At 45.6% G+C, this 164829-nt stretch carries 134 protein-coding genes and 1 pseudogene (2 of these 135 only partly in view); 83 read left to right on the forward strand and 52 right to left on the reverse strand.

What is annotated here, in order from left to right; translation table 11 throughout:
• The 4 genes from NSQ57_RS01080 to NSQ57_RS01095 all read left to right on the forward strand — a co-directional run.
• On the forward strand, positions 1-71 hold the 3' end of the coding sequence (locus NSQ57_RS01080) for a TFIIB-type zinc ribbon-containing protein (protein ID WP_342425512.1). It extends 964 nt beyond the left edge of the window; only the last 71 of its 1035 coding nucleotides appear in the window; its start codon lies off the left edge, out of view; the stop codon is at positions 69-71.
• Positions 68-862 carry a TPM domain-containing protein gene (locus tag NSQ57_RS01085; RefSeq protein WP_342425513.1) on the forward strand — a complete coding sequence of 265 codons (795 nt, stop codon included), beginning with the start codon at positions 68-70 and terminating at the stop codon, positions 860-862. Before NSQ57_RS01080 ends, NSQ57_RS01085 begins: the two co-directional genes overlap by 4 nt.
• A 141-nt stretch (positions 863-1003) precedes the next feature.
• The gene (locus NSQ57_RS01090) at positions 1004-1996 is read left to right on the forward strand and encodes an SPFH domain-containing protein (RefSeq protein ID WP_340931170.1); all 993 of its coding nucleotides are present in this window, start codon (positions 1004-1006) and stop codon (positions 1994-1996) included.
• 222 nt (positions 1997-2218) lie between these two features.
• Complete coding sequence (locus NSQ57_RS01095) at positions 2219-5968, forward strand: alpha-L-arabinofuranosidase C-terminal domain-containing protein (RefSeq protein WP_342425514.1); 3750 nt, start codon at positions 2219-2221, stop codon at positions 5966-5968.
• Between the two features lie 103 nt (positions 5969-6071).
• Here NSQ57_RS01095 and NSQ57_RS01100 read toward each other — a convergent pair whose 3' ends face one another.
• Together NSQ57_RS01100 and NSQ57_RS01105 are read right to left on the reverse strand one after the other, a co-directional pair.
• Positions 6072-7469: a phytase gene (locus tag NSQ57_RS01100; RefSeq protein WP_341071502.1), complete on the reverse strand. Its 1398-nt coding sequence runs from the start codon at positions 7467-7469 to the stop codon at positions 6072-6074.
• 110 nt (positions 7470-7579) lie between these two features.
• On the reverse strand, positions 7580-8455 hold the full coding sequence (locus NSQ57_RS01105; protein WP_069010168.1) for a helix-turn-helix transcriptional regulator: 876 nt from the start codon (positions 8453-8455) through the stop codon (positions 7580-7582).
• 193 nt (positions 8456-8648) lie between these two features.
• On the opposite strand from NSQ57_RS01105, the gene NSQ57_RS01110 reads away from it, so the two are divergent.
• The 3 genes from NSQ57_RS01110 to NSQ57_RS01120 all read left to right on the forward strand — a co-directional run bounded on the left by NSQ57_RS01110 (position 8649) and on the right by NSQ57_RS01120 (position 13657).
• Positions 8649-10592, forward strand: coding sequence for a beta-L-arabinofuranosidase domain-containing protein (locus tag NSQ57_RS01110; protein ID WP_342425515.1), 1944 nt, complete (start codon positions 8649-8651; stop codon positions 10590-10592).
• A 27-nt stretch (positions 10593-10619) separates the two neighbouring features.
• A complete protein-coding gene (locus NSQ57_RS01115; protein ID WP_029516920.1) occupies positions 10620-11990 on the forward strand; it encodes an MFS transporter in 1371 nt (456 codons plus the stop codon).
• Positions 11991-12265: 275 nt separating this feature from the next.
• Positions 12266-13657, forward strand: coding sequence for an MATE family efflux transporter (locus tag NSQ57_RS01120; protein WP_069010166.1), 1392 nt, complete (start codon positions 12266-12268; stop codon positions 13655-13657).
• A gap of 88 nt (positions 13658-13745) precedes the next feature.
• On the opposite strand, the gene NSQ57_RS01125 is transcribed toward NSQ57_RS01120, so the two are convergent.
• Positions 13746-14735 (reverse strand): zinc-binding dehydrogenase, encoded by a 990-nt coding sequence (locus NSQ57_RS01125; protein WP_342425516.1) that lies wholly within the window; start codon positions 14733-14735, stop codon positions 13746-13748.
• Between the two features lie 135 nt (positions 14736-14870).
• Between NSQ57_RS01125 and NSQ57_RS01130 the strand changes: the two genes are divergently transcribed.
• Both NSQ57_RS01130 and NSQ57_RS01135 read left to right on the forward strand, forming a co-directional pair.
• Positions 14871-15737: a LysR family transcriptional regulator gene (locus tag NSQ57_RS01130; RefSeq protein WP_049816966.1), complete on the forward strand. Its 867-nt coding sequence runs from the start codon at positions 14871-14873 to the stop codon at positions 15735-15737.
• On the forward strand, positions 15721-16869 hold the full coding sequence (locus NSQ57_RS01135) for an RDD family protein (protein ID WP_342425517.1): 1149 nt from the start codon (positions 15721-15723) through the stop codon (positions 16867-16869). The genes NSQ57_RS01130 and NSQ57_RS01135 overlap by 17 nt, the downstream gene beginning before the upstream one ends.
• A gap of 160 nt (positions 16870-17029) precedes the next feature.
• On the opposite strand, the gene NSQ57_RS01140 is transcribed toward NSQ57_RS01135, so the two are convergent.
• The gene (locus NSQ57_RS01140) at positions 17030-19288 is read right to left on the reverse strand and encodes a beta-L-arabinofuranosidase domain-containing protein (RefSeq protein ID WP_340884033.1); all 2259 of its coding nucleotides are present in this window, start codon (positions 19286-19288) and stop codon (positions 17030-17032) included.
• Between the two features lie 130 nt (positions 19289-19418).
• Between NSQ57_RS01140 and NSQ57_RS01145 the strand changes: the two genes are divergently transcribed.
• From NSQ57_RS01145 to NSQ57_RS01155, 3 genes are all read left to right on the forward strand, one after another.
• Positions 19419-20312 carry an AraC family transcriptional regulator gene (locus NSQ57_RS01145; protein ID WP_165149318.1) on the forward strand — a complete coding sequence of 298 codons (894 nt, stop codon included), beginning with the start codon at positions 19419-19421 and terminating at the stop codon, positions 20310-20312.
• A gap of 153 nt (positions 20313-20465) precedes the next feature.
• Complete coding sequence (locus NSQ57_RS01150) at positions 20466-21404, forward strand: YwqG family protein (protein ID WP_069010161.1); 939 nt, start codon at positions 20466-20468, stop codon at positions 21402-21404.
• 229 nt (positions 21405-21633) lie between these two features.
• On the forward strand, positions 21634-22452 hold the full coding sequence (locus NSQ57_RS01155) for an alpha/beta hydrolase (RefSeq protein ID WP_069010160.1): 819 nt from the start codon (positions 21634-21636) through the stop codon (positions 22450-22452).
• Positions 22453-22633: 181 nt separating this feature from the next.
• On the opposite strand, the gene NSQ57_RS01160 is transcribed toward NSQ57_RS01155, so the two are convergent.
• The 8 genes from NSQ57_RS01160 to NSQ57_RS01195 form a co-directional block, all read right to left on the reverse strand.
• Entirely contained in the window at positions 22634-25678 is a 3045-nt protein-coding gene (locus NSQ57_RS01160; RefSeq protein WP_165149312.1) for a glycoside hydrolase family 2 TIM barrel-domain containing protein, read from the reverse strand.
• Positions 25679-25731: 53 nt separating this feature from the next.
• Complete coding sequence (locus NSQ57_RS01165; RefSeq protein ID WP_013308300.1) at positions 25732-26556, reverse strand: carbohydrate ABC transporter permease; 825 nt, start codon at positions 26554-26556, stop codon at positions 25732-25734.
• Positions 26553-27449, reverse strand: a complete 897-nt coding sequence (locus tag NSQ57_RS01170) for a sugar ABC transporter permease (RefSeq protein ID WP_342425518.1) — start codon at positions 27447-27449, stop codon at positions 26553-26555. Before NSQ57_RS01170 ends, NSQ57_RS01165 begins: the two co-directional genes overlap by 4 nt.
• Before the next feature lie 101 nt (positions 27450-27550).
• Positions 27551-28840: an extracellular solute-binding protein gene (locus tag NSQ57_RS01175; RefSeq protein ID WP_069010158.1), complete on the reverse strand. Its 1290-nt coding sequence runs from the start codon at positions 28838-28840 to the stop codon at positions 27551-27553.
• A 386-nt stretch (positions 28841-29226) separates the two neighbouring features.
• Positions 29227-31038, reverse strand: coding sequence for a sensor histidine kinase (locus NSQ57_RS01180; protein ID WP_165149310.1), 1812 nt, complete (start codon positions 31036-31038; stop codon positions 29227-29229).
• 38 nt (positions 31039-31076) lie between these two features.
• Positions 31077-32636, reverse strand: coding sequence for a response regulator transcription factor (locus NSQ57_RS01185; protein WP_340931176.1), 1560 nt, complete (start codon positions 32634-32636; stop codon positions 31077-31079).
• Between the two features lie 259 nt (positions 32637-32895).
• On the reverse strand, positions 32896-33531 hold the full coding sequence (udk, locus tag NSQ57_RS01190) for a uridine kinase (protein WP_013308305.1): 636 nt from the start codon (positions 33529-33531) through the stop codon (positions 32896-32898).
• Positions 33532-33606: 75 nt separating this feature from the next.
• Positions 33607-34128 (reverse strand): ClbS/DfsB family four-helix bundle protein, encoded by a 522-nt coding sequence (locus NSQ57_RS01195; RefSeq protein ID WP_029516908.1) that lies wholly within the window; start codon positions 34126-34128, stop codon positions 33607-33609.
• A gap of 374 nt (positions 34129-34502) precedes the next feature.
• Here NSQ57_RS01195 and NSQ57_RS01200 point away from each other — a divergent pair, with 374 nt between their 5' ends.
• A complete protein-coding gene (locus NSQ57_RS01200) occupies positions 34503-36596 on the forward strand; it encodes a family 16 glycoside hydrolase (RefSeq protein WP_340931177.1) in 2094 nt (697 codons plus the stop codon).
• Positions 36597-36686: 90 nt separating this feature from the next.
• Here the strand turns inward: NSQ57_RS01200 and NSQ57_RS01205 are convergent, their stop codons facing one another.
• From NSQ57_RS01205 to NSQ57_RS01250, 10 genes are all read right to left on the reverse strand, one after another.
• Complete coding sequence (locus NSQ57_RS01205) at positions 36687-37031, reverse strand: hypothetical protein (protein ID WP_016820169.1); 345 nt, start codon at positions 37029-37031, stop codon at positions 36687-36689.
• Between the two features lie 113 nt (positions 37032-37144).
• Positions 37145-39403, reverse strand: coding sequence for a DEAD/DEAH box helicase (locus tag NSQ57_RS01210; protein WP_340884043.1), 2259 nt, complete (start codon positions 39401-39403; stop codon positions 37145-37147).
• Positions 39348-39734, reverse strand: a complete 387-nt coding sequence (locus NSQ57_RS01215; RefSeq protein WP_318628157.1) for a hypothetical protein — start codon at positions 39732-39734, stop codon at positions 39348-39350. The genes NSQ57_RS01210 and NSQ57_RS01215 overlap by 56 nt, the downstream gene beginning before the upstream one ends.
• Positions 39735-40104: 370 nt before the next feature.
• Positions 40105-41760 carry an SWIM zinc finger family protein gene (locus NSQ57_RS01220; RefSeq protein WP_340931178.1) on the reverse strand — a complete coding sequence of 552 codons (1656 nt, stop codon included), beginning with the start codon at positions 41758-41760 and terminating at the stop codon, positions 40105-40107.
• A 197-nt stretch (positions 41761-41957) separates the two neighbouring features.
• Positions 41958-43076, reverse strand: coding sequence for a GerAB/ArcD/ProY family transporter (locus tag NSQ57_RS01225; protein WP_340931179.1), 1119 nt, complete (start codon positions 43074-43076; stop codon positions 41958-41960).
• Positions 43076-44230 carry a Ger(x)C family spore germination protein gene (locus tag NSQ57_RS01230; protein ID WP_340931180.1) on the reverse strand — a complete coding sequence of 385 codons (1155 nt, stop codon included), beginning with the start codon at positions 44228-44230 and terminating at the stop codon, positions 43076-43078. The genes NSQ57_RS01225 and NSQ57_RS01230 overlap by 1 nt, the downstream gene beginning before the upstream one ends.
• A gap of 4 nt (positions 44231-44234) precedes the next feature.
• Complete coding sequence (locus tag NSQ57_RS01235) at positions 44235-45713, reverse strand: spore germination protein (protein WP_340884053.1); 1479 nt, start codon at positions 45711-45713, stop codon at positions 44235-44237.
• Between the two features lie 236 nt (positions 45714-45949).
• Complete coding sequence (gene pgmB, locus NSQ57_RS01240) at positions 45950-46615, reverse strand: beta-phosphoglucomutase (RefSeq protein ID WP_025722091.1); 666 nt, start codon at positions 46613-46615, stop codon at positions 45950-45952.
• A gap of 25 nt (positions 46616-46640) precedes the next feature.
• The gene (locus NSQ57_RS01245; protein WP_318628160.1) at positions 46641-48923 is read right to left on the reverse strand and encodes a glycoside hydrolase family 65 protein; all 2283 of its coding nucleotides are present in this window, start codon (positions 48921-48923) and stop codon (positions 46641-46643) included.
• 154 nt (positions 48924-49077) lie between these two features.
• A complete protein-coding gene (locus tag NSQ57_RS01250; protein ID WP_069010150.1) occupies positions 49078-50085 on the reverse strand; it encodes a LacI family DNA-binding transcriptional regulator in 1008 nt (335 codons plus the stop codon).
• A gap of 242 nt (positions 50086-50327) precedes the next feature.
• Between NSQ57_RS01250 and NSQ57_RS01255 the strand changes: the two genes are divergently transcribed.
• Both NSQ57_RS01255 and NSQ57_RS01260 read left to right on the forward strand, forming a co-directional pair.
• Positions 50328-51992, forward strand: a complete 1665-nt coding sequence (locus NSQ57_RS01255) for a PTS transporter subunit IIBC (protein ID WP_029516898.1) — start codon at positions 50328-50330, stop codon at positions 51990-51992.
• Between the two features lie 5 nt (positions 51993-51997).
• Positions 51998-52819 carry an endonuclease/exonuclease/phosphatase family protein gene (locus NSQ57_RS01260; protein WP_340953785.1) on the forward strand — a complete coding sequence of 274 codons (822 nt, stop codon included), beginning with the start codon at positions 51998-52000 and terminating at the stop codon, positions 52817-52819.
• Positions 52820-52840: 21 nt separating this feature from the next.
• Here the strand turns inward: NSQ57_RS01260 and NSQ57_RS01265 are convergent, their stop codons facing one another.
• On the reverse strand, positions 52841-54040 hold the full coding sequence (locus tag NSQ57_RS01265; protein ID WP_342425519.1) for an MFS transporter: 1200 nt from the start codon (positions 54038-54040) through the stop codon (positions 52841-52843).
• Positions 54041-54245: 205 nt separating this feature from the next.
• Positions 54246-54743, reverse strand: coding sequence for a DinB family protein (locus NSQ57_RS01270; protein WP_029516896.1), 498 nt, complete (start codon positions 54741-54743; stop codon positions 54246-54248).
• 305 nt (positions 54744-55048) lie between these two features.
• Here NSQ57_RS01270 and NSQ57_RS01275 point away from each other — a divergent pair, with 305 nt between their 5' ends.
• Both NSQ57_RS01275 and NSQ57_RS01280 read left to right on the forward strand, forming a co-directional pair.
• A complete protein-coding gene (locus tag NSQ57_RS01275) occupies positions 55049-56548 on the forward strand; it encodes a monooxygenase (protein ID WP_342425520.1) in 1500 nt (499 codons plus the stop codon).
• A 103-nt stretch (positions 56549-56651) separates the two neighbouring features.
• Positions 56652-57155 carry a MarR family transcriptional regulator gene (locus NSQ57_RS01280; RefSeq protein WP_049816963.1) on the forward strand — a complete coding sequence of 168 codons (504 nt, stop codon included), beginning with the start codon at positions 56652-56654 and terminating at the stop codon, positions 57153-57155.
• Positions 57156-57236: 81 nt separating this feature from the next.
• On the opposite strand, the gene NSQ57_RS01285 is transcribed toward NSQ57_RS01280, so the two are convergent.
• Both NSQ57_RS01285 and NSQ57_RS01290 read right to left on the reverse strand, forming a co-directional pair.
• Entirely contained in the window at positions 57237-58166 is a 930-nt protein-coding gene (locus NSQ57_RS01285; RefSeq protein ID WP_013308322.1) for a response regulator, read from the reverse strand.
• A 5-nt stretch (positions 58167-58171) separates the two neighbouring features.
• Positions 58172-59476, reverse strand: coding sequence for a sensor histidine kinase (locus NSQ57_RS01290; RefSeq protein WP_029516894.1), 1305 nt, complete (start codon positions 59474-59476; stop codon positions 58172-58174).
• 212 nt (positions 59477-59688) lie between these two features.
• Between NSQ57_RS01290 and NSQ57_RS01295 the strand changes: the two genes are divergently transcribed.
• The 9 genes from NSQ57_RS01295 to NSQ57_RS01335 all read left to right on the forward strand — a co-directional run bounded on the left by NSQ57_RS01295 (position 59689) and on the right by NSQ57_RS01335 (position 69429).
• Positions 59689-60942 (forward strand): cation:dicarboxylase symporter family transporter, encoded by a 1254-nt coding sequence (locus tag NSQ57_RS01295; protein WP_069010145.1) that lies wholly within the window; start codon positions 59689-59691, stop codon positions 60940-60942.
• 258 nt (positions 60943-61200) lie between these two features.
• Positions 61201-62712 carry a PAS domain-containing protein gene (locus tag NSQ57_RS01300; protein ID WP_029516892.1) on the forward strand — a complete coding sequence of 504 codons (1512 nt, stop codon included), beginning with the start codon at positions 61201-61203 and terminating at the stop codon, positions 62710-62712.
• 131 nt (positions 62713-62843) lie between these two features.
• On the forward strand, positions 62844-63206 hold the full coding sequence (locus tag NSQ57_RS01305; protein WP_013308326.1) for a DUF1304 domain-containing protein: 363 nt from the start codon (positions 62844-62846) through the stop codon (positions 63204-63206).
• 157 nt (positions 63207-63363) lie between these two features.
• Complete coding sequence (locus tag NSQ57_RS01310; protein ID WP_342425521.1) at positions 63364-64983, forward strand: ABC transporter substrate-binding protein; 1620 nt, start codon at positions 63364-63366, stop codon at positions 64981-64983.
• A gap of 72 nt (positions 64984-65055) precedes the next feature.
• The gene (locus NSQ57_RS01315) at positions 65056-66006 is read left to right on the forward strand and encodes an ABC transporter permease (protein ID WP_029516889.1); all 951 of its coding nucleotides are present in this window, start codon (positions 65056-65058) and stop codon (positions 66004-66006) included.
• Positions 66007-66010: 4 nt separating this feature from the next.
• On the forward strand, positions 66011-66856 hold the full coding sequence (locus NSQ57_RS01320; protein WP_342425522.1) for an ABC transporter permease: 846 nt from the start codon (positions 66011-66013) through the stop codon (positions 66854-66856).
• 75 nt (positions 66857-66931) lie between these two features.
• The gene (locus NSQ57_RS01325) at positions 66932-67969 is read left to right on the forward strand and encodes an ABC transporter ATP-binding protein (RefSeq protein WP_342426109.1); all 1038 of its coding nucleotides are present in this window, start codon (positions 66932-66934) and stop codon (positions 67967-67969) included.
• On the forward strand, positions 67941-68924 hold the full coding sequence (locus NSQ57_RS01330; RefSeq protein ID WP_342425523.1) for an ATP-binding cassette domain-containing protein: 984 nt from the start codon (positions 67941-67943) through the stop codon (positions 68922-68924). Before NSQ57_RS01325 ends, NSQ57_RS01330 begins: the two co-directional genes overlap by 29 nt.
• A 49-nt stretch (positions 68925-68973) precedes the next feature.
• Positions 68974-69429, forward strand: a complete 456-nt coding sequence (locus tag NSQ57_RS01335) for a hypothetical protein (RefSeq protein WP_342425524.1) — start codon at positions 68974-68976, stop codon at positions 69427-69429.
• Between the two features lie 69 nt (positions 69430-69498).
• Here NSQ57_RS01335 and NSQ57_RS01340 read toward each other — a convergent pair whose 3' ends face one another.
• The gene (locus NSQ57_RS01340; RefSeq protein WP_342425525.1) at positions 69499-70113 is read right to left on the reverse strand and encodes a hypothetical protein; all 615 of its coding nucleotides are present in this window, start codon (positions 70111-70113) and stop codon (positions 69499-69501) included.
• The gene (locus tag NSQ57_RS01345; RefSeq protein ID WP_342425526.1) at positions 70106-70981 is read right to left on the reverse strand and encodes a S16 family serine protease; all 876 of its coding nucleotides are present in this window, start codon (positions 70979-70981) and stop codon (positions 70106-70108) included. Before NSQ57_RS01345 ends, NSQ57_RS01340 begins: the two co-directional genes overlap by 8 nt.
• Positions 70982-71145: 164 nt before the next feature.
• Between NSQ57_RS01345 and NSQ57_RS01350 the strand changes: the two genes are divergently transcribed.
• The 3 genes from NSQ57_RS01350 (at position 71146) to NSQ57_RS01360 (ending at position 73439) form a co-directional block, all read left to right on the forward strand.
• Positions 71146-71703 (forward strand): GNAT family N-acetyltransferase, encoded by a 558-nt coding sequence (locus tag NSQ57_RS01350; protein ID WP_029516882.1) that lies wholly within the window; start codon positions 71146-71148, stop codon positions 71701-71703.
• Between the two features lie 249 nt (positions 71704-71952).
• Complete coding sequence (locus tag NSQ57_RS01355; protein ID WP_318628171.1) at positions 71953-73251, forward strand: sugar ABC transporter substrate-binding protein; 1299 nt, start codon at positions 71953-71955, stop codon at positions 73249-73251.
• A 38-nt stretch (positions 73252-73289) separates the two neighbouring features.
• Positions 73290-73439 carry a hypothetical protein gene (locus NSQ57_RS01360; RefSeq protein ID WP_318628172.1) on the forward strand — a complete coding sequence of 50 codons (150 nt, stop codon included), beginning with the start codon at positions 73290-73292 and terminating at the stop codon, positions 73437-73439.
• A 281-nt stretch (positions 73440-73720) separates the two neighbouring features.
• On the opposite strand, the gene NSQ57_RS01365 is transcribed toward NSQ57_RS01360, so the two are convergent.
• The 4 genes from NSQ57_RS01365 to NSQ57_RS01380 all read right to left on the reverse strand — a co-directional run bounded on the left by NSQ57_RS01365 (position 73721) and on the right by NSQ57_RS01380 (position 78183).
• The gene (locus tag NSQ57_RS01365) at positions 73721-74881 is read right to left on the reverse strand and encodes an alpha/beta hydrolase (RefSeq protein ID WP_165149242.1); all 1161 of its coding nucleotides are present in this window, start codon (positions 74879-74881) and stop codon (positions 73721-73723) included.
• Positions 74882-75102: 221 nt separating this feature from the next.
• Positions 75103-76158 carry a HAMP domain-containing sensor histidine kinase gene (locus NSQ57_RS01370; RefSeq protein WP_342425527.1) on the reverse strand — a complete coding sequence of 352 codons (1056 nt, stop codon included), beginning with the start codon at positions 76156-76158 and terminating at the stop codon, positions 75103-75105.
• Position 76159: 1 nt separating this feature from the next.
• Positions 76160-76855 (reverse strand): response regulator transcription factor, encoded by a 696-nt coding sequence (locus NSQ57_RS01375; RefSeq protein ID WP_322252986.1) that lies wholly within the window; start codon positions 76853-76855, stop codon positions 76160-76162.
• A gap of 491 nt (positions 76856-77346) precedes the next feature.
• Positions 77347-78183 (reverse strand): AraC family transcriptional regulator, encoded by an 837-nt coding sequence (locus NSQ57_RS01380; RefSeq protein ID WP_342425528.1) that lies wholly within the window; start codon positions 78181-78183, stop codon positions 77347-77349.
• Between the two features lie 138 nt (positions 78184-78321).
• Between NSQ57_RS01380 and NSQ57_RS01385 the strand changes: the two genes are divergently transcribed.
• Positions 78322-79608 (forward strand): Gfo/Idh/MocA family oxidoreductase, encoded by a 1287-nt coding sequence (locus NSQ57_RS01385; protein WP_029516876.1) that lies wholly within the window; start codon positions 78322-78324, stop codon positions 79606-79608.
• A 111-nt stretch (positions 79609-79719) separates the two neighbouring features.
• On the opposite strand, the gene NSQ57_RS01390 is transcribed toward NSQ57_RS01385, so the two are convergent.
• Positions 79720-80556: a carbonic anhydrase gene (locus tag NSQ57_RS01390; protein ID WP_069010134.1), complete on the reverse strand. Its 837-nt coding sequence runs from the start codon at positions 80554-80556 to the stop codon at positions 79720-79722.
• A 217-nt stretch (positions 80557-80773) separates the two neighbouring features.
• On the opposite strand from NSQ57_RS01390, the gene adhP reads away from it, so the two are divergent.
• Positions 80774-81790 carry an alcohol dehydrogenase AdhP gene (gene adhP, locus NSQ57_RS01395; protein ID WP_318628177.1) on the forward strand — a complete coding sequence of 339 codons (1017 nt, stop codon included), beginning with the start codon at positions 80774-80776 and terminating at the stop codon, positions 81788-81790.
• A 78-nt stretch (positions 81791-81868) separates the two neighbouring features.
• Here the strand turns inward: adhP and NSQ57_RS01400 are convergent, their stop codons facing one another.
• Complete coding sequence (locus tag NSQ57_RS01400; protein ID WP_013368959.1) at positions 81869-82234, reverse strand: helix-turn-helix domain-containing protein; 366 nt, start codon at positions 82232-82234, stop codon at positions 81869-81871.
• A 188-nt stretch (positions 82235-82422) separates the two neighbouring features.
• Between NSQ57_RS01400 and NSQ57_RS01405 the strand changes: the two genes are divergently transcribed.
• The 9 genes and pseudogenes from NSQ57_RS01405 (at position 82423) to NSQ57_RS01445 (ending at position 90941) form a co-directional block, all read left to right on the forward strand.
• Positions 82423-83619 (forward strand): MFS transporter, encoded by a 1197-nt coding sequence (locus NSQ57_RS01405; protein WP_029516873.1) that lies wholly within the window; start codon positions 82423-82425, stop codon positions 83617-83619.
• Between the two features lie 31 nt (positions 83620-83650).
• Positions 83651-84493: an aldo/keto reductase gene (locus NSQ57_RS01410; RefSeq protein ID WP_342425529.1), complete on the forward strand. Its 843-nt coding sequence runs from the start codon at positions 83651-83653 to the stop codon at positions 84491-84493.
• A gap of 167 nt (positions 84494-84660) precedes the next feature.
• Positions 84661-85683: a LacI family DNA-binding transcriptional regulator gene (locus NSQ57_RS01415; RefSeq protein WP_165149230.1), complete on the forward strand. Its 1023-nt coding sequence runs from the start codon at positions 84661-84663 to the stop codon at positions 85681-85683.
• Positions 85684-85863: 180 nt separating this feature from the next.
• Entirely contained in the window at positions 85864-87339 is a 1476-nt protein-coding gene (locus NSQ57_RS01420) for a sucrose-6-phosphate hydrolase (RefSeq protein ID WP_342425530.1), read from the forward strand.
• 67 nt (positions 87340-87406) lie between these two features.
• On the forward strand, positions 87407-88825 hold the full coding sequence (locus NSQ57_RS01425) for a sucrose-specific PTS transporter subunit IIBC (RefSeq protein ID WP_029516869.1): 1419 nt from the start codon (positions 87407-87409) through the stop codon (positions 88823-88825).
• Positions 88826-89017: 192 nt separating this feature from the next.
• A complete protein-coding gene (locus tag NSQ57_RS01430) occupies positions 89018-89248 on the forward strand; it encodes a hypothetical protein (RefSeq protein WP_342425531.1) in 231 nt (76 codons plus the stop codon).
• Between the two features lie 100 nt (positions 89249-89348).
• The gene (locus tag NSQ57_RS01435) at positions 89349-89612 is read left to right on the forward strand and encodes a hypothetical protein (RefSeq protein ID WP_342426144.1); all 264 of its coding nucleotides are present in this window, start codon (positions 89349-89351) and stop codon (positions 89610-89612) included.
• Positions 89613-89619: 7 nt separating this feature from the next.
• A pseudogene (locus NSQ57_RS01440) lies at positions 89620-89892 on the forward strand (transposase); the annotation flags it as partial.
• A gap of 101 nt (positions 89893-89993) precedes the next feature.
• Positions 89994-90941: an NAD(P)-dependent oxidoreductase gene (locus NSQ57_RS01445; protein ID WP_342425532.1), complete on the forward strand. Its 948-nt coding sequence runs from the start codon at positions 89994-89996 to the stop codon at positions 90939-90941.
• Between the two features lie 351 nt (positions 90942-91292).
• On the opposite strand, the gene NSQ57_RS01450 is transcribed toward NSQ57_RS01445, so the two are convergent.
• Entirely contained in the window at positions 91293-92081 is a 789-nt protein-coding gene (locus NSQ57_RS01450) for an AraC family transcriptional regulator (RefSeq protein ID WP_029516864.1), read from the reverse strand.
• A 179-nt stretch (positions 92082-92260) separates the two neighbouring features.
• On the opposite strand from NSQ57_RS01450, the gene pyk reads away from it, so the two are divergent.
• Positions 92261-93676: a pyruvate kinase gene (gene pyk / locus NSQ57_RS01455; protein ID WP_029516863.1), complete on the forward strand. Its 1416-nt coding sequence runs from the start codon at positions 92261-92263 to the stop codon at positions 93674-93676.
• A gap of 128 nt (positions 93677-93804) precedes the next feature.
• Here the strand turns inward: pyk and NSQ57_RS01460 are convergent, their stop codons facing one another.
• Together NSQ57_RS01460 and NSQ57_RS01465 are read right to left on the reverse strand one after the other, a co-directional pair.
• On the reverse strand, positions 93805-94203 hold the full coding sequence (locus NSQ57_RS01460; protein ID WP_029516862.1) for a hypothetical protein: 399 nt from the start codon (positions 94201-94203) through the stop codon (positions 93805-93807).
• Between the two features lie 319 nt (positions 94204-94522).
• Positions 94523-94867, reverse strand: a complete 345-nt coding sequence (locus NSQ57_RS01465) for a DUF805 domain-containing protein (protein ID WP_318628183.1) — start codon at positions 94865-94867, stop codon at positions 94523-94525.
• 430 nt (positions 94868-95297) lie between these two features.
• Here NSQ57_RS01465 and NSQ57_RS01470 point away from each other — a divergent pair, with 430 nt between their 5' ends.
• The 3 genes from NSQ57_RS01470 to NSQ57_RS01480 all read left to right on the forward strand — a co-directional run bounded on the left by NSQ57_RS01470 (position 95298) and on the right by NSQ57_RS01480 (position 98667).
• Complete coding sequence (locus tag NSQ57_RS01470) at positions 95298-97733, forward strand: LamG-like jellyroll fold domain-containing protein (RefSeq protein WP_029516860.1); 2436 nt, start codon at positions 95298-95300, stop codon at positions 97731-97733.
• Between the two features lie 386 nt (positions 97734-98119).
• Positions 98120-98320, forward strand: a complete 201-nt coding sequence (locus tag NSQ57_RS01475; RefSeq protein WP_007428290.1) for a cold-shock protein — start codon at positions 98120-98122, stop codon at positions 98318-98320.
• Positions 98321-98451: 131 nt separating this feature from the next.
• Positions 98452-98667: a cold-shock protein gene (locus NSQ57_RS01480; protein ID WP_013308357.1), complete on the forward strand. Its 216-nt coding sequence runs from the start codon at positions 98452-98454 to the stop codon at positions 98665-98667.
• A 105-nt stretch (positions 98668-98772) separates the two neighbouring features.
• Here NSQ57_RS01480 and NSQ57_RS01485 read toward each other — a convergent pair whose 3' ends face one another.
• Positions 98773-99594, reverse strand: coding sequence for an alpha/beta hydrolase (locus NSQ57_RS01485; RefSeq protein WP_165149218.1), 822 nt, complete (start codon positions 99592-99594; stop codon positions 98773-98775).
• Positions 99595-99781: 187 nt separating this feature from the next.
• Here NSQ57_RS01485 and NSQ57_RS01490 point away from each other — a divergent pair, with 187 nt between their 5' ends.
• The gene (locus NSQ57_RS01490) at positions 99782-100114 is read left to right on the forward strand and encodes a hypothetical protein (protein ID WP_029516858.1); all 333 of its coding nucleotides are present in this window, start codon (positions 99782-99784) and stop codon (positions 100112-100114) included.
• A gap of 50 nt (positions 100115-100164) precedes the next feature.
• On the opposite strand, the gene NSQ57_RS01495 is transcribed toward NSQ57_RS01490, so the two are convergent.
• Both NSQ57_RS01495 and NSQ57_RS01500 read right to left on the reverse strand, forming a co-directional pair.
• Complete coding sequence (locus NSQ57_RS01495; protein ID WP_165149216.1) at positions 100165-100710, reverse strand: GNAT family N-acetyltransferase; 546 nt, start codon at positions 100708-100710, stop codon at positions 100165-100167.
• Positions 100711-100915: 205 nt separating this feature from the next.
• On the reverse strand, positions 100916-101485 hold the full coding sequence (locus NSQ57_RS01500; protein ID WP_342425533.1) for a hypothetical protein: 570 nt from the start codon (positions 101483-101485) through the stop codon (positions 100916-100918).
• A 217-nt stretch (positions 101486-101702) separates the two neighbouring features.
• Between NSQ57_RS01500 and NSQ57_RS01505 the strand changes: the two genes are divergently transcribed.
• The 6 genes from NSQ57_RS01505 to NSQ57_RS01530 all read left to right on the forward strand — a co-directional run bounded on the left by NSQ57_RS01505 (position 101703) and on the right by NSQ57_RS01530 (position 106440).
• Positions 101703-102116: a GntR family transcriptional regulator gene (locus tag NSQ57_RS01505; RefSeq protein WP_029516855.1), complete on the forward strand. Its 414-nt coding sequence runs from the start codon at positions 101703-101705 to the stop codon at positions 102114-102116.
• The gene (locus NSQ57_RS01510) at positions 102113-102826 is read left to right on the forward strand and encodes an ABC transporter ATP-binding protein (protein WP_342425534.1); all 714 of its coding nucleotides are present in this window, start codon (positions 102113-102115) and stop codon (positions 102824-102826) included. Before NSQ57_RS01505 ends, NSQ57_RS01510 begins: the two co-directional genes overlap by 4 nt.
• Positions 102823-103590 (forward strand): ABC-2 transporter permease, encoded by a 768-nt coding sequence (locus NSQ57_RS01515; protein ID WP_342425535.1) that lies wholly within the window; start codon positions 102823-102825, stop codon positions 103588-103590. Before NSQ57_RS01510 ends, NSQ57_RS01515 begins: the two co-directional genes overlap by 4 nt.
• Before the next feature lie 40 nt (positions 103591-103630).
• Positions 103631-104116, forward strand: coding sequence for a CcdC protein domain-containing protein (locus NSQ57_RS01520; protein ID WP_342425536.1), 486 nt, complete (start codon positions 103631-103633; stop codon positions 104114-104116).
• 332 nt (positions 104117-104448) lie between these two features.
• Positions 104449-105669 carry a nuclear transport factor 2 family protein gene (locus tag NSQ57_RS01525; RefSeq protein WP_029516851.1) on the forward strand — a complete coding sequence of 407 codons (1221 nt, stop codon included), beginning with the start codon at positions 104449-104451 and terminating at the stop codon, positions 105667-105669.
• A 93-nt stretch (positions 105670-105762) separates the two neighbouring features.
• Positions 105763-106440 (forward strand): hypothetical protein, encoded by a 678-nt coding sequence (locus NSQ57_RS01530; protein ID WP_029516850.1) that lies wholly within the window; start codon positions 105763-105765, stop codon positions 106438-106440.
• Between the two features lie 93 nt (positions 106441-106533).
• Here the strand turns inward: NSQ57_RS01530 and NSQ57_RS01535 are convergent, their stop codons facing one another.
• From NSQ57_RS01535 to NSQ57_RS01545, 3 genes are all read right to left on the reverse strand, one after another.
• Entirely contained in the window at positions 106534-107538 is a 1005-nt protein-coding gene (locus NSQ57_RS01535) for a LacI family DNA-binding transcriptional regulator (protein ID WP_029516849.1), read from the reverse strand.
• A gap of 161 nt (positions 107539-107699) precedes the next feature.
• Complete coding sequence (locus NSQ57_RS01540; protein WP_341071530.1) at positions 107700-111140, reverse strand: cellobiose phosphorylase; 3441 nt, start codon at positions 111138-111140, stop codon at positions 107700-107702.
• Positions 111141-111165: 25 nt separating this feature from the next.
• Positions 111166-113328, reverse strand: coding sequence for a glycoside hydrolase family 3 N-terminal domain-containing protein (locus NSQ57_RS01545; protein WP_342425537.1), 2163 nt, complete (start codon positions 113326-113328; stop codon positions 111166-111168).
• Positions 113329-113929: 601 nt separating this feature from the next.
• Here NSQ57_RS01545 and NSQ57_RS01550 point away from each other — a divergent pair.
• The 8 genes from NSQ57_RS01550 (at position 113930) to NSQ57_RS01585 (ending at position 123641) form a co-directional block, all read left to right on the forward strand.
• Positions 113930-115183: a sugar ABC transporter substrate-binding protein gene (locus NSQ57_RS01550; protein WP_342425538.1), complete on the forward strand. Its 1254-nt coding sequence runs from the start codon at positions 113930-113932 to the stop codon at positions 115181-115183.
• A gap of 36 nt (positions 115184-115219) precedes the next feature.
• Positions 115220-116104, forward strand: coding sequence for a sugar ABC transporter permease (locus NSQ57_RS01555; protein WP_013308374.1), 885 nt, complete (start codon positions 115220-115222; stop codon positions 116102-116104).
• An 18-nt stretch (positions 116105-116122) separates the two neighbouring features.
• Positions 116123-116977 (forward strand): carbohydrate ABC transporter permease, encoded by an 855-nt coding sequence (locus NSQ57_RS01560; RefSeq protein ID WP_069010182.1) that lies wholly within the window; start codon positions 116123-116125, stop codon positions 116975-116977.
• A 626-nt stretch (positions 116978-117603) separates the two neighbouring features.
• Positions 117604-119025 carry a radical SAM protein gene (locus tag NSQ57_RS01565; RefSeq protein ID WP_342425539.1) on the forward strand — a complete coding sequence of 474 codons (1422 nt, stop codon included), beginning with the start codon at positions 117604-117606 and terminating at the stop codon, positions 119023-119025.
• Complete coding sequence (locus tag NSQ57_RS01570; protein ID WP_342425540.1) at positions 119006-119893, forward strand: ABC transporter ATP-binding protein; 888 nt, start codon at positions 119006-119008, stop codon at positions 119891-119893. Before NSQ57_RS01565 ends, NSQ57_RS01570 begins: the two co-directional genes overlap by 20 nt.
• Positions 119894-119897: 4 nt before the next feature.
• Positions 119898-120587, forward strand: a complete 690-nt coding sequence (locus NSQ57_RS01575) for an ABC transporter permease (protein WP_342425541.1) — start codon at positions 119898-119900, stop codon at positions 120585-120587.
• A complete protein-coding gene (locus NSQ57_RS01580) occupies positions 120584-121735 on the forward strand; it encodes a hypothetical protein (protein WP_342425542.1) in 1152 nt (383 codons plus the stop codon). Before NSQ57_RS01575 ends, NSQ57_RS01580 begins: the two co-directional genes overlap by 4 nt.
• A gap of 58 nt (positions 121736-121793) precedes the next feature.
• Positions 121794-123641 (forward strand): ABC transporter ATP-binding protein, encoded by a 1848-nt coding sequence (locus NSQ57_RS01585; protein WP_342425543.1) that lies wholly within the window; start codon positions 121794-121796, stop codon positions 123639-123641.
• A gap of 158 nt (positions 123642-123799) precedes the next feature.
• Here NSQ57_RS01585 and NSQ57_RS01590 read toward each other — a convergent pair whose 3' ends face one another.
• Positions 123800-124477 (reverse strand): sigma-70 family RNA polymerase sigma factor, encoded by a 678-nt coding sequence (locus NSQ57_RS01590; RefSeq protein ID WP_318628192.1) that lies wholly within the window; start codon positions 124475-124477, stop codon positions 123800-123802.
• Positions 124478-124604: 127 nt separating this feature from the next.
• Here NSQ57_RS01590 and NSQ57_RS01595 point away from each other — a divergent pair, with 127 nt between their 5' ends.
• From NSQ57_RS01595 to NSQ57_RS01645, 11 genes are all read left to right on the forward strand, one after another.
• Positions 124605-126347, forward strand: a complete 1743-nt coding sequence (locus NSQ57_RS01595) for an ABC transporter ATP-binding protein (RefSeq protein WP_342425544.1) — start codon at positions 124605-124607, stop codon at positions 126345-126347.
• Between the two features lie 104 nt (positions 126348-126451).
• Positions 126452-126637: a CLI_3235 family bacteriocin precursor gene (locus NSQ57_RS01600; protein WP_080710748.1), complete on the forward strand. Its 186-nt coding sequence runs from the start codon at positions 126452-126454 to the stop codon at positions 126635-126637.
• 71 nt (positions 126638-126708) lie between these two features.
• Positions 126709-128163, forward strand: coding sequence for a Cys-rich peptide radical SAM maturase CcpM (gene ccpM, locus NSQ57_RS01605; RefSeq protein ID WP_342425545.1), 1455 nt, complete (start codon positions 126709-126711; stop codon positions 128161-128163).
• Positions 128164-128174: 11 nt separating this feature from the next.
• On the forward strand, positions 128175-129299 hold the full coding sequence (locus NSQ57_RS01610) for a TIGR04066 family peptide maturation system protein (RefSeq protein ID WP_342425546.1): 1125 nt from the start codon (positions 128175-128177) through the stop codon (positions 129297-129299).
• Between the two features lie 13 nt (positions 129300-129312).
• On the forward strand, positions 129313-129588 hold the full coding sequence (locus tag NSQ57_RS01615) for a peptide maturation system acyl carrier-related protein (protein WP_069010100.1): 276 nt from the start codon (positions 129313-129315) through the stop codon (positions 129586-129588).
• Between the two features lie 157 nt (positions 129589-129745).
• Complete coding sequence (locus NSQ57_RS01620) at positions 129746-130528, forward strand: muscle M-line assembly protein unc-89 Uncoordinated protein 89 (protein WP_342425547.1); 783 nt, start codon at positions 129746-129748, stop codon at positions 130526-130528.
• A gap of 148 nt (positions 130529-130676) precedes the next feature.
• Entirely contained in the window at positions 130677-132263 is a 1587-nt protein-coding gene (locus NSQ57_RS01625) for a S8 family serine peptidase (RefSeq protein ID WP_342425548.1), read from the forward strand.
• Between the two features lie 314 nt (positions 132264-132577).
• On the forward strand, positions 132578-134092 hold the full coding sequence (locus NSQ57_RS01630) for an alpha-N-arabinofuranosidase (protein WP_342425549.1): 1515 nt from the start codon (positions 132578-132580) through the stop codon (positions 134090-134092).
• Between the two features lie 421 nt (positions 134093-134513).
• Positions 134514-136409: an HSP90 family protein gene (locus NSQ57_RS01635; protein ID WP_342425550.1), complete on the forward strand. Its 1896-nt coding sequence runs from the start codon at positions 134514-134516 to the stop codon at positions 136407-136409.
• A 24-nt stretch (positions 136410-136433) separates the two neighbouring features.
• Positions 136434-137495, forward strand: coding sequence for a hypothetical protein (locus tag NSQ57_RS01640; protein ID WP_165149178.1), 1062 nt, complete (start codon positions 136434-136436; stop codon positions 137493-137495).
• Between the two features lie 87 nt (positions 137496-137582).
• Positions 137583-138332, forward strand: a complete 750-nt coding sequence (locus NSQ57_RS01645; protein WP_209949951.1) for a glycerophosphodiester phosphodiesterase — start codon at positions 137583-137585, stop codon at positions 138330-138332.
• 164 nt (positions 138333-138496) lie between these two features.
• On the opposite strand, the gene NSQ57_RS01650 is transcribed toward NSQ57_RS01645, so the two are convergent.
• The 5 genes from NSQ57_RS01650 to NSQ57_RS01670 all read right to left on the reverse strand — a co-directional run bounded on the left by NSQ57_RS01650 (position 138497) and on the right by NSQ57_RS01670 (position 144218).
• The gene (locus NSQ57_RS01650) at positions 138497-139324 is read right to left on the reverse strand and encodes a class I SAM-dependent methyltransferase (RefSeq protein WP_209949962.1); all 828 of its coding nucleotides are present in this window, start codon (positions 139322-139324) and stop codon (positions 138497-138499) included.
• An 84-nt stretch (positions 139325-139408) separates the two neighbouring features.
• The gene (gene galU / locus NSQ57_RS01655; protein ID WP_209949952.1) at positions 139409-140347 is read right to left on the reverse strand and encodes a UTP--glucose-1-phosphate uridylyltransferase GalU; all 939 of its coding nucleotides are present in this window, start codon (positions 140345-140347) and stop codon (positions 139409-139411) included.
• Complete coding sequence (locus tag NSQ57_RS01660) at positions 140344-140766, reverse strand: GtrA family protein (protein WP_039274282.1); 423 nt, start codon at positions 140764-140766, stop codon at positions 140344-140346. The genes galU and NSQ57_RS01660 overlap by 4 nt, the downstream gene beginning before the upstream one ends.
• Positions 140767-140769: 3 nt before the next feature.
• Positions 140770-141861 (reverse strand): glycosyltransferase family 2 protein, encoded by a 1092-nt coding sequence (locus tag NSQ57_RS01665; protein WP_029516831.1) that lies wholly within the window; start codon positions 141859-141861, stop codon positions 140770-140772.
• Between the two features lie 17 nt (positions 141862-141878).
• Positions 141879-144218, reverse strand: coding sequence for a glycosyltransferase family 39 protein (locus NSQ57_RS01670; protein ID WP_342425551.1), 2340 nt, complete (start codon positions 144216-144218; stop codon positions 141879-141881).
• Positions 144219-144458: 240 nt separating this feature from the next.
• Here NSQ57_RS01670 and NSQ57_RS01675 point away from each other — a divergent pair, with 240 nt between their 5' ends.
• Positions 144459-145145, forward strand: a complete 687-nt coding sequence (locus NSQ57_RS01675) for a response regulator transcription factor (protein WP_342425552.1) — start codon at positions 144459-144461, stop codon at positions 145143-145145.
• A complete protein-coding gene (locus NSQ57_RS01680; protein ID WP_342425553.1) occupies positions 145142-146638 on the forward strand; it encodes a HAMP domain-containing sensor histidine kinase in 1497 nt (498 codons plus the stop codon). The genes NSQ57_RS01675 and NSQ57_RS01680 overlap by 4 nt, the downstream gene beginning before the upstream one ends.
• A gap of 83 nt (positions 146639-146721) precedes the next feature.
• Here the strand turns inward: NSQ57_RS01680 and NSQ57_RS01685 are convergent, their stop codons facing one another.
• Positions 146722-151008, reverse strand: a complete 4287-nt coding sequence (locus tag NSQ57_RS01685) for a S8 family serine peptidase (protein ID WP_342425554.1) — start codon at positions 151006-151008, stop codon at positions 146722-146724.
• A 362-nt stretch (positions 151009-151370) separates the two neighbouring features.
• Here NSQ57_RS01685 and NSQ57_RS01690 point away from each other — a divergent pair, with 362 nt between their 5' ends.
• Positions 151371-152306, forward strand: a complete 936-nt coding sequence (locus tag NSQ57_RS01690) for a manganese-dependent inorganic pyrophosphatase (protein ID WP_274386410.1) — start codon at positions 151371-151373, stop codon at positions 152304-152306.
• Positions 152307-152590: 284 nt separating this feature from the next.
• Here the strand turns inward: NSQ57_RS01690 and NSQ57_RS01695 are convergent, their stop codons facing one another.
• Together NSQ57_RS01695 and NSQ57_RS01700 are read right to left on the reverse strand one after the other, a co-directional pair.
• Positions 152591-153133 carry a MarR family transcriptional regulator gene (locus tag NSQ57_RS01695; RefSeq protein ID WP_029516824.1) on the reverse strand — a complete coding sequence of 181 codons (543 nt, stop codon included), beginning with the start codon at positions 153131-153133 and terminating at the stop codon, positions 152591-152593.
• A 110-nt stretch (positions 153134-153243) separates the two neighbouring features.
• A complete protein-coding gene (locus tag NSQ57_RS01700; protein WP_029516823.1) occupies positions 153244-154209 on the reverse strand; it encodes an RNA ligase family protein in 966 nt (321 codons plus the stop codon).
• 313 nt (positions 154210-154522) lie between these two features.
• Here NSQ57_RS01700 and NSQ57_RS01705 point away from each other — a divergent pair, with 313 nt between their 5' ends.
• The 10 genes from NSQ57_RS01705 to NSQ57_RS01750 form a co-directional block, all read left to right on the forward strand.
• Positions 154523-154798 (forward strand): GNAT family N-acetyltransferase, encoded by a 276-nt coding sequence (locus tag NSQ57_RS01705; RefSeq protein ID WP_029516822.1) that lies wholly within the window; start codon positions 154523-154525, stop codon positions 154796-154798.
• 294 nt (positions 154799-155092) lie between these two features.
• Positions 155093-155656 carry a DUF420 domain-containing protein gene (locus tag NSQ57_RS01710; RefSeq protein WP_029516821.1) on the forward strand — a complete coding sequence of 188 codons (564 nt, stop codon included), beginning with the start codon at positions 155093-155095 and terminating at the stop codon, positions 155654-155656.
• 183 nt (positions 155657-155839) lie between these two features.
• Positions 155840-157114, forward strand: a complete 1275-nt coding sequence (locus tag NSQ57_RS01715; protein WP_029516820.1) for a sugar ABC transporter substrate-binding protein — start codon at positions 155840-155842, stop codon at positions 157112-157114.
• Between the two features lie 61 nt (positions 157115-157175).
• Positions 157176-158057 carry a sugar ABC transporter permease gene (locus tag NSQ57_RS01720; RefSeq protein ID WP_029516819.1) on the forward strand — a complete coding sequence of 294 codons (882 nt, stop codon included), beginning with the start codon at positions 157176-157178 and terminating at the stop codon, positions 158055-158057.
• A complete protein-coding gene (locus NSQ57_RS01725; protein ID WP_029516818.1) occupies positions 158057-158947 on the forward strand; it encodes a carbohydrate ABC transporter permease in 891 nt (296 codons plus the stop codon). The genes NSQ57_RS01720 and NSQ57_RS01725 overlap by 1 nt, the downstream gene beginning before the upstream one ends.
• Positions 158948-158996: 49 nt before the next feature.
• Complete coding sequence (locus tag NSQ57_RS01730) at positions 158997-160823, forward strand: beta-N-acetylglucosaminidase domain-containing protein (protein ID WP_342425555.1); 1827 nt, start codon at positions 158997-158999, stop codon at positions 160821-160823.
• 97 nt (positions 160824-160920) lie between these two features.
• Positions 160921-162462 (forward strand): DUF4127 family protein, encoded by a 1542-nt coding sequence (locus NSQ57_RS01735; protein WP_342425556.1) that lies wholly within the window; start codon positions 160921-160923, stop codon positions 162460-162462.
• A 5-nt stretch (positions 162463-162467) separates the two neighbouring features.
• Positions 162468-163187 (forward strand): N-acetylmannosamine-6-phosphate 2-epimerase, encoded by a 720-nt coding sequence (locus NSQ57_RS01740; RefSeq protein ID WP_029516815.1) that lies wholly within the window; start codon positions 162468-162470, stop codon positions 163185-163187.
• Positions 163165-164004 carry a MurR/RpiR family transcriptional regulator gene (locus NSQ57_RS01745; RefSeq protein ID WP_342425557.1) on the forward strand — a complete coding sequence of 280 codons (840 nt, stop codon included), beginning with the start codon at positions 163165-163167 and terminating at the stop codon, positions 164002-164004. Before NSQ57_RS01740 ends, NSQ57_RS01745 begins: the two co-directional genes overlap by 23 nt.
• A gap of 157 nt (positions 164005-164161) precedes the next feature.
• Positions 164162-164829, forward strand: the 5' portion of a protein-coding gene (locus NSQ57_RS01750) for an ROK family protein (protein ID WP_342425558.1). The gene runs 268 nt beyond the window's last position; the window shows 668 of its 936 coding nt (coding positions 1-668); it begins with the start codon at positions 164162-164164; its stop codon lies beyond the right edge, outside the window.

Here is a 164829-nt window from a genome sequence, read left to right on the forward strand (position 1 = left end):
GCATTTTCGGAATTACTCTCTTTTCATTAAGGTTAATCACTTGGTTGATGATGGGAGGAGAATTCTATTGAAAAGACATAGAGCCATTGTAGCCGTTTTGTTGTTCTTTGCTGTTTTTCTGGCGCTTCCTATGGAAATGAAGGGCGAACCAGCAACGACAGAAATGAAGTCATTGATTTATGACGAAGCGGGTTTGCTCAATCAGGAAGAGTATGATGTGTTGAACACGATGGCTAATCAATACGGGGCTGAAAGAGAAACGGACATTATTATTTATACAACCCCCAATCCCGACAATATGGATGTTATGAAAATGACGCAGGACTTTTATGATGACCATGGCCCAGGGTATGACAGAGCTCATGGGAACGCGGTTATTTTAACGATGGATATGAGAAATAGAGAGGTATACTTGGCTGGATTTTATAAGGCAGAACGGTATCTGGATGATGACAGGCTTACTAAAATACGCCATGAGATTAGCCCGGATCTGACGAACGGCAACTATGGGCTGGCATTTCAAAAGTATATTCTAGGCGCGCATAAATATTTGGCGATCCGTCCAGGGGTGAACCCAGACAGTATATTTTTTAAAGGCTGGCTTCATTTGGCGATTGCACTGGGATTGGCAGCGATGATCGTGGGCAAGATGGTTTCCAATTCTGGCGGTCGGGTTACGGTAAATCGACAGACCTACGAGGATGCGAACGCCTCAGGAGTTCTGGAGCATCGAGATCTGTACCTTCACACAACGACAACGAAGCGGAAGATTGAAAAGAGCAGTAGCAGTAGCAGCTCAGGCGGTGGTGGCGGAACTACCAGCGGCGGTCATTCGCATAGCGGGAGCAGAGGATCATTTTAACTGAGGATTTTGCAAAAATCCAATAAGCGACTTTCAATGAATAATATATAGATCGAAATGGTCTAGTTCATCTATATATTGCACTTTGGAGCGACTGGAATCGAATTTTGCAAAATCCTGAACGGAAAGGATGGATACAGTATGGGATTCTTCAGAAATCAATTTGCAAATGTTGTAGAGTGGGAAGAATTTAGAGATGATATGATTTTCTGGAAGTGGAGTAATTGTGAAATTAAAAAAGGAAGTAAGTTAATTATCCGCTCCGGTCAAGACGCGATTTTTGTAAATAACGGCAAAATAGAGGGTGTTTTTGAGAATGAAGGGTCATATAACATGGACTCTGACATTATTCCATTTCTATCCACCTTAAAAGGGTTTAAATTTGGTTTTAACAGTGGTATGAGGGTAGAGGTCTTATTCGTTAATACGAAGGAGTTTACTGTCAAATGGGGGACGCAGAATCCGGTGCTGATCCCGACTCCCCAGCTGCCAGGCGGTATGCCGATCCGTGCCAATGGCACATTTAATTTTAAAGTGAACGATTATGTTACGCTCATCGATAAGATTGCCGGAGTGAAGGACAGTTATCTCGTTGAGGATGTTAAAATACGCATTACTTCAGTATTGGATCAGTTATTGATGAAGTGGATCAGCAGAGAAGGAAAGGACATGTTCAATCTGCAGGCGAATGCTTCTGACATTTCAAAAGGTATTCAAGAAGATCTGGATATGCAAGTGATGGACAACGGTATGACGATTACTGGCTTTCATGTGATGAGCTTCAATTATCCTCAAGAAATCCAAGATATGATTACGAAGACAGCCTCTCATGAAATGATCGGTAATCTGCAAAAGTACCAACAAGTGACGATGACGGACGGGATTGCATCGGGTAATGTAAAAGGCGGCGGTGCAGCTTCGGATATGGCGAGTATGATGATGGGGATGAATATAGCAAATGAAATGATGAAAAATTTGAACCCGAACCCAAAGCCTTCGGCTGAGACTCAGCCTACACCTGCTGGTCCCCCTTCATCTGGAGACGGGAATAAGCCCAATTTTTGTCCGAATTGCGGTACAAAAAACGAAGGAGCTAACTTCTGTCCGAATTGTGGACAAAAATTGAACGGATAACATAGCTACGGCCAAGCTTCTTTACAAGCCAAAAGGCAGTTATCGCAGAGTATCTTCTGTGATGGCTGCTTTTTTATGTAGTTCGTACAAGTATTTTCTTCATAAATCCGATTTATTGGATTGAAAAAGGTACTCGGGATAAGGTACTATAGCTATATAGTATGTATTTATATTAACTAATTAGTTATTACATTAATAAACTATAGGTATAGGAGCACGAAGATGACCAAATTCCAAGATCAAATCATTGCGCGTTACAAGTTTGATGATGCAGAGAACGTCGGCAAGGATAGCTCAGGACAAGGTAACGATGGGGTTGCTTCAGGCACAGTAACACCTACGATTTCCCATGCTACCGGTAGAGCAGCTTTGACGCTTGAGGGAGGCCCCAATGGTACATCATATATTCAGCTTCCTTCCGATCTGTTTAAAGATGTAAGCGATAACACGGGTGTGACGGTTACTGCTTGGGTCAACTTCGGCAGATTCACAGATATGTGGGAACGTGTTTTTGACTTTGGTAAAGCCCATACAGGGCCCTATATGTTCATGACACGGAATCTGCGCGGAACTCTTTTCACCGAGGCAGATTTGTCCGTAGATCCGGGAAGAGGTTTTGTCAGGGATGAGTGGATGCACATAGCCCTGTCTGTGATCGGCACGGAAGGCGGCACATTAAGCAGTGCAGGTCCGGTGGTATATGTTAATGGTGAGGTGGTAGCGGACGGTTCCATCAGCCAAACCTCTAGTGGTAACTATGCCAAGCTGCGTAAATGGTTTGAAACGTTTACAGACTCGTCCAACTACAGCAACAATTTTATTGGTCGCTCTCAGCATGCGGCGGATGTAGACTTTGCCGGCTCCGTTTCCGACTTTCGAATTTATAAAGCAGGCTTGTCGGCAGATGAAGTCATTGAGGTTATGTGCGATTCGTTGACAGATGAAGAGATCGTAAAGCTTGCCCGAGATAAGTATTTGTCCTTCCCAACGACGATTGTGACCAAGGATTTATCTCTGCCAACCGTTCTGATGGGTGGAAGAGTAGAAGTGACCTGGAAATCCAGCCAACCTAGTATACTCTCTGACGATGGTCAGGTGCAGGCGATTACCTCCGCACAAGGGGTTACCGTCACAGCCTTATTGACGAAGGGCTTAAGCCAGATTGAAGAAAGCTTTGAAGTATCCGTTCTTCCTGAACAGCTGCCTCCGTACACGCTGACCATTCATGGAAATAAGGAAGTATTGGATGTCAGCGAAGTGATGTACGGCTTGTTCTATGAAGATATCAATAACGCAGCAGATGGCGGGATTTATGCAGAACTCGTTCAGAATCGCTCCTTTGAATCTTTCGAGTTCGATACGTATTCCCATGCTTCCGGTGAATGCGGCTGCTCTACCGGACGGAACCGCAACCCGTTGTTCGCCTGGTCTGGTGATACGGACAAGATGACTCCACGACATAGCGGTGGATTAAATGAGTTTTTAGGCGCAAAAGACAAAGAAGTGAACTCTTATTATGTGACGGTAGCGGATGGTGCAACGATTCGGAACAAGGGCTTTTCCGACTCTAACCAGAATTGCGCCATGTCCATTCAAGAGGGTGCCAAGTATGAGTTTACCATCTGGGCGAAGGCTGATTCAGCGGGCACAATCACACTGCAGCTGCAAGATTCGAATGAAAAGGCCATTAGTGATTCGGTTACGATACAGGTGGAAGGCGGCAACACGTGGAAGAAGTATGGCATTGATTCCAAACTTGTGCTGACAGGCTCAGCTACGGTTCTCGGGCAGCTGGCGCTTACATTTGAAGGGGACATTTCGGTTGATATGGTTTCTTTATTCCCACAAGATGTATGGGGCGCAGGAGAGGAAGAGCAATCCCCTTCGGCACACGCTAACTTCCAAGGTAATCCTAACTACCGACTGAGAAAAGATCTGGTGAACGCGCTGGTTGGCATGTATCCGAAGTTTTTGCGTTTTCCAGGTGGTTGTATTTCTGAGGGTTCGTTTATATGGGAAAACGTATACGATTGGAAGGAATCGATTGGGGATATCGAGCTACGCAAGGAAAACTTTAATGTATGGGGCTATATGATGACCATGGGCCTTGGTTATATGGAGTATTTCCAGTTGGCAGAAGACCTGAATGCAGCTCCGCTTCCGGTTATGGCCTGTGGCGTTCTCTGTCAAGCCCGTTCGGATTACGCTCATCCGGCTGGTGGCGCATTAAGAGAATACTATATTAAGAACTTTACGGATCTGATCGACTTTGCGATTAGTGTGGATTTTGAACATAATGAATGGGCTGCTATGCGTAAAAAGATGGGCCATGAAGCTCCGTTTGATCTACGTTATTTGGGTGTGGGTAACGAGAACTGGGGCACAGAGTTCTTTGCCAACTTTGAAGTGTTCAAAACGTCGATTGATGAGTACATGGAGAAAAACTATCCGGGCTACGAGCTGCACATTATCTCCACGGTTGGCGCTCAAGCAGACGACGATGCATATCAGCAGGGCTGGAAGTTCTTAAGCGGTAATATGACCGGTTCGGCTAAGGTCGCTTTTGCAGATGGTAACCAGGTGACGGAAGAAACGGTAACCTGGTATGAGAAGCAAAAGGACTATATGGACACTATTGCAGACGAGCACTACTATCGTTCTAACGAGTACCTGCTGAATAACGTGGACCGCTATAACTACTACTACAGAGCTTATAACGTGGACGGCAGTATAAATTGGAAAGCAACATCAAAGGTTTTTGTCGGGGAGTACGCCTCAACGGATAAAAATACACTGGCAGGCGCTGTAGCAGAGGCAGCGGTGATGACGGGCTTTGAAAATAATGCCGATGTCGTTCGGTTGGCTGCCTATGCACCGCTGTTTAATAAGGTGCTGACAGATGGAACCTACAGATGGACGCCAGACTGCATCTGGTTCGATGACGAAACGGTGTGGTTTACGCCGAACTACTATGTACAGCAAATGTATGCTAAATATTTGGGGAATAAAGTATTGAGCACTTCTTTCTCTACTTACAAAAATGGCAAGCCAACGGATCTCATTCCTCAGGGGGGAATTGAAATCGCGACAGGCAACGCCGAGGTTGTGATTAAGCGTGTGACCGTTACTTCCAACCAGGACGGCAGTGTGCTGCTGGATCAGGATTTTACCCAGAAATTGAATTCGGCCTGGCAGGTCATTCCTGGTTCCGTAGGCTCAACAGTAGAGGAAGGCAAGGGGCTTGTCCTCAAAGCTCAGGATAGCGGTCTGAATGGTCTGTACATTTTGAACAACAGCTGGAGCAATTACAAGGTAGAGGTGGTCGCTTCCCGCATTTCCGGCACGGACGGTTTTTATGTGGGTGTGGGTCTTACCGATATTTCTGCGGAGAAAAAGAACGTCGTTGAGTACGCGATCGGCTATGACGGCAAGGCTACCGGCGTGAAGGTTTACAAGCAAGGCATAGAAGGCTACACATTGGGTGACTACTCTTCCAGTACAGCGGCAGGTAACTTGAGAGCAGCTAGCTATGAAGAGTTGGCTGACAACACGGACTACACCATAACAGTGAACTACGGCGGTGAAACGGGCAGTAATCTGATTTGCTCATATACCGACGGCGAGACAACCAGCAAAGTGCTGGACTACAAGCTGGAGGCTTACAACAAAGACGTGTTCAACTCGGTAACCCAAGATGCTGAGCATGTATACGTGAAGCTGGTGAATGCCGACAACGTGGATAAGGCAACACAGCTGAATCTACAAGATTTGAGTGTTGAGTCCATCGCTAAGCTGATTACACTAACTGGCGATTCCTCGCTTGTTCATGTACCTAACGTGAACAAAAAGAATGATGAGAAGGTAGTGCCTACCGAACAGCAGATCACGCTTCATAGGGATTCTGTTCTCTTAGACTTACCGGCCAACTCGGTAAATGTGCTGGTGCTGGATCTTAAACCTTTTCCCGCTTAAAAACAAAAAGGGGTGTCCCAAGTAGCCTTTCATGGCTTTTGGAACACCTCTTTTTTTTTCTATGAATAGAGTCGGAAGGTTGAGTTGATTTCCCCGACAAGCATTACTGCGTGCTTCTGTTTACCAATTCACGCGGGTTGATGCCATCGTCTATCGTTAGCGGGGTAGGGGCTCCCGTAGCGATTCGCTCCCAAGGCACCATTTTAAAGTTCTGATTTAACTTTTTGCCATTTTGAAGATTTTCGTCATCTTGTGCAACGAAGATGCCATGAGGGAAATTCTTGCCTAATCCGTAGCCAAGCACATCAATACCGTCTGTGACAGACGTACCGTCAATGGTAGGGCTCGCACTGATCGTAAAGTTGCTTATATATGCATTGTCGCCTTGTCGTTCATAGATCGCATAGCTGCTGTTTCCTTGGCTGGAGGCCATGAGATACCCTTTGCCATCTTTACCGTAATACAATGTAAGTCCCTCTATGTCATCGTGAAGTCTGCGCCCATCTGCAATATCCACACGTCGCAGTGGCTCGGTTGAACCGTCTGGCTCGGCACTATACTTCCAAATAGCGTAATCCTCTTCAGCGATGTAGACCGTGCCATATTCATCATCAGCAACCATGCCTTCAGATTGCGTACTCAGCTTGAACTGGCGGACAAGCTTACCTGCAATTTTGCCGCTTCCGTCATCAGTCAGCTCATATTGTTCAAATTCACCCTCTTTGCCCAAAACGAGCGCGTAAAATTTATCTGTCTTGAGGCTATGGTATAGGCTGAATCCGTATACTTCTTTCATAGATGCTTTAATAGGTTTGCCAACCACGTTGGTCAGCTTTCCTGATGCACCGTCAATGGCAAAGATATCGATCGTGTTGTTGGTTCGATTGGTCGCCCCTGCGATATCTATTTTTTTTCCGCCCAAGGTGAAACCGTAACGAAGATCCACGTTATTCATTTTTCCAACCTTCATGTTTTGCAGTTGCTTGCCTTCCAGATCATAGACTAAAATCCCGCCGCCTTTATTGGTTGCTAAAATTCTACTTTTCTCTGGATCGGCCGGGTTGAGCCAGATGGCAGGGTCGTCGGCTGCGTCTTCTCCATCCTCCACAGCTTCTGTTTCAGCAGAAGGGATCACTTTATAGGTGGGGACTGCGTCCTTAGGATCTGCATATTTGCTGTTCTCTGCTTCAAGCGCTGTAAGAAGTTTTGTAGGAAGATATACATTTCCATTCATCATCTTAATTTCCCGGTCCGCTTTTCCGCTTAGTCCAGCTAGACGATATTGCTTCTCACCCACTGTAAAGGTTCCGACAATGCCATTTTTCAGCTTGACCAAAACAGACTGGTCATCACTATCCCATGTAATAGTCGCCCCCATTTTATCTGCCTGTGTTCGTAGCGATGCATACCCGGATGGCTGAATGTCTGCCGCATGGGTCAGTTCTGGTGATACCAGAACCCCTGTTAACATGGCTAATAATGCGAGTTTAGTTGACTTCATATGTATGCCCCTTTGCTGAAGTGAAAATGATATAACCGACTCAGTATAAAGCGAGAATATCAAAAGGATACAATGAAAATGTAAAGAGAGTGTAAAGGAGGTGTAAGCATTCAATGAACTGGTTTCCAGTATTGTTGTCTATAATTCTTTGGAGACATTCCGAATTTTTCTTTAAAGCATTTGGAGAAATAGCTTGCTTGGGAGAATCCCGTTTCCTCCGTAATTTGTTGAACGGACCAGTCAGTTTGCAGCAAAAGACTACGCCCTTGATCCAGTCGATAATCCATTAAATATTCAAGCGGTGTGCGCTGGAAGGCGACCTTCATACATCTAGCGAGATAGTTCTGATGTACGTGAAAATGGGTCTCCAAATCTTTATTGGTGATTGTATTTTTGTAATTCTGTTTTAGGTATATTTCGATCTGTTCCGCCAACTTAGAGGAGCTGTCTTTATTATTCTGATCATACTCCAAACTCTGGAAAACATTCACAAACGTCTGTTGGGCCTCCCATAGTGCCAGTTTTCTAGGTTTTAAAGTAGAGGCTAGTAAATAGTCTAATTTCGAAAATAGCTCATGTGGATTCACCACTTTTTGAATTTTAGGCAAATGAATGGTCGTATGTTCTGAATGAAAATGCAGCTCGGGAATGGGAGTGCTGGGTATAATAGGATTGGACGAGGATTGTGCGCACCACATGCTATTGGTTTGAAAATGGAACCAGTAAAAGGAGGTTTGTTCTGTACATGCCTCAATCGGAAAATGATGTTTATCCGGTTCAAGAATGAGAGCGTAATTTTCAGTTACCTTCCACACTTCGTCCTCTTCGCCAATGTGCAGCAACCCTTCTTTAATGATTATTACGTCAAAATAACCCAGATTATACCTATTTGGATGCCAATCCCCTTTTTGATATGTAGTAAAATTCCCCTCAATGAAATAAGGCAGCGGAGGGACAAGGAATGATAGAAAGTCTGTTTTGCTCATGGAAGCCAGCTCCTTTGTGTGTGAAATCGTATAAGTTTTAGTTAAAGATCGCGATTTTTTTTATAAATTCAGGTTGATAAAATAAGGACTGTAGCAAGGGGAACTCAGGTTAGCTTGTACGATATTATCAATACTTTATCCTTATTTTTCAAAAAATGAAAGCGTTCTATTTACAGGAAGGGATGTTTATCCAATGAAAACGGCAAAGCCAGTTAAGCATGTCATCGTTGACGATTTATTTTGGAAAAAGTATAAGCAGGTTGTGGCGGAAGAGGTTATTCCTTACCAGTGGAAAGCATTAAATGATGAATTACCAGATACAGAACCCAGTCATGCGATTGAAAACTTTAGGATTGCAGCCGGGGAATCCAGTGGGGAGTATTATGGAACTGTTTTTCAGGACAGTGATATTGCCAAGTGGCTGGAGACGGTTGCCTTTAGCTTAAGGGATCATCCGAATCCTGCGCTTGAAGAGCGGGCTGATGAAGTGATTGAATTGTTGGGCAGAGCTCAAGCTGAGGATGGGTATCTGAATACGTACTATCTGCTTAAGGAACCCAATAATCGCTGGACGAACCTAAGAGACAATCATGAGCTGTATTGTGCAGGGCATTTTATAGAAGCGGCTGTTGCTTATTATGAAACGACGGGCAAAACGAAGTTTCTTCACATTATGGAGAAATACGTAGACCTGATTCAGCAGGTTTTTGGTACGGAAGAAGGGAAACGGAAAGGCTACCCGGGACATGAAGAAATTGAGTTGGCCTTGATCAAATTATACGACGTAACGGCAAAGGATCAATATCTCAAATTAGCGCAATATTTTATTGAACAGCGGGGACAGCATCCTATTTACTTTGCAGAGGAACAAGAACAGAGAAAACATATTCAAACAGAGCCCACCTGGAATGATGAGAACAACATTAATTTTGGTTTAGGCTTCGAATACCAGCAAGCACACCAACCTGTGCGGGAACAAAAAGAGGCAGTCGGCCATGCAGTAAGAGCGGTGTACCTGTATATTGCGATGGCGGACTTGGCCGCGAAAACAGGGGATGCTTCCCTGTTACAAGCCTGTGAAACGCTGTGGGATGATGTCACGAATCACAAAATGTACATCACCGCAGGGATCGGTTCTACTGTAAACGCGGAAGCGTTCACTTGCCATCACGATCTTCCTAATGACAGCATGTACTGTGAGACTTGCGCCTCTGTAGGGCTGGCCTTTTGGGCCAATCGTATGCTGCGTTTAGCGCCAGACCGGAAATATGCCGATGTGCTGGAGCGGGCGCTATACAACGGGACGATTAGTGGGATGGACCTGGACGGGAAACGATTTTTCTACGTGAATCCGTTGGAGGTTAATCCCTTTCAAAAATCCAGAAAAGATCAGGAGCATGTAAAAACAGAACGGCAAAAATGGTTTTTCTGCGCCTGCTGTCCGCCCAATTTGGCACGAATGATTGCATCGGTTGAGGACAATATGTACACCCAAACGGACGATACGTTGTATACGCATCTGTACATTGCCAGCAAGGTGAACATGACTTTATCTGGTCATGAGGTTGAAATTACACAAACTCATCATTATCCATGGGATGCGGATCTAACCTTTTCGATCCATGTAACAGAGCCAACTCCCTTTAAATGGGCACTGCGAATTCCAGGGTGGTGCAAGCAGGCAGAGGTAAAGGTGAATGGGGAAACCATATCATTAGATCGTCTGGAAAAAGGCTATATCGAGATTCAGCGTACTTGGAAGGACGGAGATGTGGTAACTCTGCATTTGGCTATGCCAGTTGAGCGCATTCGGAGCAATCCGCTGGTCTCCATGAACCAGCAGCAAATTGCTCTCCAACGCGGACCAGTCGTGTTTTGCCTGGAAGAAGTGGATAATGGAGCGAATTTGGCAGGATTAAGATTGACGAAGGATAGTCTTATTACGGAAGAGTTCAGCGGAAACCTGCTGGGTGGCATTGTAAAGCTGACCATAGAGGGACACCGGGTAAAAAATTCGAATGCATTATACAGCTCGGAGCCCCCTGAATTTGTTCCTCAACAAATTACCGCCATTCCTTACTACGCCTGGTGCAATCGGGCTAAAGGGGAAATGCGTGTATGGGTTTATGAATCATAATTCATTCGCATGGGGAGAGGAAAGATCATGAGTACGAGAATTGTGAGTACAGAACCACCGGAAAAGGCAACCAGTACCGTTCCTTTTCATCGTAAAATCAGCTATTCATTAACGGATACGGCCGGCAATCTGTTGTACTGTGTCATTTCCAGTTATCTATTATATTTTTATACAGATGTATTCGGTCTTTCTATCGGGATTGCCGGGACATTACTATTTATCACCCGTTTTATTGATGCTATTGATGCCCCGATTTGGGGCATCCTGATTGATCGAACGAAGTCAAAATACGGCCAGAGCAGACCCTATTTTCTATGGTTAGCAATCCCGTTCGCTGTGTTCATGGTCCTTACGTTTACGACGCCCAATTGGAGTGAGTCGGGCAAAATTGCATATGCCGCCATTACGTATATCATAGCCGGCATCCTGTACACAGGAATTAGTACGCCGATTACGTCTATTCTGCCTAACCTGAGCACCAATTCTAATGAACGCGTCGTCTTGAACTCCTTCCGCATGGTAGGGGGGAATGTGGGCTTCTTCATCGCCACGACGTTTACGTTACCTTTGGTTGCTTTCTTTGGACAGGGGAATGATCAAAAAGGATTTTCCTTAACGCTTGTTTTATTTGGAATCATGGCGATTATTATGTTTTTCATAGCGTTTGCCGATTTGCGAGAAAATGCAGCAGTGAAAACGAAGTCCGTTCCCATTGCTAAAAGCTTCACAGCGATCAAACGAAACTGGCCCTGGATGCTCGTTGTAGCTGCCAACTTGTGTTACTGGATCGGTTTGAATATTCGTTCAGCAACGCTCATCTTTTATCTGCAATACAATCTGGACAGTAAGGACTTAGTACCTTTAATCAATGGACTGACCTCCTTACAGTTGATCTCGATGGTTCTGATTCCGTTTTTTGCCAGAAAATTAAGTAAAAATGCGATTATGATTATCGGATTGATATTAGCTGCGCTGGGTCAAGTCGTGATTTTAATGGGAAGTACAGACTTAACTCTCATTATTATCGGCTGGATTATTGGTGCGTTAGGATCAGGCTTTGCATGTTCTATGCCGTTTGCGATGTTGTCAGATACAGTCGATTATGGGGAATGGAAAAATGGTATTCGGGCAAGTGGCTTCCTGACCTCTATTGGAAGCGCATTCTGTATTAAAGCGGGTAGCGGAATTGGCGGATTATTGCCAGCATGGATTATGGGCAGCACCGGTTACATCGCTGGGCAAGTTCAAACCCCTACGGCGTTGTCTGGCATTCAGTTCAGCTTTATCTGGCTGCCATTTATCATCTTCTTGATCGGGATCATTCCTATGTTTTTTTATAAAAAATTCGAAAAGAATGAAGCTTCTATTCAACAAGATTTGATTGCGAGAAGATCATAGACATTCTTTTAACAAGGTTTTAATGACATATTAAGGCGTTATAATACTGCTGCAAAACCTGTTCACTGAGCTGAGCAGGTTTTTCTGTTATTTTCTATTCAAATGTGAGCAAGACCATTGACAGGATTTTCTTTTGGAGCAATACTTCTATGTAGAGAAAAGTGTACAGAATCAAGAACTAGACACATCTAGCCTTGCAACTTTATACATTTTTTCGCCATGAAGGCTCTTCTGTTGAAGGGTTTTTTTCAATTTGAGAAAAAGAATGTGATGATATGAGTCAACTGAGTGTAAGGATGAGAACACATGGCTTTCTGAATAAGCATTTTTCAGGAGAGTCTATTGATTATCGACAGATGATTGCGCTGTTTATCCCGCTGCTGATTGATCAGGCTTTTATCGTGGGTCTTAATTTGGTGAACACGGCCATGATTAGCTCGTCGGGGATGGCGGCAGTCAGTGCCGTAAATATGATTGATTCTTTGAATATTTTTCTGATTAATGTGTTTGTCGCAGTGTCTACCGGGGGAACGGTTGTCGTGGCACAGTATAAGGGGAGCGGTAACGACCTCATGGTTTCTAAAGCCGCATCCGGTACCATTTCCTCCGTTTCCTTGCTGGCCTTATGTATCAGTTTGTTTATGATCGTGTTGTACAATCCGATTTTGAGTGTTCTGTTTGGTTCCGCCTCGCCTGATGTATTAGCTAACGGTAAGGTATATCTACTGGGAAGTTGTATGTCTTTTGTGGGGATTGCAATCGTTGAGGCGGTGTGTGGAGCGCTGAGGGGGATCGGGAAGACGAGGGCATCGCTGGCTCTTTCTCTCATCATGAACCTCTCGTACGTGCTCCTCAATGTGGTATTCATTAATGTATTGGATATGGGTGTGCTGGGCATGACGATTGCCGTCAATGTGTCCAGATATGCAGGAGCAGTGTGCGCGCTGATCTATTTGGTCAGGGTAGATGATGACTTGCGTGTTCAGCTTAGAGATATGCTTTACTTTAATCTGGCCATGCTTAAAAAGATTTTGTTTATCGGGCTTCCCTTTGCAGCGGAGCAGATGTTTTTTAATGGGGGGAAAATTTTAACCCAAATTTTCATTGTGAGTCTGGGAACCAATGCGTTGGCGACGAATGCCATTTGCTCATCCCTAGCTAACGTGTTCCAAATCCCTGCGAATGCTTTGGCTCTTACGATTGTAACCGTGGTCGGTCAATGCATGGGACGTCGAAATGTCGAGGATGCCCGCAAGTTTACCAAATCGTTTATTTGGCTGTCGTCTTGTTCGTTTATTGTAATGGGATTAATCCTGATGCCTTTGTTTGAGCCGATGGTGGGGCTGTTTCATCCGCCTGCCGAAATCGTAGATGACATATTTGTTGTCATACTGATTAATACGTTGGCCCAGATTCCGCTCTGGTCCATTGCCTTTATCACACCCTCTGCACTAAGGGCAGCAGGTGATTCAAAATTTACGTCCCTCACCTCAATGCTGTCCATGTGGTTGTGTCGGGTGGTGCTCGGGTATATTTTGGGCATTGTGTTCAACTTGGGGATTGTTGGTGTCTGGTTGGCTATGGATATTGAATGGGGCGTGCGGGGACTCGTTTTCCTTTGGCGCTTCCGGGGCAACAAATGGGTCCAGCATCGTTTGATCGACTAAATAGGTCCACTACCATAAAATTGACTTCTGGATGAAGGCATTTTACGGTAGTGGATTTTTTTCCATTCCTATACTTCGTTCAGACTCCTTACTCTATCCTGATTCCTATATTGCCTAACTGCGCTCCCTGCTGCATACGGTGGAAGGCTTTTGCTGTGTCTTGTAGAGGAAATACGCTATCTATAATCGGATGGAGTGCATGGCGCTCCATGAACTGAAGCATAGCTGCGAATTCCTCGCCACTGCCCATAGAGGTGCCGATGATACTGATTTGAGTAAAAAATATAGACCGCAGTGGAATCTCTACTTGATCTCCTGAGCTTGCGCCAAATGTAACAATCCGACCGTTTGGCTTGAGGACATCCAAATATTTATCGAACGTAGCAGGACCGATACTGTCAAGGACCAGATCTACGGTGTCTCCGTTCATATTTTCTTTCCATCCGCTATGGCTGTCGAATGCATGATTAGCGCCATGGGCGAGGGCAGCCTGCCTCTTTGCTTCGCTGCGTGATGTGACGCTGACCCGTGCACCTGCCGCTAAAGCCATAAGCATGGCATACGTGGCTACACCACCGCCAATACCGGGAATGAGGACGTGCTCACCCTCCTGCAATTGGCCTCTTGTGAAGAGCGCGCGGTAAGCGGTCAAAGCAGACAAAGGCAGTACCCCTGCTTCTTCCCATGAAAGGTATGCTGGCTTGCTGACGGCATTTTGGACGGGGATGATAACCGATTCAGCGAATGTCCCGTCCGAAGGTCCGCCCAGAATGGCTGGAACTAAGGGAACATGATGCGTATTCTCCCATCCGATACATGGATTGATCATTACATCGGTGCCTACCAGCGAGGTTGGGACGCCAGCACCCACAGCCTCGATCACACCTGCTCCATCGGATCCGAGAATGAGTGGAGCATCGTTGGCAGCTCGATCTGCCATGAGGAATAAGTCCCGATGGTTCAAGCCTGCGGCTTTGAGTTTTACCCTCACCTCATCGTTCCCTGGCTGTCTGTCCGTAACGTCTGTATACATCAGACCCTCAGGGCCGTTTTTGCTGGCATGTATCACGGCTTTCATTTTAAAACCTCCCGTGGTGCGAATTTAGATGCAATTGCATATATATTGAATTGTACAGAGCGGCAAGCATCCGGTAAAATGGACAAAATCGAACGTGAGTATCACAAATGATCATACCAAGCAGGTGACGTATACATGGAAAGCAGTGATTTGAAAATTTTTCGGGCCGTCGCTCGCGAGGGCAGTATCACGAAGGCTGCGCAAGTTTTGAATTATGTACAGTCCAATGTGACTTCGCGGATTCAGCAGCTTGAGGCACAATTGAACGTACCGCTATTTCGCCGATCTAACCGGGGAATGACGTTAACGCCAGCAGGAGAGAATCTGCTGAAATATGCGGATACCATACTGACCTTGCTGGACGAGGCTGTAAAGTCCACTCAATATTCAGACCAGCCCGCGGGACCTTTGCGACTAGGCTCGATTGAGACGGCGGCGGTTACGCATCTGACCTCTTTATTGATGGAATATCACGCTCAATATCCTGATGTCCATCTATCGCTTATGACAGGCAGCACCCATGATCTCGTACAAAAGGTATTAAATTACGAATTAGATGGAGCGTTCGTCTATGGCCCCGTCGATGATCCGCATATAGAGCATGTTGCGGCGTTTGAAGAGGAGTTGGTGCTTATTTCGGAACCGGGAGAAAGTGATATGAGCAAGTTGCTTGCCAAGCCTATGCTGTTCTTCGATGTAGGCTGCACACATCGGGCAAGAGCGGAAAGTTTTCTGAGCGATGCAGGTGTGGATGCGTATCAGATTATGGAATTCGGAACCTTGGAAGTCATTTTGGGTGGAGTAGCCTCTGGTTTGGGAGTGTCCATGTTGCCACAATCGTCGATTGCAAAGGCAGAGGAGGCGGGAAGTATTGCTTCTCATCGTTTACCTGAGGAATATCGTAAATTAGAGGTGTGGTTTGTTCATCGGCGGGATTCGGTTTACTCCAGTGCACTGTCAGGCTTGCTCCATTGGATGAAAAAGGATGCTATACTTAACTAGGATTAAATTGACATCAGGGGTGTATCATTTGGAAGAACCTAATTTATTGAAAAATCCATCTACAGTAGCTCCGGGAGAATTTGTGAGGAATGGCGGTTATCAGCGACGAGAACCGGATAAGATGGCAGTATTATCAGAAACATACGGTGCCTCTATTTTTTTCAGAAGATGGGCGGCTTGGATGATTGACTTCATTCTTATCGTCTTTGGGTACGGAGGGCTGGTATATTTTACAACGGAAAAAGTAGCTGAAGCGGAAACCCCAAATATGGGTATGGTAGTGATGCTCTTCCTGATCGGCTCCTTCTGCTATTATCTGTTACTGGAAGGACTTACAGGCTATACGCTGGGCAAGTTTGTACTTCGTATTCAGGTTGTGAATGGAGAAGGAAGGCCGCCAGGCATGGTTAAATCCTTGATCCGCACTCTCATACATCTGGTGGATACGAATCCGCTGCTTTTCATGGGACTGCCCGCCGGTATATGTGTGCTGGTGACACCTCGGAAACAACGGATTGGAGATATGGCTGCGAATACATATGTGGTTAAGGTAAGGGATTTGGGAAAGGTGGGCAGAAAGAAAACCGGGATTATTGCAGGAGCAATCATCCTGACGACGATCATTTCAATGGTTTTTGCTGTATCTTTAATTTCTATGCTCATTACGCAAATCATGAAGCCTGAGGTATTTACCAGTAAGGATAGCCAGTTTGCGGTTACGGCTCCCTGGAATTGGTCACGAGATAATAGGATTAATGAGGATGCGGACATCGCCATTAAAAATGAATTTACCGAAAGATATCTGATTGTATTGTCTGAACCGAAAAGCGATTTTGACAGCAGTATGACTCTTCAAGAATATAAAGGAATCATTGAGGATCATTTGGTGTCAGGAATTACGGACCCTGAATTGGGGACCGCTTCAGATATGGTGGTGAACGGATATCCTGCCATTGAGTTTACCCTAAAAGGAGAAATAGATGGGAATCTGACCATGTATAACGTGACCACGATTGAAACACCTTCGCATTATCATCAAGTGCTTGCTTGGACCTACGCTTCCCGCTATGGTCGAGCACAGCAAGAGCTGCGCAAGATTAGAGACAGTTTCCGCGAAATGAACATGCTGTGAAGTGAACATGAAGCAATGACGAGGAATCGAAGTTATAAGGAAGTAAGTGGAACAAGCAGACAGCTTATAGAAGCGTCTGCTTGTTGTTTTATAAACTTCCTTTAAAAAAACGAACATCAAAACGCAGTAGGCGGAATAGTAGATTTATATAGATAATTGATCATACAATAGAGTGTCTAATCACTCGTAATCCAGCTACTTTCGCCACTTTGCCTTGTGGATGGGCCTTGAATTGAATCGTAACTTCATTCTTGTGGTTCGTCACAGATAGAGGAAGCTCATAGACGAACGTTTCGAATTTATTCATTTCCTCAGACTCCAGCTTGCCTTCCCCTAAAATCAGGCCATCCGCAGTGATATCAAAGTCACTATGGGGACGGCTCAAGTCCTTCAAATAAGTAACCGCCAATTGGACAGGCTCATCCGGAAGCACCTTCATGACAAAAGAGAACCAGCCCCCAGGCCAGGTATCGCGATATTTGCGGTTATAGATGGACCCTAGACCTACATGCTCTCCAGTAAAGGCATGATCCCGTTCAGGCTGCATTTCGGCAGGCTGCACAACGTCCACTGTAAGTCGTTCCAGCTCTAGCTGATACGCTAACGCGGTACGATATTCTGCCTCGGTTGCTGTCCATTCGTCCTTGGAAAAGAGATCCCAATAGACGGTATATGAACGATCATACATCTGATAAAACGGACGAAGCTGCAAGTCTCCGATATAGCCTAAGTCGGTCATATGGAATGTATTAGGCTCGTTCCCGTCAGCAATCAGCTTCGTTGTCAGGGAATCGGTCGATCCGATCAGAACAGACGCAAGCAGACGTTCCTCGTTGGACTCCTGTTCAACAGGGCCAAGGTCCCCAGCCAGTACAAGCGGGCCGTACATAAAAGCAATTCGGTGTGGATTATCCGGCATTTCCTCGACTCTCACGGTCATAGGAATATCGTACTCGATCGTATCCCCATTGCTCCATTCCCGTTCCATTACAACGTAGCTGGTAGGACAGGCCTCTGTGACGTACTCTTCCCCGTTGATTTTAATCAGCATCCCTTGCTCCGCCCAGTGCGGGCATCTTAGCTTGATTGCGAAGGATTTGGGCTGCTTGCTGATAACGCGCAGCGTTCCCCGTCCATTTTGCGGAAAGAGAGTGTCTTGTTTGAGCTGTACGCCCATCTCGTCCCATGTCACAGTAGAAGGGACATATTGATTGACATAGATCGCTTCTGGCGTGTGAAAATAAATTGCAGTGCCGTACATGGAGTGACTTTCCATACCGGACCCGACACAGCATGTGAAATCCTCATATTGAGAATTAAAGGACTTGTGTCCTCCCATTTCCAGCGATACAAAATAGCACACACGTCCATCTACAGGCTGCTGTGAAGCTAGAATATGATTGAACATCGCTCGTTCATAGTAGTCGGCATAGGCTGCATAGGCGTCCCACTCGAACATATGTCTTGTTAATTTCAGCATATTGTAGGTGTTACAAGTTTCACAGGTACCTTCGCCCAAACGGTCATTCAGCTTGCCAGGTTCACCGAAATGTTCATTATAACTATTGCCGCCGATCACGTAGGAATGCTTGTGAACCACCCGATCCCAGAAAAAGCGAGATAGGTCCGCATATTGCGGTTTCCCCGTCATTTCAAATTGCCGTGCAGCGCCAATGATTTTGGGGATTTGCGTATTGGCATGTCGCCCTGCCAACGTATCTTGGCTATCTGCGAGATCATTTAACACCTCTCCGTGATAAAAGCGTTCCGCCAGACTCAAAAAGCGTTCTTCTCCCGAATGTTCCGCCAGATCGGTCAGCACCTCGTTCATACCGCCAAACTCGCAATGCAGCACCTGCTGCACCTGATCATCGTCCAGTCCTTGAAGTACATCCTCCAGCCAGTTGCCGAGTTTGATTTCTATAGACAGGGCCTTGGGATGATGCGCCAGCAGATGTGCATCACGCAAGCCCGCAAAAAGTTTGTGCATGGTATATAGCGGCACCCAGCCACCGTTCAGATCAAAGCCCTGGGAGCGGATATCTCCGGCTTTTACTTCCTCGAAAATCTCTTTCCCACGTGGAATGCCGGAAATGTATCCGTTTCCATGACTGTTTTGGCATATTTCCAGTTCGTCGACTACATAGTTCACGCGTTCCAACAGTCTTTCGTCGTCTGTGGAGGCAAACATCAGTGCACAGCCGGACAGGTAGTGACCGAGTGTATGTCCGCTGATGCCACGCGCTTCCCAGCCTTCATAGTGAGCCGCTTTGGGCTCCAGTCCCGCATATTCACGAAAGCGCGATAATAAACGATCGGGTTCCAAACTCAGCAGGTAGGCCGTATTCAATTCCATCGCATGTAAAAGTGGGCTGGAATCAATTCTTACTTTATGCAAGTCAAAAGCTTTAGCTTTCAAAATCATCGCTCCTTAGCTAAGATGAAAGTGTATATTTCTCCACTACATTAGCATTGGAATCGCGGTATGTCAGTAGCTTAACCATACAATGGGTGGACAAATCCGAACATGAATCTAAAGAGGCGATAACATGACCTATCTAAAAGTAAATGTAGATGCTCCGATCCAACTGATCTCGGCAGGCGAGTTTGTTTCCGAGGTGCCTTGGAAGCATATGAGTCGCTCCATTGATAATTTTGAGCTGATCCTGGGTGTCCAAGAGACGGTATATATACGAGAGGAACGGGATGACTTTGAAGTAGGCGAGGGAGATATTCTATTGCTTTACCCCGGTCGTACGCATAAAGGATACCGGGAATCGTTGCCGGGCGTGAAATTTTATTGGTTTCATTTCGATGTTCCCATGATCCCGAATGTACTATCTAATGAGGAAATGAAGCAGGAAACAAGTGCTTTGGATGGGCTTTTGCAGCGTCACGGTGTGATGCGTGATATCTATTTACCGCAAAGTGTACAGGCAGACAACGGAGATCGGATTCATATTATCGTCAATCAGATTTTGCATGTAGCCAACTCACATTATCTTACGTATCACAGTGCCAATTATTTGTTCACCTCGCTGCTGATCGAGATATCAGAACTGGCGCTTAGCCGCTTGCTTTCCAATCCTGCTCATTCACAGGGGAATGTGAGTTTTAACAAAATTATTGAGTGGACCCGAATTCATGCCGAAGAGCCGCTGACCGTGACGGATTTAGCTCGAAAATTCAATTATAACAAGGATTATATCTCTCGTTTGTTCAAGCAAAACACAGGTATGCGCCCCTTGGAGTTCATTCACAGTATTCGTATCAACAAAGCCAAAGAGTTGATTTCCCGTACAGATATGAGCATTAAGCAGGTTGCCGAAGAGGCAGGCTATACCGATGAGAAGTATTTTATGCGTTTGTTCAAAAAGAGAGCCCACATGACTCCTTCCCAATACCGGAATGCCTATCACAAAACATTTATGAACAATGTCTAGTGCATTTCTACTAAAAGTTGGGTGCCACCGTCCATAGGAGGCAACTGGTGCAGTATTTGGTCAATTGACGGAGTCACTTAATATGGTAATCTGAGGGAAGGGTTTAAATGGTAGCAGGCTATGTTATTACTTGATGAAAAAGGGGCGAGCGAGATGCTACAACCACCATTAAAGGATGAACTGACTCGAATACTGGAAGGGTATTCACTGGATGAAGAGTTAAAAGAAGAGATTCATCAGGAAGCTCAAGCTGCTATACAATTTCATGTGGAGCATGAGGAAAACTACGAACACATTGGAAATAGTCGGATCGCCGGCTATCCAGATCTGCCACCCACGATAGAGTGGCCTTGTAATTTAGACGGGGAATATTATACGTTTATTGCTCAAATTAATTTGAGTGAGCTGCCTTTTTCACCATTTGAGGGATTGCCTCATCAGGGCATACTATACTTTTTTCTTGGGCTGGATGAGCCCGCCTATGATATTGACCATAAAATCTTTTACTATAACGGTGACAGCAGCGCTTTGCAGAAAACATTACCGCCCGCTGGGTGCGTAGAGGTTTCGGCAGAGCAACGAGATTTCACCGCCTATGCGATTTCCTTTCAGCCGATTATTACCATTCGGTCGGAGGGTGAGCTAGGAGATATTCTTGTAGATCAGTACGAAGAGCTGTATGAGCTTGTATGTGAACAAAGTGACACGGTGTGGGGGCAGCATCAATCTTTTGCAGGGAACACCCGGCGGGATGCTTATCTACGCCGAAACGGGCTTGAGGGTCTTCTGTTTAACTGGCATAAGAGTGAGAGTCAGATTCATAAGGAAATCGAGCAAGCTACGCATAGGGGGAGTACGGATTATGCGGAGCATTTACGATCCGAAGTGCTGCCTCAGCTACAAGAATATCAAACGAATCGGGAAAAGCACGATCAGGCTTCGGAAAATTGGCATGTTCTGCTCTCGGTCTCTTCTTTGGACGAGGTTGGTATGTGCTGGTGGGACGCGGGGTATTTGGAGTTTTTTATAGATCAAAGGGACTTGAAGAACCTTGATTTCACGCGAACGTATGTCAATCTGGCTACGAGCTAGCTAAAGTTCTAGACTGGGAAAATAAAGTATTAGACGGACGTTGCTTCATTCAGCTCACGGGCAGGTTAGTTTAACTCTAGAAATAAGAAAAGGGAACAAGCGTTCTTTACATGTGTTATATATGAGTATATAATCAAAACGAACCGGAGATCTGTTTTTTTTGATAAAACAATGTAGATTCTTCTTTGGTGTAAGAATTTTATAAATAACTCAATTTTGGAGGGTCTGTATGCCATATTGTAAAGTCAAGAATGCCAATATATATTACGAGGAAATTGGTAAAGGCAAACCGATTATAATGATTCATGGTTTTACACCAGACCATCGGTTAATGAGTGGGTGCATGGAACCGATATTTGAAGGTAATTCCGATTGGCGTCGTATCTATCTTGACCTGCCTGGAATGGGACAAACAAAGGATTACGATCAAATATGTAATTCAGATGATATGCTAGAAGCAGTTATAAATTTTATTGAAACTCTTGTCCCAAACGAGGATTATCTCATAGCAGGCGAATCGTACGGTGGATATATTACAAGGGGAATAATTAATAGACATAAAGATCGTATTGGTGGAGCTGCTCTGATTTGTCCATTAATTATTCCTGAACACAAAAGAAGAATACTGCCCGAGCATTTTGTTGTTCATTGTGATCGCGAGTTTATGGGCACCTTAAGTGAAGAGCAAATAAGTGATTTTAGCGCAAATCAAGTCGTTCTCAATGAATATAATTGGAAAAGGTATTCTGAAGAGATAGTGGCAGGTTGTAAGATCGCTGACTACGGTTTTCTTAGCAAGATTCAAAGAAACTATGGGTTTTCCACCAATATAGATAAATTAGTTTTTGATAAACCAACAGTATTTACTCTTGGGCGACAAGATGCAGTCGTTGGTTACATAGATGCTTTTAGAATTTTAGATAATTATCCTAGAGCAACCTTCGCCGTTTTAGATCGAGCAGGGCATAATCTTCAGATTGAACAGGCTCTATTATTTGAGTCACTTATGCGTGAGTGGCTTGAAAGAGTAACAGAGTTTGGATTTTAGTTGTATATTAATCCATGAACTAACGGGAAACGTTGATTCAATGAAACAACGACAACCTAGGACTTTATTTTCTGCTGACAGTATGATTGGAATGATAAAATGCAAAGGCCCTTCTGGCTTTCCATCAGGGAAGCAGCGGAAGGGCTTTTGTTATATATACTTGCCTATACGGGGAGTTTATTTATATCCGCTGCACGGTGAACTCGAATTCCAGCATTTGATCGGCTGTAATTTGGTATTCTTCATGTACCGGGGCTCCCCAGCTATCGTCGCCGCCTACGCCCATTTGCTTGCCAGCTACGGTGACAACGGTATAGTACACGTTGGGCAGCTCATACAGATGGTATGCACTTTCCAACTCGAACGCTGTATACGGCGAAATGTTGCATTCCACTGGTGCGGTAGCAGGTGCAGTAATGCGAATGCCCCGCTGGGAATCATCAGTAATATCGACACGGCGCACGCCTGTACGATTGCCGGATTCCTGCGGCACGACATACCCGGATACGTTATCCGCAGCTTCGTTGCGGAATACGCCTAGTCTCGCGCCAAAGGCACGGTCGATGTAATTCTCTTCCGGTCCCATCGCGTACCAGTCCAGATGGCGGTAGTCTGCCGGAACCTTGAACGAAAGGGCAAAGATCGGCAGGTTAGGCAGTCCTGAGACGCCTTCATAAGTCGATTTTACGTTCAGACTGCCATCTGCCAAGACGGTGTAGGCTACCGTTACCTGTGCGTCCGTATGAATGCTCAGCGTGTAGCGGAATGCAACAGTTACACGGTCTGTCTGCTCTTCCGTGACCTCGATGCCCACGCATTTACGTGTCAGACTTGCAGCGAACCAGCCACCGGCTTCAAAGCCCAGTGCGGTTCCCCGATCATTGTCTGTGGTCGCCCGCCAGAACAATGGAGCAGGAGGTGTAGCGATCATCTCACGTCCGGCGTAGCGAAGTGAAGTCAGGCTACCTGCTCCTTTGGAGAACATGATACTGAAATCTGCACCGTGAACGCCAATATTTACATCGCCATGCACCACTCGTAAGGCACCGACCGTAGGGAGCTGCAGCGGATTTGGATCTTCCACGATGAAAATATGCTGTCCGAAGGCCACTTCGTGTCCAGCCTCAGCCCAGAGCGTCGCTTCCTTCAAAACCAGAGCGGTGTGAATGACGTACTCACCGGGCTTCTCGTCTGTGCTTGGGAACGTCAGTGGAATATACGCTTCGGTCTGAGCCGCCACATCCACATGAATGGCATTACGTGCGATCTCTTGGCCCTCATGCAGCAGGCTGTATACAAGCTCGTAGTCCCCCGTTCCTTCGAACAGGTTTTCATTGCGAATGGTTACACCGCTGCGATCCGGGGTGAGCTTCAGATTTTGATACAGGAATTTGACCTCCTGCATCTTCGGCGAAACCTTCCGATCTGCATAGACAATTCCGTCCGTACAGAAGCCATAGTCTGTAGCACGGTCGTCAAAGTCGCCGCCGATCGCGAGGTACTCGCGTCCATAGCGATCTTTTTTCATAACAGCCTGATCAATATAATCCCAAATAAAACCGCCCTGATATAGCTCGTATTTGTTTTCCAGCTCGGTATACTTGTGCATGCCGCCTACGGAATTGCCCATCGCATGCATATATTCGCAACTGATATACGGCTTTTGTGGATTATCGTTTAAGTATTGCTCGATATCTGCAGGCTTGGCGTACATCCGGCTCTCCATATCGCTAGTATCATCGTACGTACGGTTATGAAACACGCCTTCGTAATGCACTAGACGGCTCGGATCGGTGGTTCGGAAATAGTTAGCTACATTGCGCAGCACTTCGCCTGCATACGACTCATTGCCGCAGGACCAGATCAGAATGGACGCGTGGTTTTTGTCCCGTTCCAGCATGGAAATGGCGCGATCCATGACGATATCTTGCCACTCAGGCAGATTGGCAGGAATATTCCACGATGGCTCGACGGCACCGAGTTTTTGCCAGGAACCGTGTGTTTCCAAGTTCATTTCATCAATTACATAGACTCCGTACTCATCGCATAGCTCATACCACAGAGTCTGGTTTGGATAATGAGAGGTGCGGACAGCGTTCATATTATTCTGCTTGAGCGTCCGAATATCCCACAGCATATCTTCACGGGAAATCGCACGTCCGGTGCGAGCGTTAAATTCATGGCGGTTCACACCTTTAAAGACGATACGTTTGCCGTTCAAATGCATGACCTTGTTGATCAACTCAAATTTACGGAAGCCGATTTTTTGTGGAATAACTTCCACGAGCGATCCACTGGCATCATAAATTTGAATGAACAACGTGTACAAATAGGGTTTCTCCGCGCTCCAGCGCTGCACTTGCTCCAAGGTTGCTGACAGCGAAGCGGTGCCATCCGTAAAGTCAGCTTTCAAAGAAGCTACAACATGGCCGACAGCATTTTTCACATCGACAGTTGCATAGGCAGTTGCTGGTTTTTCCAAGGTCAATTTCAGCTCCAGAAGGCCCTGTGTGTAGGAAGCATCCAGATCTGCCTTGGCATGCAGGTCACGTACGTGAACCGTAGGGATGGTATAGAGATATACGTCTCTGAAAATACCGGAAAAACGCCAAAAGTCTTGATCCTCCAGCCATGCCCCTGTACTTCTTTGATATACCTCTACCGCCAGCTTGTTTTCGCCAGCTTGCAAGAACGGTGTCAGTTCAAAGTCAGACGGCGTGAAGCTGTCCTCGCTATAACCGACAAATTGTCCGTTCAACCATACATAGAAAGCCGACTCGACGCCTTGGAAAGAAATGAACACAGGCTGCGCGTCGGAAGCCATATTTTCCGGCAAAACGAAGCTTTTGATATAGCTCCCGACCGGGTTGTGATCCTCCGGAATATGGGGTGGGCGAACGTCCGAATGTCCGTCCCACGGATACATCGTATTCACGTACTGCATTTGGCCAAAGCCTTGCGTCTGAATGTGACCCGGCACCTGAATATCACTCCAGCCGCCGTACTCAAAGCCAGGAGTATAGAACTCTACCGGACGGCTGGCTGGATTTGTTGCATAGTTAAACTTCCAGCTCCCATTCAGGCTATGACGCCAAGCCATATCAGCTTGCTGCTCCGCTTCCTGAAGCGTAGCGTAATATTTGTGATCGGAATAGGCGGGCAGCCGATGTACAGCAAATTTGGTTACGTCGGTCAGCCAGTCCAGACTAGGGGGTTGGATGGTCAAGGCGAACACTCCTTATTTTTAAAATTGAAATGAAGAACGTACACAGAAATCTGTTATTTTACCGAACCCACCATGCCCGCTACAAAGTGTTTCTGCATCAGGAAAAATACCAGTGCAGTCGGAAGTGTGGACAGGACAATGGCGATCATGATGACACCGTAATCCGGTGCATAGCTGGAGCCGAGGTTCGAGATCAACAGCGGAATCGTTTGATTTTCCGGCGTTTGCAGCACAATCAGAGGCCAGAGGTAGTTGTTCCAACTGGACATGAATGTGATGATCGCGGCAGCGGCATAGGTTGTTTTCATTGTAGGCATGTATACCCGGAAGAACAGACCCAGCTCGGACAATCCATCCATACGACCTGCCTCCAGTAGATCTTTGGGAAACATCTTGGTGCTTTGACGGAAAAAGAAGATCAGGAACGCCGTAGTTACGGTCGGAATGACGACAGAAGAGAGCGTATCAATACCGATCCACGGTATGACATTAGAAATGCTGCCGAACATCCGGTAGAGCGGGATCATGATCGCCGCAAACGGAATCATCATAGACATCAGCAGGATATTGAAGACAACGTCTTTCGCTTTACTTCTGTAAATTTCAAAGCCATAACCAGCCAATGACGCGATTAGCATAGCCAGCAGCGTAGTTGAGATGGAGACTTTTGCAGAGTTACTGAGTGCGGTAACGATGTCCACTTTTTCAAGCAAATTGTGCATGTTATCCATCAGATGGGAGCCAGGCAGCAGCTTGCCCTTGGTCACATCGACCGACAGGTTCGTGGCGCTGGATAGCATCCACAGGAACGGGAAAATCGAAACGAACGACACAAGGATCAGAAAGGCGTACGTAAATGCTCTTTTTGTTTTCATCATTTTTTCTCACCTGCCACTTTGAACTGGATAATCGACAAGATAATGATCATAATGACGATGGAATAAGATACGGTCGCCGCATAACCAAAGTCGGATGAATACTTGAAGGACAGATTGTAAATATATTGCGAAATTGAAGATGTCGCGTTCCCTGGCCCACCTTTGGTAATATTCATAATTTCATCGAAGAGTTGGAGTGTACCAATCGTTGATGTAATCGAAGTGAACAGGATAATCGGCTTAAGCAGTGGAACCGTAATGCTGAAGAACTGTCGGATCGGGGAAGCTCCGTCAATACGGGCCGCTTCGTAGATGGAACTGTCAATGTTCTGAAGACCGGACAGGTAAAAGATCATATTATAACCAGTCCAGCGCCATGTGATCGCGATAATAATCGTAACCTTGGCCCAGAAAGGATCTGTAATCCATTGGATGGGCGTGCCAATCACGTGCAGATTCAGCAATAAGGAGTTTACCAGACCGTCGGACGAGAACAGGTACTTGAAGACAACGGAATAGGCTACAAGGGATGTGATACACGGCAAGAAGATAGCGGTGCGGAAAAAGCCCTTGAATTTCAGGTTTTTATCATTCAACAATACCGAAATGAACAGAGCCAGAATGACCATCAAAGGCACCTGGAAAATTAAATAGATAAACGTATTCTTCACGGCGGTTATAAACATTTTATCGGAGAAGAGTCGCTTGTAGTTATCAATGCCGTTAAAGCTCAGATTAGACCCTGTACCTGTCTTAAAGGACAAGATAAGCGCCTGAATCATCGGATAGAAATAAAAAGCGGCGATCATGATCACTGCGATGGATATGAACAACCATCCTGTCATACCTGCTTTGAGACGTGTTGTAGTTATTTTGGGCGCGGCTGTCTTCATACCATGTCAACTCCCTGTGCAGCAATAAAACCTTGAACTCGCAAGCCCAAGGTTTTAAGTGCTTATCGTTTTATTGTTTAGCCTTGGCTAGATGGACTGTCTTATTTAAGCTGTGCTTCCGCCTGTCCTTGAGCATCTTTCAGAACGGCGTCTACATCTTTTCCGTTCAGATAGTTTTGAATTTCAACGGTCATGATATCCTCAATGGCATACGTGTGCAGGCCATAATTGACTTTTGGAACTTGTTTAGTCCATTCTGCAAATTTCTTGTATACTTTGTCGCCTCCGAAGTACGGATCTTCCACGTCATAAGCTTTACCGCTGGAAGCTGCGTTCAATGAACCGACAATTCCAATTTTGCTCAGCATATCTTGATACAGATCTGTATCTGTTCCGAATGTCTCTTTCAGGAAATCAGCAGCGGTATCTTGACCGTCCGAGTTAAGGACATACCAGGAACTGCCGCCGAGGCTGGAAGCATTCACGGATTCAGGTATATTTTTCAGCTTAGGGAAAGGAACAACAGCCCATTTACCGGATTGCGAAGCTTCTGCTTTGATCGAAGGTGTAATCCAGTTACCTGTAGGTACGGAAGCAACTGCACCGCTGTTGAATGCGGCCAAGAACTGACTCCAGTCGGCATTCATTTTAACAATGTTAGCGTCGAACAAGGATTTGTACGTCAAGAGAGCTTCTTTCAGAGCTGGATTACCAGCCAGGTTTGGTGTTTTACCGTCTTCTTTCAGGTACCATGAACCTGCGGTTTGGATCATACCGCGGATCAGACCGAGGTCATTCGGATCTTGAGTCAGCATTTCTTTGCCTGTTTTTTGTTTTACAGCTTTACCAATTTCAATAAATTTGTCCCAATCAATATTGGTTAGGTCCGCTACTTTGTATCCGGCTTGTTCCAGATAGTCCGTTCTTACATACAGTCCCATAACACCGGAGTCGAATGGAACACCGTACTGCTTGCCGTTGTAGCTAGTCGGTCCAATTTTATAATCAGCAAAGTCGGATGCTTTGATCGTGCTGCTCATATCATGGAAGGAATCGGGATAGGCTTGCAGGAAGTTCTGTGCCCGATAATCCTCGATCAGAACCACGTTCGGCAATCCTTTGGTAGAACCGGAGTTAAGGCCGGCATTCATTTTTTGTACAATATCGTTTTGAGCATATTCAACAATGTTTACGGTTACATCTGGATGTTTGGCAACGTAGCGATCTTTTGCCAGCTTCAGGGCTGCGATATTAAAGTTCGGGTCCCAAGCCCAGACGGTGATTTCTTTTTTGCCTGAATCTGTGGTTGTAGCTGCTTTCTCGGAATTGCTGGAGCATGCAGATAGCAAGATCAAGCTTGCAATCAGCAGAAGGAAAGTCATTTTTTTCATTTTGTTCAACCCCTACTCTTTTTTTATATGTTGCTTGCCAGTTCTAAATCTCTTGAATGAAAGCGGTTACCTTGTTTGTAAATCTAGTGTACCATCCATACTTTGTCGGTGTTAGGAATATCTTTATACGGATTGGTCTTATTATTATGATTTATGAAAAAAGGTACCGCTTACATTAGTATTTTCTTTTGATTTAGGTATTTTTTTATGATCATGAACTAAAGACAAAGAAGGTGGAACAAGAACGGAGTGGGCGGAATGGTGCTGTACAAGCGTAGCGGTCGCCTTTGTACCCGGATTTCAACCTTTATAACTTGACTAAAGAAATCTGGGTACAACAGCGATGGGAAGCACCATCCGACCGCGTAGTGGCGCTTCGTGTACATCTATTTGGAGTCGTTTGATCTCACGATCAGTGGCAACGTCATTCTTACTTTGGTGCCCTCGCCTTTTTTACTGGAGATGGTCACGCCGTATTCTTCTCCATATAAAAGGGTAATGCGGTTGTGCACATTCTGGATGCCGATGCCTGTGAACAGTTGGCGCTTGCTCTTGGGATTCGGCAGTCCGTCTTGCGCCGTATGCCCGTCCAAATCCATACCGTCCCCATCGTCGACCACCTCACAGATCAATGTATCCTCCGTTTTGGACACCAATATATAGATGTGGCCTACATTTTTTTCATTAAACGCATGGAAAAAGGAGTTTTCGATAAAAGGCTGAATGATGAGCTTGGGCACATGGTACTCCAGACAATCGGGTGATACAAAATAATTCACTTGTACCCGTTGCCCGTAGCGAACATGGTTAATGAACACGTAATTTTGCATGTTGGCCATTTCCTGCTCAATGGTGATTGTTTCGCTCACATTACTGATTGTATTTTGCAGTAAAGAAATGAGTGCATTGATCGTCTCGGCGGCTGTTTCCTTGTTTCCTTTGAGCACCAGCATTTTGATCGAAGCCAGTGTATTGTACAGAAAATGCGGATTGATCTGCCGTTGTAGTGCAGCAAGCTCTGCGTTTCGTTGGCCTTTTTGCGTCTCTAAAAGCTTACGGATATAGTCATTTAGTTCATCCAACATGTAGTTGTAAGCATGACTTAATTGTCTAACCTCATAGCTGCCTGTTACCGGGATATAATTATCAAAATTTTTCTCACGTATGGTCGACATTTGCTTCACCAGTCGAGTCAGGGAACGAATTAGTCGACGGGATATCAGAAAAACGATCACCAAAGCAATCAGTACGATGGCAATGCAGATCCAGACAACGGATTTAACGTCAATAATTTGCCCAATCGCGGCTTGTCTGTCGATCATGTTCACCAGATAAAAATCAAATGAAGGGATATAGTTGGAAAGGAGGATACTCTCCTTATTCATCACATCCGCATTAATGTAGTTCAATCCCTGTTCATTGATTTTTGTGGCATAGCCTAGCAGCTCACTGGAGCGTTGTCCGATCAGGTCCTGGCGGTTGCTTGATACAATTAATCCCGACTTGTCCAAAATAAGCACATCATTGCCGTTGCTCGTGAAATTGTTGTAGAAACGGCGAAATTCAGGCTCTCGGATAGCGATGTAGATCATGCCGTACAGGGTGCCACTGGTCCGCTCCATAAATGGTTTGGAGGCGATGATATAGGGTGTTGGCTTTTGCGCGGTGGTATTCATTTGTTGCTGAAATAATTCAGTATCCAATTGATACATAAGCTGTGCCGGTCGTGCTACACTTTGGGCTGTAATCGCACTGCTTTTAAGCTCTTCCGCAGTTACAGGCCAATAGGATGAGTCAGAGTAAAAGCTCCGACCGTTCAGACCAGTTACAGCGACACCAACATCATAGGCATCGACGTTCGATTTAATTTGCTTCATTTGCTGTGCCATTCCGAAGTAAGTCCTCGCCGAGTTAATCGAGTCAGATTGACCGCCAGTCAGATAGTTCTTGACCGTTCCATTTTCCGAAGCATGGGTTACGGCATTCACGATGGAATCATTGAAGGATTCAAAGCTGGATTGAATCTGGCTGAGTACCTTGGCATTTGTAATACTGAATGTCTCCGCAAAAAGTCGTTCAGACATTCGAATCGTCACCAAAGAGGTCAGCAAGGACACCGCAGTGATGCTGACCACCATAACAATAAAGATTTTGAAGAACAGACCTTGATATTTGATCTTATGGATATATCTTTTCATATGCAATCTCTTTTCTACTGGCAGATGTGGCTTACTTCCTAATAGAGATGCTCCCGGCGGTACTGACTGGGCGAGCAACCCTTCACCTTTTTGAACACTTTGGTAAAATAGCTGGGGTCCGAATAGCCTACCGTGCTGCTAATATCCGAAATGGACATCGTCCCCGACCGTAGTAACTCCGCGGCTTTTTCAACCCGAATTTTGTTCAGATACTCGCTAAAACCTTCTGTATGATGTGCCGTAAAATAACTGGACAAGTAGGAAGGGTTAAAGTGAAAATATTGCCCAAGTGTCGTCAAATTGAGCGTTTCAGCATGATGCTCCTCAATATACTCCAGCAGTTTTTTCATGCTTGCGCTACTTCCTTGCTGTGTTTTAGCCATGATCTGTCTGTTCGCTTCCTCCAAAAAAGTCTCCAGAAGGCGCACGGCTTCATGTACATGAGGGGCATCATTAATTGTTTTGAAATAGGAATATTTCGCCGCATCCAGCTCCTTCATATCATACCCCTGATTCCCGAGCAAAATCGTAATGTTGAACACGATATTTCCGAGAAGCGATTTGAATTCAAAAGCGGTAGAGGTATAGTTACCGGACATGGCGGCTACATAGGACCTCAAATCCTGAAAAGCTGTATCAAAATGCTCACGCTTCATCTCTTCTGTAAATTGTTTTAAGTTAAACGAGCTGTTCACTTGTACAGGCTGAGGGAGTTCGTCTTCTATTAACAGCGCTGTTCCTGGGAAATAAAAGCGGTAACTCAGCAGTTTTGGCAGTTCATCCTGATAGACGTCACTAATCTGATTGAACTCATCAAATAAATGGCTAACTGCCCAGCCTGTCTGTGGATCGACTCGCTTTGTCTCCTGAGCAACTTCCCTAACCGCAGCCATCCAGGCGTCTACTTCCCGTGGATCAAGATTGGCTAAAAACACAGCCGCATAGGCATCAGACGGCAGTTGTCGCAGTACGATGCGCTCACAGGCAGAGGATACTCGATCTGTAAGCTTGGAAAATAGGTCCGAGGCAGAGATGGAGCGCCCTTTATCCTGCTGTACCGACTGTTCTATACCTATGAGCGCAAAACGAGTATAAGGGAATGCTTGCTTCAGCAGCTCGGCGTCATAGTCCATGCTATACCCGGAGATCAGCTTTTCGATCACATGATCTATCGTAATTTGACTATTCCCAGCATCCGCCTGATATTGAATGGATGGAATTTTGCGAGCGGTTCTCTGGAGGACTTGGAGTAGTTCATCCGTGTCCAGCTTGGGCTTTAAAATATAGTCAGCAACCCCTTGTTGAAAGGTGGATCGCACGTAATTAAATTCACCGTAACTGCTAAGCACGATGACTTCAATATCTGGATAATTCTGTCTGACTATGCGCGTCAGCTCCTCGCCATCCATGATCGGCATCACGATATCTGTAATGACAATATGAGGACGCAAGGCTTCAATCAGCTCCAGCGCCTCTTTCCCGTTGGAGGCCTCACCTACAATTCGAAATCCATACTGTTCCCACGATAAATGGTGTTTAATTCCTTGCCGTACCAATATCTCATCATCCACAATCAAAATGTTGCATAGCTCATTCATGGCAGCACTCTCCGTAATTATACCTATTCGAGGATTTGTAAAAATCCTGATTCAAAAAAGACCTCCACCACGTGGACGTCATATCATCTGAGGCACATATTTGATAACGCTTCCAACTTAGCTTGAATCTAAAGCATTTAACCTTTACATGCTAACATAAACCACACGGGGATTCCAAAAAAAATTAGTCCAAATGGCATATAAAACACAAAAAAGGCAGCCGAGAAAACCTCGACAGCCTTAAACAACCGGGATTACCTTATACAGTACCCCAAGTCCGATCTCCTGCCAAATATTTTTCAGTCAAAATAGACAGCAGTTGAATGCCAACCTCATTGTGTCCTCCCTCAGGAAGGATCAGGTCAGCGTATTTCTTGGAAGGCTCAATAAATGCCTCATGCATCGGCTTAACCGTAGTCAGATAGTGATCGTGGATCGAATGGATGGTGCGGCCGCGTTCCTCAATATCGCGAAGAACCCGACGGAGAATACGCACATCAGGGTCCGTATCCACAAATACTTTGATGTCAAGCAGGCTGCGGAGCTTTTCGTCTGACAGTACGTGCAGACCCTCCAACATAACGATATGATTTGGCAGAAGCTCTACCGTCTCGTCCGTGGAGCGGGCATGAACCGTAAAATCATACACGGGCGCTTGTGTCGCTTGTCCTTTTTTCAGACATTGGAGATGCTCAATAAGCAATTCGTTGTCAAAGGCAAACGGATGATCATAATTGACCAAAGCACGTTCATCATAGCTCAGATGTGAATGGTCTTTATAATAGTTATCCTGAGATATGAAAGTCACTTTATTAGATCCCAGACGCTCAACGACGGCGCGTGCTACCGTCGATTTACCGGAACCTGTACCGCCGGCAATACCAATAATAAGCATGGCGTTTCACTTACCCTTCCCTAAATGTATCCCGATACAACTCAAGTATTGTAGCACAATGCACACTTTTTTTCATCACTGTTGAACTTTGTATTTCTTCCATTTCCGTATCTTGGCTCTGAATGTTTTAAACGGTGCCACCGAGTTGATGTGAATCCATCTTGCCATGGGCCAGTTTGGATTCGTACCCGTCCAATTGTGAACGCCTTGAGTGAAGAGCTCTTCGTGGCTAAGTGTGTCGATCCAATCCAGCCACTTTTGCTCAGTCAACTTGAACATATCGCGTAATTCGCGTAAAGATTGGTGGGAGTAAGTCTTGTAAAATGATTGATATAGTTCGCCTAGTCTGTTCCATTTATAATTGGGGGCGGGCATGATGACGGTTTTTCCTTCCCGTTCGTCTCTGTCCCATGTCATGACAAGATGAAGCCATCCGAGCTGGTAGGCAATCATCTCTGCGGGTGTTTTATCTACTTCAGGGATACGAATATCTTTTTGGCTCTCGTCGATCTCCTGAAACTCACCGTCAAATCGTAAGTAGGAGGCATGAATGGCTTCCTTTAACTCCGATTTGGAAGCGTAGTCGTAGCTGGACATCTCATCGCTCCTTTAAATGATATGGATGATACTCACCCCTTTATATGTACCATTCCCAATATGACAACTGTATGTCTTATTCAAAAATAAAAAAATATCGTTTTTTGTGATTTTATGAAACAGAATTTGGCGTGTTCACGAAACAGGATGCAAAATTAATTGAAAGATTAAGACAAAAGATAAGTAATTAGACATATTTTAATATATATTTAAATGCCTATAATTATTGGAGTATAGCGCTTGAGGGCCCTCATTGGTGTTGGGATATTATTCTCTTCATCAGTACGTTATATACCGTTGGGAATATCATGTCCGATGAACGGTGCAACCTTTGCTTTAGTATTCATGAATCTAATCAAGAAGGGGATTGTTATATGAAATCGAGTTTGCTAAGAAAATGTGCAAGTGTAATGTTAAGCAGTACGTTGGTACTGTCTTTATCCTTACCGTTGCTAGGTCATGCACATGCGGATGGGAATTTACAGATAAGTGATGATTTCGAACAAGGAGAAGCTCAAGGCTGGATCGCGGATTCGGGGAACTGGTCTGTGGTCAAGGATGGGAATGGCTCTACATACCAGCAATCTAGTCGAAGCGAAAGCCATTCCGTTAAAGGTAATGCCTCATGGACGAACTATAGCGTGCAAGCAGATGTATATGTAAATGATTTTAATGGCTCCAATCGAGTCTACGTTGCAGGTAGATACACAGATTCCAACAACTTCTACGCAGCATCGTTGTACAACAAGAAAGACGGAGCGCTTGAGATTCGAAAAAAAGTCAAAGGCTCTATGAAGACACTGGCTACCAATAAAAAATACAAACTGGACACGAATACATGGTACAAAGTAAAGCTGGAACTATCCGGTTCGGAAATCAAAATGTATGTCAATGATCAACTGGAGCTGTCCGCAACAGACACCAGCCTCACTGCTGGAGCCATTGGTTTGGTGACCTCCAAAGCAGCTGCCGAATTCGATAATGTGATTGTATCCGGTGCTTCTTCTGAGGTAGATCCAGGAACATTGCCTGTGAAACCAACACCAGGTACAGAAAAACCGACTCCTGAAGTGGACACTGATGTAACCTCTAGAAATAACTATAATTTGACTGGCTTTTCGTATGGTAATACAGGTGGTGGCAACATTGCGGATACAAATGCCAACTACAAAAAAGTTTACAACGCTGTAGATCTCAACGAAGCACTGAAGAAAGGCAGCAAGGTCAAAGTGATTGAGATTATGAACGATCTTGATCTCGGTTGGAATGAAATTCCTAGTGCTGCCAGAGTGATGCCTTTTAGTGCCAACAATCCTGTACAAACACATCCTGTTCTGAAAAAGACAGGTGTGAGCAAAGTCTATATCGAAAATATGAATGGGGTTACGATTTTCTCGGCCAATGGTGCGAAAATCAAACATGCCGGCTTTGTTATCAAAAGAAGCTCCAATTTGATTTTTCGTAACCTCGAATTTGATGAACTTTGGGAGTGGGATGAAGCAACCAAAGGGAACTATGACAAGAATGACTGGGACTATATTACTGTCGAAGGTGCAAGCTCCAAGGTATGGATCGACCATTGCACATTTAACAAAGCCTATGATGGTCTGGTAGATGTGAAAAAAGGGAGTAACGGAGTTACGATTTCCTGGTCCTTGTTCAAAGGAGATGACCGCAGCTCCAACAGCTGGGTAACCCAACAAGTCAATGCGATGGAAGCAGACAAGTCTTCCTATCCTATGTACGCTTATCTGAGAAGCAGTGCAGTAGGCATGAGTAAAGAAGATATCATTGATATTGCAGCAGGACAAAAGAAAGCGCATCTGGTTGGTGCCACGGAAATGGCAGGCGACAATGCGGATTTGGAAGTGACGCTGCATCATAATTACTACCTGGATATTCAGGACCGTATGCCACGTTTGCGTGGTGGTAATGCTCATGCATATAACATCGTTATGGACGATGCCGGATTGGCCAGAGCCAAAAAAAGAATTACTTCTGACATGGCTAAAGCAATTGCCGCAAAGGGATACCATTTTGATGTCGTGGGTAATGGTGCAATTTCAACAGAAAACGGCGCGGTATTGCTAGAAAAGTCTTATTTAATTGATGTGTTTTCTCCAGTGCGTAATAATCAAAAAGATCCTAACAAAGCGGATTACACAGGTAAAATCAAAGCCGAAGACGTTATCCTTTCCGACAATGGTACCGTATTCAGAGGAGGCAGTGAAGCTGCGAATAGCCCGTTAGCCCCTTATCCTGCGAAGGCCAAGGGCTTCTCTTGGAATGGGTTCACAACGTTGCCATACAGCTATACTGCCGAAGACCCTGCTAACCTGGTTGCTCAATTGCAGGCCAAGGATGGAGCGGGTGCAGGCAAGCTGAACTGGTCGAGTGAAAACTGGCTCAAAACGGTGTACAATACAGCCGCTACGAAAGATGCAATAGTGGAAGAAGATTCCGAATAGGTAGGCATATAAAAAAGCAGCCAGGACAGATATGCTCTGTTTCTGGTTGCTTTTTTGGTTACCCACGTTTAGGCTGCGTTCGGTATGAGCTTAACCAATAACGACAAATGAGGATACGCCAGCAGGTACGGATCTAACGCGGAATAATACTCCATCATCTCTAAAAGTACGCAGAATATAAGGCTGGTTCGTAGGTGTGCGGACTCTGTTGAATCGGGCAGTACCAAAGCGGTCGAAGCCTGCAGCTTGCACAAAGGTTCCATCTAAACGCCGGAGTGTTGCAAAAAATCCAGACGTGTTAAAAGGTACACCATCATTGTTAGCCCAGATAACTGTAAATCTACGAAGGGTTTGTGTTGGACTCACATTGCGATATCTCGTAACAGGAACCTTTCTGCCCGTAGATTTCAGCGTTTGTGGAGGACGAATGGCCACTTCAAATCAACTCCTTTGTTGTGATGAGATAGTAAATGCACACAAAGGAGTTTTGGACCGTGCTATAAACTACTGCTTCTTAAAAATAGGTATATATTGAACTTGGGACATCATTATGCCCACTCGCGCCGTAGCGTAAAGAGGTCTTTTAACGCGTCTGTAGACAGCTCAGTAATCCAGCCTTCGGTACTGGTTATGATTTGGTCGCTAAGCTGCTGCTTGCTCTCCAGCATTTCATCAATGCGTTCCTCGAGCGTGCCGAGCGAGATAAATTTGTGCACCTGTACATCCTTCGTTTGTCCCATCCGATAGGCTCGGTCTGTGGCCTGATTTTCAACAGCCGGATTCCACCAGCGATCAAAGTGAAAGACGTGGTTGGCTGCCGTCAGATTCAGACCCACCCCCCCGGCTTTGAGCGACAAAATAAACACGGATGGCTGCTCGGCAGGGGGGAGCGTGTGAGATTGGAATTGATCAATCATTCGGTCACGCGCCGTTTTGGACGTGCTACCGTTCAGATAGAGCACAGGCTCTTGCAGCTCCTGAGCGAGTACCCGCTGGAGCATCTGCCCCATACCAATATACTGTGTAAAAATAAGGCAGCGCTCGCCCTCCTCCCGCAGTTCCTTGACCATAGCCAGAATGCGCTCTAGCTTGGATGAACGGCTAATGACCGTCTCAAGATCGGACGGACTATAACCGGAAGCCGCTGCATCCGGGAGTGCCTCCTTGGTTAAGAGGGCTGGGTGGTCGCAAAGCTGCTTCAACTGGGTAAGGGCGGATAAAATGGCTCCTTTCCGTTCAATCCCTTCCAGCTTCTGCATCCGTTCCATCAACTCTTTGACAATCTGGTCATAGAGCGCGCCCTGCTCAGAGGTCAGATGAATGTAGGTTTTCATCTCATTCTTGTCAGGCAAATCAAGCTGTATAGCAGGGTCCTTCTTCTTGCGCCGCAGCATGAAAGGCTGAACCAGCTTTTGCAAATCTAATGTGCGCTGCTCGTTATGTTCCTTCTCAATAGCATTCATAAAACGATTGCTAAAGGCGCGTGAGCTGCCCAGATAACCTGGATTGATAAAATCATAAATGGACCACAGCTCGGACAATCGATTTTCAATAGGTGTCCCGGTCAACGCAATCCGATGACGTGCAGGAAAGCTGCGCACGGCTGTGGATTGCTTGGTTTGCGCATTTTTAATGTTTTGCGCTTCATCCAGGCAGACCGAATCCCAGGTCATGCTTTGTAGCAGCTCTTGATCCAGGGTTGCCGTAGCAAAGGAGGTCAGGATGACATCAGCCTGCTCTACTTCTTCACGGAACAAGTCTCCCTGCTTCCGCCTGCTTCCATAGTGCAGCATCACCTTCAATGAAGGGGCGAAGCGGCTGAGTTCCTTCTGCCAGTTGCCCAGCACCGACGTCGGGCAAATCAGCAGCGAACTGGAGCGGACACCCGTCTCAGCGGCAATTTCCTGTAAGTGCAGTAGATAAGTAATAAACTGCACCGTTTTACCAAGTCCCATGTCATCGGCCAGACAGGCCCCCAGTCCAAAACGCCGTAAAAAGGCAAGCCATGCGTACCCGTCCCTCTGATACGTCCGCAGCTCGGCTTGCAGCCCGTCCGGCACGTCCAATGCAGGCCATTCTGACTGCCGTCCGAGCTGGCTGATCAGCTTCAGCAGATGGGCATTCAGCTCGACTTCCAGCCGGAAGCGTGCCGCATCCTCCGGCTGCTCACTCGAGGCGTCGCCTTCAGGATCGTCGGCGTTGCCGAGCAGGTGCAGCTGCAGGATGTCCTGAAAGGACAATCCCTGAGCGCTGTCGATCCCGGCCATAGCCCGGCGGATCTGCGCCAGCAGCGCGGGGTCGAGCGCGATCCATTGCCCGCGGAAGCGCACCAAGCGCTCGTTGCGAGCGACCAGCTCGGCGAATTCCGACTCGCTCAGATCGGCATCGCCAATGGCAACGCGCCAATCGAACTGGACAATCGAGTCCAGTCCGAACAGCGAGCTGCCCTTCGTGCGCTCTCCCGCCCCTTCGCCCGGGCGTACCTTGGCCCGCAGCTTCGGCTTCTTGCGGGTAGCTGCCTCCCACCAAGCCGGGAGCAGCACTTGCCAACCGCTTTCCAGCAGACGCTGGCTGTCGGTCGTCAGGAATTGCCACGCCGCTTCGTCGGAGAGCGGGCGATTCAGCACGTCATCACGGCTTCCGGCACGCTGCCCGGCAGGCAAAATCGAGGTCAAGCCTTCTAGCCACCCGGCTGAGCGCTCACGGACATGTGCTGTCCAGGCATCGGGCCATGAGCCGGATGCATACCCATCATCGGCGAGCTGTACAGACACCAGCAACGCCGGGTCTTGCTTGTCCTGCAACACAAGCTTGAGCTGCCAGGACGGCTCGTCGTCCTCCAGCTCTGGCTCCAGCAGTTGCAGAAGCGGCCGAAAGGGCGCGGTATCGGCTTTCCAGCCGATGGCGATGAGCCAGGCCCGCGCGTCTAGACCCGCCGCGGCTGGGCGGTTGGAGGCGAAGAGAATCGGATATTCTCTTCGCAAATCGGCGGCTTCCGCTTCGGTGCCGTACCAGCGTTGAAATACGGCAGCCGAGAACGCCGCTATCAGCCCATCCTGCTCGTCCTTCTCCAAGTTGCCTAGCAAAGCAAGCTCTGCCGGCTGGATGTTTTCCAGTGCTTCCGCATCCCATTCCCATTGCAGCTTCCCTGCCTGGAACGCCGTGAAGCTGGGCACATAGGCTTTCGCTTCAATACAGTGAGCAAGCGAAGGGATCAGCTGAAGCCATGGGGCATGGGCCTCGTCCCAGATCCATTCGATATGCTTTAGAAGCTCGCGCTCTGCCAGAAAAGGAATCACCTGCTCCGAAGGCAGCAGGATAATATCCGTGTCTTGAACATGTTGAATCTCCAGCTCGGTGCCATAAAACGAAGCCTCATGCCAAGCAAACAAACGCTGCTTCAGAATTTGGCCGGAAATGCTATAGTTCATGGAGGAATCGCCATAGATCAGCGCGTCTCCATAGGTAGTTAATTGGATATGCACGGTAATCGTTTCGGTATATTGACTCATGATAACAATTTCCCTTTCCGCAATTCCTCCTGTAGCGCCCGCAGGCGGCTATGACGGCTGGTGAAGGTCGTAAAGAACAGCTCCCAGCGTGATTCTTGCTTCATTTTCTTGTACAGCTTGAACAGCCGCTTTAATAGCTTGACTGCTGCTTTATAGCTGGATCTGTTTTTTTCTAGCACATAGCGTTCTACCGCTTGATGGTAAAAGGGGAGTAGTAACTCAGGCGCGTTCTTTTCAATGGGCTGTAACACGCTCACTCGAAAACTCAAAGGTTCACTGCGTATGCTTAGCTGATAGTCGATCCATGACCGCCATTTCTCGTGAGCAAGCAGTGCCTCTTCATACATTCCTCCGGCAAATGGAAGCATACCCACCAGCGTGTCCCACATGTCCTGCTCCGCTTCTGGAAGGTGCTGCAAAACCACATCCCAATCATGCATATAATCCTGTAAATGGTCATCCCGATGACTGTGAAGCAGGGGACCGATATGCCGCAGTCCGTCCTTGAGGCGTGCCCAATTCTCAGCTTTACGCAACGCCTGTAAGAACAAAAGCAATTGGTTGGAAGAGATTTTTAGTGGAAAAGCTCGTTCCGCTTCCTGAAGAAGTACCCAGGCTTCATTATCCTGCGATTGGAAAATATGCATCCAGCTGCGAGCCAACATCCACGGAAGCCTTGCTAAAGTAGTGCCGAGATCCTCCTCAGCCGCCTGCAAATGCTGTAATTCCTCCGTATATATGCTGGAGTCCTGTCTTACGGGATGCACCCAGTACAGCCAAAACTGATAATACGCGTCTGAAAAATAAGTACCGTTACGCGATTCTGTCAGCATTTTTCGGCGTAAATAGGCTAAGGTTTCTGCCATACGGGCTTCTTGCATCGGTTCATCGGTCAGCTCCAGTGGACTCTCAAAATCACGATCGATCGCTTCTTTAAGCTCATCGGCAGCAATTTGCGTGTAATACCCCATATAGGTATGAGAGGGATAGCCTGGCATGGAAGACTGAGGTACCAGCTTTTCCAGCACACGCAGATGAGCATGCAGTCCGTATAGCTGTTGCATACCAGGTGAAAGCGGTGGCTTCACAGCATAGATCGAGGCTAAAGCGCTTTGGACAAATTGGGAGTTTTGTGTGTTCACACGATTAAGGGCGATACACTGATCGAACAGATCATGCCACTCTGAAATGGGCATGTCCGGTATTTTACTTGCAGTTTTACTGAGGGCGTTTCTTGTTGTTTCCTTGTGATCCGGTGAAAGATTCGACCGGGAAGGATGTGTGTTACGCGTGTCAGCTTTTGTCGACAATCGAGTGAATCCCGCCGAATGAGCGTTCACTAAAGCATGCACAGAACGTTCCTGTTCATTCGCGTAATTCAGTAGTACGGCGATCATATGCTTGCAGTTGGCGTGGACAGGGCATGTACATCTGCTGGCAGCAAAAGCGCTCAAGTGGAGATCCACCTCGTATAGCTCGCTTCCATCCACGACAGCTGCAATATGATCGGCATCAGGCATTACGAATTCTTTTACCTTTCCTTGCTTAAAATATTGGAAACCTCGTTTGATCGTCACATCATTAAAATGGTCAGCCACGTTTTGAATAAGCTGTTGCCACTGTATATCATCCATAAGATAGGTTGGTTTCATATGCATTAGTCTCCTAAGAGAGAATAGTTAATCCGATGACTGCTTAACTCTTCCATTATATCAGTTCACGGATATAAATTGAGTGGAGGGAGCAGTTGGAAAATTTCGAAGTATAACCGCCAAGTGCAGTAAAAAGCCCTCTTACGCTGTGGCGTAAGAAGGCTTGAGTCTCATCAGCAAGAATGGGGAGGCATTCTCTATTGTTTCCCACCCGGATTCTCTGTTCGATGGAAGACCATAGAGATAACAAGAAGCACCAAGGGTACTACTGCGCATACAGCAATTCCAAAATAACCTATTATTTTATCGAAGTTGCCTATCTCAACAAAATTTTGGGGATACATGCTCAGGCAAAATAATATAATTAACGGGAGATAACAGATATACCCGTTCCACTTTTGGGTGAGCTGGCTGATCCCCGTTACAATATAGAAATAATAGTTTGAGGCGGTCATGAAAATTTTGATCGTCCACAAAATGATAAATAATATTTCAAATCGTTCCAGGAACGCGCCGGGGAATTCAATTTGCTGTGCAAAAGAAACGACTGGCCATTGCAGTCGGGAAACTTCCTCAACTGACATACAGCCGACGACCATCGTTACCATTAAAATATACAAACCCATTGCAATCGAGTAGCCGATTGACCCAGCCTTCCATGCTTTTTGGGGGTGGGTCATCACATTAGTTAATATAAGGATGGATTCAAAACCCATTGTAGAGAAAGGTATAACTTTAAGTGATTCAAAGATCGGACGCCATCCTTTATGGAAAACAGGGCGCAAATTATCAAGATTAAAATGGTTGACATTAAGAACGACCAACAATAAAAAAACAATAAGGGTTAAAGGGAAAAAAAGCTCGATCAATCGAACCATTGCATGGAGACCGCCCCAGGTCAAATACCCAATAAGCAGAAGAAACGGTAAGAGAATCATACTTATTGGGGTTCTCTCCAGTGCAAGACCTTTGAGGAATTCCGCCATCATTCTACATACAAAAGAGCAGATCATCGTGCAATGTACAATAAATGCAATATTGATGAGCAGGCCGATGAATTTACCCGCGATCACAGGATTGAGCTCATAGAACGTCTTCCCTGGAAATCTCCGGCACAGTTTAACATGGATAAAAATGACGCCTACCCCAAGCAGACTTGCCAGCAAAAGTCCCTGCCACACGTCGGGCGTTTGTGTCTTTTCCGCGATGGTTCTTGGCAAACTGACAATTCCCACAGCGTACACGGTCGAAGTGACTGTAAGTAAGGCTTGAATTGTGGAGATTTTTTCCTGTTTCATGGAAGGTATGTTGGACATTACTCTCCCTCTCCTTTTGTATAAGCACCTGTTCGTTCAATCTGTACTTCAGCCTGAACGTCGATTGGTATTTGACTGAATGTATCTTGCCAATTTTCCTTTACCCGATCCCAGTAAGCGGGATAGTTCACTTTTACTTTTGTTCCAAAACCGACTACATCTGATCTCATTTCTTTCTGAAGTGTGTTTAGCGATTGGGATAGGGTCTGTTTGATTTCATCTTGCGCCGCTTCTTTGGCGGTTCGGATGAATGATTCCTTCAGGAAGTCTTCAGAATTAACCGAATTTTCGTTTAATTTGACATCTGTTTTAATACGAACCGTGAATGAGAGATCCTGTCCATTGAGGTGGGGAATAAGTTTACTATGGGCATCCTCAACTTCAAAGACCATGTGTTGTTTCGTCTTTGGGTCCTCAGCTTTAATAATGGAACCCTTCGTTTTTCCCAGCATCCAGTTGATCCCGATAACATTCTCTTCGTCCAGCCAATAAGCAAATTTTTTCGTTTTGCCGCTGACCAGAGCTGCTCCTGAGAAGTGATTGCCGTCATTGCTTTCTAGGCATTGAATGAGGAAGTCAGCTCCTTGTGAGATATGTGTAGACATTTCCCCTAATGTTATTCTATAAGGTATTTTTGAATTGAAATCACTATTTTTAGCCAATGCTTCAAGGTCAATGGAAGGTATCTCTTTATGTTTGCCAATCTTATTGAGCGCTTCTTTCGCATTGCCTTTTACAATCATAACAAGTGATTTTCGACTCGGTTTATAGGAGCGAGTAAACGTATCTAACAATTGGTCGATTCTTGTTTTTTGTATAGCTTGTTCACTAATCAAAATCAAGCGAATAAAACTATATAAAGGAGCACGGGATACCTGCTTGGCCTGTTCCCTGGAAGCAGACTGGATTGAATCTTTGTCAAAGGTTGTTACGTTGCTATACATATTTTTTCTGGATTTCTGCGCTATTAAGTGCTGGTAGGTAAGTTCCAGCATATCCTGCTGATCCGTATCAATGGCGACGCCTTGAATAATACTCAAGTTATCGATCTCTCTGCTATCCCAACAACCGGTGAGGAGAACACATGCGATCCAGGCGGCGATGCATTTTTGTACCCATAGCGTTCGACGAAACAGAAAGATGTAAGAGAGCATAGGTTTACTTCCTTTTTCTGTTAGATTGTATTTCGTCCTGTGTCTTTAGCATCATAGGGCGCTTTTTGAGATATTTAAAAGGAACCCGAACCAAAGTATCTTGTTGATCTCTTAGCCGAATTGGGGCTAGGGGTGACATGTAAGGAACTCCAAAGCTTTTGATCTGGACCATGTGTACGCCTAAACAAATAAAGGCTAAAATCACTCCATACAGCCCATAAATCCCTGCGATCATCATAATGGGGAAACGAAGAAGCCGGATTCCAATACTGCCGCTGTACTGCGGGCTTGCAAAGGACGCAATGGCAGTAAGACCAACGACAATAATCAGAAAAGCACTTACGATCGCCGCCTCGACAGCGGCTTGTCCAATAACAAGACCGCCTACAATCCCGATGACTTGTCCTATGCCTTTAGGTAGCCGCAGACTTGCCTCGCGTAGTATTTCCAATGCTAACTCCATAATTAGAGCTTCCACAAAAACGGGAAAAGGAATTCCTTCCCTTGAGGCAACGATAGACATCACCAGCTCAGGCGGGATTAATCCGGGATGGAAAGAAATAAGTGCAACGTACAGCGAAGGCAGGAATGTTGCAATGAACAGAGCCATTAAACGAAGCATGCGGAAAAATGTTCCTAAAGGAAAACGCTCGTAATAATCCTCTGGGGATTGAGCCAGCATCCAGAAGGTCATGGGAGCAATCAGGACAAAAGGAGTGCCATCAAGCATAATGACAACTCTTCCGGACATTAAAGCATTTATAGCTTTATCCGAGCGTTCAGAGGCTTGAATCTGTGGGAACGGAGACCATGAATGTTCCTCAATCCATTGCTCAATAATCCCGGTATCGGAAGCATCGTCCACATCAATCGTTTCGACTCTTCGTTTAACTTCCTGAACTAGCTCCGGATTTGCGATATCTGATATGTACAGGATCGCTAACTTCCGTGAGGATCTCCTTCCTATGGTCATTTTATCTATTTTGAAACTTAGATCTTTGATATGCCGCCTTACCATTGCCAGGTTGCTTTGCAAATCTTCAATAAAACCTTCTCTCGGTCCTCTAACCAAAGTTTCAGTGCTTGGTTCATCGACACTTCGCGACGGAAACTGGCCCGTAGACGCAAAAAAGACTTCATCGGTTCCTTCGATCAGCAGACAGGTATTTCCCGATAACACTTCGTGTACACACGTCTCAAGGTCTGTCTCTTCTTCCATATCGATCGTAAATGCTGTCTGCTGTATCAGCTCCTCCTTTATTTTCTCGGGATTAACTTGGGAGTGACTTTCACGAATTCCAGTTAAAATGAGCGGCTTGACGATTTGTTCGTTAATGATGCTCGTATCCGCAATACCAGAGAGATAGATCATAATTACATGAATCCCCGTTTGACCCACATTCATTTTCTTGAAGACGACATCAGGAAGATGACCCAGGGTCTTTTGTAGATGGTCCAATTTCGCCTCGAGTGATCTTGCCATGACTCCTCCTCCTTCAAAAGTTATGCATGTAATATGTGTAAAATGGTAATAAATATTCATGGAATGGTAATCTAATGTGTTCAACGATAGAGGAGCTGAAGACGCGAGAGACAGAGGGAGTTTTTTGGGTATATGTAAACAAAAACGAACACCAGTGGTGTCCGTTTTTGGTCATACTTATGAGGCGAGGGTACTCTATCCTAGAGATAATGCCATATAAATTCCTCCGAGTGGAGTCACTTTTTGAACTCGTAAAAATGTGCCTCCAACATGCTCAGAGAAAGCTCGGCAGTCGTGGCTACCACGATATCTGCCCCTTGCATTTGTGAAGGTGTTCCTACACCGACCGCAAACATCCCGGCACCCTTGATCGCCTGTATGCCAGCCTGTGCATCCTCTATACCGATACAATCGGCAGGCTGAACGCCCAGATTTGCAGCTCCGGTGAGGAAAATTTCCGGGTCAGGCTTGCCATGCCGAATGGCGGTAACATCCACCACACTGTCAAAATAGTACGCTAGCTCCAGTCGCTCCAGGATAAACGCTGCATTTTTACTTGCAGAGGCCAGAGCGATGCCGATTCGGGCTTCACGAAGTTCTGTCAGAAGCGCTTTAATGCCTGGAAGAATGTCCGAGGGAGTTACAGCTGAGATGAGCCGCTGATACTCCGTATTTTTCCGTGTGGCTAGTTCTTGCTTGCCTTCTTCTGAAAACGTATCGGACAGGTTACCGCGCGCCAGTATTTTGTCGAGCGATTCCGTACGGCTGATTCCTTTTAACTGTTCATTGAATTCCCGATCAAAAGGGATGCTGAGCGCTGCCGCCAAGCTGCCCCATGCCTGAAAATGATATTCGGCGGTATCTGTAATGACTCCGTCCAAGTCGAAAATGACTGCCTTCATTTGCTTTCCCCCCTGTCTGCGCGATTTATGAAATGCTGTTTGTCATTAACGTCTGCCCACTGGTAATGTGCGTTGGCTGTCCATACAGCTCCAGCGTCAGCGGTTCTCCGTCCAACAGGGTTATGTTCACTTCATTTTCCTGTACGAGAATACTTAACAAGCGACCGCGATAGTTGATTTTAAACGTATACTTGTTCCAGTCTTGAGGCAGGAAGGGGGAGAAGCTTAATGTTTCATTATAGGTTCTCATCCCGGCAAATCCCTGTACAATCGCCAGCCAGCTTCCTGTCATGGAAGTGATATGAAGGCCGTCTTCGGTATCGTTATTATAGTTATCCAGATCCAGACGGGCCGTCCGCTTATACATCTCGACTGCTTTTTCCTCCATTTTGAGTTCGGCGGCCAGCACGGCGTGTATAGAAGGAGACAGACTGGATTCATGAACAGTCATGGGCTCGTAAAATGCAAAATTGCGCGCTTTTTCCTCCAGTGTGAACTGGTCTCCAAAGAAATACAGCCCTTGCAGCACATCTGCCTGCTTAATGAAGCATGAACGCAGGATTTTATCCCATGACCATTTCTGGTTTAGTGGAAGGTTGCTGGGATCAAGGGCGGATACAGGCTGCAAATCCTTATCCATAAAGGTATCGTGTTGTACGAAGACTTCCCGCTCCTCATCATAGGGATAATACATGTGAGTGACGATATCCTGCCAATGTGCAAGCTCATCAGCCGTAACTGCCAGGCGCTGCGCTTTCTCAGTCGAAATTTGAGGCAAGACCGATAATGTATATTTCAAAACCCATGCAGCCAGCGTGTTGGTATACCAGTTGTTATTGACGTTATTTTCGTATTCGTTTGGCCCGGTAACCCCGTGGATCATATACTGCTGCTGACTTTTGGAAAAATGAACCCGGTCGGCCCAGAAGCGGCTAATTTCGACCAGTACATCTACGCCGTAGTCATGCAGATAGGTCAAGTCACCCGTATAGTTGGTGTAATTGTAAATGGCATAGGCAATGGCACCGTTACGATGAATTTCCTCGAAGGTAATTTCCCATTCGTTATGGCATTCCACACCCGTAAAAGTGACCATAGGGTACAGTGCACCCCGAAGTCCTTGCTGGGTCGCGTTATGCTTGGCACCCTCAAGTTGTTGGTAGCGATACAGCAGCAGATTTCGGGTTACATCCGGGTCTGCGAGCGCCAGGTACATAGGTACGGCATATGCTTCTGTGTCCCAATAGGTGGCACCGCCATATTTTTCACCTGTAAAACCCTTGGGACCAATGTTCAGACGGGCATCTTCACCGTAGTACGTAGAGAACAGCTGGAAAATGTTAAAGCGTATTCCCTGTTGGGCCTCCGTATCGCCCTCTATTTCTACATCTGCTTTGTCCCAACGTCGGGCCCAAGCTGCGACATGCTCCTGTTTAAGAGAAGTGTAGCCTTTGTTCACAGCTTCTACGGCGATGCGTTCAGCTTGTGGAATCAGTGCGTCCTTTTCCATATCCCGTGAAGTGGTAACAGCCACAAATTTTTGCAGCTGGATACTGTCGCCCGGAGCGACGCTGTATTGATAGTGGCGAGCAGCATACAAAAAGCCCTCTTCCGTCGTCTGCTGATCCTGTCCCTCGGTCACAATACCCATGGTAGCGTTTACGGTAAAGCGCGGAATACCGAAGGGATTATCTATAGTTGTTGTGGACAGGCTGATGAATTGTTCCTGAACCTCTCGGGCCTCCTCCAGCCAAAAAACCTCATCATAGTTCGTGTCTTCATTCTTCGTATTGCCGTCCAAATAGGGGACAAGCTCTATAGTTAGAGGTTGCTCACTTATATTCGTTGCTTGGTAATCAATCAGGCATAGCTCACGAGTGGTGATGCTCAGAAAACGCTCCGTAGTGATACGAACCTGATCGTTCACGGTGCAGGTGCGGCGCAGGATCCCCTGTTTCATGTCCAACTCCTGCACGAAATCGCTGATGTGTGCCGTAAATAAGTCTACTTCCTCTTGGTTTACGATCAGATTGATGCCGATGAAGTTCATGGCATTGATGACCTTACCAAAATACTCAGGATAGCCGTTTTTCCACCAGCCGACCTTTGTTTTGTCGGGGAACCATACACCGGAGATATAAGTTCCCTGATGATGATCCCCTGAATACGTTTCTTCGAAATTGCCGCGCATGCCCATATAACCGTTGCCTATGGACGTTAAGCTTTCCTGTAATCGCATGTGTGTGCTATGTAGAGCGTGTGTTGTCAGCTTCCAACTATCTACGTCAAATAATCGGTTGTAAACCATGAGTGCGTACCCCTCTCGGAAAATGAGATCGTTGTTTTAACGAGACCAATATATGAGCGAGTTCAGTATATAGTGCAACCGTTTGCCCTGTCAACGCAAAAAAACTGATTTTATGGATATCCACAAAATCAGTTCTTGTCCATTTCTTAGAGATTCATAGTACCTGGCTGGATTTGCGCTCCACGATTCGGTGGGGCACAATGATGTGTTTGGTCAGTTCCTTGGGGTCCTCAATTTTTTCAATCAGGCTTTTGGCAGCCTGATAACCCAGAGTAAAGATATCAATATCCACGGATGTAAGAGGAGGATTCATCAGCTCAGCCAGCATTAGATTATTGAAGCTCACCATGGATAACTGCTCTGGCATGGACACGCCTAACTGGGCAAGCATTTTCTGTACGGCCATGGCTACAAGGTCGTCGCTAACGATCATCGCAGTAGGCGGCGGGGTAGCCTGCAATAACGCGCGCATGTCCTCCAGATTAAAGGGTTCTCTGACCACGTATTCCTTCGGTAGAGGCAAGCCAACCTCTCGTAGCGCATCTTGGTAGCCTCGGAGTCTTTCAAGATTCACGATGTGTTCCTGATCACCGCCAACATAAGCAATGCGCTGATGATTCAGCCCAGTCAAATAAGTGACCACATCCTTGGCAGCCTGGTAGTTGTCGTTGTCTACATGGGTGGTTTCGCTGACAAACTGTTGAGGCTTGCCGATTACGGTATAGGGAATTTTTTCTTTGTGAAGATACTCCACGATGCTATCCTTTTGCTTGGAGTACAGGACAATGTAGCCGTCAACGCGTCCGGTCCGGGTCATCAGCTTTACGCGGGATAGCAATTCATCATTCGTTTTGCCTGTGACAATCGACAGTGTATAGTTGTGCTCGTTCACCCATTCGCTGATCCCGCGAAGACTTTCCGGAAAGAAAGGATTTTGAAAGATCGCCACATCCGATTCAGGCATAATAATGCCTATCGACTGTGTGACTCGGTTAGCCAGACTCTGAGCTGAATAGTTGGGTTCATAGCCAAGCGCCTTCATTTCTTTACGGACACGTACCTTGGTAGCTTCGCTGATTTTGGGGCTATCTTGAATGACGCGGGATACGGTGGAAGTAGCAACATTAGCACGTTTTGCGACATCTTTGATGGTTACTGCCATCGTCTTCGTCTCCTTTTGCTATCTCAAGCAGGAAATATTATGTTCTATCATACGATATTGCTCGAAAATCAACAAATTCGCGGTTTTTTCGAGTGTTTCTATCATTATTAACCAAGATATTTACAATTAGGGTATTGCTAATAGAAAGCGATATCATTATAATAATTGTGCAACCGATTGCATAATATTTTTTGAGTACTACCCATGCTATACATACTATAAGGGATGGAGACTGAACGAGCATGAAAAAACTTCTATCATTTGATTTTTGGCAAAAGCTTGGGAAGGCACTGCTTGTGGTTGTTGCTGTTATGCCGGCGGCCGGGATTATGATTTCGCTTGGTAAAGTAGTGGCGATGTTGGCTGGCGATATTCATTTCTGGTTGACCGTCGGCGGGGTCATGGAGAATTTGGGTTGGGGTATTATCAATAACTTACACATTCTATTTGCGGTAGCGATAGGTGGTTCCTGGGCTAAGGAACGAGCGGGCGGGGCTTTTGCGGCTTTAATTGCCTTTGTTCTCATTAATATTTCAACAGGGACGATTTTGGGCGTATCATCGAAGATGTTAACCCAGGAGGGAGCAACCACCCATACACTCTTCGGTGCATCGATTCCGGTCAGTGGTTATTTCACCTCTGTCTTAGGAGCACCTGCACTCAACATGGGCGTGTTTGTCGGTATCATCTCCGGATTCGTCGGGGCGGTGGTATTTAACAAGTACTATAATTACCGCAAGCTGCCGGACGCTTTAGCCTTTTTTAACGGTAAACGTTTTGTTCCTTTTGTCGTGATTTTATGGTCTGTCATCGTAAGTTTGATCATGTCTGCCATCTGGCCATTTGTCCAGGGGGGGATTAATCAGTTCGGCATTTGGTTGGCGACTTCGGGAGAATCGGCTCCTTTTGTAGCACCATTTGTCTATGGTACACTGGAAAGACTGCTGATTCCTTTTGGACTTCATCATATGCTGACCGTCCCTATTAACTATACTCAACTTGGAGGCGTTTACACAACGCTTACAGGTTCCGGGGCAGGAAGTGTCGTTGCCGGGCAAGACCCGCTGTGGCTGGCTTGGGCAAGTGACCTGAGTGCGCTTCGTGGTACCGATCCGACAGCCTACAATAGCTTGTTGGAAGGCGTGACGCCTGCCCGCTTCAAGGTAGGACAAATGATTGGTGGGGCAGGTATCCTTATGGGACTAGCGGTGGCTATGTATCGCCGTGTAGACAAAGACAAACGCGGCAAGTACAAGTCGATGATCTTTTCGGCAGCCGCAGCTGTCTTTTTAACAGGGGTAACGGAGCCACTGGAATTCATGTTTATGTTCGTGGCGCCTGTGCTGTATGTGGTTTATGCTATTCTTACCGGTATTGCGTTCGGAATGGCCGACATCATACATTTGCGTTTACATTCATTTGGTATGATTGAACTGCTGACCCGAATGCCGTTGTCTATAAATGCGGGGTTGGTGCAGGATATTATTAACTTCGTGCTGACTTGCGTGGTGTTTGCGGTAGCAACCTACTTTATCGCTTATTTTATGATCGGTAAATTCCAAATGGCTACGCCGGGAAGACTGGGGAACTATACGGATGAGGAGCCCCAAGGGACTTCCGAGGCAGGGAGTACGAAGACAGAGGGTGTGGCAGCTACTTCCACTCAAAATCAACTGGCTACGGATATCATCAAGACACTTGGGGGTGAGCAGAACATTGTCGAGGTGGACGCTTGCATGACCCGTCTGCGTGTGACGGTTAAGGATACAGATGCCGTTGGGGACGAAAAAACGTGGAAAGCGCTGGGTGCCTTGGGCTTGATAAAAGTAGATAATGGGGTGCAGGCGGTTTACGGACCGAAGGCTGATGTGCTTAAATCAGATATACAAGACATACTCAACAGGTGATTACTTTGAAGTTGTTAACCTTAAATGCACATGCTTGGATGGAAGAAAACCAGCACGATAAGCTAAAGCAACTGGCTGCTTTTATTGATGAACAGCAGTTTGATGTCATTGCTTTACAGGAAGTGAACCAGTCCATGGAAGAGGCTCCTTTGTCAGCGGACGATTTGGGCACTTACCATAGCGCAGATCCTGAAGTTGTCATTAAGCGTGATAACTATGCTTATGTGCTGAACGGGCTATTGTCTGATAGCTATCATTGGACGTGGGCTCCCGCGCATGTTGGTTTTGCCAAATACGACGAGGGGTTGGCGATTCTGTCGAAAACACCGATTACAGCTACGGTGAACGAATATGTTTCCTCGCTACAGGATTATGACAACTACCGCTCACGTAAAATTGTCGGTATTCAAACTGTGGTGGACGGAGTGCAGGCCTGGTTTGTAAGTGGACATTTTAACTGGTGGAATGATGAAGAATCCTTCCGTGGACTATGGGATCGTACAACCAAAGTGCTAAATTCTTTTGCTCCGACTCCTGTGTTCATGATGGGTGATTTCAACAACGCGGCTGAAGTGCGCGGAGAAGGATATGACTATGTACTGCAATCCGGCTGGTCGGACACCTATCCGAATGCAGCAGTACGTGATGATGGCCACACGGTGATTAAAGCTATTGCTGGCTGGGAAAGTAATGCGGAGCCGCTCCGCATTGACTTTATCTTCTCCAATAAGGCTGCACAGGTACAATCCTCAACCGTTGTACTGAACGGGAAAACAGGACCAGTTGTATCGGATCATTTTGGGGTTGCAGTTGAGTTGGAGCTGTGAGAAAGAAAGGAGGCCACTTGCTTAAGCAATTGGCCTTTTTCTTATAGATTTCGACTTGAAACGAATAACATATTGGATAACCATAGCAATCAACACCAAAATCAAATTGTAGTAAAAGGGAGTGTTGATGCTAAATCGTTCCATGAGTGCCCCTGCGATGATCGGAGACACAATGGCCCCCAATTCGGACAAAGATACGACATTGCCAATAAATGAGCTTCTATTCTCCTCAGGAATAACGTCCCCTAGTTGTGAGTAAAAGGAATCCAGATAGCTGGCTCCTCCTACACCTCCGATGAACATCCCTAAGTATACGATCCACGGTTCTGTGAACCGAAGAAATAAGATGATTTCCACCATGATCAACAATAGACCGAGGATACAAAGCATTAGGCGATCCTTAAGTAGATCAGATATTTTGCCAATAAAGGGCGCTGAGATGAAGGTCGATATGCCGATAATTGTAAAAGCTAAGCTAATTTCTGCGGGGCTCCAATGGAGCTTGTAGGTTGCATATATGGAGAAGTATGTTAAAAATATAGCGAATGCACTCATTTCAAGAAAATGAACGGTAGAATAGACAAGTAACTGTTTCGTTAACATGGTTTTTCCTTTGGGTTCTAGATGGGGCGAATGCTGTTCTTGTGGCTTTAAGGGAGAACGGAGGAAGGTCATTCTTGAAACGGCAACGAAGGATATACATGAGAAAATAGCAACGAAATAAAACGGAATGGATAAAGAAAAGTAAGAAACAATAGCTCCACTCATAAGAGGCCCCAAAATCATACCGGCGCCTTCACTGCTGCCGATATATCCATTGAGCGTACCTCGATTCTCTAGGGTGCTCATATGGTTGATCGTGACTCTTACAAAGACGGTTAGCCCTATAGCTACCAAGCCCTGAAGGAGTCTCAGTATGGATAAAACGATGAAACTTGTTGCAATTGGAAACAGGAGCATACAAGCGATTTCAGCAATAAGCAAGCTCAACCCCAAGCATTTTGCGCCAATCTTTTCATAAATTCGTCCTGCCAAGCCTCCACCAAGAAATCTCCCCACATAAAACAGAGAAAATAAAATGCTCATGCCGAGTGTAGATATCCCGAATTGCTCTACATAAATAGCAAAGAGTGGAAGGATCATACTCCCACTCATGTTAGCAATAAGGCTGATCACGATCATACAGGCGATATTACGATTTAAATATAAGTGTCTCACCATAACCTCGAAACCTCTCTTTGATCTTGCATCATGGGAACCGTTATTCGGATTGCACTTGATTACGGATGAACGGCTTCAAGTCGAGTTAGCGGGTTCCCATATAGGCTACGCGAGCGAGTTCCTCGCGGTGCCTAAATCCCAATGCAATGATGGAGGTATGAAGCGGCGGATGGAAGGAATCTTGATTAGAGCGGTGGTGTTGCCTTTAAGCTGGAAAGCCACCTCCTGGTGGTGGCCAAGCTCCATAGATCCGGCGTAGCAGTACGATTTCACCCAAATGATATGAATTATGGGAGGCGATATTTCGCAATAGTCCCGCCTTTGTTTCCCCTGGGAAATGAGCCAGTGATTCATCCAGTTGCGCAGTTTCGGCAATTTGCACAGCCCGATCTACCCCCTGTAGAAATTCGTTAATGACAGCCTGCCATGCCCCTTCGCTTTGCGGTCCAGTTTCTTGGGGCCAGCTTTCCATGACATTGCCCGGAAGCTGGGGCTTCCGCCCTTCCAGATGCTCCAGCATAAATTGCTGCCAGTAAATCATATGCTTCAGCAGTTGATAAATGCTGTAGGGCATTTCTGCATTTTTCTTCCCTGCCAGTTCGATGTCAATGTCCGGCAAGGCGCGAGCGACTCGAATGTGTCCACGTTCCCCGACCAGTGATTTAACCAGCGCTTGACCGAATAATTGGTTGGCATCCGACATGTATAATCATCCCTTCGATGGAGAGTTTATTCTAGCTTAGTCTCATTTAAAGATTATACAATTATATTTTATAAAATGGAAATGAGTGCATGATTTAAAGTAAGGGTAGAAATCACTATAATAAAGTAGTTGATAATTGTTATCAATTAAATTACAATATTATTGTTTCGAGAGAAACAATAAAAAAGTCTTTATATGTTGTTTCGTACATGCGGAAATGTTGAGGGGAGCTTTCCGTATGTATATATTGTTTCTTGTGAAACAATTAGGTGGTGGAAATAAAGATGTTAGATAGGGGTGTGAACATGGATTACGAGGTGATTGTAGTAGGCGGTGGACCTGTTGGAATGTGGTTAGCTGCTGAGTTGGCATTAGCAAACGTAAGCGTATGTGTAATTGAACGTTTAGAGGAGCCCAGTGGCCAGTCGCGTGCGCTTACGCTACATCCACGGACGCTTGAGATGTTTGATATGCGTGGATTGAAGGAGCGGTTTATGAAGCGCGGCAGACCTATACGTACGGGTCACTTTACAATGCTGAATACCCGCTTGGATTTTTCTGTGCTTGATAGTTCTTCTAATTATACGTTGTTTATTCCACAGGTGATTACAGAGCAAGTGATCGAGGAGCATGCGCTCAAGCTGGGAGTTGTCGTCCATCGTGGCATGGAAGTGGTATCTGTGCGAGAGCACGAGCAGGGCGTAGAGGTGGTGAGTGTATGCGCATCTGGACCACAAGCCAATGTATCGGTAATGAAGGCTGCTTATGTCGTAGGAGCGGATGGGGCTGGGAGCATCGTGCGTAAACAAGCCGGGATTGCTTTTCCGGGCACGGATACGACTTTGACCGCTGTATTGGCGGATGTAGAGTTAGCCAATCCGCCTGAAAGTGGCGTACATTCCGAATATAGTGAACGAGGTGGGGTGATGATTGCCCCCGTGTATTCAGATATTTATCGGGTTATTTTGACTACACCGCGAATGATGGAGATTCCGAAGGACGTACCTGTGACGCTGGAAGAAGTGCAGACAGGACTGTATGATCTGCTCGGTACAGATCTTGGGGTATCCAATCCTCGCTGGTTATCTCGATTCGGGAATGCAACGCGGCAGGCGCAGACCTATCGTAAAGGGAGAATCCTGCTGGCAGGTGATGCTGCGCATATCCACTTCCCGGCAGGTGGACAGGGAATGAATGTTGGCTTGCAAGAGGCGGCAAATCTGGGATGGAAGCTGGCCGGAGTGATTCGTGGCTGGGCTCCAGACACGCTGCTGAGTAGCTATCATGAGGAACGTTATCCGGTTAATACGCAGTTCTTACGGAATACCGAGGTTCAGACCCGCTTATTGGACTTTACGCCTGCTGTATTGGCACATCGCCAATTGCATGAGGAATGGTTCCGCCATCCGGAAATTAATCAATCTATGGCAGAGCAGATTAGTGCACTGGATGTATGTTATCCAGCGGCTGGCAATATACCGCAGCATCCACTGAACGGGAAACGGTTTGCTGATTTTGAATTGCATTTGCCTGACGGAATGACAACGTATGCTTACGATCTTCTTCATGAAGGCCGCTTTGTACTTCTCCATCTTGCACAGGATAATGAGGTATCGAATGAGTTTCACCATAGCTCACTTTCACATATTTCATATGTGGAGGCCGTAGCCGAGGAAGTGCCCGTGGGATGGAGAGATGTGCATACGGTTCTCATCCGTCCGGATGGGTATATCGCTTGGGCCATTTCTATGAAACAAACGGATATATTGAGTGTGATTAAGGAAGGCATTGCCACATTGGTATAAAGGGGAAAGGGTATGTTCATAACATGACCATATTGTTTCTTGTGAAACAAATGTGGGCTATAATGAAAGGAGGAGTATGCCAAAGGAGTGACTACTTGTTCGTATGGAAAAGGCGACATCGGTTCAGCATGTCTATGATTTGCTTATTAAGATGAATCATCAGTGGGAGCAGCATCAGCAAAGAGAGAGCATGACCTTTCTCGAAGAAATCCGCGAGCACTTTGATGGAATGACTTCGCTCAATATGACGGATGTACACGTTATGGATTGTATCGGGCAGCATGAGCCGATCAATGTTACAACCTTAGCGCAACGAATGGAGCTGAGCAAAGGTACCGTTTCGAAAGTCAGCACCAAGCTGCTCAAGGAAGGCTGGATTCGCAGAACCCAGCTGAACGACAACAAAAAAGAAATTTATTTTCGGCTAACCCCGTTGGGAAAAAAACTCTTTCTTGTACATGAGCGACTGCATGCTGAGGTACAGCAACAGTTATTTCAATTTTTAAATCGTTACAGCTCAGAAGAACTGAATGTCTTGAAACGTCTGCTGTCCGATGGTGTAGATCTCTTGGAAGCTATGGAGTGGCAGGGAAAGAGTCTGGATTAAAGAGATATCTAATCATCAACGATGGGCACCTGTTTTATCTCCGAGTAATAGATACATGAGGAGATGCAGGTGCGTTTTCTCTTAATGCAATAGTCGTTTTGCTTCCATATAGAGCACCTGTACGAACTTTTTCGTATTAATGCGGGCTTGGGACAGTGAAGGCTCCACATTGTTTTGTAGCTCCAGCATTTTTTTGCGGATTTCTGTAAAGTCAAAAAATTTGGATGCATAATTTTCAAATTTAGGATGGGTATAGTCAGTCAACCCGAGCGATACTATATGGCTTAGCGTCTGGAAAATAGCGCGGCGGACACGCTGCTCCGATGCTTTAATTTCCTTACTCAGCTCTACTGCTGAGGCTGAAGCCCCTAACCGTTTGGATGCTACATTAGCAAATATATCCTTCAACGGCGGGAACAGATAGGGAGACAGATTGCCTGTTTCCTCCTCATACTGGTCCAGAAATTCCAGCATGTCCAACAAATCCATACTCCCAGCTTCGCCGATCATTCCCATCTCGGAGAGCAGAAACTGCCCGGAAGTTACGATGTTTCGGGTCGGTTCAATCGTTGCCGTTGGGTTATTCGATGTGAACATCGACAACCCTTGAAGCGTCCGCTGGATATCCGTAATCGACTGCTGCATACGCAGACGCTCAGCCACCTTATGAATAACTGCAATAATCTCCAGTCGATTCAAAGGCTTGGCCACATAATATTCAATACCGAGCGAGTACGCCTCGCCGATCATGTTTTTGGATTCGATGCGAGAAATCATAATGATTTTGCCGCTGAATTGATCGCCGAGTGCACGCACGGTCTGAATGCCGTCACGAAGCGGCATCAGCAAGTCAATTAGCAATACATCAATCCGGTTCAGCTCCAGCAGGCCGCTATTCACATAGGAACCATCCTCCGCTTCCCCGATGACTTCCCCTAGACCTTCGTCTTCAATAATGTCTGCCAGCATAGAACGAATCCCTTGATCGTCATCCACAATATAAAAACGCATCCGGGCTATCTTCCTTTCTCCGTCAGTTTCCGTAAAGGCAATGTAATTCTAAAAGTGGTCTGTAATCTATCTGTATTCTCTTCCTCAATCTGTTGTAGTTCAATCGTTCCTTCAAGGCTCTCCGCGACCTCACGTACATAAAACAATCCCATACCGGTGGACGGTTGTCCTTCCTCATCATACTTGGTCGTATACCCTGGTGTGAAGACCATTTCCCGTTTCCGCTGAGGAATACCCGGACCGTTGTCGGTAACACTAAATGAAGCTATATCCTCTTTTCCCGGAAGACAGCGAATAGAAACGTCAATCCTTCCGTCGTCCCTCATGGCTTCAACCGCATTGGCTGTCAGGTTATTAATAAGTGTCAGAACGGTATAAACATGTAGCTTGGGCAACAAAGGATCGACATCTAGGGTAAAACGAATAGACTTGTCCAGTGATTGGGCGTACTTGCTGTTCGTTCGGATGATGAGCTCCCCAAGCTCTTGAGAAGCCATGTAATGCACTCCGCTTTCGGCATCAATCAGCTTGGACAAACCAGCAAAAATCCGCTGGCTGTCTTTTTTAATCTCGTGAACCTGTCCGGAAATACGAAGTGCCTGTCTGGCGTAATGTTCTCTATCCTTTAGAGATTCATCCTGTTGCAGTTCACGGTACAGCTCGTAGCTTTCACGAGTGATTTGTTCTGCATGTGACAGCGTTTTGCCTAACTGGACCGACTCCTCATACAAGTCTGATACAAGAAGTAAAATTCGCTCCGTCTGCTGTCTTTGTGCCTCTTCATGCTGGACCGATTGATTTAACCGAATCATATTATAAAACCCAAGCACGAAGAAGCTGCGGATCATAGCCATAAAAGCTACTTTACTGATCTTAATGATGTCCCAGAAATCGCCGTCAATACTCCACCGGACGCTAAGTTCCGACACACTTGCGGCAACCTCAATCCCTACAGAGAGGATACCCACACGGAGTGCGCGGTAAGGCTCAGCATTAATGTTAAGGAGCTGGAAGAGCAGACCGTAGACCATGTAATAAAAAAAGGTAGGGCCATGCAAGATCAGCAACTCTTCGAAGAGAAGACTGGACTGAGTGTAATGATTGAGTAAGATGCGAAAGGCGACTACCGCTATCCCTGCAAGCACTCCCGATAATGCAGGCGGAATATGACGAATAGATAACAGAAAGAAAAAAAATACAGGCGTACCAAAGCTGAGACGGAATGTATTAGCGAACGGGTGAATATTCAGCTCACCTGCGAGCGGTACAAATACAAGCATGAGCAGGAAAAGGAGCGTGTTCAACTTCATTCATATTCACCTCCTGGGTATTCAGTCAGAAAGGCAATGTGAGCTAAATTCACAGGCTCGTCGTTAAAGTTTGTGAATTTATAGAAAAAAATAAATGCAGCTGTAGATAATTGTCGGTTTTTATAGATCAGATTGTAGTATAAATAACATCATTTGAATATTAAGAACAGCATACTGCAAAAATATACAAATCAGCCAGGGGGGGACACGAAGTGAAAAAGATTAATTTGACGATGCAAATCTTTATCGGTCTGGCTTTAGGTATTATTATTGGTGCCTTATTTTACGGCAATTCAGGGGTGGAAGTCTACTTAAAGCCAATCGGCGATATTTTCATCCGTTTGATCAAGATGATTGTCGTGCCTATTGTGATCTCAACGCTCATTATCGGCGTTGCCGGCGTGGGCGATATGAAAAAACTAGGTAAACTTGGCGGAAAGTCCATTCTGTACTTTGAGATTGTAACGACAGTCGCCATCCTGTTCGGACTGCTTGTTGCCAACCTGGTTCGACCTGGTGACGGCGTGGACATGTCCCACCTGGCGAAGAGTGATATCCATTCCTATGTGGAGACTGCAGAGAAGTCAGGCCATAGCTTTATAGATACGATTGTGCATATTGTTCCTACCAATGTTATTCAAGCTCTGGGCGAGGGAGATATGCTCGCTATTATATTCTTCTCCGTACTGTTTGGACTAGGGGTAGCGGCGATTGGTGACAAGGGCAAGCCTGTGCTGAATTTCTTTGAAGGCGTAGCCGACGCCATGTTCTGGGTAACCAATCAGGTCATGCGCCTGGCTCCGTTCGGAGTATTTGCACTGATTGGAACGACAGTGGCCAAGTTTGGGTTGGCTTCATTATGGCCGTTATTAAAGCTTGTTTTGTCGGTGTACGGCTCCATGGCGCTGTTCATTGTGATTGTTTTCGGAATTATCGCCAAGCTGTGCGGTACCCGTCTCTGGACCATGATTAAAATTTTGAAAAGTGAGCTGTTGCTTGCATATTCGACGGCCAGTTCGGAAAGTGTTTTGCCTAAGATCATGGAGAAGATGGAGAAGTTCGGATGTCCTAAAGGAATTACGTCCTTTGTCATTCCGATTGGGTATTCTTTTAATCTGGACGGTTCCACCCTGTATCAGGCACTGGCTGCGATTTTCATTGCCCAAATGTATGGTATTGATCTGCCAATCACGACACAGATCACGCTGGTACTAGTATTAATTATTTCTTCCAAAGGTATTGCAGGTGTGCCGGGTGCTTCCTTTGTCGTTTTGCTCGCTACGCTTGGAGCAGTGAACCTCCCGCTGGAGGGTTTGGCTTTTATCGCTGGTATTGATCGCATTCTGGATATGGCGCGTACGGTAGTTAATGTATTAGGTAACTCGCTTGCCGCTGTGGTCATGTCCAAATGGGAAGGCCAATATGATAAAGAAAAGGGCGAGGAATACGTTGCTTCAATTAAATAAGATATAACGAACTGAATAGTTGACAGAAAGAGCACTTTTGCGCAGTAATGCAAAGGTGCCCTTTCTGTTTCCAGACTTGTTAGAATTCTTCCTTTTTCGACATTTTTCGATGTTTCCTGTATGGAATTATAGGTATATGGACATGAAAAATAAGTCTTAATGCCTATGTAATTAAAGATTTAATTATAATGATTCTTAATAAAATTCCGATATTAAATTATACCGTTTTATATATTGGCTTAGAAGGGAAGATCATATATGTTTCTCAAGAAAAATGAGTCTCAATCACTTGCTCCTTTAGTAGAAGAAAGCCGCAAACTTTCACAAAGAATACAGCAAAAAGATTATTCTGCTGCAATACAGGTTTCCTCAGCTTCTCCTGAGGTTCAAGAAATCGCAAACAATGTTAACCAAGCGATAGAGTCCATGAAAAATGATGCTCAACATGTTGATATCCGTTTGAAGCTTGTTACCAAGGCTATAGAGATTGGCTTATGGGACATGGAGGTCATTGCGGGTGATCCTGTCAATCCAAGTAATACGTTCACATGGTCAGAAGAATTCCGTTCTATGCTGGGGTATCAGAGCGAAAAGGACTTCCCTAATGTATTAGATAGCTGGTCATCTCGGCTGCATCCCGAAGATTATGACAGGTCTTTGGCAGAATTGTCTGATCATTTACTGGACTTTACGGGAAAGACCCCTTATGACGTACAGTATCGTTTGAGGCTGAAGCATGGAGAATATCGTTGGTTCCGGGCTACCGGAACGACGATCCGTGACCAGCAGGGAGTGCCGCTTCGGATTGCAGGCGCTCTGTTGGATGTGCACGATCAGAAGATTAAGTCTGAGGAGCTTCAGGCATTGGTTACAAGATACGATCTCATTAATCGTGTTTTGGTGGAGGCTCCTTACGATGTAAACATTATTGGAGGAGACATTGAGAATCCGGATAGTATATTTTGGTGGTCACCGCAATTCCGGGCTACGCTGGGCTTTAAGGATGAGCAAGATTTCCCAAGCAAGCTTAGCAGTTGGGCTTCAATTCTGTATCCTGAGGACGCCGAAATGGCGATTAAAGTTTTGAATGATCATTTAAATGATTATACAGGGCGCACACCTTATGAAATGGAATGTCGTTTGGTGCGTAAGAATGGTGAGCATCGCTGGTATTATTGCAGTGGAAAAACATTGCGCGATAGCAAGGGAGTGCCTATTCGGATTGCGGGTACCATTCGTGACATTACAATAGAAAAGGAAAAGCAGGCTATTGCGGATGAACTCACGCTCAAGATCCAGCATCTCTCCGATTCCATTACGGAAATGGTGAATGGTGTTAATTCGGTTAGTAACCAAGCGCAGGAGCTGGCTACGGCTCAGGAGCAATCGACAGACGCAGCGAATCAAGCCAAAGTCAGTGCAGAAGAGACACAAAACATTTCCAACTTCATTAAAGAGATTGCAAATCAAACGAATCTGCTGGGTCTGAATGCTGCCATTGAGGCATCGCGTGCGGGCGAGCAGGGGCGGGGTTTTGCGGTAGTCGCAGATGAAGTGAGAAAACTCGCTATTCACAGTGCTGATGCGACCGGAAATATCGAGACCAGTCTGGACGAAATGAAGACACTCATCGAGCGGATTTTGCACAATATCGGGAACATGTCTACGCTGACACAGACACAAGCCGCCCTAACTCAGCAAGTGAATGCATCTACGGACGAGATCAACAGCATGTCCAAAGCTTTGTTGGATTTCGCGAGAACGATGTAAGGCTTCATGTAGAAATGAGGCCGGGCCTAAGGTTCGGTCTCTTTACTGTTTTTGGAAGATGAACTATACTTTTTGAGGATCGATCTAAAAATCACCTCATAGTAACTTTATGTGGAAAAGAGGAACATACCTTGAGCTTACTTAGTTCAATATTGGTCGGAATTGTAGCTCTGGAACATGTGTACATTCTAATATTGGAAATGTTTCTGTGGACGACTCCGCGGGCGATGCGTACGTTCGGGACCTCGAAGGAGCTGGCGGAAGCAAGCAAATCCCTGGCAGCAAATCAGGGGCTGTATAACGGATTTCTGGCAGCCGGATTGGTGTGGGGCTTGTTCTATCCGGAACCTGTAATCGGGCGGCAAATCCAATTATTCTTTGTCATTTGTGTGGTAGTGGCTGCGGTATATGGTGCATTAACTGCCAACAAGTCTATTTTATTAAAGCAAGGTCTGCCTGCCATCCTGGCACTGATCAGTTTGTGGATACTCTGAAGACACCCTTACCGGGTGTCTTTTTTCTAGATTCGATCACATAATGTCTGGAATGCTAATGACAAGGGGAATAAACAGTTTTTGACCGATTGTAAATCCGACTATTCCGATTTATAATAAATTTATTACATATTAAGAGAACACGGGGGCTAGAGCGATGCGTCGTAATTTGACTGGTGTATTGGTATTCATTGTATTGATGTTGGTTGTAAGTGCATGCTCCGGCGGTAATTCTGGATCTACGTCTGAGACGAATGGAAATACGACTGGTGCAGCTACCACAACAGCTGATAACGGACAGCCTAAAGATGGTGGCAGCCTGATCATTGGCGTACAAGCTGATCCGGTGGTGCTGAATCCGAACTATGCGGGTGATCGGGTAAGTCTGACGATAGACCAGGCGATATTCGCACCATTATTTCAAGTGAACAATGGCAAAAAGACATTTTATTTGGCAGACAGTCTGACTCCTTCAGCAGACAAGCTGACGTATACACTAAAACTGAAAAAAAATCTGACTTGGCATGATGGAGAGAAGCTGACAGCTGACGATGTTGTTTTCACCATTAACAAAATTTTGGATGAGAAGCAGCACAGCTTTTTGAGAAGTAATTTTATGGTTAATGGCAAACCGGTTCAGGTAAGCAAGGTTGATGATACAACAGTGGATTTCAAGCTTCCTCAGCCAGCTCCTGCTTTTGAGGCAGCATTGGTACAGGTATCCCCGATTCCGAAGCACATTTTCGAGAATGAAGCGGATATTGAGAAAAGCACGAAAAACAACTCACCGATTGGATCAGGTCCTTTCAAATTTAAAGAGTACAAAACCGGTGAGTACGTTACACTTGAACGGTTCGATAACTATGTTGGTGGCAAGCCGCATTTGGATTCAGTAACATATCGGATTGTTAAAGATTCGAATGCTGCGAATTTGGCTCTTCAAAATGGTGAGATCAATGTAAACTATCTAGATCCGCAAAATGTGGAGACCATTAAAGCAACAGATAAGTTTGACATTTTCCCTTACAGCGAAGGTCGCTTGGCTTATCTGATGTTTAATGAAAACAGTGATACGAAGCAGTTGAACAAAAAAGAAGTGCGTCAGGCGCTTTCTTATGCATTAAGTCAGGATGAGTTGATTCAAGTTTCCTATGGCTCCAAGGATTATGCAGACACTGCAAAATCTGCTCTGACACAGGACGTACTGTATCACACGAACGACGTTGCATTTTTTAATAATGATGTGAACAAAGCAAAAGAGCTGCTGAAATCGGCTGGAGCTGAAGGACTGAAACTGCGCATTATCATTCCGGGCGGTAACAAGGTACAGGAAGCACAAGCACTCTATATCCAGCAGAAGTTAAAGGACATAGGCGTTCAGCTGGACGTGAACAGCATGGATTCATCGGCATGGTCGCAAAAGTTCGTCGATACGAATGCCAAGGACTTTGATCTGGCGATCAGCGGCTACATCATGGGGTATGACCCTGACGCATATCGTATTTTGTATAGCACCGGATCATCCTCCAACTATTCGCATTATTCGAATAAGGAAGTGGATAAACTGCTGGAAGAGGGCGCGGGTGAGTCGGATACGACTAAACGTGGAGAAATTTATAAAAAGGTACAAGAGCTGCTGGCTGAGGATGCTGTCATCTATCCGATTGCTTACACCAAGACTATTGTAGCCTTCGACAAGCAGTATGGCGGTATTGATCAGGCTGTGCTGAAGCCGGTCGTGATTTTCGAGGATTTGTCCAAAATTTATCACAAATAAGACAGGGTTTTCAAAAATAAGCTGGGCTAACCAGCTTATTTTTTTCGAAAACAGCAAGGGGAAGGGAAACGTATGAGACAACTCATCGCCAGAAGGTTGCTGCAAGTTATACCGATGCTATTTTTTGTGTCCATCGTCTGCTTCGGCTTGATCAAGCTGGCCCCAGGTGATCCGGTTCTCTCTTTTGTTACACCGAATATGCATCTGGAAGACATTGAACGAATGAGGCATAGCTTGGGGCTGGACCAGCCCGCTTACGTGCAGTACATATTATGGCTTAAAAAGAGTCTAACGGGTGATCTCGGCTACTCGCTAATTAATCACCAGCCCGTGCTGGATCAGATTCTCGACCGTCTCCCGGCTACAGCCGGGTTAATGGGCGCATCCATCATACTTGCTGTGCTGGTTGCCATCCCACTTGGTTTGACGGCTGCGGCGAATCGGAATCGCTGGATCGACAAGCTCATTAATCTGATGTCGTACATCGGGATTTCTGTTCCGCTGTTTTGGCTCGGTATTTTACTTATTTATTTGTTTGCGATTTATCTGCATTGGCTTCCGAGTACTGGGATGCGTACCATCGGTACGGACTCGGTGCTGGATGTGATCAAGCATGGGATTTTACCATGTTTTGTACTGGCCTTCGGTTTTCTGTCTGTGTATGTGAGGTACATCCGTTCCAGCACAATTACGCAGCTCAAGGAAGAGTACGTGCAGATTCAATACGCGTTCGGGTCTGGAAAAAGACTAGTTTTGTTTCGACATGTGCTCAAGCATGTGCTGCTGCCCATCATTACGCTGCTCGGAATGTCGGTTGCGGACTTGGTGGCTGGAGCCATTGTGACGGAGACGGTATTTTCCTGGCCGGGCATTGGCTCGCTGGGCATGACGGCGGTAAAAGGGATGGATTATCCTGTCATCATGGGGATTACTTTATTTTCCGCTCTGCTGCTGATCCTGGGTAATCTGCTTGCGGATATCTTGTACAGCATTGCGGACCCGAGAATTAAATCAACGAGGTGAATTCATGAATCGGAGCAAATGGCGCAACATCGGGATCGAGCTGATGACGAGCAAAATGGGCGCCGTCGCCCTCATACTATTGATTGTATTTTCGCTGGGGGCGATTTTCGCATTTTTATCGCCGCAGGACCCGAATAAGTTGAACGTGCTGGAGCGTCTCCAACCACCGGGAGCGGCACACTGGTTTGGAACGGATGATTATGGGCGGGACTATTTTACAAGAGCACTGTACGGCGGACGTGTATCATTGCTGGTAGGCTTCGCGTCCATGATTATTGCGACCAGTATCGGTGCAGTGGTAGGTATTGTGAGCGGGTATTTTGGAGGATGGATCGACAATCTGCTTATGCGGGTTTTGGAGCTGATCATGTCGATTCCGTCTTTCTTGGTTATTTTGCTGCTGAGTGTGTTTTTGAAGCCGGGCGTCGGCAATATCATTGTCATTATCGCCTTGCTCATGTGGATGAACATTGCCCGGGTGGTCCGTGCAGAGACAATGACGTTGCGTGAACGGGAGTATGTACTATACGCCAAAGCTTCGGGACAAAGTACGTTTGGTATTATTATGAAGCACATTGTACCGAATCTGATTCCGATAATTATCGTAGGGGCGACGAACAATATCGCTTCAGCAATTATGATGGAATCGTCACTGAGCTTCCTCGGCTTTGGTGTTCAGCTGCCGAATGCTACGTGGGGCAGTATGCTGAATAATGCCCAAGGATATATTGCACAGGCCCCATATATGGCATTGTTTCCGGGATTGCTTATTTTACTGACTGTGTTGAGCTTTAATGTTTTGGGAGATGTGCTGCGTGTAGGCTTTGAACCCAAATTAGTAAAACGATGATTCATAGTTTCATAGATTCATAGTACAGGCCCATTACAAATGGCTCCAGGAGCGATAGGAAGGAGCGAAAACACAATGACAGAACATCTACTGTCCGTCGAACAGCTGGAGGTCTCGTTTTTCACTCGTGAGGGGGAGAATCAGGCAGTTCGAGGGGTTAGTTTTCATATTGATGCTGGAGAAACGGTAGGAATCGTAGGAGAATCCGGCAGCGGCAAAAGTGTGACAGCGAAAGCGATCATGTCAATGATAGCCCCGCCGGGCAAGCGGCTGAACGGCGATATCCGTTATCGGGGACAAAGTCTGACCGCTCTGACGGAAAAGCAATGGCGAAAAATACGTGGAAACCAGATTGCGATGGTCTTTCAGGACCCGATGACCTCGCTGAATCCGGTCAAAAAGGTTGGCTATCACCTGGTCGAGGTGATTCGCAGACATCGAGGACTGAGCAAGGAAGCGGCTACGCAAGCAGCTGTAGAACTGCTGCGACAAGTAGGCATTACCGAGCCGGAGCGCCGAATGAACCAATACCCGCATCAATTCAGCGGCGGGATGCGCCAGCGGGTGATGATTGCTATGGCGCTCTCGTGCAGCCCGGAGCTGCTGATTGCAGATGAGCCGACTACAGCGCTGGACGTGACGATTCAGGCGCAAATCTTGGAGCTGCTCAAGTCTTTAAAGCAGCAATCCGACATGTCGATTGCTCTAATCACCCATGATCTGGGCGTCGTCGCCCAGGTGTGCAGCCGTGTCATCGTGATGTACGGCGGCATGGTGATGGAGGAGGGACGCGTGGACGATATCTTTTATCGTCCGGGCCACCCGTATACGCAGGGCCTGCTGCGTTCTGTGCCCCAGCGTACGAACGGCTTCCGAGAGCGGCTGGTGCCGATTGAGGGCACGCCGCCGGACCTGCTGAACCCGCCATCGGGCTGTCCGTTCATGGAACGGTGCCCGCATGCGTTTGCCCGCTGTGTAGAGCGGCCGCCGATGGTGGAGCTGCGCCCGGACCAGCGAGCAGCCTGCTGGTTGAACGAGCCGGACGCCGTGCCTGCTGGAGTCTACGAGACGCCCGAAGCGGGCCATGCGGAAGGGGGGAATAACGGTGAGTGAAGCAAACGATGTATTGGGTGAGCATCAGCCGTTGGTAGAGGTACACCAGCTTAAGAAGCATTTTGTGACCGCAAAGGATTTGTTAGGGCGTAGCTCTGAAGTACTCAAGGCGGTAGATGGCGTGAGCTTTCAAATCAAGCGTGGCGAGACGTTCGGACTGGTCGGTGAGTCAGGTAGTGGGAAATCAACGGTTGGACGCTGTCTGACGCGATTATACGATTATACAGAAGGTACGGTACGCTTTGACGGTCAGGATATTTCCAAGCTGAACGATAAACAGCTCAAGCCGCTGCGTCGGCGCATTCAGAGCATTTTTCAGGACCCATATTCCTCTCTTAATCCGGGTATGAACGTGCTTGAACTGATCGGTGAGCCGATGGATATTCACAGATTGCATCAGGGGAGTGAGCGTAAAGATGCTGTAGTGGCTTTGCTTGAAAAGGTAGGGCTGAAGCGGGAGCATCTGTATCGCTATTCGCATGAGTTCAGCGGCGGGCAGCGCCAGCGGATTTCCATCGCTCGTGCTCTGTCCGTGAACCCCGAGTTCATCGTCTGTGACGAGCCGATTTCGGCACTCGATGTGTCCATCCAGGCGCAGGTCATTAACACGCTGGAGGATCTTCAGCAGGAGTTCGGGCTGACGTACCTGTTCATCGCCCATGACTTGTCGATGGTGCGGCATATTTCAGACCGAATCGGTGTGATGTACCATGGGCGACTGGTAGAAGTAGCTGATGCAGATGAGTTGTATGAGCAGCCCGCTCATCCTTATACGCAGGCGCTGTTGTCCTCTATCCCTGTGCCTGATCCGAGAGCAGTCGGAGAGCGTGAGGGACTGGGGGGAGGCTTGGCCCAACCAGACGGTTCATTAGTATGGGACAAGGAGAACAACAGTGCGACCGAGCTGAGAGAAATCAGTCCCGGCCATTATGTAGCATATCCGGTTAACCGTTAGGGTTAAAAGCGGTCGTACGATGTGCATGACCCAAAGGAGGTAAAAAACGATGACTGAATCGACGAAAAGAGTACGTATTTCCCAATGGGACGCGCTCTTGCTGGAATCATTACGCTCTTTAGGCTGGTCCCAAGAGGAACTAATCCGTCGGGTGCAGCAAAATGAGCTGCCAACGAACGGACCATCCGATTTTGATTACACAGAGCTTGTCACCGGGCTGGCGTCCCAAGAGCCGGAGGTGTTTGTCAGCGCGGTAACGGAAGGATATCAGATCAAGTACAATACGATCCGGGGCATTCGTTCGTGGATTGCCGTTGCGTTCAGACGGGAGCCTGAGCTGTCCCTGGAGGAAGGAAGCGAAGCCGTTACATCCGAACTGACGAAGGCTGAGTATGATCGGCTTGGGCGGGTACTGTCATTAGGCTGGGTCATCCAGGAAGTACGTCCCGCGGAGGGCGAGACTTCAGGATTATACCGAATTGTACCTGCTTCACAGACGCATTAAATCCTGGGGATGAAGTAATATACTTTACCAGAAATTGAAACGAGCTGACGTGGAGGCCAGCTCGTTTTTTTATTGCAATTCTTCTTCATTTTTTTTATTCAGCATAACCAGACTATTGTGAATGATCCGTGTCATGCAGTAAAAGAAGGCCATTCTGGTGGTTTGCATAATAGCTCCCAACAACATGGACATCGATTCCATTTGGGAAAAATGTAAGATAAGAATCCGGTTAATAATTCCTTCACCAAACCAGACAAAATATAGCGGAACAATCATCTTTTGAATATAACGAGCTTTACGCCCCAATTCGGGGTGGAGCGCAAAGTACCTATAAATATGGGTGAATGTATTGGAGAATCCCCACAAGTTAATAAAAGGAATCATGCGAGCAATGGCTCCCACGGTACGAATCGGATAATCGGAATGTTTTTGCCGGATGGCTTTATGTACTTGAACTAGCCAGATCAGATAGGTTACAAAACACATGTAGTACAGAACAAAGCTAAAGACTGTAAATTTTTGCTCCAATTCGTATAGATGATCATAATAAAAATCATTTGCGTAAATATACACTAACGTAAAAATAAGGATAATAAATTCACCTATAGTGCCCACCGCTAGCAAGGCTTGGTGTACGCTGCCAGCTGTCTTGGATGGAAATGCTTTGGAATCTGATTCATTCAAGATGTACTTCCTCCCAGTCTAGTTGCTTCAAATACACGATAGCATCCTCCAGTGTTTCTACGGGGATAATGCGCAGCTTGAGTCCATGTTCCTTTTGGACTCGGGCAGCCTCTGCTTCGTTGCCTTCCTCCCCATACCATTCATAATCTGCCGGTACGAAAAATAGATCAACCTTTGCCGCCTCGGCTCCCAGCAGTTTTTGCTCCAGCCCACCGACCGATCCGACATCTCCGTATTCTTCCATCGTGCCAGTGCCTGCAATTTTGTGACGTCCGCCATCTGAAAAGTCGATGTTATTGGCTTCCTCATACAGTCCGATGCCTGTCATCAGACCCAAGGAATTCCCCGCAAGATCCTGCAAATGAGTCAATAGCTCCGCATAGCGAGCATCTTCCAATTTGCTAAGATTCGAGAAAGTTGTTGAATCACCACCTGTTTCGCTGTCTACACTTAATTCCGTCGCTGCATGTACAGCTTGCATAGCAGAATATTTTAGCGTGTCCGTCTCTGAAAGGTCCTCCAAATAAGAGTCCACTTCATCAGGGGTAATGGGTTCAAACTTAATCGCACCCCCGGATACATTTTCACTGGAATATACATTCCAACGCTCCAGGAGATTGTTAGCAATACCCGTTTGAACAGACGAAAAAAACACGCTTCCCTGAACGCCAAGATCTTTGACCGGATGCATTTCTCCTTGCAAAATATACTGTGCAGGCATAGGCCGTGTTCCAATAAAGGCGGCGATAGCCGGGATCAGCAGCAGCGCGAAAATGAGTATACGTTCTTTGTTAATGCCAAATATCTTTTTGAGGAGATATGGATTACGGCTTGGCACCTCATTCACAACCTTTCCAACTGTTCTCATACGGATATCATCGGTTGAAAAGATTAGAAAGGTTACATTTTTCACCATAAATGACCGATAAGAGTATAGTAGTATACATATTTTTAACGCTCTGCCAGATCACCGACGCTCTTTTTTTATGCTATATTTTATACATAAGGAAAATTAGAGAGCTGAGGTGCAGCATGACATCAATGACTATTGTCGAATCATCCGTCAAACCAGGATTAATGGCTTTTCAGGCAAGCACTGAAGATCAGGAGCAGGTTCAGGAGTTAATTTTAAAGACGGCCAGGTGGCTGCACAGCAAAGGCTCTACGCAATGGGGACGCTTACTAAAAGGAAAAGATGATCACAACCTAGGCGGCGCTATTGCACGTGGAGAAGTGATTATTTTCCGAGCATCAGAGGATCATGGCTTGGCAGGCGCAGTGATCTTGCAGCAGCAGCCCAGTGCATGGGACCGTAAGTTGTGGGGATTAGACGAAACGGATTCTGAGGGAGGAACCTCAGTATATCTGCATCGTTTGGTTGTGGATCGCGATAGCACCGGGAAGGGTCTAGGCCTTGAGCTGATGCAATGGATTGAACAAGGTATCCACTTTACAGGCAAGGATCGAATCCGTTTAGACTGTATTGCGGGCAATGACAAGCTTAGCGAGTTTTACAGACAATGCGGTTATACGTATATAGGCGAAACGAACGGCTATAATACTTTTGAAAAGATGCTAATAAAGATTTAGAAAACTGAATTATAGCTCAAGGAATACGAAAGAAGGAAGCAGGTGATCTGCATTCTTCTTTTTTTGTTGTGCAGCCTTTACTTTCCCTTGATCGCTGTCATATCAGAGTCCTCCAAAAGAGAAAATTTATATGAAAATGAAAATGGGGATATCGTGTCTCACCCTTCTACATATGATGATAGGGAAGTTTTGTAAGCGTTTTAAAATAGGAAGGCATACAACCAAGTGAAGCTACAGGAGGCGGTTAAAGTGGACGATTACATGAGCTGGATAAAGATTGGATTTTTCCTCATCGTTCTGTTTTTACTTGCAGCGGCATGCAGTACCTCTCCCAAAATAGAGAACACAGACGGGCAAAAAGTGCGGCTTACGATGCAGGTTTGGGGTAATCCTGCGGAGGTAAAGGTGTATCAGCGGGCACTCGATGCATTTGAAAAGGAAAACCCGAATATCGAGGTTAAGCTGGTGCCTGTACCGGGAGACCAATATGAGCAAAAGCTGTTGACACAGCTTCAGGGAAGTCGCGGACCGGATGTGTTTTATTCGTATGAACCGACGATTGCGCGTTTGATCGGGGCGAAGCAGGTACAGCCTTTGGGTGAGTTTTTAAAAAGTGATGCAAGTGATGTGAAGGCTGAGGATTTTCCAGAAGGATTGTGGGGACCGGCAAAGCGTGATGGGGAAATCTATGGGGTCACTCCCGACTCAAACCCGATGGTCATGTATTACAACAAAAAGGTATTCAAGGAAGCAGGCGTGAAGACGCCGCAAGAATACTATGACGAAGGCAAGTGGAACTGGGATGCCTTTGAGGAGGCTACTTCCAAGCTGAAGGCAGCCGGAAAACAGGGTTATATTGCGGAAAACTGGTGGGCTCACTGGTATTCATGGGTGTGGTCGAATGGCGGTCAGATTTTTGATGAACAAGGCAAATATGTGCTGGACCACAATGAAAAGGGCAAGGAAGCCTTCAGTTTTATGTACGATATGGTGAAAAGGGGAAATGCCGTATATCTCGGATCACTTCCCAAAGGGCAAGGGGCTGACGCGATGTTCATGTCCAATCAAGTCGGTATGCTGGCGGCGGGAAGATGGCTGGAGCCCTTGTTTAATCAAAATAAAAGCCTCGACTTTGATTATATCTACTGGCCATCCAATAGCGGAAAGAATGAGCCCGTTGCCATTCCGGTTGCCTATGTAGCTGTAAATAAAAATAGTCCGCATGTGCAAGAGGCCATGAAGCTGGCAGCATTCTACGTCTCTGTGAAGGGGCAGGAGGCGCGGCTGGTTGAAGGTGGGAATGCCATGGGTACGCTTGCTGCCGCAGATGAGAGCATTATGAAAAAGGCGACCATTGAGCATTCAAGCTATTTGACCGAGGGACGTAACATAGGGCATGCTCATGGATCTGCATTGGCCTATGATGCTCAGGTGCCGGGGTTGAACTCGGATATCACGGAGACCATCGACCTGATGTTCTTGGGCAAGCAGGATGCTGCGGCAACTATTGAAAAGTTGAATCAGATCATATCCAAGGCGGTCAAGTAGGCACGGGATGACCCGTGGCCGGGGAGGAAGGTGACCAGATGCAGAAAAAGCATCAAGCGCTGTGGGGGCCTTATAAACAAGCAAGGAACGTCGATATTTTTAATGGTCATGAGATTACCAATCTTCCCGTGAGCAGAAATCATATTAATAACCTGCTTGAGGTATACTCAGATGATGTATTGCCGTGAATATTATGAATCATCAGAGAGGCATGCCCAAATGAATGGAGGGTGCAGCGAAACAGCTAATTTACAGCTGATTAGCGACACCCTCTTTAGTTGTCCGGACGGAAATGTACTCGTATTTCATGCTGTTTACGTCATCAACATACTATCTACGCCAGTCCATTGAAATTTCTTCTGTACTATTTGATAATCTAGACACAACAAAAGAAACGATTGACTCATATTCAAAACTACGAAAGGAGAATGCGAGTGAAATAGACTTTTACGTTATGACGTCTTGGCAATCACTCAGGGCGAGGTGCGGCTGGCCCAAGCCCAATTGAGCAGAGCCAATTCAGCGCTACCTCATGCAGCACGTTGATGTTGTCTACCTGACAGTGTTCTAATCCGCCAAGTCGTCTATCCTCTATCGGGAAGAACGTCTTGTTTTTCGAACCCGCTTGCTCATAATTTTTCAAGGCTTGTGTCAGCGGATTTGGCTGAACCAATATCTCTTCCGCTCCGTGCATTACAAGAAGCGGACATTCTATCTGGTGGAGCACGCCCTCAAGATCATAGGCAAAACGCGGATTACCCGCAAAGTCCTCCAAGCTTTTTGCCCCCAGAATTCTCATGCCATGTGCGGCCAGACTCGGTGGCATCCATTTAAGCATTGCATCCCAATCAAAGGCGTGCGTACCGCCGTCGGAGATGACGGCAGCAATCCTGTGATCGAACGAAGCGAATCGCAAAGAGTCGTAAGCCGCAAAACTCTCACCGTGCACGATAATCTTATCGGGATCGACTTCCGGCCGCGTTAGAAGAAAGTCGATTGCTCGGGAATGGAAAGCCTCACTGTCCGCTCGTCTTCCTTTTCCCTTTTCGTACAGCGAGAGGCCGGTGCCAGGCTGGTCATAGACCAGAAAGTTATATCCACACGAAATAAAAGCGGGACCTAGCCAGAAATAGTTTTCAATTGACCACTCGTCGCCACCGTTGAGAGCAAAAAGGGTCGGCTTCGGACCTTTTATCCAGGAAGGGGAGAAGAAGTAACCATCCAGCTTGACATCTTCGTAATCGACTTGGATCTTCTCCGGTTGGACATCGAAGTACTTTCCGGCAGCTTCGAAGAGTTCATTTACTTTCTTAAATACACGGATTTTCTCGGTGTCATCATCCATCACCGCATATTCCGCAATTCTGTAGTAATTGCAGGCACGAATGTAGCAGTTTCGTGCTGTATACCAGTTTCCAGCCGTTTCGGCCTCCTTGCCGTGTCTTTCCAATGCCTGAGCCGTTATGAGCCATTCCCTGTGCCACGTATCTTTGTCATCGGGGTCAATTTTTTTGCAGGCCTCGTAGATCTCGGTGACATCCGTAGCACCGAGGCTTGCCATACCTAAAGCTTTGGTGACTTGGTATGACATCATGTAGTGATTGGGCCAACGGCTGAACTCAATTGACATTGTAACATCCTCCTTTTCCAGTTCTAGTGATTGTAGTTTTTTTACTACAAGTAATTTTTACAACACAAAGATAAAGCTTCGTTAAAAGAAAAATAAATGTTTGTAAAGAGAATATAAAAAACTATAAACCGCTGAAAAAATAAAAAAGGCTGCTGCCTGGGTGTTCACACCTGGCAGTAGCCTTTAACTCCTGTAGTAAAAGAAAATGTGCACAAATAAAATCAGTGTTGTGCGGCCAAGGGAAGACTGAATCTTATCCCCAAACCGCCATATTCGGAAGGGTAGGCGCAAATTTCGCCCCTATGATGTTCAATAATGGATTTACAGCTTGCAAGCCCCAGCCCCAGTCCGCCCTTTTGGATTTGCCGCGATTTATTCACAGTGAAAAATTTGAGGAACAGAGAAGATATATCCTTTTCCGGCACTCCAATTCCATTATCCTCGATTTGAAAAAAGGCATACTGTCCTAGCGGGTATCCGGTCATATACACTTTCAGCTTATTTTTCCCTCCATATCTTACAGCATTGCTAAAGAGGTTGCCGAAAACCCGACGTATCATCGGTTCATTGACCATCAGCAATATATTTTCCGTAAATGAATGGCGGCAAGTAAGCTCGTTGTCAAGTCCTGCCAACTCATACTCATATTCAAGGGCAATGTTTTCAAATAATTTTGATGCTTTTACAGGTGTAGCTACCATAGATTCCAACTCCAGTTTTTCTTTAGTGAAGCTGGAAAAATCATTGATGAGTTCAACCATATATCCTGACTTCTTTTGAATCAAATCATAATATTCCTGCTTTTCAGTTTCTGGTAAATCCTTGTGCGTAGCCAGCAGTTCAGTAAAACCATTAATAGATGTCAAGGGTGTTTTCAAGTCGTGGGCAATTGCCGCGATCATATCGATCTGCTCTTTGTGCGCGAGTTGAAGCCGGTGCTCCATCTTATTGAAGTGTTTATAAAGTTCTCCGATCTCGTCATTACTTCTCAGAGCTAGCGGAGGCAGTGGATGTACAATATTTACTTCTTCAAGCCTGGTATTCAGAAGCTGAATGGGTTTCTCTATGCAAAAATGAATATAGATAATTAGAATAATAAATATGAAACAGGCAATTGCAAATATGGGCAGGAGCAATGCTATATATCGCGAGTCCAGCAATGAACTGCGTATAGGGGAATATACTGCAAAGACAAGCTTCAGGTACATTCCAATCGAAAACATGAATATTATAAACATCAGCAGGAACAAAAGAGGAAGCTTTATTTTCAGTTTCATACTATTGCTCTCTTTCCGTGTATTTATATCCTATGCCCCATATTGTTTTAATAAAGTCATATTCAGGACCAAGTTTCTTACGGATATTTTTGATATGAACCGTTACGGTATTTATTTCTCCGTATTCGTCGCCCCAGACGTTTTCATATATCTGCTCACGAGTCAATACATTATTGGGGTGGCGCATGAGGATAGACAGAATCTGAAATTCCTTCGTTGATAAGTCGAGCTTCCTGCTATTCAGGAATGCTTCAAACGTCTTATCGTTCAAAATGAGCGGAGAATCCGCCTTTTCGTTACTGGGACTAAGTTCATCCCACTCTTTAAAAAGCCTGTCCACTTTTCTGAAGTGAGCCTTTATCCTGGAGACAAGCTCCTGAATACTGAAAGGTTTGGTCATGTAATCGTCTGCTCCTATTTCGAGCCCGACGATTTTATCAATGTCCTTATCACGCGCACTTAAAAACAAAATTGGAACATTATAAGAATTTCGGATACTTCTGCAGACATCAAGTCCATCCATATCAGGCATCACTATATCAAGAACGATGAAATCAATGTGATTTTCTTCCAATGCAGATAAGGCTTCTTTCCCAGAATATGCCGAAATTATTGCAAATTGCTCGTATCTTAAACTCTTTGTGATGAGTTTTACGATTTCTTCATCGTCGTCTACAACTAATATCGTTTTTAGCATATTTATACCTCCCAGCCGCTTTAAGTGGACTGAATTTATAAAACAAGAGCCGCATGATCCTCTCGCATTGAAAAAAGTAGCGCTCAAAGCGTCTCTGCGGTCGAGCTATGCACATATTCCAGCTTGAAGACCTGCATATAGCTTTTGACGTAATGTCCGGGAGTGTGTCTAATCAAAAGACGGTGTGAAAAGGCTGAAAACCATCACAAGTTTTGGTTTTCAGCCTTTTCCGATAAAGTCCATCCGAGCTACGCACTCCACATGACTTTGATAGGACTCAAATGGGAAGATCATGAAACATGGTATACCTCAAATGGGTATTCCGCTCCAAATCCCTTACTGATTGAAATCAGTAAGGGATCATGGCTCTATAGTAACAGCTATTATCGTAATGTAAAGGGAGATGTAACGCACATTTTGGATTACACCGACCCTTCGGGTTTTAAAACTCCGAGAACCTTTGGAACAGGGGATGCCGATTTTTCGTATGGCTACTCCTTTTTATATTTTTTTCGGTACTGTAGCGGGGTGTGCCCGGTAAGATGCTTGAATACACGACCAAAGTGAGCGATGCTGTCAAAACCCGTTTTTTCAGCAATGGAAGTCACTTTCCAGTTTGTTTCTCTCAAATACGCACGAGCCTGCTGGACCCGCACATCTTGAAGATATTCTACTAAGGTAAAACCTGTTGTCTGCTTGAAAATACGGCACAAATACGTGCTGCTAATATAAAAATGCTCAGCCAGCTGATCTAGTGACAGGCTCTCGGCATAATGAGCATGCAGGTATGCGATGACTGAGTACACGCGTTGCTGCTTTTCGCTACGTTCCGGTGCAATGGTATCGGCAGTGGTCGATTGTATGCGCCGGATGCGGATAAGGAGCTGGAGTAGCAAGCTTTGGAGATATAGTCGGCGGTAGGCATGTTCTTGGTAGTATTCATCCAGCATTTGCTGGAATAGATGCTCCAGCTCGCATTGTTCTTCCGCGGAGGGGCGAAGCAGAAAGCTTTTTTCTGGCAGAAGAGGCTGGTTCTGATCGCTGGAGGGAGAGACAGTCATTGGCGAGGCTGCAAATTCTTCATCAAAGTTAATCAAAATCCGTTCATGGCTACCGCTACCCTTGTTACTTGTACGGTGAAAATCATGTTTGCTAATCCAAATCAGATCGCCCTTCTGGAGCGCGTATACCCGCTGATTAATGTAGTAGTAGCGCTCTCCTGCCAGCAAATAATAGATTTCGTGCGCTTGGTGGACATGGTCGGCGGACATGCTGAATGGCACCGTCCGTAGCGCTTGCTCAATGGCAAAGCGGGGTGTAGCGATCATATCGATAGTCTCCTTTAACGAAAGAATACATAAGGATAATATATGTATATTTTTTGGGAAAAATCATAATAAAAGCGAAGATTTCGCTCTTTCTTATACTATAAAATAAAAGCAATTCATGTAAAGGGTGTGAGCCAATTGGCTAAAATCAAATATGCGCTTGTGGGTACCGGAGGAAGAGCCGAATTTTTTTACGGTGAAGTTGTTACCGTTTTCAAAGATACCTCGGAGCTGATCGCGTTCTGTGACGTCAATCAGACGAGAATGGATTATGCCAATCAGCTGTTGCAGGAGAAATACGAGCATGAGCCGATTGCGACCTATAAAGCACACGAGTTTGATCGGATGATCGCGGAGACGAAGCCGGATATCGTCATTGTCACGACCATTGACCGGGTGCATCACCGGTATATTATCCGGGCGATGGAGCTGGGCTGTGATGTCATTTCCGAGAAGCCGATGACGGTGGATGAGGACAAATGCCAAGACATTCTGGATGCCATAGACCGCACGGGACGGAAGCTGCGCGTCACCTTTAACTATCGTTACGCGCCGCATAATACAAAAATCCGCGAGATTATTATGGACGGAACGCTCGGAGAGGTGCTGTCAGTCAATTTTGAATGGCTGCTGAATACACAGCATGGCGCGGATTATTTCCGTCGGTGGCACCGGGACAAGCGTAATAGCGGCGGTCTGCTAGTGCATAAATCGACGCATCATTTTGATCTGATGAACTTCTGGCTCGGCTCGAAACCGGAGACGGTGTATGCGATGGGGGATCTGAAATTTTACGGCCGGGAAAATGCGGAGCAGCGTGGTGTGACGGAGTTTTATCAACGGGCTTACGGCAGCAAGGCAGCGGAAAATGACCCCTTTGCGCTACATCTGGACCGTAACGAGCATCTAAAAAGCATGTATCTGGATGCTGAGCATGAGGACGGCTATGTGCGGGATCAAAGTGTATTTGGCGACAATATCAGCATAGAAGACACGCTGAGTGTCATGGTGAAGTATCAGAACAAGACGGTGATGAACTATTCACTGAATGCTTATATGCCTTGGGAGGGCTTTATCATCGTATTTAATGGCACGAAGGGACGGATGGAGGTTCGGGTATCCGAGCAATCCTATGTTAATTCCGGTGGCAGCAAGGCAGATGAGGGTGCGCTCAAAGAGAAGACTATCACCATCTATCCCCACTTTGCAGCACCTTATGAGGTCGAGGTAGAAGAAGGCGTAGGTGGTCATGGCGGAGGAGATCCAGTTATGCTGCGGGATATTTTTGATAAGCCGGCAGAGGATCGGTTTCATCGTGCGGCCTCACATATCGATGGTGCATGGTCCATTTTAACAGGCATCGCCGCCAACCGCTCTATGCGTACAGGTCAGCCAGTGAAGGTGGAGGAACTGGTGCGTTTGTAATGAGTAGTAAATTCAATACCGAAAAGACCCCTCTAACTAGATTGAACAGAGGGGTCTTATTTTGGTATTCAAATATAGAATGCACCTTACATCTTACGGCACTTTATTTTATTATTTATCGGCAGTCAGTTCCCGGGTCCCCAGTTGTTGTACAGGACGATGATTGTCGGGGAAAATGGCAGCAAACTGGTTGATTTGGTCTGCGGACAATTCAATAGGCTGCTCCAGCACTGTCCAATTTACATGTTCTGTGCATGGCGGGGTAGTCAGCGATCCGTTGTAGCGAACGGAGTGCAGGTCTTTTGGCAGCAGCGCAGCGAGATTTATTTCTTCATCCAGAGCCGCTTCTTGGGAAATATCCTTCGGCAGTTTGGACCAAATGCGGTTGAAAGCCTTGTTTTCTTTGCCACTTTGGATAAGGACCCCTAAGACAGCTGTGCTTCCGTTGTCGCTTTGATGGACAAAATGAAGCTCCATTTCAGCATTTTTACCATCAATTTGATGTTCGCTCGGGTGGTGAAAGTGAAACTGCTTTAAAGTGAATTTAGTACCGTCCAGCATGATGTTATTGCTGGCATCGGCAACATTGATTTGCACAGTGTGCCCATTATTCAAAATGGATGCTTTCGTTTTAGTGTAATGAACTTGCAGCGGTTGCTGTGTTTGCGATGCTTCCAGATGGGTATGCTCTATATTGACAGGAGATTGTTCGTGGCCGTTACCACAAGCAACAAAATCTTTTTCCAGCTCTCCCCAATGTTCCGGTCCCTGATCTCCTTCATAGGACCAGTGTGGGCCTTTCTGAACAACTGCATGAGCGTTGTTAACTGATGAGGATGAAGTGCTAGTGGTACTAGAAATGGCGGGCTGTGAATTGCATCCTGTTACCGATACAGCCAAGATAATGGCAAATATGCTGAACAGGCAACCTTTCCAGTTTTTTTTCATGTTTCTTTATCCTTCTTCCAAAATAGAATATGTGAAACTTTTTACATTGTAAATTATTGTACAAAGTTCCTACAAGGGTCCAAGGACTTAGAAAGAAGCGTTTTTGGATTAAATAGTTTTAAGTTAGATTTATATTTGTCCTTTTTGGGCAAAAATTACTATAATAATGAGTGTACATTACAAAATAATTCCATATCTATTTAAAGGAGAGATCTACATGAAAGCAGCAATTGTTACAAAAGACAAGAAAGTCAGTATAGAAGAGAGACCTTTGCGTTCCTTGAAGCATGGAGAAGCGTTAGTCCAAGTTGAATACTGCGGAGTTTGCCACACAGATTTACATGTGAAAAATGCAGATTTCGGTGATGTCACAGGCAGAGTTCTAGGGCATGAAGGTATTGGAAAAGTCATTGAATTAGGTGAAGGAGTAACCAGTCTTAAAATTGGTGATCGCGTAAGTATTGCCTGGATGTTCGAAAGCTGCGGTCATTGTGAATATTGCCTAACTGGGCGGGAAACGCTGTGTCGTGAAGTTAAAAATGCCGGATATACGGTAGACGGTGCAATGGCAGAGCAATGTATTGTCACAGCTGACTACGCGGTCAAGGTACCAGATAGTCTTGATCCTGCCGCTGCAAGTAGTGTAACTTGTGCAGGGGTTACAACATATAAAGCAGTTAAAGTAAGTGAAATCAAACCAGGCCAATGGATCGGTATCTTCGGCATTGGCGGCTTGGGTAACCTGGCGGTGCAATATGCCAAAAATGTATTCAATGCTAAAGTTGTAGCCTTTGATATCAGTGATGAAAAACTAGAACTGGCCAAACAAATTGGTGCTGACTATACCGTTAACAGTATGAAAGAAGATCCGGTCGCCCGAGCCAAGGAGTTAACAAACGGTTCTGGTCTGGATGCAACCGTAGTTACTGCTGTTGCCAAAACACCTTTCAACCAGGCCATCGACGTTGTAAAAGCTGGCGCGCGTGTTGTAGCTGTAGGTCTTCCAACTGATAAGATGGATCTGGACATTCCTCGTCTGGTTCTGGACGGCATTCAAGTTATTGGCTCCTTGGTCGGCACTCGTGAAGACCTTAAAGAAGCGTTCCAGTTCGCTGCAGAAGGTAAAGTCGTCCCTCTTGTACAAAAACGTCCGCTCGAAGACATTAATGAGATCTTCGAGGAGATGGAGCATGGCAAAATCCAAGGGCGCATGGTCATTGATTTCACAAAATAAAATGAAATCGAATTGGTAACCCTTGGAATTCAGAGAGAGGAAGCGCCTGCTGATGTATTGCAGGCGCTCTTTTTGGCTTTACAGCTTATTCAGAATGTTATCTTCCAAAACCGCAGATTTATCCCCATATTCTTTGATGATATGTCTTTCTCCCCAGGCACAAAGAGAATCTAAAATGCTTTTCAGACTACATCCATATTCACTAAGCTCGTACTCCACTTTGGGTGGAACCTGATTATAGCTAATCCGATTGACAATGCCGTCTTCCTCTAATTCACGAAGCTGCTGAGTCAGCATTTTTTGTGTTATGGAAGGCATCATCCGTTTTAATTCGCTTGTCCGCATCTTTCCATGTGTCAAATGACACAAAATCACGCATTTCCATTTCCCCCCGATCACCTCTAACGTCGCCTCAACAGAGATATTGTATTTTTTCTTCCCCAATGCCGATCCCTCCATGTGTATCGCTTTCTGTTATACATACCTTAACAGCCTGTTTTAATCAAAAAGAACTTTATTTAGGGTACTTTTTGGTACCTATATCACTAAAAAGTACGTACTGTTCATAATTGCTTGAATAACTCATAATAACATCTGTTGGTTGAAGATTTCTATAGATAGGAGGGAAAAACATGTCGCCAGAATCAAAAGGAAGTATATGGCCATTACTGGCTCTAGCCGTAAGCGCCTTTGCGATTGGGACAACTGAGTTCATCAGCGTGGGACTGCTTCCCCTCATTGCTGAAGACTTGCACATATCTGTAACGATGTCCGCACTAACTGTAACGCTGTATGCATTAGGAGTTACCATCGGGGCACCTGTCTTGACCTCATTAACATCAAGTGTTCCCCGTAAAACGTTGCTGCTGTGGATCATGATTATATTTATTGCAGGTAACAGCCTTGCTGCGGTCTCTAGTGGAATTGCCTTGCTGCTGATTGCACGTGTGATCTCGGCGTTCGCCCATGGGGTGTTCATGTCCATCGGTTCCACCATCGCGGCCGATCTTGTGCCGGATGATCGTCGAGCGAGTGCGATTTCCATTATGTTCTCCGGGTTGACCGTAGCCACAGTCACAGGTGTACCTTTGGGTACCTATATTGGGCAGCAATGGGGTTGGCGGGCTGCATTTATGGCGATTGTGGTCGTCGGTGTAGTGGCACTCATCGCCAATCTGATTCTGCTGCCATCTACACTGCGCAAAGGGAACAAGACTCCTTTCCGCGAGCAGGTCAAACTGGTTACCAATGGTCGCTTGCTACTTGCATTTATCATTACAGCTTTGGGGTATGGAGGCACATTTGTGGTGTTTACTTATTTATCTCCATTACTCCACGACATAACCGGATTTCAGCAAAGTACGGTAACGTTTATTCTTTTGCTGTATGGAATTGCGATTGCCATCGGGAATGTCATTGGCGGAAAAGCAGCAAACCGTAAGCCGCTTTCAGCTTTGTTTTACATGTTTCTGATTCAAGCAGTGATCCTTTTTCTCCTGTTGTTCACGGCACCTTTTAAAACGGCAGGACTGATTACGATCTTCTTTATGGGATTGCTTGCGTTTATGAACGTGCCCGGGTTACAGGTATATGTAGTCATGTTAGCCGAACGGTTTGCACCCAAAGCTGTCGATGTTGCCTCTGCTGTTAATATTGCTGCTTTCAACGCAGGGATAGCCATCGGAGCTTATGTAGGCGGGATTGTAACGGATTCACTCGGTCTCATTCATACAGCCTGGATCGGGAGCATTATGGTTTTCGTTGCGGTTCTGCTCACAGGCTGGAGTCGTATGCTCGAAAAAAGGGATACAACCACCATTACAGGTTAAAGCTTTTAAAAAATAGAGAGGAAGATACAAAATGACACAAAACTTACAAAGCACAACATTGTTAAACAACGGAGTTCGTATGCCTTGGTTTGGCATCGGGGTATTTAAAGTGGAGGAAGGTTCGGAGCTGGTCGATGCTATAAAGGCTGCTGTAAAGCATGGCTACCGCAGTATAGATACAGCTGCAATCTATGCGAATGAAAGCAGTGTAGGGCAGGCTATTCAGGAAGCCCTTCAGGAAAATAATCTGTCCAGAGAAGAACTGTTCGTCACGTCCAAAGTGTGGAATGCAGATTTAGGCTATGAAGAGACACGAGCAGCTTATGAAGCCAGTCTGGATAAGCTGGGTCTGGAATACCTGGATCTATATCTGATTCATTGGCCAGTTCAGGGAAAGTATAAAGAAGCTTGGAGAGCGTTGGAATCCTTGTATAAAGAAGGACGGATTAAGGCAATTGGAGTCAGCAACTTCCAGATTCATCATTTGGAAGATCTCATGAAAGATGCTGGAATCAAGCCAATGATCAATCAGGTGGAGTTCCATCCACAATTAACCCAAACCGAGCTGTTGCAATTCTGTCAAAAGAACGACATTCAAATGGAAGCCTGGTCCCCGTTAATGCAAGGCCAATTGCTGGATCATCCGGTACTGCAAGACATAGCGACCAAGTATGGTAAATCGGTGGCGCAAGTGATTTTACGCTGGGATGTGCAGCAGGGAGTTGTCACCATTCCCAAGTCTACCAAGGCGCATCGGATCGTCGAAAATGCCGATATTTTTGACTTCGAACTGACGCGCGAGGATATGGATCGAATTCAGGCGTTAAATGCCGATCTTCGGGTAGGTCCAGATCCGGATAACTTTGATTTTTAAAATTACATTCATCATGAGACGCCGTTTCCTTCTTCACTAAGGGACGGCGTTTTGTGCATGATGGGTCTGGAGCCACAGCAATCCAATCCCGCCATATGGTATTATAGGGTTATGTGAATAGAGACGTTTTGGAAGCTTGTGAATACGAAAAATCTCCGGGGGACTTCATGAATAAGACGATTGCAGATATAGCCCAAATGGCTGGTGTATCCAAGAGCACGGTATCCCGTTTTTTGAACGGCGGGTCTGTCAGCGTGGATACGAAACGAAAAATTGAAAAAGTGGTTAAAGCCACGGGCTATGTGCCCAATGCCTTTGCCCAGAGTCTTAAGGCGAAGCGGACCAACATTATCGGCACCGTTGTGCCGCGTCTGGATTCTTTTGCGACATCCCATACGCTGATGGGGATTGATGAGGAACTGCGTTCTCAGCATTATCAGATGCTGATCTCCAATACGAGCCAGGATGTACAGCGTGAAATCGAAGCCATTTATGAGCTGGGCCGACAAAAGATTTCGGGTATCATTTTGCTGGCTGCTCAAATTACAGACGACCATCTGACCGCAATTCGTGACATCGGTATTCCAGTGTTGCTGGTGGGCCAGCAGCACGAGCAGCTTCATAGCCTTATCCATGATGACTATCGTGCAGGATATGATATTGGCACGTACGTTTTGTCTCAGGGACACCGCGAAATTGCCTACGTTGGTGTTACTGAAAAGGATGTTGCCGTCGGTGTGCAGCGCAAGGAGGGCTTTAGGCAGGCTGTACGCGATGCATTGCCTACTGAGTCTCGTACGGACGATGCGATGCAAGCAGCAGGGTATGATATCAGATACTATGAGACCGGATTTAAAATGTCCGATGCACGAATTGCTGCATCCGCTATTTTGGACAATTTCAAGCCAACGTTAATGGTGTGTGCTACGGATAATATTGCGCTGGGCGTAATCAATGCGGCTTATTCCAGAGGGATTGTCATTCCGTCGGATTTGTCGGTAACTGGCTTTGGGGGATACGATATTACGGAGGTCATTCACCCTGCGCTGACAACCGTTCAATATCCGTATATGGATGCTGGACGTGTAGCAGCGCAAAATATTATGCGGCTGGTAGAACATAAATCGGTAGAAAAAGTGACGGTCATGAATTATTCCCTTATCGAAAGAGAAAGCGTTGACAAACGCTGAACAAGTGGATTATAATTTCTTCGAAACCGGTTCCATAGTATGCGGACATAAATGGAATCGGTTGCAAATCCATGGATGAGCATTTTTTTAATCGTATGGGAACCGGTTCCGAAGGAATATTTTTTCACTAATTTGGAACCGGTTCCTGAGGCGAAGTTTTAATAAAAATGAGGTACAACTATGAAAATGACAAGAGAACAAAAGTATCGAGTGATCGAGCAGGCAGAGCCCGGTGAAATAGCCAGCTTGGAGGAGAAAGTGGAGCGATGTCACTGGCGGCAGGGGTTTCATATCCAGCCACCGACAGGTTTGCTCAATGACCCCAATGGCTTTTCGTATTACCAAGGTGAATACCACTTATTTTATCAGTGGTTTCCACTCGGAACGGATCATGGGATGAAATACTGGTATCATTTGAAATCCAGAGATTTGGCCACATGGAATAGTGCGGGCATTGGCATTGCACCTGGGGATTATTTTGATTCACATGGGGCTTACTCAGGCAGCGCACTGGAGCATGAGGGCAAATTATATATGCTGTATACGGGAAATGCACGAGATGAAGATTGGATCAGACATCCTTATCAATGCATGGCTGTTATGGACGAGAACGGTCGCATTACTAAATGGGAGCACCCCGTTATTTCCAATGTGCCAGAAGGGTATACAGACCATTTTCGTGATCCCAAGCTATGGAAAGACGGCGATAGCTTTTACTGTGTGATTGGTGCCCAAAGAACGAATTTAACAGGCTGCGCCGTCCTCTACCGATCAACCGACCTTCATTCATGGGAGTTTGAGGGAGAATTGTGCACAGGGCTGGAGTCGTTTGGCTACATGTGGGAATGTCCGGATTATTTTGAACTGAACGAAGCAGGTGTCTTGATCTTTTCTCCTCAGGGCTTGGAGCCTTCCGGGGATGAAAATCACAATATTTATCAATCGGGCTACGTAATCGGCAAGCCGTTAGATACCGGTACAAAAATACTGGAGCACGGCGCATTCCACGAGCTCGACAGAGGCTTTGACTTCTATGCGCCACAGACGATGATTGACCCGCAGGGGCGGCGTATTATGGTGGCATGGATGGGTCTGCCGGATATCGACTATCCCACAGATCCGAACGGATGGGCTCATTGTCTGACATTACCAAGGGAGCTTACGCTTCATGAGGGCAAACTCTTGCAGCGGCCAATTCCTGAGCTGACTACGCTACGCAGAAATCGTGAGGATCGGGTAGCTGACACGTTATTCTCAGAGAGCAAAACCTATGAAGGATTTACAGGTACGGCCTATGAGCTGATCTGTGAGGTAGATCTTTTAAGCGCTAAGATGTTTGGTATTGAATTCCGTGCGAGTGAGACTGAGAAAACGGTAATTAAATATGATGCCATCAGTCGCAAACTTGTATTGGATCGTTCGCAATCAGGTGAGCCTGTAGCCACTTCGTATGGTGAGATACGGCAGTGTTCATGGGATAAAGATCATATCAAACTTCATTTGTTTGTAGATACGTCTTCGGTTGAGATTTTCGTCAATGATGGGGAAGAGGTGTTCACCAGTCGTATTTTTCCGCATCCAGAGAGTGACGAAATACGCTTTTTTGCCGACAAGGGAGAGGCTCTCTTCCAGGCGGTGAAATGGGATTTTACATGAGTAGGCTAAAACATCAAGTGGATCGTTAATCATCAAACATAACGGAATCAACGAGAGGATGAACATCATGGCGGAGAACAGAGAAATAGCTAAAGAAGTGATCCAGGCAATCGGTGGGCAAGAAAATATTGCATCTTTTGCTCATTGCGCGACGCGCTTGCGGATTATGGTGCATGACAAGGAGAAAATTGATCAGAAAAAAGTTGAGGAGATCGACAAGGTCAAGGGTGCTTTCTTCAATTCCGGGCAATATCAGATTATTTTTGGTACAGGTACGGTAAATCGAATTTTCGAAGAGGTCGAAAAGCTTGGCGTGACTGGTTCATCTAAAGAAGAGGTGAAGAGTCAGGCGAAAAAGGAAGGGAACGTCTTCCAGCGCTCCATCCGTACCTTTGGTGATGTGTTTGTACCGATTATTCCTGTGCTGGTCGCTACAGGGCTGTTCATGGGGCTACGTGGCTTGCTCACTCAGCCGCAAATTCTCGCTCTACTTGGCATGACGCCACAGGACATTTCACCCAATTTTCTATTGTACACACAAGTATTAACAGATACGGCCTTTGCTTTTCTGCCAGCGTTAGTCGCATGGTCAGCCTTTAGAGTATTCGGTGGTAGTCCAGTGCTGGGTATCGTTCTCGGTCTGATGCTGGTAAATCCAGCCTTGCCCAACGCTTATAGTGTTGCGGACGGTTCAGCCCACCCGTTGACGATGTTCGGATTCATTCCTGTGGTGGGCTATCAAGGCTCGGTATTGCCAGCTTTCTTCGTGGGCTTGATCGGAGCCAAGCTGGAGCGGGCGCTGCGCAAACGGGTGCCTGAAGCGCTAGATCTGATTCTTACACCGTTTTTAACACTGTTGATCATGATCACTTTGGGATTGTTTGCAATCGGCCCGATTTTCCATTCACTCGAAGAATGGGTGCTGCACGGAACAACGTTTGTGCTGGATTTGCCTTTCGGTATTGCAGGGATTGTCATCGGTTTCTTGCATCAGATTATCGTTGTGACAGGTGTGCATCATATCTTTAATTTCTTGGAGATTCAACTGCTTGAAAAGAACGGCGCGAACGCCTTTAACGCCATCATTACCTGCGCTATGGCTGCTCAAGGTGCTGCCTGTCTGGCGGTTGGACTGAAAACGAAGAATAGCAAGCTAAAAGCGTTAGCACTTCCTTCCTCGTTGTCTGCTTTTCTGGGGATTACGGAACCGGCTATTTTCGGGGTCAACCTGAGATACATGAAGCCTTTTGTCATGGGGCTTATCGGTGGTGCGGTTGGCGGTTTTATCGCTTCACTCTTCCATTTGGCGGCTACAGGTATGGCAGTTACAGTCATTCCAGGCACGTTGCTCTACATGAACCATCAGCTTCCGCTTTACATTTTGGCGAACTTGGCTGCTATGGTTGTAGCCTTTGTCCTGACCTGGATGTTTGGCTATAACGATAAAATGCTGGAAGAGGTCAAAACAGCGGGTTCTTCAACTTAATATGATTTCGGAATAAGCACAGATTCGCATATAAATGAACTATAACGGTCGCCCTACTTTGGAGCGCTCTAGGCCCTTGTTGAAAAGGGATGCTAGAGAAGCTTCCAGGTGGGGAGACCGTTTTTTATAGACTTTATCATTACGTATCCGGATACGTAATTTGGCTTTGGCCAGCAGTCGGCTCATAACGCAATGGTTTCAGAGCATCTCAATGAAATGGACTTCCCACCATATTCTTCAATTGCTAATTCGAATTCATTATTGAGCGGTTTGACGCCTGAAGAATATAATGAAGTTATCAAAAATGCGAAACCCATAGAATCAATTGCTGTTGAAAAAGAGGTTTTTGCCGTTTATGGAAGATATACAGATGAAAATAGGGATTTTCAAATTAAAGCTCCGGTTTTGGAGAATATCAGGTAATGGTACTTAACCACGATTATTATGTTTTTTATGAACTCGTTATACTACTAATATTTTCTAAAATACGTAATACATCTTTTGGGAAGGGAGGTGTGTGCGTGTGAACAAGCGACTAAGAACAAGTGTTGTTGTCTTAGGTCTAACTGTTCTTATCGGAGGGGTTATAACCGTCATTCAATACGACAAGGATACGTATAAAGAACGGCATTTAATCGAAAGCTTTTTTAATCGAGTGAAACAGTATCGGCGCTGGGCAACCCGCTATGACAAGACAGCGAGCATGTTCAAGGCTTTTTTTGGCGTTGATTTCGATAAGGATGTGGCTCAAATAGGTTTGCGTATAGGCTCTAATCAATCTAATTAGGTCGATATTGTGGATGATTCTGGATAACGGCCGCATTCATCATGCAGCCCAAGTGCAAGATTTCTTGAAGCAGCATCACCGATTACAATTTGTTTTTCTGCCGAAGTACTCGCCTGACCTTGACCTGATTGAAGGTTTATGGAAGTGGCTAAAGAGCGATGTCGTTCACAACGTATTTTACAAGAAGTTTTATCATATTCGAATCAATGTCGCAGCCTTCATGAAACGCGTCAATGACAAATCGTTTGAGGTCATTGATCGCTTGGGAATACGAATGTAATTCAAAAATTCAGTCTATGTAGAATTTATATAAACGATCAATTTTACAAATATCAATAAACATATTATTGTAAAAATAAAGAAATTGGAGGTGGCTTGACAATGAAAATTCTTATAGTAGGCTATTTTACACAAATTTCAAAATCAAATATTAAAAAATATTTTCCTAATGACTGGGACATTGTAATTGTGCCGCCGGGAAAAGAAATGCTGCATCATATTGGAGACTGTCAGGTAATCATACCTGAACATATCAAAGTGGATCGCGACTTACTTTCCATGGCAAAAAAATTGAAACTGGTACAGACGGGTGCAGGGTATGATAATGTAGATATTGATGCCTGTACGCAACTAGGTATTTGGGTAGCTAATGCTGCAGGAGTGAATGCGCAGGCAGTGGCCGAGCATGTAATGGCGCTGATGTTGTCTTATTATAAAAACATACCCTACCTTGATAGATTCATGAAAACCAGAATAGATGAAAAACAGTTGGATTATACAGGAAGTGAATTAAAAGGTAAAACGATAGGAATTATCGGCTTTGGTGCTGTCGGTAAAAAAGTAGCTGAGTTTTGCAGGGTTTTTGATATGAATGTGCTGGTTAATGCTAGACATGCCGTTGTACAACCTGACAGCTTTGTAAAAATGACGGATTTCGATAATCTTGTAAGCGTATCAGATATAGTCACTGTACATACGTCACTGAATCCGCAAACCAAACAACTGATTGATAAAGGAGTATTCAAAAAGATGAAGAATACCGCACTTTTTATCAATACGGCTCGCGGTGGGATTGTCAATGAAAATGACTTAATAGCTGCTTTAAAAGATAAAGAAATTTCAGGAGCATGCTTGGATGTGTTTGAATCTGAACCGCTTTCAATTGACAGTGAACTAAGGAATCTGAGTAATGTCATACTTACTCCCCATACTGCCGGCATGCCAGATGGCGTCAAGTTGCATAAAAAAAGATATGATTTCTTTGTGAATAATATAAAACATGTAAAAAACGGTGAAGAACCCGAAAGCAAGCTTAATCAGGTGTTATAGTTCTGATAATTTTTCTTTTTATAAAAAAGCAGTCGATCAATTGGCCGTTCTTTATACGTATCCTGGTCATACGCCCGCTTTCTCCTCCGGTCTTGCTTGCTCGGAATCCATTACCGAATCATCTGCCTGTCCCGGTGTCAACTCAAAGCGGAGCCGATTCCCCAGTGCATCAACCACGAACGCCAGAAAAAGCTGTAGGCTGAAGACCATGGGCCATTATAATCGGGTAAATATTGCCATGAAGCGCCGGTACGGGCAACCCAGAGGACGGCTTCACAGTTTGCGTACACACCCTAGTTTCAAATTCAAAATTGCTTCGTATCATCTTCCCATAATCCTATTTCTGTAGTTCTAAACGATGGAGGAACGTTCATCCAGAAATTCGGACGGCGAGCAGCCTGTTAACCGTTTGAAGATTCGATGGAAATAGGACACATCACTGTATCCCACATACTCCGAAATTTCACGAATCGTTAGCCGGGACTCGGTCAGCATGTAGATGGCGGTTTTAATACGTTGCGTATGTACATGCTCGCTGATCGTTTGGCGTGTTACCTCACGCAGCAGCGTCGCGGCATAATTGGGGGTTTTACGGATGGCGTCGCCAAGCTCCTCCTTGGTTACCTTTTCCCGGTAATGGTTCTGGATATACTGTTTCATATGTTCCACATGTCGCTCTCGATCGCAAGAAATGGCGCCTTTGTCCCATTCCTGATTCATATATATCATGGCCTCGGTCAGCAGACAGTCAGCCATCATGGTGTAGTAGCTTGGGTGTTCAGTCCATTGATAGTACATCGATTTGATCCGTTCATGCAGCATGTCGTAGCATCCGGGCTTGATCAACAACGGCTTGTCAGTATTCAGGATGGGAAGTGTGCTGTTCGTACATGTTTTGCGGCAATGTATCACATACTTGGTATGAAAAAGCGTAGGAATGCTCTTGCCATAGTAATCCAGATGACTGGGTAAAAGCAGTGTTTCACCTTTACCGAGAATGAATTTGCAATCGTTCACCCAATATACACATTTGCCAAAGGTGACCAAAATGAACAGTAAGTCATCGTTGTCGCTATTTGCACTAGCCTTTTCATACCAGTCCACTCCGTTGTCCTGCCGTATATCTACCAATGTAATCACGAAACTCACTCCCCGATGTCTTCAACATTCATTATACTGTAGTACATTCATCATACTATAGTTCATAGTCTTGGTGCACGGGTACAGGTAGAATAGAGCCATATAAGTTTAATGTAGATAGAGAAGCAAAGTGGAATAGAAAACCATACAGTAAAGACATTCAGGAGGATGACATTACTATGCTTAAAACGAAAATTATTTGTACTATGGGACCTGCCTGTGACTCCATTCATTTGTTAAAAGAAATGATCCAGGCTGGTATGACTGTAGCCCGCTTGAATATGGCTCACGGTGAGCTGGAAGATCACGTTAAACGTATCGAAAATGTGCGTCAGGCTGCGAAGGAAATGAATACCTTTATCCCTGTCATGATGGATATTAAAGGACCGGAAATACGGATTGGCAAGCTGAGAGAGGCATCTTGTCTGCTGAAGCCAGGTAGCCAGCTCATTCTGACCACAGAAGAGATTCTAGGGGACGAGCATCGTATTTCAGTGAATTACCCGGATATGCCGAAGGACATCAAACCAGGCGACCGCATTCTCATTGACGACGGTTTGGTTGATCTGACTGTAACCTCCATCGAAGGTACGGAAATGATTTGTAATATTGTAAGCGGCGGTATTTTGAAGCCGAGAAAAGGTGTAAACCTGCCAGGGATTCATACAACCCTTCCAGGCGTGACGGAGCGAGATGTGAGACACATCCAATTTGGGGTGGAGCAGCGCGTTGAGCTTATTGCGGCTTCTTTTGTGCGTAAAGGCGACGATATCCGCGAAATCCGTGAGATTTTGAAGGGCCATCATGCGGAGCATGTCCAAATTTATTCCAAAATTGAAAATGCTGAAGGCATGGAAAACCTGGATGATATTATCGAAGCTTCCGATGGCATTATGGTAGCCCGTGGCGATCTGGGCGTCGAGGTGCCGATTCAAGATGTGCCTGTGATGCAAAAAGAAATGATCGACAAGTGTAATCTGGTCGGCAAGCCCGTTATCGTAGCTACCCACATGCTGGAATCCATGCAGGTGAACCCGCGTCCGACGAGAGCTGAAGTTAGTGACGTGTTTAATGCCGTTATGCAAGGAGCCGATGTTGTTATGCTGTCAGGTGAATCTGCTGCAGGCAAATATCCTGTCGAGTCTGTACGGACCATGGCTGCGGTAGCTGCCAGTGCAGAATCACAATTGGATTATCAGGAGCAGTTCGATAAGCGCAGAGCACGTCAGAGCACCAACATTACCGAAGTGATTAGTCAGGGTGCGGTAAGTTCGTCTCTGGAGCTGGATGCCAAAGCGATTATTACCTCGACTGCCAGTGGATTCACGGCACGTATGGTATCCAAATATCGTCCGAAGGCGCCTATTATTGCGGTTACTCCGAATAATACGGTATTCGCTAAAATTTGCCTGTTATCCGGTGTGTTCCCGATCAAAGGGGATAAAGTAGCTACAACGGATGAAATGTTCGAATCCTCCATCCGTAACGCTCTGAATGCAGGATATATCCATAAAGGTGACACTGTAGTCCTGTCGGCGGGTGTTCCAGTCGCTGAGGCGGGCACCACTAACTTGATCCGAGTATACCAAGTGTAATTTACAACAAAATATAGACAGCAAAAAGGCGCCATCCCGTCGGGGGAGCGCCTTTTTGACATGAATTAATAAGCACCTCTGAGGGTGTCATGAAATACGGCGTATAGCTGGCCACGTACGTCACTGACTTACAGCCCGAACACACTTTTAGCAACGACTTGTGTCAATTCTGCTTTATGAGCTTGATATTGCTCAGGCGTAATGCTCTTATTAGCCAGTCGTTGATCCAACTGCTCCGTTAACTGAGCTACTTGTAAATCAACGACAGCCTGTGCATCCTGATTATTGGTGTGTGCAATATCTGCCAAGGTTTGACCGTTATACAACGCTTCATATAATTGCTCATCCGAGGATGCGCCCAATGTTTTCAACAGTTCATCATCCTTGGAAGCTTCATTATCCTGTACCTGAGGGGCTCTCTCTGGAGCCAGTGTAGCAGCATTAGCCCGACTTCCCCAAGTAGAAGATTGCCCAATAGACAACGCCAGCAACAGTGTACAGATGACCAACATTCGTTTTCGATTCATAAGTGTAAAATCTCCTTTGTGTTTCATTCAATTTCTGACAGAGTGGAGCCTTATATGGATATCCAACGGGAGTAATGTTTATGCCTTTAGCCGATCCGGCTTATGTAGTTACCAGATTCTAATATACATCATACACACCCAATCTTAGTGCCAGCTTAATACTCGTTTAAAATAAACTAAAAGAGGAGAATGTAAACAGGTAAAGCTAAAAAAATTCACGGATGTGAATAATGGAAGTAATTTTACCCTTTGAATTCTGCCGGATATGAAAAAAACCTCCTTCACAAAAGTGAAGGAGGTTTTTAGACAACTACAACCATTACAATTTAGGGTTTTTTCCATATTTATTGTCGTTAGGCTGACTGTCTTGGCATGCGAATACAATCAAAATAATTGACCCTACAAGAGGAATCAGAGCGATTAGAATCCACCATCCGCTTCTGCCTGTATCATGCAGTCTACGGGCCAGAACGGCCAAGGATGGCAGCAAGACTGCCAGAGAGTAAATGTACGTCAATATCGGAGTTAAGCCCACAAGACCATCGATCAGACCGACTATAAAGCTGGCAATTACGCTAAATAGAACAAACATCCAATATTCGGTACGTCTTGCTCTACCTTGGAATCCTACATAGTTTTTTAATCCGTTTAAATACCATTGCATATATTTTCACCTCCTCATAAAATGTAAATATTTGTATTATAATCATCATAAAACAGTTGTTTTTAAATATATCGGCAGGTAACATATAGAATTTTACTTGTCAAATTATAACTTTAAACTAGGAATTAAAGCAATACATTTATTATAATTAATAATACAGTGAATAATTTATAAAAATATAAAATTACATATTGAATTTTCCATATCCATTGAATAATATAGAGGTACGGTTAACCGTCAGGTTTGAATAGGCCTTCTTAACAGAAGGTGCTTTTATTTTTCAAATCTATTGAAAGCGCTTTAAATTGGACAGGAGGGATAAGTAACTTTAAATTCGAGGGCGAAGAAGTTAATACAAACATAATCCTGACCGCTTTCCCAAAATTGTTTTATGTTATCAGGGATGTTCAAAACGAGAGGAGATTAATTTATGAAGCATTTATTTGTTCGTAAAGTAACGGCAGCTTCACTCGCAGGTGCGCTGTTGTTGCCTGCTTCTTTGGTAGGCGCCGAGCAAACACTCAATTTAGATACAGTTGAGGCTCAAAGTGTGGGTCAAACTTCCCTTCAGGCTCAAGATATGGGGAACCTTTCAATCCAAAGTAAAAAGGCCGTTTCCTTCAAGGAGACTTCCGTACATGATCCATCCATCCTAAAAGTGAAAGACACATTTTACATTTTTGGCTCCCATCTTGCGGCTGCCAAGTCCAAAGACCTCATGAATTGGGATACGATTGCTACAGGAGTGGCGAATGGTAATGCATTAATTCCCAACGTTAAAGAAGAATTAAAGGAAGCACTGGATTGGGCGCAGACAGACACGCTGTGGGCAGCTGATGTCATTCAACTGGCAGATGGCAAGTTCTATATGTATTATAACGCTTGTAAAGGTGATTCCCCGCGTTCAGCAATGGGCCTAGCAGTTGCTGATAAAATTGAAGGGCCGTATAAGAATAAAGGGATTTTTCTAAAATCCGGTATGTGGGACCAACCGAGTGAGGATGGGGCGATCTATGACGCAACCAAGCATCCGAACGCCGTGGACCCGGACACCTTTTACGATAAGAACGGCAAGCTGTGGATGGTATATGGCTCCTACTCAGGAGGCATCTTCATTATGCAGATGGATGAAAAAACAGGGAAGCCGCTCCCAGGTCAAGGCTACGGGAAAAAGCTGACAGGCGGCAACCATGCTCGTATGGAAGGGCCGTACATACAATACAGTCCGCAAACGGACTACTATTACTTGTTCCTATCGTATGGTGGATTGTCAGCGGATGGCGGATACAACCTACGGGTGGCTCGGTCCAAAACACCGGATGGTCCTTTCTACGATGCTGAAGGCAACGATATGATCAAGGTCAAGGCGAATCCGGACAAACCACTTTTTGATGACGCTTCCATTGAACCATACGGTGTCAAACTGATAGGTAATTACCTGATTCCAAGAGAAATTGGTGATCCGGGTACAGGACTGGGTGCAGGCTATGTGTCGCCCGGACACAACTCGGCTTATTATGATCCCAAGACGAAAAAGCATTTTGTCATTTTTCATTCACGTTTCCCTGGGAGAGGCGAACAGTTTGAAGTGCGGGTACATGAAATGTTCATGAACGCTGACGGTTGGCCTGTGGTTGCTCCTTATCGTTATTCGGGAGATGAGGATTCACTGAAAAGGCTGTCAGATAAGGATGTCCTCGGTCAATACTCGTATGTAAATCATGGGAAGGATATTTCGGCAAATATTAAGCAAGCTGTTATCGTCAATCTGGATCGCGGTGGCAAACTGTCTGGTGGAATGAACGGTACATGGAAGTTGGGGGCAGACAATCAGTTGGAAATTACAGCAGAGGGCACGAAGTACAAAGGTGTATTCCTGCGGCACCGTGATCCAGACACAGGTGCCAAGACGCTTGCTTTTACCGCATTATCCTCCAAGGGTGTTGCGGTATGGGGTTCGCTAAAGCCTGACCTGAAGGCCAGCAAGATTGTAACTGCTGTGCAGAAGGACCTTAGTCTGGGCGATACGAGCAATGTTCTTTATAATCTGACGCTACCTACTCAAGCAGCACAAGATACCACTATTTCATGGGAGTCCACCCACCCGGAGAATATTTCTGTGACAGGTGATGTATACCGTCCAGAAGCCGGTTCTCAGCCTGTAACAGTTACATTGACGGCGACCATTAAAAAGGACAAAGCCACCGCTAAGAAAAGCTTTACAGCCATTGTTCCCGGGCAGGCCCAAGGTCCTCAGCTCGCACGCTATTCGTGGAGTGAAGATCAAGGAACTACGGTTGTCGACAGCACATACAATCAATTTGATGGTAAGACCTATGGTGGTGCTGCATGGGATAAAGACGGGAAGCTTGGCGGTGCGCTTGTCCTAAACGGTAAGGATGGTTACGTGCAACTACCAAATACAGTAACAGATGCGAAGGATTTTACCTTTTCCGCTTGGGTGAACTGGAAGGGCGGTGCAGCTTGGCAACGGATTTTTGACTTCGGCAACGGCCAAGCCCGGCATATGTTTCTTACCCCTTCCCAAGGTAGCGGTGTACTCCAGTTTACAATCCATGAAGGTACGGATCAAAGCTTGCTTTCCAAATCATCATTACCGCTAAACCAGTGGACACATGTAGCGGTTACACTGGAAGGGAATACAGGGAAATTGTATGTAAATGGTGAGGAAGTAGCTGTTAATGACGGTATTACCTTTAATCCCAATGAGTTGCTGACGAGCGAGGCTTATCTCGGCAAAAGCCGCTTTGCCGCCGATGCTTACTTCAATGGCAGCCTGGATGAAGTTCAATTGTATAACAAAGCGCTGACAGCAGAGGAAATTAAAGCACTGGCAGAATTGTAGTTCAAAATAAGCAAATAAACGCAGGAGATGGGCTTTTATTAAGAAGTTCGTCTCCTGCGCAATGTTTTGTATATTTATTTCTTGATAGCTGGTATAATAGGTAGCAACTGCGGATATAATGTTTTAAGTAGGCGTTAATGACTCGCTCCCGCCGAATGAACACAGCTTTGAAGCAGCAATAGAGAACATAAGCACTCTGCATAAATTAAATTCACCAGTGCTTGCGTTTTCAATACACTTATGGTAATATGAGTATATTGAGATTGTGACCTGAGATTCGCATATTGTAGAGGGCTATTGTTTTAGGTTGAAATAACCTTGTGCAATATGTGAATTTTTATTTGTAAAAAATAAAGGTCATATAAATACATTTTGGAGGTAATTCCATGCAAACAGGTACAGTTAAATGGTTTAACGCAGAAAAAGGTTTCGGTTTCATCGAGGTTGAAGGTGGAAGCGACGTATTCGTACATTTCTCCGCAATCCAAGGCGAAGGTTTCAAATCTTTGGACGAAGGCCAACGCGTAGAATTCAACGTAGTTGAAGGAAACCGTGGACCACAAGCTGAGAACGTTGTAAAACTGTAATTTTAAATTACAGCCTACTTCAGATGCCCCGAACATAGCGTTTGGGGCATTTGTTTTTATCTGTTCATAAGACCGTTTTTGAACTGATTACATCTTATCGCTTTATAAATCATGAAGAAAGAGGGATGTTTATGTACAATTCACGGAAAAAGCCAATGGATGAGATTCCTGAGGAAATTACAACTGTCTGGAATTGCGCCAGCGATACATGTAACGGCTGGATGCGAGATAACTTCGCTTTTTCTGTCGAGCCGACATGCCCCATTTGCGGTTCTGCCATGGTGAAGGGCGAGAAAAAGCTGGCTGTTTTAAATAATACGAGCTTCAACCATACCAAACAATCCTAAGCGGATAAATGTTTGTAGTGAAAGATGCCCCATAGCCATTAACGGCGCTGAGGCGTCTTTTTTGTTTTTTATAAATATAAATTATACATAAGGATGAACAGGTTTTCAATTATGTGCGGAGGATGGGGCTAGTATGCTCAGTAAGATAGAGTTAAATTCGGGTAGCGCTTCGTAAAACACACCGTGGCCGCTTCGTTCGAAAGGAATAAGTCTTGATCCGGCAATTCCTTTTTGAGTTTGGACAGCCAGGGGGAAAGGACAGACCCGATCCAGCTTGCCGTGTAGAATCCAGGTGGGCACGTGTATACATGGCAAATCAGGGCGCAAATCAGAGTCACGTAGTGAGTACAAAGTACAAGCCATGCTATGAACTGTTGCCGCAAAGCCCTGGTCACGTAACCAGTCGCGCAAGCTCTGGCTGACGGGATTGGCAAACAACATTTCGCCAAAAGAAGTTACCAGTTGTGGACGATCTGTATAGGCTTGTTTGATGAGTTTATCTACCTCTGTGACAGGAGTACCATAAGGAAAGTCGCTGGTTGGGGTGAATCGAGGCGTAGCTGCTCCGATCAGGATCAACTGATTGACACCAAATCCCCGGTGTCTGCTCATGTAGCGTGTAACCACAGCTCCCCCCATGGAAAACCCGATCAGCCGTACCTGATTTAACTGAAGTGCCTGCATCACAGCCAGCAGATCGTCTGCCAATCGATCATAATTGTATCCATGCCATGGTCGATCAGACTTGCCGAACCCCCTAAGGTCGATCTGAATACAGCGATACCCGTAAGCAGGCAGCAAGGCGGCCTGGTATTCGTACATTCGGTGATCCAGCGGCCAGCCGTGCACCATCAGAACAGGGATGCCTTCTCCAATATCCTCGACATACAGCTTCACGCCGCGTCCCACCTCAATATAATATCCCATCGTGTTCACCCCTTTAGAAATCACGGAATTTCGTTCTCTCTCACATATATGTAGCCAGGGCTTAGCTCATTCGAGAAAGGGATGGGACTGTCACGATATAAGCATATAGTATGTTAAAAAATGTATGTCATCCTGTATAGGGATAGGATATAATTATGGAATGAAACAGCATCGGGAGAGTGGAACAATGACACCATCAAAAACATTAAAATGGATTACAGGCGGATTGGAGCTATTTTTAGCTATTCCCGTTTTGGGCGGGCTACTCGTCGTAAATTCCGCGTATACTATATTGTTCTTTATGCTGATTTTCCACATTGTTACGTTGGTACTATCGGTGACGAATAGAGAGTCTTATTATGGATCTATTTTAGGGATCGTGACCTCGGTTATTGGATGGATTCCGATTGTGGGCTGGTTGATGCATTTGCTCTCAGGCATATTTTTGATGATTACCGCAGCTCAGCAGCCGCGTGATCAGTATCGTAATCGCAATCCTTATGATGATTATCGCTACTAGAGTAAGTGATTGATACGAAGATGAAGGATCCTGTTGAACAGGGTCTTTTTTTATTTATGAAATCTCCCCATGATAATGGTGTTGTAGTATTTGCCATCTGAAAGAACCTTATCGTTTTTTAATAACCCTTCGATTTCAAAACCATGTTTTTTATAAAGCTCAATGGCTTTATCATTCGTTTCCAAAACTTGTAGAGTCATTTTCTTGATGCCATTGGATTCAGCCCAGGAAATAGATTTTTTTAAAAGATTCGTCCCGATCCCGTAACTCCAAAAATCCTTTAGTACACATACGCCGAATTCAACTTTATGAGAGAATCTGCTCAGAACATGGCCCTCACATCTTGAAAATCCGACGATTTTATCATGAACTACTGCAACTAAAAATAGGTTTCTGTTATTCTCTGTATCCGTTTCGATGAGCTGTTCAAAACCGGATGTACTTATAAATGCTTCTCCCTTCTCTCTATCTAAATTTTCAGTTTCTCCATCAATCAGCAAACGGATTTCAGACAAATTCTTCGCATCTTGAATCATGGCTGATCTGATCGTATAGCGCATTCCTTGCACATCAAATTCCTGTTGATTTATTTTCATTACGTTCTCCTTTTTATGGATTAGAGTGAAAAATGAATTCTGGATCATGTTAGTCTACCATATTATCTTATTTACATGATAAATAAGCCTATCTCCTTATGTTGTATCGCAGCAGGGGACAGGCTTATTGTCGTCTCTATCCGTACAGGGAAGCCGGACGGAGATTTATTATACATGAGTGGATGTGCCCAAACGGGAGCTGTAGCTATTTCTGCTTAGTAGAGGCTTTAGCTGTATTGGTTTTAGCAGGAGCCTTGGCATCTCCTTGAGCAGGAGTTTTACCTGCATCCGCTTTACCGCCATCTACTGGTGGCTTGGATGGTTTCACGCCATTCACCATGTCTGTCATCATTTGTTTTAGATTAGAGACGCGTTGGTTATATTCAGTTGCCGTAATCTTGCCGTTTTGTTTTTCCGTAGCCAGTTTCGCTTTCATATTCGAAACCATCACATCAATAACAGAATTTACACTTACGCCTTGTGCTTTGGCGATTGTAGCAAGGGATTTACCTGCTTTCAGCTGTGTATCCAATTGACTGGAGGATAATTTTAATAATTTCAGGAGAGCTTTGTTCTCAGCATAGTTTCCTCCTGCGATTTTAGGGCCGTTAGCATCGCCTGGGTTACCCTTAGGTGCCTGTGCTTTGTCTGCAAGGGGAGCCTTCTCAGGTGTAGTGGAAGCAGCATGAGCTGCGCTTGTGGAGTACAGTGCTCCGTCTCCTAAAAATGCTAACGCCATCGTTCCAGCTAAAATTGCTTTTTTGGTGCTCTTCATCTTCATTTTCCACCTTTCAGTAATGGGGTGTTTGGTACGTGGTACATCATAAGGGATCAACTTGAATGCTATCTGAGTGTAAGCTGAGCATTTACTGAATGAATTTGGAGAGCGTGACTAACTGACATTTTAGCTAATAGAGTACTTGTATTATGTGTATTAAGTGATATAATACACTACAGGCACGATAGATGCAGCCGATTAGGGGGAAACACCCATGGAAGAGCAACGGGTTGGCTCGTTCCGATTTTTAATTGATTTTAGCCAGCCATTATATGAACAAATATTAAATCAAGTACGAAGCTCCATTGCTAAAGGGGAGATCGAAATGGGAAGCAAAATGCCGTCTGTTCGTGATCTGGCGCAGGAATTACGCATGAATCCGAATACTGTGATGCGAGCGTATCAGGAGCTGGAGCGGGACGGATTGACTGAGAAACGGCGTGGTCTAGGCACTTATGTTACGTCATCCAGTGAGCGGATTGCCAGCTTTCGGGAACAACTGGCTATGACGTATATAGATCAGTTTCTCGGACAGATGAGCAGCCTGGGACTATCCTGGGGAGATGTTCAGCAGTATATACGAAGCAAACAGGACGGAAATGAGAAGGAAGGAGGCGATAAGGCATGACGGAGTCTGTTGTGGTTGCGAATCATCTGGTGAAGCAATATGGCAGTAAAAAAGCGTTGGATCAATTGGATGTTGTCATTCCGGCAGGACGCATAGTAGGCGTGCTTGGACCCAATGGCTGTGGGAAGTCCAGCTTCTTTCGAGCGATCACTGGATTGATTCAGCCAGATGGGGGCGAGCTTCAGGTGTTGGGCCGACAGCCTGGTTGGGAAACCAACCGGGATATATCCTATCTTCCTGACCGGGCACGCTGGTACCCTAATCATACAGTTCAGCAGACGCTGGAATGGGGGAAGTCCTTTTTGCCTGGCTTCAATATAAAAGATGCCTATAAACTTGCTGATCATATGGACGTGGAGTTGGAGCTGAAAATGGCCGGGTTGAGTCGCGGACAGGAGGCGCGTGTGCTACTGATTTTATGTTTGGCACGTGAGGTTCCACTCATGATTCTGGATGAACCGTTCGCAGGTATTGATGTCCTCTCCAGAGAGGCGATTGTGGCCGGGATTATTGATTATTTGGAGGGTCGGCAGCAATCTATACTCATTAGCACGCATGATATTCAGGAAGTGGAAGGCTTGTTTGACTACACGGTCATGATGGGCCGCGGACGGATCCTATGGTCTGGTGATTCGGATGATCTGCGTGCAGAGCATGGCTCGCTGAATCAGGTGTTCTGCAATTTGTACAAAAAGGAGTGGAAGGCGTGAATTCATCAGGGCTGTTCAAAGATTTAATACGCCATGAATTTCGAAATAAAGGAAGCTGGAGAAAACAGAGCCGCAATCGACTGCCGAGATCGTGGAGACTTGTGTATTTCTCACTATTTCTCATTGCGGCGTTCGCTATTTCCTTGTACTTCGCGCTTCATAACCAACTCGAATTGACAAGGCTGTGGTATGTGACCCTGGGCTTGCCATACATGATCATTTTCATGGGTGTGGGAAGTTTGAGGAGAGAATGGGAAAATGACACCTACGGATGGTGGCTGACCCTTCCCTATCCGCGCATGTGGCTGATTAGCGCCAAATGGATTGCGGCAATTCTACAAACCATTGTCGTGATATTGTTCCTGTTTGTGGTGGGTTCTCTGTACGCATTGTTCATCTCATCAACGATACAGCCTTATACGCTCGCGGATGCAGCGTCCTTTATTGTAGCTGGATTGAACTGGTTTGTGATGATTATCGCTTTCACACCTTTTGTTATTGCGCTGGGCCTTCTGACTGCCAGTACCAAATACAGTACCTTGCGGCCGCTTAGCCCGATACTGTGGATTCTTTTGATGGGTGGCGGGAGTGTCTTTTATTGGTCGGGCGATCATGGGCTTTATGAGCAGTTTGATCATGCTCAGACAGGACAGTGGTTTTCTTTTACCTGGCATTTCCCAATTGCGGTGTTGATCAGTTGGGTTGCTGCGTATGTATTAATCCGCTTGAGCGCTTATCTGCTGGAGAAAAAACTGTCGATTTAGGCTAGCGTATCTATAGGATCTATGAGGAAGGAGTTTCACCATGACGACGATATTTATATATGCATTGGTGGCTGTTCTGGTGGGGCTGATGATCTGGTTAAGAACCAAGAGACGAAGGGGACCGGTAAAAGGAAACGGAATCCGGATTCTGCTCCCCTTGTTTATCGCATTCCCGCTTATGATGATGTCTGTGTACCAATTAATGCATATTCCCGGTCAAACGTACGCGCCCCCCGCCTTTTGGGAACTGCTGGCTGCCGGGCTATTAGGGGCTCTGTTTGGCTATGTTATTTTGCTGCATACAGCGTATGAAAGACGGTCTGACGGTCTGATTTATCCCAAGCCGAACCAATATTTTAAATATATTATTATCGCTATTATCCTGATTCGCGTTGTTTTGACCCAGTACCTTAGTAGTTTGGGTACGTCCGAAATTAGCATGCTGGCAATTACGATGGCGTTGGTGTATATCTCGATCTGGCGAATCGGCAGCTTTATCAAGTTTCGGAGAACGTTATCCGTATAACAATAGCAGTGGGGTTAACAGCGGCTTACTATTCAAAAAGCGTTCATTCGCTTGCCGATAGGAGCCGCTTTTTTGAGTTTCGGCATTAGCAAGTTATCACACATTGTTATTGCTCCCCATATCCTTTATTCTAAGGCTTGTGGCTTGCATTGTAGCAGTACAAATATAAATTTTGAAAGGGGGGGTATTGAGGTTTCAAAAGATTTAAATGGGGTTTAAAGTTAGGTATGCGGGGAAAAATTGCTTTTTCGTGATTAGGTGTAACTTTATTAGTTACATAAAAAGGAATTGTATTCATATTCTATTTTACAGGTTGAGAGGGGCTTACATTCATGAAAAAACATACGGTTACTGCTGCACTCGCTGGTTTGCTTGTTCTGTCTTCTGCTGTACCGGCTTTAGCGGCCGAGGTAAAACCTGATACGGGTATTCAGGTTTGGGTAGATGGCAAGAAGGAGGCTTACAAAATTGCACCTATCGTGAGAAATAAGCAGGTCTTAATTCCCCTGAGACAATTGGCCTCCAGTTTGGGAATTCCGTTGGATGCCAAGCATATTACATTCAATACGGCGCGACAAAGCACGACCATCCGATATGATCAGGCGACGGTTGTACTGGTGTCTGGCAGTCCGGAAGCGCAAATCAACGGGATTAAAGTGCCACTGTCCACCTCGACCATCTTGACCAAGCAAGGGGTAACCTATGTACCGGTTGATGTCGTCAAAGAAGCGTGGGGCAAGCAAGTGATTTGGGACCCGGCCAGTCAGACCTTGCAAATCGGGGTGAACAATAAGGATAAGGTTGTAGAGATTCTGAAGAGCTTTGAAACGGGCGATACGAAAGCAGCTGAAGCTTGGATCAGCAAGGATCAGTACATTCAGCATAATCCGAGCTTTGCTAGCGGGAGAGATGCCTTTTTGCAAGGGATTAGCCAATCAAAGGGAGCCAATGTGCTTGTTGAAATCCAGCGGGTTATTCAGGATGGCAATGTTGTAGCAGTACATTATAAAAAGTCCATCGCAGGGAAAACAAGCATTGCTTTTGATATTTTCCGCTTCGATAGCAATGGTAAAATTGTTGAGCATTGGGACAACGTGCAAGACTCGGCTCCAGCCAATCCAAGCGGACACACCATGATTGATGGAGCAACACAAATCGCGGATTTCAACCAAACGGAGACCAACAAAGCGCTAATCCGCAAGTTTGTGGATGATGTCCTAGTTGGCAAAAATCGTGCTGCATTGGAAAGTTATTATAATGGTGATCAGTACATTCAGCATAACCCTCTTTTTGGTGACGGTGTATCCAAATTGAAGCAAGCATTTTCCGCAGCGGGAAGCCAAGGAGCTTCTTTTGGATATGATCAGGTTCACATGGTCATCGGAGAAGGCAACTTCGTGCTGGTTGTGAGTGAGTTGACATCGCCTAAGGGAACTTCAGCCGCTGTCTATGATCTGTTCCGGGTAGAGAACGGCAAGGTAGCGGAACATTGGGACGTAGTTCAGGAGGTTCCAGCTAAAACAGAGTGGAAAAATACAAACGGCAAGTTTTAAAAAAGTGCGTTTGGAGTAAGGCCTGATTGGCATGCTTTCCTAATCGTCCTCTTCCTGTTAAAATGATGCAAACTTATAACAGGAGGTTGGACGATGGAAGGCTTGAAGCAACGTGTGGGCTGCCTGCATGCACATCACTCGAACATAGCCTATGTGGAACGAGCTTTGGCTTCTTATGAGGTGGAGCTGATACATTTTGTGGACCCTGGGCTTATGCGCCGGATCTCGTCAGACCCGCATTTTTCTGCGGACGATGCCAGTCGCAAGGTAGAAGAGCAACTGAGATGGATTGCTCAAAGCGACATAGACGTTATTTTGATAACGTGCACGAATTATATTGTTTTGGCAGAAAAGGCTCAATTGCCCCTGTCTACACCAGTAATTGCGCTGGATGAGCCCTTTTTTCATGAGATATGCGATGATTTGCTGCCACGGACCTTGGTATTCACGAATCCGGCTACTGTAGAGGGAACGATGAAGCGTCTTTATCATACGGCTGCTCTGTTAGGCAAACCGGATATCTCTTCTTGGATAGAGGTCAAGGTGGTGGAGGACGCTTTTGAATTGATTATGCAGGGACGTGAAGACGAGTATAAGGAACTGCTGGTTCGTTCGCTGTATGAGCTAAGGGAGGCTGATCCAAGCAGAGGGCTGGCTGTAGCACAGTTGTCTATGGTTGATGCTGCGTTACAAGTGGAGCTGGAGACGGGGCAAACGGTTGGTAATCCCTTACGGTCGTTGTCGAATTCAATTGAGGACTTGTTAGGTTAAAAAGTATAACCAAAAGAACTTCCAACCCGTGTACTGGGACTGTGGAAGTTCTTTTTTTGGAGGTCGGCGAGCAGGTTACTTCTGCGTTGCTCATCACAGATTCTGTTGATCTTGGGTGATGAATACTGCGCCTGCTGATTCTCTTTGGACAAGCGTAACGTATAAACGTTCATGCTCCACGTCTTCCCCGGCAATGATTTTGAGAACTTGTTCGGCAGCTACAGCGCCCCATTTACGTTTGGAGTAGTCAATCGTTGTCAGACGGGGCTGAATATATTGCGCCAGCTCGATATTATCAAAGCCGACGATATGAATATCCTTGCCAATCGTCAGCTCTGACTGAGCCATTCGATTGTAAAAGCCCACTGCCATTTCATCATTGAGACAAAATACGGCTACAGGTTCTAAACCCGGGCCAACTTGTTGCTGCAAAATGATTTCCGCCGCCTGTTCGCCGCCCGATTTCTCAAAATCGCCGTAAATTTCAATCATTTCAGCGACGCCGCTACGCTCAATGGTCTGCTTGACCGCCTGCATCCGTTGCCATGAATCGTAAGAACCTTCTGGTCCGGTAACCACATAAAGCTTACGGTGTCCCAATTCCAATAGATGTTCTATGGCGAGAGCGGCGCCTGCTTTGTTATCCAGCAGCACCTGGTTAATGTTAGGATGATTCAGTTCACGGTCCAACACGACAACTTTATGTCCTCGCTCGGCGTAGTTCAGTAGCTCCTGACTTTCAAACGTCTGATCCAGCACAATGGCGCCGTCAATCATGCGTTCCGGCAGCATTCGGTGAGACTGCTTACCGCTACATACGATGAGATCATAGCCCTTGCGGTTCAAAATTTCCTTGATGCCGTACAGTAAATCTCCATAAACGTCTCCACGAAAATCAGTTAGGAAAACGCCAATAATTTTGGTCTGCCTTTTCTTGAGATTACGTGCGGCGGCATTGGGCACATAGTTAAGCTCTTTGGCAATGGCTAAAATACGTGCGCAAGTTTCTTCTGTTACCTTATCGCTACCATTCAAGGCATATGAAACGGTAGATATGGAAACGCCCGCCTGTTTGGCGATATCTTTAATGCTGACCACATCGTCACCTCCTTGTCGTCCGTCTTATCATTGCTATTGTATATTCATTATTAACCACATATCTATTCCAAATGTCGTAGTCCTACACCTAAGCAGCAAAGGGCGATCCCGCAAGATCGCCATCCCTTTGTTGCCTATACCAGATTAGCATCAAAAACTCTTTATAAAATAATCTCCAGACGATGTACACCATCATGCTCTGCTAACGTCTGCTCGAAAACCTCGCGTTTGATGCGTAAGGCACCGGAGCGGTAGCGATTATCGCCGGCTGGCTCGCTTTCCAGTGGTGTTCCATTCAATACTACACGGCCCTGCTCACCGCCAGTATGCTCTTGCAACATACGGTAGACGAAGGTGATCGGTTTCCCTGCAAAGGAAAACTTAAATTTCAATCCGTCGAGATGATCCGGCAGCACAGGGTCCAGGATCAGGTCTTCGCCTGACTGACGAACACCAAGGACATTCGATATCAGCTGATTCATATAGATTCCCGGACCGCTGGAATAGATTCTCCAACCGCCTTTGACGGGTACGGCTCCTTCACGCAGTTCACCAAACCGTTCCTGTGCTTCATAGCGGGTATTAAATTTACCGTCCGAGCTACTGAAATAGGCGTTGCTTTGGCGCCATTCGGCATTCGGTACGGACGCACGGATGCCGACCGGATTGATGAGCTTCAAGCTATGCCAAGCGTCATCCTTGCGTCCCAACTTGGCCATCGCTTCCGCAAAGCGGATATGGGCATGCACATATTGCAGCCCGACTTCACGTCCAAAGTTGGCCGCTTGCTCTGCGCGCTTGAAGTGCGAGCTCACACCGCCATCATACTGTGCAGGACGGTTCATCAGACGCACACCATCCGGGCAGAGGAACTGCTCACGGATGAGTTGCTCATGAGCCAATGCTTGCTCAGGCGTGAGCAGCTGGCTGATCATGCTGCGCGTCATCGGCAGCAAGCGGTAATGGATTCCCGTCTCAGTGTCAGACGGATGGAGCATCAGCTTAGGTTGACCGGGCTCTTCCATATACACGAAGCCCGGAATAATTCCGCTCTCCAGCATGTAGCGGTTGAAGTCTTTACGGATGCCATTGGCCATCTGATGTAGATCTTGTGCAATCTTGTCGGCTTCGCTTACTACACCCGCGGGGGCCTGCTCCAAAGCTGCAGCAAAGTTACTAATAACTTGGTAGGTGAGTGCAACCGTCCAGCTGCTCGCCATGTATTGCTTCAGCTGTGCATTGGCTGGCTGGAGGGTATCGTCCCAATCGCCGTCGCCATAGGCCGACAAATACGTATCATGCAGGAAATTATCTCGAATGTATTCGATTTCCTTCAGGGCATGTTCCATGAGAGTCGCGGTCTGCTTGGTATAATCGAAAGTATGTCGATGGGTGTAAGGTACATTTTCTTCCAGAATACTGTAATCACGGGTAGCGGTCAAATAATCGCCCAGTACCTTGAGCGGCCAGACGATAATATCCCCATGGCTTTCTTCTTGCTGCACGTGAGTATAGTTGTCAAACATAAACCATTGCGGCCAGTTTCCGCTGTCCTCGTACTGATGGCTGAAGACAGTCAGCAGAATGGAACGAACCTCATCGAACTTTTGCACAGCTGAGAAATATTCCACAGGCCCCTGACACACATCGCGTGTTCCCCAGGCTGCACCGCCGTATTGCTCCAGACCGTGAGGTACAGAATAGTGAACGAGCATATTATGGGTGTACCACCAAGCCACTGCGTTCACACGGAACAGCTCGCTTGTTTCATGTTGACCCAGCGATAGATGGAAACCGTTCATAAGCTCGGCAAAATATGCCCGATAGTGCTCGCGCTCATCTTCAAAGGAAGCGTGACGCTCTTTGTGTGCTGATTCTTGCCCGGCTGAAAGTCCATTCAGCCAACCCTGCACGGTGCAGGTCCATTCGCTGCTGTCACCCAGCTCTAGCACAACCAGAGATGCATCAGGGGAAGCATTACCCTGTAGCAGTGCGTGAGCGTCGCTCACATGCTGTAATGGAGCGCCTTCTATGTGCATTCGGTACAGCAGGTCGGGATAGGCTTCGGCACTCAGGGAAGCAGAGTCTGCCCGGAAGAGTAAGGCGTCGCCTTCACGTTCCATATGAAACGGAAGCTCATATTCGTTCACATGCATAGACATTTGCTGAGTGATGAGGAACGGATAGGTTTTGCCACTTGCCGCACGCATGTGAAGCCGTACTTCTGGGCTATCGGCATTCGTATAGTTTGTAATAATGAATGTATCGTCAGCCGTTTTGTAGTACCAGCGCACATAATTAAAGCCAATCTCGAACAGGGAAGGCATCGTGAGCAGGCGGTATTTCCCTTGGATTCCGACATAAATGCGCTGACCGGATGTCTTGGGAATATTGAGCGCATTACGCGCGTTGGTAATCATTTTGTTGAAATTCGTATTGCCGATTACGAGCTGGGAATTGAACACTCCGTACATATAGGAGGTGGTTGTAATGGTTTCTTCCTTACCTCCTGAGTAATGCCCGCCCATTAAAATGTGCCCGTGGGGACGCTCTACACGAAGCTCTTTGGATTTGAGTACAACATGCTCATAGCTGTCCGTGAAAAAGGAAAGGAGTTTATTGCCATCCCATTCTTCTTCCTGCCGTTTGGGGAAAAGTTGATTCACTTCGGCATCGGTGAAGTCCAGCGTACGCAGCGGCTCACCGATGGTTTGAGCTGGAGCCACACGCCCTGCCTGAAGATCGCTTGCCGCGTGTGTCGGTATGCTGGTCTCAGAGGCGTCTGCTAGAACGGCAGTTACTTCGTCGCGTGCCTTTGTCACCAGTTCCTGATACTCCAGCTTTGTCACTGCGGCTGGATGATTGGGCTGGAAAAGACCGTAAAAAGTAAAGCGAGCTTCCCCGGCAAGTTCCACTCGCTCGGACTGCAATGCGGTATAGGCGAATTCGTATTGGCATACTTCATTGGCGAGCGAGTCGCGACGGAGTGCTTCCGGCTCATTCGTTTCCTTGTACGATAGTCCAAAGAACTGAAAACCGTCAGTCGAGTAACCAACAGTGCGGGTTAACGAGCCTTGTTGAATGTATGGGAATGTCTGACTTTGAGGCTGGTTTTGACGTGAGCAAACAGTATAGCCTCTTTGTTCATTATGGTAGACGGTGTGGTCAATATATTGAGACAAATAAGCTTCATTACTGCGTACAGCAGCGGTATCGGCAATGCCGATATCCTGACCGTACACGACATCTGCTTCCACGTCATCGCCCTGTAGGGTTACATCCCAGAACCATACTCCCAGGCGGCTTAGCGTGAAGGTCACCTGATAGCCTACACCAGCGGTGAAACCTTCCCAAATAATCTGCTGATCTGTTTGTCGGATGACTCCCGGTGAGCGAACTCCAAGCAGGGGAGTGATACTTACACCGGATGGACGGTACAATCTCAAGTACAGATTGTTCAGGGAACCATCGACTGAATTGGTCAACAGCTGGTTGATCATCGTTGAGCCATGGGCGATCTTATACACATCACCGCTGCTCAAGAAGGTAAAAGACAGGTCGCCGGCCCGCAGCAAAATATTTTGATCCAGACTTGTATTCATCAAAGGGAACGCCTCACTTTCTTGTTTATTTCACTAACCGAAAACGGCTTTCGCTGGTATCTCGGCTGTTAGGTCCTGTAAAGACGGCAAATTCACCGCTGTCACTGCTGAAGCTCAAATCTGCATGATGATAGCGCAGCTGAGGCTCGGTCAATGCAAATTCCACTTCCCGGCTTTCGCCTGGGGCAAGAAGGACTTTGCAGAAATCTTTCAGTTCTTTCATTGGGCGAACCGTATCACCGCTGATATCACGAACATAGAACTGGACGGTTTCTTCGACTGGACGTGTTCCTGTGTTCGTTACCTGCACTTTCACGGTCAGTTCCTGACCAGGTATAAGGGTATCGCCGGAAAGCTGTACGCTATCATAAGCGACATCGGTATAACTCAGTCCATAGCCAAACGGGAATAAAGGTTCGTTCGGTACGTCTAGATATTGAGACACATAACGTTCTTTTGTATTCGGATCTAACTGCGGGCGTCCTGTATTAAAATGATTGTAGTACACGGGCACCTGTCCGACCGATTGCGGGAATGACATGGTCAGGCGACCCGTAGGTTCGGCATCACCGTACAACAAGTCGGCAATCGCCGCGCCGCCTTCGCCACCAGGGAACCAGGCTTCCAGTACAGCGTCTGCTTCTTCAATAACACCGTGCAGATCCAACGGACGACCATTAAATAATACGGCTACCATAGGCTTGTTCAGCGTCTTCAGGCGCTTCACCAGTTCCAACTGGGCTTGTGGCAGGCGAATATTGGAACGGCTGCCTGCTTCACCACTCATATCCGAGCGCTCTCCAAGCGCCAACACGATAACCTCTGCTTGGCTGGCAACTTGCAGAGCTTCTGCATATTGCTCCTCAGTTATATCGTCGATAGAGCAACCTGTCGCAACCGTGAGCAGCGAGGAGGATATTTTCGATTGGAACCCGTCAACAACGCGAATAGCTTCCTCTTGCGAACCGCTCCACGACCAAGAGCCCAAGATATCACCACTCTCTGCAAAAGGCCCGATCAACGCAATATGTTGATTGCGATTCAATGGAAGAACGGAATCATTTTTGAGCAACACGCAAGATTTAATAGCTAATTCTTTGGCAACCGTACGGTGAGCTTCACAGAACACAACTTCACGTTCACGCTCAGGGTCTGCGCCGCGTAGCGGATTTTCGAACAAGCCCAGCTTTTGCTTGAGCTTCAATATACGCATTACTGCATCATCAATGAGTGCTTCATCCAGCTGTCCGCTGCGAACCAGCTCAGGCAGATACCCGTTATAGCAAGAGGTCATCATTTCAATATCTACGCCAGCCAGCAGTGCTTTCTTCGCTGCCTCGCGCTCATCCTCGGCGATGCCGTGAGGGATAAGCTCCTTGATGGCGGCCCAATCCGAGATGAGTACACCATCAAAGCCCCATTCATCACGAAGCAAATCACGCATCAGGCGCTTATTGCCCGTTGCGGCTACGCCTTCTACGGTATTGAAGGACGTCATCACCATTTCGCAGCCTTCATCTAAGGCAGCTTTATAGGAGGGAAGATAATACTCTCGCAGCTGCCATGCGGATACATCTACAGTGTTGTAATCCCGTCCGCCTTCACCAGCTCCATATGCGGCAAAATGCTTCACGCATGCGGCCACCCGGTCGGTATCGTTCGTCAGATCTTTACCCTGAAATCCGCGCACAAACGCACGGGCAAATTGACTGTTGAGATGAGGGTCTTCCCCAGTAGATTCCATCACACGGCCCCAGCGCGGGTCACGCACCAGATCGACCATAGGGGCGAATGTGACGTGAACACCGGATACAGCCGCCTCGCGGGCAGCAATGGTAGCGCTCTCTTCTGCCAGCTGCATATCCCATGAGCAACCAATAGCCAGCGGTATAGGGAAAATCGTTTTGAAGCCATGTACAATATCTGCCATAATTAAAAGCGGAATACCCAGACGGTTTTTACTCAAATGAGCCTGCTGAACACGAATTGCTTCCTTGGCCCCTGCGATGCCAAGCACGGAACCGACGTTATGGACATTTTTCTCTGTGATGCCAAGAGAAGCCATAGGGCCGGTAATTTGACTATCTGTTCCCGCTTCTTCAAAGAAGGCACCTACAAGCTGTAGCAGTTGATCAACTTTTTCTTCAAGCGTCATGCTTTCTAAATAGGAATTCAGGTGTTGTTCCATCATAATCCTCCATAAGCTGTATTGTTGGTGGACAGCTCTCTTTTTCAGATTCATGAGATTTTTTGGATAAAGATGATTCAAAAAAGTGCTAAAAAGGCTAATAGCTAGTATAGAAGCATAATGTTCTGTCGTATTATTAATCGAAACGTTTCTATTATTGAACTCAGTTGGATTATATACGCTTTCAAATACAGAGTCAAATCCAATTCAGGGTCTATTCATAGGTTAAATAACGTAATAAAGATGATATATATGAAAAAAAGTTGGTATTCTGAGCAAATAAAAAATAATATTCCTATTGAATACGGTTTCAATTTGTTTTATAATGACTATCGAAACGTTTCTATTGAGGGGTATAGTCCTTGTGCTTTGAACATAAGTGTTATAGCGGTATGCTTTAATCGCTAGGTATTTACATGCATCAGGATTTTACAAAATTCGATTCTTGTCGTTTCAAAGTGCAATATATGGACGAATTAAACCATTTCGTTCTATATAATGTTCATTGGAAGTTGCTTATTGAATTTTTGCAAAGTCCTCGTATTTGAATCCGTTATCATATTGCATGATCGGTAAACCGGTCATCTCGGGAGGAATTCGTATGATGAAAAGAACGTTAGGGATCATTTTGGCAAGTACCTTATTACTGGGGGGCGCGCTGGTGGGCTGCTCGTCCAAGGATGATTCGTCTGGCAAAGATGCGAGTGGCAAGACGACCATCACCATGTGGGGTATGGGGGCGGAAGGGAAGCTGCTGCCTGAAATTGTGAAAGATTTTGAGAAAGAAAACCCAAATATTCACGTTGATGTACAGGCGTTGCCTTGGGATAACGCTCACGATAAATTGCTAACGGCTGTTGCCTCGAAGTCTGGTCCGGATGTGGTCCAATTGGGGACGTCATGGGTACCAGAGCTTGCGTCTGCGGGTGCATTGACAGACATCACACCTTATATCAGCAAGTATCCTGAGCTGGAATCGAAGAATTTCTTCGAGGGTGCTGTAGGTACGACAAAATTTGAAGGAAAACCGGTCGGTGTGCCTTGGTACACTGAAACGAGAGTTTTGTTCTACCGTTCTGACCTGCTGAAACAAGTCGGATATAATGAAGCACCTAAAACGTGGGAAGAGCTTTCCGATGCTGCCCAAAAGCTGGCGGCTCGGGGCAAAGGCAAATATGGTATCTCCTTTAGTGCAAAGGAGCAGTCTATGGGCTTTATGTTTGCTCTCCAGAACGGTTCCAAACTGGTTGACGAGCAGGGCAATCCGCTGTTCAACCAACCACCGTTTGTAGATGCTGTGAAGTATGTAAATACCTTTTTCCAAAATGGCTCTAACGCAGTGGATATTGGAATTGACTCCGTTCAAGGTTTGCAAGGTGAGGGGATCGTTCCAATGTTTATCAGCGGCCCTTTCATGATTAAAGAAATCAAGAGCAAGGCACCAGAACTGGAAGGTAAGTGGAATATAGCGGAGCTTCCTGGAAAAGTAAACAACCTGTCCGTTTTGGGTGGTGCCAACCTTTCAATTATGAAATTCAGCAAGCATCCAGAGGAGTCAGCCAAATTCCTGGCTTACATGAGCAAACCAGAAACGCAGCTGAAATGGATGGATCTGTCCAGTAACTTGCCTGCGACTACTAAATCGTGGGAAGATGCCAAACTGAAGAGTGATCCGATGCTTCGGACGATTCGCAAACAGCTAGATCATTCCGCAGCATTGCCGCAACTGGCTGCATGGGAAGAGGTTTCTCAACAATTTATCAAGAGCTTCGAGCGTATTTACCGCGGTCATGCCGATGTACAAAAGGAAATGGATGACTTTAATCAGCAGGCTGCAAGTATTATGAAAAAATAATGATCCATATCCGCCATTGTCAAAGGGAGTGAAGGCATGAAAGGAAGCTCGCAGAAGCTTGCGCCATACTTGTTTATCGGTCCCTCCATCATCCTGTTAACGCTGTTTTCGCTGTTGCCGATACTACTGGCGCTCGTGATCAGCTTCACGGATATGGATCTGTCCGGACTCGTTAATTATGATAGTATTCGCTTTATAGGTCTCGAAAATTATACAAACGTACTATTGGACCCTTCCTTTATAAAGTCCCTTGGTAATACCCTGTTCTTCGTCATCATAGGTGTTCCGTTGGTGCTGATATTTTCGCTTAGCATCGCGATTCTGATTAACATGGGTAAATCACGTGCTTTCAAAGTATTCCGCGTCGTGTTCTATCTACCGTCCGTAACGAATGTAGTTGCGGTCGCGGTCGTTTGGAGCTACTTGTATAATCCGACGCTTGGATTATTCAACTATGTACTTGGTTTGATGAATTTAGGTCCCGTCCCATGGTTGACCGATCCAACAGTTGCGAAAGTTTCGTTAATTGTGTTAGCAGTTTGGCGGGGCATCGGCTTAAACATGATTATCTTTATTGCGGCTATTAAAGGGATTCCGGGTTCTTATTATGAAGCGGCTCAGCTTGACGGTGCCAATACATGGCAGCAAATTCGTTATATTACGCTTCCGCAGCTTCGTTACGCTATTTTCTTCGTGTCCATCACAACGATGATCGGCTGGCTGCAATTTTTCGAGGAACCGTTTGTCATGACCAAAGGGAAACCGCTCGATGGCACACTGACGGCATCCCTGTTCATTTACAATAACGGCTTCCAATTTAGTAAATTCGGGTATGCCGCGGCGGGATCGTTCATTCTGTTCTTCGCAATCATTGCGGTGACGCTGATTCAGTTCCGTTTGCAAAATAAAGCGGAGTCCTGATAGAGAGAGGTGATGAACGTGAAAACAGCTGTTCAGCAAGCCCGCGCCAATACGCGCAGTGGTGAAAAAACATTTCAATGGTTCGTGGCGACTCTCCTGACCGTGGGAGGTCTGTTGATGGTGCTGCCTTTTGCGTGGATGATTTTATCCTCCTTTAAGACTGAGGGCGAGGTAACCCAAATTCCCCCGACCATCTGGCCGCAGCATTTTACACTGGATAATTTTAAATTACTATTCGATAGCATGGCTTTTGGAACCTATCTGACGAATACGCTGATCATTGTTTTAGCTTCTTTCTTCGGATTATTCCTGAATGCCATGGCGGGTTATGGCTTTGCCAAATTCCAATTTAAAGGCAAAGGGTTTCTGTTCTATCTGGTACTAGCAACGATGATGATTCCAGGTCAAGTGACGATGATTCCCGTCTATTTGATTCTGAACCAGATGGGATTGACCAATTCCATGCTGGGGATTGTCCTGCCTGGATTGGTAGGCGCGTTCGCGATCTTCCTGTTCCGGCAGTTCATGTCCGATATCCCGGAAGAACTGCTGGAGGCGACACGTCTGGATGGAGCAGGGGAATTCCGCACTTTTCTACAAATTGTGCTGCCCATTTCGACGCCAATTATCGCAGTACAGGCCATCCTGACCTTCATCGGCGGATGGAACAGCTTCTTGTGGCCACTCATTATTGCGAACGATGAGAAGCTGTACACCTTGTCCGTCGGACTGTCACTGCTTAAGGGACAGAACGAAAGCCAATTTGCCCTGCAAATGGCAGGTTCGACCTTCATGGTCGTTCCGATCATGATTATCTTCATTGTTTTCCAAAAGTATATTATTGAGAACTATACGATTTCGGGGATTAAGTAATAGTTTAATACGTAAATTGATAAACAAAAAAAACGGAGGACTTCAAAGTTTAATCCAAAGAAGCCCTCCGTTTTTTTGTGTTTTTGTTTTATAGAAAAATTAGAAAATCCCGGCCCGCTCACATTCATTCTTAAAAGTTGCGGCCTCCAGAATCATTAGGGTATGCATTACATTAACAACGACCGGCTTTTTTCGGCAAAGAAAACTATGCTTTTATTATATTTAATTGAAAATATTTCAAAATAGTAGGTTAACAAATTTTACACAATTACCTCAAAAAAAGTATGGAGTGTAACGAAAAAAATGATTATATTGGAAAAGAAATAAAAAAATATAAAAAATGAGGTGAATCAAATTGTTCGATCCTGTTAACCAAGCAGCTGAAGGCAGTGTTTCTCCTATGACGTGTGTTTTTTGTGATACACGTGATCGTTGTGTAGGTTGTGATGCTACCGATTGGTTTTGTAGCAAAGAAAGTGGTCATTGGTGTACTAATAATGATAGCGATTAATTAAAGTAAAACTTGCAACGATAGGGCTTTCAAACACAGATAGTCAATTAGGAGGTCTGGGAACTAATCTTCTTGGACTTCCTCCTATTTTGTAACTTTGAGAGGATGATTAATAGTGATTAGTGCTCCATTTGGAAAAAATCCCGTCAAAATCATAGAACAAAATGAAAAGTTATACTTATACAATATAGAAACAAATGGGCTTTTTCAGATTGATGATGTCGTAGTAGATATATGTAATAGCGAAGGTAAGGAAATTGAAGAAATATATGAATTACTTAAGCATCGTTCTAGTAGAGAAGAGGTAGATGGGTTATTAGCTAGTCTGAAGGAAGCATCGGTTATATATAACAAAGATTTGTCTATTCAAAAGGAATGTAAAAGTTGCAATGATGAGCAAGTAAGTCTATCATCTATAATCCTTATGCTGGTTCAAGAGTGTAATCTAAGATGTTTTTACTGTTATGGAGGAGACGGAGAATATAATGATCGAGGACGGATGGACACAGAGACCGCATTAAAAGCAGTTGATTATCTGTTTAATCATTCTGGCGAAGAAGAAGAACTGAATATTTGTTTTTTTGGAGGGGAGCCACTTCTGAACATTGAAGTTATTAAAGAAGTTGTAGCCTACACTAAGCTAAAACAAGAAAAATCAAATAAACGTGTTACATATAGTATGACAACGAACGGCACCTTGATTTCCAAAGAAATTGAAAACTTCTTATTAGATCATCATGTTTCTATTCAGATAAGTCTAGATGGTGATCAAATGACGCACGATTTCAATCGATATTATCAGAACAGAAAAGGTACCTATGAAATCATTTTAAATAGAACGGAAAGTTTAAGAAAAAAAGGTGTCATAACAGCAAGAGCTACGATTTCACCAGTACAATTGGATATAACACATACACTTACACATTTAATGGAGATTGGTATCCGCCATGTTGCGATGTATCCTGCAGTCGAGATGCTTAGTGAGGAAGACTTTGAGAAGTATGCACAGGAATTCACCAAATTGGTTGTTCATTTTGAATCTTTGCTTCAGGCTAAAAAGTATGGGGAAGCACGTCAGATATCGAACATTCTAAAATACTTGAAGATGATTCATTCTTCTTCTAAGCGAAATTATTTTTGTGGGGCGGTCTCGCATATGCTTGCCGTTGATGTGCATGGTAATCTTTATCCTTGTCAACGATTTGTTAATGAAAAGGATTACTCTTTAGGAAATGTAAGGGAAGGGATGGATGTGAGAAAGAAGAGTAGCTTGCTTAGTGAGATGCGTTTAGAGAAGAGAACTGTATGTGGAGAATGTTGGGCTAAGAATCTATGTGGTGGAGGTTGTCCTCAAGAAAATATGGTGCTTAGTGGTTCGATTAGTGAGCCAGTGGATAGATACTGTAACTTTACTCGTAGTGCAATAATGGATTGTATGAAATTGTATTTACGATTAACTAAAGAAGACAAGAAAAACCTGTTCTCTGCCAAGCGTCAGCGAGAGCAACTATTGGAGGATGTCTCATTTGACAATTGATATTCAAGCTTTAAGTAAGTCATATGGTTCTCACCAAGTACTTAACGAGCTTCATTTCCACATTGATAATGGTATATTCGGACTGCTTGGAGACAATGGGGCAGGTAAGACCACTTTAATGAAAATTCTTGCCACTTTACTTAGATTCGACCGAGGGGAAGTTGAAATATTCGGATATTCTTTGAAAAAAGAACCGGATGCTATTCGTTCTTTACTGGGTTACTTGCCGCAGCATTTTGATTTTTTTCCAAATGCAACGATTTTGGAATCTATGAACTATTTTGCGGCTTTAAAAGGTATTCAAGGTAAACGTCATATTCAAGAGGAGACATCACAGCGATTAATTGAGGTGGGCCTTATCGATCAAGTTCATAAAAAAATAAAACAGCTGTCTGGGGGAATGAAGCAACGCTTAGGAATTGCCCAAGCTATGTTAGGACAGCCTAAGTTGTTAATTGTTGATGAGCCTACGGTTGGACTGGACCCCAAAGAACGAATTGCTTTTCGAAACTTGCTTCAGAATTATGGAGAAGGTCGGATTATATTGTTATCTACTCATATTGTTCCTGACGTTTCAAGCACATGTGACAAACTACTCGTTTTAAAAGAAGGCCGTAATCTGTATCAAGGGGCAATAGACGATATGATTCGAACTGTCGAGGGTAAAGTATGGTTGGTTGATGTTGGTAAACATCAATTAGAACAATTAAGCCAACAAGCTCGAATCACCTCCATTGTACGGAAGGAAGGAAGAATTCAGGCTCGATTATTGTGTAACCATCCTCCAGATTGTTGTACGGAAGTCACACCTGAAACGGCTAATCTTGAGGATGCGTATCTGTACATTTCCGATCCAGAGGAGAGTTAGCAGAATGGGACAAGTAATCAGAGCCCTAGTTCAATTTGAAATTTTACTTTTGAAGAAAAGTATAGTGTTTTTTATAGCACTAACGTTTTCTTGTTTTTTAATTCCTTTATTTTTATATCTAGGAGCAGGGAATAAGAATAACGAGTTATGGATATTTTTGAATCATGGACAAATGTTCTTTACCATATTATTAATGCCGTTGATGTATTCTGTTCTTTATGATGGCGAGAAGCAAAAAATGATCTCTTCTGTTATTATGCCTAAATTGCATAAAGGAGCCCAATATTTTTATTGTAAGAGTTGTGTATTATGGGGAGTGGTTTGCTTATTTCAGTTTGTCGCTTTAGCTATGATTTGTGTAGTTCAATGGACGACTCATGGTAAGGCTCCATTCTTGACACTGCTTCATCTAACAGTAGCGGGTGTAGCAACTATGGGATATTCTGTTCAAGTTACCGTCATATTGAACTTGCTCTTACGTAAACAACTGTATGTGAACATTGTAATGCTCGTCTACCTTTTAACCAGTATTACTATCAACTTGCCCTACATTTCAATCTGGTTTAATCCAGATTGGATTATTTCCAACTTCTTTACACGTTCGTTTGCTTTCGGGCGAATATCCCTATTTTTGCTTATGTGGGTATTGATGAAAGTCAGTAATCATCTATGGATGGCGAGGGTACAAGAATGAATGGAATTATAGTTCGTTTCTGGCTGCAGCTTTTGCTCCGAAGAGAACAAGCAGTAACCTTGCTCGTTTCCTTTAGTGTGGTTGTTTTATTCAATTTAATAATGAATGAAGGTATTGCAATAACTTATAGTATTAACTTGTTATTTGTAGCTTTTTTTTCTTTGCAGATTGCGAGTATACATAATCGTAATCATACAGAGCCGTATATATATATTTCTGTCTTTCCTAATTACCGTCTAATCACTTATCAGCTTTATGTTTCTTTAATTCTTTCGTTTCCTCTCTTGTTCATGATGGTAGGGCTTTTATGGAAATCATTCGCTGATGTATCATTATGGAATTTGGTTATCATTGTGTTTTTTTCTAGTTTTTTTTCGTCGATGTTGGGTCTCTTGTTGGGGCAGGTAGTAAAGCATTATGGGTTGGCCTTCACTTTACTCATTGCTTTTTACCTTCCCATAGGTTTAGTTTCCTGGTCTTTTAATGAAAAATTTCGTTACATATCTCCTGTAGTGAATATATTTAACCCCTATTTGATCAACTGGCGAAATCTCTTTGGACTCTCAGGCTGTAGTTTATTATTTTACGGATTAGGCACATTGTTATCCAGTCGGCGCGGAGGTGGCAAAAAGTCTATAATCCCTTGGATTAGTACTGTGCTTGCCTGTAGCCTACTGATTGGCGTGTGGGGATATGAGAGGCTATTTAATGAGAATATACAGACATCGTCATTTCAAAAAATAACTGTGGGACAAACACAAGTAGAGTATAAAGGCATTAGTTCGTATCAGGCGAAGCAATTTGCCGCCCTCTTTGAAACGCTGTATCAAGTGGCTAAGAAAAAGGAGACACACCCGGTTCGCTATACCTTGCAAATCACCAGAATGCATTCCATGTCATCGTTCGAGCCGAAAATAATAGTACACCATCATAATAAACTTCAAATTAATATTTATTCAAATAAGCTCTTAGAATTCAATCGTGGGATGGATTGGGCGAGTAAGTGGATTGATTACATTTTGCCGCAAACGCCCCACTTGTCCAATGAGCAAGTTAACGCTTTTAAACGACTAAAAAATGACATTATTATGGAGGTTAGAGAAAAAAATCCTGGAAATGTCTATACACTTCAGGAGAGTGAAAGCTAAATAGCGAGATTTCGTGAAGAACCGATAATAATAGATATAAAAGAAAGGGATGGAATGCATGGAACGTGAGGCAGACCATGTGAATATAAGAGCTATATTTCATTCATTCCAATATTGGCCGAAGTTAACTAAGTTATTATGGAGTACAGAACCTATCTACTTTATTATCATTATTTTTGGCTATCTACTAAAAGGAATACTCCCGATTGCTAACCTTCTCTCCATACAGTATTTGGTTTCTGAATTAGAGACTAGCACGGTATGGCATAAGCTTCAAATAAGCGCAGTTTTCCCTGTAATTATCGTGATGTTTTCTAGTTTGCTTATTTCAAGTTTAATTGAATATTCTGATAAATTGTTCCAAATTTCACTGATAAATAAATTACAAACATTAATAGTATCACAAACATCGACATTTAATCTTGCGGATTTTGAAAGTCCGCAAGTACATAATCAACTCAAAAGAGTACAAAACGACTCAATAGATAGACCTATTCAGATCTATAAAGAACTCATTAATTTGCTAAGTTCCATGGTTACGTTATGCTCTAGTATCGCCATTTTAATAGCATTCAGATGGTGGGTCTTACTCATTCTTGTTGTTTCCCCACTAGCATCTTTTTATTCTTTATTAAGGTTCACACAAATTCAATATGTGGCCAAGAAAAAACGGGCTCCTTTACAACGTAAATCCAGGTATATTAATTACTTATTGACTAATGAGAAGTCTTTTAAAGAAATCGTATTGTATCAACTTAGTGACTACTTTACAGCAAAATATAAGGGCATTTTTGATGTTTTCTACAAAGAGGATAAGTATTTAGCCAAAAAACGTATTACGTTATATTTGTCTTTTCAAGTAATAAGTACATTATTTATATCCATTGCTTTGATTATGATTATACAAATAGCATGGAAAGAAGAATTTCTCGTTGGCAGTATTTATGCATTAGTTCAAGCAGTATTATTAGCTAATCAAAATATTAACACAGTATCTCAAGGATTGATTTCATTATGTGATCATAATCTGTATTTAGATGAATTATTCGCTTTTTTTAACATAAAACATAAACAAGACAGTTCTAGTATGTTGCTAAGAGAATCAGGTATACAAGCTGATTCAACGATAGAAAGCATAGAATTTAAAAATGTTTCATTTGCCTACCCAGATCAAAAAGAATGGGCTCTCAAAGATATAAGTTTTAAAATGAGGCGTGGTGAATCTCTTGCTCTAGTGGGCAGGAATGGATCAGGGAAAACAACTGTGATAAAACTTTTAACGGGATTATATGATGACTTTAAAGGAGATATTTTAATCAATTCAATCTCGATTCGAAATTATAATAAAGAAATGCTTTACAAGAAAGTAGGCGTTATATTTCAGGATTTTGTTCAATTCGACTTTTCAGTAAGAGAAAATATAGGTTTTGGCAGCATAGAACATCTTGAATTTGATACTAGGATATGGGAATCGGCACAATATACAGGAGTAGATAAGGTAATACGACATTTTCCTAATCAATTAGAACAACAGCTAGGAAGAAACTTTGAAGGGGGTATACAGCTTTCAGGAGGGCAGTGGCAAAAGATAGCTATATCCAGAGCGCTCTTCAAAGATGCTGACGTTTACGTATTAGATGAGCCTAGTTCATTTCTTGATCCAGAGTCAGAAAAACAAGTATTTCGCCAATTTCAAAATTTTGTTATTGATAGGCTTTGCCTCTACATTTCTCATCGTTATACCTCTGTTCTATATGCAGGTAAAATTTTAGTTTTGGATAAGGGTCAGATTATAGAAGAAGGAACTCACCAAGAACTAATTGAAAGTCGAGGGCTTTACTATGATTTATTTTCTGATGAAATTAATACATTCCAGAAAGCATTAGTTACTAATGATACACGCTAACTATGTATAGGGATTCCAGCATATATTTGGGCTGGGAACAGTATTATTTTTTACCTAGAGAAGTAGACTATGTAGAATATACAAATCATAGTCACAATACGAACAGCGGAGCTTCTCTTAGGAAGAGGGGCTCCGCTTTTTTGCTTTCATGGATAAATTTATATATGAGTTAGACAATATTGATGAGACAATGTACGAAGTTTTCTTTTCAGTCTATAGATTCGAGTCGTTGTAGCCGTAACCGAAATATTATATTTGACAGCAAGGAAGGGCACAGCCAGTTGTCGACAAAAGTAGTCTTCATAGAGCGTATATTCATTGTTGGAAAGCTGCATTAGTATATTAACGATAACCGTATCCACATCTCCCAATCTACGATTTTCCCACTCCTCCTCTACCGAATTTGAATAACTACAGATCTTCTCACATTCAAGCGTAGTTTCATGCTTTTTTTGTGTATAGTAGCACCTAAATGATTTATATATAAGATTTTTAGCCGTGAGGTACAGCCAACCTTTTACATTGGGGTGTTGTTTGAGCTTGACCAGTTGCTGTCTTGCCGCTACAAAAGTATCTTGTGTACATTCTTCTGCCATAAATGTAAAGCAAGACTGATTCTTGACTAAATGCATACAGAAACGGTATACCTCGCTCAGATAAAGTTCACAAATTTTTCTGTAAAAGCATCTGGAACTACCTCTGCACTGATCCTCTTTGCAACAGTCGATAACCATCGTGGTCGGCATTTGTTCAAGCCCCCTTTGGACGGATAAAAAAATAAGTGATTTTTGTATGTGCCAATCATATACATTAATTCCAATTTTCAAGAATGACATAAATCATATTTAATCTCGTAAATATGGAATTACTAGAACAGTTAAAAGATGTTTTAAGGTGATTTTGATTCTGATACGGAATTAGTTAATAGGGGGAGAAGGTACATCTGATGAAAGGGGGAAAAGGATGAAAGAATCCATAGTATATAAACGTCTGGCGGCAACATTTAGGCCTTATCTGAAGACGGTCACTATCATTTTGATATGTCTCATCCTATCAGCGGGCTTGAATATATTATTGCCTTTAACAAGCAAGGTTATTGTGGATCAAGGTCTTCTGAAAGGGAATATGCAGGCTGTAATCCTGTACACTTCTGCTGCGTTTTTAATCGTTTGCTTGGACAAGCTGCTGAATGTGTGTAAAGAAACCTTTCGGGCAGGTTTAAGCGCACAGGTTACCTTTTCTTTATTTGAAAAAGCGTATTTACATCTGACAAGAGTACGAATGAGCTATTTTAACCGAACTAATGAAGCGGAGTTGCTGAACCAAATTGGCACGGATGTAGGCAATGTATCAAGGATCACAGATAGTGGAGTATTTTTTGTAATTATGCAGGCGTTCAGCATGATTGGTGGTTTATGTGGTTTGCTGCTCATTAACTGGAAAATGACTGTAATCGTGCTGCTTTTTTTACCCATCAAATATGTTGTGGTGAAGTACTTTGTGAAGCGTAGGAAAAAACTGGTAGGGGATTTTATTGAAGGCAGTAGTGATTTTGCCCAGTGGTTTGGGGAATCTGTCGGGGGCATGAAGGAGCAGCGAATGTTTGGTCTTATTCCACATAAGCATCAGCAGTTCTCAACCAAGCAGCGTCGAATTGTAGATTCAGAACGGAAATTGTCACTTCTGGACGCCTGGAATATCGCTTCGGAATCTATTTTAATTCAGCTTCTAATGATGCTTGTGTACGTTGTGGGAGCTAATCTTATCTTTCGTTTACAGCTCACTGTAGGGGGGATTTTTGCCTTTGTTTCTTACAGTGCTTATGTTACCACTCCTGTTTTCGCTATTTTAAACATTGGCTACATGCTGGCTGAAGTCGTTCCCTCCGCCATTCGATATTATCAGTTCTTGGACTGGGCAGAGGAAGAGACATCTAATTCAGTCACCCCAGCGTCTATACTAACTGAGCCGCCATTCGAAGATCACATTGCATTTCATCATGTTTCTTTTTCTTATACCAAGGATGAACCCGTCCTATCCGACGTGAACTTTAGGATTGCCCGAGGGGAAAAGGTAGCTATCATTGGAGCAAATGGGGCAGGGAAGTCTACGCTGCTGGATTTGATGATGAGATTCAGCCAGCCTGATCAGGGGATAATCACCTATGACGGCATTGACATCCAAAGCTATGAAATAGATGAGTATCGAAGTCAAATAGCTTTGGTCAGTCAGCAGGTGTATTTATTTGATACTACTATTTTTGGCAACATCCGCATAGGCACAGAAGTCACTAATGATGCAATAGAGGACATTATCGCTGAGGTTGGCCTGGAAGAATTGGTTCAGAACTCGGCAGATGACTTCCCCATAGGCTCGAACGGCTCCAGATTGTCGGGTGGGCAAAGACAGAAAATTGCTATGGCCCGGGCATTGATCAGGGAAGCGTCATTGTTTATTCTCGACGAGGTGACCTCCAATCTGGACACAGAAGCTAGGCTAAATGTTCAGCGATTGTTGAAGACCCGATTGCGTGACAAGACCGTAATCATCGTTACACATCGCAGCGAGATATTAGCGCATGTCGATAGAGTTATTTTGTTGGAGAACGGCGAACCAGCCCAAATGGGATCACACTCCCATTTTATGACCTGTCATGCGGAATACAGAGGATGGGTATTAGAGAAAGAAGAGGTCCCCATAAAATGATGAAAAAAACAAACGCATTCATAGTGTGATTTAACACCATGTACGGAATTAGTATAGGTGAACACCTTTTTAAATCATATCATGAATGGGAGGAGTAGTTTAACATGCGTAAGCTTGTGAAAAGAAGCGCGAATGTAGGCGACACGATTGAGGCATTTGGCTGTGGTTGTTCCTGTTACTGTCCTTGCTCCTGTTATTGCGCAGGCAGTCTGACTCGAAGCTCCAATACATCGCGAGAAAGTGACGGTTCTTATCGCAGAGATAATGGAACTGGAATTGGTAATTATTAAGCTTATACCTGTATGGAGGAGCCTGGACATTCCAGGCTTCTGTCCACATCAAAACAGAGTAGGTGTGAATCATGAACATGTGCCAACCCTTTATATACACATTTCAAACGAGACTCCACCATTATGTATATGATGTAAATACTAATTTAATTTTGCGGATTAAAGAGGAGGCTTATCATTTTCTGAATTCGCATTCCAGCTTCAACCTGGATCAGATGGAGGATACACCGGAATTGCAGCAGTATATCCGTGACTTGTTGGATAACGGATTTTTATCTTCACAGCGTCCGCAGATTATGAATCATCCCAAGACAAAGCACCTGGAGCATATGCTTCAGCATCAGCTGAAAACCCTCACCTTACAGGTAACTCAAAATTGTAATCTTAGATGCTCTTACTGCGTTTATTCAGGAGGATATGACAATCGAGGTCATACGAATCTGATGATGGATTTTGAGACAGCGCGCAAGTGTATTGATTTTGTCATTGATAGATCAGTAGACAGTGACCGTCTGGATTTCGGTTTTTATGGGGGAGAGCCGCTCATTAATTTCCCGTTGGTCAAGAAATGTGTCGAATATATCAAGGAGCAGGTGGCGTATAGAGATGTAGGTTTTCATTTGACGACCAACGGTACGCTACTTAATGACGATATTTTGGACTTTCTGGATGAGCATCGTTTTGTACTTACGATCAGTCTGGATGGAGATCAAGAGAATCATGATAGAAATAGACGATTTGCTGTTAACGGACGAGGCTCCTTTGATACCATTATTGCCAATGTAGATAAAATTAAGAGAAATTACCCGGACCTCTTTGAATGGATTAATTTTAATGTGGTGCTGGATACCCGTAATGATTTTGGTTGTATCAATGATTTTTATACGAATTATGAAACCTTCGAAAGTCTGTACAGTGTAAGGTCCTCCTATATTAACGATGCTTATGTGAAGGATGAAATTTTGTACAGGAATGAATTTATTGAGCAGAGGGGCTATGAGGTAGTTAAAATGATGCTTTCCAAATTTGGGAGAGTAGATGAAAGCCATGTCTCGAAGCTGATTAAGGACTATTATATTCAGATATATTTCCGAATGTTTCATTATAGAAAGCCTTCTGCGGGGATGCCGATAGAGGCGCATCATGGCGGACCCTGTGTGCCTGGTGTACAGCGATTGTTTGCGGATGTGCATGGAAATCTGTATCCATGTGAACGGGTCAGTGAGCAGTCGGAAGTGGTGCAGATTGGAACGGTGGACACGGGCTTTGAAGTGGATAAAATCAACCGGATTTTGAATGTAGGGACAATCACGGAGGATGCATGTAAAAACTGTTGGAATTTCCGCTTTTGTACGTTGTGTGTTGCTGTAGCAGATGATTTGCATACCTTGTCCAAGGAAAAGAAGCTGAGTCATTGTTCGGTAGTCAAAAACGATATTCGGCACACCCTACTTGATTATTGCATGATGAATGAGCTGGGCTATGATTTCTCCGAGGATACGATTCTCGATTTTGAAAAAGCATGAGGGGTGTCTCCATGACCAATAAATTAATCATTTTTCCGTTTGATTATGAAACGATAGCCCTAGTTAGGAACTTGAATCTATTAGGAAGTTATGAGGAAGTTGTCCTTATTTCTTTTCAAGGGTCGGGGATGATCGGGAAAGATGCCTGTGTAACGGACAAGGGGGAAGTGACAGGCTTCATCGTGAAGCCAGAGTCTTGTTTGGAGCAAGAAATGGAGCGTTGTGATGCTATATTACTGGTGAAATCCAATTTCAAGCTGGATGTAGCTGAGGTGTATCTTCCCGTGATCAAGAAGGCTGGACAACTTGGCAAAAAAGTCATGTGTAATTTCACTTTGCCAGACTCATGTATGGAATTCATCGAACCCTGTGAGGAGCGTGAGGACAAGCTGATTTTTAAAAATACATTTGATGTACGCACGAAAGATATTTTACCGCCTGACCCGGGCTCTGTTATTCATGATTTTTTTACACCGGTTCTATTTGTATTAGGGTTGAACGAGCGAACGCATAAGCTTAATTTACAGTTTAACCTTCGGCAGAAGCTTGAAGCACAAGGATATCGGGTGTCACAAATCACATCTAATGGATGCGGGGAGCTGATTGGTGCACATTCTTTTCCACAGTTTATGTTTGAGAGCGGTATGACGGAAACCCAGAAGATTATCATGTTTAATCGGTATTTGAAAAAAATAGAGCAGAGCGAAAAGCCTGATCTAATACTCGTGGGCATTCCAGGTGGGATTGTTCCTTTTAACAATACGTTCACGAATTATTTTGGAGTAACCTCTTTTTTGGTATCCCGTGCTGTCAGACCGGATGGACTGATCTGTTGTCTTCACTATGATGAATACAATATAAAATATTTGGAGCATGTGAAACAGTACATGGAAAACCGCTTTTCCTCTTCCTTATTGGGATACGCCATATGTAACAATGTATTCGACAGTTACTCTTCTTCCACGGTCAATATGCAATATGCATCTGTTGATCATCGTTTCGTGGAAGAGAAAAAACAGGAATTTTCCAATTATTCCGTGCCCGTACTCCATCTGTCCAACGATGAAGATATGAATAGGCTGACGGAGAATATTTTACATTATTTTTCGGTTGATCATCATGTAGTTCAGTTGTAATGGAGGGAAGAACATGAACTTTACTCAGGATGTAACGGGAACAGGAATGACACTGGAAAATATATTTTGGAAGCTTTTTAAAATAAAAGCGGGCGAGATCAATAAAGAGGCTACATTACTGGGGCCTGATATGGGGTTGTTCCCCAGGGATCTGGTATATCTATTATTTGAAGTGGAAAAAAGTTTTGCTATCCTAATTCCGGAAGAGCGTATAGTGGGAGGGGGGTTGCTTACATATAACAGCTTGTATGAGACGATAAAGGGCTGCTTAACAGTGGAAAAGGAATGAAGGATTTGTGAAAATGATGATAAAACATACAAAAACATACAAAAATATCCGATATACCTCTAGAATCACTTATTTCAGGATTTTGCAAAATTCGATTTCAGTCGCTTACTCGATTTTTGAAAAAATCCTCATTTAGAAGAGAATTGGAGGTTTTAGGATGAATGTATCATTTACATCATCTCACCAATCGCCGTTCCGCACCGCAGATAACAACCGACTTGAACTACGGCATCCCTTTTCCGCTCAGGCTGAAAAGAAGGGTATAGGCAAGCCACAAAACAAGGTTATTCAACAATTGACAGAACAAAAGCAAAATTTGATGGAGAGGCGTTCGGACTATTTAAGTAATGCGCTCAAGCGTGGTCTCGGTCCAGAAGCTGTAAAAGCTGAAATGGAAGAGATAGATAAGCAGATTCAGCAAATTGACGAGAACATTCAAAAGCAGTCACTGGAAGAGCAAAAAAAGGCTTTAGGCATGGATGAGGAGAGTAAAAAAGAAGCTCAAAAAGGTAGAAAGGAAGAATATACGCCTAAGACTGCTGAGGAGCAGCAGCAAAGATTGGTCACCTATACAATGCATAGTGTTGTATCTGCAAACAATGAGTTGAAGAGTGCCAAAATAGCCAAAACGGCACAAATCGCATTGGGAAGCGAGGCTAAGGGGTGGGAAAACGCTAACCCTGCAAAATCAGCGTCTTTGCGTGAAAAGGCAGAAGGACTTAATGGAAAGATCATGGAAATCGCTGCGAATATTAATGAGCGTATCAGTGAAGCAGTGAATAACGAACCGATGATTACAGATCGGGTTGAACCTAAGGAAGAGCAGGAGGCAAATCCAGAGGCAGGCAGGGTGTGGACTGAACAAGAGCTCAATGCTTATCTGGACTCGGCCAAAGACGGGGCGAAGACTGCAGGCACGAAGGTGAATATTGCAGTCTGATCCAGCTATTATGTACATGGTTTGCTAAATTAGGAGGGTGCTTTCAGACGAACGCTATCGTTCGCAGAGGCACCCTCCGCTTACTCTAATAGAACGGAACAGAGCCGTGAGATTCATTCCACAATCCGAAGAGACAGGGGGAGAAAACATGAATGGCAAGATTCATGTAGCCATTATTGACGACGGGGTTAATGCTGGCTTTTTAAACACCCAATTATTATATAACGTCGAAATAGCTCATGGAGACGTAGAAGATGGACGTACCTTAAATCACGGTACGCTATGTGCAGCTATTGTACAAACGTATTTTCCAGATGCGATCATTAGCAGTGTAAAAATAATGAACCATAGAAAAGGAAATGCAACTCAGCTTTGTGCTGCGCTGGATTGGTGTGTAAAACATGGTGTACAGGTAGCAAATATCAGCCTGGGGAGTATAAATTATCGAGATCGAAGCATGCTGCGGGAGGCTGTAAATGATGCAGCTATGGCGGGATTAATTATAGTATGTGCTGCACAAAACGGAGGACTTCTTACTTATCCGGCCTCCTTTGCCAATGTGATTGGTGTGCGCTGCGATCATAGCGGTATACTCACAGCAGGACAATATACATATGATGCTGAGTTAGCATTCTCAAGCGGTATCGATTTTATCGCTTTTGCCAAGCATGAACTAGTAGGTGCAGCTGGAGAGGCTGTACAATGTCCCAACAGCAATAGCTATGCCACTCCATTGATTACAGCACACATATGTAAAGTTTTGCAGCAGTCCAAAGCTGTTCCTTCCATAGAACAGCTAAAACATATGTTACATAAGTATAGCTATCTTCCGATACAGGATACTAAATTACCCGTAATGCGTTACGGACATCCGGATTGGATACGGCGCGCCTATGTGTTTATAGAGGAGTGTGCAATTAGTTCGAAAGCACCCTATTATTTTCAGACCCAATGTGAAGCTCAACCCTCTGGCGACAAAGTTGCCGCGATCATCGAACAAGCCATCCTGCGGGAGCGAGAACAACAGGATACAGCGCTCGAAGGTGGACAACGGGTATGCGACCTGACAGATACGATTGTCTTGCTAGGGGAAATGGAGCCAGTGAGCTTGCAGGAAGTGGAGCAATTGGCTTCACGGTATGGAAAACATGTCGTCTATATCTCTAAAGATCAACGACACACCCCATCACTGAATTTTTCGTCTTGCTATTTGCGCTGGTGGCAGCAAGAGGAGGGGCTCTTTATGGCGCAGGAGGAGACTAGCTCAATAGAGGATTCACGCATTCCGCATATTTGTATTTATTATGACAAGGGCATTGACATTATTTATTTTTTGCATGAGTTGAGAGGGGCCTTTGCCCGGGATGAATACCAAAGCTGGATCGCGGTGGACCAGTCCGCGGCAGTGTTGCATGATATGGAGTATACGCTCCCTTTGGATGCAAGCAATGGATTACAGGAACTGTTATATAATGCGGGTAAAATGGCATATAACGCTTATACGGATATTGCTATTTTGTGTGTAAAGGCTGCGAATACTGAGGATTGCACCAAAGAACGAGTTTTATTAGGCGTAGATATTGAGCTTTCTTTGCTGGTGAAAGTGGAAACTGAAGGTATTTACATATCTATACGGACAGAGCAGGGATATTTGAAAGAATGGGTCCTCTCAAACTTAAACGCGGGCGATATAGGTGGTATTTATACATATTTAGAACAACTGTTGGTAGACTGATATTCACTATTTAAAACAGACTGCAAGATACGGCAGTAGCACTATTTTGAACGCACCTATAATCCGTTATTATTATTATTATTATTTGGTAAAGTGGTTATTCACTCAATAAGTTTGTTTATAAAACAAAATATTTAGAAATACGTAACCAATTGCTTATCGTTTATTATAAATATTAATAAATATATTAAGTATTTAATGATAATATTGACTATGATAAATAGGGTGTGTTATATTAAAACCGTAAATAAAACGGCTTCTTAATCTTGGTGGTAGAACGGATTTTATTTTCGCATTCAGAGAGGATGGTTTAGGTGGCAGCAGCTGTAAAAGCAAAGATGATTGTAGACAAATCTTTTCGTATTGCTGAAGTCGATAAACGCATTTATGGCTCTTTTGTAGAGCATCTCGGGCGTGCCGTATATGGCGGTATTTACGAGCCTACTCATTCAACTAGTGATGAAAGCGGTTTCCGTAATGATGTTAAAGAGTTGGTAAAACAGCTTGATGTTCCTATTATACGCTATCCGGGCGGTAATTTTGTATCCGGTTACAATTGGGAAGACGGTGTCGGCCCTGTCGCGTCCAGACCTAGACAGTTGGAGCTGGCGTGGAGAACGGTCGAGCCAAATGAAGTAGGCACGAATGAATTTTTCAAATGGGCCAAGGATGTAGGTTCCGAAGTCATGATGGCGGTTAATCTGGGTACACGCGGAATTGATGCTGCGCGTAATCTGGTGGAATATTGCAACCACACAGGCGGCTCCTATTGGAGTGATCTACGTCGTAGTCACGGGGTTGAGCAACCACATAAGATTAAAACTTGGTGTCTTGGTAACGAGATGGATGGCCCATGGCAGATTGGTCACAAGACAGCAGAAGAATATGGCCGTCTGGCTGTTGAATCTGCAAAAGCTATGAAGCTGATTGATCCTGACATTGAGCTTGTATCCTGTGGAAGCTCCAGTTCCACGATGCCAACGTTCCCGGAATGGGAAGCAACCACACTGGATCATACCTATGAGGTAGCCGACTATATTTCCTTGCACCAATACTACGGCAATCATGACAATGATACGGCTAATTATCTGGCACGCTCTATGGATATGGATCATTTTATCCATACGGTCATTTCGACTTGTGACTATATCAAAGCAAAGAAACGCAGCAAGAAAAAAATGATGCTCAGCTTTGACGAATGGAACGTATGGTACCACTCCAATGATGCGGACAAAAAAATTGATCCGTGGTCTGTGGCACCACCGCAGCTTGAGGATATCTATAACTTTGAGGATGCATTGTTGGTAGGCAGCATGTTGATTACGTTCCTGCGCCACGCGGATCGTGTGAAAATGGCTTGTCTCGCCCAACTGGTCAACGTTATTGCGCCAATCATGACCGAGAATAGTGGAAAGGCGTGGAAACAAACGATCTTCTATCCGTATCTGCATGCCTCCCGTTATGGTCGTGGGATATCGCTGATGCCTGTCGTGGATTCGGAAAAATACGACTCCAAGGACTTCACAGACATCCCTTATCTGGACAGCGCTGTAGTTTATGATGAAGAGGGAGACGCGCTGACTATCTTTGCAGTGAACCGTCATTTGTCTGAATCGCTGGAGCTGACAGTAGATGTACGCAGTTTTGAAGGCTACCGCATTGTCGAGCATACTGTATTGGAGCATGATGATCTTAAAGCGACCAACAGTCCAGCTGGTGAAAAAGTTACGCCTCACAACGGCGGTAACGCCAAGCTTGATGACGGAATTGTAAAAGCTCATTTGGGCAAAGCATCGTGGAACGTTATCCGTCTCGCTAAGTCTCATTAATTCTCTTCTGTAAAAGGGTACAGCTTCGACTGTACCTAAATAAGCTCGCATTCTCTCTTGTAAGAGTATTACAAGAGCGGCAATGCGAGCTTTTTGCGTAAAATGAGCCATTTGTCCCTCCATAGATATAGGGTTCTGAGAGAAGGGTGGATTTTAAATAAATATTATGTTTATTACTAAATTTAACTAGACAAAGATGACCTTTATTCACTAAGTGCTCGTACTCCGTACATTTTTATGAAGTTAATTAGACCCAGTGCCAGACTTCCCAGGTGAAAAAAGACCCTATTATGTCGTTGTCAACGTACTGATATCTGAAATGCAGGGTGTGCAATCCGACTTAAATCCACGTTATACTTTAAAAGACAGTCTATTTAAATCCAAATGGTGGTTGTAGTATTTCGAGAAAGGAATGATCTCTATGAGTCAAACAGACGAATATCGTTTTCAAGTGAACTTGGGCGGTATGATTGATATTTTGGCCAATCATTTATATAGCAGTCCACGAGTGTTTATACGTGAGGTTCTGCAAAATGCAACAGATGCGATCACGGCTCGCAAGGAGCTGCGGAAGGTTGCTGCTGAAAGTAAAGTATTGAAAGAAGACAAGACCCTTGAAGCTACAGCTTCTGAGAGTAACAACTATGAAGGCAAAGTCATCGTAGAGTTATCTGGTGCCGGGGAGCAACAGGTATTGATGATTCAGGATAACGGCATTGGGTTGTCAGAAGAAGACATTCACCGTTTTTTATCGATTATCGGTCAGTCTTCCAAGAAGGGAGCCGATTTGCTGGCTTCTGAGACTTCGTTTATCGGACGATTTGGGATTGGGTTGCTATCCTGCTTTATGGTGAGCGATGAAATTGTGGTGCTGACCCGCTCGGTGAAGGAAGGCGTCTCCATGGAATGGAGAGGGAAGCCGGATGGGACGTATACGATTCGTCGATTGGAGACCGAACTGCCTGTAGGAACGCAAATTTATTTGCGCTGCAAGCCGGGAAGTGAGTTTTATTATGAGCCGGCGCATGTAGAGGAGTCTTTATTCTATTATGGTGCGTTGCTGCCGTATCCGGTCATACTGTCTGTAGACGGGGAGACCAAGCGCGTCAATCTTCCATCGACGAGCTGGATGCAGGACCCAGAACAATTACGGAGCCGCCGTAGTGAGGTGCTAGATTTAGGCTATCGCCTGATGGGCGAGCGCTTCAGTGATTTTATACCGTTGCGGACGGCATCGGGCAGAACAGGCGGGATTGCATTCATTTTGCCTCGTAGTGTTAATCTGAACAGCAAGCGGCTGCACCGGGTGTACTTGAAGCATATGTTGGTGTCCGATAAGGCGGAAAATGTATTGCCAGAATGGGCATTCTTCATTAAAAGCCTGATTTGGACAGATGAATTGCAACCAACGGCATCACGTGAATATTTTTATGAAAATGAGCAGCTTGATGCGGTTCGTTCTGAATTGGGGACCTGTATTCGGGAAGAACTGCTACGCATGGCGGAATATGAACCAGACCGTTTGCAACACTGGATTCGTTTGCACGAGCTGTCCATGAAGGCGCTCGCGGTCGAGGATGATGAATTTCTGCGGATTATGCATCGCTGGTTTTCCTTCGAAAGTACATTTGGGCGGCGTGAACTGAGTGAACTGATCCGAGAGGCGGGCGGACGTCCGTTGCATTACACATCGACAGTAGATGAGTATCGTCAGATTACGCATGTGGCGGCGGCGCAATCCATGTTGGTGATCAATGGCGGCTATATTTATGATTCAGACATTTTGGAAAAGCTGCATTGGATTGACCCTAACCTGCAAACAGAGCGTCTTAGCCCTGAGGAAGTATCTCTATCATTTACCGGGCTAACACAGGAAGAGCGCGAGAATTATTACGGTGTACTACGTGTCATGGATGCTGCTTTGCAGCCAATGCGTTGTCGCGCTGAGTTGAAGCGTTTTGAGCCTGCGAGTTTGCCAGTATTGTATACCATTTCTCAGGATGCACTGACCTTGCGCTCCATGGAAAACACGGTTGAGGAGACAACCTCACTTTTTTCCAATGTGCTTGATAGTCTGAAAGCAGGAGTCCAGCAAAATTCGGGCTACTCCACTTTATACTTTAATCTGAACAACCCGGTGGTGGCCCGAATTCTTGAAGCTACCGATACGCAGATGGTTACGGCTGCTACAGAAATGATGTATGTGAATGCGCTTATGATGGGGCACTACCCGATGAACCGCAGTGAATTGGGACTGATGAATCGCAGTGTACTGCATTTTATCAATTGGGGATTAGGGAACGGACAGAATACGTAATTGCGTAATTAAGGGAGGATTCAAATGGAAGAGACAATATATGAATTGATGGAGCAGGCGCAGGATATGCCCGGAGGGGCGGCAAAGCTGGCGATTCTGGAAGAGGCTGTTCGCTTGGCAGACACTTCCGGATTGAAGGAACTCGCTTATGAAATTCGGGGAGAGATTGTAGACTGCGCTATTTTTAACGGATATCCATTGAAGTCGCTGATTGCTTTTTCGTGGCAGTTGGGCCAATTTGATCAAAATCCAGAGGAATACGACGCAGATGAGCTGTTGTGGAATTACAAATGGATACTTGGGAAGGTGTGCAGCTTTTCCAATATATCGAAGACTCAAATAGAAGATCTGGCGGAGGATATGCGCCGACGTTATGCCGAATACGGGTATAATGAGCGTCCATATTACTATTATAAGTTCCGCATCGCGATGGACATGGGAAATCTGGAAGAAGCACGGCGATATCTGGATACCTTCCGCTTGATCGAACGGGACAGTATGAGTGATTGTGAAGCCTGCGAGCAGAGCCAGATGGTGCGGTTCTACTACTTGGCCGGAGAGGATGAGCAGGCGCTTGCCGTGGCAAAACCGATTTTGTCGGGTCGTATGAGATGTGCAGAAGTGCCGCATGTGACGCTCTCGCAGGTGCTATTGCCGCTTTATCGTCAAGGCGAGGTTGATCAGGCAAAGGAGCAGCATCGTAAAGGCTATCGCCTAGTCCGGGATGACCGTGACTTTCTGAAAACGATAGCAGAGCATATCGAATATTTGACGATTGCTGATCCGGTTCAAGGGATCGAAGTGGTAGAGCGTCATCTACATATGGCGCTAGACTATGAGAGCGGGCTGGAGCAGATGTATTTTTACGCGACGATGGTGAGTCTGCTGCAAAAGTTGGATACTTCGGGAGAAAAACGGTTGATCCGGTTGCCGGCTTCCTTGGAATGGGGGAAAGAGGAGCGCACATTGACGGAAATCATTGCGTATTTTAGGCCACTGGCAGAGTCAGCGGCGGCTGATTTTGATCGACGGAACGGGAATACGTTTTATTCCGAGTGGATCGGGAAAATTGTTCGAACGGCATAGAAGAAGTGTAGCTGTGACGAATATTTTATACTGCCCAAACAATGAGCAGGTATAATGTTCCTGTGAAATGACAGGAGGGGTTATGTGGTGACTGTAACCGGAAAGGTGATTAATTTCGCACACCGCGGAGCTTCAGGTGTATGTCCTGAGAATACGATGGCGGCATTCCGCCACGCCTTGGAACTGGGAGCAACAGGTATAGAAACGGATGTGCAGCGTACCCAAGATGGGCATCTGGTGCTGATTCACGATGAGTCGCTGAAGCGTACGACAGGTTGCTCACTGGATGTAAGGGATATTACGCTGGAAGAATTAAATAAATTGGATGCGGGCGGCTGGTTTGGTGAGAAATTCCGAGGTGAGCGGGTCCCAATGCTGGATGAGCTACTGGAACTAGCCCAGTCCTCCTCGAATACAATAATTAATTTAGAGTTGAAAAATAGCATTTATCTCTATCCGGGAATGGAGGAAGAGGTCATTGCTACCGTGAAGCGTTTTGGATTAGAACAGCGGGTAATCATATCCAGCTTTAATCACGAATCGCTGGCGCTCTGTGCGCAGCTTGCTCCTGAAATCAAGACGGGGGCGCTGTATATCGAAATTATGGTCCGCCCATCCGAGTATGCCACCCAATTCGGGGTTACCGCACTTCATGCCTACAAACAAGTGGTTACACCAGAAGCTGTATCAGAGGCTTTGGCATTAGGCGTCGTCTACCACCCATGGACGGTGAATGAGCCAGAAGAAATGAAGCGTCTGCTAGAGGCCGGGGTAAACGGCATTATCACGGACTATCCTGATCGGTTGGCGCACTTATTGGCTGTCCGCTCTTCCTAGGTTGAAGACACAGTGGAACTGCAACTAAGGTTTGCAGGGATATGAGCGTGGCTATTTATTGAAGAAAAAGACTCTCCTGTACGCACTCGTTTTTACGAGGCGAGGGAGAGTCTTTTTTGCCCTAAGCCGAAGAGCGTATCATCCACGATGGCCTTGATTCCTTTCTACTTGATGCCGAGCCGCATACGATAGCTGAACAGAATGTCTAGTGTTCTGCCCTGAAAATGATTCTCTACCAGGTTCACGAAGCGGGCTACATCGCCGTCAAGCGTTCTATTGCCAAGTTTTAAGAGACTTTGAATACCCCCTTGGCTGAGAGCGAGCCCTGTATAACGAGCTGCGTCACACTGCTCACGGTTGTGGAAAACAATCTCCCGGGTATATCGGAATTGCCCGCTGCGTTGCAGATTAGCTAAATGCTGATCCTTGCTCCATTTATGAGCTTGCTGCTCTACTGGGGCTTCCTGTTCCAAAAGGGTATCCGCTTTGGTGATAAGCTCTGTATAAGCTTGCTCTATCTGCCATTGCAGCACCGGAGGCCAGTCACAGTCAAAGGCTGCGAACACGCCGCCCTGAGCCAAGACCCTGCCCGCTTCCTGAAGCGTGCTCTCGGGGTCCATCCAGTGAAAGGATTGAGAGCAGGTGATGACGTCTACAGTTCCGTCCTCAAAGGGCAGGTTGTTGGAGAACCCGCTTTTGAAGGAAATGGTTCCTGCCTTTGTCGTTCCTGCTGTCTCCAGCTTGTGCTGCGCTTTTCCTCTCATGTCCGAGTTAGGCTCGATACCGACGACTTGCCGAGCGGCGTTTTCCCATATGAAAGTTGAAAGTCCTGTACCGCAGCCAATATCGGCAACGAGCTCTACGTTTCGCTCCAGATAGCGGCTGACGATTTCCACGACGAGTGACGGTGCTTCCGGGCGGTGCTGATCGTAGTTGTCGGCAAAACCGCTAAAACGATCTACGTTGCTTTGCAGATTTCCCTCAGGTATTATAGGTCCTCTTCCTCCTTAGTTTCGACCGGGCGGCCGAGCAGATTCAAATGCTGCTGTACTCCTACATTGTACAGGTTTACATGTTCATCCATCTACTCTCGTGATTTCACAGCACCCGTCGGATTTCGGAGGGGAAATTCCCTGTTTTATCATTGAAGCAAGCGCCCACTCGCGCATCATGGAGTCAAGCATTGGACGCAAATCTTCGCGTTGCATACCCATGTGGAGCACGGCTTCCAGATATCCAGCTTTATCTCCAATATCATAACGTGTGCCTTCCAGTTCCAATGCGAGCAGTTGGTTCTGCAATGCTACCTGATGGAGTGCGTCTGTCAATTGATATTCACCGCCTGCCCCAGTGGACAGGTTTTCCAATATAGAGAAAATGGAAGGCTCCAATACATACCGACCAATGACTGCCTGCCGCGAAGGGGCATCTGCCGGAGAAGGTTTTTCAACAAGCCCGCCGACTTCGTGGATGAGACCGTTCTGGTGAGTAGAGTCAATAATGCCGTATTTACTCACATCTTGTTCTTCCACCGTGCGCACGCCGACCACTTGCTTGCCAGTCGCCTCGTAGACATCCATCATTTGACGGATCGCCGGGGTGGAGGAATTCATAATATCATCGCCCAGCAACACGGCAAATGGTTCATCGCCGATGAACTGACGAGCGCAGCTTACCGCGTGTCCCAAGCCGAGAGGTTCTTTTTGACGGATATAGTGAATGACTGCTTTACCCCCGATGCTTTGAACTTCACGCAGAAGATCGTATTTACCTTTGCTCTCCAGTACCTGCTCCAACTCCACAGACTTGTCAAAATGATCCTCGATGGCTTTTTTATTACGCCCCGTTACGATAATGATGCTCTCAATTCCGGACTTGATAGCTTCTTCTACGATATATTGAATAGCCGGCTTGTCTACGATGGGAAGCATCTCTTTCGGTAAAGCTTTCGTAGCTGGTAGAAAACGGGTTCCTAATCCGGCGGCTGGAATAACAGCTTTTGTAATTTTTCTCATAGAAACTCACTTTCCTTTCGGGATGGGGAACCAAATACCCAGTATCGGCTCCCGATATAATTGATGATCATTCCGGCTGCGGTGGCGATCAGCTTGTCTAAAGCAAGTGGCAACTCGGTTCCAGTGTGGAGCACTTGCAGTAATAAGGAGGTTATTCCCAAAACGATCAGGTTGATGATGATGAATTTAGGTAACTGACCCTTAGTAGTGTCGTTTGATTGTTGTTTGTTGAATGTCCATTTGCTGTTCAAAATATAACTGTTGGCTGTGCCGCAGCTGTACGAAATAATCTGCGCTACAATGACTGGCACTCCGACCCAAGCCAGCAGCATAAAAATGATATAATCTATACCCGTATTCACCAGACCTACGATACCAAATCGGATCATAGGAAGCAGCTGGGCCATGCGACTTTTCATAGTTTAGGCTCCATGGCCGGATTTGGGTCCGGTATATACCGCACTGTTGCCGCGCACTGTGCGTCCTGCCGAAATCAGGCTCTCACGGGCTCCTTGCATGTACAGGGACTCGCGTGGTTCAGGGGCCTTCATAGCATGTGTCGGACCGTTTTCATATTGTCCACCCAGATGCTCACGGACAATGTATAGCGGACGTGCTTTGGTTTCATCATAAATCCGTCCAACATATTCACCCATAATACCGAGAATGATGAGGATCACCCCGTCGAAAATCAGGCTGATGCTAATCATAGAAGACCAGCCCTTCATCACATAGGAGTCGGTGAAAAAGTTGAGAAACAGTACGTACATCAGATACAGGAAGCCAGACATGGAGAGAAGTGCACCGATATACCCTGCCAGCTTGAGCGGTTTAATCGAAAAAGATGTGATCCCGTCCAGACTGAGCTTGATCATTCGTTTCAACGGATACTTGGTTTCGCCCGCGAGCCGCTCGTCGCGCTCATATTCTACAGCAGTTTGTTTGAATCCGATCCAGCTGACCAGTCCACGAACGAATCGGTTATTTTCCGGCAGCCGTTTCAATTCTTCTATGACCTTGCGATCCATTAAGCGGAAGTCCCCGGTGTCGACCGGGATATTAATATCCGTGGATGCTTTAAGTACACGGTAGAAGAGGCTGGCAGACCATTTCTTGAAGCGAGTTTCGCCATTGCGTTTGAGCCGTTTGGCGTAGACCACTTCATACCCTTCCTTCCACTTGTTAGCCATCTCAACAATCAGTTCCGGCGGGTCCTGGAGGTCGGCGTCAATGACGACGACCGCCTCCCCCACCGCATAATCCATCCCGGCGGTAATCGCCAGCTGATGACCAAAATTGCGAGAGAAATCAATCAATACAATGGTGTCATCTCTGAGACTGAATTCCTTGATCAATTGGACGCTGCGGTCCGAACTTCCATCATTTACGAAGATCAGCTCGTAGGGCTCACCCATTGAGCCCATGACTTGTTTCAGCCTCCGGTAGGTTTCCGTAATAACAGCTTCCTCGTTGTACATCGGAATAACTATGGAATAACGGATGGGTTCACTCATTCGTAGTTCCTCCTCATTTATAAGGTGATTTCGTATAAAGTACCGCTTCCGCCACGATCGTCTCTGCCAGGGCCACCTTGACCATCCTGGGCGTTCGCATTGCTGTTCGTGGTGTCGCTTCCGCTCTCGGTGGCTTTAACGTCTGTACTTGTTTCGTCTGTTGTTGTTTTCCATTCATCTGTAGGGATCAACTTGCCGTGTTCTTTGATCCATGCAGTGACTTCAGAGTTACCGCCGTCCGGTCCGCCGCCTCCACCAGAAATCATGAAGTACTTCACTTGGCCGCTTTCGACCAGCGCCTTGATTTTATCGACGGTATAGACTGGATCGGAGGATACAAAACCGTTCATAATAATTACTTTTTGTCCGGCCTCGACCAGGTAAGGAGCAGCCGTTGAATAATTACTTGCTGCGAAAAGGTAGGTTTCACCTGTGTTATTTTTTTGCAAATAGCTCAACGTTTTTTGATCTAAACTTTGGCTACCGTTGGGTCCTCCCATTCCTCTGGAACGGGTAGAAGATTTTTGTTCCGTGTCTGTACTTGTTTGTGTGCTTGAAGTGTTTCCATCAGGACTGGAATTCTCTACATTATTGGTCTGGTTATTCGTTTGAGTTCCTTCGGCTTGTTGTCCATTAGCGCTCTGGCCTCTATTGCGATCATTGCTGCTTGGCATTCCGCCACCGCCACCGCCGCCAAATTGAGTGGGTCCGGCTTGTGGAATCATGCTGTTCCCTCCGTAGATGATCGGTGTCAATGCCCAATATGCAGGACCGATAAACATAGCGAGTACACTTGCAATGACGGCGAATCTTGTGAACTTCTCAGATTTCATTCGTGCTACTACCAGCAGCACCGTGCCGATGATCCCTAAGATCAATACCGCGATGGACCAGCCGCTGCCAATGGTATCGTTGTAATTTTGCAAAACAAACCAGCTAAATACCGAGGTTGCCAATACTGCTGCGGGTAACAGCCAGGAGAGCCAGCTGGAACGCTCACGATACTGGTTCCACAATTCTACGAATCCTGCTCCAAAGAGCGCTGCAATTGGTGGCGCGAGCATAATCAGGTAATAATGATGAAAGAATCCTGCTACGCTGAAAAATGCAGCTACGGGAATCAACCAGGTCAGCCAGAAGATGACCTCTTTGTGTTTTTGTGTGATATTACGACGTCGAATGCTTGCAAGCAGGCCGATGGAAGCAATTAATGCAAATGGAAGCAGCCAGCTGGCTTGACCTGACAGGGAGGATTGGAACAACCGTAAAGGTCCTTTTTCGCCAGTACCGAACATGCCGCCACCAGAATTCCCTCCCGGTCCACCGCCTGGACCGCCCTGGCGACCTTGCCCGTCTCCAGGACCACCTTGTCCGTTGCCGCCAAATCCACCCGGTGGCATTTGACCACCTGCACCCATGTTGTTGGCACCTGAGTCATCCGTAGAAGTAGTGCTGTCCAATGATGTGGTCGTCTGAGCCTGATCCGTGTTTGTGTTGCTGCTATTCGTTGCAGCGTTATTGTTCCGATCCGTACGTTCTCCGCCACGATTGCCACCTGTACCCTGATCTCCTGTCAGACGGGACAGGCCGTTATAACCAAAGGCCAAATTCAGCACAGAGTTCGTACCGCTACTCCCCATATAAGGGCGTTCATCTGCCGGAGTAAAGTCCACTACGACTGCCCAAGAGAGTGATACGATCAGGAGGACAACTGCTGATCCTACCAGTGTTGCTGCTTTTCGCTTCCAGTTAAACTTGGAAGCCAGCAGATAGAACAGACCCAGTGCGGGAACGATCATATAGGCTTGTAACATTTTTTCGTTAAAGGCGATGCCTACGACTGCGAAAGCAGCAAGGATCAGCCCGGTTTTGCTATTTCTAAGGCCTCTGAACAATAGCCATGTTGCGAGCAACAGTGTGAAAACCAACATAGCGTCGATGTTATTCGTACGGCTAACCGCTACGGCTATCGGTGTCGTTGCCATGGCGAAGGCGGCCAAACGTGCGGCCATCGTACCGAAGCTCGGTTTGACGAGCAAGTAAACGAGCAAGACCGATCCGACTTGAGCCAGCGCCTGTGGCAAGATAACGCTCCATCCGTGAAGCCCGAATATATAGGCGCTCAGTGTCTGAATCCAGAACACCACAGGGGGTTTGTCTACCGTTACCGATCCGGCAGAATCAAGTGAGGCGAAAAAGAAGTTGTGAAAGCTTTGTAGCATGCTTGCTACGGCCGTCGTGTAGTAAGTGTTTACATATTTGTCTTGCCAGATGTTGTATCCGTTCAAAAATGCGGATATCAGCATAATGATGATCAGGGGGATGTCCGCCCTGGTCTTAAACCATTTCTTAATCATGTTCATTCCACTCCCTGTGAAAGTTTCTTTGTATTTATTCCGATCTTGGCCCGGTGAACTACCGGCTTGCTATTATCATGCCAGACGTACCTTAATGCGTTCTGAGCGCTCCCTGAACGTTAGCTGAAAGCTGAGCAGGGGTGCTTTTTTTGCGACAGGATTCAGGTATATTAGATACAGGTGAAAATGAATCGACTTTTATATGAGAAAAATGCAGCAACATGAAAGGGAAGATGAATAATGAATCCAATACACGGAGTTAAAATTATGCTGGCAGATGATGAGCCTCATATTTTGCAATTTTTAGAGCTTGGACTGATTAATGAAGGATATGAAGTCAGAACCGCCGAGAACGGGAGTCAAGCGCTCGATTTGGCAAAAGAGTTTCGCCCGCATGTAGCGGTGCTGGATGTGATGATGCCGGAAATGAACGGTTTTGAGGTGTGCCAAAATCTCAAGGAGACGGAGGATAACATCGCGGTCATTATGCTGACTGCCAAGGATGATGTCGACGATCGGGTAAAGGGATTAAAACTCGGCGCGGATGATTATGTTGTAAAACCCTTCAGTTTTAATGAGCTGCTGGCTCGCATTGAAGCGCGCTTGCGCAATCAGTTCCCCGATCTGCTGGGAGAAGTGGTTCACGGCCCCTTTCAAGTGGATGATCGACGGAAGGAAATCCGTTATCAGAGTCAGGTGCTGGAACTGTCGCCTACCGAATATGAACTATTGAAGTTTTTGGTGTTGAATCACGGGATTGTGTTAAGTAAAAGTCGTATTCTGGACCGGGTATGGGGGTACGATTTTGGAGGCGAGGATAATATTGTTGAGGTGTACATTCGCTCCTTGCGTGAAAAACTCAAAGACAAGGAGCACCGGGTCATTCGTACGCTGCGCGGTGTGGGATACCGGGTGGATCTGCTATGAAGGCGGGCGGGAAAAGTCGGAGAAAATATGCACTCCGTTCTCTCCGATCCCAGCTTTTGGCCAGAACGTTACTCATTTTGGCTTTGTTGCTTGTATTGATTGGTTTTCTACAATATTTTCTGATGAAAGATTTTCTGTATCGCAGTCGGGCAGAAGCTATGAATACACAGCTGAATTCAATTCCTGCCGACTTATTGATTAAGGATTCGCAGGAAAAGAGCGGGGCTGGGGTAACCGTTCCTCAAGATGAGTCCAATCGAAGGAGTAATCGACCGGGACCGTTTCTGTTTTGGCCGGATATGTCGCTTGCTTCTATAGGTATAGACGGCACCTTCCAGAGCTTGTCCAATGAAAATGGACTTAAACCGCCGCGTCTCACCACTCAGCAGTATCAAGCAATGCAGCAGAGTAAGCGCATGCGTCACGGCTATCAATTAATCACGGATGCCCAGGGGAAAGAGCAACTGGTTGTGTTCCGTCCGCTCGGTCCACCTGACCGTTCTTCCGGTTTACTTCAAATGGGCGTATCCACGACTTCTATGCAAGAGCAGTTGATTAACCAGCTCCGCACCTTTATTTTATTGTCTCTGATTGCACTTACGATTGGGTTGGCGCTTATGCTTCCGGTGCTGCGTCGCACGTTGGTACCCCTTTCCAGGATGGTTGAGGCAGTCAAACGTATTGATGCGGGCAATCTGGCCGAGCGCTTTGACGCAGAGCAAGGGCAGTATGAGGTGGATCGTTTGGCGGTTTCATTTAACGGAATGTTGGAACGGCTGGAGCATTCTTTTGCTGCCGAACGGGAATTGCAGATGCAGATGAGACGATTTATTGCGGACGCTTCCCATGAACTGCGTACCCCGCTCACATCCATCCACGGGTTTTTGGAAGTGCTGCTTCGTGGAGCTGCATCCAATCCGAAGCAGCTCCAATCAGCATTAGAAAGTATGTATGGTGAATCCAAGCGGATGAATAAGCTTGTCTCTGACTTGCTATTGTTGGCTAAGCTGGATCGAACACCGGAATTAAAGCTGGAAGACATACCCCTAGATGCGTTGCTGCTGGAAATGAAACCGCAGCTTCTTATGCTAGCAGGTACACGTAAAGTGGTTTTTGATATGACGGCAGGTATACGGGTATTGGCAGAAGGGGATAAAATCAAGCAGGTCGTGCTCAACCTGTTTCACAATGCTGTTCAGCATACTGATATGGAAAGAGGTGTGATCCAGGTAAACCTGTCTGCAGGTAAGAAGTTGGTGGATATCCAAATTCGTGATAACGGACCGGGCATGAGTAAAGAACAGCTGAAGCGGATATTTGAGCGTTTTTATCGTGGAGATGAATCGCGTACACGTAGCTCAGGCGGGGCGGGCCTTGGTCTGGCCATTACACAGTCCATCGTGGAAGCACATGGCGGGAACATTACGGCTGAAAGCACTCTGGGAACGGGAAGTGTATTCAAAGTAACGCTACCTTTAGCGGGAACAGTATAGTATTGCAGATTATGGCGTAACATAGAAATAGCCCCCCGAACCGCAGCTTTGGTTATAACACGGCTCGGGAGGCTTTTTAATTGTTAGTTAATCAGCGCAGCTTTTTGTAAGAGCACATGCAGCACCTTGGCAGATGCCTCACGGGTTGTAGGTGCATTCGGCTGGAAGTAGGAGGAGCCTTTAATCGCTTCTCCGTTAATGATGCCTGCTGCACTTACTTTTTCAATACTGTCCTTGGCATAGCCTGCAAAGGATGAAGCATCATGGTACGGTGTACGTGCAGGGCCATCGGCTGCTGCTTTGATTTGAAGCAGGTCTATAGCTTTACCCAGCACGACAGCAATTTCTTGACGACTGATATTAGCATTCGGATCGAACTTGTCGCTGCTGCGACCCGTAATCAATCCAGCTTCATAAGCGGCTGCCACATCGCCGGAGTACCAGCTACCTGCCGGGATATCACTGAATGGTCCAGCAGTACCTGGTGTCAGGCCGAGTGCTCGGGTTACCAGGGCTGCAAATTCTGCACGTGTCACGTTTTTCTTCGGTGAGAAAGTCGTGTCGGTCGTGCCGTTAATCAGCAACTTGTTTGCCAGCGATTGAATTTCGGATTGGGCATACGACGATGAGATATCTTCAAAGCTAACGGGACGTGTCGCCGCTGCATACGTCGAGAAGCCCGGACGGCTTACCTTGACGACGGTAGATCCATCAGCCTGCTTGGTGAAGACGGATGGAACGGGATAAACATTTCCGTTTGCCGTATAGAGTACACCGGCTGTATTAGAATCAATTTGACCAGGTACGGTAAAGGATCTGCTAATAAACTGTCCTGGAGCAACTTTGAGCGATTGACTCTTGCCACCAGTGACAATGTTAGCTTCAAACCCTACCGGGGTGCCGATCACATTGGAGCCTTTCAACTTGCCTGTAAATGTACCGCTCGCCTCTGCCTGGCTGCTGATGATCACTTCAATGCCTGCACCAGCAGGAACATTTTTCAGAGCGGATACTGGCAAAGCCAGAGAGGAGCCTGTATTGCTTACAATCAAGCTGCTTCCTGCTGCAGCCTTGCCCAGCGTTACCAGTTGTGTGGAAGTGAGCGATGCTTTCGTCGTTTGGCCTGCTTGGCTAGTAGCCGACAGTACAATAGCTGTCGGGCTGGAACCTGCTGCTGTCACGGCAGCCTGCAAATCTGCATCGGTTACTGTCAGCGACTGTACATTATTGTTCAATGCAACGGCTGTAGTGACAGTTTTAACAGCCTGTCCTTGCTTCACTACGCTTTGAAGTGAAGGAGCAGATGTAGGAACAGGGGGGGATGTGTTCGTTGCAGCAGAAGGTGTAGTATTGCTTCTGCCGCCACCTCCACCACCTCCGCCTCCACCACTACCGCTGGATGCGGCGCTATTATCCACACGAATAGCTTTAGTGGCGGTGAACAGTTTAGGGCCATCGGTATTGCGTTCAACTTCGCCCTTTTCATTCAGTTCAGGAGAACTGACTTCCAGCTTGTACACGCCATCTTTCAAGTGTTGAATAACGGGTTGACCATTAGCATCCAGCACAGGCTTGCCATTGTCATCTAATTCCACGTAACTTCCGTCAATACCCTTAAAGGAATATACGCCTTGTTTGAGGCGAGCGTTAGCTCCTTGTTCTTTGGAAGTCGTTATTCCATCAATCAGACCGATCAATTTATCATCTACGCCGTATACATAAAGCGCGATCTGGTTGGTTTTATCTGTGGTCAGGCGGAAAGCCAAATCTGTTGAGCGCTGAGCACCTGTCCGACTTGGGTAAATAATCGGGTTGGTAACACTCAGGTCCTGTAAGCCAAAGCCTGTCGTTGGATTTTCTTTGCCCACATGAACGACGAACGGCAAATGTAGTGTTGGCAGTCCGGCGCTTTTCAGAATAACTTCCCCTTCATATACACCTGTGGCTGCACCCGAATTTGGTTGCACAGACAGGAAGAACGGTTGCGATTTACCCGGTTCTGCCGAAATTGCTCCATTCGCGCCAACACCTTGCAACTGAACGGCAATGTTGCTCACGTCAGGTGTAGCAATCGGCTTAGTTGGATCAGAGGTTACATTATCATGTAACACGGTGCTGGCTTCATATTGCACAGTGTTACCCGACAAGTTTTTGAGTTGAAGCTGAATCTGCTTCGCATCACTACCAGGTCGTAACACCCCGAAGCTGGCGGAAGGATTGTAATTCACAACCTCCTGCCGATTAAAGTTTTTGTCGAGAATCGTAATCTTTTCGACGGTTTCCAGCAGGGCTGGCGTCTGAATCGCATTAGCGATGTTTACAAGGCCTGCACCTTGGGAATACACATCATATTGGATTTTATCCTCATCAAAGAGTGTAACCGAAGTGTTTGCCAGAGCAGCGCGGATATCAAACGGTGTCCAGTTCGGATGTTGCTGCTTCAGCAACACGGCAAGTCCAGCCACATGCGGAGATGCCATACTCGTTCCGTTGCTGCGTTTGTAAGCTTGCTCATAGGATGCATCCGGATAGAACTTGGCGAAGGCAGGGTAGGTTGACATGATGCTAACCCCTGGTGCGCTCACGTCCGGCTTGATGCTCAGCAGTTCATCGCCATTGGGTCCGCGGGAGCTAAATCCGGCCATGGTATTACCAGGATTGTCAGTACGATGATACTCTTCTCCAAAAGCAATAAAGAATTTTTGTTTGTGGTTTTGGCTTTCAATGATTTGTCTTGCCAGTGCTCTACCTTCTTTTCCTGTCATGTCAAAGGTAGGGATATAATCTACATTGTCTCCTTGATTCGAATTAATGTAACCATCGTAACCAGGGATAGCTTCACTCAGATTGGCTCGTGTGCTGTCGCCAGATTTCGCTTGACCATTAAAAATAATAATAGCCTTTGCACCATTTTGTTGTGCGTTTGCGATCTTGTCTACGAAGCCCAAGACGCCACGCGATACGATCACAACCTTATCTTTTACATCTTTAGAAGTGAAATCATCTGGATATCCCAAATTGGCATAAACCAATTCCAATGGTTCTGTCCCCATAATAGAAGAAAAATCCTCATGAAAAGTTTGCCAAGCCATCATATTAAAATTGTAATAGGTATCTGATGTAACTGTTAAAGGCTTTTCATCATTACCATAGGTTACAAGATTGACGGATGCTTTATTTGAATAGCTATGGCTCGGGGAAGTGGCTGCACCGACGGAAATCGCCAGCTGGGATGTTGCGGGAGAACCCATGGAATAAAAGTAGGGTCCTTGTTGGGCCGCATTACCATTCGCTATGACCGCGACTACGCCGGAAAGTACAGCATTATTAATAGCAATGGAATCCGGGGAGTTCGGGTCCTTTTCAGAATCCGAGCCCAGCGACAGGTTAATGACGTTCATACCATCTTTGACAGCACGTTCAATACCATCAATGACCTGTGCGGAGGAACCGGAGGAGCGACCCGTCTTGGTATTGCGTCCAAGCACTTTATACACGTATAAGTCCGATTTATAGGCAATACCCTTTTGCACAATATCCGAGGATTTATTGGCGGCTTTACCAGCAATTGTGCCAGAGACGTGAGTACCATGTGTCGTTCCACTAAAACCTGTGCCGAATGGATCATTCTCCTTTTCGAGGAACGGTTCCTCGTAAGGGTCGTTGTCCTGTTCAAAAGAGTCATATCCGCCTTTGTAGGCTTCTTTCAAGTCCGGATGCTCATAATCGATACCGGTATCAATAACCCCGACCTTGATTCCCGCGCCATTCAATCCTTTGGCCCAGGCTTCAGGAACACCAATCTGGTCCAGCGGTGCGTTATCATAAGTGGCTTCACTGGCTGTAAGTGTTGGCGGGTCCTGTACGGGGATGGAATAATACGTTTTGTTTTCATGAATGGATTTTACGCCTGGCAGTTTAGCCAGTTCTGGAATCTTATTGGCTGGCAGTGTGACCTCCAAGCCGTTAAGCACCGTGTTGTACTGGTAATTCACCTGAAGAGAAATACCATGCTCAGCGGCTTGGTCTACGAACGTAGTTTGCTCAGTGGCAATCGCGGATTCCGCTTTTTGCTCAGATTGAGCTGTAAAAGCTTGGACGCCTGAACGTGCTGCATATTTGTCCACGGCTAAGGGCTCACCATCAAGCTGTACGATGACTCTGACCTGACGGGAAGAATCTGTGCTGAGCTCTGGCGAAATGAAGGCCGGAGCCGCCTCAATAGTCAATGCTTGCTGAGCTTCCAGAAATGAGTTGATTTGCAGATCTGCGCTAGCAGCAGAACTGACAGACGGCAGAGACAAGCTTACCGTCAAGGCAAGAGCGAGTGATACGACAGGTATTTTTTGCAAAATGATCGGCTTTTTCAAAGATTTCCCTCTTTTCAATCAAAATATGATATCTCTACATACTAGGATTTGAAGCCACTGCCGTTATTCTCACGCCTCCCTTAATATCTAAAATAATAGAATTGACCACTGGTGACTAACTTGCCAGTTTTGAGGCATATCTTACCATATTGGTGGGATATATTACTATATGTTTTTTATATTTTTAGAAAAAATAAGGTTAACATTACATGTAGATTCCATGGAAATGTTATGAATTTACTAGATTATTTTTGAAAACAATCGAAGAGGAATGGGAGAATGCGAGATTTAATGATATAATCTGCATTGGAATTGTTGAGGTTTCACAATCATGTAAAATGCCTAAGGCAAAGGAGTCGATTATGTTGGCAAAAACATTGATTTTCGGGCATAAAAATCCGGATACGGATACCATTTGCTCAGCTATTGCTTATGCAGACTTAAAAACCAAACTGGGCGCGGACGTAGAGCCGGTTCGTCTGGGCGAGGTGAACGGGGAAACGCAGTATGCACTGGATTATTTCAAAGTGAGCGCGCCACGTCTGGTTGAGCAGGTTGCTGCTGAAACGGACAACGTCATTCTGGTCGATCATAATGAACGCCAGCAAAGCGCCGCTGATATTGACAAGGTACGTGTAACTGAAGTCATCGACCATCACCGGATCGCTAACTTTGAAACAAGCCAGCCGTTATACTTCCGCGCTGAGCCAGTGGGTTGCACAGCCACCATTTTGAACAAGCTCTACAAGGAAAATGGTGTAGCAATTCCGAAAGATATCGCAGGTCTAATGTTGTCCGCGATTATTTCCGATTCTCTGTTGTTTAAATCCCCAACCTGCACGGATCAAGACGTAGCTGCTGCTCGTGAACTGGCTGAAATTGCTGGTGTGGATGCAGATCGTTACGGATTTGACTTGCTTAAAGCGGGAGCTGACTTGAGTGGTCATACCATTGAACAGTTAGTAAGTCTGGATGCCAAAGAATTTCAGATGAATGGTCGCAAAGTGGAAATTGCTCAAGTGAACGCAGTAGACGTAAACGATGTGTTGTCCCGTCAAGCTGATCTGGAAGCTGCATTGGCCCAAACCATTGAAGCTAAAAATCTTGATCTGTTCTTGTTCGTCGTAACAGACATTGTGAACAGTGATTCCATTGGTATTGCGCTGGGAAGCCAAGCCCAGGCAGTCGAAAAAGCCTATAATGTTCAGTTGGACGACAATAAGGCTGTTCTGAAAGGCGTCGTATCGCGCAAATCGCAAATTGTACCTGTATTGACTGACGCTTTTAACAGTTTGTAATGATAAATAATAAGCCTCCTGAACCCGACTGCATAATGGCAGTGGCAGCAGGAGGCTTATTTTTATTTCTTCAGTTCTGCCAGACGTTCCGATGCGGAACTCAAATGCCAATTTCAACTTCAGCGCTGCCCATCATGAAACCGCTACCATGAAAAATGAAGAATACAGGGAGTGGATGATCCTTTCTTTCCGATGTACTTTGGGAGAATACGAAGGTTTGAAATCGGACGCAGCACCCATTCTGCCAGCAGATATGCGGGCAAGTTTGACGAACAGTTTTTGCCTCAGTCTTCGCACCATTTTTCTCTCTTCTCTCTGGAGTCGGTTAGACGCGAACCTTTGACATCTTCAAACGCAGAACGTACGCGTGACAAATAGGTTTGGAACTGACAGATTTCCGACTCACTAAAGTCTGACATCAGACGTGAAGCCAGCCCTACGAAAAAGGGATCCATCTGTTGAATTTTACTTTTTCCTTTATCGTTCAGGGACACGAACACTCCCCGCTTGTCATTGGGATCGTCATATTTATTAATGAATCCCTCTTGTTCGAGAGAAATAACCATGGAACTGATTGCTGCCCGGCTTACACCCATCTTTTCAGCCAAAGCAGAAGGAGAAGACATTTCATCTCTTTGTGCTGAAAGTACACAAAGCGCGATATATTGCCCGTAGGAGAGACCAAATTCACGTGAACGCTTCTCCATGTTTTTACGTATTTCATAAGTTATGGAAAATAAATCTACCAAAACACCAATTGGTTTATTGCCACCTGGAAAGAGATTATAGGCCAGTTGACGAATTTCGGAGTCCAAAAAAAAGAACATGCGATCCACCTCGATGTAGTTAATTAGTTAACTGTAATTTAATTAACCACTGGTTGCAATGATTTATACAAACTTTGTTCCGCATTTTTTGAAAATATATCTGTAAAACGTCACATCCAGGGGCCGATACACTGATCGAGGTCCTGATTCACAAAGGCTTGTATGGAGGGCTGACGCAGGGTACGTCCTTCTTGCCACCGCCACTCACTATATTGAACCTTGGCGGTATACATGGGTTGCACCCAAAACGCATCTTGATGCCGATCCGGTTTATTGCTAAAGGGTCGTTCCGATATGGTATGTGGTAGCAGGCGCTCGGTAAGCTGACGCCAATCTTCCCGAGTCAGCTTGCCCGTACCCACATGCCCGATATAGCGCAGCATTCCTTGTTTATCATATTGGCCCAGCAACACAGCGTTGATAATGCCTCCGTTCAGGGTATAGCCACCGATAACGGCAATGATATCGCCATAATTTTTGACCTTGAGCCATCGTCCGTCCTTTCCGCCCAATGTGTACGGACTATCCAGCTTTTTACACACAATACCTTCCATTCCTTGGCTGCACATAACCTGAAATAGAGCTTGTCCATCAGGATGAGCGGGAGCCAGTTGAATCCGTTCATTCGGTATGATGATCTGATGCAGCAGTTCAAGCCTTTCCTGTAACGGTTTAAGATGAACCCACTCCCCGTTCAGATAAATAATATCAAACAACATGTAAGTAGCAGGCACAGCTTCATAGGCTGACTGAATTCGATCCGTCCGACGAATCAGATCCCGTCGCATAATTTCATGGAACGATGGTTTACCGTCGGCACCGAGTGCGATCATTTCCCCGTCCAATATGACCGAATCAGCCTTGCAGTAGGAGGGGAAGAGAGCAAGCTCCGGGTATAAAAGCGTTCGTTCGTGCTGTTTGCGGTTGAACAGGCGTGTGCTGCCCTGGTTGTGATACGTCAAAATTCTCGTACCGTCCCATTTTATTTCGTAACGCCAAAGGCCTGTTGCATCTACAGGTACTTTTTCGCTCAGTTCCGGTTCAAACGGGATGACGGGTTTTATTTCTGTACGCAACGCAGCACCTCCCTTGCCTTTATATGAATAAATATAGTGTCGACGATAGATCTTATTTTATGTATCAGGATTTTGCAAAATTTGATTCCAGTCGCTCCGAAGTGCAAGATATAGACGAACTAAACCATTTCGATCTATATCTTGTTCATTGGAAGTCGCTTATGGGATTTTTGCAAAATCCTCGTATGTGATGTTTCTCTGATCCCTAAATAGGGGAATGATAAGAATATCTAGCGTCGGCATGAAGTGATTGCATTAATTCGTTAGCATGAGTTTTACGGGATTTTCTTCAGTCAGAAAGGGGATTGGTCTCATGAGACAAATTCGCGAGGAGGACCATGCAGTAGTCATGGTGGATGATGGACAGGTAGTTGCAGAAGTAGGTTATAAATCCGTAGATGACCACTCATTGGTCATTGACCATACATTTGTATCCGAGCAGTTACGGGGTCAAAAAATTGGCAAGGAGCTCATCGACAGAGTGGTTGAGATGGCAAGAAATCAGCATAAAAAGGTTATCCCTGCTTGCTCGTACGCACTTGCTCTGTTCAAGCGCCATAAAGAATACAGTGACGTGTGGCAGCAATGAATATGGATCATCAAGGCTGCTTAACTGCATAACCGACACAACACCGGAGCGGGTAATCAGACTCTTCCGGTGTTTTTTTGTGTGCATAAAGCTTTTAAAAAGAATGCATTCTACCGTTGATATAGGGAAACAAAGGGCTATCCTCAAATGTTGAAGCACATTTCTTGCCGGATGGCTGTGAAATTGTTCATACTGTTGTCACTTCACAGGCTAACTATGAGTTCTATATAATATATTATGGTTATGACCGCAAAAATAATGAAAACCTGAATTTAAACGAAGGAGACGCTCATGATGAATAAAGCGAGTGAGGACAAGCAGTACGTTCCAACGAGCAATCGTAATTTTACAACCTTGATTATCACCGTTTCCATTATAGCCAACGTGATTATTTTGCTGCTATTCTTTTCGCCGATCGGATACCAGGGGAGTGTCAGTTTTGATCTCACTATTTTCCCAAGGTTGAATGCGATTTTTAACAGCTTCACGTTTATTTTCCTGGTGGCTGCATTGGTTGCTATTTTCAAGAAGAACATCAAGGTGCATAAAACCTTTATTCTGCTGGCCTTTGCCAGTACCGTTTTATTTTTATTTTCCTACCTGACCTTTCACTACATTTCGCCGGAAACTGCAAAATATGGCGGTGTGGGTATCCTTCGTCCGATTTACTTTACATTGTTGATTTCGCATAGCATACTGGCTGCAATTATTGTACCGCTGGCACTGTTCACGGTTGTATGGGGATGGACGATGCAGGTAGCAAAACATCGTAAGATTGCGCGCTGGACGATGCCAATTTGGCTATATGTGAGCTTGACCGGGGTACTGGTGTACGTTTTCATGGCCCCATACTATTAATAGATGTGAACCCTTTGATGGGTTGATTTAGGGAAATGGCGTCTCTGCTGAAGAGGCGTCTTTTTTGTATCCAATAAAGAAAAATTATTCCTTCTAAATTTATTTTATTAAAAAAACGTTCCTTCTATAACGGTATTTCTGCTATAATTTGCCTTAATCAACTAAGAACAAGGGGGTCACCATGTGACAAAGAAAGCGAAAGGCAGGTTACGGTTGCTTGTATCTATGCTGGCGCTGGTTGTACTGCTGAGCAGCTGCGGTGGTGGAGGATCAAAGTCGGAAAAGGTTGACGGAGGGAAAGTAACACTGCAATTTTGGACCATTGCACTACAACCTACATTTACCCCGTATTTCAATCGGGTGATTGCCGATTATGAGCAGAAGAACCCCAATGTCAAAATTGACTGGAAGGATTACCCTTATGACGCAGTAACCAACAAACTGTTGACAAGTATCGCTAGCAACAGCAGTCCGGATGTAGTTAATCTCAATACAGAATTTGCTAGCCAAATGGGCTCCAAGGGTGCTGTTGTTGATATGAATGAGCATTTGTCGCCCGAGGAAAAGGCTGCTTATTTCGAGGGTATTTATAATTCCACAGTCATTAACGGTAAAGCTTATGCGCTGCCCTGGTATACCGGTACAGAAGTACTTTACATGAATACAAAGCTGGTCAAAGCCGCCGGATTGGACCCTGCTCATCCGCCCAAAACCCGGGAGGAATTGTCTGAATGGGGCCGTCAGATCAATAGAAAAATTGGCAAGGCAGGCTATGCTCAGCAGCTTGTATCCAAGCTTTTCGCTGTGGACGGCATTCCTATCCTAAATAAAGAAAAGACAGCGGCGGCGTTCAATACACCAGAAGCAGTCACCATGATTGATAATCTAAAAAAACAGATGGAAGATGGCGTTGTACTCAAGGAAGACGCTGACTTCTCACAACAAGTGAAATATTATGCCGGCGAGCAGGTTGCTTTCGAGCTGGCAGGCCCCACGTTCATCAATTTTATCAAAACGGCAGCGCCAGACGTTTATAAGAACACAATTGCTGTCCCTGTCCCAACTGGCAAAGCCGATGTGCGGCTCTCCAACTCTATGGACTTGGTCGTACCTGCTAAGTCTGTACATGTGGACGAAGCAGTGAAATTTGCTGTTTTCTTGACAAACGCAGAGAGTCAAACTGCTTTTTCTAAAGCGGCGAATACACTACCTTCCACGAAAGACTCCATTAAGGATCCATATTTTACTCAGTCTGACAAATCATTAGAAGCACAAGCCAAGGTAGTATCCGCGCAAAGTTTGGATAAGGCGACAGATTATATGGTTGGTGTGCCCAATGCCAAAGATGTGAATAGTGCCATCGCGCGAGCCTTGCAAAATATTTTATTGAACGGAAGAGATACGAAGGAGACGCTAACTGCTCTGGAGCAGGAAGTAAACGATATTTTAAAGCAATAGGTTTGACAGGGGGGAGTGAATACTCCCCTGTTCATTTATCGAAATCAGGTGGTGATGCAGCATGATCAAATGGTTGAGGTCGGAGTCTTTTACGGCCTGGGCTTTTATGACGCCGGGACTGTTATTGCTTGCCGTCTTTGTATTTTGGCCTATTATTTACAGCATTCCGCTGGCATTGACAGACTACTCTGTCATATCAGATACCCATTTTGTCGGTTTGAATAATTTTGAAGCGGCGTTTAAGGACCGTAACTTTCTTATTTCGATTTGGAACTCATTGTTGTACGTGCTCATTGTCCCCTTTCTCCAAATTTTCTCCATCCTGATGGCCGTGCTTGTGAACAGCCGTATTCCGGGAATCAAAATATTCCGCACGACCTACTACATCCCTGTTGTGACTTCAATGGTAGCTGTAGCCTTAATTTGGAGCTGGCTGTTGGGCAATAACAGCGTAGTGAACTACTTGCTCATACAGATCGGCCTGATTAGCAAAGACATACACTGGTTATCGGACAGCAACTTGGCCTTGTATGTACTGATGTTCATCACAATGTGGAAGGGACTCGGGTATTATATGATGCTCTATCTGGCTGGATTACAAAACATTCCTCAAGATCTGTACGAAGCCGCTAGAGTCGACGGTGCAAGCCGATGGCGTCTGATTGTTCATATTACTCTTCCACTGCTAAGACCTTACGTTCTGTTCTGTACCCTTATATCACTCATGTCAGCTATCCGCGTATTTGATGAAGTATATGTACTAACCAAGGGTGGACCGGGAACGGCCACGTTGACATCGAGCTTGTATATTTTTCAAAAGGGGATGGAGCAGTTTAATTTTGGGTATGCTTCGGCGCTTGGCTTAATTGTCGGTGCAATGATTGCCGTACTTAGTATTATCGTATTCCGATTCAATAGGAAAGGTGGTGTCAATCCCTATTGATGAATCTAAAGGATGACAAATTGCTATGCTCATCTCTTCCTAAAAAGGAAAGTAGCCGCAGCATGCGCAGTCTCGCCCGAATGCTGAGAATGACGGTCATCTACATGCTTCTAGTGCTACTCGCCCTCTTTTTAATGGGACCGTTCCTCTGGCTGCTCAGCGTATCCCTCATGCCAGGCCGTAACATTTTTTCAACGCCGCCCGCTATTTTTCCGACCTTTATTAATTTCGACAACTATGTTCAGGTGTGGCAGTTCATGAATTTCCCGAAATATATGCTGAATACGGTCATCATTACGGTGTTGGGCGTTGTGCTCAATGTGGTACTCGCCAGTCTGACAGGATATCCCTTGGCTGTGTTTCGTTTTAAGGGTAAAAATCTGGTGTTTACGCTGCTGATTGCCACGATGATTATTCCTTCCTACACCGCATTTATTGTGCATTATCTGACCATTCAAGGGCTTCATCTGGGCAATACATATTTGGGTGTAGTGTTGCCTGGGGCAGTCTCCGTGTTCAACATTTTTCTGATGCGACAGACGTTTATTCATATTCCCACCGATGTACGTGATTCCGGTAAAATGGACGGCGCTTCGGAGTTTCGAATTTGGTGGCAGCTGGTGCTTCCGCTGGTCAAGCCAGCGCTTGCTGTAATTTCTCTGTTGGAGGCGATGTCGTTCTGGAACAGCTTTCTGTGGCCTATCGTTATTTTGAACGATACGGAGCTATATCCGCTAGCAGCTGCGCTCACGTATCTCAACGGTCAATTTGCCTATAACTTCGGCTGGATTGCTGCCGGCACAATGATTTCGGTACTGCCGATCATTATATTGTTCCTGTTTACACAGCGCTACTATATGGAAGGTTTGGCGGGAGCGGTAAAAGGATAGCCAGTAGTCACGGCTACGAAGAGCCTGTGAATGGAAGGAGACGATTGCGATGGAACTGTCCGAAGGAACGGGGCCTTATTCGAGTGTAGGGCTAGCACCGCAGGAGATTCAATATTATTTTCGTGATGTGTATGACAGCGGGGAAAGGCTGGTTATCTCCGAACCGCGACTGATCTGTGAACTGTCCTCTCGCTTTGCAATGAATCAGGAGTATGAAGGTGTGCTGGACCCTGAGGGACCGATCAAGCTTATTGTGCCTCCAGGGCCGGGTGTACCGACTGAAACACGGGGAAGCGTGCAGTTGGTGCTCGAATATGACGGAATGCTTGCTGCAGACGGATATCGGTTGGACATTCAGAAGGACGGGCGGATTGAAATTCATGCTTCCAATAAAAGAGGGCTCAAATACGGTATGGATGCCCTGCATCTCCTGCTTCAAGTGGAACAGGAGCGATGTACTCTGCCGGTGATGTCTATTCGGGATGAGCCTTCCTTCCCGGTCAGAGGAATTATTGAGGGCTTCTATGGGAAACCGTGGAGTTTCGCGGATCGGCTGGATGCCGTCCGTTTTATGGCTACGCATCGGATGAACACATTCATGTATGCCCCCAAGGATGATCCATATCATCGTGAGCTATGGAGAGAGCCGTACCCTGAGGATACGTTTGCCCAGATTTGCGAATTAAAGGAAGCCTGCGAACGGCATGAGGTTGATTTCCATTATTGTATCAGCCCAGGGAACGACCTGAGCTTTGGCAGTGATGAAGACTTCCTTAAATTGACTGAAAAGCTGGCGGCCGTGATTGCGATTGGCGTACGTCATTTTTCTGTGTTAATGGATGACATTGACTACGTACTCAAAGGGGGAAATCGACATTTGCTGGGCCGCTCGGGTCACGCTCATGTCTTTTTGACGAACAAGGTGCATGCATGGCTAGCTGAACGACTGCCTGAATTTACGCTGACGGTCTGTCCTTCGGAATATTGGTCATATTGGGATACCGAATACAAAAAGGATTTCCGTGAGCGGCTGCATCCGGAGATTAAGGTGTTCTGGACCGGGTACTTTGTTTTTGCTCCACAGATTAGTCGCGAGCACGCCGCTGATAATCATGCATTCTTCGGGCATGAGCTGTGGCTGTGGGATAACATCCCGGTGAATGATTGTGACCATGATCGGTTATTCCTTGATCCGCTGCGCGGACGATATTCCGGGCTACCAGACTGTGGACATACCGGTATGGTGGCCAACCCGATGAATCAGTGGGAATGCTCCAAAGTGACGCTCATTACGATGTCCCACTATATGTGGAACAGTGAACGGTATATGCCTGAGCGATCTTGGGAATGGGCTGCGCAGGAGTTAGTGGGAGAGCGTGCGGATGAATTGATGTTTTTTTGTCGTCAAAACAGGAACAGGCGACTAGGCGGCAACGCGTATGAGGACGTGGACCTTGCTTTGCAAATGCGCGATATCCCTGCGCTGGATATGTACTTTGAGCGGCTGCTTCAGGCCGTGAGCGTCCTACGGAGCGTGCCTGCCGGTGATCCAGCAGCAGGATTCGTGTCCCAGGCCGCACCGTGGCTGGAACGTGCCGAGCTGGATGCGAGCCTGTGGCAGGTGCTGCGTCAAGCTGCACTCAGCAGCGAGCGACAGGACGATGCACAGTCGGGGGAGAGCGGCACGCCGAGGGAAGCTGTTGACGAGCAAGAGCCGTCACCTCTGACAGACGAAATCGTAGGAGAACTGCGAAGCGGTATCACTGCTTGCTTAGAAGCGGAGGCTCGGCTGGGTAGCAATCCGGCGATCCGTGCTGCTGCGCAGTGGGGTTATGTCGATCAGGACGAACAAGGAAAATATCGGCTGATTTTGTGAGTATTTGCGCTGGATTAAGCAACCAAGGCAGCATAGCTGCCCTGAAAATAATCATTTGCCGTTAGGATAACGGTAATTTTCAGGAGAGGTGGAACGTATGGTGAAGCCCAAAACCCGATTACTTTTTATACCGCTGGATGAGCGGCCCTGTAATTATCAATTTCCTTATTTACTGGCACAGGGCACAGACTTTGAGATGGAGCGGCCCCCATTAGAATGGATGGGACAAAAGAAAACCCCTGGCGATACGACCAGACTATGGGCATGGCTCGAAGAACGCGCAGCGGCGGCTGATGGAGCCATTGTTGCGATGGATACGTTGCTGTACGGAGGAATCGTACCTTCTCGACTACACAGTATGTCGAGCGAGCAGGTCAAAGATAGAGTGAATCGGCTTCGCAGGCTAAAACAGCTATATCCGCAACTGACCCTGTATGCATTTCAACTGATTATGCGCTGTCCGCAATATTCTTTGGCTGATGAAGAACCGGATTACTATGCCGATTGGGGTCGTGAGATATTCAGAAAGGGCTTCATTGAGCATCGTCAGGAGCTGGGGATTGCTACCGCAGAAGAGTTACTCGAATTAGCTGATATCAACGAGCGTCTGCCAATGGCAATATTGGATGATTACCTGGGGCGTCGCCATGTGAATTTGGAGGCCAATGAAGTTGCGCTGGATCTCGTAGCAGAAGGTATCATTGATTTTATGATCATCCCACAGGATGATTCGGCTCCCTACGGCTATACCGCCAAGGATCAGCAGCGGCTAAGAAGTCGTATTTCTGAGCTTGGGCTGGATTTGAATGTATACATGTACCCGGGGGCAGATGAAGTGGGTTGTACGTTGCTGGCTCGTTGGGTTAACAAGATGAATAATGTAGTCCCACGGGTGTATCCCCGATTGTCTGCTTTGCAGGGGGCATTCGTAGTACCGCTTTTTGAAGATCGCTATTTTTACGAAACCTTAAAATATCAGATTATGGCGGCAGGTGGGCTGATAGCTTCCTCAGCAACGGAGGCTGATTTGATTTTGTTGGCTAACACACCTGGTGACACGATGGCAGAGGCTTCATCCCAGCAGCGTGCAATGACCGGATATGATGTGCATCGGAATGTAGTAGAGCTGGTTGAGTACGGTTCTTATATGCTGCAATATGCAGGTCAAAATGTTGCAGTTGCTGATGTGGGCTACGCCAACGGCGCAGATCTCAAGCTACTTAGACTATTGAAGCAAAAAGGACTGCTTTTTAAGCTGGCGGGTTATGCAGGCTGGAATACCAGTTCTAACACGCTGGGCACCGTCATTGCCCAGTCCATGCTGTATACCCACTATGGCTCTACGGAGGAACATTTGGATTTTCTGTCGCTGCGCTACGCCGAGGATGCCTGTTATTGCGCTGTGGTACGTACGGCTATGAATAACGGAATTGTGGAGCAGATGGGTTTTACCAAGTTTATGCTCGATGGACCGAGAGGCTCGGTAGCTGCGGTTATTCGCGGATGGCTGGAGCAGGCGCTCAATGAATATGTGAACGGGCCGGAAGGCCGCGTGGAAATTATAGATTGCTACATGCCGTGGAACCGCACCTTTGAAGTCGCATTAACCGTACGGCATCATGCTGAGAAGAGAGGGTGATTCCTATGGGAATGGAAGGTGTATTATCCAAAGTTCAGCACGGACTGATCGTGTCCTGTCAGGCGCTACCAGGCGAACCGTTACATGGAGCAGATTCTATGGTCAAAATGGCGCTTGCCGCACAGCAGGGTGGAGCTGTGGCGATACGCGCCAATGGCGCATCGGATGTACGTGCGATTAAACAGGCAATTTCTCTACCAGTGATTGGCTTGGTTAAGCGGGATTATGATGATTCTGATATTTACATTACGCCTACCCTTCGTGAAATGGAGGAACTGGTGGAGGCAGGCGCGGATATCATTGCGCTGGATGCCACATTACGACCGCGCCCAGCGGGATGCAAGCTGAAGAGGCTCATAGATTATGCCCATGAGCAGGGAGTCACTTCCATGGCAGATATATCGACACTGGAGGAGGCACTTCATGCGGCCTCCCTTGGCGCAGACTGCGTATCCACCACGTTATCCGGGTATACGCCGTACTCTGCTCAGATTGAGGGTCCTGATCTGGAGCTGGTTCGGAGAGCGTCGGAACTGGTTCCCGTTCCTTTAATTGCAGAGGGCAAAATCTATGATCCAGCGCAGGTTGAGGAAGCATTCCGAATGGGAGCACATGCAGTGGTTGTAGGCTCGGCGATTACCAGACCCCAATTGATTACGCAGCGGTTTGCCGATGCCGCAAGGAAGGCAGTGAAATGCATCTATGGAGATGAACGACCGAATTAAAACGTATTATCCTTCATTAACGAAATCGGAGCAGAAAGTTGCCTTGTGCGTACTGGAGCATCCCGCAGACATCATATATTTCTCTGTGACGGAGCTGGCGGATTTTGCAGGTACAGGCGAAACGACCGTCATGCGCTTTTGTCGGAAGATTGGTTTCAAAGGTTATCAGGATTTCCGACTGTCCCTAGCGCAAAACCAGACTTATCGTAAAACTGATATGGGCGAGGAGAACATCGACCCAGATGACGAACAAGATATTACGCGTACGGTGTATCACAACATGCTCGATATTTTGCACTCCAGTATGGGGCTGCTGGACCATTCAGAGCTTGGTCGTGCGATTGCGTGTCTCGATCAAGCGGGCTATGTTCAATTTTTCGGCGTAGGTGCTTCGGGGATTTCCGCGCAGGATGCTAAAAACCGTTTCTTACGCATCGGGCGTCGCGCCGAGGCTGTGGCAGACGGACATATTCAGTCGATGATGGCGGTATCCATGAACCCGGGTGATGTGGCTATCGGCATTAGTGTATCAGGAAGTACGCTGGATACGAACGATATGCTGCATAAAGCCAAGCAAAACGGTGCAACTGTTATTGCAATTACAAATTATGCGAAATCACCCATTACCTCCATTGCAGATATCGTGTTGCTAACCGCGGGCAAAGAAGCGCCGATAGAAGGTGGTTCAATCGGTGCTAAAATCTCACAACTATTCGTGATTGACCTCATTTGCGAAGGGCTTGCTCGCAAGCACGCGAGTCACACCAAACAGATGAAGGAAAAAACAGCGAGGGCCGTTATTGAACGAAGCTATTGAGATTTTTCAGTTGTGAATTGAAAACTGTGCGTTTCGACAGGTTCAATGACTTGTGTTTGTGGTGCTTATGAATGGCTATTTCATGTATTGCTATTAATAGAAGGTTTGTACAAAGAGCTAGTAAGCTTTTATGTAGGGTAACAAGGAGGTTGGTGTGGTGGCAGCTGCTGTGAACAGAGTCATTGGAATCGACATTGGGGGCACATCGGTGAAGGCCGCCATAGTGGCACGGGACGGATCGGTGCTTGATGAAATCCGGCTGGATACGGACGCTTCCCGGGGACGTGAATGGGTGTTGTCGCAGGTGTCAGAATCTGTGCTCGGGCTGTTGCGTTCTTTTGGAGATACCAGCCTCGGTGCCCATATAGATGTAGGCGCTCTTGGCATTGCTACTGCTGGCAGAGTAAATGTGGAGAGCGGCGAAGTTGTGTATGCCACAGATAACCTACCTGGCTGGCAAGGTACATCCTTAGTAACATGGGCTAGGGAAAAACTGGCTTTACGAGCGGTTGCTGATAATGATGCGAACGCCGCTTTACTTGGAGAAGCGTGGCAGGGAGCGGGGAAGGGCAAGCGACGCTTGGTGATGCTCACGTTGGGAACAGGTGTCGGAGGTGCATATATGGAAAATGGCCTCTTGTGCAGAGGGGCTCATTGGAGCGGCGGTGATTGGGGGCACAGTATTCTATTCCCCGGAGGACACCCCTGTAATTGCGGAAGAAAAGGGTGCGCCGAGCAATATGTATCGGGGAGCGCCCTCTTACGTCGAGGTAGGGAACACGTCGGTAAATTGTACCGCTCGGGAAACGAGATTGTGAAAGAGGC

Origin of the sequence: Paenibacillus sp. FSL L8-0502, from assembly GCF_038593055.1 — a bacterium.
GTDB lineage: Bacteria > Bacillota > Bacilli > Paenibacillales > Paenibacillaceae > Paenibacillus > Paenibacillus polymyxa_D.

What these genes read in the sequence shown, in the direction of transcription:
- NSQ57_RS01555 (WP_013308374.1), top strand. Translation starts at nt 115,220, where the DNA reads ATGAAAGGAAGCTCGCAGAAGCTTGCGCCATACTTGTTTATCGGTCCC.
- NSQ57_RS01335 (WP_342425524.1), top strand. Translation starts at nt 68,974, where the DNA reads ATGACTGAATCGACGAAAAGAGTACGTATTTCCCAATGGGACGCGCTC.
- NSQ57_RS01350 (WP_029516882.1), top strand. Translation starts at nt 71,146, where the DNA reads ATGACATCAATGACTATTGTCGAATCATCCGTCAAACCAGGATTAATG.
- NSQ57_RS01225 (WP_340931179.1), bottom strand. Translation starts at nt 43,076, where the DNA reads ATGTCCAACATACCTTCCATGAAACAGGAAAAAATCTCCACAATTCAA.
- adhP (WP_318628177.1), top strand. Translation starts at nt 80,774, where the DNA reads ATGAAAGCAGCAATTGTTACAAAAGACAAGAAAGTCAGTATAGAAGAG.
- NSQ57_RS01495 (WP_165149216.1), bottom strand. Translation starts at nt 100,710, where the DNA reads ATGAAAATAAATCAACAGGAATTTGATGTGCAAGGAATGCGCTATACG.
- NSQ57_RS01470 (WP_029516860.1), top strand. Translation starts at nt 95,298, where the DNA reads ATGAAGCATTTATTTGTTCGTAAAGTAACGGCAGCTTCACTCGCAGGT.
- NSQ57_RS01330 (WP_342425523.1), top strand. Translation starts at nt 67,941, where the DNA reads ATGCGGAAGGGGGGAATAACGGTGAGTGAAGCAAACGATGTATTGGGT.
- NSQ57_RS01415 (WP_165149230.1), top strand. Translation starts at nt 84,661, where the DNA reads ATGAATAAGACGATTGCAGATATAGCCCAAATGGCTGGTGTATCCAAG.
- NSQ57_RS01585 (WP_342425543.1), top strand. Translation starts at nt 121,794, where the DNA reads ATGGAACGTGAGGCAGACCATGTGAATATAAGAGCTATATTTCATTCA.
- NSQ57_RS01695 (WP_029516824.1), bottom strand. Translation starts at nt 153,133, where the DNA reads ATGTTCTTTTTTTTGGACTCCGAAATTCGTCAACTGGCCTATAATCTC.
- NSQ57_RS01490 (WP_029516858.1), top strand. Translation starts at nt 99,782, where the DNA reads ATGACACCATCAAAAACATTAAAATGGATTACAGGCGGATTGGAGCTA.
- NSQ57_RS01230 (WP_340931180.1), bottom strand. Translation starts at nt 44,230, where the DNA reads ATGCTCTCTTACATCTTTCTGTTTCGTCGAACGCTATGGGTACAAAAA.
- NSQ57_RS01525 (WP_029516851.1), top strand. Translation starts at nt 104,449, where the DNA reads ATGAAAAAACATACGGTTACTGCTGCACTCGCTGGTTTGCTTGTTCTG.
- NSQ57_RS01680 (WP_342425553.1), top strand. Translation starts at nt 145,142, where the DNA reads ATGAAGGCGGGCGGGAAAAGTCGGAGAAAATATGCACTCCGTTCTCTC.
- NSQ57_RS01360 (WP_318628172.1), top strand. Translation starts at nt 73,290, where the DNA reads ATGCAGAAAAAGCATCAAGCGCTGTGGGGGCCTTATAAACAAGCAAGG.
- NSQ57_RS01675 (WP_342425552.1), top strand. Translation starts at nt 144,459, where the DNA reads ATGAATCCAATACACGGAGTTAAAATTATGCTGGCAGATGATGAGCCT.
- NSQ57_RS01170 (WP_342425518.1), bottom strand. Translation starts at nt 27,449, where the DNA reads ATGAAGACAGCCGCGCCCAAAATAACTACAACACGTCTCAAAGCAGGT.
- NSQ57_RS01620 (WP_342425547.1), top strand. Translation starts at nt 129,746, where the DNA reads ATGAATGTATCATTTACATCATCTCACCAATCGCCGTTCCGCACCGCA.
- NSQ57_RS01120 (WP_069010166.1), top strand. Translation starts at nt 12,266, where the DNA reads ATGAGTCAACTGAGTGTAAGGATGAGAACACATGGCTTTCTGAATAAG.
- NSQ57_RS01575 (WP_342425541.1), top strand. Translation starts at nt 119,898, where the DNA reads ATGGGACAAGTAATCAGAGCCCTAGTTCAATTTGAAATTTTACTTTTG.
- NSQ57_RS01420 (WP_342425530.1), top strand. Translation starts at nt 85,864, where the DNA reads ATGAAAATGACAAGAGAACAAAAGTATCGAGTGATCGAGCAGGCAGAG.
- NSQ57_RS01725 (WP_029516818.1), top strand. Translation starts at nt 158,057, where the DNA reads ATGAATCTAAAGGATGACAAATTGCTATGCTCATCTCTTCCTAAAAAG.
- NSQ57_RS01185 (WP_340931176.1), bottom strand. Translation starts at nt 32,636, where the DNA reads ATGAATGAGCTATGCAACATTTTGATTGTGGATGATGAGATATTGGTA.
- NSQ57_RS01370 (WP_342425527.1), bottom strand. Translation starts at nt 76,158, where the DNA reads ATGAAACTGAAAATAAAGCTTCCTCTTTTGTTCCTGCTGATGTTTATA.
- pgmB (WP_025722091.1), bottom strand. Translation starts at nt 46,615, where the DNA reads ATGAAGGCAGTCATTTTCGACTTGGACGGAGTCATTACAGATACCGCC.
- NSQ57_RS01580 (WP_342425542.1), top strand. Translation starts at nt 120,584, where the DNA reads ATGAATGGAATTATAGTTCGTTTCTGGCTGCAGCTTTTGCTCCGAAGA.
- NSQ57_RS01520 (WP_342425536.1), top strand. Translation starts at nt 103,631, where the DNA reads ATGACGACGATATTTATATATGCATTGGTGGCTGTTCTGGTGGGGCTG.
- NSQ57_RS01135 (WP_342425517.1), top strand. Translation starts at nt 15,721, where the DNA reads ATGCTATACTTAACTAGGATTAAATTGACATCAGGGGTGTATCATTTG.
- NSQ57_RS01465 (WP_318628183.1), bottom strand. Translation starts at nt 94,867, where the DNA reads ATGCAATGGTATTTAAACGGATTAAAAAACTATGTAGGATTCCAAGGT.
- NSQ57_RS01375 (WP_322252986.1), bottom strand. Translation starts at nt 76,855, where the DNA reads ATGCTAAAAACGATATTAGTTGTAGACGACGATGAAGAAATCGTAAAA.
- NSQ57_RS01570 (WP_342425540.1), top strand. Translation starts at nt 119,006, where the DNA reads ATGTCTCATTTGACAATTGATATTCAAGCTTTAAGTAAGTCATATGGT.
- NSQ57_RS01105 (WP_069010168.1), bottom strand. Translation starts at nt 8,455, where the DNA reads ATGAGCAAAACAGACTTTCTATCATTCCTTGTCCCTCCGCTGCCTTAT.
- NSQ57_RS01545 (WP_342425537.1), bottom strand. Translation starts at nt 113,328, where the DNA reads ATGGAACAACACCTGAATTCCTATTTAGAAAGCATGACGCTTGAAGAA.
- NSQ57_RS01110 (WP_342425515.1), top strand. Translation starts at nt 8,649, where the DNA reads ATGAAAACGGCAAAGCCAGTTAAGCATGTCATCGTTGACGATTTATTT.
- NSQ57_RS01550 (WP_342425538.1), top strand. Translation starts at nt 113,930, where the DNA reads ATGATGAAAAGAACGTTAGGGATCATTTTGGCAAGTACCTTATTACTG.
- NSQ57_RS01635 (WP_342425550.1), top strand. Translation starts at nt 134,514, where the DNA reads ATGAGTCAAACAGACGAATATCGTTTTCAAGTGAACTTGGGCGGTATG.
- NSQ57_RS01510 (WP_342425534.1), top strand. Translation starts at nt 102,113, where the DNA reads ATGACGGAGTCTGTTGTGGTTGCGAATCATCTGGTGAAGCAATATGGC.
- NSQ57_RS01320 (WP_342425522.1), top strand. Translation starts at nt 66,011, where the DNA reads ATGAATCGGAGCAAATGGCGCAACATCGGGATCGAGCTGATGACGAGC.
- NSQ57_RS01625 (WP_342425548.1), top strand. Translation starts at nt 130,677, where the DNA reads ATGAATGGCAAGATTCATGTAGCCATTATTGACGACGGGGTTAATGCT.
- NSQ57_RS01270 (WP_029516896.1), bottom strand. Translation starts at nt 54,743, where the DNA reads ATGTCGGATGCCAACCAATTATTCGGTCAAGCGCTGGTTAAATCACTG.
- udk (WP_013308305.1), bottom strand. Translation starts at nt 33,531, where the DNA reads ATGCTTATTATTGGTATTGCCGGCGGTACAGGTTCCGGTAAATCGACG.
- NSQ57_RS01380 (WP_342425528.1), bottom strand. Translation starts at nt 78,183, where the DNA reads ATGATCGCTACACCCCGCTTTGCCATTGAGCAAGCGCTACGGACGGTG.
- NSQ57_RS01275 (WP_342425520.1), top strand. Translation starts at nt 55,049, where the DNA reads ATGGATTACGAGGTGATTGTAGTAGGCGGTGGACCTGTTGGAATGTGG.
- NSQ57_RS01130 (WP_049816966.1), top strand. Translation starts at nt 14,871, where the DNA reads ATGGAAAGCAGTGATTTGAAAATTTTTCGGGCCGTCGCTCGCGAGGGC.
- NSQ57_RS01665 (WP_029516831.1), bottom strand. Translation starts at nt 141,861, where the DNA reads ATGAGTGAACCCATCCGTTATTCCATAGTTATTCCGATGTACAACGAG.
- NSQ57_RS01310 (WP_342425521.1), top strand. Translation starts at nt 63,364, where the DNA reads ATGCGTCGTAATTTGACTGGTGTATTGGTATTCATTGTATTGATGTTG.
- NSQ57_RS01640 (WP_165149178.1), top strand. Translation starts at nt 136,434, where the DNA reads ATGGAAGAGACAATATATGAATTGATGGAGCAGGCGCAGGATATGCCC.
- NSQ57_RS01660 (WP_039274282.1), bottom strand. Translation starts at nt 140,766, where the DNA reads ATGAAAAGTCGCATGGCCCAGCTGCTTCCTATGATCCGATTTGGTATC.
- NSQ57_RS01590 (WP_318628192.1), bottom strand. Translation starts at nt 124,477, where the DNA reads ATGTCATTCTTGAAAATTGGAATTAATGTATATGATTGGCACATACAA.
- NSQ57_RS01540 (WP_341071530.1), bottom strand. Translation starts at nt 111,140, where the DNA reads ATGAATACAAGTCTGGATCAAAATATTTTGCTGCGGGCCGGCGACCTG.
- NSQ57_RS01090 (WP_340931170.1), top strand. Translation starts at nt 1,004, where the DNA reads ATGGGATTCTTCAGAAATCAATTTGCAAATGTTGTAGAGTGGGAAGAA.
- NSQ57_RS01100 (WP_341071502.1), bottom strand. Translation starts at nt 7,469, where the DNA reads ATGAAGTCAACTAAACTCGCATTATTAGCCATGTTAACAGGGGTTCTG.
- NSQ57_RS01735 (WP_342425556.1), top strand. Translation starts at nt 160,921, where the DNA reads ATGGTGAAGCCCAAAACCCGATTACTTTTTATACCGCTGGATGAGCGG.
- NSQ57_RS01165 (WP_013308300.1), bottom strand. Translation starts at nt 26,556, where the DNA reads ATGATGAAAACAAAAAGAGCATTTACGTACGCCTTTCTGATCCTTGTG.
- NSQ57_RS01290 (WP_029516894.1), bottom strand. Translation starts at nt 59,476, where the DNA reads ATGAAGTTGAACACGCTCCTTTTCCTGCTCATGCTTGTATTTGTACCG.
- NSQ57_RS01300 (WP_029516892.1), top strand. Translation starts at nt 61,201, where the DNA reads ATGTTTCTCAAGAAAAATGAGTCTCAATCACTTGCTCCTTTAGTAGAA.
- NSQ57_RS01730 (WP_342425555.1), top strand. Translation starts at nt 158,997, where the DNA reads ATGGAACTGTCCGAAGGAACGGGGCCTTATTCGAGTGTAGGGCTAGCA.
- NSQ57_RS01280 (WP_049816963.1), top strand. Translation starts at nt 56,652, where the DNA reads ATGGAAAAGGCGACATCGGTTCAGCATGTCTATGATTTGCTTATTAAG.
- NSQ57_RS01315 (WP_029516889.1), top strand. Translation starts at nt 65,056, where the DNA reads ATGAGACAACTCATCGCCAGAAGGTTGCTGCAAGTTATACCGATGCTA.
- NSQ57_RS01245 (WP_318628160.1), bottom strand. Translation starts at nt 48,923, where the DNA reads ATGGTTTACAACCGATTATTTGACGTAGATAGTTGGAAGCTGACAACA.
- NSQ57_RS01610 (WP_342425546.1), top strand. Translation starts at nt 128,175, where the DNA reads ATGACCAATAAATTAATCATTTTTCCGTTTGATTATGAAACGATAGCC.
- NSQ57_RS01215 (WP_318628157.1), bottom strand. Translation starts at nt 39,734, where the DNA reads ATGGGAATGGGATGCGGAAGCACTGGAAAACATCCAGCCGGCAGAGCT.
- NSQ57_RS01480 (WP_013308357.1), top strand. Translation starts at nt 98,452, where the DNA reads ATGTACAATTCACGGAAAAAGCCAATGGATGAGATTCCTGAGGAAATT.
- NSQ57_RS01235 (WP_340884053.1), bottom strand. Translation starts at nt 45,713, where the DNA reads ATGGCAAGATCACTCGAGGCGAAATTGGACCATCTACAAAAGACCCTG.
- NSQ57_RS01195 (WP_029516908.1), bottom strand. Translation starts at nt 34,128, where the DNA reads ATGTCCAGCTACGACTACGCTTCCAAATCGGAGTTAAAGGAAGCCATT.
- NSQ57_RS01740 (WP_029516815.1), top strand. Translation starts at nt 162,468, where the DNA reads ATGGGAATGGAAGGTGTATTATCCAAAGTTCAGCACGGACTGATCGTG.
- NSQ57_RS01475 (WP_007428290.1), top strand. Translation starts at nt 98,120, where the DNA reads ATGCAAACAGGTACAGTTAAATGGTTTAACGCAGAAAAAGGTTTCGGT.
- NSQ57_RS01115 (WP_029516920.1), top strand. Translation starts at nt 10,620, where the DNA reads ATGAGTACGAGAATTGTGAGTACAGAACCACCGGAAAAGGCAACCAGT.
- NSQ57_RS01595 (WP_342425544.1), top strand. Translation starts at nt 124,605, where the DNA reads ATGAAAGAATCCATAGTATATAAACGTCTGGCGGCAACATTTAGGCCT.
- NSQ57_RS01705 (WP_029516822.1), top strand. Translation starts at nt 154,523, where the DNA reads ATGAGACAAATTCGCGAGGAGGACCATGCAGTAGTCATGGTGGATGAT.
- NSQ57_RS01175 (WP_069010158.1), bottom strand. Translation starts at nt 28,840, where the DNA reads ATGAAAAAAATGACTTTCCTTCTGCTGATTGCAAGCTTGATCTTGCTA.
- NSQ57_RS01425 (WP_029516869.1), top strand. Translation starts at nt 87,407, where the DNA reads ATGGCGGAGAACAGAGAAATAGCTAAAGAAGTGATCCAGGCAATCGGT.
- NSQ57_RS01690 (WP_274386410.1), top strand. Translation starts at nt 151,371, where the DNA reads ATGTTGGCAAAAACATTGATTTTCGGGCATAAAAATCCGGATACGGAT.
- NSQ57_RS01325 (WP_342426109.1), top strand. Translation starts at nt 66,932, where the DNA reads ATGACAGAACATCTACTGTCCGTCGAACAGCTGGAGGTCTCGTTTTTC.
- NSQ57_RS01720 (WP_029516819.1), top strand. Translation starts at nt 157,176, where the DNA reads ATGATCAAATGGTTGAGGTCGGAGTCTTTTACGGCCTGGGCTTTTATG.
- NSQ57_RS01345 (WP_342425526.1), bottom strand. Translation starts at nt 70,981, where the DNA reads ATGAGAACAGTTGGAAAGGTTGTGAATGAGGTGCCAAGCCGTAATCCA.
- NSQ57_RS01145 (WP_165149318.1), top strand. Translation starts at nt 19,419, where the DNA reads ATGACCTATCTAAAAGTAAATGTAGATGCTCCGATCCAACTGATCTCG.
- NSQ57_RS01460 (WP_029516862.1), bottom strand. Translation starts at nt 94,203, where the DNA reads ATGAATCGAAAACGAATGTTGGTCATCTGTACACTGTTGCTGGCGTTG.
- NSQ57_RS01265 (WP_342425519.1), bottom strand. Translation starts at nt 54,040, where the DNA reads ATGGTGAGACACTTATATTTAAATCGTAATATCGCCTGTATGATCGTG.
- NSQ57_RS01255 (WP_029516898.1), top strand. Translation starts at nt 50,328, where the DNA reads ATGAAAAAACTTCTATCATTTGATTTTTGGCAAAAGCTTGGGAAGGCA.
- NSQ57_RS01125 (WP_342425516.1), bottom strand. Translation starts at nt 14,735, where the DNA reads ATGAAAGCCGTGATACATGCCAGCAAAAACGGCCCTGAGGGTCTGATG.
- galU (WP_209949952.1), bottom strand. Translation starts at nt 140,347, where the DNA reads ATGAGAAAAATTACAAAAGCTGTTATTCCAGCCGCCGGATTAGGAACC.
- NSQ57_RS01670 (WP_342425551.1), bottom strand. Translation starts at nt 144,218, where the DNA reads ATGATTAAGAAATGGTTTAAGACCAGGGCGGACATCCCCCTGATCATC.
- NSQ57_RS01095 (WP_342425514.1), top strand. Translation starts at nt 2,219, where the DNA reads ATGACCAAATTCCAAGATCAAATCATTGCGCGTTACAAGTTTGATGAT.
- NSQ57_RS01250 (WP_069010150.1), bottom strand. Translation starts at nt 50,085, where the DNA reads ATGGCAGTAACCATCAAAGATGTCGCAAAACGTGCTAATGTTGCTACT.
- NSQ57_RS01445 (WP_342425532.1), top strand. Translation starts at nt 89,994, where the DNA reads ATGAAAATTCTTATAGTAGGCTATTTTACACAAATTTCAAAATCAAAT.
- NSQ57_RS01485 (WP_165149218.1), bottom strand. Translation starts at nt 99,594, where the DNA reads ATGGGATATTATATTGAGGTGGGACGCGGCGTGAAGCTGTATGTCGAG.
- NSQ57_RS01200 (WP_340931177.1), top strand. Translation starts at nt 34,503, where the DNA reads ATGAAATCGAGTTTGCTAAGAAAATGTGCAAGTGTAATGTTAAGCAGT.
- NSQ57_RS01150 (WP_069010161.1), top strand. Translation starts at nt 20,466, where the DNA reads ATGCTACAACCACCATTAAAGGATGAACTGACTCGAATACTGGAAGGG.
- NSQ57_RS01530 (WP_029516850.1), top strand. Translation starts at nt 105,763, where the DNA reads ATGGAAGGCTTGAAGCAACGTGTGGGCTGCCTGCATGCACATCACTCG.
- NSQ57_RS01390 (WP_069010134.1), bottom strand. Translation starts at nt 80,556, where the DNA reads ATGAAAAAAAACTGGAAAGGTTGCCTGTTCAGCATATTTGCCATTATC.
- NSQ57_RS01615 (WP_069010100.1), top strand. Translation starts at nt 129,313, where the DNA reads ATGAACTTTACTCAGGATGTAACGGGAACAGGAATGACACTGGAAAAT.
- pyk (WP_029516863.1), top strand. Translation starts at nt 92,261, where the DNA reads ATGCTTAAAACGAAAATTATTTGTACTATGGGACCTGCCTGTGACTCC.
- NSQ57_RS01410 (WP_342425529.1), top strand. Translation starts at nt 83,651, where the DNA reads ATGACACAAAACTTACAAAGCACAACATTGTTAAACAACGGAGTTCGT.
- NSQ57_RS01500 (WP_342425533.1), bottom strand. Translation starts at nt 101,485, where the DNA reads ATGAAGAGCACCAAAAAAGCAATTTTAGCTGGAACGATGGCGTTAGCA.
- NSQ57_RS01180 (WP_165149310.1), bottom strand. Translation starts at nt 31,038, where the DNA reads ATGAAAAGATATATCCATAAGATCAAATATCAAGGTCTGTTCTTCAAA.
- NSQ57_RS01220 (WP_340931178.1), bottom strand. Translation starts at nt 41,760, where the DNA reads ATGAAACCAACCTATCTTATGGATGATATACAGTGGCAACAGCTTATT.
- NSQ57_RS01405 (WP_029516873.1), top strand. Translation starts at nt 82,423, where the DNA reads ATGTCGCCAGAATCAAAAGGAAGTATATGGCCATTACTGGCTCTAGCC.
- NSQ57_RS01285 (WP_013308322.1), bottom strand. Translation starts at nt 58,166, where the DNA reads ATGCGTTTTTATATTGTGGATGACGATCAAGGGATTCGTTCTATGCTG.
- NSQ57_RS01710 (WP_029516821.1), top strand. Translation starts at nt 155,093, where the DNA reads ATGAATAAAGCGAGTGAGGACAAGCAGTACGTTCCAACGAGCAATCGT.
- ccpM (WP_342425545.1), top strand. Translation starts at nt 126,709, where the DNA reads ATGAACATGTGCCAACCCTTTATATACACATTTCAAACGAGACTCCAC.
- NSQ57_RS01430 (WP_342425531.1), top strand. Translation starts at nt 89,018, where the DNA reads ATGGTTTCAGAGCATCTCAATGAAATGGACTTCCCACCATATTCTTCA.
- NSQ57_RS01155 (WP_069010160.1), top strand. Translation starts at nt 21,634, where the DNA reads ATGCCATATTGTAAAGTCAAGAATGCCAATATATATTACGAGGAAATT.
- NSQ57_RS01505 (WP_029516855.1), top strand. Translation starts at nt 101,703, where the DNA reads ATGGAAGAGCAACGGGTTGGCTCGTTCCGATTTTTAATTGATTTTAGC.
- NSQ57_RS01365 (WP_165149242.1), bottom strand. Translation starts at nt 74,881, where the DNA reads ATGTCAATTGAGTTCAGCCGTTGGCCCAATCACTACATGATGTCATAC.
- NSQ57_RS01745 (WP_342425557.1), top strand. Translation starts at nt 163,165, where the DNA reads ATGGAGATGAACGACCGAATTAAAACGTATTATCCTTCATTAACGAAA.
- NSQ57_RS01600 (WP_080710748.1), top strand. Translation starts at nt 126,452, where the DNA reads ATGCGTAAGCTTGTGAAAAGAAGCGCGAATGTAGGCGACACGATTGAG.